Consider the following 193114-nt stretch of genomic DNA (forward strand, 5'->3'; position numbering starts at 1 on the left):
TCGCGAAACTCGATCATCTCGCGGAACTTCCAGGTCGTGTCGACGTGGAGCAGCGGGAAGGGCGGCTTGCCCGGCGCGAAGGCCTTCATCGCAAGGTGCAGCATGACCGCCGAGTCCTTGCCGATGGAGTAGAGCATCACCGGGTTCTCGGCCGTCGCCGCGACCTCGCGGATGATGAAGATCGACTCGGCCTCGAGGCGCTTCAGGTGGCTCATGGGCTTCATTGCGGCAGCCTTTCGAACGCGGCGTCGCCGTGGGCGGGGCGGTTGTCGAGGTCGCGGACGGGGTTGCCCGCGCCGTCGACGTGGAGCCCGCATTCGCGCTTGGTCTCCTCCTCCCACCACCAGCGGCCGGCCCGCTCGGGCTCGCCGGGGCGGATGGCGCGCGTGCAAGGGGCGCAGCCGATGGAGAGGAAGCCCTGCTCGTGCAGCGGGTTGACGGGGACGCCGTTCTCCTTGGTGAAGGCGACGATGGCGTCGCGCGTCCAGTCGAAGATCGGGTTGGCCTTGACGAGGCCGCGCGCCGCGTCGAAGCCGACGAATTCCATGTCGGAGCGGTTCGCGGACTGGTCGCGGCGAAGGCCCGTGACCCAGCCGGCCGCGCCCTTCAGCGCCCGGCCGAGCGGCTCCACCTTCCGCACGCCGCAGCAGTTCTTGCGGAACTCCGGCGCGAAGTAGAAGCCGTCGATGCCCTGGTCGTCGACGAGGGCTTCCAGCGCTTCGGCCTGCGGGTAGAGCGCCTTGATGCGGCGGCCGTACTGCTCCTCGGTCTTGCGCCAGAGCGTGTAGGTCTCGGGAAAGAGGCGCCCGGTGTCGAGCGTCTTCACCTCGATCTTCAGGCGGTTCGAGAAGATCAGATGGGTGATCATCTGGTCCTCGATGCCGAGGCTCGTCGTGAAGACGACGCGGCCGGGAATGCGCTCGGCGAGGAGCGCCAGACGCCCGGCCGGGTCGAGGCGCTGGAACGTCTCGTTGAACTCGGCCGCGAGGCGTTTCAGGCCGTCCGTGTCGGAGCCGTCATGCATGGGAGCCCTCCGCCTTGGCCGCGGCTGCGGCGCGGCGCTGTTCGAGGATCGAGGTGCCGCCCTCGTAGCCGGACTGGTAGTGGTCGCGGACGATCCCGCGCGCCTCGACCCACTGCTCGGCCGGCTGGCGCTCGGCGACAGCCTCGGGAAGCGCCACCTCGTCGAAGCCGCAGGCGAGCGCGTCGGCGAACTGGTCGGCGATCAGCGGGCCGGTCGCCCGCAGCGTGCCGGTGAAGCCGGCGCGGCGGATGCGCTTGGCGAGGCTGAAGCCGCGCCCGTCCGAGAAGGCGGGGAAGGCGACGGAAACGAGGGCGACCTGCGTCAGGTACGGCTCGACGGCATCGATCGCCACGTGGTTCGGCAGGTGGAGCCCGAGCGGCGCGTTGCGGCGCTCGGCGAGCGCGGCGTCGATCGCCTCGAAGGGCACGATGGCAGGGCCTTCCACCAGCGACAGGTCGGCGGCCGTGGCAGCCACGCTCCACTCGTCGGCGACCTGGCCTTCGGGGCGGATGAGGATGGTGGTCGTGGTCATTCCGCGGCCTCCTGGCCGGCGCCGGACACGAAGGCCTGGAAGCCCGCCTTGAACGGGTCGAGGCCGGCGCGGCGCACCGTGTCGACGAAGCGCTCGGAGCCCTGGCGCTCGCGAAGGTAGACGGAGACCAGCGCCTCCACGGCGCCGGGCACCTGATCGGCGTCGATGCCGGGCCCGACACGCTCGCCGAGTGCGGCGTTCTCCGAAGCGTCGCCGCCCACCGTGATCTGGTAGTTCTCGACGCCCGACTTCTCGAGGCCGAGGATGCCGATCGCGCCGACATGGTGGTGGCCGCAGGCATTGATGCAGCCGGAGATCTTGATCGGCAGCTCGCCGATCTCGCGCTGGCGGTCGTCGTCGGCGAAGGTCTTCGAGATCGCCTGCGCGATCGGGATCGATTTCGCGGTCGCGAGCGCGCAGTAGTCGAGGCCCGGGCAAGCGATGATGTCGGTGATGAGCCCGGCATTGGCCGTGGCGAGGCCGTTGGCCTTCAGCGCAGCGAACACCTCGGGGACGTCGTCCTGCTTCACGTGCGGCAGGACGAGGTTCTGCGAGTGCGTCACCCGCAGTTCGTCCTTGGAATAGCGCTCGGCGATGTCGGCGAAGGCGCGCATCTGCGCGTCGGTCATGTCGCCCGGCACCTCGCCGATGCCCTTCAGGGACACGGTCAGCGCGATGTAGCCCGGCACCTTGTGGGCGAAGCCGTTCTGCTCGACGAAGCGGTCGAGCGCCGGGTCGCTCGCCCGCGCGGTCTCCAGCGCTTGCGAGCGCTCGGGCAGCGTCTCGTAGGCCGGCGGCGCGAAGTAGGCGGCGATGCGCTCGACCTCGCCCTCGGGGGCGTTGACGGTCGGGCCGTTCAGCTTGGCGTATTCCGCCTCGACGCGGGCGCGGAACTCCTCCTCGCCGGTCTCGTGAACGAGGATCTTCACGCGGGCCTTGAACTTGTTGTCGCGCCGGCCCTCGGCATTATAGACGCGCAGGATCGCTTCGAGATAGGCGAGCAGCTCCGCCTTCGGCAGGAAGGAGCGCACCACCTTGCCGATCATCGGCGTGCGGCCGAGACCGCCGCCGACCACGATCTCGTAGCCGACCTCGTTCGTCTCCGCGTGCCGCAGGATGCGGATGCCGATATCGTGGACCTTGATCGCCGCGCGGTCGTGTTCGGCGCCCGTGACCGCGATCTTGAACTTGCGCGGCAGCCAGACGAATTCGGGATGGAGGCTCGACCACTGCCGGATCAGCTCGGCGGTGACGCGCGGATCCTCGACCTCGTCCTTCGCGACGCCCGCGAACTGGTCGGAGGTGACGTTGCGGATGCAGTTACCGCTCGTCTGGATCGCGTGCATCTCGACGTCCGCCAGGAGGTCGAGGATGTCCGGCACGTCCTTCAGCTTCGGCCAGTTGTATTGAAGGTTCTGGCGCGTGGTGAAGTGGGCGTAGCCCTTGTCGTACTTCTCGGCGATCAGGGCGAGCTGGCGCAGCTGGCGCGAGTCGAGCGTGCCGTAGGGCACGGCGACACGCAGCATGTAGGCGTGGAGCTGGAGATAGAGCCCGTTCTTCAGCCGCAGCGGCTTGAACTCGTCGTCCGAGAGCGAGCCGTCGAGGCGGCGCTCCACCTGGCTGCGGAACTGGCGGACCCGGTCGCGCACGAAGCGCTCGTCGAACTCGTCGTAGCGGTACATGGGAACTGTCCTCGTCGCGGGCGCCGTCTCGGCTCGGCTGCCTGCCGGTCTGTTTGTTCGTCGTTCGAAACCCGCGCCCCGAAGGTCAGGCGGGCACGTCGTATTCGGCCTGCTTGCCCATGTCGGGGTGGACGGTCGGCCCCTTCTGGCGCAGCGCCTCGCGGAAGTGCGTCGCGACGGGCATGCCGTTCTCCGCGATGCGCACCTCGACGAGGTAGGGGTCGACGATGCGGTTGGCCTTGAACTCGGCCTGACCGCGCGCTTCGAGCTCGGCTGCGGCGTCCGCGTCGTCGGCAACCGCCGCCTTGCCCGGCTCGGGGGTCCAGCCGCCGTCCTTCGCGGCGAACACCACCTCGCCGTCGAGGAGGTCGTTGGCGACGAGGATCACGGGGAACTTCGGCCCCTTCTTGTTGACCTTGGCTTCGGCCATGGGATCAGACCTCGTCGGGAATGGTGAGTTCCAGACCGTCCAGATCGTCGGTCCAGAGGATCTGGCAGGACAGGCGCGAGGTCGGCTCGATCACGGGCAGCTCGTCGAGCTTGTCGAGTTCGTCCTCGCGCGGCGGGTGGAGCCGGTCGGCCCATTCCTTGGCGACCACGACGTGGCAGGAGGCGCAGTCGAGCCCACCCCCGCAGATGCCCTCGATGCCGACGCGGTAGTCGCGCAGGATCTCCATCACGCGCCAGCCCTCGACGGCTTCCAGCTCGTGGCGCTTGCCCTCGCGGTCGGTGACGCGGATCACGCTGGCGGGCTCGGGCTGGGCTTGGCTCATGAATGGTCTTCCCGGTTGCGAACGCGACAAAGGCAGCCGACGGCGCTTGACGTCCAAGGCACCGCGACCGCGCATGTCGGTTCTCAAGTGGCTCATAGATAGTCCGGCGGCCACCGTTCCGCCGCGCCGGGCTTTGCCTTTGCTCGCATCAGAGCGAAACAAATTCCTGCCGCGGCCGCGGCAGGGAGTGGAATCGTTCCAAGGCCTTGGTCAAGCCCTTAAGGCAGCCTCAGATCGCCTCGCCCTGAAGCAGCCGCGGCGAGGCCCCGCGCGTCGTGCCGGCCGCCTGCGCGATGAAGAAATCCTTCAGCCGCGGCGCCCGGTCGACGAGCGACAGGCCGAAGGACCGCACCGCGCGAAGAAGGTCGTTGTCGTTGGAGAACAGGCGGTTGAGGATGTCGGTGGTAACGCCGAGCTGCACCGTGTCGAAGCGGCGCCAGCGCTGGTAGGTTTCCAACGTGTCGAGAGAGCCGACGTCGAGGCCGAGGCGCGCGGCCTCGACGACGACCTCGGCCAGCGCCGCCGCGTCCTTGAAGCCGAGGTTGAGCCCCTGGCCGGCGATCGGATGGATGCCGTGCGCCGCGTCGCCGGCAAGCGCCACGCGCGGGCGCACGAAGTCGCGGGCGAGCGTCAGGCCGAGCGGGAAGGCGCGCCGGCCCCCTTCCAGGCTCACCGCGCCGAGCTTGTGGCCGAAGCGCTTCTCCAGCTCGATCTCGAACAGCATCTCGTCGCAGGCGACCAGCCGCTCCGCCTCGCGGCGCGACTCGGTCCAGACCAGCGAGGAGCGGTTGCCCTTAAGCGGCAGGATGGCAAAGGGACCGGCCGGCAGGAAGTGCTCCTCCGCGCGGCCCTCGTGCGGGCGCTCGTGACGCACCGTCGCGACGATGCCGGACTGGTCGTAGTCGGTGTGGACGGTGCGGATGCCGGCCATGTCGCGGATCTTCGAGCGCACCCCGTCGGCCGCGACCAGGAGGCGCGTCGCGATCGTCTCGCCCGCCGCCACGCCGCCGAGGCGCACGTCGAGGTGGGCGGGCGCCTGCGCGATCGAGGCGACGGGCGAGTCCTGCCGGATGGCGACGCCGAGCGCCTCGGCACGCGACCGGAGCGCGCCGATCAGCGCCTTGTTCGGCACCATGTGGGCGAAGGGCTCGCCGGGGCGCACCTCGCCGCCGAAGGTGAGGAAGACGGGGCGCACGGGCTCCGACAGGCGCGAGTCGGTGACGATCATCTCGGTGATCGGCTGGGCCTCGTCCTTGAGGTCGCGCCAGACGCCGAGTTGATCGAGCATGCGCGAGGCGGCGGCCGCGATCGCCGAGGCGCGCTCGTCGCGCGCGTGGACGCCGGCGGGCGCGGCGTCCACCACCAGCACCTCGAGCCCGGGCGCCGCGTCCTTGATCGCGACGGCGACCGACAGGCCGACATAGCCGGCGCCGGCGACGACGACGTCGGCGCGAACGGACGGCGCGCTCGGCGAGGGGAGCGTGGCGTTCGGCGAAGAAGTGTCGGACATCGGCTCGGCCTCGCGCAGAAGAAGGATCGGATCTCGGGCGGAACGTCGGCGTTCCGGCATCCGAGATAGGCGCGCATGGCGGCCGGGGCAACGAGGGCGCGATTGACGCGACCCGCCGGCGGATGGTCAATGCCGCCTCGCATTTTACGTAAGACGTCACGAAGTCGAGGAGACCGCCCATGGATCCCACCGTCAGCAAGCTTCTCGACACGCTGGACCTCGAGCGCATCGAGGAGAACCTCTACCGCGGCCTCAGCGCCGATCCCGGCTGGCAGCGCGTCTTCGGGGGGCAGGTGATCGCGCAGGCGCTCGTCGCGGCCCAGCGCACCGTGCCGCCCGAGCGCACCTGCCACTCGCTTCACGGCTACTTCATCCTGCCCGGCGATCCCTCGGCCCCCATCGTCTACCAGGTCGCGCGCCTGCGCGACGGCGGCTCCTTCACCACGCGGCGCGTCGAGGCGATCCAGCACGGGCGGGCGATCTTCACGCTCGCCGCCTCCTTCCAGGTCGCCGAGGACGGGCTTTCCCACCAGTCCACCATGCCGGAGGTGCCGGGTCCGAACGAGACGGGGCTCGGAGGCGAGGGGGCGAAGGCGCTGCTCGCCGGCGCCCCCGAGCCGGTGCGCCGCTACTGGGAGCGGCCGCGCCCGATCGAGATCCGCCCGGTCTCGCTCGATCACTACCTGTCCGACGCCAAGCTCGCGCCGGAGCAGCGCGTCTGGATGCGCGCGGTCGCCGACATCGGCGACGATCCCGCGCTCAACCAGGCGGTGCTCGCCTACCTCTCGGACATGACGCTTCTCGACACCTCGCTCTTCGCGCACGGGCTCTCGGTGTTCGACCGGCGCATCCAGGCCGCGAGCCTCGACCACGCCATGTGGTTCCACGAGCCGGTCAAGGTGTCGGACTGGATGCTCTACGCGCAGGACAGCCCCTTTTCGGGGAGGGGGCGCGGGCTGACGCGCGGTTCGATCTTCACCGGCGACGGCCGGCTCGTCGCCTCCGTTGCCCAAGAAGGCCTCATTCGCCTCAAAGATAGGCAGGTCACCTGAGGCGCCTCGTCGCCTGAGCCCTGGTGCTCCAGGCTGACGCCTCGTTTTTGATCACGATTACAACCGTTCGCCGCGATCTCTTCGCGGTCGAGCCACCGCGTCGCCGCATTTGGCACGCGGCTTGGATGTGTGAGGGCAGTGGCCGGCGGGACAGGGGGTTCCGTCGGCGGGGACGGCGACGGTCCGAAAGGTCCGTCCCGCCAATGCTCCGAGGATGTCCATGAAAATCGTGATGGCGATCATCAAGCCATTCAAGCTCGACGAGGTGCGCGAAGCGCTGACGGCCGTCGGGATCCAGGGCCTGACGGTGACCGAGGTGAAGGGGTACGGCCGTCAGAAGGGCCACACCGAGATCTACCGCGGCACCGAATACGCCGTGAGCTTCCTGCCCAAGCTCAAGATCGAAGTGGCCGTGGCCGCCGACACCGTCGACCGCGCCGTCGACGCCATCGCGGCAGCCGCCAAGACCGGCCAGATCGGCGACGGCAAGATCTTCGTCTTCGGCATCGATTCCGCCGTGCGCATCCGCACCGGCGAAGTCGACGTCAACGCGCTCTGAGGGGACCAGCCATCACCATGCGACTTATGAAACTTCTGCCGTCGACCCTTCTGGCGACGGGCTTCCTCGCCGTCTCAGCCTTCGCGCAGGACACCGGCATCGCGCCGGCTCCCGAGGCCGTGCCGGCCGCCGCCGCGGATGCCATGGACAAGGGCGACGTCGCCTGGATGCTGACCTCCACGGCGCTCGTCCTGTTCATGATCCTGCCGGGCCTGGCGCTGTTCTACGGCGGCCTCGTGCGCGCCAAGAACATGCTCTCCATCCTCATGCAGTGCACCATGATCACTGCCGTGATGATCATCCTCTGGGTGCTCTACGGCTATTCCGTCGCCTTCGGCGACGCGCCGAGCGCCTTCTGGGGCGGTTTCGGCAAGGCGTTCCTGGCGGGCGTCGATCCCTCCTCCATGGCCGCGACCTTCACCAGCGGCGTCGTCATTCCGGAATACGTCTTCATCGCCTTCCAGATGACCTTCGCCTGCATCACGCCGGCCCTGATCGTCGGCGCCTTCGCCGAGCGCATCAAGTTCTCGGCCGTGATCGCCTTCACCGTGCTCTGGGCGACCTTCTCCTACTTCCCGATCGCCCACATGGTCTGGGACTCTGACGGCCTGATCTACGGCTGGGGCGCCCTCGATTTCGCCGGCGGCACCGTGGTCCACATCAATGCCGGCATCGCAGCGCTGGTCGGCGCGATCCTGATCGGCAAGCGCACCGGTCTTGGCCGCGACAACATGGCCCCGCATTCGATGACGCTCACCATGGTCGGCGCCTCGATCCTGTGGGTCGGATGGTTCGGCTTTAACGCCGGCTCCAACCTCGAGGCCAACGGCGGCGCGGCGCTCGCCATGGTCAACACCTTCACGGCGACGGCCGGCGCCATCGTCGCCTGGGCGCTCATCGAGAACTTCGCCCGCGGCAAGGCCTCGATGCTCGGCGCGGCGTCCGGCCTCGTCGCCGGCCTCGTCGCGGTGACGCCGGCGGCCGGAACGGTCGGCCCGGTCGGCGCCATCGTGCTCGGCGCCGTCGCCAGCGTGGGCTGCTACTTCTTCGTGGCGGTGGTGAAGGAGAAGGTCGGTTACGACGACTCGCTCGACGTCTTCGGCATCCACGGCATCGGCGGCATCATCGGCGCGGTGGGCACCGGCATCTTCACCGCCCCCTCGCTCGGCGGCACGGGTGCGGCGGCCGGCGCGGACTACGCCATGGCTGCCCAGACGATGACGCAGATCTGGGGCGTTCTCGTCACGATCGTCTGGTGCGGCGTCGTGTCCCTGATCGCCTACAAGATCGTCGACCTGACGATCGGCCTGCGCCCGACCGTCGAGGCCGAGCGCGAAGGCCTCGACCTCACCTATCACGGCGAGGCGGCCTACCACAGCTGAGCCGCGGGCGGGCCGCGCCTCCGTCCCCTTTGTCGCGAGAATACCAAGCGGGCGGTCCTTCGGGGCCGCCCGCTCGGCGTTTCCAAAGCCTTTCCGCCCGCCGTTCCGGCGCTGCGGCGGGTGACGATCCCTTAAGCTTAAACGGCCTTTAACTGGCGCGCCTTATGGTGGGGCCAGGACTTGGGGTGGGGCGCGGCTCGGCGCTTCCGCCGGCGAATCGCAGGTGAAAGGTGGCGTGGCATGGCGTCGACGGCGTTGAAGGATGAGGCGCGGGACAAGGGTCTGCTGCGGCGCCAGGGCGAGGTCGCGGGCGGTGTCGCCCTGGCCGGTCTCGCCGCATGGCTCGGCGTGGCGCTCGCCACCTGGACGGTGAGCGACCCGTCCTTCAGCCACGCCAATTCCAACGAGGTGCAGAACTGGGCCGGACAGGCCGGCGCCAGCGCCGCCGACCTCCTGATGCAGCTCTTCGGCATGGGCGCCGTGCTGTTGGTCGCCCTGCCGGTGATCTGGGCCGCCTTCCTGTTCTTCGGCCGCCCGGCCGAGGGCATCTGGCGCCGGGCCTGGTTCGCGCTCGGCGGCACGGTCCTGTTCTCGGCGGTCGCCGGCTGCATCGACCTGCCGGCCGGCTGGCCGCTGCCGATCGGCCTCGGCGGCATCGCGGGCGACGTCGTTCTGAAGCTCCCGGCAGCCCTCCTCGGCGACTTCCCTTCGGGCCTCTTCGCCTACGTCCTTGCCGCCGTCATCGCGGTTCCCGCGACGTGGCTGTTCCTGAACGGCGCGGGCATCATCGACCGCGACCGGCCGCAGGCGCGCCTGCGCGGCGCCGCCGAAGCGGGCGACGAGGCGGAAAGCCGCCTCGCGCTCGTGGCGGGCGCCTGCGTCCACCACTTCTATTCGGTGCGCGCCGCCGTGTCCCGCCGCATCGCCGAGGAGCGCGAGCAGCTCCGCCAGGGCGAGTTCGGCAACCGCTTCGACAGCTGGGAGCCGGAGGAGGAGGTGTCCGCCGACACCCGCTTCGCGCCGCCCAAGCCCCCGCGCGCCGCCCAGCACCGCGACATCCGCGTCGCCGAGCCCTACGCGGCGCCCGCCAGCGCCTATGTCGACCCGCTCGACGGCTTCGAGGCCGAGGACGAGGCGGACTTCCCGCCCGCCTATGCCGCTCCGGCCGTCCAGCCGCACCACGCCGCGCCCGCCGCCTCGGCCTTCCGCGCGCCGCTCGCCCGCGCCCCGATGAGCGTGCCGGCCCAGACCGCCGCCGTGTCCGCCGCCTTCGTCGCGCCTGCCGCCCGCCGCGAGCCGTCCTTCGCCGAGCCGGCCGCCGCGCCGGGCGCGGCCTTCACCGCCGACGACTGGTCGCGCGGCGCCGCGCTCGCGGCGCAAGCCGACTGGTCGGACGAGGCCGAGGCCGACGCGCAGATCCAGGCCCGCGCGGCCGAAGCGCCGTTCGCCCAGGATCCCTACGACGACGGCGCCGCCGAAGCCGAGCGTGCCTTTGAGGGCCACGAGGCTTACGAAGCCTACGAGGACCAGGAGGCCGGCCGTGCCGCCCCCGTCGCTTACGACGACTACGAGGAAGCGCGCGAGGAGGAGGCGGAGGCCGACTTCGTTCTCGAAGCGTCCGACCGGGTCGTCGCGGCAGGCGGCGGCGTCCAGGCCGAGCCGGCGGCCGTCGGCGGCTGGCGCGGCCTCCTCCAGAACAACATCGTCGCCTTCCCCGGCCGCAAGGAGAAGGGCGCCGCGCCCGAGCCCGCCATGCGCGCCGCGCAGGGCCCCGCCGCGCCGCGCATGCCGGCGGCTCCCGCCGCGCAAGCCGGCCACGCCACGGCCGTGCGCCCGGCCGCCCCGCCCATGGCGCCGGCCGCCGCCTCGACCGTCTCGGCCGAACAGCAGCGCCTGCGCACCGGCTCGGGCCGCGCCCCGGCCCAGCGCTCTCTCGTTTCGGCCTACAACGCGCCCTTCGAGCTGCCCTCGGTGGAGTTCCTGACCCAGCCCAAGCCCCGCGGCCGCGACTCCACCCTGTCGCCCGAGGTGCTGCAGGAGAACGCGCGCCTCCTGGAAGGCGTGCTGGAGGACTTCGGCGTCAAGGGCGAGATCATCGAGGTCCGTCCCGGACCGGTCGTGACCCTCTACGAGCTGGAGCCCGCGCCCGGCATCAAGTCGAGCCGCGTCATCGGCCTCGCCGACGACATCGCCCGGTCGATGTCGGCGATCGCGGCCCGCGTCGCCGTGATCCCCGGCAAGAACGCCATCGGCATCGAGCTGCCCAACCAGCGGCGCGAGACCGTCTACCTGCGCGAGATGATGGCGGCCGAGAGCTTCGCCCAGAACAAGGGCAAGCTCGCGCTGACGCTCGGCAAGACCATCGGCGGCGAGCCGGTGATCGCCGACCTCGCCAAGATGCCCCACCTGCTCGTCGCCGGCACCACGGGCTCCGGTAAGTCGGTGGCGATCAACACCATGATCCTGTCGCTGCTCTACCGGATGACCCCGGCGCAGTGCCGCCTGATCATGATCGACCCGAAGATGCTGGAGCTGTCGATCTACGACGGCATCCCGCACCTCCTCACCCCCGTCGTCACCGACCCGAAGAAGGCGGTTGTCGCCCTGAAATGGGCGGTGCGCGAGATGGAGGACCGCTATCGCAAGATGTCGAAGGTGGGCGTGCGCAACATCGACGGCTTCAACGAGCGCGTGGCCTCCGCCATCGAGCGCGGCGAGACGATCTCGCGCACGGTGCAGACCGGCTTCGACCGCGAGACCGGCGAGCCGGTCTTCGAGACGGAGGAGTTCGACCTCCAGCCGCTGCCCTACATCGTCGTCCTCATCGACGAGATGGCCGACCTGATGATGGTCGCCGGCAAGGACATCGAGGGCACGGTCCAGCGCCTCGCCCAGATGGCCCGCGCCGCCGGCATCCACGTCATCATGGCGACGCAGCGTCCCTCGGTCGACGTTATCACCGGCACGATCAAGGCGAACTTCCCGACCCGCATCTCCTTCCAGGTGACGTCCAAGATCGACTCGCGCACGATCCTGGGCGAGCAGGGCGCCGAGCAGCTCCTCGGCCAGGGCGACATGTTGTTCATGGCCGGCGGCGGGCGCATCCAGCGCGTCCACGGCCCCTTCGTCGGCGACAACGAGGTCGAGGCGATCGTCAACCACCTGAAGGCCCAGGGCGTGCCGGACTACCTCGACGCGATCCTCGTCGACGAGGACGAGGAGGCCGACGCCCCCGCCGCCGGCGGCAAGAACGGCGGCGGCGCATCGGGCGACGTCGATGAGGGCGCCGACCTCTACGACCAGGCGGTCGCCGTGGTCCTGCGCGACGGCAAGGCCTCGACCTCCTACGTCCAGCGGCGCCTCGGCATCGGCTACAACCGCGCGGCGTCGATCATCGAGCGGATGGAGAAGGAAGGGATCGTCGGCCCCGCCAACCACGCGGGCAAGCGCGAGATCCTGGTGCCGACCGAGGAGGCGATCTGATCGGCCGGTTCGACGACGACGAAAAGGGGGCGGCGACGTCCCCTTTTTCCGTTCACGATGCCGCGGGCGGCCCTAATACCGCCCTGAGCTCTACCTACATGTTGTCGAAAGGCCCGCGCCGGGTCGCACGGTCCGGCAGAACGAGGCCGCACCCCGCGAAGGGCGCTCCAGAAGAAACGGATTTCCCCTATGAGGCTCACCTCCCTGTTCCGCTCCCGCCTTGCCGGCGCCGCGCTTCTTCTCGGAGCCGCCGCCGCGTCCGTCCTGCCGGCGAGCCTCGCCCATGCCCAGGCGGCCGGCGCGACGGCCCAGGCCATCGCCGATCACTTCGCCACCATTCCCTCCATGTCCGGCAACTTCATGCAGTTCGACCCGAACGGGCGTCAGCTGGAGGGCAAGTTCTACATCGAGCGGCCGGGCAAGGTGCGCTTCGACTATTCGGGCGCGCCGCTCCGCGTCATCTCCGACGGCAAGAACGTCGCGGTCAACAACCGCAAGCTCAACACCTGGGACACCTATCCCTTGTCGAAGACGCCGCTGAAGCTCCTGCTCGACCAGCGCATCGACCTGTCCGCCGCCAACATCCAGAGCGTCAAGGAAGCGCCCGACCTCACCACCATCGTGATGGGCGACAGCTCCATCTTCGGCAATTCGCGCATCACCATGATGTTCGACCCGAAGTCCTACGAGCTCAAGCAGTGGACGATCCGCGACGCGCAGGGCAAGGACACGACGGTGATGATCTACGACGTCCAGACCGGACGCGACATCGAGAACAGCGCCTTCGCGATTCCCTACACCGCCATCGCGCAGGGGCAGACCAACCGCCGCTGAGGCGCGGGGGGCGAGGAGGCCGCGCTTAGGCTCAGCCGCCCTCGTCCTCGTCGTCCGCCATCGAGGGCACAAAGAAGCCGAGGAGGTGCTTCAGCGTCTCCTCGGGCGCCTCCTCCACCAGGAAGTGGCCGGCATCGACGGCGGCGCCCTCGACGCTGTCGCACCAGCGCCGCCAGATCGCCAGGGGATCGCCGCCCTTCGCCACGCCGTAATCGGCGCCCCAGATCACGAAGGTCGGCGCCTGGATCCGCCGGTGGGCGGCGCGGTCCTCCTCGTCGATCTCGCGGTCGATCGTCGCTCCCGCGCGGTAGTCCTCGCAGGCGGCGTGGATATGGCCCTTCTGGCGAAAGGCTGCGCGATAGTCATCCAGCGCATCGTTGGAGAAGGCCGAAAGGTCCTTGCGCTTCGTCCAGCTCCTCAGCGTGTGCTCGAGATAATAGACAGGGTCGGCCGCGATCAGCGTTTCGGGCAGCGGCTCGGGCTGGGCGAGGAAGGGCCAGTGATAGGACTTGATCGCCGCATTCGCGTCCATCGCGTCCCAGACCTCGACCGTCGGCAGGATGTCGAGGAGGGCGAGGCGTCCCACCCGCTCGGGATAGTCGAGCGCCATGCGGTAGGCGACGCGCGCGCCGCGGTCGTGCCCGCAGGCATGGAAGACGCGATGGCCGAGATGGGACATGACGGCCACCATGTCGCGCGCCATGGCCCGCTTGGAATAGCTGGAATGATTGCGCTTCTCGCGGTCGCGCGGCGTGTCGGAGCGGCCGTAGCCGCGAAGGTCGGCGACCACCACGGTGAAGTGCCCGGCCAGCCGAACGGCGGCCTCGGCCCACATGGCGCCGGTCTGCGGATAGCCGTGGAGCAGCAGCAGCGGCGGCCCCGAGCCGGCGATGCGGCAGAAGATCGCCGCGCCGTCGCCGTCGACGAACCGTTCCTCAAAGCCTTCGAACATTTCCGCGCCTCCGCTCGACCGTTGGCCAAACGATAGGCGTGACCGTGCCGGAGAAAAGCCCGAAACCGCGCGCCAAAGCACGCGGAGAGTGCAGCCCCGCGCACTTTGCCGGGAGGCGCGCTCGATCCGGCGCCGGCAGGACACTCCAACCAGGCGACGCGGACACGACATGGCGATCGACGAGGCCAAGGCCAAGGTGGTGCAGCGCTGGCTGGGCAGGAGCCCTCAGCGCCTGGCGCCCGCCGAGCAGCGGGTTCTGGAAAGCGCCCGCCAACACTCGACCATCGCCGCCGACACCAACATCCAGTTCGAGCGCGAGGCGAGCTTCGGCGACCGCGTCGCCGACCGGATCGCTGCGGTCGGCGGCTCCTGGAGCTTCATCATCGGCTTCTTCATCTTCCTGGCCACCTGGGTCGCGGGCAACACCATGCTCCTGGCGCGGGACGCGCCCGACCCCTATCCCTTCATCTTCCTCAACCTCGTCCTCTCGATGATCGCGGCCTTCCAGGCGCCGATCATCATCATGTCGCAGAACCGCGCGTCCGACCGCGACCGGCTCGAGGCGCGGCACGATTACGAGGTGAACCTCAAGTCGGAGATCGAGATCCTGGCGCTGCACGAGAAGCTCGACGCCCTGCGCGCGGCCGAGCTCGCCCGGATCGCCGGCCTCATGGAAGACGTCGCGGCGCGTCTGGAGCGGCTCGAAGCCCGGCGGCCCTAGCCGTCCGCCCGGTGGCAGACGGCCTCGACGCGGTTGCCGGCGGGGTCGAGGAGGAAGGCGGCGTAGTAGTGGGGATGGTAATGCGGCCGCAGGCCCGGCGCGCCGTCGTCCGTGCCGCCCGCGAAAAGGCCGGCGCGGTGGAAGGCGTCGACGGCCGCGCGGCTTCCGGCCTTGAAGCACCAGTGCCGCCCGACGACCATTCCCGCCGGACCGGGGCGGACCGACAGGTAGGCGCGCTCGGGATGGTCGGCGTCGGCGCGTTCCCCGTAGCCGAGCCAGTCCGGCTCGGCGCCGACCTTGGGGATGCCGAGGGCCGCCGTCACGGCGTCCCAGAAGCGCTCGGCGGCCGCCAAGTCCTTGCCGGCCGAGATCGAGACGTGGTCGAGCACGGGGGGCGCCGCCTCACTCGGCCGCGGCGAGCGCGGCCTCGGCACGGTGCTCGGCGTGGCGCGCCGGCGAGGGGAGGGTGCCCGGCACCAGGATCTCGCGGCCGACGTTCCGGATGTCGCGATGGCCGCAGAGCGCCATGGTGACGTCGAGCTCCTTGCGGATGATGTCGAGGCACTTGGTGACGCCCGCCTCGCCGTCGGCGCCGAGGCCGTACAGGAAGGCGCGGCCGATCATGACCCCCTTGGCGCCCAGCGCCACGGCCTTGAGGACGTCCTGGCCGGAGCGCACGCCCCCGTCCATCAGGACCTCGATCCGGTTCCCCACCGCCGAGACGATGTCGGGAAGGGCCGAGATCGAGGACACCGCGCCGTCGAGCTGCCGGCCGCCATGGTTGGAGACGACGATCGAGTCCGCGCCGGTCTCGGCCGCCTTCTCAGCGTCCTCGGGGTCGAGGATGCCCTTGAGGATCAGCGTGCCGCCCCATTCGTCGCGGATGCGCTTGACGTCGTCCCAGGACAGCGCCGGGTCGAACTGCTCGGCCGTCCAGGAAGAAAGCGAGGACAGGTTGGAGACGCCCTTGGCGTGGCCGACGAGATTGCGGAAGGTGCGCCGCTGCGTGCCGAGCATGCCTAGGGACCAGCGCGGCCGGATCGCCATGTCGAGGATGTTCTTCACCGTCAGCTTCGGCGGGGCCGTCATGCCGTTGACGATGTCCTTGTGGCGCTGGCCGAGGATCTGGAGGTCGACGGTCAGCACCAGCGCCGAGCAGCCCGCCGCCTTGGCGCGGGCGATCAGCGAGGACGAGAACTCGCGGTCGCGCATGACGTAGAGCTGGAACCAGAAGGGCTTGGTCGCGTGCTCCGCCACGTCCTCGATCGAGCAGATCGACATGGTGGAAAGGCAGAAGGGCACCCCCGCCTTCTCGGCCGCGCGCGCGGCGAGGATCTCGCCGTCGGCGTGCTGCATGCCGGTGAGGCCGGTGGGCGCGAGGGCGACGGGCATCGAGGCCGGCTGGCCGGCGATCGTGGTGGCGAGGGTGCGGTCGCGCATGTCGACGGCGACGCGCTGGCGCAGCTTGATCGCGGCGAAGTCGGCCTGGTTGGCGCGATAGGTGCTCTCCGTCCAGGCGCCGGAGTCGGCGTAGTCGTAGAACATCTTCGGCACGCGCCGCTTGGCGATGACGCGCAAATCCTCGATCGTGGTGACGGGCCGGGCCATGGCGATGGGCTCTCCTCCTGGCCGCCGGCCGCAGTCTTCGGCGGCGCGGCGGAAGCCTTTCCTATAGCGGGGGTGCCGGGGAAAGCGAAGGCGCATCGGAACGGGGCGGGGCCGAGGTCCGGGCCTGCGACCGGATCCAGTCGCGGAAGGCGCGCATGGCCGGCGTCGGTTCGCGCGACTGGAGGCGCGCCAGCCAATAGCCGCCGAGAACCGTGGAGACCGCGAAGGGCCGTTCCACCGCGCCCGCGTCGAGCTGCCGGGCGAACATGGCGGGCGGCGCGAGCGCGACGCCCGCGCCCTGGAGCGCCGCTTCCATCATGGCGAGCGAGGAATCGAAGACGGGACCGCTGACGAGACGCGGCGGCGAAACGCCCGCCGCCGCGAACCAGCGCGGCCACTCGTCGCTGCGATAGGAGCGCAGGAGCGTTTCGCCGAGGAGATCGACCGGCTCGCCGAGGCGCGCCGCGATGCGCGGCAGGCAAAGCGGCGAGAGCGGCGCCTCGAAGAGCGCCTCGGCCTCGATCCCGTGCCAGGCGCCGCCGCCGAAGCGCACGGCGAAGTCGAGCCCTTCCGCCGCCATGTCGACGCGGTTGTTGTTGGTGGACAGGCGCAGGTCCACGAAGGGGTGGTTCTCGGCGAAGTCGGGCAGGCGCGGCAGGAGCCAGCCGACCGCGAAGGTGCCGACCGCCCCGACCGCCAGGACCTCCCGCGGCCGGCCCGCGCCGAAGCGCTCCAGCGTGTCGGCCACCCGGTCGAAGGCCTCGCGCAGCACCGGCAGCAGCGCCTCGCCCTCCTCGGTGATCATGAGGCCGCGCGGCAGGCGCTTGAACAGCGCAACGCCGAGCCGCTCCTCCAGCCGCTTCACCTGGTGGCTGACGGCGGCCTGGGTGACGCAGAGCTCGATCGCCGCGCGGGTGAAGCTGAGGTGGCGCGCCGAGGCCTCGAAGGCGCGCAGCGCGGTGAGGGGCAGGTAGGGTCGGACCATGGATGCCCCGGGGCGGCTCGCTCGGGGCCCATGCCCCAATCCAATTCATGGCTCCCGGGAGATAAGCTCGTTTGTGGCGTCTTGGCGGCCGTCCTATCCCGAGAGGGTCCAATTTTCAGGAGACCTGACGATGCACCTGTCCCGACGCCGATTCTCCGTCATGCTCGCCGCGCTTCCCGCGGCCGCCTTGCTTCCGTCCAGGCTTCGTGCCGAGCCTCAACGCGACGCGCTCGCCGCCCAACTGTCCGAGATCGAAGCGGGTCTCGGCGCCAGGCTGGGCGTGTCGATCCTCGACACGGGCAGCGGCAAGCGCTGGGAGCACCGCGCGAGCGAGCGCTTTCCCCTCTGCTCGACCTTCAAGGCGCTGGGCGCCGCGGCGGTTCTCGCACGCGTCGACACGGGCGAGGAGAGCCTGGATCGCCGCGTCCGCTTCGCGGCGAGCGACCTCGTGACCTATTCGCCGGTGACCGAGACGCAGGCCGGCGGCGCGGGCATGACGATGGCCGAAATCTGCCACGCGGCGGTGACGCGCAGCGACAACACGGCCGGGAACCTCATTCTGAAGAGCCTCGACGGGCCCGCCGGCTTCACCCGCTTCCTGCGCTCCATCGGGGACGCGCAGACGCGTCTCGACCGCTGGGAAACGGAGCTCAACGACGTGCCGCCGGGCGATCCGCGCGACACGACGACGCCCGCCGCCATGACGGACAGCCTCGCGCGCGTCGTCCTCGGCGACGTCCTGTCGCCGGCGTCCCGCGAAACCTTGAGCGGCTGGCTCGTCGCCAACACCACCGGCGACAAGCGGCTGCGCGCCGGCCTGCCGAAGAGCTGGCGCGTCGGCGACAAGACGGGAACGGGCGACCGGGGGGTCGCCAACGACGTCGCGGTGATCTGGCCGCCGACCGGCGCGCCGATCGTCGCGAGCGTCTACATCGCCGACACGACCGCGTCGCTCGACGCCCGCAACGCCGCCTTCGCCGAGATCGCGGCGGGTCTGACGGAGGCCCTGAAGGGCTGAGGGCCGAAGGGCGGCCTCAGCCCGCCGGCGCGGGAGCCGTGCCGGCGATGGCTTCGGCGAAGTCGCTCGCGTCGAAGGGCTCGAGGTCGTCGATGCCCTCGCCGACGCCGACGAAGTAGACCGGCAGGCGGTGCTTGGCGGCGATCGCCACGAGGATGCCGCCGCGCGCCGAGCCGTCGAGCTTGGTCATCACCAGGCCGTTGACGCCCGCGACGTTGCGGAAGATCTCGACCTGGCTGAGGGCGTTCTGACCCGTCGTCGCGTCGAGGGTCTGGAGCACCGTGTGGGGGGCGTCGGGCTCGCGCTTCTGGAGGACGCGCACGATCTTCTCGAGCTCCGCCATCAGCTCCGTGCGGTTCTGGAGGCGGCCGGCCGTGTCGATGATGAGGACGTCCGAGCCGTTCTCCACCGCCGCGTCGTAGGCCTCGAAGGCGAGGCCCGCCGCGTCCGCGCCGATGGCCTTGGCGATCACCGGCGAGTTGGTGCGCTCGCCCCAGATCTTCAGCTGCTCGATCGCGGCGGCGCGGAAGGTGTCGCCGGCGCAGAGCGTGACCTTGAGGCCGGCGCGGGTGAGCTTGGCCGTCAGCTTGCCGATGGTCGTCGTCTTGCCGGTGCCGTTGACGCCGACGACGAGGATGACGTGCGGGCGCTTCTCGAGGTCGAGTTCGAGGGGGACGGCGACCGGTTTCAGCGCCTTCTCGACCTCCTCGGACAGGATGCGGCGGACCTCGCTCGTCGCGATCTCGCGGCCGAAGCGGCCTTCGGACAAGCGGTCGGTGATGCGCATCGCGGTCTCGACGCCGAGATCGGCGCGGATCAGCACGTCCTCGAAGTCCTGGAGCGTGTCCTCGTCGAGGCGGCGCTTGGTGAAGACCGAGCCGATGGAGTCGCCGAGCGCCTGCGAGGAGCGGGCAAGGCCCCCGCGCAGCCGGTCGATCCAGCGCGCGGGCTGGGCCGGGGCGGCGGCGGGCGCGGCCTGATCGCGCAGGCGGAAGCCGGCGCCCTCGGGGATCGGCGCGGGCAGGGGCGTGCGGGCCACCGAGGGCGCGGCCGGCTCGTCCTCGTCAGGCGGCAGAGGCGCGTCGAGCCAGGAGAAGTCGGCTTCGCCGTCGCCGTCCTTGTCGTGGGCGGTGAACTCGGCCTCAAGCTCCGGCAGCGTCGCGTCCGGCTCGACCGGGCCGTCGGGGATCGCCTCCTCGATGGCGGCGTCGAGCGGCGTCTCGTCGGAGACCGGCGCGTCGATGACCGCCTCGACGTCCGGCGCGTCCTCGGGCGGCAGGGGGGTGTCGAGCCAGGAGAAGTCGGCGCTCTCGGCCTCTTCGGGCGGGAGCGGCAGTTCCTCGACCGGGAGCGCCGGCGCAGCCTCGGCAGGCTCGATGTCGACGAACTCGGCCGAGGCAGGCTCGGTTTCGGCGCGCGGTGCGGGCGGCTCCTCGGCGAGGGGAAGGGGCGTCGGGACCGGCTCGGGTTCGGGCCGATGATCGGCGTCCTGTTCCGCACGGAACTGATCCCGCGCCGGTTCGATCAGCGGTTCCGGCGTGGGCGCCGGTTCGACAGCCGCGAGGTCGGCGGCGACCGGGGTTGGGTCGGCATAGGGCGAGACGCGAACAGGCTCGGGTGCGGGTGCCGGTTCGACGCGTTCCTCGACGACCGGGGCGGCGGGGACGGGCGTCGCCTCGGCGATCGGCTCGGGCGGGGTCGGCGCGCTCGGCGGCGCGACGTCCTCCGGGATCGGCTCGACCTGCGGCCGCTCCTCCGGCGCGAGGACCGGCTCCGGCGTCGGCGGCGGAGCAGGGGGCGCGACGTCCTCGATCGGCGGAGCGGGCGCGGGCGCGGGGGGCGGCGCCGCCACCGGCTCGGGCGGTCGCGCGAAGGAGAAGATGCGGCGGAAGAAGCCCTTGGACTCAGCCATGCGCGAAACGCGGTTCCCTGTTCGGCGGCACGGTGGCCGGAGCGGCGGCGGCGCGGGCGAGGAGCTCGCGGCCGTTGTCGCCCTCGATGATAGCGTCGAGGATCGCGCCGGGGAGGCCGGCATCGATGCGGGCGAGCGTGAAGTCCTCGGTGCGTCCCAGCCCCTCGCGCTCGATCAGCACGCGCTGATGCGTGCCGGCGAGGCGCTTCAGGTGGCTCGCGTGGCGCGCTTCGCCGAGCGCGCGCAGGCGCGCGGCGCGGCCCTTGATCGTACCCTTGTCGAGCTGCGGCATGCGCGCGGCGGGGGTTCCCTCGCGCGGAGAGAAGGGGAAGACGTGGAGGAAGGTCAGGCCGCATTCCTCGACGAGGCGCATCGAGTTCTCGAACATATCCTCGGTTTCGGTCGGGAAGCCGGCGATGATGTCGGCGCCGAAGACGATCTCCGGCCGGGCGGCGCGCAGGCGCGCGCAGAACTCGATCGCGTCGGCGCGCGAATGCCGGCGCTTCATGCGCTTCAGGATCATGTCGTCGCCGGCCTGGAGCGAGAGGTGGAGGTGCGGCATGACCCGCGCCTCGCCGGTCAGCGCTTCCACCAGCGCCTCGTCGGCCTCGACGGAGTCGATCGAGGAGAGGCGCAGGCGCTTGAGGTCCGGCACGTGGCGCAGGATCGCCTGGACGAGCGCGCCGAGGCGGGGGGTGCCTGGAAGGTCGGCGCCCCAGCTCGTCATGTCGACGCCGGACAGGACGACCTCGCCGTAGCCGCTGGCGACGAGGCGCTTCACCTGATCCACCGCCGCGCCCATCGGCACGGAGCGCGAGTTTCCGCGGCCGTAGGGGATGATGCAGAAGGTGCAGCGGTGGTCGCAGCCGTTCTGCACCTGGACGATGGCGCGTGCCCGCCCCTCGATCGCGTCCACCATGTGGCTCGCGGTCTCCCGCACGCTCATGATGTCGTTGACGCGCACCTTCTCGGCCGCCGCCACGCCGAAGTCCGGCAGCGCGCGGTAGGTCTCGGCCTTCAGCTTTTCCTCGTTGCCGAGCACCGCATCGACCTCGGCCATGCCGGCGAAGTCGGCGGGCTTGGTCTGCGCGGCGCAGCCGGTGACGAGGATGCGCGCGTCCGGGCTCTCGCGCCGGGCCCGGCGCACGGCCTGGCGCGCCTGACGGACAGCCTCGGCGGTCACGGCGCAGGTGTTGAAGAGGATCACCGGCCGCCCGTCGGTCCCGAGGCCCGCGGCCTCCGCCTCGCGCTTCATCACCTCGCCCTCGTAGGTGTTGAGGCGGCAGCCGAAGTTGACGACCTCGACGCTCATGCCGCAGCAGTCTCGTCGTCGCGGGAATAGGCGCCGGTCTCGGGGTCGAGGCGGCCGGACCACTCCCACTCGGCCGGGCCGGTCATCAGGACGTGGTCGTCGCTTGTCCGCCAGTCGATCAGGAGGTCGCCGCCCGGCAGCGTCACCGTGACCCTGCGGCCGGTGCGCCGGGTGCGCGCGCCCGAGACCGCCGCCGCGCAGGCCGCCGAGCCGCAGGCGAGCGTCAGCCCGACGCCGCGCTCCCAGGTGCGGATGGTCATGGCGTCCGGCGCGGTGACGCGGGCGATCGTGATGTTGGCGCGCTCGGGAAAGAGCGGGTGGTTCTCCAGCACGGGCCCGAAGCGGTCGAGGGCGTAGGACCAGACGTCCTCTTCGACCCAGAACACGGCGTGCGGGTTGCCCAGGGAGGCGACGGAGGGCGAATGGAGGATCGGCGCGTCGATCGGGCCGATCTGCAGCTCGATCGCGCGCGTGTCGGCGAACTCCTCGGCGAGCGGGATGTCCCGCCAGCCGAAGCGGGGCGCGCCCATGTCGACGGTGAGGAGCCCGTCCTCGCGCTCGGCCGCCAGGACGAGGCCCGCCCGCGTTTCGAAGGTGAAGTCGCGCCGGCCCGTTTCGGCGGCCAGCGCCTGCGCGACGCAGCGCGTGCCGTTGCCGCAGGCGCCGGCCTCCGAGCCGTCGGCGTTGAGGATCAGGACGAGGGCGTCGGTGCCGGGCGTGCGCGGATCGTGGACGGCCATGATCTGGTCGAAGCTCGTCTCGGCCCGCTCGGCGAGCGCGCGCGCGGCCTCGGGCGCGATGCGCGAGCGCCGGCCGCGCATGTCGGCGACGATGATCTTGTTGCCGAGGCCGTTCATCCGCGCGAAGGGGACGACCGGCCCCGTGTCCCGCGGCGTCGGCTGTTCTGTCATGGCCCCCATATGGCGGAAACGCCTGCCGAATGCCAGTCGCGCGCCGGACGGCGTCACTTCTCCCAGTCGACGCCGATCGCCTCGCGGTCGAGCTCGTCCGCCTGCTTCTGGATCTCGCGCGATTCGGCGCGGTCCGCCTCGTCGTCCTCGGGCGGCGGGTTGGCTTCGGGCGCGACGTCGGTGAGGGCGAGCTTGAAGAACATCGGGAAATGGTCGGAGCCGATGTTGGGCACGCGCTTCATGGCGACGAGCTGGAAGCGCGCGTCGTGGAAGAGGTGGTCGAGCGGCCAGCGCAGGAAGACGAAGCGGGCGTCGAAGGTGTTGTAGAAGCCGCGGCCGATCCGCGGATCGAGGAGGCGCGACAGGCGCTGGAACATGCGCGTCGTGTTCGACCAGGCGACGTCGTTGAGATCGCCGCAGACGATGGCGGGCAACGGATCGCGGTCGACGAGGTCGGCGACCTTGAGAAGCTCGCCGTCGCGCCCGAGCGAGTCCTCGTAAGGGACCGGCGGCTCGGGATGGACGACATAAAGGCGGAAGCGCCGCCCGTCTTGCAGCGTGACGGCGGTGATGATGGAGGGCACCTCTTCCATCACGAGGTCCTGGACGCTCGTTTCGGACAGGGGCAGGCGCGAGAAGAGGACGAGGCCGTAGGCGTTGTCGAGCGGATGGGCGACGACGTGGGGGTGGCTGTTTTCGAGCTGCCGCAGCGCCTCGACCCAGGCCGCGTCGGTTTCCATGAACACGGCGATGTCGGGGTCGAGCCGGCGCGTCGCCTCGATCGCCCGTCCGTAGTCGCGGTTCGACATCTTCACGTTGGCGGACAGGACGGAGACCGTGTTCGGCCCGTCTGGATCGCCCTTCCATCCCTGGGACTGGCGCGGGCGCAACGGCGTGAACTGCGCGATCGACACGGCCTGGACGAGGATCGTGCCCGCCTGGGCCGCGAGAAGCGGCCAGAACCAGTGCGGCTCGCGGATCAGGACAAGCGTCGCGCCGGCGAGAAGCAGCGCGAGCACCAGGATCTGCAGGCGCGGGAAGGCGAAGGAGCGCACGAAGCCGTGCGGAACGTGCAGGAAGGACACGAGCGTCGCGGCCAGAAGCATGAGCGTGCCCGCCGCGATGACCCAGTGCGCCGCAATTCCCCTCGTCCTCCACTCCGGCCGCGCGCGGCCGGCTCATCATCTCACTCAATTCTATGTCAGGCTTGCGACGTATCGTGCAAATCGTCCGAGGTCGGGGCCGTCGTCTCCGGTGTGGGCGTCAGGGCGCGCGGGAGCGGCGCTTCGATCCGGTGGGGCAGGGCGTGGACGAGGCCGGGCTGGGCGGCGCGGAAGCGCTCGGGCGGCAGGTCCCAGCGCCGGCAGGCCTCCAGGAGCCGGCGCGGCGGCTCGTCGATCGCCTCGTCGGTGAGCGGAAAGCAGCCCCAATGGCTTCCCAGCGTCATCTCGGCTTCGAGGAAGCGGGCGCCGCGCACCGCCTCGTCCGGATCCTGGTGCTGCGGGCGCATGACGGCGCGCGGGTTGTAGGCGCCGATCGGCAGCACCGCGAGCCGCGCGGGGCCGTGGCGCTCGCGCACCGCCCGGTAGGTCGCGCCGCCGCCGAAGCCCGTATCGCCGACATAGAAGACGAAGCCGGCCGGCGTGTCGAAGGCGAAGGAGGCCCAGAGCGTCATCCGCCGGTCGAGAACGCCGCGCGCGCCCCAATGGTGCGTCGGCTCGAAGGTCAGCCCCAGCCCGTGGCCGAGCCGCACGCGTTCGTGCCAGTCGAAGCCCTCGACGTCGGCGCGGGGGCACCATCCCCGGATGATCCGATCGAGACCGAGCGGCACGAGGAAGCGCGGCGCGTGCTCGCGCTGGAGCCGCACGAGGGTCGGGCGGTCCATGTGGTCGTAGTGCGAATGGGTGACGCAGACCGCGTCGATGGGCGGGAGCGCCTCGAAGTCGATGCCGGGCGCCTGGCGGCGCATCGGCTCGCCGAAGGGGAGCGGCGAGCAGCGCTGCGACCAGACGGGATCGAGAAGGACGTTGAGGCCCGCCGTCTGCAGCAGGAACGAGGCGTGGCCGACATGAACGAGGCGCAGCGCCTCGCCGCCCACGCGCTCGGGCGGCACGTCCTTGGGGTAGGGGCTCGGGAACACGGCCGGCCAGGGCACGCGGTTGCGCGATCGCTCCCGCTGCCAGCGCCAGATGGCCGACAGCGGCGCCGGCATCTCGCCGCCCGGATTGAAGAAGCGCCGCCCGTCGAAGTGGTCGCCGGCCGGGCCGGCATGGTAGGGGTTGCGGAAGGGCTTCATCGGTGCGGGCGTCTCCGGGCGCGGGCAGGCTCCCGGAGATGGCGCCCCGCCGGGCGGGGAAAAGAGGCGGCGCGGCTCTCAGCGCGCGCCGCGGCCAGCGATGCTCACGCCGCCTGTCCCGCACCCTCGCAGGCCATGGCCTCGTTGGCGGCCGCCATGTCCATCCACATGACCTCCCAGATATGGCCGTCCGGGTCCTCGTAGGAGCGGCCGTACATGAAGCCGAAGTCCTGCGTCGGGGTCGGATCGGCCGTGCCGCCGGCCGATACCGCCGCCGAGACGCGCGCGTCGACGCTCTCGCGGCTGTCCTCCGACACGCAGATCAGCACCTCGCTCGTGGTTCGAGCGTCGGCGATCGCCTTGGCGGTGAACTGCCGGTACTTCGCGTGCGTGAGCAGCATGACGTGGATGGTCTCGGACACCACCATGCAGGCCGCCGTGTCGTCGGAGAATTGCGGGTTCTTGGTCGCGCCGACGCCCTCGTAGAAGGCGATCGAGCGGGGCAGGTCGGCAACGGGCAGGTTGACGAAGATCAGCTTGGACATCCGGCGGGTTCCTCTTCTTCGCCGGCGGACCCCTCCGATCCGCCGCTCGTTGACAGGCTAGACCGAAGAAGTTACTTTTTGCAACTATGAAGTCAGAAAAAATAACTGAACAGACCGAGGGCCCGGCCCGGCGCCGCTACGAGGATGCCTGCGCCGCCGCCCACGCGATGGATCTCGTCGGCGAGCGCTGGGCCTTGTTCGTGATGCGCGAACTGATGCTCGGCCCCTTGCGCTTCACGGACCTGCGCGCGCGCCTGCCCGGCCTCAGCGCCAACGTCCTGACGCAGCGGCTGGAGGGACTGGAGGCCGCTGGCATCGTTCGTCGCCGCCGCCTGCCGCCGCCGGCCGCCGCGCAGGTCTACGAGCTGACGGCCTGGGGCCTGGAAGCGGAGCCGATCTTCGTCGCGCTCGGTCGCTGGGCGGCGCGCTCGCCCGCCCACGATCCGACGCTGCCCTTCTCCGCCGCCTCGCTCCTCCTGTCACTGCGCACCATGTTCGACCCCGAGCGCGGGGCGGGGCTCGATCTCGCGCTCGGCATCCGCTTGCCGGAAGCCGGTCTTGTCGGACAGGTCTCGGGCGCGCGCCTGTCCATCGCCCCGGGCGAGATCCCCGATACCGTCGATCTCGCCTTCAACGGCAACGCCCGCGGCGTTGCCGCGTTCATCTACGGCGGCGTGCCGGCCGAGGTTCTGGCGGGTGATGGCCTGCTGCGCATCGAAGGCGATCCGGCGCTCGCCGCCGCCTTTGCCGCCTGCTTCCCGTTGCCCGACAAGGCGGAGGCGCCTCCGGCGGGCTGACGACGTGCACGACGGCCGGCGCAATGATATGTCCATCGAAGCGCTAGACTTGGAACCTGGTTCCTGGTCGGCGCCCGAGCGGGACGCTATCCCGTTCATGGGCGCTTCGCGCCGAGAACGAACCGAACGGACCCGATGATGACCTTCTCCACCTCCGCCGACCCGAGCCGCCGCCGCATCCTGTTCGCCGGCCTTGCCGTAGGCGCCGCCCTTCTCGCCTCGGGCGTGGCCATGGCGCAGGAGCCGCAGACGGTGCGCGTCGGCATCATGGCCGGCGAGGACGAGGAGATCTGGAAGGTGGTCGCGAGCGAGGCCGCGAAGTCCGGCCTCACCGTCGAGCCCGTGGTGTTCTCCGACTACGTCCAGCCGAACGAGGCGCTGGCGAACAACGAGATCCAGGCCAACGCCTTCCAGCACGAGCCCTACCTTCAGGCGCAGATCCAGCAGCATGGCTACGAGATCGTGCCCGCCGGCTACACGCTGATCGCGCCGATCGGCCTTTACTCGCGCAAGCACGCCTCGGTCGCCGAGCTGCCCGAGGGCGCGACGATCGGCATTCCGAACGATCCGTCCAATGGTGGGCGGGCGCTGAACCTCCTGGCGGACCAGGGCATCATCAAGCTGCGCGAGGGTGCCGGCATCCTCGCCACCGCGCTCGACGTGTCGGAGAACCCGAAGAACGTCCAGATCCAGGAGCTCGACGCGGGCATCGTCGGCCGCTCGATCGACGACCTCGACGCCGGCGTCGTCAACACCGACTGGGCTCTGAAGAGCGGCCTCGATCCGCAGAAGGAGCGGATCGCGCAGGAAGGGCTGGAGAACAATCCCTACCGCAACTTCATCGCCGTGCGCGCCGAGGACAAGGACAAGCCCTGGGTGAAGACCCTCGTCTCGGCCTATCAGTCCGAGCCGGTTCGCGCCGCCTTCGAGACGATCTACAAGGGCTCGATCCTTCCCGCCTGGTGATCGCCCGCGCGATCCTGCGGAAAAATCGTCGACCGATCCTGTCGTCCGGCCCCAGCGGCCGGACGACGCGTTTTTTGAACGAGACATCATGAACGTGCAGCCCCTCCACATCGACGCCGCCGGACCGGGTCCGGACGCCGCCGCTGCCGCTGCCGCCGGCCCGCCGGTGGTGGAACTCGCCGGCGTCTCCAAGCGCTTCGGCCAGCGCGCCGCCTTGGACGAGGTGACGCTGACGGTTCGCCGCGGCGAGGTTCTCGGCATCATCGGCCGCTCGGGCGCCGGCAAGTCGACCCTGATCCGCTGCCTCAACGGGCTGGAGCGGCCGGACGCCGGCGAGGTGCGCATCGAGGGGCGGGCGATCTCGCGCCTGTCGGAGCGCGAGCTGCAGCCGATGCGCCGGCGGATCGGCATGATCTTCCAGCACTTCAACCTCCTCGCCAATTCGACGGCGGCCGAGAACGTCGCCCTGCCGCTGAAGATCGCCGGGATCGCGAAGGCCGAGCGGATGCGCCGCGCCGGCGAGCTCCTCGACCTCGTCGGGTTGAGCGATCGCGGCGGAGCCTATCCGGCGCAGCTTTCCGGCGGCCAGAAGCAGCGCGTCGGCATCGCCCGCGCGCTCGCCGCCGAGCCGGCGCTGCTCCTCTCGGACGAGGCGACCTCGGCGCTCGATCCGGAAACCACGGGGCAGATCCTGGAGCTCCTGCGCGACATCAACCGTCGCCTCGGCCTCACCGTCGCCCTCGTCACCCACGAGATGGAGGTGGTGCGCGAGATCGCCTCGCGCGTCGTGGTGCTCGAGAACGGACACGTCGCGGAGGAAGGCGAGGTCTGCCGCGTCTTCGCCGACCCGCAGGCGCCGATCACCGCGACGCTGCTGCGCAGCCTGCGTCCCGAACTGCCGGCGGACCTTGCCGCTCGCCTGACAAGCACGCTTGGGGGCGAGGCCGTGTTCCGCCTCGACCTCGTCGGCGAGGCGGCACGCGCGCCGCTCCTCGCCGAACTCGCCGGCCGGTTCGGTGCCGAGGCGCGGCTGCTCCACGGCGGCATCGAGACGATCCAGGGGCGGCCCGTCGCCCGGCTCTTCGTCGCCGTGCGCCCGTCACCCGCGGCGGATCTCGCCGCGATCGCCGCCTTCCTCGCTTCCCGCGCCACCCGTTCGGACCTTCTCGGCCATGTCAGCTCAGCTTCTTGACCTCCTCTTGAAGGCCACGGGCGAGACGCTCCTGATGACGGCGGCCTCCGGCCTCGCCTCGCTCGTCGTCGGCCTGCCGATCGGGCTTCTCCTCGTCGTCACCTCGCCCGGCGGCGTCTGGCCGGCCCCCTGGACCAACCGCGTCCTCGGCACGCTGGTCGACGCCTTCCGCTCGGTGCCCTTCATCATCCTTCTCGTCGCGCTGATCCCCTTCACGCGCCTCGTGGTCGGCACCTCGATCGGGACCTGGGCCGCGATCGTGCCGCTCTCGATCGCAGCGATCCCCTACTACGCCCGCATCGCCGAGGTCTCCCTGCGCGAGGTCGATTCGGGCCTGGTCGAGGCGGTGCGCGCCATGGGCGGCAGCCGCTGGGCGCTGGTGCGCGAGGTGCTGGTGCCCGAAGCCCTGCCGAGCCTCGTCGCCGGCTTCGTGGTGACGCTGATCACGCTGATCGGGGCCACCGCCATCGCCGGCGCGATCGGCGCCGGCGGGCTCGGCGACCTCGCCATCCGCTACGGCTACCAGCGCTTCCAGACCGAGGTCATGCTGGCCGTGGTGGTGGTCCTGATCCTTCTCGTGACGGTTCTCCAGAAGGGCGGCGACGCCCTCGTCGCCCGGCTCGACCACCGGCGCTAACGAAAACGGCCCGCCGGGTGGCGGGCCGCTCGTCATGCTCTGGGCGACCGGCCGCGTATCAGTAGCGGCGCTCGCGGGCCTGGCGGTCGAGGCCGTAGGCGCCGGCACCGGCGCCGGCCAGCACCACGAAGCCGCCGGCCAGGGCGAAGTTCTTCAGGATCGCGGTGACGTCGCCGGCATGGCCGATGAAGGCGGTGGCGATGCAGAAGGCCGCGAGGAGGATGGCGGCGATGCGCGTCTGGAAGCCGACCAGGATCGCGATGCCGGCGAGAAGCTCGAAGCCGCCCACCAGCCAGGGCAGGATCTCGGGGGCCGGCAGGCCGAGGCTGGCGAAGTATCCGCCGGTGCCCGCCACGTTGGAGAGCTTGCCGAAGCCGGCTTAGATGAAGTCGATCGACAGGAGGATCCGGCCGATCAGGATCAGGACGTTGGCGTTCATGGTTGGCCTTTGCGGAAGAAGGAAGTGACGCGCCGCTTCCCATACATTGCCCGGTTCCTCCCCGCAGCCAGGGGCGGGCGCGACGCGGCGTTCACCGATCCAGCCACAATCCAGCCCGAAGGGGCGACGCCCGGCACGAAGCGCGGGCGCCGCTTGGTCGAAGGCCCGGGGCGCGTCAGCCCGGCCGCGTCATCGACGCGGGGTCGACGATCCGGTCGTAGTCCTCCGGCGTGACGAGGCCGGTGGCGAGGGCCTCCTCCTTCAGCGTCGTGCCGTTCTTGTGCGCCGTCTTGGCGATCTTGGCGGCGTTGTCGTAGCCGATGGTCGGAGCGAGCGCGGTCACCAGCATCAGCGAGCGGTTCAGCGCTTCCCTGATGTTGTCCTCGCGCGCCTCGATCCCGACGACGCAGTTCTCGCTGAAGGAGACCGCCGCGTCGGAGAGGAGACGCACCGACTGGAGGAAGTTGTAGGCCATCACCGGGTTGAAGACGTTCAGCTCGAAATGCCCCTGGCTGCCGGCGAAGGTCAGGGCGGCATGGTTGCCGAAGACCTGAACGCAGACCTGGGTCATCGCCTCGCACTGGGTCGGGTTGACCTTGCCCGGCATGATCGAGGAGCCCGGCTCGTTCTCCGGCAGCTGCAGTTCGCCGAGGCCCGAGCGCGGGCCGGAGCCGAGAAAGCGGATGTCGTTGGCGATCTTGAAGAGCGAGGCGGCGACCGTGTTGATCGCGCCGTGGCTGAAGACCATGGCGTCGTGGGCCGCGAGCGCTTCGAACTTGTTCGGCGCCGAGGTGAAGGGCAGGTGCGTGATCGCCGCGATCCGGTCGGCGACGCCTTCCGCGAAGCCCACCGGCGCGTTGAGGCCGGTGCCGACGGCCGTGCCGCCCTGCGCGAGCTGCATCAGGGCGGGAAGCGTCTGCTCGATGCGCGCGATGCCGTTCTCGACCTGCGTCGTGTAGCCGGAGAACTCCTGGCCGAGCGTCAGCGGCGTCGCGTCCTGCGTATGGGTGCGGCCGATCTTGATGATGTGGTTGAAGGCCTGCGCCTTGTCGTTCAGCGCGTTGCGCAGCTGCTGCAGCGCGGGCACCAGCCGGTGCACCAGCTCCTCGGCGCAGGCGATGTGCATGGCCGTGGGATAGGTGTCGTTGGACGACTGGCTCATGTTGACGTGGTCGTTCGGGTGGACGGGCTTCTTGGAGCCCATCTCGCCGCCCAGCATCTCGATCGCCCGGTTCGAGATCACCTCGTTGGCGTTCATGTTGGACTGCGTGCCCGAGCCGGTCTGCCAGACGACGAGCGGGAAGTGGTCGTTCAGCTTGCCCTCGATCACCTCCTGCGCGGCGGCGACGATCGCGCGGCCGAGGTTCTCGTCGAGCCGGCCGAGTGCCATGTTGGTCTCGGCGGCCGCGCGCTTGACGATGCCGAGCGCCCGAACGATCGGCAGCGGCTGCTTTTCCCAGCCGATCTTGAAGTTGCCGAGCGAGCGCTGCGCCTGCGCGCCCCAGTACTTGTCGCTCGCCACCTCGATGGGGCCGAAGGTGTCGGTTTCGCGCCGCGTGCTCATCTCGTTTCTCGCCCTGTCGTTCGGATGCGGATCTGGAGCGAACCCTTAAGCGGCGCGAGGTCGGACCGAAAGGGGAGGGCGCGGCGTAAAATCGGTTTGAGAAGCCTGCGGACCACGCGAAAAGGCCGCTCCGGCGGAACCGGAGCGGCCTGACCCTCGGCGGGCGGGGCCCGCCCTGGCCGGAACGGCTTAGTGGATCTGGTCGCGCACGGCGTCCTTGACCTTGCCGAGGTTCTTCTCGGTCTTGCCCTCGAGCTGGTCGGCCTTGCCCTCGACCACGAGACGATCGTTGCCGACCACCTTGCCGGCGGCTTCCTTGACCTTGCCGCCCAGTTCCTTGGCGCCGCCCGAAACCTGATTCTTGTCGACCATCGTCGTCATCTCCGTTGTGCAGTGCCGTCGACTGCTTCGGGGGTACAATGATCTGTTGCCAGCCAAGTTCCGTTAAAAATCCTTCATCCTCGAAGAAGTCCCACGATCTGCGTGATCGACAGGATGCAGATGAGCCCGCCGACGATGCGCAAGAGGGTCGTCTCGGGCAGGCGGCGCACGATGATGCCGGCGAAGGGCGCCGCTATCAGGCCGCCCACGATGAGGCCGAGAACGGCGAGGCCGTGGCTGGTCAGGTCTCCAGCCTCCTCCCAGTGGCCGGTCAGGAGCGCGAACAGGAAGGTCAGCGACACCGAGAGCGTGATCAGGAACTCGGCCGCATTCACGGTGCCGATGACGTAGCGCGGCTGGCCGCCGAAGCCGAGAAGGCCGGTGGTGACGATCGGCCCCCAGCCGCCGCCGCCGACCGAGTCGAGGAAGCCGCCGGCCACCGCGAGCGGCGGCACCACGCCGGGCTTGACGGGCTGGGAGGGCACGCGCCGGAAGGAGCGAAACAGGAGGTAGACGCCGATGATGCCGAGATAGGCCGCGACGAAGGGCCGGATCGAATCGGCGGGAAAGCCGGTGAGGACGTAGGTGCCGAGCACCCCGCCGATGATGCCGAAGGGCGCGAGGCGCCAGAACAGGTTCCAGTCGATGTTGCGGTTGGCGAGGTGCGCCGTGCCGGAGGCGGCGGTGGTGAAGAGCTCGGCGGCGTGGACGGAGGCCGAAGCCGTCGCCGGCGCGACGCCGAAGGACAGGAGAACCGTGGACGAGATGACGCCGTAGGCCATGCCGAGGGCGCCATCGACGAGCTGGGCGAGAGCGCCGACGAGAAGAAAGAGGAGAAAGTCGTCCATGAGGTCCTTGGTGCGGGGAAGGGCGGTCGCGGGACGGGCGGGCGTGACGGGACATAGCCTGCGAGGGGCGGAACGGCGAGGGCGTGTTTTTCGCCGCGGCGGCGGCAGGCGAACCGGTTTGCGCTCGGGGAACGGCGAGCCGGGACGTGCGGACCGGCCCGCGACGCGCTAGGTTCTCCCGGCAGGCCGCATCTGCGGCAAGGATCGCGCCCCATGAGCCTCGCCAAGTCCAAGCCCCTCTTCGCCCACCCCACCGACTACGAGGACGACTTCGCCGCCTGGGCCTTCGAGCAGGCCGAGCTCCTGCGCCTCAAGCGCTTCTCGGAGCTCGATCTCGCCAACCTCGTCGAGGAAGTGGAAAGCATGGGCAACGAGCAGCGGCATGCGCTTGAGTCGAGCTACCGCGTCCTGATCTTCCATCTCCTGAAATGGCAGTTCCAGCCTAAGCGACGCTCTCGTTCCTGGCTGCTCACCATCACGCGGGAGCGGGAAAACATCAGGCGCCGCGAGAAGCGCAACCCGAGTCTCTACGCGAAAGCAGACGAGATCGCCGCCGACATTTATCCGGCCGCGCGCAAGGAAGCAGCCATCGAGACGGGGCTCGCCACGGCGACCTTCCCCACCGAATGCCCTTACTCGCTGATCGAGCTGCGCGACCAGGAGTTTTTGCCCGGCTGAGCGGGAGGCCAGCCGGAAGAAACGCACCCTGAACACGCAAAAGGCCCGGCGGATCGCTCCGCCGGGCCTCGTTCATTTCGGCCGTCGGGCTGGACTTAGAAGTCCATGCCGCCCATGCCGCCCATGCCGCCGCCGGGCATGGCCGGGGCGCCCGAGTCCTTCTTCGGGGCCTCGGAGATCATGGCTTCGGTGGTGACGAGGAGACCGGCGACCGAGGCCGCGTCCTGCAGGGCCGAGCGCACGACCTTGACCGGGTCGACGATGCCGAACTGGATCATGTCGCCGTAATCGCCCGTCTGGGCGTTGTAGCCGTAGGTCGTCGAGGTGTTGTCGAGGAGCTTGCCCACGACGATCGAGCCTTCGCCGCCGGCGTTCTGGACGATCTGGCGGACCGGAGCCTGAAGCGCCTTGCGAACGATCGCGATGCCGGCGTCCTGATCGGCGTTCTCGCCCTTGATGGTCAGAGCGTTCGAGGCGCGCAGCAGCGCCACGCCGCCGCCGGCCACGATGCCTTCCTCGACGGCCGCGCGGGTCGCGTTGAGGGCGTCGTCGACGCGGTCCTTCTTCTCCTTGACCTCGACCTCGGTCGAGCCGCCGACGCGGATCACCGCGACGCCGCCCGCCAGCTTGGCCAGGCGCTCCTGGAGCTTCTCGCGGTCGTAGTCCGAGGTGGTCTCCTCGATCTGCGCCTTGATCTGGCCGACGCGGGCCTGGATCTGAGCCGACTCGCCGGCGCCGTCGACGATCGTCGTGTTCTCCTTGGTGATGGAGACCTTCTTGGCGCGGCCGAGCATGTCGAGCGTGACGTTCTCGAGCTTGATGCCGAGATCCTCGGAGATCACCTGGCCGCCCGTGAGGGTGGCGATGTCCTCGAGCATGGCCTTGCGGCGGTCGCCGAAGCCCGGCGCCTTGACTGCGGCGATGCGCAGGCCGCCGCGCAGCTTGTTGACGACGAGGGTCGCGAGAGCCTCACCCTCGACGTCCTCGGCGATGATGAGGAGCGGGCGCGAGGACTGGACGACGGCCTCGAGCACCGGCAGCATGGCCTGGAGGTTCGAGAGCTTCTTCTCGTGGAGAAGGATGTAGGCGTCCTCGAGGTCGGCCACCATCTTCTCGGCGTTGGTCACGAAGTACGGCGACAGGTAGCCGCGGTCGAACTGCATGCCCTCGACGACTTCGAGCTCGGTCTCGGCGGTCTTGGCTTCCTCGACCGTGATGACGCCCTCGTTGCCGACCTTCTGCATCGCCGAGGCGATCATCTGGCCGATTTCGCGCTCGCCGTTGGCGGAGATGGTGCCGACCTGGGCGACCTCGTCGGAGGTCTCGATCTTGCGGGCCGAGGCGACGAGCGTCTCGACGACCTTGGCGACGGCCGAGTCGATGCCGCGCTTGACGTCCATCGGGTTCATGCCGGCCGCGACGGCCTTGGCGCCCTCGCGGACGATCGCCTGGGCGAGAACGGTCGCGGTGGTGGTGCCGTCGCCGGCCTTGTCGTTGGTCTTCGAGGCCACTTCGCGCAGCATCTGCGCGCCCATGTTCTCGAACTTGTCCTCGAGCTCGATCTCCTTGGCGACGGAAACGCCGTCCTTGGTGATGCGGGGAGCGCCGAACGACTTGTCGATCACGACGTTGCGGCCCTTGGGGCCGAGCGTCACCTTGACGGCGTCAGCGAGGATGTCGACGCCGCGCAGCATGCGCTCGCGGGCGTCACGGCCGAACTTCACGTCCTTGGCTGCCATGTTCCTGTCTCCTGGCGCGCTCCGCGGAGCCGCGCCGTTCGAGTGTCAATGAATGGGTTCGGATGGGGTGGTCAGGCGAGCGGGGCGCTCAGCCGACGATGCCCATGATGTCGGATTCCTTCATGATGAGGAGATCCTCGCCGTTCAGCTTCACCTCGGTGCCGGACCACTTGCCGAACAGCACGCGGTCGCCGGCCTTCACCTCGAGGGGAACGACCTTGCCGGACTCGTCGCGGGCACCGGCGCCAACGGCGACGATCTCGCCTTCCTGCGGCTTCTCCTTAGCGGTGTCCGGGATGATGATGCCGCCGGCCGTCTTGTTCTCAGACTCGACGCGGCGCACAACCACGCGGTCGTGCAGCGGACGGAAGTTCACTGCTGCCATGTTCAATCCCTTCGTTTGGACCTGAACGCGGGCCCATTCGAGCGGCACCCGGTTCCAGATGGCTTTGGCACTCACCTCAGGGGAGTGCTAACGGGTCGGCAGATAGTCGAGGGAGCGTCGTCTTGTCAAGGCTGGCGCAAGGCCCGATCGTCCGTCGCGCGCCCGGAAAATCGTTCGGGACCTGCCGGATCGGACGCCCTTCCGATGGCTGGGACGAGCCGAACGGCGCGCCCCGTGTCGGCCTCCTCATCGGCGCATCCGGGGTCCCCGATGTGGGGGCGCGCGGCCGCAGCGTCCAGGTCTCCGGTTCGAAACCGCCGCGGGGGGCGGCGGGCGGACGCGCTTGATTCCGGTCGGTTGCCGGACTAATCGCGGGGAAGCGAGGCCGCGCCTCATCGAAACCGGCGACGAAAGAACGACATGAACGCTCCTTCCATCCGGCGGATCGCGGCGCTCGACGAGGTCGCCGGGGATTACGACGCCGTGTTCTGCGACGTCTGGGGCGTTCTCCATAACGGCTTGCGCAAGAGCGAGGCGGCCGAGTCGGCCCTGCGCGCGGCGCGACGGGCGGGCGCGAGGGTCGTTCTCGTCACCAACTCGCCCCGGCCGGAGCCCGGCGTTTCCGCCCAGCTCGCCGCCATGCACGTATCGCCGGATGCCTTCGATGCCATCGTCACGTCGGGCGACGCGACGCGCGACCTCATCACCCGGCACGGCGGTCCCGTCTTCTTTCTCGGTCCCGAGCGCGACCTGCCGCTCTTCGACGGCCTGCCCGCGCCGCTCGTCGGCGAGGACGAGGCGAGCGCGGTCGTGGTGACGGGCCTCCTCGACGACCGCACGGAAACGCCGGCCGACTATGCCGACCGCCTTGCCGCCTGGGCGGCCCGCGGCCTGCCGATGATCTGCGCCAATCCCGACATCGTGGTTCATGTCGGTGACCAGCTCCTCTGGTGCGCCGGCGCGCTCGCCCGCGACTACGCCGCGCTCGGCGGCGAGGTGCGCCTCGCCGGCAAGCCCCACGCGCCGATCTACGATCTCGCCCGGCGCAAGGCGGGCCTCGGCCCCGGCGCGCGCGTCCTCGCCATCGGCGACGGCATGGCGACGGACGTGAAGGGGGCGATGGGCGCGGGCGCCGACGTCCTCTTCATCCTCGCCGGCATCCACGAGGCGGAGTTCACGGCCGACGACGGCGCGGCGCGCGTGTCGGCGGTTCTGTCGCGCGAAGGGCTCGACGCGCGCTACTTCATGGCCAAGCTGCGATGAGCGGGGCGTCGATCCGACGCCTCGACGACAGCCTGCCCTACCCGCCGGATCTCGCGGGCGCGGTCGTGGCGATCGGCAACTTCGACGGGGTGCATCGCGGCCACCAGGCCGTCCTGGCCGAGGCCCGCGCGCTCGCCGGCCGGCTCGGCGCGCCGCTCGTCTGCCTGACCTTCGAGCCGCATCCGCGCACCGTCTTCCGGCCGGAGCAGCCGGTGGCGCGCCTGACCCCCGCGTGGCTGAAGGCGCGGCTCCTGGGCGCTCTCGGCTTCGACGCGGTGGTGGAGTGGCCCTTCTCGCGCAGCTTCGCGGCGCTGTCGCCCGAGGCCTTCGTGGACGGCATCCTTGTCGGGCACCTCGGCGCGCGGGGCGTCGTCGTCGGCCACGACTTCCATTTCGGCGCCCGCCGCGCTGGAACGCCTGCCTTTCTGCGCGAGGCGGCGACCGCGCGCGGCTTCGCGGTCGACGTCGTCGAGCCGCTCCTCGACGCGGAGGGGCACACGGTCTCCTCGTCGCGCATCCGGGCCCATCTGGCGGCCGGGGAGACGGCGGCGGCCAACGCGCTTCTCGGCTGGCGCTGGGCCGCGGAAGGCGAGGTCGTCCACGGCGCCAAGATCGGCCGCACCCTCGGCTATCCCACGGCCAACCTCGCCGTCCTGCCCGACGAGCTGCTCGCCCACGGCATCTACGCCGTGAAGCTGCGCCGGGTGGACGGCACGATCCACGACGGCGTCGCGAGCTACGGCCGGCGTCCGACGTTCGACGATGGGGCGGCGCTCCTCGAAACCTTCGTCTTCGACTTTTCCGGCGACCTTTACGGCGAGACCGTCTCGGTGTCCCTTTTCGCGCGCCTGCGCGGCGAGGAGCGCTTCGCGAGCGCCGAAGCCCTGATCGAGCAGATGGATCGCGATTCGCTCGACGCGCGAGCGGTGCTCGCGGCCGCGGTACCGCTGTCCGAGCTCGACGCGCGCCTTTCCTTCTGACGCCCGTCCGTCCGGCTCAGGCGCTCTTCTCGAGGATGTCGAGGCCGTCCACGTCGGCTTCCGTCATGCACCAGCCGAGCCGTTCGTAGAAGGCCGACTTGGTCGGGGCGGCGCAGAGATAGAGACGGTCCGCACCGATCAGGAAGCCGGTCTCCGTCGCGGCCGTGACGAGCGCGGTGCCGAATCCCTGTCCGCGGCGCTCCGGCTCGACGAAAACGGCGGCGACCCACGGGCCGTATTGCGGGCGCGCCGCGAGATCGTTCTCGATCACCGAGACGGTGCCGACGAAGACGCCTTCGCGATGCGCGACGAGGGTGAACGGGATCAGCCGCGCATCGAGGCTCTCCGCCACCCGCGCCCGGATCTCCGCTTGCGTCGATCCCTGCTGGAACCACCATTCGCGCCAGATCCGCTCGGAAACGACATCGACGAATTGGGGAACGTCGCGAAGGTCGGATATGATCGAGCGATCCATCGGCGAGCCGCCCGGACTTGGAGAAAGTTGGCGCATCACCACGACGGATCGGGCTCGCCGTCAATCTATGGTCCCTGCTTATCAGTCCTGCATACCATTCTCCGCCAGACGCTTCGCCGCGCGGCAGGTCGCGATCATGGTCGGCGCGATGGCGGGATCGGTGACCACGAAGGTCGGGCTCGGATGCGGCATTTCGAGGATCGCGAGGTTCGGCCGGAGAGCCTCGATCGCCGCCCGTGCCCCGCGGGCGACGCGGCCTGACAGAACCGCGACCGCCAGATCCGGCAGGAGGTCGAGGAGCGGCTCGATCCAGGGGAGGCCGGCGGCGCGCTCGGCGGCCTTCGGGGGTCGGTTGCGGGCGCCGGGCGCGTGGATGAGGAAGGGCACGGCGTTCCAGATCACGACGTCGGCGGCTTCGATGCCGGCCTCGGCGAAGAAGCGGCGAAGGTTGCGCGCCGTGCCGGTGGCGTTGAACTGCGAAACGACCCGCGGGACGGCCGGATCGCTCCCGCGCGCGGGCCCCGGCGTTTCCAGCATCAGAAGGATGCGCGCCCGCGTGCCGCCGCCGGCCGGATCGAACAGCGGCGCCTCGCCGTGCGCCGCGGCGATGCGGCGGGCTAGCGCGTTCAGCGGCGCGACGTGGTCCGGCTCCGGGACGCCTTGTCCGCTCATGCTTTCCCTCGCGGGCCGAACTTGCTAAAGCCCCGTTCCATGCCGAGATCCTGCGCGCGCATCCGCGATCCTCGAATTAGCCGCCCGGCCTTCTGAACGGCGCATCCGCCGCGGAAGGTCCGGGCCGCGACGGCGTGTCTGCGCGCCGCACCTCCTTCTTTTCCGATTTTCCTGCCGGCCGCCTCCATCGCCGCCGGCGAGCCGCCGGATATCCGACATGACCGACCAGAGCCCGACCCGCGACAAGGCCGAAGGCCTCGACTATTCCAAGACCCTGTTTCTGCCGCGGACCGAGTTCCCGATGCGCGCGGGCCTGCCCGAGGCCGAGCCGAAGTGGATCGAGCGCTGGGAGGGCATGGACCTCTACAAGCGCCTGCGCGAGGAGGCCGCCGGCCGGCCGAAATACGTCCTCCACGACGGCCCCCCTTATGCCAACGGCAACCTCCACATCGGCCACGCGCTGAACAAGGTGCTGAAGGACGTCATCACCCGCTCCTTCCAGATGCGCGGGCGCGACGCCAACTACGTTCCGGGCTGGGACTGCCACGGCTTGCCGATCGAGTGGAAGATCGAGGAGCAGTACCGCGCCAAGGGGCGCAACAAGGATGAGATCCCGATCAACGAGTTCCGCCGCGAGTGCCGCGAATTCGCGCAGCATTGGGTGGGCGTGCAGTCGGCCGAGTTCCGCCGGCTCGGCGTCGAGGGCGACTTCAAGGATCCCTACCTCACCATGGCCTTCGGCGCCGAGAGCGTCATCGCGGGCGAGCTCCTGAAGTTCGCCATGTCCGGCCAGCTGTATCGCGGCTCCAAGCCCGTGATGTGGTCGGTGGTGGAGCGCACGGCGCTCGCCGAGGCCGAGGTCGAGTACGACGAGTACGAATCGGACACGGTCTGGGTCGCCTTTCCCGTGCGGGCGGACCGAAGCGGCTTCGTTCCGGCCTTCAGCGGCGGCGTGTCGGGCTTTCCCAAGGCCGGTCAGCCCGATCCCAGCCCGCTCGACGGTGCCCACGTCGTGATCTGGACGACCACGCCCTGGACCCTGCCGGGCAACCGAGCCATCGCCTATTCGGACCGCGTCGCCTACGGTCTCTACGAGGTGACCGCGCCGGACGACGCGGAGAACCCGCGTTGGGCCAAGCACGGCATGCGCCTCGTTCTCGCCGACGCGCTCAGCGCCGATGTCTTCGCCAAGTCGCGCGTGCCGGAGGGCGGCTTCCGGCGCCTGCGCGACGTCTCGGCGGCGGATCTGTCCGGCATCGTCTGCGACCATCCGCTGAAGGGCCTGTCCGGCGGCTACGACTTCGCCGTGCCGCTGATTCCCGGCGACCACGTCACCGACGACGCCGGAACCGGCTTCGTCCACACCGCGCCGAGCCACGGCCGGGAGGACTTCGACGTCTGGACGGAGCACCGCCGGGCGCTGGAGGCGCGCGGCATCGACGCCGCCATCCCCTTCCCGGTCGATGACGAGGGCTTCTACACGAAGGACGCGCCGGGCTTCGGCCCGGAGGCGGAAGGCGGCCCCGCCCGCGTCATCGACGACAAGGGTAAGAAGGGTGACGCCAACAAGCGCGTCATCGAGGCGCTGATCGCCCGCGGGAGCCTGCTCGCCCGCGGCCGCCTCAAGCACCAGTACCCGCATTCCTGGCGCTCCAAGAAGCCGGTGATCTTCCGCAACACGCCTCAATGGTTCGTCCACATGGACAAGGACCTGAAGGGCTATGGGACAAGCAAGCCGGCGTCCGGCACCGACACGCTGCGGTCTCGCGCGCTGACCGCCATCGCCGACACGCGCTTCGTGCCGGCGGCCGGGCAGAACCGCCTCCACGCCATGATCTCCGACCGGCCGGACTGGGTCCTTTCCCGTCAAAGGGCCTGGGGCGTGCCGATCTGCGTCTTCGCGGACGAGAACGGCGAGATCCTCAAGGACGAGGCGGTCAACGCCCGCATCCTCGACGCCTTCGCCAAGGAGGGCGCGGACGCCTGGTTCGCCGACGGCGCCAAGGAGCGCTTCCTCGGGAACGAGCACGACGGCACCCGCTGGACCATGGTGCGCGACATCCTCGACGTCTGGTTCGATTCGGGGAGCACGCACGCCTTCTGCCTGGAGAAGCGGCCCGACCTGAAGTGGCCGGCCGACCTCTACCTCGAAGGCTCCGACCAGCATCGCGGCTGGTTCCACTCCTCGCTCCTGGAGAGCTGCGGCACGCGCGGCCGCGCGCCCTACGACGCGGTGTTGACCCACGGCTTCGTCATGGACGAGGAGGGGCGCAAGATGTCGAAGTCCCTCGGCAACGTCGTGACGCCCCAGGAGGTCATCAAGCAGTCCGGCGCCGACATCCTGCGGCTCTGGGTGGTCTCGTCCGATTATTCGGAGGACCTGCGCCTCGGCAAGACGATCCTCCAGACCAACGTCGACAGCTATCGCAAGCTGCGCAACACCATGCGCTGGATGCTCGGCACGCTCGCACACGACGAGGGCAAGACCGTGCCGCTCGCCGAGATGCCGGAACTCGAGCGGCTGATGCTGCACCGGCTGGCCGAACTCGATGGGCTCGTGCGCGCCGGCTACGACGCCTTCGACTTCAAGCGCATCTCCCGCGCGCTTCTCGACTTCTGCGTCGTCGAGCTTTCCGCCTTCTACTTCGACATCCGCAAGGACGCGCTCTACTGCGACCCGCTCTCCTCCACGCGGCGCCAGGCGGCGCTGCAGGTGGTGGGGGCGATCTTCGACCATTTGACGCTGTGGCTCGCGCCGCTTCTGCCCTTCACGGCCGAAGAGGCCTGGCTGTCGAGGAAGCCGGACGCCGTGTCGGTGCATCTGGAGCAGTTTCGCCAAGTGCCCGCCGAATGGCGCGACGAGGCGCTGGCCAAGCGCTGGGCCGAGATTCGCCGCGTGCGGCGCGTCGTGCTCGGCGCTCTGGAGGAGAAGCGGCGCGACAAGACGATCGGCTCCTCGCTGGAGGCCGCGCCCACCGTCTTCGTCGCGGATGCGGGCCTCGCCGAGCTCTGCCGCTCGGTCGACTTCGCCGAGGTCGCGATCACCAGCGCCATCCGCATCGAGGCGGGCGAGGGGCCGGCGGACGCCTTCCGCATCCCCGAGGTGGCAGGCGTTTCCGTGGTCTTTGCGCGGGCGGAGGGGCAGAAGTGCGCCCGGTCCTGGAAGATCCTGCCGGAGGTCGGCTCGGATCCGGAATTTCCGGACGTGACGCCGCGCGACGCCGAGGCGCTGCGCGAGCTGCGGGCGGCGGGTCGCCTCGCGGCCTGACGAGGCCGGCGGCGGGATGGGCGTGTCGAGACGCGCCCGTCCTGTTGCTCCGAGGCGACAGCTTGCTTAACCATTGACGAAGAATCGCCCGATTCCCGGTTCAAGGGCGTGCGAGAACAAGGGGAAAGCCCAGCCGGCGGGGGTCGGCGGCGGGCGTCCCGATCCAGGAAACAAGGCGGCGAGGGGGCCGAGGAAGCATGGCAGGTTTTGCGCTGAAGGCCGCCGCGCGGCTCGGATTGGTCGTCGCGGCGGGGATCGGGCTGTCGGGCTGCATGGGGCCGACCTATGGCACCGGCACGTCCGCCGGCGCGCAGCTCTTCGACGATCTCGACCAGTTCGCCGATCTCACGCCGAATTCGACGCAGATTCCTTACGCGCCGCGCCCCGAGCTGGTGCGCCCGAACAGCGTCGGCGCGCTCCCGGCGCCGCGCTCGGTGCGCAACACCACGGACGATCCCAACTGGCCGGAATCGCCCGAGCAGCGCGCGGCCCGTCTGCGCGCCGCCGGCGACGCCGTGAACAACAACGGCGACACCCCGATTCGCGGCGATGTCCTCGCCGCCGAGAAGGAAGGCGTCACCGACGAGATGCGCGCCGCCGCGACGCGGAACGGTCGCAGCAGCGAGAGCCGCCGCCTCTACAGCTCGGCCAGCGGCAGCACGACGCTTTCGCCGACGCAGCTGCGCTCCTCGCGCGAGCTGATCCAGCAGCGCGTCGCCGAGCAGCGCGGCAACCCGAACCAGCGCCGCTACCTGTCCGAGCCGCCGACGACCTACCGCCAGCCCGCGGCGAGCGCCCCCGTCGGCGATCCCGGCGAGGACGAGGAGGTCAAGCAGCGCCGCCTGTCGAACGACCGCTCGTCGGTGTTCGACAAGTTCAAGGACCTCGTGCCCGGCATGTGATGCCGTCCCGCTTCAGCGCCGCTCGGCGAAGAAGCGGACGAGCAGAGCCGCCGCCTCGCGCTCGGCGAGTCCGGAATAGATGTCCGGTGCGTGGTGGCAGGTGGTTTGGGAAAAGAAGCGCGGCCCGTTCTCGACGGCGCCGCCTTTTTCGTCTCCGGCGGCGAAATACAGCCGCCGGATTCTTGCAAACGAGATCGCCCCCGCGCACATGGCGCAGGGCTCCAGCGTGACGTAGAGGTCGCAGCCGAGGAGGCGCTCGGCATCGAGCGCCCGGGCCGCGCGGCGGATCGCCAGCATCTCGGCATGGGCGGTCGGATCGCGGCGGGCGCGGGTCTCGTTGCCCGCTTGTGCGACCACCCTGTCGCCCGAGACCACCACGGCGCCGACGGGCACTTCGCCCCGCTCGGCTGCCAGCTTGGCCTCCTGCAGGGCGAGATCCATGAAATTCGGCCGGTTCACGGCGATACGTTCCCTCGCCCGGTGGAGCGCGATCTGATACCGAGGCCGGTGGCGAAAGGCAAAGAACACGATGAGCGATACCACCGACGGCGGCGACAAGAAGCGCTTCGGCCGAAATTCGAAGCCGGGCGGCGGCCCGCGCGGCGGCAAAGGCGGCCCTCGCGGCGAGGCTCCTCGCGGGCCGGGCGGCAGCAAGCCGCGCTTCGGCGGTGGCGCGAACAAGTCCGGCGGCGGCAAGCCCGTCCGCGCCCGGCGCGAGGATGGCGGCGAGGCCAAGGCCGAGGGCGGCGAGCGCAAGCGCAGCTTCCGTCCCAAGCCCGCCTTCGGCGAGAAGCGCGACCGGCCGGAGCGCTCCGAACGGGCCGAGCGCCCGGAACGGCGCGAGCGTCCCGAGCGCAGCGGCAGCCGCGAGGGCGGCGAGGAGCGGCCGCGCCGCTCGTTCTCCGATCGGCCGCCGCGCGATCGCGGCGAAGGAGGGGCTGGCGGCGGCGCCAAGCCGTTCCGGCCCTTCAAGCGTCGCGAAGAGGGTGCTGAAGGCGGCGGCCAGGGCGAGCGCCCGGCCTTCCGCCCGAAGAGCCGCGGCATGCATTCCCACGCGTCCGCCGAGCGCGGCGAGGGCGGGCCCAAGCGCAGCTACGGCCGCCGCTCGCACGAGGGTGCGGACGGGGCGGGCGAGGCGCCTCCGCGCCGCGCCAAGCCTCTTTCCTCCGAGCGCGGCGAGAGGAGCGAGCGTCCCAAGCGCTTCGACAGCCAAGGCGGAGATCGACCGAAGCGCTTCGACCGCAGCGAAGACGGCGAGCGTCCGCGGCGCTTCGACAAGGACGGCGGCGATCGGCCGAAGCGCGCGCCGCGCAGCGACCGCGCCGAGGGCGGCTTCGAGCGGCGGCCACGCCGCGAGGCGGGCGAGGAGGCCGCGCCGGCCGACGGCACGATGCGCATCGCCCGGCGGCTCGCGCGCGCCGGCATTTCCTCGCGCCGCGACGCCGAGGCGATGATCGCCGACGGCCGCGTCACGCTGAACGGGCAGGTCCTGACCTCGCCGGCGGTCGATGTCTCGATGACCGACCGCATCGAGGTCGACGGCGCGCCGCTGCCGATCATCGAGCGCACGCGCCTCTGGCTCTTCCACAAGCCGGCCGGGCTCGTCACCACCAACCGCGACCCGGAAGGGCGCCCGACCGTCTTCGACGCCCTGCCGGAGGAGATGCCGCGGGTGCTCTCCGTCGGCCGCCTCGACATCAACACCGAAGGGCTCCTGCTCCTCACCAATGACGGCGGGCTCGCGCGCGTCCTGGAGCTGCCCTCGACAGGGTGGCTGCGCCGCTACCGCGTGCGCGCCCACGGCGACGTCGACCAGACCAAGCTCGACGACCTGCGCCAGGGCATCGCCATCGACGGCGTGTTCTACGGGGCCGTCGAGGCGACGCTCGACCGCAAGCAGGGCTCCAACATCTGGATGACGCTCGGCCTTCGCGAGGGCAAGAACCGCGAGGTGAAGCGCATCCTCGGCCATCTCGGCCTCGAGGTGAACCGGCTGATCCGCCTGTCCTTCGGCCCCTTCCAGCTCGGCGAGCTGGAGGAGGGCGCGGTCCAGGAGATCAACGGCCGCACGCTCCGGGACCAGCTGGGCCCGACGCTGATCGAGGAAGCCGGCGCCGACTTCGAGGCGGGGATCGTCAACCCCTTCTCCAACAAGCCGGTGCGCGCCGGCCGCCCCGAACGCGAGGAGCGTCCCGAGCGGCCCGCTTCCGGCGAGAGGGCCAAGCCCCGCGGCGAATGGGTGTCCTCCGCGGCCGAGAAGCCGAAGGGATTCAAGAAGACCCGTCAGGCCTTCCGCGAGGAGGGCCTCGACCGGCTCGACACGCGTCCGCCCCGCGCGCCCCGAGAGCGCGACGAGAAGGGTGGGGAGCGCCCGAGCCGCGGCGGCTTCAAGCCGCGCGGCGACCGGCCGGAGCGCGGCGAGCGCTCCGAGGGCGGCTTCAAGCCGAAGCGCTTCGGGGGCGCCCGCTCGGACGAGGGCGGCACGGACGCGGGCAAGCGGCCGCGTGCCCCCGCCGGTGCGCCCAAGCGCTCGGCCAATGTCTGGATGGCCTCGGGAGCCCGCCCGCAGGGCAAGTCGTCGGCCAAGCCCGACGGCGAGCGGCCGGGCGGACGGGGCGGTGCCGGCCCGAAGGGCGGCTCGCGCCCGCCGCGCGACCGGGGCTGACGGTCGTGCGCATCGTCGGAGGACGCTTCCGCGGGCGGGCGCTCGCGGGGCCGAAGAGCGACGCCATCCGGCCGACGATCGACCGGGCGCGCGAAGCGCTCTTCAACATCCTGGAGCACGGCGATTTTCCAGGGTTCGAGGGCGCCCGCGTCCTCGACCTCTTCTCCGGAACCGGCGCGCTGGGGCTGGAGGCGCTGTCGCGCGGCGCCCGCTTCTGCCTCTTCGTCGAGGAATCGGCGGAAGGCCGGGGGCTCGTGCGCACCAACGTCGAGGCGCTGCAGCTCGGCGGCGCCACCAAGATCTTCCGCCGCGATGCGACGCGCCTCGGGGCCATCGGCTCGATGGAGCCGTTCGACTATCTCTTCGCCGACCCGCCCTATTCGAAGGGCTTCGGCGAGGGCGCGCTCGCCTCGGCGCTGGCCGGCGGCTGGCTCGCGCCCGGCGCCGTCTGCATCCTGGAGGAGGCGGCGAGCGCGCCCTTCGAGATGCCGGCGGGCTTCGCGCTCCTCGACGAGCGGCGCATGGGCGACACGGTGCTGCGTCTGGTGCGCGTCGCCGCCCCGGCCGCATGACGAAAGCGTAACTGGCGCCGGGACCTCGGAAAACCCATAATTCAGGGTGACCCAAGCCTTCCGATCCGACGCCGACGAGGACCGATCTTGCAGGCCACCCGCCGCGATCCCGCCGCCCCGCGCCGCCGCGCTCCGGCGCTTCTTCTCGCCGCCGCGCTTCTGTGCGCCGCCGCGCCCGCGGCCCTCGCACAAGGGCCGGCCGTGCCCCCGCCGGCGCCGGCCTTCGAGGGCGTTCCGGAACCGGTCAAGCCGGGCCTGCCGGGTTTGACCAACTTCACGCTGCCCAACGGCCTGGAAGTCCTGATCCTGCCCGACCGCCGCGCGCCGGTGGTGACGCAGATGGTCTACTACAAGGTCGGCGCGGCCGACGAGCCGGCCGGCTTCTCCGGCGTCGCCCATTTCCTCGAGCACCTGATGTTCAAGGGTACGAAAACCCACCCGGAGGGCGAGTTCTCCGCGGCGGTGGCGGCGATCGGCGGCCAGGAGAACGCCTTCACCACGGCCGACTACACCGGCTACTACCAGCAGGTGCCGGCCGACGCCCTGGAAATGGTGATGCGCTTCGAGGCCGACCGGATGGAGAACCTCGTCCTGACGGAAGAGGTGGTGGCGCCCGAGCGCGACGTCGTCCTCCAGGAGCGGCGCCAGCGCGTCGACGACGAGCCCCAGTCGCGCCTGTCCGAATCCGTCCAGGCGACGCTCTTCGCCAACAGCCCCTACGGCACGCCCGTGATCGGCTGGGAGTCGGAGATCCAGGCGCTGACGAAGGACGACGCCATCGCCTTCTACGATCGCTACTACACGCCCAACAACGCGGTCCTGGTGATCGCCGGCGACGTCGATCCGGCCGAGGCGCGGCGCCTGGCCGAAGAGATCTACGGGCCGCTGAAGCGCCGCGCCGAGCCCCCGCCGCGCGTGCGCCCCGCCGAACCCGAGCCGCGCACGGAGCGCTCGGTGACCCTGCGCGACCCGCGCGTCACCGAGCCCTCCTTCTCGACGACCTGGCTCGTGCCCTCCGAGCGCACCGCGCCGGGCAACGAGGCGGCGGCGCTGGACGTCCTGTCCGACATTCTCGGCAGCGGCACGACGAGCCGGCTGTATCGCGCCCTCGTCGTCGGGCAGGGCATCGCGGCGGGAGCCGGCGCCTATTATTCCGGCTCCCCGCGCGAGGAAGCGCAGTTCGGCGTCTACGGCATGCCCCGGGGCGAGGCGACGCTGACGCAGGTCCAGGACGCCATCGACGCCGAGATCGAGCGGGTGATCGCCGAGCCGGTGTCGGCCGCCGAGCTCGAACGCGCCAAGAACCGCGTGCGCAAGACCATGATCTATCTCGCCGACAGCCAGACCGCGATGGCGCGCCGCTACGCCGCGGCCCTCGCCACCGGCCGCACTGTCGCCGACGTCGACCAGTGGCCGGACCGGATCGAGGCGGTCACGAGCGCCGACGTCCAGGCCGTCGCGCGCAAGTACCTGCGCCCCGAGCGCTCGGTCTCGGCCTATCTCCTGCCGCCCGCCGGCGAGCCGGAGACCACCACGGCCCCGCCCGCGACCGCCGGCGCGACGCCTCCGCCCTCGCCGGACACCGGCACCGAGGACGACGCCCCCGCCGCCCATCCGGAGAGCCGCACATGATCCGTCTCGCATCGCTGGCCGCCGCCGCGGCCTTCGGCTTCCTCGGCCTCGCCGACGCGCCGGCCGAAGCCGTCGAGATCCAGGAGGTGACGAGCCCCGGCGGCATCAAGGCGCTGCTCGTCGAGGATCACACCAATCCGCTGATCGCCATGCGCTTCTCCTTCGCGGGAGCCGGCGCCACGCAGGACGCGCCGGGCAAGGAAGGAACGGCGAACCTTCTGTCCGGCCTCCTCGACGAAGGCGCCGGCGAGATCCCGAGCGCCGCCTTTCAGGAAAAGCTCGACGATCTCGGCGTGTCGCTGGCCTATTCCGCCGGATACGACGATTTTTCCGGCTCGTTCCGCGCGATCACCGACTTCGAGACCGAGGCCTTCGACCTCCTGCGCCTGTCGCTGAACGCCCCGCGCTTCGACGAGGAGCCGGTGAACCGCATCCGCGGGCAGATCGAGACCGGCATCCGCGCCGATTCGCAAGACCCCGGCGAGCGGCTCGGCGAGGCCTGGCGCGAGACGATCTTCCCCGACCATCCCTACAGCCGCCCCGTGGAAGGAACGATCCCGTCGCTCGAAAGCGTCACGGCCGAGGATCTGCGCGGCTTCGCCAAATCGAAGTTCACCCGCGGCAACCTCGTCGTCGGCGTCGTCGGCGCCATCGACGCGCAGACGCTGGGTCAAAGGCTCGACGAAGTGTTCGGGGGCCTCGCCGAGGCGCCGGACCTCGCGCCGGTTGCGGACGTCGTGCCGGCCACGGGCAAGCGCGTCGACGTCGACGCGGAAACGCCGCAGGCCTCGATCCAGCTCGCCTTGCCGGGCCTGCCCCGCGACCATCCCGACTACTTCGCCGCCTATCTCGTCAACCAGATCCTCGGCGGCGGCTCCTTCACCTCGCGCCTCTACCAGGAGATCCGCGAGAGGCGCGGCCTCGCCTACGGCGCGGGCTCGAGCCTCGCCTCCTTCGACCACGCCGCGCTCCTGTCGGCCTCCACGACGACGCGCGCCGACAAGGCGGAGGAGGTGGTCGCCCTGATGCGCGACGAGCTGAAGCGCATGGCCGAGGAGGGGCCGACCGAAGCGGAGCTCGCGGCCGCCAAGTCCTACGTGAAGGGCGCCTATGCCGTGCGCAACCTCGACTCCTCGCTCGCGGTCGCCTCGACGCTGGTGACGATCCAGCTCGACGACCTCGGCACCGACTACATCGACCGGCGCGAGGCGGAGATCGACGCGGTGACGATCGAGGACGCGCGGCGCGTGGCGAAGACGCTGCTCAGCCCCGAGCCGACGGTGATCACCGTCGGTCCCGCCGGAGCCTGAGGCGGGCGGCCCGATGGCGCCGACGCTCGGCCTCGCGCTCGGCGGCGGGGGCGCAAGGGGCCTCGCCCACATCCCGGTCTTCGAGGCCCTCGACGAACTCGGCGTGAGGCCCGCCGTCATCGCCGGCACCTCGATCGGCGCGATCCTCGGCGCGGCCTACGCCGCCGGCATGAGCGGCGCCGAGATCCGCGAGGCGGCGGTCGAGGCCTTCGCCAACAAGCGCCTCGTTCTCGCGCGGCTGTGGCGCACCCGGCCGCCGAACCTTGCCGCCTTCCGCTCCGAGGGCGGCCTGCGGCTCGGCCAGATCAACGCCGCCCGGCTCCTCGAAGCCTTCCTGCCCGAGCATCTGCCGCGCGACTTTTCCGGCCTCGCCATCCCCTTCGCCGCCATCGCGACGGACTTCTATGCCGGCGAGCCGGTGGTGATCGAGCACGGCGACCTGTTCTCGGCGATTGCCGCCTCGGCCGCGCTGCCGGCGGTGTTCCGGCCGGTGATGCGCGACGGACGCCTCCTCGTCGACGGCGGCTTCACCGACCCCCTGCCGTTCGAGGCGCTGGCCGGCCGGGCCGACCGGCTGGTGGCGGTGGACGTCACCGGCGGGCCGAAGGGCGAGGCAGGCGCCATCCCGACGCCGCTCGCCGTCCTCACCGGCGCCTCGCAGATCATGGCCGGCGCCATCATCCGCGCCAAGCTCCGCGCGCAGGCGCCCGACCTCGTCCTCACGCCCGCCGTGTCCGACTGGGGCGTCCTCGACTTCCTGCGCACCCGCACGATCATCGACGCGACGCTGCCCTTCCGCGAGGAGGCCAAGCGCGCCATCGCGGCGGTAATGGAGGGGGACGCCGGGGGATCAGGATGAGGTGCTTGCCCTCGCCCGCTTGCGGGGAGGGGGCGCGGAAGCGCCGGGTGAGCGTGCCGGCCGCGCAAGCGGCCAAGCGAAGAACCATCGACGCGGCGCTATTGCGGCTTCGCCGCCACCCTCATCCCCCTGCCGGGACCTTCTCCCGCCAGCGGGAGAAGGGAGCAGTTTCGATCGCGGCCTTCGTCAGGCCAGCTCCGCCGACAGGTCGAGCCAGACGAAGCCGTGCGGTGGAAGGACGAGGTCCTCGCGCAGGCCGACGCCGTCGCCGGATACGAGGTCGACCACCGCATGCGGCAGCGCCTCGAAGCGCGCCGCCGCGACCGTTTGCGGATCGTCGTCGAGGTTGGCGAGAACGAGAAGGCCGCCCGCCTCCGGCCGGAGGTAGCCGAGAACGCGGTCATTCCCCGTCCAGAAGCCGTGGATCGCCCCGCCCGCCAGCGCCGGCGCGTTTTTGCGAACCGCGATCAGCCGCTTGAGGCCCGCGAAGATCCGGCCTGCGTTGGTCTCTGGGTCGCCCCGCTCGGCATAGAGCGCGTCCGGGCGATGCGGGCGGTGGACCCAGCGGCTGTCGCCGGCCTCGGCCGGACGGTCGCGGAAGCCGTAGTCGTTGAGCTGCCCGACCTCGTCGCCGAGGTAGAGGAGCGGCACGCCGCCGGCCGACAGCGCGATCGAATAAAGGAGCAGCACCCGCTCGACGCCGCCGGGATCCTTGGCCTCGACGCCGGCGAGCGAGGCCGTCGTGCCGGCGATGCGGCAGTCGCCGGTCTTCGGATTGTCCTGGAAGGACAGCCCCCGCGCGAAGGAGCCGGGGAAGCGGTTTACGTAGAAGGCGTTGAGGAAGCGGCGGTGGGCGAAGCCGTCGATGCCGAGCTCGGCCGCGTCCTCGTCGGCGAAGGTCCAGCCGATGTCGTCGTGGCTGCGCACGTAGTTCACCCAGGCGCAGCCCGGCGCGATGCGCTGGCGCCGGTCCACCGCCTGTTGCAGGAGCCGGGCGTCGCGCGTCGCCAGCGCTTCCCAGGACAGCGCCATCAGGAGGGGATTGTAGGAGATCGGGCACTCGGCCGGGTCGATGTAGCTCACCACCTCGTCCGGGTGGACGATCGCCTCGGACTTGAACAGGAGCGCGGGCGCGGCGATGCGGCAGACCGCGTTGAAGGCGCGGATGAGGCGGTGCGCCTCGGGCAGGCTCTCGCACGTCGTGCCGAGCCGCTTCCAGATGAAGGCGACGGCGTCCATGCGCAGGAACTCGATGCCCTGGTTCGCCAGGAACAGCATCTCGCCCGCCATCGCCCGGAAGACCGCGGGGTTGGAATAGTTCAGGTCCCACTGGAAGTGGTAGAAGGTCGACCAGATCCAGCGCCCGTCGGGAAGCTGCACGAACGACCCGGCATGGTCGTCGGGGAAGATCTCGCGCGTGATCTCCTCGAACCGGTCCGGCATCGTCCGGTCGGGAAAGATCCAGTAGAAGTCCTCGTAGTCGCGCTCGCCCGCGAGCGCCCGGCGCGCCCAGTCGTGCTCGTTCGAGGTGTGATTGAAGATGAAGTCGATCACCAGCGAGATGCCGGCCTCGCGCAGCGCCGTGGCGAGATCCTTCAGCTCCGCCATGGTGCCGAGCCGCGCGTCGACCTCGCGATAGGACGAGACGGCGTAGCCGCCGTCCGAGTTCTCTGCCGGGCAGCGGAACAGCGGCATCAGGTGGAGGTAGGTGAGGCCCAGCTCGCGGAAGTAGGGAATCTGCTGCCGGATGCCCTCCAGCGATCCGGCATAGCGGTCGACATAGGCGACGCCGCCGAGCATGGCGTTCGACTGGAACCAGGCGGGCTCGGCCTCGCGCCGCATGTCGAGCGCGCGCATCTCCGGTGGTCGCTCGGCGTGGGCCCGGGCGGCCGCGACCATGGCGGCCGCGAGCTCGTCGTCGAAGGCCGGATGGCCGTCATAGACCGCGGCGAACTCGGCGAAGAGCGCCGGGAAGTGCGCGTCGAGCCGCCGCAGGAAGGCCGTGTCGGGCGACAGGCCCGCCTCGCTGAGCGCCGCGATGCTCCGTGCCCGTGCCGCCGCCTCGTTTGCCATGCCGCGCCTCCCCGCCTCGCTCCGCCGAGGCTTGCCTAACTGAAGGTCGCGGACGGCTCAATGCGAAGCTGTGGTTCGGCGCGCGCCGCGCAGGGTCCCGCGCCTTGATGGCGCCGGGTGTGGCGCATAGATGGAGGGCTCCTTCGAATTCAAGGCCGGACCGAATCCATGGACGACGTGACCACGCGGCTTCTCGGCATCGCCGAGCGGCTGATCGACAGCGCGAAGCGGGCCGGCGCGGACGCCTGCGACGTCGCGGTGGTGCAGTCGGCCGGTCGCTCGGCGAGCGCCCGCCTCGGCGCGATCGAGAGCGTCGACGCCTCCGAATCGCAGGACCTGTCGCTGCGCGTCTTCGTCGGGCGCCGCGTCGCATCGGTCTCGGCCGACATCGGCCCGCAGCTCGAGCCGGACCGCATCGCCGAGCGGGCGGTCGCCATGGCCAAGGTCTCACCGGAGGATCCCTACGCCTCGCTCGCCGACCCCGCGTTCCTGTCGCGCGGTGAGGAGGACCTCGACCTCTTCGATCCGACCGAGCTGACCGGCGAGGAACTGGCGGAGGCCGCGCTCGCCGTCGAGGCGGCGGCGCTCGACCATCCCGGCATCACCAATTCGGGCGGAGGCTCGGCCTCGGCGGGCGCGGCCGGCCTCGTTCTCGTCACCTCCACGGGCTTTTCCGGCGCGCGGCGCCGCTCCTCCTTCGGCCGCTCGGTCAGCGTGATCGCGGGCGAGGGCGTCAACATGCAGCGCGACTACGACTTCGACGGGCGCATCCACTATGCCGACCTCGAAGACGCCGAAACGATCGGCCGGCGCGCCGCCGAGCGTACGGTGCGGCGCATGAACCCGAAGGTCCTGCCGACCGGGCGCTACGAGATCGTCTTCGACCCGCGCCTGTCGCGCGGCCTCGTCGGCTCGCTGGTCGGGGCGATCAACGGCGCCGCCATCGCCCGCAAGACCAGCTTCCTGAAGGACCGCATGGGCGAGCAGATCCTCCCGGCCGCCCTGTCGGTCACCGACGAGCCGCTTCTGCCGCGCCGGCCGGGATCGCGCCCCTTCGACGGCGAGGGCGTGCGCGGCGAAACGCTGGCGCTCGTCGAGAACGGCGTCCTTCGCAACTGGACGCTCGACACCGCGACGGCGAGGGAGCTCGGCCTTCCCGCCACGAACGGGCGCGCCAGCCGCTCCTCCTCCGGCGTGTCGCCGAGCTCGACCAACGTCCTCCTCACCCTCGGCGAGATCACGCCGAAGGAGTTGATCGCCGAGATCGGCCGGGGCATCTACGTCACCGAGCTGATCGGCCACGGCACCAACCTCGTCACGGGCGATTATTCGCGGGGCGCCGCCGGCTACCTCATCGAGAACGGCGAGCTGACGGAACCGGTGAGCGAGCTGACCATCGCCGGCCACCTCGCCGAGATGCTCATTGCGCTGCGCCCGGCCAACGACGGCGACGAGCGCTTCTCGATCGTCGCCCCGACGCTTCACGTCGGCGCGATGACGGTCGCGGGCCGCTGACGGTGGCCGAAGCGGCCCCGGCCGTGGCGGCGGATCCTTTCGCGGACGATCTCGCCCTCATCACGGAAGCCGCCCGCCAGGGCGCGCAGATCGCGCTCGAGCATTTCAAGCGCGATCCCGAAGTCTGGTACAAGGACGGCAACTCGCCGGTGTCCGAGGCCGACTTCGCCGTCGACCGGCACCTGCGCCGCGTCCTTCTCGACGCGCGGCCCGATTACGGCTGGCTCTCGGAAGAGATGGCCCCGGCCGAGCGCGCGGCCGCAGGCGAGCCCGAGCGCTTCTTCGTCGTCGACCCCATCGACGGCACGCGTTCCTTCCTGCGCGGCGAGGGCACCTGGTGCGTCGCCGTCTCCGTGGTCGAGAGAGGCGCCAACGTCGCGGCCGTCCTTGACGTACCGGTAATGGGCGAGATCTTCACCGCGACGCGGGACGGGGCCGCGCTTCTGAACGGCGCGCCCATCGCCGCCTCGAGGCCAGCGCAGGACGCCCGGCTGCGGCTCGGCGTTCCCGATCCGCTGGTGCGCGCCATGGCGCCGGAGGCGCGGGGCGCCTTCGACCTCGCCCCCAACGTTCCCTCGCTTGCTTATCGCCTCGCGCTCGTCGCGAGCGGGCGCGTCGACGGAACGCTGATCCGCCCGCGCGCCAACGACTGGGATATCGCCGCCGGCGACCTCATCCTGGAGCGGGCCGGGGGCCTCCTTCAGGACGTTGCGGGCGAGCGAAGGGTTTACAGGATCGCGGGGAAGAGCCATGGCGTCCTCGTCGCCGGTGGAACGAGCATCCTGCGGCGCCTTTCGGCGCTGGCGGAGGAGGCGGGGCGCGGGGCCGGCGCCAAGCGTTGAACCAACGAGAGGGACCGAAAAACGTGGTCGAAGAAGTTCAACCCAAGCAGCGCCTCCACCTGGTCTTCGGAGGCGAGCTGACGACGCTCGGGTCGACCGAGTTCCGGGACGTCTCGAACCTTGATATCGTCGGCATTTTTCCCGATTATGCCACTGCTTTGGCCGCTTGGCGCGGCAAGGCCCAGTCGACGGTGGACAACGCGCACATGCGCTACTTCATCGTCCACATGCATCGTCTCCTCGATCCGGAGGTGGCTTGAGGAGGCCGGGCGATCCGCGACATGGCGAGCGTCGACGACATCGAGGCCGGTGAGCGCGCCGCGCCGCCCGCCCCGAAGCTTCCGCGGCCCAAGGGACGGCGGCCGCTGCGCAAGCGGCTGAAGCGCGCGGGCCGCGACCTCATGCGGCGGCCCGGCTTCGTGTCTTTCGTCGGCAGCCTGATCTACGGGATCCTGCGCCTGGTTCACGCCAGCCAGCGGCGGGTCGAGGGCTCGAGCCCGCACGCCCAAAGGCTCGCCGCCGAGCATCCCGCGATCGTCGGCCTCTGGCACGGGCAGCACCTCCTCGCGCCCTTCTTCCGCCCGAGGACGCTCCCCTACGTCGCGCTGCTGTCGCGCAACGCCGATGCGGAGCTGAACGCGGCCGTCGTCGCCCGCTTCGGCATCCGCACGGTGCGCGGCAGCGGCGGGCGCGATCCGCGCGCCGCCTCCAAGAAGGGCGGCGTCGGGGCGCTGATCGCGCTGACCCGCGCCCTCAAGGACGGGGAAGGGGTCTGCATGATCGCCGACGTTCCCAAGGGCACCCCGCGCGAGGCGGGGCTCGGCATCGTGACGCTGGCGCGCCTGTCCGGGTGCCCGATCGTCCCGGCCGCCGCGGTCACCTCGCGCCGCTACGTCGTGAAGAGTTCCTGGGACGCCACCAGCCTGCCGCTGCCCTTCGGCCGGCTCGCCGTCGTCATGGGCGATTCGATCCACGTTCCCCGCGATGCGGACGAGGCCACCATGGAAGCCAAGCGCCGCGAGGTGACGCGCGCCATCGAGGCCGCCAACCGGCGCGCCGCCGAACTCGCGGACCGAGCATGAGCGACTTCCTGGCGCGCGCCGCGCTGGCGACCTACCGGATCGCGGGCTCGCTCGGCCGCCCGCTCGTTCCTCCATACGTCGTGTGGCGCGCCTCGCGCGGCAAGGAAGAGGGAGCCCGTCGGCGCGAGCGTTACGGCCTCGCCGGTCTGGAGCGCCGCGAAGGCCCGCTCGTCTGGGTGCACGCCGCGAGCGTCGGCGAGAGCGCGGCGGTCTCGCCGATGGTGCGCGCGGTCGCCGATCTCGGCCTGCCGATCCTGATGACGACGGGCACCCGCACCTCGGCTGCGCTGGTCGCCGAGCGGCTCGGCGACTGCGTCACCCACCAATACGTGCCGCTCGACCTCGCCCCTTACATCCGCCGCTTCCTCGACCATTGGCGCCCGGACATCGCGATCACCGCCGAGAGCGAGATCTGGCCGACCACCATGCACGAGCTGGCGCGCCGGCGGGTGCCGCTGATCCTCGTCAATGCCCGTCTGTCCGACCGCTCCTTCGCGCGCTGGAGCCAGGTGCCCCGCATCGCCGAGGCCGTCATGGAGAAGGTCACGCACGTCGTCGCCCAGTCGGAGCTCGATGCCGAGCGCTACCGGGCGCTCGGCGCGCCGGCGGTGTCCGTCGCGGGCAACCTCAAGGCCGAGATGCCGGCGCCCACCATCGCCGAGGCCGAGTTCGTGCGCGTCGCGCGCGCCTTCGGCGACCGGCCGGTCTGGGCGGCCGTGTCGACCCATCCGGGCGAGGAGGCGATCGCGAGCGCCGCGCATCGTCGGTTGAAGGCGAGCCATCCCCGCCTCATCACCCTCGTCGTGCCCCGCCACGTGACGCGCGGCGACGAGATCGCCGCGAGCTTCGAGGCGGCAGGCCTGAAGGTTGCGCGTCGCAGCCGCGGCGAGCTGCCGGGTCCCGATACCGACGTCATGCTCGGCGACACGATGCACGAGATGGGCCTTTATCTCCGGCTCACCGAGATCGTCTTCGTCGGCAAGTCGCTGACGGGAACCGGCGGGCAGAACCCGCTGGAAGCCGCCATGCTCGGCAACGCCATCCTGTCGGGCCGCGCGGTGCAGAACTTCCGCGACATCTACGGCAAGCTCGTCGAAACGGGCGGGGCGCGCATCGTGTCCGACGAGGCGGACCTTGCCGAGCAGCTCGACTTCCTCCTGTCGGATTCGCTCGCCCAGAGCACCATGGCCGCGGCCGCCCGCGCCGCCGTGCGCGAGATGCGCGGGGGGCTTCGCCGCACCATGGCGGCCTTGCATCCCTTCCTCCATCCGCTGGAGCTCGCCCTCAGCCTCGACCGCCGTGCCGCGCCCCCGCCGCCGCCCGCCGCCGCCGCGGTCGGCGGCCGGCGTTGACCCGCGAGCGGCCATGATCCAGCCGCCGGGCTTCTGGTGGGACGCGGGCGGCGGCCTGCCGGCCCGCGCGCTCGCGCCCGCCGCCGCGCTTTACGGCGCGGTCAGCGGCCGCCGCCTGCGAAGGGGCTCGCGCGTCGAGGCCGGCCTGCCGGTCCTGTGCGTCGGCAATTTCACGGTCGGAGGCGCGGGCAAGACGCCGACGGCGCTGGCGCTCGGCCGCGCCGCGATCGAGGCGGGGATCAAGGTCGGCTATCTATCGCGCGGCTACGGCCGGGACGGGACGGCACCGCTTCTCGTCGACCCGAAGCACCACGGCGCGGCGCAGGCCGGCGACGAGCCGCTTCTTCTCGCCGCTCTCGCGCCGACCGTCGTATCCGCCGACCGCGCCGCGGGCGCGGCGCTCCTGCGCGCGGCGGCCGCGCCCGACCTCCTGATCATGGACGACGGCTTCCAGAGCGCCCGGCTCGCGATCGATCTCGCGCTTCTCGTCGTCGACGGGCGGCGGGGCCTCGGCAACGGCCGGGTGCTTCCGGCCGGCCCCTTGCGCGCGCCGCTCGATCTCCAGTTCAGCCATGCCGACGCCGTGCTCGTGGTCGGCGACGGGGCGGCGGGCGAGGCGGCGGCGGCGCGTGCGGCGGCGGCCGGCCTGTCCGTCGAGCGCGCCCGGATCGCGGCCGAGGCGGCGCGCAGCTGGGCCGGGCGGCGCGTGCTGGCCTTTTGCGGCATCGCCGATCCCGAAAAATTCCGCCGGAGCCTCGCCGAGGTCGGCGCGTCGCTCGCGGGACTGCGGGCCTTTCCCGACCACCACCCCTTCACCCGCGGCCAGCTCGCCGATCTCCAGCGCGAAGCGGAGGCCGTCGGCGCGGTGCTGGCGACCACGGCCAAGGACCATGCCCGCATCCGCGGCTCTGGCGCGCGGGCCGCGGAGTTCCTGCGCGCCGTGCACGTCCTCGAGATCGAGATGCGCTTCGTCGATCGCGAGGCGCCGCGACGCCTCGTCGAGGCGGCGATGGCGCGCTTCAGCGCCCGCCGCCGGTCTCCATCGCCCGCTTGAAGGACGCCGCGGCGTCGAGATAGGCCTCCTGGCGCTCGACGCTCCAATATTTCAGGAGGTCGAGCGGGATCGCCTCGCCGGTCACGGCGCAGCGCACGAAGGCGCCGGGGCGGATCACCTCGAAATCGGGGGTGGCGTAGCGGAGCTTGGCCTCTCCGCCGGCATCCATGCGGTTCATGTCGCGGCCTTTCCATACGGCGGTCATGGCGTGTCCAAGAGCACGGACGAGCCCCATCGGCAACCTCACGCGCGCCCGAGCAGGGCGTCGACGAAGAGGCGCGTCGTGAAGAGCGGGGGCATCGGCGGGCGTAGTCGGGGCGGCGCCTCCAGCGCGCGCAGGACGGCTTCGGCGGCCGCGCCGGGATCGATCTCGGCCCAGCGCCCCATGGTCGGGGCGTAAAGGCCGGAGCGGTCGCGGATCGGCACCAGGCGGAAGGGGAGAGCGACGCTGTTCTCGTCCGTCAGGAACTCGGCCGGGCCGCTCCAGCGCGCCGCCGCCACCGGCACGCCGCGCATGATCGCTTCGGCATGGGGCAGGCCGAAGCCTTCGGCGCGCGCGAGCGAGAGAAGGAGGTCGAGCCCGTCGATGAAGCCGATCGTCTCCGCCCGCGACGCCGCGGCCTCGGCGACCGCGATCCGGTCCGGCGCCGATCGCAGAAGCTCGGCCAGCGCGCGGGCGAGCGCCGGCTCCGCGCCGGCATCCTTGATCTTCAGGCGGAACCCGACATCGTTCGAGGATGCGAGAAGGCGGCGGATCGTTTCGATCAGCGCCTCGACGTTCTTGCGGTCGCCGGAAGAAGCGACGTCGAGCACCGCGCCGACGAGGCGGCGCCCGTCCGGGCTCCGCGGCGGATCCTGCGGGACCGGGGGCAGGGGCTCGGCCAGCACGGGATGGCCGATCACCCGCACCGGCCGGCCGGTCGCCCGGGCGATGCCGTCCGCCGCGAACCGCGTCGGCGCGGTCAGGACGTGGAAGAGCCGCGCCTGACGCTGCCAGAGGGCGGGAAGCGCTTCGGTTTCGCAGACCCAGCCGGCGGCGAGGCGCTTGCCCGCGCGGATCTCGCGCGGCACGGCGGCGAGCGCGTTGGCGCCGTTCGGCGGCACGGCGTAGACGAGAAGCGTGCCCGGCCCTTCGCGTGCCGCCGGAGCCTCGAAGACGGGCTCGGTCTCCGGCTGCGACAGGCGCGCGGTGATGTCGATCGCGGCGAACGGCACGCCGGCCTCGCGCAGCGCGTGGAGCGCGAGGCGCGCCGCCTGGCCGAGACCGGTCGGGGCGCGAAGCGCGCCGACGACGGTGATGGGAGCGGGCAGGACGGCCGGGTCGAGCTCGGCGGCGGGAACGGCGGGAACGAGCCGCTCGGTCAGGCGGGCGAAAAGGTCCTGCCGGAAGCCGCGCGGCAGGCGGCGCCAGGCGCTGCGGAGAAGCCGGGTGCTCATCGCCGCGCGAACAGCTTCTCGATGTCGGCGAGCTTCAGCTCGATAAAGGTCGGCCGCCCGTGATTGCAGGTGCCCGAGCCTGGGGTGTCCTCCATCTCGCGCAGCAGCGCGTTCATCTCCTCGGGGCGCAGCCGCCGGCCGGAGCGCACCGAGCCGTGGCAGGCGACGGTGGCCGCCACCCGGTCGATGCGGGTCGAGACGACATCCCCGGCCCGCTCATCGGCGAGGGCATCGGCGACGTCGCGCACGAGCCGCGCCGCGTCGACCATTCCCAGGATCGCCGGCGTTTCGCGCACCAGGACGGCGCCCGGACCGAAGCGCTCGAGATGGAGGCCGAGCCGGGCGAGCGCGTCGCGCTCGGTCTCGACGCGCTCGGCATCCTCCGGGGCGAGGTCGACCACGTCGGGGATGAGCAGCCCCTGCGAGGGCAGCGGCCGACCGTGGATCGCCCGCTTCAGCGTCTCGTAGACGAGCCGCTCGTGGGCGGCGTGCGCGTCGACGATGACGATGCCGTCCTCGGTCTGCGAGACGATGTAGGTGTCGTGAATATGGGCCTTGGCCGCGCCGAGAGGATGGATGTCGGCCGCGGGCTCGGTCTCCGCGTCCTCCAGGGGCGGAGAGGGGATGAAGGGCGGGGGCGCCTCCTCGCCGAGACCGGCGGAGGCGAGGCCCGGCGCGGCATCCGCCCGCTCCGGCGGCCGGAAGGGCGAGGCGGCGAGCGGATCGGTGCCCCGGGCGTAAGCGGGCGCGGCGGAGCGGAAGGCCGGGGCGCCGGGCGCGAAGCCCGAGAAGCGCGGCTGGACGAAGGCGGGCTCGCGCGCCGCCGTGTCGTCGGAGGCGGGAGGAGGCGCGGTTGCGCGCATGCGGGCGAGCATGTCGCCGGCCGCCGTGCGGCTCGCCTTCAGCCCTTCGCGGGCGAGCGCTTGGCGGATCGCGCCGATCAGGAGGCCGCGGACGAGGCCGGGGTCGCGGAAGCGGACGTCGGCCTTCGCCGGGTGGACGTTGACGTCGACGAGGGCGGGGTCGAGCTCCAGGAAGAGGACGGCGACCGGGCAGCGGTCGCGGGGCATCGCGTCGCCATAGGCCGCGCGGAGCGCCGAAAGCACCATCTTGTCGCGCACCGGCCGGCCGTTGACGGTGACGAACTGGTGCAGCGCGTTGCCGCGCGAGAAGGTCGGCAGCCCCGCGAAGCCGCCGAGGCGCACGCCCTCGCGCTCCGCGTCGAGCTCGATCGAATCCGCCGCGAAGGCCTCTCCGACGATCGCGCCGATCCGCTCGATCGGCGAGGCGGCGGGAAGGATCGTCGGCGTCCTGTCCTCGCCGGCGATCTCGAAGCGGACCTGGGGCATCGCGACGGCGATGCGCTTGACCATCTCGGAGATGGCCGACCCTTCGGCGCGGTCGGTCTTCAGGAACTTCAGCCGGGCGGGCACGGCCTGGAAGAGGTCGCGCACCTCGACGGTGGTGCCCTTGGAGAGCGCGGCCGGCTTCACCGCACCGACGCGCCCGTTGGCGACGGTGATAGAGGCCGCCTCGCCCGCCCCGGCCCGGCGCGAGGTGAGCGTCAGGTGCGCCACCGAGCCGATCGAGGGCAGGGCCTCGCCGCGAAAGCCGAGCGTGCCGACGAGGGCGATGTCCTCGTCCGGCAGCTTCGAGGTGCAGTGGCGGCGGACCGCCAGCGGCAATTCGTCGGCCGGGATGCCGGAGCCGTCGTCGGACACGCGCATGAGCGTCTTGCCCCCGCCGGCGGTGACGATCTCGATGCGCGTCGCGCCCGCGTCGAGGGCGTTCTCGACCAGCTCCTTGGCGACGCTCGCCGGCCGCTCTACCACCTCGCCGGCGGCGATGCGGTCGATGGTCGTTTCGGAAAGCTGGCGGATCGGCATGGATGCTTTCGGCCTCGGGCTGTCTCGCCCCTACTTAAGGGATCCCGTCCGCCGGCTCCACCACCTCCGCCGTCACGACGAAGACCGAGCGCGCCTTGACGACGAGGCCGTGCGCCGGATCGAGCGGGCGCGGCAACAGGTCGGGGCAGTCGGATTGGAGAGCGAGGACGAGGCGCTCGCCTGGCGCGGCCGGCGGCAGGGCGATGGCGGCGTCCTTCATGCCCGCGTTGAAGGCGAGGAGAAGGCGGGCCGGCCGGCCGTCCGCACCGGGGGCGGCGAACTGGAGGACGAGGAGGCGGCGCTCCGGATCGTTCCAGTCGTCGGCTTCCATCGCCGAGCCGTCCGCGCGCAGCCAGGACACGTCGGGCACGTCGGTGCCGGGCAGTGGCCGGCCGCTCGGAAAGGCGTCGAGGCGCAGCGCCGGATGGCTGCGGCGGAGCGCCGACAGGGCCGCGACGAAGCGGATCAGAGCCTCGTCGGCCGCGTCCCAATCGAGCCAGGTCGTCGCGTTGTCCTGCGCATAGGCGTTGTTGTTGCCGTTCTGCGTGCGGCCGAACTCGTCGCCGGCCACCAACATCGGCGTGCCGCGGGAGAGGAACAGGGTCGCGAGGAGGGCGCGCAGGTCCCGCCCGCGCGCGGCGAGAATCGCGGGATCGTCCGTCGGCCCTTCGACGCCGTTGTTCCAGGAATGGTTCTCGCCGTGGCCGTCGCGGTTTCCCTCGCCGTTCGCCTCGTTGTGCTTGGTCTCGTAGGCGACGATGTCGGCGAGGCTGAAGCCGTCATGGGCGGCGACGAAGTTGACGCCGACCGACGGCGCGCGGTTGAAGCGGTCGAAAAGGTCCGGCGAGCCGCAGAGGCGGGTGGCGAGCGCTCCGACGCGGCCGCTCTCGCCGCGCCAGAAGCGCCGCACGTCGTCGCGGAAGCGGTCCTGCCATTCGAGGAAGGGCGGGCGGAACTCGCCGATGCGGTAGCCGCCGGGGCCGACGTCCCAGGGCTCGGCGACGTGGATGCGGTCCTTCAGGACGGGATCGGCGGCGATGGCCGCGAGGAGCGGCGCGTCCGGCCGAAAGCCGTGATCGTCGCGGCCGAGCACCGTGCCGAGATCGTAGCGGAAGCCGTCGATGCCGCCGACCTCGACCCAGGTGCGTAAGCATTCCAGGAACAGCGCGACGACGGGCGCACGGTCGCAGGCGAAGGTGTTCCCCGTTCCGGTGTCGTTGACGAGCGTGCCGGGCTGCCCTTCCGCGTGGCGGTAGTAGAGCGCGTTGTCGAGGCCGCGATAGGCGAGCGTCGGCCCTTCCACCGGCCCTTCGCCGGAATGGTTGAGGACGACGTCGAGAAGGACGCGGAGCCCGCGCGCGTGCAGCGCTTCCACGCTCCGGCGGATCTCCGGCCAGCCGCCGGGCGCGAGGCGCGGATCGGGCGCCATGTGGGCGATCGGGTTGTAGCCCCAGGCGTTGCAAAGACCGAGGCAAACGAGATGCGCCTCGTCGATCCAGCCGGCAAGCGGCATCAGCTCGACGCTCCCGACGCCGATCCGGACGAGGTGATCGAGAACGGCTGGCTCGGCGAGCGCCGCGACCGTGCCGCGGACTCGTTCCGGCACGCTCGCGTGGCGCATGGAAAAGGCGCGCACGCTCGTCTCGTAGGTGAGGCCGGGCGGCGCGAAGGGGAGGGGCGCGGCCGTCCGGTCGAGCTTCGCGACGACGGCGCGCGGCACGACCGCGGCGCTGTCGAGGCCGGCTTGCCGTGGGGCGGTCAGGACGGGATCGAAGCGGTAGGGACGGTCGAGCGCGACGGCGTAGGGATCGACGAGGAGCTTCGACGGATCGAAGCGGTGGCCGGCCTCGGGCGCCCAGGGACCTTCGGCGCGCAGGCCGTAGCGCGCGCCCTCGGCAAGGCCCGGCACGAAGCCGAAATGCGTGTCGCCTTGCCGCGCCAGCGGCAGGCGAGCGATCTCGCGCTCGCCGCTCCCGTCGAAGAGGCAGAGGAGGACGCGGGCCGCGTTGCCGGAATGAACGGCGAAGGACACGCCGTCCGCCGCGACGTTCGCGCCGAGCCGCGCCGGCGCGCCGCGCTCGGCGGTGATCGAGAACCCCATCGACGAGTCCGCCGCCGTCAGGTCACGACGTCCGGCTCTTCGCGGCCCGTGCGGGCCTTGATCTCGCCGATCACGTCGGCGGTACGCACGAGTTCGGCGAGCGCGTCGGCCGGGGCGTCGCCGTGGCGTGCCGGGTCCGGCTCGAAGCGCTCGATGTAGACGCGCAGCGTCGCGCCTTGCGTGCCCGTGCCCGACAGGCGGAAGACGATGCGCGAGCCGCCGGAAAAGACGATGCGCACGCCCTGGCCGGTCGAGATCGAGCCGTCCACCGGGTCCTTGTAGGAGAAGTCGTCGGCCTCCGAGACGACGAGCGTGCCGAAGCGCTGTCCGGCCATGGAGGCGAGGCGCTGGCGAAGGCTCTCCATCAGCCCGTCGGCGGCGGCCTTGTCGATCTCCTCGTAGTCGTGGCGCTGGTAGAAGGTGCGCCCGTATTCGCGCCAGTGCGCGGCCATGATCTCGGAGACGCTCTCGCGCCGGACGGCGAGGATGTTGAGCCAGAGGAGCACGGCCCAGAGCCCGTCCTTCTCGCGCACGTGGTCGGAGCCGGTGCCGGCGCTCTCCTCGCCGCAGATCGTGACCTTGCCGGCATCGAGGAGGTTGCCGAAGAACTTCCAGCCGGTCGGCGTCTCGTAGATGCCGACCTTCAGCTTCTCGGCGACGCGGTCGGCCGCACCGCTCGTCGGCATGGAGCGGGCGATGCCGGCGATGCCCTTGGCGTAGGCGGGCGCCAGATGGGCGTTGGCAGCGAGAACCGCGAGCGAATCGGACGGCGAGACGACGATCCCCCGGCCGACGATCAGGTTGCGGTCGCCGTCGCCGTCGGAGGCCGCGCCGAAGTCGGGGGCGGCCGGGCCCATCATCTCCGAGATCAGCTCGGCGGCGTAGACGGCGTTGGGATCCGGGTGGCCGCCGCCGAAATCCTCCTTCGGCTCGCCGTTGATCACGGTGCCGGCCGGCGCGCCGAGGCGCTTTTCCAGGATCTCGTGGGCGTAGGGGCCGGTGACCGCGTGCATGGCGTCGAAGCGCAGCCGGAAGCCGGAGGCGACGAGATCGCGGAGCTTGGCGAAGTCGAAGAGCTCCTCCATCAGCGCGGCGTAGTCGGAGACGGGATCGACGATCTCGACGGTGGCATCGCCGAGCCTGGTCTCGCCGAGAACGGACAGGTCCGGCGCGGCGTCCTCGACGATGCGGTATTCCGAGATCGTGCGGGTGTGGCGGAAGATCGCCTCCGTCACCTTCTCGGGCGCCGGGCCGCCGTTCGATACGTTGTACTTGATGCCGAAATCGCCGTTCGGTCCGCCGGGATTGTGGCTCGCCGAGAGGATGATGCCGCCGGATGCCCCGCGCTTGCGGATGAGGTTCGAGGCGGCGGGGGTCGAGAGGATGCCGTTTCGGCCGACGACGATGCGCCCGTAGCCGTTGGCGGCGGCCATGCGGATGGCGAGGCCGATGACCTCGCGATTGAAGAAGCGCCCGTCGCCGCCGATCACGAGGGTCGAGCCGGGCTCCACTCTCGCCGCGGCGAAGATCGACTGGATGAAGTTCGCCGCGTAGTTCGGCTGCTGGAAGTGCGGCACGCGCTTGCGCAGGCCCGAAGTGCCGGGCTTCTGGTCGTCATAGGGGCGGGTCGCGACGGTTTTCGACATCGGGCGGGTCTCTATTCGTTCAGGAGGTCGCGGTAGAGCGCGGCGTAGAGGGCGGCACTCGCCGTCCAGGACACGTCGAAGGCCATGGCGCGGGTCTGGATCGTGCGCCATTTCGCATCGTCGCGATAGGCATCGAGCAGCCGGCCCACGGCTTCGAGAAGGGCGTCGGTCGTCACCGGCCCGAAGACGAAGCCCGTCGCGACCTTGGCGCGCTGGGCGGCGAAGTTGGCGTCGATCACCGTGTCGGCGAGGCCGCCGACGTCCGACACCAGCGGCACGCAGCCGTAGCGCAGGCCGTAGAGCTGGGTGAGGCCGCAGGGCTCGAAGCGCGAGGGCACGAGGATCGCGTCGGCGCCGGCCTGGACGCGGTGGCTCATCGGCTCGTCGTAGCCGATGCGCACGCCGATCCGATCGGGATGACGGGCATGGGCGGCGAGGAACGCGCCCTCGATCAGGCGGTCGCCCGAGCCGACGACGACGAGGCGGGCGCCGAGCGACACGATCTCGTCGGCGATCTCGGCGACGAGATCGAGGCCCTTCTGCCAGGTGAGGCGCGACACGACCGCGAGGATCGGCCCGTCCTCGCGGCGAAGGCCGAACTCGCCTTCCAGCGCCCGCTTGTTGTGCCGGCGCTCGCGCACCGTGCGGGCCGTGTAGGTCTTGGCGATGACGGGATCGGTTTCCGGGCTCCAGACGCTCGTGTCGATGCCGTTGACGATGCCGACGAGCCGGTCGCCGCGGCCGCGCAGCAGGCCGTCGAGGCCCATGCCGCCCTCGGAGGTCAGGATCTCGCGCGCATAGGTCGGGCTGACGGTGGTGACCGCGTCGGCGGCGTGGAGGCCGCCCTTCAGGAAGCCGACATCGCCGTAATACTCGACCCCCTCGATCGACCAGGCGGAGTCGGGCAGGCCGAGTTGCGGAAAGACCGTGTATCGAAACGTGCCCTGGAAGGCGAGGTTGTGGACGGTGAAGACGGTGCGCGGGCGCGGCGCGTTGGAGAAGGCGAGGTAGACGGGGGTGAGGGCCGCCTGCCAGTCGTGGGCGTGGACGATGTCCGGCCGCCAGCCGCCCAGCGCCCCTTGCGCGACGAGCGCGCCGGCCTTGGAGAGCGCCGCGAAGCGCAGGGCGTTGTCGGGATAGTCGACCCCGTCCGGCCCCGAATAAGGGCCGCCGAACCGCTCGTAGAGATGCGGAGCGTCGAGAACCAGGAGGTCGATCCCGTGGCGGGTCTCGGCGAGGATGCGCGCCGGCCCGCCGAAGAAGCTCTCGTCGCTCCAGACCGTCTCGGCTCCGGGATCGATGCCCGCCATGACCACGGGATAGCCCGGCATCAGCGTTCGCACGCCGATGCCGTGGCTTTGCAGCGCGCCGGGCAGCGCGCCGGCCACGTCGGCGAGGCCGCCGGTCTTCAGGAAGGGGAAGACCTCGGAGGCGACGGACAGGACGGTGAGCGTCATCGATAGTTGAGGCGGTCGATCATCGGCTTGGTGACGAGGCAGATGCCGCTGGCGGTGCGGCGGAAGCGCTGCGCGTCCAGCTCCGGATCCTCGCCGATCACGAGGCCGTCGGGGATGTTCACCGCGCGGTCGATGATGACCTTGGACAGGCGGGCCCCCCGCCCGATCGTGCAGTGCGGCAGCACCACCGCGTGGTCGAGCTGCGAATAGGAGCGCACGCGAACGCCCGTGAAGAGGAGCGAGCGCTTCAAGGAGCCGCCGGAGATGATGCAGTCGCCGGAAACGAGCGAGGACACGGCGTAGCCGCGCCGCCCCTCGACGTCGTGGACGAACTTCGCCGGGGGCGTCGTTTCGGCATAGGTCCAGATCGGCCAGTCGCGGTCGTAGATGTCGAGCGGCGGGACGACGTCGGTGAGGTCGATATTGGCCTGCCAGTAGGCGTCGACGGTGCCGACGTCGCGCCAGTAGGCCTCGCTGTCGGGCTCGGCGGCCGAGCGCACCACCGAGCGGTTGAAGCGGTGGGCGTAGGCCGAGCCGTGGCGCACGATGTGGGGGATGATGTCCTTGCCGAAGTCGCGCGCCGAGTTCGGGTCGGCGGCGTCGCGGCGCAGCTGGTCCATCAGGAAGTTGGTCTCGAAGACGTAGATGCCCATCGAGGCGAGGCAGGTGTCGGGGCGCCCCGGAATGGTCGGCGGGTCCTTCGGCTTCTCGACGAAGTCGGTGATGCGGAAGTTCTCGTCGACGTGCATGACGCCGAAGGCGGTCGCCTCCTCCTTGGACACGTCGAGGCAGCCGACGGTGACGTCGGCCCCCGTGTCGACGTGCTGCTGGAGCATCATCTCGTAGTCCATCTTGTAGATGTGGTCGCCCGCGAGGATCACCATGTAGCGGGGCGCGTAGCCCTCGATGATCTCGATGTTCTGGTACACGGCGTCGGCCGTGCCGGCATACCACTGGTCCTCCGAGACGCGCTGGGAGGCGGGGAGGATGTCGAAGCTCTCGTTGCGCCCGGGGCGCAGGAAGTTCCAGCCGTTCTGGAGGTGGCGGATCAGCGAGTGCGCCTTGTACTGGGTCGCGACGCCGATGCGGCGGATGCCGGAATTGATGGCGTTCGACAGCGCGAAGTCGATGATGCGCGTCTTGCCGCCGAAATAGACCGCGGGCTTGGCGCGGAAGTCGGTCAGCTCCATCAGCCGCGAGCCGCGCCCGCCCGCCAGGACATAGGCCATGGTATCGCGCGAGATCGGCGCGAAGGGTCGGCGTTCGGGCATCGTGTTCCTCCAGTCGGCGCCCTGCGGCGCTCTCGTCCCCTGGCGCGGCACCACCTGTCGGCGACGAACCCAGCGCAGGGATCAAGCTAGCGTGAGGCCACCCGCGCCGCCAGCGAGGCGAGGGGGCTTTTCGCCGGAATTTTCAACGAAAGAAGCTGCGACCGGTCTCGGCCGCAGCTTCCGGTGGTCCTGAGCCGGGCGACGATCAGGCGTCGGTGCCGGTGCGCCAGATGTCGGCCGCGTATTCGCGAATCGAGCGGTCGGAGGAGAACCAGCTCATGCGCGCCGTGTTGAGGATCGCCTTGCGGTTCCATTCGGCCGGGTCGGCCCAGAGCGCGTCCGCGCGGCGCTGGGTGTCCCAGTAGCTTTGGAAGTCGGCGGCGATCATCCACCAGTCGTTGTTGTAGAGGTTGCCGACGAGGCCGTTGTAGCGGTTCGGCTCGTCGGGCGAGAAGACGCCCGAGGAGATGGCGTGCAGCGCGTCGCGCAGCAGCGGCAGGCCCTCGATCACCGAGCGCCCGCTATGGCCCTCGCGGCGGCGCTGGGCGACCTCCGAGGCGGTGAGGCCGAAGATGAAGATGTTCTCCTCGCCGATGTGGTCGCGCATCTCGACGTTGGCGCCGTCGAGCGTCCCGATGGTGAGCGCGCCGTTGAGGGCGAACTTCATGTTGCCGGTACCCGAAGCCTCGAGCCCCGCCGTCGAGATCTGCTCGGAAATGTCGGCCGCCGGCATGATGATCTCGGCGAGGCTGACATTGTAGTTCGGAATGAACACCACCTTCAGGAGGTCGCGCACCGCCGGGTCGGAATTGATCACCCGCGCCACGTCGTTGGCGAGGTGGATGATCTCCTTGGCCTGGAGGTAGGAGGGCGCCGCCTTGCCGGCGAAGACCTTGACGCGCGGCGTCCAGTTCGTGGCCGGCTGCGAGCGGATCTGGTCGTAGAGCGCGACGGCCTCGATGATGTTGAGGAACTGGCGCTTGTATTCGTGGATGCGCTTGACCTGGATGTCGAAGAGCGCGTCGGGATCGACGGAGATCGCGAGGCGTTCGGAGATGACGTCGGCGAGGCGCGCCTTGTTCTCGCGCTTCACCGCCGCGAAGCGGTCGCGGAAGCCCGCGTCCGTGGCGAAGCGCTCGACGTCCCGGATCTTGGAGATGTCGTCGAGGAAGCCCTCGCCGATGGTTTCCTTCAGGAGCGAGGTCAGGCCGGGATTGGCCTCCATCAGCCAGCGGCGCGGGGTGACGCCGTTGGTCTTGTTCTGAATGCGGTCGGGGTAGAGCTCGTGCAGGGCGTGGAACACCGTTTCCTTCATGAGGTCGGTGTGCAGCGCCGAGACGCCGTTGACGGCGTGGCTCCCGACGAAGGCGAGCTGACCCATGCGCACGCGCCGGCCGTTGTTCTCGTCGATCAGCGAGATCGCCGCGATCCGGCCGCCGTCGAAGCCCTTGCTTTCCATCGCCTGGCGGATGACGGCGGCGTTGATCGCGTAGATGATCTGCATCTGGCGCGGCAGGAGCCGCTCGAAGAGGTGGATCGGCCAGTGCTCCAGCGCTTCGGGCAGGAGCGTGTGGTTGGTGTAGGAGAAGGTCTGGCGGGTGATCTCCCAGGCCTCGTCCCATTCCATGCCGTGGACGTCGACGAGGAGGCGCATCAGCTCGGCGACCGATACCGCGGGATGGGTGTCGTTGAGCTGGATCGAGACCTTGTCGTGGAGGTTCGAAAGCGACTCGTTGGTCTCGAGGTGCCGGCGGATGATGTCCTGGAGCGAGGCGGAGGAGAAGAAGAACTCCTGGCGCAGCCGCAGCTCCTGACCGGCCTGATGCGAATCGGCGGGGTAGAGGACGCGGGTGATCGCCTCGGCCTTGTTGGACTCCACGAGCGCGCCGATGTGGTCGCCCGAGTTGAAGGCGTCGAGAAGGATCGGGTCGAGCGCCTGCGCGCTCCACAGCCGGAGCGTGTTGACGTGGGCACCGCGCCAGCCGACGATCGGCGTGTCGTAGGCGACGGCCAGCACGCGCTCGGCCGGGCGCCAGAGCTGGCGCGGCGGCTTGCCGGGCTCGCCGACGACGCTCGTCACCTTGCCGCCGAAGCCGATCTCGTAGGAGCGCTCGCGCCGCTCGAACTCCCAGGGGTTGCCGTGGAGGAGCCAGTTCTCCGGCAGCTCGACCTGCGCGCCGTCGGCGATCTCCTGGCGGAAGAAGCCGTGGACGTAGCGGATGCCGTAGCCGAAGCCGGGCACGCCGACCGAGGCCATGGATTCCATGAAGCAGGCGGCGAGGCGCCCGAGGCCGCCGTTTCCGAGGGCGGCGTCCGGCTCCAGGAGCTCGATCATGTCGAGATCGACGTTGTAGCGCTTCAGCGCCTCGGCGACCTGGGTCGTCAGGTTCAGGTTGTTGATCGCGTCGCGCAGGAGGCGGCCGATCAGGAACTCCATCGACAGGTAGGCGACCTGCTTGCCACCGCTCGCCGCCCGCGCGTCCTCGGCTTCGAGCCAGTGGTCGATGATGCGGTCCCGCACGGTCAGGGTGACGGCGCGCAGCCAGTCGTACTTGCGCGCGCGCGCCGGGCTCTTGCCGATGGAGTAGGTGAGCTTCTCGACGATCTCCTCGGCGAGCGCGTCGACGTCGTAGCTCCGACGCGAGGCGGAGGCGTCGTGGGGGAGGGGAGCGGCGGCATCCGGATCGGGACGCTGCGCGGTCATGCTGGCGCTCATGGAGTGGTCCTCATGGTCTTGATGGCCTGGAGGAGGCCGCGGGTGGACGCGTCCTTCGCGCCGTCGTCGCCCTCCCCGGCGACGAGCGGCACGAGCTGGCTCGCGAGTTCCTTGCCGAGTTCGACGCCCCATTGGTCGAAGGCGTTGATCCCGAAGAGCTGGGCCTCGACGAAGACGCGGTGCTCGTAGAGCGCGACGAGGCGCCCGAGGGTCGCGGGATCGAGGAGGCGGTAGAGGATGGTGATCGACGGCTTGTTGCCGGCGAAGGCGCGGAAGGGCGCGATGCGGGCGGCGTCCTCTTCGGAGCGCCCGGCATCGAGGAGTTGCGTCTTCGCCTCCTCGACCGTGCGGCCCTTCATCAGGGCCTCGCTCTGCGCCAGGCAGTTGGCGAGGAGGAGGTCCTGGTGCGCCTGGAGCGAAGGCTCGTGCGAGCGCGCGCCGACGATGAACTCGACGGGCACGACGTCGGTGCCCTGGTGGAGGAGCTGGAAGAAGGCGTGCTGCCCGTTGGTGCCGGGCTCGCCCCACACGACGGGGCCGGACACGGACACGGGCCGGCCCTCGGTGTCCACCGACTTGCCGTTCGATTCCATGTCGAGCTGTTGGAGATAGGCCGGCAGGCGGGCGAGGCGCTGGTCGTAGGGGATGACGGCGCGGGTGGGATAGCCGCGCACGGCCCGGTGCCACCAGCCGACGAGCCCGAGAAGAACGGGCAGGTTGGTTTCCAGCGGCGCGTCGGCGAAGTGCCGGTCCATCTCGCGCGCGCCGGCCAGCATCGCCCGGAAGTTGGCGGGGCCGACCGCGATCATGATCGGCAGGCCGATCGCCGACCAGAGCGAGTAGCGGCCGCCCACCCAGTCCCAGAAGCCGAAGGCGCGGCTTTCCTCGATGCCGAAGGCGGCGACCTTGTCGAGGGCCGTCGAGACCGCGCAGAAATGCGCGCCGACCGCGCTTTCCCCGAGCGAGCCGGCGATCCAGGCGCGGGCCGTGCCGGCATTGGTCATCGTCTCGATGGTCGTGAAGGTCTTCGACGCGACGATGAACAGCGTGCGGGCGGGGTCGAGCTCCTTCAGCGTGTCGGCGATGTGGGCGCTGTCGACGTTGGACACGTAATGGAGGCGCGGGCCGTCGTGGTAGGGCGCGAGCGCGAGCGTCGCCATGGCGGGGCCGAGGTCGGATCCGCCGATGCCGATGTTGACGACGTCGGTGAAGGGACGCCCGTCGCTCGCCGCGACGGCGCCGGTGCGCACGCCTTCGGCGAAGGCGGTCATCGCCTTGAGGACGCCCTCCACCTCGTCGCCGACCGGGCGGCCGGCGGCGTCCTTGTAGCCGTCCTCGATGCGCCCGCGCAGGGCGACGTGAAGAACGGCGCGGTTCTCGCTCTCGTTGATCGGGCGCCCCGCGAACATGGCGTCGCGGCGCGCCTCGATGCGCTTGTCGCGGGCATGGGCGATGAGGGCGGCGAGATCCTCGCTCGACACGGCGCATTTCGACAGGTCGAGCAGCATGTCGCCGAGATGGCGGCTGAAGCGCCCGAATCGGCCGGGATCGTCCTGAAGGAGAGTGCGGAGGTCGCGCGGTGCGGCGGCCGGAAACGTGGAAGTATCGGTCAAGCTTCGACGGTGCCCCTCAAGCGACCGACCAAGGCTCTGGGCACTGAGCCCGCCCCGGCGGGTCCGAACGCGGTCAAGAATGGCAGCTATATGTTAAGAGCGGAAGTCGGCAAGAACCTGCCGGTGCCGGGCGCGGATCGATTTCGCTCCTAACGGTTTCGATAAGATTGATATGATCCGAGGTGCTCAGGTTCCCATACGGGCGAGCCGGGCGATCTCGGCATCGAGCGATTCGCCGAGGCGGGCGGCCTCGGGATCGCCAGTGCTGTCGGCCGCGACGCGCCGCTTCCATTCGGCGAGGATCTCGCGCTTCTCGTCGCCGCCGAGGCGCTTGTCGCCCGACACCGCCTCGACCGTGTCGAAGACGCCGTGCTTCGGATGGTCGAACCGGGCGAACTTCAGGCTTTCGGTATCCATGACGCCACTCCCCGCTGGTGGATCGAGTCCAAGCAACGGAGAGCGGCGCGGATGGTTCATCCCGGGCTCGTCAGAACTCGCCCTCGTAGAACACGCCGACCTCGCCGCCGCCCTGCGCGTTGACCGATCCGCGCGCGGTGACGCCCGAGCCGAGCTTGAGGTCGAGCGAGACGCGGCCCGTCGAATCGACGCCGAGATAGGTGTTGTCGTTGAGGTACTGGCCGACGCCCACGGCCGTCTGGCCGTCCTCGGTGGTGCGGATGTCGAGGTCGTCGACGCCGAGCTGGGCGCGAAGGTTCTCGAGAAGTCCCGACGAGCCGCCGACGCCCGCGAGCGTCGCCGCGGCTTCCGCGAGCTGGGCGATCTGGAGCGGCGACAGGTCGGTCGTGCCCTGCCCGAAGATCAGGCGCGCCAGCACCTCGTCCTCCGGCAGGGGCGGATCGGAGGAGAAGGTGAAGCTCGGATCGTTGGCCGGGCCGGTGACGGCGATGTTCACCGTGACGTCGCCCGTGTTGGACGTCGCCAGGAGGTCCAGGGTCGGTACGAGGTTGCCGGTGAAGGTCAGGCTTCCCCGCTCGAAGTCGAGGCGGCGCGACAGGATGGCGAAGCGGCCGCGCTGCAGGTCGAAGGCGCCGACGACCTGCGGGGCGGAGACCGGCCCGGCGATCCGGATCGATCCGCCGAGCTCGACGTCGAGGCCGCGGCCGCGCACGAAGACGCGGTTGGGCGCGTTGAAGGTGAGGTCGAGGACGAGGCCGCCCGACGTCGAGCCGCCGCCGGCATCCGGCGGCTGGATCTCCTGCTGCTGGCGCAGGAGCGCGGCGGGCGCGTTGCGGTATTCCAGGTCGATGCGCGCGAGCGAGGTCGGCAGGCGCTCGGGCACGATGACGTTGATCTGCCGGGCGTTGACGGTGCCGGCGAGAACCGGCGAGCCCGTGAGATCGCCGGTGACGGTGAGGTCGGCGTCGAGGGTGATCGAGACGATCTCGCCGTCGTTGTAGCGCCCCTCGGCGACGCGGATCTGGAGATCGGCCGGGAAGCCGCCGGTGAGGCCGACCGTGCCGCCGACGGTCACGGTGCCGCCGCCGCCGAAGCTGCCGGTGAGCGTTTCGATCCGCGCCGTCTGGCCGGCGAGCGCGATGCGCGCCGAGATGTCGTTGATTGCGAGGTTGATGCCGGTGTCGACGAAGCGGGCGCCGCCGGTGGTGATCGTGCCGGTCACGTTCGGGGCCGCGGCCGTGCCGGTGACGGCGAGGTCGAGCGACACGATACCCTGCACCGAGCGTCCGCCCTCGGCGAGAACGGCGTTGGCGAGGGCGAGGGGGGCCGTGCCGTTCGCCCGCAGGTCGAAGCTCGGGCCGGCCGCGATGTTGACCGAGCCCGCCAGCGCCAGCGCGATGCCGCTGCCCGACAGGTTCGCATCCGTCGTGACGACGTCGTTCTCGAAGCGGCCCCGGGCGGTGATGCCCAAGGCGGAGACCCCCGCGGCGCGCGCCGGCGCGATGCTCGCGCCGGAGGCGGCGAGGTCGTAGTCGACGGCCGGATTCGAGGCCGTGCCGCGCACCTGGACCGTGCCGTTCAGCGTGCCCTGGGGTGAGAGGTCGGGCGCCGCCGCCGCCGCGAGGCTGAGCGGCAGGGCGGAGATCCGCACGTCGAGGGCGAGGGTCGATCCGGCCGTGCCGGAGGCCGTGATCGTGCCGCCGCCGACGCCGATCTGCGCCTGAGTGAGCGTCAGCGTCGAGCCGGCGTAGGAGCCGGCCGCCGTGCCGTTGATCGCCGGTGCGCCGGCGCTCCGCGTCTGCGCGGTGGAGATGTCCGAGACCGACACGTCGAAGCTCGCATCCGGCTGGGCAAGCGAGCCGCGGGCGCGGGCGGTGCCCGACAGCGTGCCCCGCGCACCGAGACCGTCGACGAAGCCGTTGGCGAGCCCGACCGGCAGGCGGGTGATGTCGACGTCGAGGTTCAGCGCCTGGCCGACCGAGCCGGTCGCCGTCAGCGAGCCGCCGCCGACCGCAACGTTCGCCTGGCCGAGCGTGAGGGTGCCGCCGGCATAGGTGCCGTCGAGATCGAAGGAGAGCGGTTGGACGCCGGAGGACGCGACCTGCCGGGCGGTGATCCCGCGGCCCTGGAGGGCGAAGCGCGCCTGCGGGTCGGCGAGCGCGCCGGTGGCCTCGGCTGTGCCCGACACGGTGCCCGAGGCGCCGAGGTTCGGCACGAAGCCGTTGGCGATGCCGACGGGGAGGGCGTTCAGCTGCGCCCGCACGTTCAGCTCGTCGCCCACCGTGCCCGTGAGGTCCAGCGTGCCGCCGCCGACGCGCACCGACCCTTGCGCGATCGTCGCGAGGTTGTCGGCGTAGCTGCCCTCGAGGTCGAAGGCGAGCGGCTGAAGGCCGGAGCGGGCGATCTCGGCGGTGGTGATGCCGCTGCCCGACAGGTCGAAGCGGGCCTGCGGTGCGGCGGCGGTGCCCGTCGCCTGCGCCGTGCCGGAGATCGTGCCCTCGGCGCGAAGGCCCGAAACGAAGCCGTTGGCGAGGCCGACGGGGATCTGGTCGAGCGCCACGTCGAGGTCGAGGCTCTGCCCCACCGTCCCGGTGGCGGTGAGCGAGCCGGTGCCGACGTCGACGCGCGCCGTCTCGATCGTCGCCGTGCCGCCGGCATAGGCGCCGGAGACGTCGAGCGACAGGGGCGGAATGCCGCCGGCGGCGATCGCCTCGGCCGTGATGCCGGAGCCGCTCAAGTCGAAGCGGGCTTGCGGGTCGGCGCGCGGACCGGTGGCGGTGGCGGTGCCCGACAAGGTGCCGGAGGCGTTAAGACCCTCGACGAAGCCGTTGGCGAGGCCGACCGGCAACTGGTTCAGCGCGAGGCTCAGGTCCAGGGTCTCGCCGGCCGTACCGCTCGCGGTGATCGAGCCCTCGCCGACGTTGACGACGGCCGTCTCGATCGTCGCGACGTTGTCGGCGAACCGGCCGGCGAGGCGCAGCGCGATCGGGGCGATGCCGGAGCGGCGGATCTCGGCCGTCGTGATGCCGTCGCCGGTGACGTCGAGCGCGACGACCGGCGCCTGCGTCGTGCCGCTCGCATTCGCCGTGCCCGACAGCGTGCCTTCGAGGGCCAGGCCCCCGGCGAGGTCGTTGAAGAGGCCGAGGGGCAGGGCGCGGGCCGCCACATCGAGGTCGATCGCGCCGGCACCGACCGTGCCGCTGGCGGCGAGATCGCCCGAGCCGACCGCGATGCGCGCCTCGCGGATCGTCGCGGTGTCCTCGGCGTAGGCGCCGTCGGCGACGAGGTCGAAGGGCTCGATGCCCGAGGCCGCGATGGCCGCGGTCGTCAGGCCCTCGCCCGAGAGGTCGAAGGTGGCGTTCGGCCGCTGCAGGCTTCCGCTCGCGCTGGCGGTGCCGGAGACCGTGCCGCGCGCGCCGAGGCCGTCCACGAAGCCGTTGGCGAGGCCGACGGGGAGGTCGGTGGCGGTGACCTGGACGTCGAGCGCCTCGCCGATCGTGCCGGCGAGGTCGAGGCGGCCGTTGCCGACCACGACGTTGCCGCGCTCGATCGTCGCCGAACCGCCCGCGTAGCGGCCGGAAAGGTCGAGGCTGAGCGGCGCGATGTCGGCGCTCGCGATCTCGCGTGCGGTGATGTCGCGGCCGGTGACGGTGAAGGTCGCGGCGGGCTCCGTGCGCGAGCCGGTGACCGTGGCGTTGCCGGACAGGGTGCCCGAGGCGTCGAGGCCGGAGACGAAGCCGTTGGCGAGCGCGACGGGGATCTCGGCGGCCTCGACAGTGAGGTCGAAGGTCTCGCCGGCCGTGCCGGAGGCCCGCAGCGAGCCCTCGCCGAGGTCGATCGTCGCCGACCGGAGGTCGAGCGTGCCGCCGGCATAGCGGCCGTCGGCGGCGAGGTCCGCGGTCTCGACGCCGGCCGCGCGGAGCGGGGCGGCGGAGAGGTCGCTGCCGGTGACCTCGAAGGTTGCGGTGGGGTTGCTCGCCTGGCCGGTCACAGCGGCATTGCCGGTCAGCGTGCCGGCGGGGTCGATGCCGGGCGCGAAGGGGGCCGCGACGCTGAGCGGCACGGCGTCGAGCGCGGCCGTCAGGTTCAGCTGCGCGCCGGCCGTGCCCTCGACCGAGGCCGAGCCCTCGCCGATCGACAAGCGGATCGGCGAGATCGTGGTGGTGCCGTTCGCGATCACGACGTTGCCGGCCTGGGCGAGCGCGACGGGCGCGCCCTCGACGGCCGCGGTCAGCTCGCGCAGCTCGATCGTGGTCGCGTCCGAGGCGAAGCGGGCGCGCCCGGCGAGCGTCACCGGCACGGCATTCGCTTCGGCGGTTGCGCGCAGCGCCGTGAAGTCGCCCTCGCGGGCGAGGTCCAGCGCGAGGCTGCGCACGGCGATGCCGCCGGCGTCGAGTGTCTCGGCGCGGATCGTGCCGTCGGCGAAGGGCTGGCCGAGATAGTCCTGGACGGCGAGGTCGACATCCGCCCCGGTCAGGCTGGTGCCGGCGAGGGCGATGCGCCGGGCGGTGAGGTCGACGGTCGCGAGCGGGAGATCGTCGGGCGTGGCGTCGAGCACGATGGTGCCGTTGACGTCGCCCGTGGCATCCCGGCCGGCGAGCGAGGCCAGCGGCCCGATGTCCTCGACCGCGACGGTGAGCGTGCCGGTCGGCACGGCGTTCTCGCCGATCACGATGTCGCCGGTGATCGAATTCGGGCCCTGGCGCACGGCGAGGTCGCTGAGGCGCCGCTCGCCGGAGGGCAGCGTTTCGAAGCGGGCGTTGCCGGTGAGCGGCGCGCCGTCGAGCGTGCCGGAAATGTCGACCGTGCCGGAGGGGTTCTCGGTGCCGAAGGTGCCGCGAAGGCTGGCCTGGAGATTGGAGAGCTCGCGCCCGCCGAAGGTGAGGCCGGCGGAGGAGAGTTCGAGGTCGACCGCGGGGGCGGCGACCGGGCCTTCCGCCGTCAGGCGGAACTGCGCGGCGCCCGACAGCGAGGAATCGACCGCGCCGGTCTCGGAAAGGGCGCCGGTGATCGCGGCCGACACGGTCTCGTTCGCGAGCCGGGCGTCGCCCGAAATCGACAAGCCGCCGCCGGACAAGGCGAGGTTGGCGAGGGAGAGCGTCTCGTCGAGCGTCTTCGACACGTTGCCGGACAGGGTGGTGCGGGTCCCCGCCAGCGGCACGAGCGCGGCCGACAGGGCCGAGGTGTCGAAGTTGGTCTGGAGGGCGAAGTCGAAGATCGCGAAGTTCAGCGCCGCGGTGCCCGAGGCGTTGAGCTCGGCCGTGCCGGTGGTCAGCTTCGAGGGATTGAGCTGGAGACCGTCCTCAGTCAGCGCGCCGTTGGCGATGAGGCGGATCTCGCCGTCGAGAAAGCGTTCGGACACGCCGCTCGGGGCCGAGAAGGAGCCGGCGGTGGCGGTGACGGACAAGGGGCCGGTGAGGCCTCGCAGGTTGAAGCCGGGGCTGCCGATATTGGCCGTCACCCCCTGGCCCACATAGGCGCCGAAGCCGGCGACCGGCAGGGTGCCGCGCAGCGACAGGGCGGCGTTGGACAGGGCACCCTGAAGGGTCGCTTCGAGTTCCGCGAGGCGGATCTGGGTGTCGCCGAAGGTGAGGTCGAGCGCCCGGCCCTGCGGCACGCCGACCGACAGGGTGACGTCGTTGGCAGCGCCTGCGAGGTCGACCGTGCCGCTGGCGCGGATGCTGGCGGCGTCGGAGGCGAGGGTCGCGCCGTCGATGAGGTAGGTGCCGTCCTCGCGCAGGAGCACGTCGACGTCGAGCGAGGTGCCGCCCGCGACGTAAGGGGCGAGGCTCGCCGGCACGTAGCGCTCGGCCTCGACCTGCAGCGAGGCCGCGACGCGCCGGCCGGCATCGGTGCCGGTGACGCGGGCGGTCAGCATCGCCGCCTGCTCCGCGCCGACCGTCAGCTGTCCGTTGGCGGTGAAGTCGGAGAGCGGGCCGCCGCCGGTGATCGTGAGGTTCACCGGCGGGCGGTCGGGGATCTGGAGGAGGTTGGCGACGAGGCCGCCGGCCGGCTCGCTCGCCTGGATGTCCACCGTCAAGCGGTCCTCGGCCGGCGCAAAGGCGAGGTTCAGGCGGATGTCGCCGGGCTGGTCGAGGCGCGTGACGGCGGCCGATACGGCCAGGTTCACCGGATCGTCGCCGAGCGTCAGGCTGGCCCCGGCCGAAAGGCGCGCGGCCTGTCCCGCGACGGCCTCGCCGAGCACGAATTCCTGGATGGCGATGCGGCGGATGTCGGCGGTGATGTTGGGCAGCGAGAAGCCGCCGCCCTCAGTGTCCTGGGCTTCCGGCTGGCCGGTCGGCAGGCGGTCGAGGACGATACGCGTCACCGACAGGTTCTCGACGTTGACGTTGGAGCGCACCAGCGAGAAGGGCGACCAGTCGAGCGCGAGCCCTTCCGCGGTCAGGAACACGCCCTGCGGGTCGGAGGCCGTCAGCCGCTCGATGCGCACGTTGCCCGACAGCGCGCCGGACAGACCCTCGATCTCGACCTTGAGCGTGTCGGTCGAGATCAGGTTCTCGATCTGGCTCGCGACGAAGTCCTGCGCGCGCGCCGGAGCGGGGCCGACGAGGCCCGCGGCGAGGAAGGCGAGGAGGCCGGCGACAAAGGGGAGGATGCGCGTCATCAGAAGGCCTGCCCTATGCCGGCATAGAACTGGAAGCTCGCGTCGCGCGGACCGGGATCCAGCGGAATGCCGACGTCGACGCGGATCGGCCCGAAGCCGGTGAGGTAGCGGGCGCCGAGGCCCGCGCCGAACTTCAGGTTCGAGAAGTCGGGCGTCAGGTCGTCCGAAACCGAGCCGCCGTCGATGAAGGGGACGATCTGAATGGTCTCGGTGATGCCGATGCGCGCTTCGAGCGAGCCCTCGAAGAGGGTGAGGCCGCCGGTCGGCGTGTCGGTGAAGCGCTCGACGTAGCCGGAGCCCGGCGGCACCGTGTCGGGATAATAAGGGCCGATCGACTGGAATTCGTAGCCGCGGACCGAGCCGCCGCCGCCGGCATAGAAGCGCCGGTCGTTCGGCACGTCCTGAAGGTTGGCGCCGAAGACGTTGCCGTAGGCGAGGCGCCCGGCGAGGACGAAGCGATCGGATTCGAGCGGCGAGAGGTAGGTCGAGGCGTCGAGCCGCGCCTTGACGAAGGCCCTCTGGTTCTCGAACTCGTAGGTCGGCTCGAGAAGCGCCTGGAAGCGGAAGCCTTCCGTCGGGTTCAACTCGTTGTCGCGGTTGTCGAAGGTGTAGGTCGCGGGCAGCGAGGCGAGGATGTAGGGCTCGGTGCCGAGATAGTCGGTGATCTCCTCGTATTCGCCGCGCAGGCGCACTTCGAGGCTCTGGTTCTCGTCGATCTCGTACTGGACGCCGCTGGTGGCCGCGTAGGACTCGCGGTCGTAGGCGAGGGGCTGCTCGCGCTTGACCTCGAGCGAGCCGACATAGACCGAGTCGGGTCCGAGGACGCCGGGCTTGGTGAAGACGAGCGATCCGGAAAAGTCGATGCCGGAGCGCTCGCGCGCCTCGCCGGACAGGGCCGTCGCCCCGATCCGCGACACGGCGGCGTCGAGGCGGATCGATTCCGCCCGGCCGAAGAGGTTGCGGTAGCCGACATAGCCGGAGGTGCCGGCCCCTTCCGTGTTGGAATAGGTCGCGCCGACGCCGTAGAAGCCGAACTTGCGCTCGGCGACCTCGACCTGCACGGGCAGCGTGCCGTCCGGCGCCTGAGCGGCGGCTTCCTTGACCGTGACGGAGGAGAAGACGCCGAGCTTCTGCAGCCGCTCGCGCGAGCGGTCGAGGAGCTCCGGCGAGAACACGGCTCCGCGCTCGACGCCGGCCATGTAGGCGACGAAGCCCGGATCGACGGCGCGCGTGCCCTGGACATAGGTCGTGCCGAAGGGGACGCGGGGACCGGGCGAGAGGCCGAGCGAATAATCGAGCCGGGCCGGCGGAACGTCGGCGATGACGTCGCGCTGCGTCACGGCGACGAAGGGGCGGCCGTCGTCGCGCAGGTCGCGGAAGACGTTGGATTCGGCCTGGAGGACGTCGACGGAGGCCGCCGAGCCGCCGGGCACGAGGCCGTACTGCGACGGGTCGACCGGCACGCCGCCGCTGTTCACCCGCACCGCGCCGAGCGTGAAGGTGCGGCCCGGCTGGACGCGGATCACCACCGGCACCGGCCCGCCCGCGGTGTTGAAGCTCGCGTCGGGCGGCAGGTCCGCGACGTTGCGGCCCTCGATGAAGATGTCGACCAGGCCCTCGTAGCGGGCGTTCTCGAAGAGCGCGGCGACGAGGCGGCGGCGGTCGTTGCGCGCGCGTGACAAGAGGCCGAGCGAGCCCGATACCGGCTCCTCGGCGCCCGACACGAGCGTCGAGGCGTTGTTGAGGTCCTCGGTCAGATCGTCGCCGGCGCCGGGAGCCTGAAGCGTCACGGCATAGCGGATGGGATCGATCACGAGCTCGTCCGGCTCGTCCTCGCGCTCGAAGAACTTGAAGCCGAAGAGCTCCAGGGCTCGCGCCGGTGCCGCACCGTCAGCCACGGCAAAGGCTGCCGTGAGAAGAAGAGGCGCGGCGACCCGCAACGCATTGAACCGACCGATCGAACGCAAGCGCCCCTACCCGTATCCTGCCGGATCGGGAGGCGGCCGGCCTGCGGCGCCTCACACGGTCCGGCTGATCCCCCTGACGCCCCCGCGCCGCGGCTCGCGGCATCGGCCGCGCTGCTCAAGTCAAAATGCCGGCTTCGTCCGAAATAACAACAGGCTGATGGGGACTTGACCCCAGTCCCGTGCGTCTTTCCCGGCATTCGCGATGCCGGTTGTGCCGACTCGGTCACACCGCGGGCGACGCCCTGCGGCCGGCCGTCGCGGGGCTTCCTTGGAATAAGACCAAAGTCCGCTTGCGGCCGGCTCCGACCACGGGCACAGTCCCGCCGGCTGAAGGTGCGGCCGCGCGTCGCCCGGAGCCGGCCCCGCAAGGGAGCGCCGGCCGTCGGGCTCCGCGACCGGCCCGGCACTTCAATCGGGAGGATTGAATGACCGACGTTTCCATGACCGTGAACGGCCGCCAGGTGACCGGCTCGGTCGAGGACCGCACGCTGCTCGTGCAGTTCCTGCGCGACAATCTCGGGCTCACCGGCACCCATGTCGGCTGCGACACCTCGCAGTGCGGCGCCTGCGTGGTGCATCTCGATGGCCAGGCGGTGAAGTCCTGCACCCTCTTGGCCGTCCAGGCCTCGGGGTCGAGCGTCACCACCATCGAGGGCCTGGCGCCGAGCGCGACCGAGCTGCACCCGATGCAGGCGGCCTTCCGCGAGAACCACGGCCTCCAGTGCGGCTACTGCACGCCGGGCATGATCATGACCGCCGTCGACATGGTCGCCCGCCACGGCGCCGATCTCGACGAGAAGACGGTGCGCGACGAGCTCGACGGCAACATCTGCCGCTGCACGGGCTACCACAACATCGTCAAGGCGATCCTGTCGGTGGCCCAGTCCATGCAGGGCTCGGGCGAAGGGCAGCGCATCGCCGCCGAATAGGCGGCGCGCACCGTCTGACAGCATTCCGGCCGGGACCGGCCGCATCGCGCCCCTCGATCGTCGCGGGCGCGGAGGCCGGCGCCCCGTCCATCCACGAATCGGGAGGTTTCGTCATGGGTGTTGAGGGTATCGGCGCGAGCGTTCTCCGCAAGGAAGACCGGCGCTTCATCACGGGCCGCGGGCGGTATGTCGACGACATGACCGTGCCCGGCATGAAGTACGCCGCCTTCGTGCGCAGCCCCCACGCCCACGCGCGGATCAAGGGCATCGACGCCGCGGCCGCCAAGGCCATGCCCGGCGTCATCGACGTCCTCGAAGGGAGCCAGCTCAAGGCCGACGGCATCGGCAACCTCATCTGCGGCTGGGCGGTCAACTCCAAGGACGGCTCGCCGATGAAGATGGGCGCCTGGCCGGCGCTCGCCTTCGAAACGGTGCGCCATGTCGGCCAGGCCGTCGCGGTGGTCGTCGCCGACACCAAGGCGCAGGCCCGCGACGCTGCGGAAGCCGTCGAGATCGACTACGAGGTGCTGCCCGCGGTCGTCGAGGGTCCGGCGGCGCTGCAGGACGGCGCGCCCCAGCTCCACCCGGAGGCGCCGGGCAACCTCGTCTTCGACTGGGAGATCGGCGACGCCAAGGCGACGGAGGAGGCCTTCGGCCGCGCCGCCCACGTCACCAAGCTCGACATCGTCAACAACCGCCTCGTGCCGAACCCGATGGAGCCGCGCGCCGCGCTGGGTGTCTACGACCCGGCCGAGGAGCACTACACGGTCTGGACGACCTCGCAGAACCCGCACGTCGCCCGCCTCGTGATGAGCGCCTTCTACAACGTCGCGCCCGAGCACAAGCTGCGCGTGATCGCGCCGGACGTCGGCGGCGGCTTCGGCTCGAAGATCTACATCTATCCGGAAGAGATCGTCTGCCTCTGGGCCTCCCGGAAGACCGGCGTGCCGGTGAAGTGGACGAGCGACCGCACGGAAGCCTTCCTCACCGACGCCCACGGCCGCGACCACACGACCCACGTCGAGGCGGCCTTCGACGCGGACAACAAGATCATCGGCATGAAGGTCGACACGGTCGCCAATCTCGGCGCCTACATGTCGCTCTTCTCCTCGGCGACGCCGACCTACCTCTACGCGACGCTCCTGTCCGGCCAGTACGATATCCCCGCGATCTACGCGAACGTGAAGGCCGTCTACACCAACACGGTCCCCGTCGACGCTTATCGCGGCGCGGGCCGTCCGGAGGCGACCTACGTCGTCGAGCGGACGATGGAGACGGCGGCGCGCGAGCTGGGCGTGTCTCCGGCCGAGCTTCGGCGAAAGAACTTCATCCGCTCCTTCCCGCACCAGACGCCCGTCATCATGTGCTACGACGCGGGCGACTTCGAAGCCTCCCTCGACGCCGGCATGAAGGCCGCCGACGTTTCGGGCTTCGAGGGCCGGCGCGCGGAAGCCCAGTCCCGCGGCAAGCTGCGGGGTCTCGGCATGAGCTGCTACATCGAGGCCTGCGGCATCGCGCCCTCCAAGGCGGTCGGCTCGCTCGGTGCGGGCGTGGGCCTCTGGGAATCGGCGGAGGTGCGCGTCAATCCGGTCGGCACGATCGAGATCCTGACGGGATCGCACAGCCACGGCCAGGGGCACGAGACGACCTTCGCCCAGCTCGTCTCGGAGCGCTTCGGCCTGCCGGTCGACAACGTCCAGGTCATCCACGGCGACACCGACAAGGTGCAGTTCGGCATGGGCACCTACGGCTCGCGCTCCGGCGCTGTCGGCATGTCGGCGATCGTCAAGGCGCTCGACAAGGTCGAGGCCAAGGCCAAGAAGATCGCCGCGCACCTCCTCGAGGCCGCCGAGGGCGACATCGTCATCGAGAACGGCGAGGTGAAGGTCGCGGGGACCGATCGCAAGCTCGGCTGGCACGAGGTGGCGCTGAACGCCTATACCGGCCACAAGCTCCCCGACGGCATGGAGCCGGGCCTGAAGGAGGGGGCCTTCTACGACCCCCAGAACTTCACCTTCCCCGCCGGCTGCTACATCTGCGAGGTCGAGGTCGACCCGGACACGGGCAAGACCGAGATCGTCCAGTTCGTCGCCGCCGACGACTTCGGCCGGGTGATCAACCCCTTGATCGTCCACGGCCAGGTTCACGGCGGCCTGGCGCAGGGCATCGGGCAGGCCCTCTTGGAGGGCACGCGCTACGACGAGAGCGGCCAGCTGATCACCGCGTCCTACATGGACTACGCGATGCCCAGGGCCTGGGACCTGCCGATGTTCACCGTCTCGACCACCGAGACGCTCTCGCCCTCCAACCCGCTCGGCATGAAGGGCTGCGGCGAGGCGGGCGCGATCGGCTCGCCGCCGGCCGTCATCAACGCCATCACCGACGCCATCGGCAACAACGACCTGACCATGCCGGCGACCCCGGAAAAGGTCTGGCGCGCGATCCACGCCGCCTGAGCCCAGAGGGAGGAGCACCCATGTACCAGACCGAATACAAGCGCGCCGGCAGCCTGGACGAGGCCGCGCAGCTCGTCGCGGCGAGCGGGGGCGAGGGCAAGTACGTCTCGGGCGGCATGACGCTGATCCCGACGATGAAGCAGCGCCTCGCTTCGCCCAGCCTCCTCGTGGACCTGCGCCACGTCGAGGGCCACAAGGGCATCGCCGTCTCGGGCCAGACCGTCACCATCAAGGGCGGCACCACCCACGCGGAGATCGCGGCCTCGGAGGAGCTTAAGGGCGTCGCCCCCGGCTTCGCGGGCCTCGCCCAGCTCATCGGCGATCCGGCCGTGCGCCACATGGGCACGATCGGCGGCTCGGTGGCCAACTTCGACCCGGCTGCGGATTATCCGGCCGCGCTCCTGGCGATGGAAGCCACGATCCTCACCGACAAGCGCGAGGTCGCCGCGTCCGACTTCTTCCTCGGCCTCTTCGAAACGGCTCTCGACGAGAACGAGATCGTGACGGGCGTGCGCTTCGAGGCGCCGGAATCCTCGGCCTACGAGAAGTTCCGCAACCCGGCCTCGCGCTACGCCATGTGCGGCGTCTTCGTCGCCAAGCGCGGCGAGGGCAAGGTCGGCGTCGGCGTGACGGGCGCGGGCGCCAGCGGCGCCTTCCGCTGGGCGGAGGCGGAGAGCGCGCTGTCCGGCCGCTTCGACGTTTCGGCACTCGACGGCCTCGCCGTCGACGAGGGCGAGATGATCTCCGACCTTCACGGCTCCTCGGCCTACCGCGCCAACCTCGTCAAGGTCGTCGCCAAGCGCGCGGCCAAGAAGGCCGGCGCGAGCGGCGGGCCGGAGGTCTCTGGACCGAAGACGCCCGGCGGCGACGCGCCGTAAAGCGTCGGGGCGCTCGGTCGCCGAACCGCCGGCTTTTGTTCGAAGGCGCGACCTTCCGGTTGCTCGACGGCACGGCCGTCGAGCTTCCCGATGCACGGCCTGTCGACATTCAGAGGCGCGACCGTCCCTCTTCGTAATCCCGGGCTTGACCCGGGATCCATGCCTCCGCGCCTGTCGTGACAGAACCGGTCGGCAAGGGGCATCCGCCGCTCCAACGCCGTGCCCATGCCCGGCGGTTTGGAATGGATCCCGGGTCGAGCCCGGGATGACGAGGCGGAGGGGGTGAGGCGTTCTGGAGGGGCCATCCCGCGCCGTCCACCCTCACGCCGCCGCGGCTTCCACCTTCGTCAGCGCGGCCGGATCCGGCGCGTCCTTCTGCCCTTCCGCGCCGGCGGGCACGTCGGCGGGGCCGGGTGTCGCCATCTCGACGGCACGGGCCAGGGCCGCCGTCAGCGTGGTCACGAGACCGTCGGCACGGACCTTGCGGTTGAGGTCCTGAACGAGGCTCTCGTCGCGCTGGCGCCAGATGCCGATGAGGACGTGCGCATCGGGCGCCACGCGGTGAACCTCTCGCACCATCTGGCGCAGGTGGACGGTCGAGAGCGGCTCCAGGAAGGACAGGCAGACCAGCGCGACGCCGTCCGCCTCGGCCCGGCCCGGACGGTTCTCGCGCAGCTCGGCGAGCGTCACGTGGCGCGCGGCGAGGCCGTGCTTGGTAAGGACCTGCGCGAGCATCGCCGTCACCGGCGCGTCGAGCGCGCTCGTCCCCGAAACGCAGACCACGGGCACGCTCGCCTGCCAGTCGGCACTCAGCTCGCCCTTCGCGGTGAGGACCGGTACGGCCGGGCGCTCGGGACCGGCGGCGTCGATCGCCGCCGCGGCTTCGGCGCTGACGCGTCCGCCGCGCGGCAGCGGCGCCTCGCGCTCCAGGCGCCCGACCAGGGCGAGCGTCGAGTCGCGCAGGGTTTCCAGCCGGCCGTCCTTGACCGCGAAGCGCGCGACGTCCTCGTGGCCGAGGCGCATGCCCTCCAGCGCCACCTCGTCATAATAGGTGACGAGCGGACGGCGGCGCAGGAACTCGCGCGCCTGATCCGCCGCCTCGTCATAGGCGCCGACGAGCATGCGCTGGTAGAAGATCTGCTGGGGCAGGAGCGCCGGCCGGTCGCCGAACATCACGTCGATGAAGCCGAGCCGCGGCACGTGCCGTCCCATCACGACGAGGCAGATCGTCAGGGGCGTGGCGAGCACCAGCCCGACCGGGCCCCAGAGAAAGGTCCAGATCACGGCGGCGAGCAGGATCGCCACCGGCGACATGCCGGTGGAGTGTCCGTAGACCACCGGCTCGACGATGTTGGAGAGCGCCGTCTCGATGATCAGGAACAGCGCGGCGGTCCAGATGATCATCGACCAGCCGGGATCCACCGCGAAGGCGAGCGCCATCGGCAGGCCCGCGCCGATGAAACCGCCGATGTAGGGGATGAAGCGCAGGATGCCGGCGAGGATGCCCCACAGGAACGGGCTCGGCACGCCGATGAGATAGAGCCCGCCGCCGACGAGGATCGCGAAGAGCGCGTTGACGCCGGACTGGAACAGCAGGAGCCTCGAGACGCGCCGGGCCGCGTCGTCGATCGCCGCCGTGGTCTGCTGGAGGTCGTCGGTGCCGACCAGCCGGATGAAGCGGTTTCGCAGGTCCGAGGCCTGGATGAGGATGAAGATCGCGAAGACGACGACGATGCCGAAGGTGGCGAGCGGGCTGAGCAGAGGCGAGATCACCGCGTAGGCGGTATCGAGCGCGCCTGCGTTGGACGCGATGGTGACGGGGATCGGCCGCGGCTCTGCCGGCTCGGCGTCCGGCTGCGCGTCGTCTCCGCCGGCCGCCGCGGCAGCCGGGCTCTCGTCGCCGAGGTGCTGGATGTCCGACACCATGCCCTGGATCGCCTCGCGGGCCCGGGCGAGCGGCCCCTGCGAGTCGGTCTCGGCGGCGGTGAAGGCTTCCAGCTTGTCCTGGATGGTGCGTCGGTACTGCGGCAGGTCGCCGGCGAGGCTCCCGAGCTGGGCGGCGACGACGGCCAGGATCCCGAGGATCGTCAGCGTCGCGAACAGAACCGCCACGCTGACGGCGAGGATGCGCGGCACGCGCCAGCGCTGGAGGAAGGTGACGATCGGCGCCAGGATGAAGGACAGGAGGATGCCCAGCGCGAAGGGCACGAAGATTTCCTGGCCGAGCGTCAGGATGGCGGAGATGGCGAGGACGAGCAGCGTCGCGGCGAGCGCCGTGAACAGCGGCATCGCCTTCTTCAGCATCTGCGAGGCGATGAGGTCCAAGCGCGCACTCCGGTATGCACCCGCGCCGAAGGGGACGGGCCGTGCGGCGCCCGCCGATGTCGTCGGTCGCGCCGACGATCCAAATGCGGGGAGGGGCGTTCCTGTTCCCGGGAAGCGACCTCGCCCGCGAGGATCGAAGCTTTCAGGCGGCGAGGCCGCCGCTCGCCACCCACGCCGCCGTGTCGTCGAGCGCCCGGCCGAAGCGGGCGACCATCTCGGCAATCTCATTTTCCGTGATGATCAGCGGCGGGCAGAAGGCGATCTGGTCGCCGATGGCGCGGATGATCACGCCGTGCTCGTGGCCGCGGTTGAAGAGATAGGCGCCGACGCGGCCGACGGGGTCGAACTTCGCCTTGGTTTCCTTGTTCGCGACGAGTTCGACCGCCGCGATGAGGCCGAGGCCGCGCACCTCGCCGACGAGCGGGTGGTCGCGGAACCGGGCGAGCACGCCCTGCAGCACCTCGCCCTTCTCCGCCGCCGTCTCGATCAGGCGCTTCTCGGCGATGACGTCGAGGTTCTCCAGCGCGACGGCGCAGGAGACGGGATGGCCGCTCGCGGTGAAGCCGTGGGCGAAGGTGCCGATCTTCGCCGAATTGTCGGCGATGCCCTGGTAGATCTCGTCGGAGAAGACGATCGCGGCGAGGGGGGCGTAGGAGGAGGTCAGCTGCTTCGACAGGACGAGGACGTCGGCGTCGATGCCGTAATACTCGCATGCGAAGGTCGTGCCGATGCGGCCGAAGCCGTTGATGACCTCGTCGGCGACGAGAAGGATGTCGTTGCGGCGCAGGACCTCCTGGACGCGCGGCCAGTAGCCGGCGGGCGGAGGCAGGACGCCGCCGGCGCCCATCAGCGGCTCGCCGATGAGCGCGGCGATGTTCTCCGGGCCCACCTCGGCGATGACCGATTCGAGTTCGGCGACCAGCCGGTCGGTGAAGGCCTCCTCCGTCTCGCCCGGCTGGCCGTAGCGCCAGAAGTGCGGGCAGGTGAGGTGGCGCACCGGAATGTTGGGCAGGTCGAAATCGCGGTGATTGGTCGGCAGGCCGGTCAGCGAGCCCGAGGTGATGGTGATGCCGTGATAGGCGTTCTGGCGGGACAGAATCACCTTCTTTTCCGGCTTGCCGCGGGCATTGTTGACGTACCAGAGCATCTTCACCACGGTGTCGTTGGCTTCCGACCCGGAATTGGTGAAGAACACGCGGGTGAGCCGCTCGGGCGTCATCCGGACGAGGCGCTCGGCGAGGAGGATCGCCGGCTCGTTCGATTTGTGGCTGAAGGAGTGGTAGTAGGGGAGCCTGGCCATCTGGCGCCGCGCCGCATCCGCGATCCGCGTTTCGCCGAAGCCGACGGCGACGCTCCACAGGCCCGCCATCGCCTCGATGTAGCCCTTGCCCTCGTCGTCGTAGACGTAGATGCCCTCGCCCCGGTCGATCACGATCGGCCCGGTCTCCTCGTGGCGGCGGGCGTTGGTGACGGGGTGGAGCAGATACTCGACGTCGCGGGCGTGGAGCGAGTTCGGGAACGCGATAGGCATGGGCACCGTCCTTCCTGTGACGGCCCTGTCTAGCACGGCTTTTCGCCGGGATGCGAACGCGCCCACGCCCTCGCGCGTCGCGGCTCAGCGCTCCTTCAGCGCCTTCTCCACGCGCTTCACCGTGGCCTCGTCCACCTCGACCGCCGCGCTGGAATCATCCGGCAGGCCGCCGGCGGTCTGGCCGATGCTCTCGTCCAGGGGGCGGTCGTTCGGGCCGGTGCTGATCTTCTCCCGGCGTCCCTCGCCGGTTCCGGGCTCGTTCTGATTGGCTGCCATCATCAAGGCACTCCTCGTCTGGTTCTGAAGAGCCAAACGCGCGAGCGGCGGAATGGTGACGGCGGGCGCGGACCAGGAATGTCATTCGCCCGTCACGGCCAGACGGCATGAACCCGTCCGTCGATAGTCGGCTACGGGTGATGGCGATGGCCCACCAGCGTTTCACGATTCCCGGCGCGGCGCGGCGCGCCGGTCCGCTCCCGCAGCTCTGCATCGAGCGGCCGGCGACCGTCTTGTTCTCGGCCCTGGCGGCCGCGAGCTTCGTGTTCATGGCCGCTCCCGGCATCGATCTCGCCGCGTCGCGGATCTTCACGGATGCGGCCGGGGCGTTCCATTTCGACGCGAACCCGGCGCTGCTGGCGCTGCGCGACCTCAACCGGCTGCTGCTGCCGCTGGCCGTGGGCCTCCTCCTCGCGATCCTGGCGATGCACGCGGCACGGCCGGAGGAGGGGTGCTCGGTGCCGGCGCACCGCGTGCTCTTCGTCTTATCCGTGATTGCCTCCTCCGGCGGGATCCTGGTTCCGCTGCTGAAGGCCGTCACCGGCCGGGCACGGCCGGACGCCGTCGCGCCCTTCGGCGGCGAGGCGCCGTTCTCCGCCGCCTGGCAGCTCTCGGGGGCCTGCGCGCGCAACTGCTCCTTTCCGTCGGGCGAAGCGGCGTCGGGCGCCTCGCTTCTCGCGCTGATCGCGCTCCTGCCCGCCCGGGCTCGGGTGCCCGCCCTTCTGGTCGGCGTTCCCTTCGCGATGGCGGTGTCGCTGAACCGCGTCGCCTTCGGCCGGCACTTCCTGTCCGACGTCGTCGTGGCCTGGCTCGTCACCGCGCTTGCGGCGCTGCTCCTGCACCGCTTCTTCGCCGCGCACGGCCGGCGCATCGACGCGGGCGTGCGCGGGAGCGCGCAGCGCGTCCGGCGCCGCGCGCGACGCAGGGTTCCGCGGCCGGAAATCGCCGGGCTGCTCTTTCCTCGCTCGCCCGCGCGCCTATAAGAAGCGAACCAGAAGGCCGGCCCGATCCCCGACGGGGTTCGTCGCGCCTTTCCCCTGGCGGCCAGCGCGGAGACCTGATCCTTGAGCATCGGCCTCATCGCCCTCCTCGACGACATCGCCGGCATCGCCAAGGTGGCGGCCGCCTCCGTGGACGACATCGCGGCGCAGGCCGCCAAGGCCGGGGCGAAGGCAGCCGGCGTCGTGATCGACGACGCGGCGGTGACGCCGCGCTACGTCGTCGGCTTCTCGCCGGCACGCGAATTGCCGATCATCTGGCGCATCGCGCTGGGCTCGGCGAAGAACAAGCTGTTCTTCCTGCTGCCGGCGGCGCTGATCCTGTCCTTCTTCGCGCCCTGGGCGATCACGCCGCTCCTGATGCTCGGCGGCGCCTACCTCGCCTATGAGGGCGCGGAGAAGATCTACGAGGCGCTCGTCCCGCACGCGGCGCATGCCCACGAGGAGACGATCGGCTCGGTCGCCCCGAACGCCCAGACGCTGGAGGACCAGAAGGTCGCGAGCGCCATCAAGACCGACTTCATCCTGTCGGCCGAGATCATGGCGATCACGCTCGCGGCGATGGACCCGAGCGCGAGCTTCTGGATGCAGGTGGTGGTGCTCGCCGTGGTCGGCCTCGGCATCACGGTCGCGGTCTACGGCGCGGTGGCGCTGATCGTGAAGGCGGACGATGCCGGCCTCGCGCTCGCGGCGAACCCGCGCGTCGGCGCCGCCGGCCAGGCCTTCGGCCGCGGCCTCGTGACGGCGATGCCCTATTTTCTCAAGGCGCTGGCGATCGTCGGCACGGCGGCGATGGTGTGGGTGGGCGGTGGCATCATCGTCCACGGCCTCGCGACCTACGGCTTCGCAGGCCCCGAGCACCTGATCCACGACGCGGCCGTCGCGGTTGGCGGGGCGGTGCCGGCCATCCGGGGGCTCGCCGAGTTCCTCGTTTCGGCGCTCGGCACTGGCATCGTCGGCCTCGTCGTCGGCGCGGCGCTGATCCCGCTGACGTCGCGCGTCATCGCTCCCGCCTGGAAGGCGGTCGCGGGGCGGTTCGGCAAGAAGGCGCCGGCGTCACCTCCCGCGCACTGACGCGCGGTTCAAAGCTTAGAGCGCGGCGCGCCACGCCTCACGATAAGGCCTCAGCCGCTCGGCGAAGGCCGGATCCGGCGCGACGGCCTGCGTCGCGTGGCCGTGGCGGCCGCGCGCCTGCGGCGGCAGTGCCAGGAGGGCGGCGCCGGCGCTGGTGCCGGTAGAGCCCTGGGCCGCCTCGACCGGGCGGCCGGTGAGGGTGGCGAGCGCGCGCAGGAACAGGACGTTGGCGGCGAAGGGGCCTTCCACGACGCTCGGGCCGGCGGCACCGGCCGCGTCGAGAACCTCGGCGGCCATCAGCGCGACGTAGAGCGTGGCGGCGGCGGTGCGCTCGCCGTGCGAGAGTTCTGCCGGATCATGCGTCCACGCACCCCGGCGGTCGGGGTAGGGCCCCGTGCCCGGGGCGAAGCTCGGCAGCGCCATGACCCCCTCGGCGATCACCGCCTCGGTGTCGGCCTCGCTCGGCGCGGGGGCCGTGCCCCCCGTCAGCTGGTCGAACTCGCGCCCGCCCATGAAGCGGGCGGAGGGCACGGCGCGGCCGAAGGCGTCGACGTTGGCGAGCATGTCGCGGCCGGGGTCGAGGCGGCCGAGCGCGCCGCCGGCCGCGAAGGCGATGACCCAGGTGCCGGTGGACAGCACCGAGAAGGGCGCCTCGCGCGCCAGGAGGTGCGGCAGCAGCGAGGCGTTGGAATCGTGGATGCCGCAATGAACGGGAATCGCGCGGCCGGCGAGGCCGATGCGGGCGGCGAGGTCGCCTTTCAGCACGCCGAGCGCCTCGAAGGCGGAGGCGAGCGGGGGGAGCGTGTCGGCCCAGCCCTGGCGCGCGACGAGCGACGAGGGCGCGTTCGCGGCGGGTTCCCAAAGGTCGGTGTGGCAGCCGAGCGAGGTCGCCTCGGACGCCGCGCGCCCGGTGAGCCGCCAAGCCCAGTATTGCGGATAGGTCAGGACGTGGCTCGCTCTCGCGAACTCGGCGGGAAAGCGATGCTGGAGCCAGAAGAGCTGGGCGCCGACGTTGAGGCCGTTCGGCAGGCGCGGCGAGAAAGTCTCGGCGAAGGGCGGCCGGGCGGCGTCGTAGGAGGCGCGGGTCTCCTCGGGCGCATCGCTCTCGTAGTCGAGGATGGGCAAGGCGAGGCCATCCTCGGCGACGAGGGCGGCGCAGGCGCCGTGGGTCGTCACCGAGATCGCGTCGACGGGATGCCGGGTTGCTGCTTCGGCCAGCGAGTCCAGGAGGAAGTCGAACAGGCCGTCCGCGTCGAAGTGCGGGTAGGGCGGGCCGGCGAGCACCGCGTTCGCCCGGCGCGCCTCGAAGACGTCGCGGCCGGTCTCGAGGTCGTGGACGACGAGCTTGGCGTTGGTCTTGCCGACGTCGATGACGGCGACGTGGCGCGGAGCGGACGGCGTCACGCGGATCAGTCCAGGTGGAACATGGGCACGAGCGGCACGGCGACCGGCTCGTTCGAGGGGTGCGTGTCCATGATGTCGGCCATCATCGCCCACCAGCGCTGCATGACGGGATGGTCGGGCAGGGCCGCCATGCCGTGGCTCGCCGGTCGGCGCAGGACGCCGAAGAGGTGGTTCGTCTCGGGATCGAGGAAGATCGAGTAGTCCGAGACGCCAGCCTCGCGCAGGAGGTCCACCAGCTCGGGAAAGATCGCGTCGTGGCGGCGGCGGTATTCCTCCGCCTGGCCGGGGTGGAGCCGCATGCGGAAGGCGTATTGCTCAAGTCTCGCGCTCATCGGCGGGCTCCCTTGGCACGGGCGGCGGAGAGGCGCTTGACGAGCGCCGGCAGGGCGATCACCGCGATCAGCATGGCGCCGGTGACGATCGACATGATGATGCCGGGGACGTTCAGGAGGCCGAGGCCGAAGGTGACGAGGCCCATGACAAAGGCCGCGAGGACGACGCCGGGAATGGAGCCGACGCCGCCGTTGATCGAGACGCCGCCGAGCACCACCATGGTGACGATCTCCAGCTCCCAGCCCCCGGCGATCGAGGGGCGCGTCGAGCCGAGGCGGCTCGTCAGCATGACGGAGGCGAGGCCCGCGGCGAGACCGGTCGCCACGAAGAGCCAGAACTTCAGCCGCCGCACGCGGATGCCGGAGAAGCGCGCGGCCTCCGGATTGAAGCCGACCGCACGCACCTTTCGCCCGATCGTCGTGGCGTGAAGGACGATCCCGGCGAGGACGGCGAGGAGAAGGAAGGCGGTGAACTCGAAGGACAGCCACTCCCAGACGTAGCCCTGGCCGAAAGTGTCGAAGCCGTCGGGATATTGCGTATAGGCGCCGTCGCCGAGGAAGCCGTAGGCCAGGCCCCGGAAGAGGCTCATCGTGCCGATCGTCGCGACGATCGAGGGCAACTGGAGGACGGTGACGAGAAAGCCGTTGAAGGCGCCGCAGACCAGGCCGACGCCAAGGCCTGTCAGCGCCACCACCGGCGCCGGCTGGCCGGCGAGCGCGACCGCCCCCATGGCGGTGGAGGCGAGCGCGATGATGCCGGCCACCGAGATGTCGATCTCGCCCGACAGGATCACGAAGGTGAGCGCCAGCGCGACGATGGCTTTTTCGGTGAAGTTGAAGGTGGCGTCGGACAGGTTCCAGACGTCGAGGAAGTAGGGCGAGGCGAAGGAGTTCGCGGTGAAGATCGCGATGAACAGGAGGAGGAGCAGGAACTCCCAGCTGCCGAGGAGGGATTTCAGGCGCGAGCCGCCGCGGTCCGGGATGCGGCGGGGGGAGGCGGTGGTCGCAGCATTTGCGGGGGCGAGGGCGACTGCGGTGTCGAGGCTGGTCATGCCGGCGCTCCCTTGCTGATGCCGGACTCGTCGATGCGCCGAAGGATCACGCGGCCGCAGCTCTTCTCGGCGCGGGCGTTCAGCGTGACGGCGGCGATGATGACGGCGCCGGAAATAGTCATCTGCCAGAAGGGCGAGATGCCGATAACGGGCAGGGCGTTCTTGATGAGCCCGAGGAAGAGAGCGCCGAGGACGATGCCCGGCACCGAGCCGATGCCGCCGGCGATCGACACGCCGCCGATGACGCAGGCCGCGATGACGTCGAGCTCGAAGCCGGCCGCCAGGTCCACGTAGGCGACGGCGAAGCGCGACACCCAGAGATAGCCGCAAAGGCCGGACAAGAGACCCGACAGGCAGAAGGCGCGGAACATGGCCTTGCCCGGATCGATGCCGGCATAGACCGCCGCCACGGGGTTGCCGCCGACGGCGAAGAGCGCGCGCCCGGCTGCGGTGTAGCGGAAGCCCAGCAGCGCCAGGAGGATCACGAGGATCGCGGTCCAGGCGAGGAGCGGCAGGCCGAAGACGACCGTGCGCGGCAAGGCGAGGAAGTCCGGCGACATCTGGAAGGAATTCACCCAGGCGCCGCCCGAGAGGACGAAGGCGAGGCCGCGATAGATGGTGAGCGTGCCGAGCGTCACGACGATGGACGGCAGCCCCAGCGCGCGCACCAGCGTGCCGTTGATCGCGCCGAGAACGAGGCCGAGGCCGCAGGCGGCGAGAATGGGCACGATGACGGGAAGGTCGGGATAGTTCGCATCGATCATCGCGGCGGCCATGCCGGAGAGCGCGAGGTTCGCCGCGACGGACAGGTCGATCGAGCGCGTCAGGATCACCGCGCCTTGGCCGATCGCCAGGATGATCAGGATCGAAGTATCGGTGAAGACGCCCGCGAGGTTGGCGCCGGACACGAAGTTCGGCGCACGCGTCGAGATCAGGGCGAGGAGCGCGGCGCCGGCGAGAAGGAGCAGAACCTCGCGGGCTTTCAGAAGGGATTTCAGCTCGCTCATGCCGCGATCTCCAGGTTGCCGGTCGCCGCGCGCACGAGGGTCTCGGGGCTCGCCTGGCTCCGCGCGAAGAGGCCGGCCTGCCGACCCTCGCGCATGACGAGGATGCGGTCGCTCATGCCGAGGATCTCCGGCAGCTCGGAGGAGACCATGACGACGGCGAGCCCCTGAGCGGCGAGCTCCGAGATGAAGGCGTAGACGGCGGCCTTCGAGCCGATGTCGATGCCCTTGGTCGGCTCGTCGAGGATGATGACCTTGGGGTTCGTCGCCAGCCACTTGCCGATGACGACCTTCTGCTGGTTGCCGCCGGACAGGTTCCCGACCGGCTGGTCGAGGCTCGCCGCGCGCAGGTCCAGGCGCTCGGCATAGGTGCGGGCGAGGGCGAACTCGCGCGCCGAATCGAGAAAGACGCCGCGGCTGGTCTTCTTCAGCGAGGCCAGCGAGATGTTGGCGACGATCGACATGGGCGGGATCGTGCCGTGGCGGCCGCGCTCTTCCGGCACGTAGACGAGGCCCGCCGCGATCGCCTCGTCCGGCGAGCGCGGTCGCACCTCGCGCCCCTCGATCGTCAGGCGCCCGCGCGAGGGCTTCGTCGCGCCGAAGAGCGCTTGGCTCAGCTCCGAGCGGCCGGCGCCGACCAACCCGTAGAGCCCGAGGATCTCGCCGCGGCGCAGGGTGAAGGAGATGCCGTCGAACTCGGTCGGATGGGCGTAGTCCTCGACGGTCATCACCGTCTCGCCGGGGGTCGTCTGCGTCTTGGGGAAGACTTCGTCCACGGGGCGGCCGACCATCAGGCGGACGATCTCGCGCTCGGAGGTCTCCTTCAGGACGCCCGCGCCGACCGAGCGGCCGTCGCGGAAGACGGCGTAGTCGTCGGCGACGCGGAAGACCTCCTCGAACTTGTGCGAGATGAAGAGGATGGCGGTGCCCTTGGCCTTGAGGCGCTCGACCACGGTGAAGAGCTCCTCCGCCTCCTTCTGGGAGAGCGCGGCGGTCGGCTCGTCCATGACGAGGACGCGGGCGTTGATCGAAAGCGCCCGAGCGACCGCGACGAGGTGGCGCTGGCCGATCGACAGGTCCTTGAGGCGCGTGCGCGGCCCGAAGGGCGCGTCGAGGGAATGGAGGATCGCGGCGGCCCTGGCGCGGGCGGCGGGCCAGTCGACGAGGCCGAGGCGGGTGCGCGGCATGTGACCGAGCCAGATGTTCTCGGCGACGGAGAGCTCGTCGAAGAGCACGGTCTCCTGGTGAATGGCGGTGATGCCGAGCGCTTCCGCGTCGCCCGCGCTCGCGAAGCGCACGGGGGCCCCGTCGACCCGGATCTCGCCGCCGTCGGGGCGGTAGAGGCCGGTCATGGTCTTCACCAGCGTCGACTTGCCCGCCCCGTTCTCGCCGATCAGCGCGGTGACGCGGCCGGGGCGGAGCTGGAGGTCGACCTCCGACAGCGCGCGGACGCCCGGAAAGACCTTGGTGATGCCGCGCATGTCGAGGATGGGGGCGGGGAGCATGGCGTGGGATCCGGGGTGGTGAGTTCGAAGCCACCTCCTTTTCAGAAAGGAGGCGCCTCCCCTCTCCCGCGCACGGGAGAGGGTGCCCCGAAGGGGCGGGGGAGGGTTTTTCCAGGGTGCGCGGCAGGCGCGCCCAGTCCATCGGAAGCGCGGCGGCCGGGAGACCCTCATCCGCCTGCCGGCACCTTCTTCCGATACGGGAGAAGGGAGCGGTGTCTCCGCCGCTCCCTTTCCGGTCGTTCTCAGAAGATCTTCGAGAACTCGTCGATGTTCGAGGCGTCGTAGGTGAAGGGCTCGGACATGGCGGCCTCGGCGCCTTCGCCGACCGTGATCTCGCCCATGCGGCCGGCCTTCAGCTTCTGCCCCGGCTCGACCTTGGTGATGTCGCCCTCGACGAGGTCATGGGCGAGCATGGCGGCGGAATAGCCGAGATCGATCGGGTTCCAGATGGCGAAGGACTTCGATGTTCCCGCCTTGATCGCGCCGGCCATCTCGGAAGGGAGGCCGAGGCCGGTGACGAAGACCTGGCCGGTCTTGCCGGCATCCGCGACGGCCTGGGCGGCCGCGACGATGCCGACCGAGGTCGGGGCGATGATGACCTTCACCTCGGGATGGGCCTGGAGGAGAGCGGTCGCTTCGCGGTAGCTCTTGTCCGACAGGTCGTCGCCGTAGACGGTGGTGACGATGTTGATGCCGGGATAGTTCGGGAGCGCCTTCTTCATCTCCTCGATCCAGACGTTCTGGTTGGTCGAGGTGGCAGTAGCCGAAAGGATCGCGACGTCGCCCTTGCCCTCGGGGAGGGCTGCGGCGGCGAGCTTCAGGCAGGTCTCGCCGATCAGCGCGTTGGAGGAGGGGTTGAGGTGCATGATGCGCCCCTCGGGCGCGACGCCCGAATCCCAGGAGATCACCTTGATCCCGCGATCCATGGCGCGCTTGAGGACGGGCGCGAGGGCGTCGGGGTCGTTGGCCGAAACGGCGATGGCGTCGACGCGCTGCGAGACGAGCGAGTTCAGGACCTCGATCTGGCCTTCGGCGGTGGTCGTCGTCGGGCCGGTATAGATGATCTCGGTGTTGCCGAGCTCCTTGGCGGCTTCCTCGGCGCCCTTGTTGGCGGCGTCGAAGAAGCCGTTGCCGAGCGACTTGACGACGAGCGCGATGCGCGTCGGCTCCTGCGCGGACGCCGCGCCGCCCATCAGCGCGACGGCGAAGGCGGCGCTGAGCGCCAGGGTCTTTATCAGGGACATGCGTTTCTCCTCCCGGGTTGCATGCGATGGGTCATCGGCGGCCGCGGCAAGCCCCGCGGCCGGATCTCGTCAGGCGGCGCCGACCTCGCGGGGCACCGCATCCGTCCCGCTCGCGCGGGCGACGATCAGGCGAACGCCCGCCGCCTCGATCATCGCGGCGGCCGCGTCGGGGATGTTCTCGTCGGTGACGATCGTCGAGACCGTCTCCAGGGGCGCGACGATCATGGCCGAGCGGGCGGCGAACTTGGTGGAATCCACCAGCACCACCAGCTCCTCGGCCTGGCGCATCAGGCGCTGCTCGCTCTGGACGATCAGCGGCTCGCTCTCGGCGACGCCGAGGTGCGACACGGCCTGCGCGCCCATGAACATCAGCCGCGCGCCGAAATGCTTGATGCCGTCGGCCTCGAAGGGGCTGAGGATCAGGCTCTGGTCGCGATAGACCGCGCCCGCCGGCAGGAGCACCGTGCACTTGGAATGCTTCACCAGGTGCTCGGCGATGCCGAAGGAGTTGGTCATCACCTGGACCTGACGGCCGCCGAGGAAATGGACCATCTGGAAGGTCGTGGTGCCGCCGTTGAGGATGATCGCGTCGCCGTCGCGGCACAGCTCCGCCGCGGCGCGCGCGATGGCCCGCTTCTCGCGCTGGTTCAGTCCTTCCGCGACGCGGAAGGGCCGGCCGGCGATCTGGCCGTAGGGCGAGGGGTTCAAGGGCTCGGCGCCGCCGCGCACCCGGCGCAGCTTCTTCTGCAGCGCCAGCTCGGCGATGTCGCGCCGGATCGTCGCCTCCGAGGCGCCGGTCAGCTCCGACAGCTCGGAAACGGTCGCGATCGACCGGTTGCCGACCGCTCCCAGAATGATCCGATGGCGCTCGCGCTCGTGCATCGAAGCTGCGTCCTCCCCGACGACGAAATCATCCGCTTTCCCGATGATTGTCAATCAACATCGAGCAGAAATAATCATGTTGCATCGCACAATGATCGATCGTGATCGAAATTGTTGACTTGTGCGCGGATTGGGCGGAGAGGTTGGCGGATGGACGAGGGCGCCGCGGTTTGAGCCGGGAGAAGCGCGCCCGATCGATTCGGGAGGAGCTGCCCCATGTCGGACTCGACGCCTAAGAACCGCCTCGCCAACCTGTGGGACGACGCCAAGGCGGCCGCCATGGACGAGCCGGGGCGGCTCCTCTACCGCTCGAACCTTCTCGGTTCCGACAAGCGCATCACCAATTACGGCGGCGGCAACACCTCGGCCAAGGTCGAGATGGCCGACCCGCTGACCGGCGAGCCGGTGACGGTGCTCTGGGTGAAGGGCTCAGGGGGAGACGTCGGCACGATGAAGCTCGACGGCTTCTCGACGCTCTACCAGGACAAGCTCGAAGCGCTTCGCGGCATCTACAAGGGCGTGGAAATGGAGGACGCGATGGTGGGCTATCTCCCCCATTGCACCTTCAACCTCAACCCGCGCGCCGCCTCCATCGACACGCCTCTCCACGCCTACCTGCCTTACGCCCACGTCGATCACATGCACCCCGACGCGGTGATCGCCATCGCCGCGACGAAGAACAGCCGCGAGCTGACGCGCCGCATCTACGGCGAGGAGATCGGCTGGCTCCCCTGGCGCCGCCCCGGCTTCCAGCTCGGCCTGGATCTCTCACGCTTCGCGCGGGAGAACCCGAATGCCAAGGGCGTCGTCCTGGAGAGCCACGGGCTCTTCACTTGGGGTCCCACCGCCAGGGAGTGCTACGAGACGACGCTCCGCATCATCAACCGCGCGATCGAGTGGTTCGAAGGGGAACTCTCCGGCAAGCCTGCCTTCGGCGGGCTCGTCGTGCGAGCCGCCGACCCGCAGGCGCGCCGCGCGGCGGCGGCCAAGCTCATGCCCGCCATCCGCGGCTTCATCGGCGGGGACGAGAAGAAGGTCGGCCACTTCGACGATTCGCCGGCCGTCCTCGACTTCGTCGGCTCGCGCGACTTCGAGCCCCTGGCGGCGCTCGGCACGTCCTGCCCCGACCACTTCCTGCGCACCAAGATCCGCCCGCTAGTCCTGCCCTTTGATCCCGCCACCGGCGATCTCGACGGGCTCGTCGCCGCGCTGCCCCAGGCGATCGAGGACTATCGCGCCGGCTACGCCGCCTATTACGAGCGTTGCCGCCACGCGGACTCTCCGGCGATCCGCGATCCCAACGCGGTGATCTACCTCGTGGCCGGCATCGGCATGATCGCCTTCGCCAAGGACAAGGCGACGGCGCGCATCGCCTCGGAGTTCTACGTCAACGCGATCAACGTGATGCGCGGCGCGTCCGGCGTCGACACCTATCAGGGCCTGCCCGAGCAGGAGGCCTTCGACATCGAGTACTGGCTCCTGGAGGAGGCGAAGCTTCAGCGCATGCCGAAGCCCAAGAGCCTTGCCGGGCGCGTCGCGCTGGTGACGGGCGGGGCAGGCGGCATCGGCCGCGCCACGGCCGAGCGGCTGATGGGGGAGGGCGCCTGCGTCGTCCTCGCCGACATCGACGCCGGCGCGCTGGAGGAGGCGCGGGCCGACTTCGCCAAGCGCTACGGTTCCGACCAGGTCCGCACCGTCCGCTTCGACGTCACCGACGAGGCGGCGGTCGCGGCCGGCTTCGCCGACGCCTTCGCCGAATATGGCGGGCTCGACATCCTCGTCTCCAATGCCGGCATCGCCTCGGCCGCGCCGATCGAGACGACCGAGCTGTCGGTCTGGAACCGCAACATCTCGATCCTCGGCACCGGCTACTTCCTCGTCTCGCGCGAAGCCTTCCGCCTGTTCCGCCGCCAGAAGCTCGGCGGCAACGTCGTCTTCATCGCTTCCAAGAACGGCCTCGCCGCCTCGCCCGGCGCCTCCGCCTACTGCGCCGCCAAGGCCGCCGAGATCCACCTCGCCCGCTGCCTGGCGCTGGAAGGCGCGGAGGCCGGCATCCGCGTCAACGTCGTGAACCCCGACGCGGTCCTGCGCGGCTCGAAGATCTGGTCCGGCGAATGGCGCGAGCAGCGCGCCGCCTCCTCCAGGCTCGAAGTCGACCAGCTGGAGGAGCACTACCGCAACCGCTCGCTCCTCAAGCGCTCGGTCTATCCCGAAGACATCGCGGAGGGCGTCTACTTCCTCGCCTCGGACCTGTCGGCCAAATCCACCGGCAACATCCTCAACGTCGACGCCGGCAACGCCCAGAGCTTCACGCGCTGAGGCTTCGCTTCTCGAGTGCGGCCGATCCGCTGTCCCTTTCTCCCGCCCACGGGAGAGGGGAAGCGCCCCCATCTGACATGCCGAGGGAGGACCCATCATGACCGATCTGCCGATCGCGGCCGACATCGTCGAGACCGCAAACGCCCAAGCCCGCGCCGATCACGAGGCCGACTACGCGGCGCTCGGCGAGAAGCTCGCGCGCCGCGGCGTCGACGTGGAGGCCGTCACCGCCAAGGTCGTCGACTTCGCCGTCGCCGTGCCCTCCTGGGGCGTCGGCACCGGCGGCACGCGCTTCGCCCGCTTTCCCGGGGGCGGCGAGCCGCGCGGCATCTTCGAGAAGCTCGACGACTGCGCCGTCATCCACCAGCTGACGCGCGCGACGCCCGCCGTCTCGCTGCACATCCCCTGGGACAAGGCGGACCCGGCCGCCCTGAAGGAGAAGGCCGCCTCGCTCGGCATCACCTTCGACGCGATGAACTCCAACACCTTCCAGGACCATCCCGACGATCCGAACCAGCCGCTCTCCTACAAGTACGGCTCGCTCTCCCACACCGACCCGGCCGTGCGCGAGCAGGCGATCGCCCACAATGTCGAGACGATCGAGATCGGCCAGGCCATCGGCTCCAAGGCGCTGACGGTCTGGATCGGCGACGGCTCGAACTTTCCCGGCCAGTCGGACCTCGGCCGCGCCTTCGACCGCTATCTCGACTCGATGAAGGCGATCGCCGCCCGGCTCCCGGCGGACTGGCGCATCTTCTCCGAGCACAAGATGTACGAGCCGGCCTTCTACTCGACCGTCGTCCAGGACTGGGGCACGAGCCTCATGACGGCGCAGGAGCTGGGCTCCCAGGCCTTCTGCCTCGTCGACCTCGGCCACCACGCGCCCAACGTCAACATCGAGCAGATCGTCACGCGCCTGATCCGGGCGGGCAAGCTCGGCGGCTTTCACTTCAACGATTCGAAGTACGGCGACGACGATCTCGATTCCGGCTCCATCGATCCCTTCCGCCTGTTCCTGGTCTTCAACGAGCTGGTCGGCGCGGGATCGACGCTCGATCGCCTGTCGCCGGCCTACATGATCGACCAGTCGCACAACGTGACCGACCCGATCGAGAGCCTGATCCGCTCCGCGAACGAGATCCGCCGCGCCTATGCGCAGGCGCTCCTCGTCGATCGCGCGGGCCTCGCCGCCTTCCAGGAGGCGAACGACGCGATGATGGCCTCGGAGACGCTGAAGAGCGCCTTCCGCCTCGACGTCGAGCCGATCCTCGCCGAGGCACGGCGCCGGGCGGGCGGCGCCATCGACCCCGTCGCCGCCTATCGCGCGAGCGGCTACCGCGCGGGCGTCGCAGCCGAGCGCCCGGCCTCCAAGAGCGGTGGCGGCGGCATCGTCTGACGGGTCGATGCACGCTGAGGGCGAGGCCGGCGGAGCAGGCTTTCGGAGCCTTTCCGCTCGCCGCAATCTATTCTGTCCTAATCGATTAGTTATTGAGAAATAAACACTTTTCAGCTTTTGTATGACGTAATTGCGTCAGGGGCGCCCGCCTTCGCAAAGACTTTCCCGCGAAAAAAGCTTCACCTTATCATTGCGCTCGAAAAAACCGATCGTATCTAAGCCCGGCGCGCCGTGGGCGCCGGGCGCGGAGCTTCGTCTGCCGCTCCGGGTGCCACGCAAGGTCGCGCGACGATCGTGGATCCGGCGAGCGAGCCTCGCGCGGGTCCTTTTGCTGCAACACGCGGCGGAGAGACCGCCAGGAGGCATAGACGTTGGAACAGCCGGTTTCGGAAGCAGCGGCCAGCACGGCCATCACCGGCATATCGCCGGACGTAGTGCCGACCTGGGTCTGGCTGGCGACGGTGGGCGCGATCGCGGCGCTGTTCATCTTCGACTTCTTCACCCACGTGCGCAAGCCGCACGAGCCTACCTTCAAGGAATCGGCCCTCTGGTCGACCTTCTACGTGGCGCTCGCTCTCCTTTTCGGCTGGGGCGTCTGGCACTTCTGGGATCGCGAGCACGGCATCGAGTACTTCGCCGGCTTCATCACCGAGAAGTCGCTCTCCGTCGACAATCTCTTCGTCTTCGTGATCATCATGAAGAGCTTCGCGGTGCCGCGCGCCTACCAGCAGAAGGCGCTGCTCATCGGCATCGTGATCGCGCTGATCATGCGCGGCATCTTCATCGCGGCGGGCGCCGCGGCCATCGAGCGCTTCTCCTGGGTGTTCTACATCTTCGGCCTCTTCCTCCTCTGGACGGCCTGGAAGCTCATCGTCGAGAGCATGAAGCACCAGAAGTCGACCGACGAGGAGTACGAGCCGAACGCCATCGTGAAGTACTTCCAGCGCCACCTGCCTACGGTGCCCGACTTCCGCGGCAACGCGCTGACGGTGATCGAGAACGGCAAGCGCTACTTCACCCCGATGTTCATCGTGATCCTGGCGCTCGGCATGACCGATCTCCTGTTCGCGCTGGACTCGATCCCCGCGATCTACGGCCTGACCGACGCGCCCTATATCGTGTTCACGGCCAATGCCTTCGCGCTGCTGGGCCTTCTCCAGCTCTACTTCCTGATCGGCGGCCTTCTTGATCGCCTGGTTTATCTCGGCATCGGCCTGTCGCTCATCCTCGCCTTCATCGGCCTGAAGCTGATCGTCCACGCCGTCGAGGCGAACACGCTGCCCTTCATCAACGACGGCCAGCCGGTCGAGGTGCCGGGCTGGATGCACATCGAGATCGAGCAGTCGCTCCTGGTGATCGTCTCGATCCTCGTGATCACGACGGTGGCGAGCCTTCTCAAGAGCCGATCGGACGCCCGCAAGGGCGTTTGATCCCCGATCGCCACGATCGAAACCCTGGAAAAGCCGGCGCGAGCCGGCTTTTCTTCGTTTCGACGGGTGCCTGGCCGTTGCCGGATGACCGCCGGGCGCTTTCTTCGCCTCGCATGGCCGTCTTCTTCACCGCCGACACCCATTTCGACGATCCGCGCATCCTGCGGATCGACAAGCGACCCTTCGCGAGCCTGCCCGAGCACGATGCAGGGTTGATCGCCAACTGGAACGCCGTCGTTTCCCCGGCCGACACCGTGTTCCACCTCGGCGACTTCGCGCGGGGAACGCCCGCGGCAAAGGCCGCGATCCTCGATCGCCTCGCCGGCGAGAAGCACCTGATCAGCGGCAACAACGACGACGAGGCGACCCTGGCGCTGTCCGGCTGGCGGAGCGTCTCGGCCTATCGCGAGATCGACCTGGACGGGCGCCGCCTGATCCTGTGCCACTACGCCTTCCGCACCTGGAACGCGATGGGCAAGGGCTCGCTCGACCTCCACGGCCATTCCCACGGCAAGCTCACGCCCCAGCCGCGCCAGTACGACGTCGGCGTCGACGCGCAGGGCTTCAAACCCGTGACGCTGGCCGAGATCCTCGTTTCGCGCCGGGGGCGGGCGGCCCCCAACAAGGGCGTCGCCCGCGGACGCGCTTCAGGCGCTGCGTCGCAGACGTAAGGCCGCCGCGGGTCGCCTCTTGGCCGTCGGCGTCGGGGCGGGCGAGACCGCCTGTGCCCAGACCGGCACCGGACGCACCGGGGACTCCGCGCTCTCTGCCAGGCGGAAGGCTGCGGCCTGCGCGCTGAGGCGGCCGGCCTCGGCGGCCAGTTGCTCGGACGTCGCGGACATTTCGCCGGCAGCCCCGGCGTTCTGCTGCGTGACCTGATCGAGCTGCTGGATGGCCTGGTTGATCTGCTCGATGCCGATCGTCTGCTCGCGGCAGGCCGCCGAGATCTCGGAGATCAGATCCGCCGTCCGGGCGATGTCCGGCAGCAGCGCCGTCAGCGTGCCCCCGGCCTCTTCCGACGCCCTCAGCGTCGAGGTCGACAGCTCGCCGATCTCGGCCGCCGCGGCCTGCGAGCGCTCGGCGAGCTTCCTCACCTCCAAGGCGACGACGGCAAAGCCCTTGCCGTAGGAACCGGCGCGCGCCGCCTCGATCGCCGCGTTGAGGGCGAGGAGATCGGTCTGGCGGGCGATCTCCTGCACCACCGCGATCTTCTCGGCGATGGCACGCATCGCTTCCACGGCCTGGCCAACCGCCTCGCCGGACCGGCGGGCGCCGTTGCTGGCGGCCTGCGCGATGGTTTCGGTCTGGGCGGCGTTGTCGGCGTTCTGGCGGATGTTGGCGGTCATCTCCTCCATGGCGGCGCTCGCCTGCTCGGAGGCCGCCGCCTGCTCGCTCGCGCCGGAGGAGAGCTGTGCGGTCGTCGCGGAGGCCTGTCCGGCCCCGCCCGACACCTGCTCCGACGAGGCGGTGATGATGCCGAGCGTGTCCGAGATCGTCCGGCGCATCCGCTCCATGGCGCGGGCGAGCTCGCCGATCTCGTCGCGCCGGCCAAGGCCGCCCACCGCCTCCCGGAAGTCGCCCTCGGCGAGCCGTTCCATCTGCCGAGCCGAGGCGCCCAGAGGCCGCACCGCGCGGCGATGGAACCAAGCCAGGCCGAGCGCGAGGATCGCCAGGGCGCCGAAGGCGGCGGCGATGCAAAGGGTGGTGTAGAGCCGCGTCTGCGCCGCGGCCGTGGCCTCCCGGCTCTCCAGATAGGCGCCGGCGCGCGCGACGAAGTCGCGGACGGCCTCGTCATGCGCGCGGAACCGCGCCCGGAGCGCGGGCAGAGCGGCTGCGGCGCCCGCGGCGTCGCCGGTCCGCCAGCGCGGCGCCATCTCGTCGTCGAGATCCGACCAGAAGGCGTCCCCGGTCGACGCGATGCCGGTCTCCAGCGCGTTCATCAGGTCGGCCGGCAGGTCGGAGCGCCGCCAATGGTCGAGGCGCTCGTCGTAGCCGCGCTTCAGCGTCGCGAGCTTGTCTAGGTTGCCCGCGGAGTCGCTCGGCTCGGCAAGCGTCTCCAGCATCGTCGCATAGGCTTCCACGAGGTAGAGCGGCGGCGGCGCGGCATCGGCGATCGCGTCCTTTCCGGCGATGATCGCGCCGTAGGCCGGCCCGTTCACCCGCAGCTTCTCGAAGGCGAGCCCCTGGGTGCCGACGGCTACGGCGACGCCCGAAGCGACGACGACGCCGAAGACGCCGAGGGAATGCGAGATCTTCATGGTCGTGGTTCCCCTCGTCGGGACCGCGACTGTCCACCCGACGCGACCATCTTGGCGTGTGCTGATGAACAAAGATTGAGCAGAATGCCGGCTCGGTAGACAATCAGGCAAGCGATGCTTCTCGCCTCGATCGTGCTGGCGTCCGCCTCCTGCATGTTCGGCTCGCACGCTCTTGCGCGGGGGAGCCTCGGCCTCTAGGTTGCGTCCCGCTCACACGGGGTGCCCTTCGCCAAGGGGCTGAGAGGCCGGTCGCACCGGCAAACCCGACGAACCTGATCCGGCTCGCACCGGCGGAGGGATGGAGAGCTTTCGCGGGATGCCTGTCGGTCCTCGCGCATCGCGCCGTCTTTTCGATCAACCGAGAAGAAAAGGCGCCTATCCCATGCGCATGTCCCGTTCACCCCTCCTGCCGCTTCTCGCGGCCGTGTTCGGCCTCGCCGCCCCGGCCGCGGCGCAGGAGAAGCCGGTTCTCACCGTCTACACCTATGACAGCTTCGCCGCCGAATGGGGGCCGGGGCCGAAGATCGAGGCGGCCTTCGAGGAAACCTGCGCCTGCGACCTCAACTTCGTGGGGCTCGCCGATGGCGTCGCCATCCTCAACCGCCTGAGGCTGGAGGGCGCGACCTCGCCGGCCGACCTCGCGCTCGGCATGACCACCGACATGGTGCCGGAGATGAAGGCGAGCGGCCTGTTCGCGCCGAGCGGCGTCGACGTCTCGAAGACCGTCGTGCCCGGGAATTTCCGCGACGATACCTTCGTGCCCTTCGACTACAGCTACCTCGCGGTGATGGTGGACACCCAAAGCGGCGCGGCGGTGCCGACGAGCTTCGACGACCTCGTCAACGGCGACCCGTCGCAGAAGATCGCGATCCAGGACCCGCGCTCCTCGACGCCGGGCCTCGGCCTCATGCTGTGGATGAAGGCCGTCTACGGCGACGAGGCCGCGGCCAAGTGGAAGCAGCTCTCGAACCGCATCCTCACCGTCACGCCCGGCTGGAGCGAGAGCTACAACCTCTTCACCAAGGGCGAGGTGCCGCTCGTCCTGTCCTACACGACGTCGGAGGCCTACCACGTCATCGAGGAGGGAACGGACCGCTACAAGGCCGCGGCCTTCGCAGAAGGCCAGTACGTCCAGGTCGAGGTCGCCGGCCGCCTGACGGGCTCGAAGAACCCGGAACTGGCGGCGCGCTTCCTCGCCTTCATCCTGACGCCCGAGTTCCAGAACGTCATCCCGACGACGAACTGGGCCTATCCCGTGATCGCGGACGCCGCGCCGCTGCCGGAGGCCTTCGCCGCCCTGCCGAAGGTCGAGAAGCCGCTTGCCATCGATCCCGAAACGGTGGCGGCCAACCGCGAAGCCTGGACCGCCGAATGGCTGGCGGCGATCGGGCGCTGAGCCCGGCGGGCACCGTGCGACGAGGCGCGGCCGGCGGGGCCGAGGCGCGCGACCGGCACGTCCGGCTCGGCCTCGGGCTCGCCGCGAGCCTCCTTCTGGCTGGTCTTCTCGGCGGCGCGTTCCTCGTGCTGCTCCTCACCTCGGATGCGGTGCCGGACCCCCTCGCCGTCCTCGCCGATCCGTATCTGCGCGCCGTCACCGGCTTCACGCTCCTGCAGGCGGGCCTCTCGGCGCTCCTGTCGGTCGCGGGCGGCGTGCCGCTCGGCCTCGCGCTTCACCGGACGCGCTTTGCGGGCAGGGCGCTCGTTCTGCGCCTGCTTCTCCTGCCGCAGGTCCTGCCGGTTCTCGTCGGCGCGCTCGGCATCGTCGCGGTCTGGGGCTTCAACGGCCTCGTCTCCGACGCCCTCGCAGCGCTCGGCTTGGCCCGGATCAACGTCTACGGACTCGCCGGCATCCTTCTCGCCCACGCCTTCTTCAACCTGCCGCTCGTCGCGCGCATGGTGGTCGGCGCGCTCGACGGTGTGCCGGCCGAGCGCTGGAAGCTCGCCGGCCAACTCGGTCTCGGCCGGCTCGCCACCTTTCGGATCGTCGAGGCGCCGGCGCTTCGCGCCGTTCTGCCCGGCGCCTTCGGCCTCGTCTTCATGCTCTGCGCGACGAGCTTCACCCTCGTTCTTGTTCTCGGCGGCGGGCCGGCGGCCTCGACGCTGCAGGTTGCGATCTATAAGGCGCTGTCGCTCGATTTCGCGGCCGGGAACGCCGTCGCGCTCTGCCTCGTCCAGGTTTCGCTGACGGCGCTCGTGCTTCTCGCCCTGTCGCGCTTGCCCGGGCGCGAGGCCGGCGGTTTCACGCTCGGCGCCGCGCCCCGCCGCTACGACCGGCCGAGCCGGCTGGCCTCCGCCGCGGACACCGCGGTTCTTTTCCTCGGCCTCCTCTTCGTCGGCGCCCCCTTCGCCGCGATTCTTCTGGGCGGCCTCGGCTCCGATCTTGGACCGCTTCTCGCCAATCCTGCGGTTCACCGCGCCACGCTGACGAGCCTTGTTGTCGGCCTGTGCGCGGCGAGCCTCGCCGTTCTTCTCTCGCTCGCGCTTCTTGCCGCCGGGCGCGAGCGGCCGGGCTCGGCGTTCGAGATCGGCCCGAGCCTCGTTCTCGTCGTGCCCCCGGTGGTGGTCGGCGCCGGCTGGTTCCTCGTCCTGCGGCAGGTGACGGACGTCTACGCCGCCGCCCCTTACGTCGTCGTCGCGACCAACGCGGCCATGTCCGTTCCCTTCGTCACCCGCATCGTCGGGCCCGCCCTCGCCGCCGCCCATGCGGGGCAGGACCGGCTCGCCCGCTCGCTCGGCCTCTTCGGCCTCGCGCGCTGGCGCCTCGTCGACTGGCCGGCCGCGCGCCGCCCTCTGACGCTCGCCTTCGCCTTCGCCTTCGCCTTGTCGCTCGGCGACCTCGGCGCCATCGCCCTCTTCGGCAGCCCGGATTTCCAGACCTTGCCCTTCCTCCTCTACCAGCGCCTCGGCAGCTACCGCTCCACCGACGGCGAGGGGCTCGCCTTGCTTCTCGGCGTCGTCTGCCTCGCCCTCATGCTTCTCGCCGAGCGCGGCGCGGCGCCGAGCGTCCGAAGGCCCCTGGCATGAGCGGCGAGGCGATCCGCTTCGAGGGCGCGACGCGGCGCCTCGACGGCTTCGAGGCCGTGTTCGACCTTTCGGTGGCGGCCGGCACCTGGCTCGGCATCATCGGGCCGAGCGGGGCGGGCAAGTCGACGCTCCTCGACATGGCCGCGGGCTTCTCGGACCTCGACGCCGGCCGCGTCGCGATGTTCGGCGCGGACATGGCCGGGATCGCGCCGGCCGACCGGCCGCTCGCCATGGTGTTCCAGGAGAACAACCTGTTTCCCGGCCTCGACGCCTTCCGCAACGCTGCGCTCGGCCTGACACCCCGGCTGCGCCTGTCCGCCGCGGAACGCGCCGAGGTCGCGGACATGCTGGAGCGGGTCGGCCTGGCCGACAAGGCCGGCCGGCGCCCGCACGAACTGTCGGGCGGCGAGCGCGGGCGCGTCGCGCTCGCCCGGGCCTTTCTCAGCCGCCGCCCGATCCTCGCCCTCGACGAGCCCTTCGCCGCCCTCGGGCCGGCTCTGCGGGCCGAGATGCTGGCGCTCCTCGCCGACCTGCGCGTATCGGGTTCGGGCGAGGGCACGCCCCGCACCATCCTCATGGTGACGCACCATCCCGAGGACGCCGTGGCCCACGCGGATCGCATCGCCTTCGTCGAGAACGGGCGCGTCGCGCTGGAAGGGCCGGCGCACACCCTGTTGTCGCAGCGCAACGATGCGCGTCTCGATCGCTATCTCGGACCCGGTCGCGGCGAAACGTGACGCATTTCCAACGAAATCCGTCCATAATCCTCCCCCACCGCTCGACGGGGAAGCGGTTGTCCGTCGGTTGGCGGGTTTTACACTGGACGGGCTGCATCAAGACGTGGTTTCGACTGGCTGGACGTTCGAACGAAACGGGAATCGATCGGGCATGGCATCCTTTCCGCGCGCGGGCGGACACTCGCAGACGGTCCGTCGGCGCGCCCTGTGGCGCGCCACGCGCGCGCTTGCCTGCGGCGCGGGCCTGACGCTTCTCGCCTCCTGCACCACGTTCGAGGCCGGGCTCGACGACTTCGCCGGCGGCGACGTCCAGAAGACCGGCTACATGCCGGGACCCACCCGCCAGCCCGTCACCTTCGAGAACATCCAGGCGGGAGACCCGCAATCGGTGATCGGGCGCTCGCAGCACCCGAAAATCCTCGCCGCCTATGGCGGCGCCTATTCCGATCCGAAGCTCGAGCAGGCGCTGGCGGCCATCGTCGGACCGCTCGCCTCCGTGTCCGACGATCCGAACCGCGCCTACCGGATCACCGTCCTCAACTCGCCCAACGTCAACGCCTTCGCGCTGCCGGGCGGCTACCTCTACATCACCCGCGGCCTTCTCGCGCTCGCCAACGATTCGGCCGAAGTCGCGGCGGTGATCGCCCACGAGATGGCGCATGTCGCCGCCAATCACGGCATCGAGCGCCAGCAGCGCGAGCAGGCGGCGGAGCTGGCCAGCCGCGTCGTCACCGAAGTCCTGTCGAGCGACGCCGAGGGGCGCGCGGCGGTGGCGCGCAACCGCCTGAGCCTTGCCTCCTTCTCGCGCAACCAGGAGCTCCAGGCCGACGCGATCGGCATCCGCCACGTCGCGCGCGCCGGCTACGACCCCGCCGCCGCCGCCCGCTTCCTGATGGCGATGGACTCCTATTCGAGCTTCCGCAACGCCTTCCAGGCGACCAATCCGAACCTCGACTTCCTCGCCTCGCACCCCGCCGCCCCGCAGCGCATCGAGCTCGCCCGGCGCCACGCGCAGGAATTCGCCTCGCAAGGGGCGGGGCGCGTCGATCGCGGGCGCCTCCTCGACGGCATCGACGGCATGCTGTTCGGCGATTCGGCCGCCGAGGGCTACGTGCGCGGCCGGCAGTTCTTCCATCCGGGCCTTGGCATCGCCTTCACCGTGCCGGACGGCTTCATGATCGACAACACCGCCGAGGCGGTGCTGGCGACGGGGCCGGGCGACACGGCGATCCGCTTCGACGGCGTCGCCCTGCCGGCGTCCACCAGCCTCTCCACCTACGTGTCGAGCGGCTGGATCGGCGGGCTCGACCGGGCCTCCATCCGCCAGACCCGCATCGCCGGCCTGGAGGCCGTTTCGGCGCGGGCGCGCGGCGGCGAATACGCCTTCGACGTCACCGTGATCCGCGTCGGCGGCCAGGTCTACCGCTTCCTCACCGCCATGCCGGCGAGCGGCGAGGCGCGGCTCGCGGGCGTCGCGGAGGGCGTCGCGAGTTCCTTCCGCATCCTCAGCGCGGCGGACAAGGCGGCCTTGAAGCCCCTGCGCATCCGGGTCGTCACCGCCGGTGCGGGCGACACCGAGCAGACGCTCGCTGCCCGCATGATCGGCTTCGACCGCAAGGTCGAGATGTTCCGCCTCCTCAACGACGTCGATGCCAGCCGTCCCGTGCGGGCCGGCGAGCGCTACAAGATCGTCGCGGAGTAGGGCCTGCCCGGAAGGCCCCGCTCGATTGTTGCGGGAAACGCGCAGCAGCCATGCATTTGTAGTCACGAGCTTTTGCCGCGTTGACTCGCCATATGGCGGGCTATAATGCGCCGCAACCTCATCGTTGATGAAAAGCGCGACTGTCCTGTGGATTCCACCCTGACGCCCGGTCGCGCCGCGACGGTCCGGATCATCCGGATCGCCTCGCCACACGCCAAAGCGAACCCGACCCTTTGAACATGACGCCTGACGCGATCGATGCGCGTTCCGCCGGCCCGTCGCGCGGGGCGGCCGCATCATGACGTTCGAGACCGCTCCGGCCTCGGCGGCCATGTCCCGGCTCGACAGCCACTCGCCTCACGGCGGGCGCCGCGACCTCTTCGGCCTGATGCTGGGCAGCGTCGGTATCGTCTACGGCGATATCGGGACGAGCCCGCTCTACGCCATGAAGGAGTCGCTGCTCCATGTCGGGCACGCGCCGACGTCGGCGGAGATCGTCGGCATCGTGTCGTTGCTCGTCTGGTCGCTGATCATCGTCGTGACGCTGAAATACGTCGTTCTGGTCCTGCGCGCCGACAATCACGGCGAGGGCGGGGCGCTGGCGCTGATGGCGCTCGCCCAGCGCGCCTTCACGCGTCCGAGCGCGGTCATCCTGTTTCTCGGCACCCTCGGCGCCGCCCTCTTCTACGGCGACGCCATCCTGACCCCCGCCGTGTCCGTTTTGTCGGCCGTCGAAGGCCTCAAGGTCACGACGCCGGGCCTCGACGCCTATGTCGTGCCGATCGCCGTCGCCCTGATCATCGGCCTCTACGCCGTCCAGTCCTTCGGAACGGGCAAGGTCGCGGGCTTCTTCGGCCCGATCATGACGACGTGGTTCCTCACGCTCGCAGTGATCGGCGTCTGGCATCTCAGCCAGAACCCGGCGATCCTGGAAGCCCTCAACCCCTTGAACGCTCTCTGGTTCATGACGAGCCACGGCATCGTCGGCTTCACCGTGCTCGGCTCGGTGTTCCTGGCCGTCACGGGCGCGGAGGCGCTCTACGCCGATCTCGGCCATTTCGGCAAGAAGCCGATCCGCCTCGCCTGGCTCTTCATCGTCGGCCCCTCGCTGATCCTCAACTATCTCGGCCAGGGCGCGCTGGCGCTCTCCGACACCTCCGTCCTCGAGAACCTCTTCTTCCTGTCGGCGCCCGAATGGGGGCGCCTGCCGCTCGTCCTCCTCGCGACCGCCGCGACCATCATCGCGGGCCAGGCGGTGATCACCGGCGCCTTCTCCCTGACCCAGCAGGCGATCCAGCTCGGCCTCCTGCCGCGGCTCGAGATCGAGCACACCTCCGAGAAGGAGCAGGGCCAGATCTACCTGCCGACGATCAACTGGCTGATGATGTTCGGCGTCGTCCTCCTGATCCTGTCCTTCGGCTCCTCCTCGGCGCTCGCCTCGGCCTACGGCATCGCCGTCACCGGCACGATGATCGTCACCAGCCTCATGGCGATCGTGGTCTTCGCCTACTGCTGGCACTGGGGGCTGGCGCTCGCGGTTCTCGTCGTCGCGCCCTTCCTGATGATCGACGCGGCCTTCCTCACGGCCAACCTCCTGAAGCTCTTCGACGGCGGCTACCTGCCGCTCCTCATCGCCGGCGTGGTGATGACGCTGATGGCCGTCTGGATCCGCGGCACGCGCCTCGCCACACGCCGCGCGACGGAGGGCAGCGAGTCCATGGCGGACTTCGCCCGGATCGTCGCGCGCTCCTCCTCGATCACCCGCGTGCCGGGCACGGCGATGTTCCTCACCTCGACGCCCGAGCTCGTGCCGGACGCGCTGCGCCACAACCTCAAGCACAACCGCGTCCTTCACGAGAGCAACGTCATCCTCACCGTGCGCACGGTGGCGGCGCCCTACGTGATGGAGAGCGAGCGGGTGAACCTGACGCGCCTCGACGACAACTTCTGGACGCTGGAGCTGCGCTACGGCTTCCTCGAGGAGCCGAACATCCTGAAGGCTCTCATCCACGTGCGCGAGGGCATCAAGTTCGACATCATGTCGACGACCTTCTTCGTCGGCCGCCGCTCGATCAAGCCCGGCCGCAGCCACCTGATGCCGCGCTGGCAGCGCGCGCTCTTCATCAAGATGGCCCGCCACTCCTACGACGCGATCGACTACTTCCAGATCCCGGCGAACCGCGTCGTCGAACTCGGCACCCGCGTGAACCTGTAAGGGGAACCCCATGTCGCCCGACGTCGATCCCGCCCCGGGCGCAAGCGAGCTTCCGCCCCGCGTCGACGTCGCGGTGATCGGCGCGGGCATCGCCGGCACCTCGACGGCGCTGTTTCTGCGCCGCAAGGGCCTCTCCGTCGCGCTGATCGAGAAGGGCCGGGTCGGGGGCGAGCAGTCCAGCCGGAACTGGGGCTGGTGCCGCGCCATGGGCCGCGATCACCGCGAGATCCCGCTGATCCAGGAGTCCCTGCGCATCTGGAAGCGCATGGACGGCCTCGTCGGCGAGGACGTCGGCTTCCGCAATTGCGGCATCCTCTATCTCTGCCGGACCAAGGCCGAGATGGAGGCTTACGCGCCCTGGCTGGAGCAGTCGGAGCGGCACCAGATCGGCTCGCGCCTGATCGCCCCCGCCGAGGTGCGCCAGCTCATGCCGGGATTTCGCGGCGCGGTCGCCGGCGCGCTCTGGACGGCGAGCGACGGGCGGGCCGAGCCGTCGCGCGCGAGCCCCGCGATCGCCCGCGCCTTCGCGGCCGAGGGCGGCACGCTCCTGACAAACTGCGCCGTGCGCGCGCTCGACATGCAGGCCGGGCGCGTCTCCGGCGTCGTCACCGAGCGCGGGCGCATCGCGGCGAACGCGGTCGTTCTGGCGGGCGGCGCCTGGTCGCGGCTCTTCTGCGGCAATGCCGGCATCGACCTGCCGCAGCTCAAGGTGCTGGGCTCGGTGATCCGCACCCATCCGATCGCGAACGGGCCGGACCAGTCGGCCGCGGGCGACCACTACGCCTTTCGCCGCCGCGCCGACGGCGGCTACAACGTCGCCCATGGCGGCCGTTCCACCGTCGACGTCGTGCCGGACAGCTTCCGCCTGTTCTCCGCCTTCCTTCCGGCGCTGCGCTCCGAGCGCAAGGGTCTGAAGCTGCGCGTGTCGAAGCGCTTCCTCGAGGAATGGCGCACGGTGCGACGTTGGTCGGCCGACGAGGAAACGCCCTTCGAGCGCGAGCGCGTGCTCGACCCCGAGCCGGACGGCAAGCTGCTGCGCCAAGCCTTCGACGCCTTCCGCGCCTCGAACGCCGCCTTCGCGCAGGCCCGCGAGCATTCGCGTTGGGGCGGCCTCATCGACGTCACGCCCGACGCCGTGCCGGTGATCTCCGGCATCGACGCGCTGCCCGGCTTCTTCGTCGCGACGGGGTTCTCCGGCCACGGCTTCGGCATCGGTCCGGGCGCCGGCCGGCTGATGGCCGACCTCGTCGCGGGCGACGATCCCGTGGTGGACCCCGCGCCCTTCCGCTTCGGGCGCTTCCGGGACGGGACGCCGACGCTCATCGACGCCGGCTTCTGATCAAGCGGCCGCGAGATCGCGCAGCAGCGCCGCGTAGGCCCGGCCGACATCCGCTTCCGTATAGCCCGCGAGCACCCGCGCCCGCGCCGAGGCGCCCATCGCGCGGGCGCGCGCCGGATCGGCGGCGAGGCGGATCATCGCCTCCGCCAGCGCCTGCGCGTCGCCCGGCGGCACCACGAAGCCGTCGAGCCCGTCGCGCACGAAGGCGCCGCAGCCCGGCACTGCCGTCGTCAGCATGGCGCGCCCCGCCGCGGCACCTTCGAGAAGGCTGCGCGGCAGGCCCTCGCCGCCGCGGGACGGCAGGCAGCAGACGTGATGCTCGCGCCAGACGGCGGGCACGTCGCTCGTTCGCCCGTGGATCGTCAGCCCCTCGACCTCCCGCCACTCGGCGAGAGCCTGCGCCGACACGCTTTTCGGGTTGGCCGGGTCGGCCTCGCCGAACAGCGACAGCGTCACCGCCGCGCCCCGGCCGCGCGCGATGCGCAGCGCCTCGACGGCGACGTCGATGCCCTTCGTCCAAAGGAGCCGCGACACGATCGCGACGCGCAGGGGCGGCGCCTCTAGCCAAGCCTCGGGATCGAACAGCGCCGGATCGACGCCGGCGCCGCCGACGAGGACGGTGCGCGGGTCGCCGGCCGCGAGGCCCAGGAAGGCCGCGTCATCAGGGTTTTCGAGGAGGTAGCGCGTGGCGCGCGATTCCAGCGGGCCCCGCACCAGCCGGCGCAGGACGCCGCGCGCCGCGCGCCGCGCCGGATCGTTCGCCGCGCCGAGGAAGCCGAGGCCCGTCAGCGCGAAGATGCGCCGCTCGATGCCTGCGAGGCGCGCGGCGAGACCGCCCGTGACGATGCTCTTGATCGCGATGCAGTGGACGATGTCCGGCTGCTCGGCCCTGAGGATCGCGGCGAGCCGGCGCACCGCGCTTCCCAGCGCGAGCGGCCCGACCGCCCGCCGCTCGGCCGGCAGGTCGACGACCCGCGCGCCGAGCGCCTCGATCGCCGCGGCGGCGGCGCTGCGCCGCGCGATCACCACCACCTCGAAGCCGTCCGCGACGGCAGCGCGGGCCATCGGCAGGAAATGCGAAGCGAAGAACCAGTCCTCCGTGGCCACGAAGGCGAGCTTGCGCGGCGTGCGAGCGCGGTTCTGCGGCGTTGGTTGGGGTGGCGGCGTCATGTCCATGCCAGCCTCTAGCCCAGCCCCGACCGCGGGGCAAAGAACGCCGCGGCCGAGCGCACCCTTTGCGCATCGTCGCGGATGCTGCGATGGATGGAGCACGTGGTGCGCGGGGAGGCTGGCGGGCGCATGATCGATCTTTCGGATCTCGTGGACGCGGCGCTGCTCGGCGGGCGCGAGGTCATGCGGGTCTATGCCGGCGGCTTCGAGACGCGGCGCAAGGCCGACGACACGCCCGTCACGGAGGCCGACCATGCCAGCGAGCGCGTCGTCGTCGCGGCTCTCGCCCGGATCGCGCCGGGCGTGCCGGTGGTGGCCGAGGAGGCCGCGTCGGAGGGGCGCGTGCCCGATCACGCGGAGCGCTTCATCCTCCTCGACCCGCTCGACGGCACCCGCGAGTTCTGCCAGCGCAGCGGCGAGTTCACCGTCAATATCGGCCTCGTGGAAAACGGGGTGCCGGTCGCCGGGGTGATCCTCGCGCCCGCCCTCGGCCTGCTTTATGCCGGGCGGCTGGGCAAGGGGGCGTTTCGCGCCGCGGTCGATGCCGACGGCGTCGCCGGCGCGCCCGAGCCGATCGCGACGCGGCGGGCGCCGTCCGCCCTCGTCGTCGCCGCCAGCCGCTCGCACGGCGTCGAGGCCGCCTCGGCCTTCGCCGCGCGCCTGCCTGTCGAGCGCTTCGTCCAACGCGGCTCCTCGCTGAAATACGGCCTCGTCGCGGAAGGGGCGGCCGATCTCTACCCGCGCTTCGGCCGGACGATGGAATGGGACACGGCCGCGGGCGAGGCGATCCTCGTGGCGGCCGGCGGCGGCGTGTTGCGCCTCGACGGCTCGCCCCTCGGCTACGGCAAACGGGGGCGGGCGGACGCGATCGACTTCGCCAATCCCGACTTCCTGGCCTACGGCGATCCGGCGCTCGTCGCACGCCTTTTCGAGGCCGGCTGACGAACCGCCCCCATGCCGAGAATCCGCCGCCTTTGCGGCGTAGCGGCTGATCTTTCGCGCCGATCCGGCCACCGCGCCGGCATCGGCGACAAGCAGACGGAAGTGTTTCATGTCCAAGGCCGGCATCGCAGCCCAGCCGACGAGCGCCACGATCGCGTCGGCGATCGACACCCTGTCCGTGGAGATGGCGGGCCTTCAGAGCCTCCAGGCCGCGCTGGGCGGCGAGCTCGGGCCGGCGCTGGAGCGGGTGGTCGAGCTGGTGATCGCCTCCAAGGGGCGCCTCATCGTCTCGGGCATGGGCAAGAGCGGTCATGTCGGGCGCAAGATCGCTGCGACGCTGACCTCGACCGGCACGCCGAGCTTCTTCCTGCACCCGGCCGAGGCGAGCCACGGGGATCTGGGCATGGTGACCAAGGACGACGTCGTCCTGGCGCTGTCCTGGTCGGGCGAATCGCGCGAGCTCGGCGACGTCATCAGCTATGCCAAGCGCTACGGCGTTCCCCTGATCGCGGTGACGAGCCGGGCCGATTCGACCCTCGGCAAGGCGGCCGACGTGCCGCTGATCCTGCCCAAGGCCGCCGAGGCCTGCCCGCACGGCCTCGCGCCCACCACCTCGACGCTGCTCCAGCTGGCGCTCGGCGACGTCATCGCGGTCGCGCTCCTGCGCCAGCGCGACTTCACGCCCGCCAACTTCCACCGCTTCCATCCCGGCGGCAAGCTCGGCTCTTCGCTGAGATCCGTCGGCGACCTGATGCGCCGGCCGGGGCACATCGCGGCGGTGACGCCCGACCAGGACATGCGCACCGTGATCCTCGCCATGACCAGCCACAGCGTCGGCTCGGCGATCGTGGTCGACGGTGCGGAGGCGGTTCTCGGCATCATCACCGACGGCGACCTGCGCCGGCACATGGGAAGCGACCTCATGGTCAAGACCGCCGGCGAGATCATGACGCCCGGTCCCGTGACCTGCCCGCCCGACATGCTCGGCAGCGCCGCGCTCGCCCTGATGAGCCGGCACAAGGTCAACGCGCTCGCCGTGGTTGAGAATCGCCGCCTCGTCGGCATGCTGACCATGCACACGCTGCTCGCCGCCGGCATCTCCTGAAAAGCGCGCCCGGCGTGCAGAGGTCGCACGCCGGGCGCGAAGTCGTGTCGAGGCTTGTGAAAAACTCGTCCCGCGCCCCTCGCTCGGCACCCATCTTCCCCAAGGTGAGACATCGACACGCGACTGTCACAGGGTGATGATAGCTGCCGCGCCCAGCCGGTTCGTCAGCCGGCGGCGAACCCGATGGGGAACTGAACCGTGTCGATCAAGACCACCATGAACCGCGGCGTCGCGCTCGCCGCGCTGCTCTCGCTCTCCACCGGCGCGCTCGCGCAGGACGCCGCCTCGATGGACCAGCTCGTCGCCGCCGCCAAGGCGGAAGGGCAGCTCACCACGATCGCGCTCCCGCACGACTGGTGCAACTATGGCGAGGTGATCTCGGGCTTCAAGGCGAAGTACGGCATCACCGTCAACGAGCTGAACCCGAACGCGTCCTCCGCCGACGAGATCGAGGCGATCAAGGCCAACAAGGGCAACACCGGCCCGCAGGCTCCCGACGTCATCGACGTCGGCCTGTCCTTCGGCCCCTCCGCCAAGGCCGAAGGCCTGCTGATGCCCTACAAGGTCTCGACCTGGGACGAGATCCCGGCCGAGGCCAAGGATGCCGACGGTCACTGGTACGGCGACTATTACGGCGTCCTGGCGATCGGCGTGAACACCGACGTCGTCAAGGAAGTCCCGAAGGACTTCTCCGACCTCCTCACCGACACCTATGCCAATTCGGTGGCGCTCGCCGGCGATCCGCGCTCGGCCGCCAACGCCCTGATGGCGGTCTACGCGGCCGGCATCTCCACGGGCGCGGCGGGCGGCGAGGCGGCGGCCGATGCCGGCCTCGAATTCTTCAAGAAGCTCAACGACAGCGGCAACTTCGTGCCGGTCGACGGCGAGGCCGCCCCGATCGCGCAAGGCACGACGCCGGTGGTCCTCAACTGGGACTACAATCTCCTCGCCGTGCGCGACAACCTCAAGGGCAACCCGCCGGTCGAGGTCGTGATCCCGCAGTCGGGTGTCGTCGCCGGCGTCTACGTCCAGGCGATCAGCGCCTACGCGCCGCATCCGAACGCCGCCAAGCTCTGGATGGAGTACCTCTACTCGGACGAGGGCCAGCTCGCCTGGCTGAAGGGCTACTGCCACCCGATCCGCTTCAACGCCATGTCCAAGGCCGGCAAGATCCCGCAGGACCTCCTCGACCGCCTGCCGGACGCTGCGGCCTACGAGAAGGCGATCTTCCCGAGCCTCGACGATCAGAACGCCGCCAAGGCCGCGGTCGCCGCCAAGTGGGACACGGTGGTCGGCGCCAACATCCAGTAACGAGCGTCAGGGCGGGGCGCGACGCACGCGCCCCGCTTCTCGTCTTCCGAGACCGCGGCCGCATCGAGCCCGAGGACACCGCATGAGCACCGCGAGCCCCGCCGCCGGCCTCGCCGCCATCCAGCCCGCCGCGCCTCGACGCCGGCTGCCGCTCGCCTGGATCGGCCTCGTTCCCTTCTTCCTCTTCGCGCTGCTCTTCCTGATCGGGCCGACGGCCCATCTCGTGGTCGGCGCCTTCCAGACGCCCGAGGGCGGCTTCACGCTCGACAACATCCGCGGCCTGTTCACGCCGCAGATCATGGCGGCCTACTGGATCTCGATCCGCGTCAGCGCGGCCTCCGCCCTTCTCGGCGCGGTGATCGGCTTCTTTCTCGCCTACGCCATCGTCCACGGGAAGCTGCCGCCCTGGCTGCGGCCGGCGGTGACCACCTTTTCCGGCGTCGCCTCGAACTTCGCCGGGATTCCGCTCGCCTTCGCCTTCATCGCGACGCTGGGGCGCGTCGGCCTCGTCACCGTCTTCCTCAACGAGACCTTCGGCGTCTCGATCTACCGGATGGGCTTCAACCTCCTGTCCTTCTGGGGGCTGACGATCACCTATCTCTACTTCCAGATCCCGCTGATGGTCCTCATCATCGCGCCCGCCCTCGACGGGCTGAAGACGGAATGGCGCGAGGCCTCGGCGATCCTCGGCGCCTCGTCCTGGCAGTACTGGCGGATGATCGCGCTGCCGGTGCTGGCCCCCAGCCTCCTCGGCTGCTTCCTGCTCCTCTTCGCCAACGCCTTCGGAGCGGTGGCCACCGCCTTCGCCCTGACGGGATCGACGCTGAACATCGTGCCGATCCTCCTCTACTCGCAGATTCGCGGCGACGTCCTCTACAACCCCCAGCTCGGCTTCGCGCTCGCCTTCGGCATGATCGTCATCACCGGACTGTCCAATCTTTTCTATCTCTGGCTTCGCGCCCGCGCCGAGCGGTGGCAGCGATGAGCGGCGCGCGTCTCGGTCCCTGGATCGTCGTCGGCCTGGCGGCGCTCTACTTCGTGCTGCCGCTGATCGCGACCTTCGAGTTCTCGCTCTCCATGCTGCGCGGCACCTGGAGCTTCGAGGCCTATCGCGTCGTCTTCGCCGATCCCGCCTTCCGCCAGACCTTCGGCTTTTCGGTCCTGGCGGCGCTCGCGACGATCGTTCTCGGGGCGCTCCTCGTCGTGCCGACCGCTTACTGGGTGCGGCTGCGCTTTCCGAGGCTTCGCGCGCTGATCGAGTTCGTCACGCTCCTGCCGCTCGTCATCCCGGCGATCGTCCTCGTCTTCGGCTATCTCAGGCTCTACAACTCCTCCTCCTGGCTGCCCTTCACCGGCTCGGCCTGGGGCACCAACCTCCTTCTCGTCTTCGGCTACGTCGTCCTCTCGCTGCCCTACATGTACCGGGCGGTCGACACCGGCATGGGCGCCATCGACATCCGCACCCTGACGGAGGCCGCCGAGAGCCTCGGCGCCAAGCGCCGCACTATCCTCTTCCAGGTGATCCTGCCGAACGTGCGCGCTGCGGTCCTGTCGGGCGCCTTCCTGTCCTTCGCCATCGTGATCGGCGACTTCGTCATCGCCAGCCTCCTCAACCGGCCGGCCTTCGGTCCCTATCTCGCCCTCATCGGGCAGAACCGGGCCTACGAGCCGGCGGCGCTCGCCGTCGTCGCCTTCGCCGCGACCTGGGGCTGCATGGGGCTGCTCCAGCTTCTCGGCGGCCGCGCCCCCGGCTCCGCCGCCGCTCCTTTGCGCGTTCGCCGAAAGGCCATTCCATGAGCTTCCTCGACATATCCGGCGTTTCGAAGAGCTTCGGCGGCAACACCGTGGTGCGCGGCTTCGACCTCGCCGTGCGCCGCGGCGAGTTCATCTCGTTCCTCGGGCCCTCCGGCTGCGGCAAGACGACGATGCTGCGCATGGTGGCGGGTTTCGAGCAGCCCAGCGCCGGGCGCATCGTCATCGACGGCGAGGACGTCACGCACCGCCCGCCCAACGCCCGGCGCATCGGCATGGTGTTCCAGGCCTACGCCCTCTTCCCCAACATGAGCGTCGGCGACAACGTCGCCTTCGGCCTCAAGGTCGCGGGGCGCCCGGCCGCCGAGCGGGCGAAGCGCGTCGACGAGATGCTCGGGCTGATCAAGCTCGCCCATCTCAAGGACCGCTATCCCTACCAGCTCTCCGGCGGCCAGCAGCAGCGCGTGGCGCTCGCCCGCGCGCTGGCTCCGTCTCCCCGGGTCCTGCTCCTCGACGAGCCGCTCTCGGCGCTCGACGCCAAGATCCGCGTTTCGCTGCGCACCGAGATCCGCGCGCTTCAGCGCGAGCTCGGCATCACCACCATCTTCGTCACCCACGACCAGGAGGAGGCGCTCTCGATCTCCGACCGCATCGTGGTGATGAGCGAGGGCCGCATCGAGCAGTGCGGCACGCCGCACGAGATCTACAACCGCCCGCGCACCCGCTTCGTCGCCGGCTTCGTCGGAACCCTCAGCCTCGTCGAGGCTGAGGCGGAGGGCGCCGGCTCGACGGTCACCGTCGCCGGCCAGCCGGTGACGCTGGCCGAGCCCGTGGCCGGCTCCGGCCGGCGGCCGGTGACGCTGGCCTTCCGGCCGGAAGCCCTGAAGCTCGACGCGGGCGAGGGACGGATCAACGCGATCCGCGGGACGGTCGAGGCGGCCGAGTTCCTCGGCTCGGTGGTGCGCCTGCGCGTCGCGACACCCGGCGGCACGCTCCTCGCCGACGTCTTCAACTCCCCCGCCGCGCCCCCGCCCGCGCCCGGGGAGACGGTGGTGCTGCACTTCGCGCCCGGCGACGTCTTCGCGCTGGACGGGGAGGGAGCTGCGCCGGCTCAGGCGATCGCGGCGGAGTAAAGGGAGCGGAGGCTGCGGAGGCAAGGAAGGCGGTGCCGAGTGATTGAATCGCCCGCCACTCTCTTTCACGTCTGCGACCGGTCCACTTGCGTCACCCGCAATCTCCGCCACGTCGTCATCCCGGGTCAAGTCCGAGAAGACGACGTGGTCAGGAGGGCTAGGGCGGGCAAGGGCGCTGGCGCTCTCGAGTCGCGCCCGAAAACTCGAATGACGACCGGAAGAACGTCGCCAGAGATAGGGTGCGTGCCGGCCGCCCTTACGCCTCTTCCTCCTGCCGCGCCAGCGCGCCGCTCGCGCGGTCGGCGCCGGTGGCGATCACGGCGCGCATGGCGGCCTGGGCCTTTTCCTCGTCGCGCGCGGCGATCGCCTGTGCGATGCGCAGGTGGTTGCGCGCGAGCTCGTCGATCTGGCCGGGATTGGTCACCGGCGAGGACAGGGTGAAGGAGATGGCGAGCGCGGCCTCGATCAGGCTGCCGATCGAGGACATGAACGGGTTCTTCGCCGCCTTCAGGACGGCGTGGTGGAATTCGAGGTCCACCTTGGCGATCGAGTGCGGCGTGTGGGTGAGGTCGTTCATGCGCCCGGCGATCTCGTAGAGGCGCAGGATCTCCTCCGTCGTCGCGCGCCGGGCGGCGAGGCCCGCCGCCGCCGGCTCCAGCGCCATGCGGATCTCGGCGAGGTCGGCGACGAAGGCGGCGTCCACCCCGGTCTCGAAGCGCCAGGACAGGACGTCGGCGTCGAAGAGATTCCAGGCCGAGCGGTCGAGGACGCGGGTCCCGACCTTGGCCTTGGGCTCCACCAGCTGCTTGGCGGCCAGGGTCTTCATCGCTTCGCGCAGAACGGTCCGCGACACGCCGAAGCGGGCCGACAGGTCGCTGTCGCCGGGCAGGATCGAGCCTTCCGGCAGAACGCCCGAGACGATGTCGCGGCCGAGCTGGCCGACGACCTGGGCGTGGCTGGTGCGCAGGCGCCCGCCTTCCATCGCGCGTTCGAGAAGACCCATCGTGTCAGGTGGCTCCCATGGCTGCGGTCCTGCGTGATGCCTGCCCACGCTCCGTCGACCAGAGGATGGTGCGCTGGAGCGCGATGAAGAGGAAGAGGAGGACGCCGATGGCGATCTTCGTCCACCAGGACGAGAGCGTCCCGTCGAACACGATGTAGGTCTGGATCAGGCCCTGGATCAGGATGCCGATGAAGGTGCCGGCGACGAGCCCGGCGCCGCCGGTGAGCAGCGTGCCGCCGATCACCACCGCGGCGATCGCGTCGAGCTCGACGCCCACCGTCGCCAGCGAATAGCCGGCCGAGGTGTAGAGCGTGTAGACGATGCCCGACAGGCCCGCGAGGAAGCCGGAGGTCGCGTAGATCGCGACCGTCGTGCGCCCGATCGGCACGCCCATCAGCTCGGCCGACTGGGGATTGCCGCCGAGCGCGTAGATGTTGGCGCCGAAGCGCGTGCGGCGCGCCACGATCGTCCCGACCACGAAGACGGCGATCATCAGCATGGCGATGCTGGTGAGCCGCCCGCCGCCGGGCAGGCGGAAGTAGAAGGACGAGAGCGCGTCGATGAAGGGATGCGAGAGCGGCACGGACTGCGTCGAGATCAGAAAGGCCGCGCCGCGCGCGAGGAACATGCCGGCCAGCGTCACCACGAAGGGCGGCATCTTGAGGAGGTGGATCATGCCGCCCATCGCCGCGCCGAAGGCGGTGGTGAGGACGAGGACGAGAAGAAGGACGATTGCCGGGTGGAGGCCCGCGCCGACGGTGACGGCGGTGAAGACGCTGGTGAAGGCGATCACCGAGCCGATCGACAGGTCGATCCCGCCCGACAGGATGACGAAGGTCATGCCGACCGCGGCGATGCCGAGAAAGGCGTTGTCGGTGAGGAGGTTCATCGCCACGCGCGTCGAGAGCATCGCCGGGAACTGCGAGACGCAGAGCGCGTAGGCGACGACGAAGATGGCGAGCGTCGCGAGGAAAGGCAGGTTGCGCGTGTCGATCCTCATCGGGCGACGAGCTCCTTCTTGTCCGGGGCGGCCGGCGCCGGGCCGCGCGGCGCCGGGCGCAGATAGGTCCAGAGGCTGCCGAGCGCCGGCGACTGCAGGGCCAGGATCGCGACGATGATGCCGGCCTTGATGATGAGGTTGAACTCCGGCGGGAAGCCCGCGAGCAGGATGCCGGTGTTGATCGACTGGATGATCATCGCGCCGATGAGGGACGCCAGGATCGAGAAGCGGCCGCCCAGCAGCGAGGTGCCGCCGACGACGACGGCGAGGATCGCGTCGAGTTCGAGCCAGAGCCCGGCATTGTTGGCGTCGGCGCCGCGGATGTCGGCGGTGACGATGATGCCGGCGACGGCCGCGCAGAGGCCCGAAACGAGATAGACGGAGATCACCAGGAAGCGCGTCTTGACGCCGGCGAGCGCGCTCGCCCGGCGGTTGACGCCGATCGCCTCGACGAGGAGGCCGAGCGCCGAGCGGCGGACGATCACGCCGACGATCACGGCCATGGCGAGCCAGAGGATCACCGGCGTCGGCAGGCCGAGGAGGTTGCCGGAGCCGAGGAAGGCGAAGCCGGGATCGTTGAAGGTGAGGATCACGCCTTCCGTGACGAGCTGGGCGATGCCGCGCCCGGCCACCATCAGGATCAAGGTCGCGACGATCGGCTGGAGCTGGAGAATGGCGACGAGAAAGCCGTTCCACAGCCCGCACAGGAGACCGACGCCGAGCGCGGCGATCAGCGCGACGGCGAGCGGCTGGCCTTCCGCGACGAGCGAGGCCGCGACCGCGCCGCAGATCGCCATGGTGGCGCCGACGGACAGGTCGATGCCCTTGGTGGCGATGACGAGCGTCATGCCGATGGCCAGGAGCGCCACCGGCGCGCCGCGGTTGAGGACGTCGATCAGCGAGCCGTAGAGCCGGCCGTTGGACCAGGTGAGATCGAAGAAGTTCGGCGACACGAGGCCGTTCGCCGCCAGAACCAGGGCGAGGGCGATCAGCTGCGGGGCGAGGCGCTTCAGCCGGGCGAGGATCATGTCGGGCATCAGGCGGCCACCTCCCTGGTCGCGGGCTCCGCCGAACCGTGCGGCCGGGCGATGGCGGCCATGATGGCGGAGGGGTTCATCGCCTCGCCCGACAGCTCGGCGACGTGGCGGTGGTCGGCCAGCACCACGACGCGCGAGGCGTAGGCGACGAGCTCTTCCAGCTCGGAGGAGACGACGAGCAGCGACAGGCCGCGGGCGCGCAGGTCCTCGATGAGGCGGATGATCTCGGCATGGGCGCCGACGTCGATGCCGCGCGTCGGCTCGTCGAGGATCAGGAAGCGCGGATCGGTGGCGAGCCAGCGGGCGAGGATCGCCTTCTGCTGGTTGCCGCCGGACAGGAACTTGATCGGCAGGTCGCGGTGGGCGGTGCGGATGTCGAGCGCCTTGATGTAGCGGTCGGCGATGGCGATCTGCTCGGCGCGGGGCAGGGGCTTCATCCAGCCCCGCCGCGCCTGGAGGGCGAGGATGATGTTCTCGCGCACCGACAGGTCGGCGACAATGCCGTCGATCTTGCGCTCCTCCGGGCAGAAGGCGAAGCCCTGGGCGACGGCGGTCTCGGGCGAGGTGACGCTGACGGCTTCGCCCTCGACCGTGAGCGTGCCCGAATCCGGCTTGTCCGCGCCGAAGGCGAGGCGGGCGGTCTCGGTGCGGCCGGACCCGAGAAGGCCGGCGATGCCGACGACCTCGCCGCGGCCGATGTCGAGGTCGAAGGGCTCGATCGAGCCCCGCTTGCCGTAGTTGCGGAAGGACACCAGCGGCTTGGACGAGATTGCCGCCTCGCCGCCGCTGCGCCCGAGCGTTTCCTCCTTCAGCTCGCGCCCGAGCATCATGGTGATGAGCGACAGGCGGTCGAGCTCGGTGATCGGCTTGGAGCCGACGAGACGGCCGTTGCGCAGAACCGTCACGCGGTCGGCGATCGCGAAGACCTGGTCGAGGAAGTGGGTGATGATGACGATGCCCAGACCCTCGCGCTTCAGCTGGCGCACGACGTCGAAGAGCATCGCGGTCTCGCGCGCGTCGAGGCTGGCGGTCGGCTCGTCGAGAACGAGGATCTTGCCGGACAGGTCGACGGCACGGGCGATGGCGACGATCTGCTGGACCGCGACGGAATAGGTGCCTAGAAGCGAGCCCGGATCGATGGCGAGGCCGTAGCGGGCGAGGAGCGCGCGGGCGTCGCGCTGCATGCGCCGCCCGTCGAGGAAGCCGAGGCGGGTGCGCGGCTGGCGGCCGAGATAAAGGTTCTCGGCGACCGACAGGTTCGGCAGGAGGTTGACCTCCTGGTAGACGGTGCCGATGCCGAGGCCTTGCGCGTCCGCGACGCTGCGCGGCTCGATGGGCGCGCCTTCGAGGCGGATCGAGCCGGCGTCCAGGCGATAGGCGCCGGTCAGGATCTTGACGAGCGTCGACTTGCCCGCGCCGTTCTCGCCGAGCAAGGCCATGACCTCGCCGCGCTCGATCCGGACGTCGACGTCGGTGAGGGCGGCGACCCCGAAGAACGCTTTGGAAATGCCCGTGGCCTCGAGGAGCGGAGCTCCGGCGGGCAGGGGCGGCGGAGCGGCGCCGGTCATGACACGGTTCTCCGAAGACTGTCGGTGCGGGACGGGCAGCGGGGCGCCGCAAGGGAGCGCGGCACCCCGCCGTTCGGCTAGAGGATCGCGGTGGCTGCGATCAGTAGCCGAGGTCCTTCTTGGCCTCGTAGACGGCCTTGGGGTCGTCGGACTGCGTGTAGAGCTTCGACTCGGTCTGGATCCACTTCGGCGGCTCGGTGCCGCTGTCGAGGTAGGCCTTGAGCGCGTCGAAGGCGGGGCCGGCCATGTTCGGCGTCAGCTCGACGGTGGCGTTGGCCTCGCCCGCTTCCATGGCGAGGAAGATGTCCGGCACCGCGTCGATCGAAACGACCTTGATGTCCGTGCCCGGCTTCAGGCCGGCTTCCTTGATGGCCTGGATGGCGCCCACCGCCATGTCGTCGTTGTGAGCGTAGACCGCGCAGATGTTCTTGCCGCCGTCCTCGGCGCGCAGGAAGCTTTCCATGACTTCCTTGCCCTTGGTGCGGGTGAAGTCGCCGGTCTGCGAGCGCGTGATCTTGATGTTGTCGTGGCCGGCGATTCCTTCCTCGAAGCCCTTCTTGCGGTCGATGGCCGGCGAGGAACCGGTGGTGCCCTGCAGCTCGACGACGTTGCACGGATTGGTGCCGACGTCCTTGGCGAGCCATTCGCCCGCGACCTTGCCCTCGTGGACGAGGTCGGAGGTGACGGCGGTCAGGTACAGGCTCTTGTCCGAATCAACCGTGCGGTCGAGCAGGATCACCGGGATGTCGGCGTCCTTGGCCTCTTCCAGAACGGCGTCCCAGCCGGTGGCGACGACCGGCGCGACGAGGATGGCGTCGATGCCCTGCGCGATGAAGGACCGGATCGCCTTGATCTGGTTTTCCTGCTTCTGCTGGGCGTCGGCGAACTTCAGGTCGATGCCGCGCTTCTCCGCCTCCTGGCGGGTGACCGTGGTCTCGGCGGCGCGCCAGCCCGATTCGGAGCCGATCTGCGAGAAGCCGACCGTGATCGCGCTGGCGGCGACGGTGGTGGCGGCAAGGGTGGCGAAGGCGGCCGAAAGCACGGCCAGACGACGAAGCTTCATCAGTTTCCTCCCGAAAGGTGAAGCGAGATCCCTGGGTTCGAACCCGGCGCAGAATTAGACATATTGTAATACCATTGGCAAGTGGCTGTCGCGGAGCTGAATCGATGCTGCATTGCCGAGATGACCCTAAGTCCGGGCAAGATCTGGTAGAAAATTCCGCGACGCACCTCGAAACACTTGCGATGGTTGATGTTTACGTTGCGCCGCAAAAGCGCGCGGGCGTTCGGCAAGGCCGCTTGATTTTGCCGGTCGATCCGCATTAGTCATACCTGAAGGCATGGGAGGCCTGGATGCCGGCGTTGGTTGCGCCGCGGTTCGCCGCCCGCCCGCATGTTCAATCGGTTTGAGGACGGTCTCTTGCGTCTCGTGCAGTTGAAGTCGGAGCGCGGCGGTGCCGTGAACGCGGTGGCAGTGATCGAAGGCGACGGGCTCGACGCCCGCCTCGTGACCGGCGCCTCCTCGGTCCTGGATCTCGCCAAGCGCGCCGCCTCCGCCGGCACCTCGCTCGCGGCGGTCGTGCGCGAGGCCGGACTCGGCGAGGCGGTCGACCTCGTCGCCGCGCTGGAGGCCGGCCGGATCGCCGTGCCCGTGCATCATCCCGACCCCGCCCACTTCATCGTCGCGGGCACCGGCCTCACCCATCTCGGCTCGGCCGATGGGCGCGACAAGATGCACAAGTCGGCGGCCGGCGAGCACGTCACCGATTCGATGAAGATGTTCCGCATGGGCCTCGAAGGCGGCAAGCCCGCGGCCGGGCAGATCGGCGTCCAGCCCGAATGGTTCTACAAGGGCGACGGCTCGACGCTGGTCGGCCCGGGCGACGACCTCGTCTCGCCCTCCTTCGCGCTCGACGGCGGCGAGGAGCCGGAGCTCGCCGGCATCTACCTCATCGGCGAGGACGGAACGCCCTATCGCCTCGGCTTCTGCCTCGCCAACGAGTTCTCCGACCACGTCACCGAGCGCGGCAACTATCTCTGGCTCGCCCATTCCAAGCTTCGCCAGGCCTCGCTCGGGCCCGAGCTCTTCGTCGGCGAGCTGCCGGCCCACGTCGAGGGCATGTCGCGCGTGCGACGCGGATCCGAGATCGTGTTCGAGAAGCCCTTCCTGTCGGGCGAGGCGAACATGAGCCACTCGATCGCCAATCTCGAGTACCACCACTTCAAGTACGATCTTTTCTGCCGCCCCGGCGACCTCCACGTCCACTTCTTCGGCACCGCGACGCTGTCTGTCACCGACGGCCTGAAGACGCAGGACGGTGACGTCTTCGAGATCGAGGCCGCGCCCTTCCGACTCCCCTTGCGCAACCGCCTCGCCCGCGCCGCCGAGCGGCCCGTCGCCGTCAAGGCGCTCTGAGGATGGCCGCGATGCCCGCCGGTGGACCCATCCGCATCGGTCTCGTCGGCCTCGGCAAGATCGCGCGCGACCAGCACCTGCCGGCGCTGGACGCCGTGGAGGGCGTCGAGCTCGTCGCGGTGGCCAGCCGCAACGCCGCCCACGACACGCTTCCCTCCTTCGATTCGGTCGAGGCGATGCTGGCGTCCGGCATCGAGATCGACGCCGTCTCGCTCTGCACGCCCCCGCAGGGGCGCTTCGAGCAGGCGGCGGCCGTCCTGGCGGCGAACAAGCACCTGATCCTGGAAAAGCCGCCGGGCGCGACGCTCTCGGAGGTGGAGGCGCTGAAGCGCATGGCGGCCGAGAAGGGGCTCGTCCTCTTCGCCACCTGGCATTCGCGCTTCGCGCCGCAGGTCGAGGCGGCGCGCGCCTTCCTCGCCGACGCCGCCATCCGCTCGGTCTCGATCGAGTGGAAGGAGGACGTGCGCAAATGGCATCCCGGCCAGCAATGGATCTGGGAGCCGGGCGGCCTCGGCGTCTTCGATCCCGGCATCAACGCCCTGTCGATCGCGACGCGCATCCTGCCGCGGCCCTTCCGCCTCGTCTCCTCCGACCTGTTCTTCCCGGAGAACCGCGCCGCGCCGATCGCCGCGAGCCTCTCGTTCCGCGATTCGGCCGAGGTGCCGGTCTCGGCCGAGTTCGACTGGCGGCAGACGGGCCCGCAGACCTGGACGATCTCGGCCGAGACCGACAAGGGGCGCTTCGAGCTGACCCATGGCGGCACGCGCCTCGTGATCGACGGCGCGGAAGCCCCATCGGCCGGCATGGAGGAAGAGTATCGCGGCATCTATCGCCGCTTCGTGGACCTCGCCCGCACGGATGCGAGCGACGCCGACTTCTCGCCCTTCATCCACGTCTGCGACGCCTTCACCCTCGGCCGCCGGCACGTGGTGGACGCCTTCCACGACGAGGCCGCATGAGCGCCGCGCCCGCGAACCTGACGCGCGAACCCTTCGGCACCGCGCCGGACGGGCGCGCCGTCGAGCGCGTGACGCTTCACGGCGCGGACGGCTTCGCTGTGTCGCTGATCTCCTACGGCGCGGCGGTGCAGCGGCTCCTCGTGCCCGACAGCGAGGGGCGGCTCGCCGACGTCGTTCTCGGCCACGACGATCTTTCCGGCTACATCGAGAGCCGCGACTTCTTCGGCGCGACGATCGGGCGCGTCGCCAACCGCATCGCGGGCGGTCGCTTCATGCTGAACGGCCGCACCATCCGCGTCGAGCCGAACGACGGGCCGAACGCGCTCCACGGCGGCGGCGTCGGCTTCGACCGCTACGTCTGGGACATCGCGGAAACGGAGGAGGGCGCCTCGCCCGCCGTCACGTTCCGCCGCCGCAGCCCGGACGGCGAGGAGGGCTTCCCCGGCAATCTCGACGTCGCCGTCACCTATCGCGTGTCCGACGGCTTCGATCTCGAGATCGAGTTCACCGCCGAAACGGACATGCCGACGGTGGTGAACCTCACCAACCACTCCTTCTTCAATCTCGGCGGCGGCGAGAACCTCGTGCCCGTCTACGATCACGAGCTGCGCATCGCCGCGGAGCACTACAGCCCGGTCGATTCGCGCGCGATCCCGAAGAAGGGCGCGCCGGAGCCCGTCGAGGGCACGCCCTTCGATTTCCGCGAGGCCGCGCCCATCGGTGCGCTGATCCGCTTCGACCATCCGCAGCTGAACAAGCCGGCGCGCGGCTACGACCACAACTTCGTGCTCGCCAACGACGCCCGCGACGTCCCGGCCTTCGCCGCGCGCGTGCGCGATTCGCGCTCGGGCCGGGTGATGGAGCTGTGGACCGACCGGCCCGGTCTCCAGTTCTATTCCGGCAACTTCCTCGACGGCTCGGTCCGGGGTAAGAACGGACGCGCCTACCGGCAGGCCGACGCCTTCTGCCTGGAGCCGCAGGACTGGCCCGACGCGCCCAACCGGCCCGACTTTCCGTCCGTCCTCCTCGATCCGGGCCAGACATACCGCCATCGCAGCCTGCTGCGCTTCTTCAGCGCGGCTCCGGCCGCTTCTCGGGATACCCGCAAGCCATGACGACCAACGGTTCGCACGACCTCACCACCACCTCGGGCGCCGGCTCGAAGCTGCGCTCGCGCGCCTGGTTCGACAATCCGGCCAATGCCGACATGACCGCGCTCTACCTCGAGCGCTACATGAACTTCGGCATCAGCCAGGAGGAGCTGCAGTCCGGCCGCCCGATCATCGGCATCGCGCAGACCGGCTCGGACCTCAGCCCCTGCAACCGCCACCACCTGGAGCTGGCGCACCGCCTGCGCGAGGGCATCCGCCAAGCCGGCGGCATTCCGATCGAGTTTCCGGTGCACCCGATCCAGGAAACGGGAAAGCGCCCGACCGCCGGCCTCGACCGCAATCTCGCCTATCTCGGCCTCGTCGAGATCCTCTACGGCTACCCGCTCGACGGCGTGGTGCTGACCATCGGCTGCGACAAGACGACGCCCGCCTGCCTCATGGCGGCGGCGACCGTGAACATTCCGGCGATCGCGCTTTCCGTCGGCCCGATGCTGAACGGCTGGTTCCGCGGCGAGCGCACGGGCTCGGGCACCATCGTCTGGAAAGCCCGCGAGCTGATGGCCAAGGGCGAGATCGATTATAACGGCTTCATCAAGCTCGTGGCGTCCTCCGCCCCGTCCACCGGCTACTGCAACACCATGGGCACGGCGACGACGATGAACTCGCTCGCCGAAGCCTTGGGCATGCAGCTGCCGGGCTCGGCGGCGATTCCCGCGCCCTATCGCGACCGCCAGGAGGTCGCCTATCGCTCGGGCCTGCGCATCGTCGAGATGGTCGCCGAGGACCTGAAGCCCTCCGACATCCTGACCCGCGACGCCTTCATCAACGCCATCCGCGTGAACTCGGCGATCGGCGGCTCCACCAACGCGCCGATCCACCTCAACGCGCTCGCCCGCCACATGGGCGTGGAGCTGACCATCGACGACTGGCAGACCTATGGCGAGGAGATCCCGCTCCTCGTGAACCTCCAGCCGGCCGGCGAATATCTCGGCGAGGACTACTACCATGCCGGCGGCGTGCCGGCGGTGGTCAACCAGCTGATGGGCCAGGGGCTCATCAACGAGGACGCGCTCACCGTCAACGGCCGCACCATCGGCGACAACTGCCGCGGCGCGAGGATCGAGGACGAGAAGGTCATCCGCCCGTTCGACCAGCCGCTGAAGGTCCATGCCGGCTTCCGCGTGCTGAAGGGCAACCTCTTCGATTCGGCGATCATGAAGCTTTCGGTGATCAGCCAGGAGTTCCGCGAGCGCTACCTCCTCAACCCCGACGATCCCGACGCCTTTGAAGGGCGTGCGGTGGTCTTCGACGGGCCGGAGGACTACCACCACCGCATCGACGATCCGGCGCTCGGCATCGACGAGCACACGGTCCTCTTCATGCGCGGCGCCGGCCCGATCGGCTATCCCGGCGCGGCCGAGGTCGTGAACATGCGCGCGCCCGACTACCTCATCAAGCGCGGCGTCACTTCGCTCGCCTGCATCGGCGACGGGCGCCAGTCCGGCACCTCGGGCAGCCCGTCGATCCTCAACGCCTCGCCGGAAGCGGCGGCCGGCGGCGGCCTCGCGCTTCTGCGGACCGGCGACCGCGTTCGTATCGATCTCGGCCGCGGCTCGGCCGACATCCTGATCTCGCAAGAGGAACTCGACGAGCGCCGCGCGGCGCTGGAGCGCGAGGGCGGCTACAAGTACCCCGCCAACCAGACGCCCTGGCAGGAGATCCAGCGCAACCTGGTCGGCCAGATGCAGACCGGCGCCGTTCTCGAGAACGCCGTCCAGTACCAGCGCATCGCCCAGACCCGCGGCGTGCCGCGCGACAACCACTGAGGCCGGCCGCCATGGAGCAGGTTCCGCTCACGATTTTGTCGGAGCACCGCTGCCATCTCGGCGAGGGGCCGGTCTACGACCCCGCGACCGGCTCGGCCTGGTGGTTCGACATCCTGGAGCGCAAGCTCTTCGAGGCCGACATCGCGGCCGGATCCGTGACCGTGCGGGACCTGCCCCTGATGGCCTCGGTGCTGGCGCCCATCGACGAGGCGCGCCAGCTCCTCGCCGCCGAGAACGGCCTTTACGTCCGCGAGGCCGCGACCGGCACGCTGACCCTCCTCCAAGCCTTCCCGGACGCCGATCCGCGGCTGCGCTCCAATGATGGGCGCGTCCACCCGTCCGGCGCTCTGTGGATCGGCACCATGGGCCGCAAGGCGGAGGAGAAGGCCGGCTCGATCTGGTGGTTCCGCGAGGGCGAGATCCGCCGCATCTATCCCGGCGTCACCATCCCGAACGCCATCTGCTTCTCGCCCGACGGGCGCACCGGCTACTGGACCGACACGAACGAGGGCATCCTTTGGCGCGTCGATCTCGATCCCGAGACCGGCCTGCCTGCGGGCGAGCCCGCGATCTTCTTCGATCATCGCGGGGGCGTCGGCGGCCTCGACGGCGCGGTGGTGGATGCCGAGGGACACGTCTGGTGCGCGCGCTGGGGCGGCTCCTGCGTCGACCGATATGCCCCGACGGGCGCGCGCGTGCGCACCGTGCGCGTGCCCGCCTCGCGGCCGAGCTGCCCGGCCTTCGTCGGGGCGAACCTCGACCGCATGCTCGTCACGACGGCGAGCGAGGGCATGAGCGACGAGGACAAGGCGGCCGAGGACGGCTGGGGCAGGACCTACCTCCTCGACGTCGGCGTGGCGGGGATTCCCGAGCCGCGCGCGAAGGCCTTCTCCTCGTGAGCGCCGCGTCGAACAGCCTCCTCGTCGGCGACTGGGGCACGTCGAGCCTGCGCTTGTGGCGCTTGGCACCGGACGGCGGGGTTCTCGCCGAAGCGCGCGGCGCCGACGGCCTCACGACCGTCGCCGACCGCGCCTTCGAGGCCGTGCTGGAGCGCCATCTGGCGACCCTTGGCGCAGGATCCGGCGAGCCGGTGGTGCTGTGCGGCATGGTCGGCGCGCGCACCGGCTGGGTCGAGGCGGCGTACCTTCCGGTGCCGCTGGACCTTGCGGGCATCGCGCCCGAAGCGACGCGAGTGCCCGGCATCCGCCGTCCTGTCTTCATCCTGCCCGGCCTGTCGCAGAACGATCCGGCGCGCCCCGACGTCATGCGCGGCGAGGAAACGCAGCTCCTCGGCCTCGCCGCCCTCGAGGGCGGGACGCCGAGCGGCCTCGTCTGCATGCCCGGCACCCATTCCAAGTGGGTGCGGCTCGACGAGGGGCGCTTGTCCGGCTTCTCGACGGCGATGACCGGCGAGGTCTTCGCGCTTCTGCGCCGGCATTCGGTTCTCGCCGGCGTCCTCGACGGGCAGGCGCTCGCCGATCCCGCCTCGGCCGCCTTTGTCGGAGCCGTGCGCGAGAGCCTGGAAGCGCCCGCAGAGGTCCTGTCGCGGCTCTTTGCGCTGCGCGCCGGCTTCCTTCTTCACGGAACGCCGCCGTCCGAGAACCTGTCGCGCCTGTCCGGCCTCCTGATCGGCGCCGAGATCGCCGCCGCACGCTCGCGCTGGGGCAACCTCGACGGCGTCCGGCTCGTCGCCTCCGGCGCCATGGCCGAGGTCTATCTCGCCGCGCTGCAGGCTGCCGGCATTCACAACCCGAGCGTGTCCGACGCGGACGCCTGTTCGCGCGCCGGTCTGCTTTTGGCGGCGCGGCGCCTGACGGCACGCTCCGCCAGCGAGGCCGCCGCATGAGCCGCACGCCCTTTCCCCGCCTGAAGACCGGCCTCGTCGCCATCCTGCGCGGCCTGACGTTCGACGAGGTCGAGCCGGTGGTCGGCGGCCTGATCGAGGCGGGCTTCGAGGCGATCGAGATCCCGCTGAACTCGCCCGACCCCTTCCGTTCCATCGAGCGGGCGGTGCGCCTGGCGCCGGACGGCGTCTTGATCGGGGCGGGCACCGTCCTTCAGCCGGCCCAGGTCGACCGTCTCGCCGAGGTCGGCGGGCGCCTTCTCGTCAGTCCCAACATCGACCCCGCCGTGATGGAGCGGGCGAGCGCCCACGGCATGGTCACGATGCCCGGCGTGATGACGCCGACCGAGGCCTTCACGGCGCTCGCCTGCGGTGCCTCGGCGCTGAAGTTCTTCCCGGCGAGCCTTCTCGGGCCGGCGGGCATCAAGGCGGTCAGGGCCGTTCTGCCGAAGGACGCCGTCGTCGGCGCCGTCGGCGGCGTCGGGCCGGCCGAGTTCGCATCCTACGCCGCGGTCGGCGTGTCGGTGTTCGGGCTCGGCTCGAATCTCTACGCGCCGGGCATGGATGCGGAGGAGGTCAACCGGCGCGGGAGCGAGGCGGTCGCCGCCTATCGCGCCCTCGACATTTAATCCGACCGCTGGACAAAATACGCGCACCCGACTAAGCGAGGTGCGCTGCAAAGCTTCGACGGTGCGCGAGGGGAGGCGGGGTTCCTCCGCTGCGCACCGGCGACGGACGGGTGGAGGCATGTCGCCGCCGCCATTGCAGGGAACCCGCGGCCGCGATGAGCGCGGTTGCATCGGGAGGAGTCTTTATCGATGAGAATGATGGCAAAGCTCGCCTCGGCGATCGCGCTGGGCGCCATGGTCTTCGCCGGCGCGGCCAGCGCGCAGGAGAAGGGCACCGTCGGCGTCCTGATGCCGACCAAGGCCTCCGCCCGCTGGATCGCGGACGGCGACAACATGGTCAAGCAGTTGCAGGAGCGCGGCTACAAGACCGATCTCCAGTATGCCGAGGACGACATCCCGACGCAGATCAGCCAGCTCGAGAACATGGTCGCCGCCGGCGTCCAGACGCTGGTGATCGCCTCGATCGACGGCACCACGCTGACCGACGTGCTCCAGCAGGCGCACGACAAGGGCATCAAGGTCATCGCCTATGACCGCCTCATCCGCAATTCGCCGAACGTCGACTACTACACGACCTTCGACAACTTCCAGGTCGGCGTGCTCCAGGCCCAGTCGATCGTCGACGGCCTGAAGCTCGAGACCGAGGCCGGCCCGTTCAACATCGAGCTGTTCGGCGGCTCGCCGGACGACAACAACGCCTTCTTCTTCTACGACGGCGCGATGAGCGTGCTGCAGCCCTATGTCGACAGCGGCAAGCTCGTGATCCCGTCGGGCGAGACCGGCATGGATCGCGTCGGCACCCTGCGCTGGGACCCGGCCGTCGCCCAGGCCCGCATGGACAACCTCCTCTCGTCCTACTATGGCGACAAGACGGTCAACGCCGTTCTGTCCCCCTATGACGGCCTGTCCATCGGCATCATCTCGGCCCTGACCGCCGTCGGCTACGGCTCGGGCGACAAGCCCATGCCGATCGTCTCCGGCCAGGACGCCGAAGTGCCCTCGGTCAAGTCGATCCAGAACGACCAGCAGTACTCGACAATCTTCAAGGACACCCGCGAGCTGGCCAAGGTCACCGTCGACATGATCGACGCGATCGGCCAGGGCAAGGAGCCCGAGGTCAACGACACGAAGACCTACAACAACGGCGAGAAGGTCGTTCCGTCCTACCTTCTGAAGCCGGTCCTCGTCACCAAGGACAACATCAAGCCGGTTCTGGTCGACAGCGGTTACTACACCGAAGCCCAGATCCAGCCCTGATCCAACGGATGGCGGGGCGCGAGAAGCGCGTCCCGCCGATCCCCTTCGGGCGCCCTCGCGGGCGCCCGTTCGTCCTTCGGTCCGCCCCAAGCTTCGGGAGAGCGCCATGGCACCGATCCTCGAGATGCGCGGCATCACCAAGACGTTTCCGGGGGTCAAGGCCCTCGACAACGTCAACCTCACCGTCGAGCAGGGCGAGATCCACGCCATCTGCGGCGAGAACGGTGCCGGCAAGTCGACGCTGATGAAGGTTCTCTCCGGCGTTTATCCCGCCGGCTCCTACGAAGGCGACATCGTCTATGACGGCGAGGTCCGCTCCTTCCGCGACATTCGCGATTCGGAACACGTCGGCATCATCATCATCCACCAGGAGCTGGCGCTGGTGCCGCTCCTGTCGATCGCCGAGAACATCTTCCTCGGCAACGAGATCTCGCGCGGCGGCGTCATCGACTGGAACGAGTCCTTCCGCCGGGCCGAGGAGCTGCTCCGCCAGGTCGGCCTGTCCGAGCCGCCCACCACCCTCATCAAGGACATGGGCGTCGGCAAGCAGCAGCTCGTCGAGATCGCCAAGGCGCTGTCCAAGAAGGTGCGCCTCCTCATCCTCGACGAGCCGACGGCCAGTCTCAACGAGCGCGACAGCCAGGCGCTCCTCGACCTCCTCCTGGAGTTCAAGCGCCAGGGCCTGACCTCGATCATGATCAGCCACAAGCTGAACGAGATCTCGCGCGTCGCCGATTCGATCACCGTCATCCGCGACGGCTCGACCGTCTCGACGCTCGACTGCAAGGCGGGCGTGAGCGAGGATCAGATCATCCGCGACATGGTCGGCCGCCAGCTCGACGACCGCTACCCGCCCCGCCACCCGAAGATCGGCGACGTCCTCTTCGAGGTGAAGAACTGGAACGCCTACCACCACCTCAACACCCAGCGGCAGATCGTGAAGGACGTGTCCTTCAACGTGCGCCGCGGCGAGATCGTCGGCATCGCCGGCCTCATGGGCGCGGGGCGGACCGAGCTTGCCATGAGCGTCTTCGGCCGCTCCTACGGCCGCAACGTGTCGGGCGAGGCGCTGATGGGCGGCCGGCCGGTGGACGTCTCGACGATCCCCAAGGCGATCGCCGCGGGCCTCGCCTACGTCACCGAGGACCGCAAGCAGTACGGCCTGCTTCTCGACGACGACATCCGTCAGAACATCTCGCTGGCCAACCTCCCCGGCATCGCCAAGGGCGGCGTCATCGACGAGGATCGCGAGCGCAAGGTCGCCGAGGACTACCGGTCGAACCTGCGCATCCGCTCCTCCGACATCTTCCACAAGACCCTGAACCTCTCCGGCGGCAACCAGCAGAAGGTGGTGCTGTCGAAGTGGCTGTTCTCGGACCCGGAGCTCCTGATCCTCGACGAGCCGACCCGCGGCATCGACGTCGGCGCCAAGTTCGAGATCTACTCCATCATCGAGCGGCTCGCCGGCGAGGGTAAGGGCATTCTCATGATCTCGTCGGAAATGCCCGAGCTCCTCGGCATGTGCGACCGGATCTACGTCATGAACGAAGGGCGCTTCGTGGCCGAGTTGCCGCGGGGCGAGGCGACGCAGGAAAGCATCATGCGCGCCATCATCCGCACCGCCGGGAGGACCGCTGCATGAGCATCAAGACGATCGACGAGGCAGGCTCCCGCTCGGAAGCCGGCGCCAGCCTCGACTACTTCAAGAGTCACCTGCGCGAATACGGGATGCTCGTCGCGCTGGTCGCGATCATCCTGTTCTTCGCGATCTACTCCTGGGCGACGGGCCGGCCGACCTTCGTTTCGGCCTCGAACCTCACCAACCTGTTCCTCCAGAACAGCTACGTGATCATCATGGCGATCGGCATGCTGCTGATCATCATCACCGGCCACATCGACCTGTCGGTCGGCTCGCTCGTCGGCTTCATCGGCGCGGTCGGCGCGGTGCTGATGGTGCTCTACGGGATACCCGTTCCGCTCGCGGTGGTGATCTGCCTCGGCGTCGGCGCGGCGATCGGAGCGATCCAGGGCTACTTCGTCGCCTTTCTCAGGATTCCCTCCTTCATCGTGACGCTGGCGGGCATGCTGGTCTTCCGCGGCCTCACCTTCATGACGCTGGGATCGTCCTCGTCGATCTCGCCGATCCCGCCCTCGCTCCGCGCGCTGTCCACCGGCACGATCCCGGACTTCCTCCCGGTTCTCGGCCTCGCCAACTCGGCGACCATGATCATCGCGGTGGTGGTCGCCGTCGCCTTCGCCGGCTTCGCCTTCGCCAAGCGCTCGCGCAAGGCGAACCTCGGCACGGTTCACGAGCCGCAGGGGTTCTTCTACGGCCGCGTCGCGCTGGTGACGCTCGCCATCCTCTACATGGGCTACCTCCTCTCCACCAACCGCGGCCTGCCCAACGTCCTGATCCTGATGGCGGTGCTGATCGCGATCTACGCCTTCGTCACCACCCGCACGACGATCGGCCGGCGCGTCTACGCCGTCGGCGGCAACGAGAAGGCGGCCAAGCTCTCGGGCGTGAAGACCGAGCGCATCGTCTTCCTCGCCTTCGTCAACATGGGCGTGCTCGCGGCCGTCGCCGGCCTCGTCTTCTTCGCCCGCGTCGGTTCGGCGACCGCCAAGAACGGAACGGGCCTCGAACTCGACGTCATCGCGGCCTGCTTCATCGGCGGCGCCTCGGCCTATGGCGGCGTCGGCAAGGTGACGGGCGCCGTCATCGGCGCCTTCATCATGGGCGCGCTGAACATGGGCATGCAGAGCGCCATGCAGCTCTCAATCGACTACCAGCAGCTGGTGAAGGGCCTCGTGCTCCTCGCCGCCGTGTCCTTCGACGTCTACAACCGCAACAAGGCCTGAACCGCGCCTTTCGTCGCAGCATCGGGCCGGCCGTCCTTCCCAGGGCGGCCGGCCTTTTCGCGCGCCCTAGAATGCCGGCTGTCGACCCTCTTCGCCGGAGCCGCACCCCGTGATCGAGCCGCAGCGCATCCAGACCCTCAAGGACGCGCCCGTGCGCGAGGACGGCACTTACGTCCTCTACTGGATGCAGCAGTCGCAGCGCGCCCGCTTCAACCCGGCGCTGGAGCTCGCCGTCCGCGAGGCCAACGAGCTGGGCCTGCCCGTCCTCGTCTGCTTCGGCGTCACCGGTTTTCCCGAAGCGAATGCCCGGCACTACGACTTCATGCTGCAGGGCCTCGCGGAGGTGGAGGCGGCCCTCGACGCGCGCGGCATCCCGTTTCTGATCGCCGAGAGCCCGCCGAACGACCTGGCGCTGGCACTGTCCGGCAAAGCGGCGCTGACCGTGTGCGACCGGGGCTATCTCGCGGTTCAGCGGCAATGGCGGGACACGCTCGCGAGCCGCATCGACTGCCGCCTCGTTCAGGTCGAGGGCGACGTCGTGGTGCCGGTGGAGACGGCCTCCGCCAAGCACGAATACGCCGCCCGCACCCTGCGCCCGAAGATCGTGCGGCTGCGCGACGCGTTCATCGCCGAGCTGCGCTCGGGGCCCGTGACGGTGAAGGCCGCGTTGTCGGACCTCGCGCTGCCGCGCCATCCGGAGCGGCTCGACCTGTCGAAGATCCCGGCGATCCTGGACCGGCTGAAGCTCGACAGGGCGGTCGGACCGATCCGCCGCTTCGCCGGCGGGGAAGGAGCCGCCCGCAAGCGCCTGAAAGCCTTCCTCGACAAGGCGCTGCCGACCTATTCCGACGGGCGCAACAAGCCGGAAGCCAGCGTCGCCTCGCACCTCAGCCCCTATCTCCACTTCGGCCAGATCTCGCCCGCCGAGATCGCGCTCGCGGCGCGCAAGGCAGGAGAGAACGGCGACAACACCGCCGCCTTCCTGGAAGAGCTGATCGTGCGCCGCGAGCTGGCGATGAACCACGTCTTCTTCTCGGAAGGCTACGACAGCTACGCCGCGCTGCCCGCATGGGCGCGCGAAACGCTGGAGACGCACGCCGGCGACGAGCGCCCGCACCTCTACACAAAGGCGCAGTTCGAGGCGGGCGAGACGCACGACCGCTACTGGAACGCGGCCATGCTGGAGATGCGCGCCACCGGCTACATGCACAACCACCTGCGCATGTATTGGGGCAAGAAGGTCCTGCACTGGTCGAAGGGGCCGGAGGAGGCCTTCGAGACGCTCCTGTCGCTGAACAATCGCTGGTTCATCGACGGGCGCGACGCCAACTCCTTCACCAACGTGTCCTGGGTCTTCGGCCTTCACGACCGCCCGTGGGGCCGCCAGCCGGTGTTCGGCACGGTGAGGACCATGGGGCCGAACACGTTCAGGAAGTTCGACGCGGACGCCTACGTGAAGACGGTGGAGCGGCTGGCCGAGGCGGAGGAGTAAGGCACGGCGTCGACGCTTCTCCCTTCTCCCGCCGGCGGGAGAAGGTCGCGGCAGCGGGATGAGGGGCCCGAGGGGCGGGCGAGACGCCTGGCTCGCCCAAGGGTTCCGAAGGCGAGCATCGCGGTCGCGAAGTTCCTCGTTGGGCCGCTCCCGCGGCCGACACCCTCACCCGGCGCTTCGTGCCACCCTCTCCCGCAAGCGGGCGAGGGGAGGCGCTCCGTCCGGCTCCGGTCGGGTCTCTCAGCCGCCCTTCGCCACCTCGTCCAGCCGCTTCAACCGGCCGAGCAGGGCCGGCATGGCGTCCAGCGGCACCATGTTCGGGCCGTCCGAGGGCGCGTTGTCGGGGTCCTCGTGGGTCTCGATGAAGAGGCCGGCGACGCCGACCGCGACCGCCGCGCGCGCCAGCGTCTCGACGAAGCGCCGCTCGCCGCCCGAGGAGGAGCCCTGGCCGCCCGGCTGCTGCACCGAATGCGTCGCGTCGAAGACGACCGGCGCGCCGAGGCTCGCCATGATCGGCAGCGAGCGCATGTCCGAGACGAGCGTGTTGTAGCCGAAGGAAGCGCCGCGCTCGGTGAGGAGCGCGTTCGGATTGCCGCTCTCCGTCACCTTGGCGAGGACGTTCTTCATGTCCCAGGGCGCGAGGAACTGGCCCTTCTTGATGTTGACGACGCGCCCCGTCCCCGCCGCCGCGACGAGGAGGTCGGTCTGGCGGCACAGGAAGGCGGGGATCTGGAGGATGTCGCAGGTCTCGCCGGCGATGCGCGCCTGCTCCTCGGTGTGGATGTCGGTGAGGACGGGCAGGTCGAGCTCGCGCCGGATCTCCTCGAAGACCGGCATGGCGGCCTCCATGCCGATGCCGCGCCGGCCCGAGATGCTGGTGCGGTTGGCCTTGTCGTAGCTCGCCTTGAAGACGTAGCCGAGCCCGAGCTCGGCGGTGAGACGCTTCATGCGCTCGGCGATCATCAGGGCGTGGTCGCGGCTCTCCATCTGGCAGGGGCCGGCGATGAGCGCGAAGGGCAGGGCCTGACTGAAGGAAACGCCGCGCAGGCGCACTTCGGCATTGGGCTGGGTCATGGACGGGGCTCCGCGGCTGGTTCTCGGCCGCGGCATAGCACGCCGTGGCGCCGGGTTCGACCGCCTCAGCGGTCCTCGGCGAGCCGGGCGGCGACGAGGTCGGCGAGCGCCAGCGAAGCGGTGAGCCCGGGCGACTCGATGCCGAAGAGCGCGACGAGGCCGGGCAGCCCGTGCTCGGCAGGCCCATGGATCGCGAAATCCGCGTCGGGCTCGCCGGGGCCGACGATCTTCGGCCGGATGCCGGCATAGTCCGGCCGCAGCCGTCCGGCCGGCAGGTCGGGCCAATAGGAGCGGATCGCCGCCTCGAAGCGCTCCGTCGGCGGCGCGCCGAGTCCGTAGTCGATCGTCTCGATCCATTCGACGTCCGGCCCGAAGCGGGCGCGGCCCGCCATGTCGAGCGTCAGGTGGATGCCGAGCCCGCCCGGCTCGGGCACGGGATAGACGAGGCGCGAGAAGGGCGCGCGAGCGTCGAGCGCCATGTAGCGCCCGCGGGCGAAGCGCGTGCGCGGCGCGCGGTAGGGACGCTCCGCCATCGCCTCGAGCGCCTCGGCGAACGCGTTGGAGACGAGGCCCGCCGCCAGGACGAGCCGCGCGGCGGACACTTCCGACACGCCCGCCTCGTCGCGGATGCGCAGGAGGAAGCCCTCCGGGCCCGCCCGCTCGATGCCCAGCACTTCCGTTCCGTAGACGACCTGCCCGCCGGCCGTGGTCAGGTCGGCGTCATAGGCCTGCATCAGCGCGTGGCTGTCGACGATTCCGGTGGAGGGCGACAGCAGCGCGCCGGCGCTGCGCAGTTCCGGCTCCAGCCGGGCGACCTCGCCGGCATCGAGCCGGCGGAGGTCCGACACCCCGTTCGCCGCGGCCCGTTGGGCGATGGCGTCGAGGCGGGCGAGCTGGGCCGGTCCGGCCGCGGTGACGAGCTTGCCGAGCCGGCGATGGGGAACGCCGCGCGCCTCGCAGTAGCGGTACAGCGCCTCGCGCCCCTCGACGCAGGCCCGAGCCTTCAAGGAGCCCTGCGGATAGTAGAGGCCGGCATGGATCACCTCCGACGAACGCGAGCTCGTTTGGGCGCCGAACCGACGATGTCGTTCGAGAACGATCGTCTCGTGGCCCCGCAGAGCCAGGGCCCTGGCGGCGGCGAGGCCGACGACGCCCGCGCCGACGACGACGGCATCGAGATCGGGCAGGGGACCACTCCTTGGTCGACGGTTTCCTGGACTGCCAGAATCCATAAGGACGCCGCGAGGCGCTGTCACCAGCCGCGATGGATCTCGGCTCGGCGCGGCGAGCGGCCGTCCGCCAGGCCGAGATCGCGCTTCTGCCAGTCCGGCATCCACGCCTCGTCGAGACGGCCGCGGCGTCCAACTGCCGATCTAGGCCAAGCGGCGTAGGAGGCGACCAGAAGCACGGTCGCGGCGATGTTGCCCCAGAGGGGGGAGAGAAGGCGCAGCGGGATCATGGGACGGGCTCCGATCGGGATGGTGAAGCGCGGCCGATGCGTCCCATGTGCGCTCTTGCCAATCCATGCGGTTCTCGATCAGGGTGCATAAGGAGGCCTTATGCGATGAGCCGCAATCTTCCGCCCTTGTCGGCCGTGCGCGTCTTCGAGGCCGCGGCGCGCCACCTGAGCTTCACCCGTGCCGCCGCCGAACTTGGCATGACGCAGGCGGCCGTCAGCTACCAGATCAAGGTGCTGGAGGAGCGCGTCGGCGCGCCCCTGTTCCTGCGCGGCAAACGCAAGCTCACCTTATCGGATGCGGGGCAGCGCATGTCGGGCCCCAGCACCGAAGCGCTCGACCTGATCGCCTCCGGCTTCGACGCGGCGCGCGGCAATGCCGTCGGCGTCCTGTCGATGAGCGTGGTTCCGACCTTTGCCGCCGGCTGGCTGGCGCGCCACCTCGGCGAGTTCCAGATGGCGCATCCGGACATCGCCGTGCGCCTCGGCATCTCGACGGATATCGTCGGCTTCGATTCGGCCGGCGTCGACGTCGCGATCCGCGGCGGCCGCTTCGTCGAGGTGTCGGAACTCGACAGCTTCAAGCTCCTCGACGCCGCCTTCACACCGATGATGAGCCCCGATCTGATCGAGCGGATGGGCGGCCTCGCCTCGCCGGCGGATATCCTGCGCTACCCGCTGATCAGCCCCGGCGATTCTTGGTGGGACGTCTGGTTCGAAGCGGCCGGCGTACCCTGGCAACCGAAGGAGCGCGAGCGTGGCTGGGGCATGGGAACGCAGCACCTGGAAAGCCTTGCCGCCATCGCCGGCAACGGCGTCGCGGTGCTGACCCCCTTCTTCTATCGCGAGGAGATCGCGGCCGGCCGCCTCGTCCAGCCCTTCGGCATCGTTTGCACCGAAGCCTTCGCCTACCGCCTCTGCTACCCCCGAAACCGCCGCAACAGCCCCAAGATCCGGGCCCTCCGCGACTGGCTCGTCGGGCACTTTCCTCAGGACGCGGCCTGAAAACGAATGGGGCGGCACCAGGGCCGCCCGCATCGGTCGTATTCGAAGATGGTGCCGGTTCAGCCGGCGTGAGGCGATGCGCCGGGGCTCAGCTCACATAGGCCGCGCGGTCGTTGTTGGTCTGGAGGAGGGCGGTGCGCAGCTTCTCGAGGGCGCGGGTCTCGATCTGGCGCACGCGCTCCTTGGAGATGCCGAGCTTGGAGCCGAGCGCTTCGAGCGTCGCGCCCTCGTCCTGGAGGCGGCGCTCGCGGATGATCTTCAGCTCGCGCTCGGACAGGACGTCGAGGGCGTTGTGCAGCCAGGTGACGCGGCGCTCGTCGTCGATCGAGGAGGAGACCATCTCGTCGGGCAGCGGACCGTCGCAGATCAGGAAGTCCTGGCGGTCGGCCGAACCCGACTCGTCCTCGATCAGCGGCGCGTTCAGCGAAGAGTCGGGGCCGGAGAGGCGCGAGTCCATCAGCGCGACGTCGCCTTCCGAAACCTTCAGGGCGGTGGCGATCTCGCGATACATGGCGCTGCCGGTGACGCCGTCGGCACCCTGGCTCAAGCGGGCGCGCAGGCGTCGCAGGTTGAAGAACAGCGCCTTCTGCGCCGAGGAGGTGCCGCCGCGCACGATCGACCAGTTGCGCAGGATGTAGTCCTGGATCGAGGCGCGGATCCACCAGGTGGCGTAGGTCGAGAAGCGGACCTCACGCTCGGGCTCGAAGCGGGCGGCGGCTTCGAGCAGGCCGACATGGCCTTCCTGGATGAGGTCGTTCATGGCGAGGCCGAAATGCCGGAACTTCGACGCCATGGAGATGACGAGGCGCATATGCGCCGAGGTGATCTTGTGGAGGGCCGCCTGGTCGCGCTGCTCCTTCCAGCGGACGGCAAGCTCGTACTCTTCCTCGCGCTCCAGGTAAGGAGCGGCCATGGCCGCGCGGATCATGGTGCGGCGGGCGGATTGGGACTTCATGAGGCGGACCTCCGGTCAGGAACGAGGGCTCTTCAAGCCCGACCGCCCGCCGTGACGCGAGCGCTGGGTTCCTGCCGAACGCAGCTGAAAGCCGAACGTTCCCGCGAGGTGAAACTTTCCGGAAATAATTAGAAGGCGGCTGGAAAAGGACAAGGTGCACCGGCGCGAAAACGACTCACGCACACCGTCTCGCACACGCTAACAGGGAGGCGGGCAAAAGAAAAGAGCCGGTCGGGCTGTGCCGACCGGCTCTTGAAATGGGAGCGGGGTGCGCCCGACCCGAAGCCCTGCGGGCTGATCAGGCGGCCTGATCTTCCTGCTCGTCCTCGGCGTCGGCGTCCTCGCCGTCCTCGATCTCGGTGGCCTTGGCGCCGCGCTTCGGACCCTTGTTGAGGTTGACCTCGATGAGGCGGACGGCCTCGGTCTCCGACACCTCGTTCACCGCGGCGAGCTCGCGCGCCATGCGACCCAGAGCCGCCTCGTAGAGCTGGCGCTCGGAATAGGACTGCTCGGGCTGCGAGTCGGCGCGGTAAAGGTCGCGCACCACCTCGGCGATCTGGATGAGGTCGCCGGAATTGATCTTGGCGTCGTATTCCTGGGCCCGGCGGCTCCACATCGTCTTCTTGACGCGGGCGCGGCCCTGCACGACCTTCAGCGCACGCTCGACGAAATCGGTTTCGGACAGCTTGCGCATGCCCACGGACTCGGCCTTGGCGACGGGCACCTTCAGCCGCATCTTGTCCTTTTCGAAGTCGATCACGAAGAGTTCGAGCTTCATGCCCGCGACTTCCTGCTCCTCGATGGCGACGATCTGTCCGACCCCGTGCGCGGGATAGACGATGCTTTCGCCGGTCTTGAAGCCCTGACGCTGCGAGGCCTTCTTCTGAATGCTCATGCGCTTGTTCAAACTCCCTGTTGTGTCCGGCCGCTTCCGCCGCTAGACACGGGTCACGGCGCGCCGCGCCGCCGTTCGCGAGAGACGCGGCCGGGCGGCCGCACCATGCCAGACGCTGTCCGAACGACGAGCGCCGCCCATACGAATGCACGCCATCTCCCCACCCGGGAGGGCGGAGATCGTCGCGGCAAATCGGATGAGAAGCGTCCTTTCGGAAATGCCGCGGGCGCGAGATGCTGTTGCGTGACGGCCACGGCGCGACTGTCTTTGCACCTTAGCGCATTTTCCCGCATTGTTCAAGGAAATGCGACAAACGGCCGTGCGCGGCCCACCATCCGGCGGGCCGCGGCGCGCTCGATGCGGGCAAAGCCCGCCGCTCTAACGGATCAGTCGCCCTCGCCGGGCTCCGCGGAGAAGTACTTCTCGAACTTGCCGTCCTCGCCGTCGCGCTCCTTGGCGTCGTCCGGCGGATCGCGCTTGACCGTGATGTTCGGCCACTTGTCGGCGTATTCCGCGTTCAGCTTCAGCCACTTGTCGAGGCCGGACTCGGTGTCGGGCTTGATCGCCTCGGCGGGGCATTCCGGCTCGCAGACGCCGCAGTCGATGCACTCGTCGGGATGGATGACGAGCATGTTCTCGCCCTCGTAGAAGCAGTCGACGGGGCACACCTCGACGCAGTCCATGTACTTGCAGCGGATGCAATTGTCGGTCACGACGTAGGTCATCGAGGGTCCTTCGAACGATGCGACCCGCAGGGCGAGGCGAGCTGTGCGGGGTAAAAGACTGCGGCGCGCCGGCACACAGCCGGCCGAGCCTCGCAACTAGCCCCTGCCAAGGGGGCTTGCAAGGGAGAAGCCTGTCGCGCTGGGGCTCGCGTCGAGCATGATATTGCGTGGGTCCCGCGCGCCGGCGGTCCGGATCCCGCGCCGCCTCACTTCCCGCCGTCGACGTCCTCGGTGTCGGCCAGATCTCCGGCGGCATCGAGCGCGGGCTCGCCCTCGATCGTCTCCGGGCCATCGCGCGGGGGAGGCGGGGCGAGGTCCTCGAAGAGGGTGGCGGCCTCGCTCGCCGGACCGCGGCGGGATCCCCCGTCGACGACCTTCAGGACGCGCACGCGCCCGTGCAGCGAGAGCGTCAGAACGTCGCCGGGACGAACTAGGCGGGCGACGTTCGCGATCTTCTCGCGGTTCACCCGCACGGCGCCGGAGGCGACGATCTTCTGGGCGAGGGAGCGCGATTTGGCGACGCGTGCGAAGAACAGCCACTTGTCGATGCGCTGTCCGCCGTTCTCGCCCAATCGCGTCTCCTCCGGCTACTTGCCGAGCTTGTCCTTGAGCACCGCGAGCTTGGCGAAGGGCGAGTCGGGATCGATCCGGCCGCCCTTGTTCTTGTCCGGGCCGCGGCTCGTGTCGAAGCTCTTGGGCGCGCGATCGCGATCGTTGCCGCCCTTGTTCGGCCGCCGGTCGTCGCCCGCAAAAGCCGGCTTACCACCGCCGCCGCGCCGGTCGTCGCCGCCGGGACGCCCGCCGCCCTTGCCGAAGCGCTGGCCCTGGTTGTCGCGATCCGGCCGGTTGCCGTCCTCGCGCCCGCGCCGCTCGCCGCCGCCGCCGCCCCCGCCGAAGCGGTTGTCCCGGCGGTTCTCGTTGCCGCGGTTCTGGTTCTCGCTCGCCGCGCCCGGCTGGTTGTTGCCGCGCCGGTTCTGGCCCTGGTTCTGACCGCCTTCGGCGCCCGCCTGCTGAGGACGACGCCCGCCGCCGCGACGCTCGCCGCCGCGCTCGCCACCGCGATTGTTGCGGCCCTCGAAGCGCGCGAGGCGCCAGACCTGGACGAGCTTGATCTCGTCCTCGGCCGCGGGCGCCGCTGCTGCCGGCGCTTCGGCCGCCGCCGGAGCCGCGTCGAGCGCGGGCTCGGCCGCGTCGGCGGCGCTCGCGGGCTCGCCGGCTTCAACCGGCGCCTCGCTCACCACCGCCTCCTCGACCGCCGGTTCCTCCGCGGTCGGCTCGACCGCGGCTTCCGCCTGCGCCGAGGGTTCGTCGGCCGGCTCCGCGTCGCTCACGGGCTCGCCCGTCGCTTCGCCCGCATCCGATTCGCCGAGAGCGGCCGCTGCCGTGCGGGCCGCCTCGTCCAGGCCGTCGACCGGCGCCGCGGAAGCCTCCGCTTCGCCCGCGCCCGCGCCCTCGTCGCCGGCGGCTTCGGCCGGAGCCGGAGCCGAGGTCGGAGCCGGCGTCTGGGCGGCCTTCGCGGCATCCGCCGCCTTGGCCGATTCCTCGTCGAGGCGGCGCAGCGTCGCCTCGACCTCCGGCACGGGCACGCCCTGCGCCCGGTAGCCGAGGCCCTTGAGCACTTCGTCCATGTCGTCGGCGGTGGCGCCGAGGATTGACATCATCGCCGGGGTGACGAGGAAGCGGTTCGAGTCGAAGCCGCCTTCGGGCCGCTTGGCCGCCGTGCCCGGCTTCCAGGCGAGCGCCGGACGGATGAGGTCGGCGAGGCGCTCCAGGATGTCGACGCGCACCGCGCGGCGCCCGAGGATGCGATAGCCGGCGAGCGCGTAGAAGGCGGGGTCGAATTCGGGGTTCACGACGGCCGAGGTGCGGCCGGTGGCCAGCAACTGCGTCACTTCGCCGAAGCCCGGCTTGTCGCGGCCGTCCTTCTCGAGCGCCCAAAGCAGCGTCAGGAGGTTGGCCGGGCCCGGCTTGACGAGGGCCGGCACGAAGATGTGGTAGGCGCCGAAGCGCACGCCGAGCCGGCGCAGGGCCGCGCGGGCCTCCTGATCGAGCGCGCGCACCTCCTCGGCGACCTCGCGGCGCTGGATCAGGCCGTAGTTCTCGTAGAGCCGATAGGCGATGCCGCGGGCCGCGCCCTCCAGGGTCTCGGCCGCGTGGAGGTCGGCGAGGGGCTTGAGCACCGTCGAGACCTGATAGGTCACGAAGCGCTCGGCCCGGGCCGCGACCTTGTCGCGCGCCGGGCCGGTCAGCTGCTCGTCCGCGAGAAGGACGAGGCGGGGCTTGAGCGCGTCGCCGCTCGACGACAGCACGGCGACCGGCGCGCCGAGCCAGCGAAGCAGGCCGTCCTGACCGAGCGCGATGTCGCCGTTGGGCGCGTTGGCGAAGCGCTCGGCGCGCTTCTCGAACTCGCCGGCCAGGGCTTTGCCGGCGGCGGCGCGAACGGCTTTGCCGTCCGGTCCGTCGTTTTTGGTGTCGGGCGTGAACCTGAACCCCTGCAGGTCGCCGACGGGGTGGCCTTCAACGGTCACCGCGCCGTCGCTGCCGATCTCAGCTTCCATCACCGCGTTCTCTCTCAGCCGCTTCAACAGGACGCTTGTCCTGCGATCTACGAAGCGTTTCGTCAACCGTTCGTGAAGAGCGTCGGAAAGTCGGTCCTCGATGTCCCGCGTCTTTTCCTGCCAGTGTGTCGGATCGGCCAGCCAGCCCGGACGGTGCGAAATGTACGTCCAGGTGCGGATTTCCGCGATGCGCTGGGAGAGCGCGTCGATGTCGCCTTCCATCCGGTCGGCCCGGCGGACCTGCGCGGCCATGTAGTCCTCGGCGACGCGGCCGCGCGCGGCAAGATCCCGGAAGACCTGGGCGATGATCTCGGCGTGCTGCGCGGGAGCGATTCGCCGGTAGTCCGGAAGCTTGCAGGCCTCCCATAGCGTCTCGACGCCCTTGGCGCCCGAACTTTCCGCGATGTCGGTGATGTCGGGGTCGCGCGACAGGATCTCCAGCGCGCGCTGGTCGACGGCGGGAAGGGCGCGGGTGAGCTCCGCGCTCGGCGGCAGCGTGTCGAGGCTGCGCTTGAGCGCGGCGAGGCTCGCGAAGTCGAGGTCGCGCGCGCGCCACTGCAGCATCTTCACCGGCTGGAACTCGTGGCCTTCGAGGGCCGCGACGAGCTCGTCGGGGAGCGGGTCGACCTTGCCGGTCACGCCGAAGGTGCCGTCGCGCACGTGCCGGCCGGCGCGGCCGGCGATCTGGCCGAACTCGGAAGGCGTCAGCTGGCGGTACTGGAACCCGTCATATTTCCAGTCCTGCGCGAAGGCGACGTGGTCGACATCGAGGTTGAGCCCCATGCCGATCGCGTCCGTCGCCACGAGGAAGTCGACCTCGCCGTTCTGGTAGAGCTGGACCTGGGAGTTGCGGGTGCGCGGCGACAGCGCGCCCAGCACCACCGCCGCCCCGCCGCGCTGGCGGCGGATCAGCTCGGCGATGGCGTAGACCTCGTCGGCCGAGAAGGCGACGATGGCGGTGCGCCGCGGCAGGCGGGTGATCTTCTTCGAGCCGGCATAGAAGAGGTTCGACAGGCGCGGCCGGGTGACGGTGTTGACGCCCTTGAGGAGCCGCGCCAGCACGCCCGTCATCGTGCCGGAGCCCAGCAGCAGCGTCTCGTTCCAGCCCCTCGCGTGGAGGATCCGGTCGGTGAAGACGTGGCCGCGCTCGAGGTCGCCGGCGAGCTGCACCTCGTCGATGGCGACGAAGGCGGTGCCTGGATCGCGCGGCATCGCCTCGACGGTGCACACGTGATAGCGCGCATTGGGCGGCTTGATCTTCTCCTCGCCGGTGATCAGCGAGACGGCGGACGCGCCCACCCGCTCGCAGACGCGGGTGTAGACTTCCCGCGCCAGCAGCCGCAGCGGCAGGCCGATCGTGCCGGAGGAATGGGCGACCATCCGCTCGATGGCATAGAAGGTCTTGCCCGTGTTCGTCGGCCCGAGAACCGCGGTCACGTTGGTGCCGTCGAAACGGACGGAGGGCGCCTGCGCCGGCGGCGGGGTAAAGGGTGCGGTCATGCCTTCCCTTCATGTGGGACGGTTGCGGCCCCGGGAAAAGCCCGGCCGGCCATTCGGCGGCGCAATTGACGGGGAAAACCGTGCGCCGGCGCCAGCAGGGCCGGCATCCGGCGCACGGAGCCCGGCCCGGCGACGCCGGCTAGGCGGCTTCCTCCAGCGCGACCTCGGCGAGGCGCAGCCAGTAGCTCGTGCCGAAGGGGATGGCTTCGTCGGCGAAATCGAAGCGCGGATGGTGGAGGCCGGCGCTGTCGCCGTTGCCGATGAAGACGAAGGCGCCGGGCTTGGCCTGCAGCATGTAGGAGAAGTCCTCGCCGCCCATCAGCGGGGGCGCCGCGATCTCGACGCGGTCCGACCCGACGATCTCCGCCGCGACGCGGGCGCAGAGCTGCGCGGAGGCGCCGTCGTTGACGGTCACGGGATAGTTGCGGCGGTAGACGCATTCGGCCTGGGCGCCGTGGGCGCGGGCGATGCCGGCCGCGATCTCGGAGAGCCGCTTCTCCGCCATGTTGCGCGTCTCGGCCCGCAGGGTGCGCACCGTTCCGGACACGACGGCCTCCTCGGGAATGACGTTGTGGGCCTGTCCGGCATGGATCTGGGTGACCGACACGACGACGTTGTCGAGCGGGTCGGCATTGCGCGAGACGACCTGCTGCAGCGACTGGGTCAGCGCGGCGGCCGCGAGCACGGGGTCGACGGTCTGCTGCGGGATCGCCGCGTGGCCGCCGCGCCCACGGATCGTGATCACGAACTCGTCGGTCGCCGCCATGATCGGGCCCGGGCGGAGGGCAAAGGCGCCGACGGGAACGCCGGGAAGATTGTGGAGGCCGAAGACGCGGTCGCAGGGGAAGCGCTCGAAGAGCTCGTCCTCGATCATCGCCTTGGCGCCCGCGCCCCCTTCCTCGGCCGGCTGGAAGATCACCGCCACCGAACCGGAAAAGCCGCGCGACTGGCAGAGCCCGCGCGCCGCGCCCAGAAGCATGGCGGTGTGCCCGTCATGGCCGCAGGCATGCATGACGCCGCGCCGGCGGGACGCGTAGGGCGCGCCCGTTTCCTCGACGATCGGCAGGGCGTCCATGTCGGCGCGAAGGCCGACCATCCGCCCGCCCGGGCCCGAGCGGCCGTGGATCAGCCCGACGACGCCCGTGCGCCCGATGCCGGTCGCCACCGCGTCGCAGCCGAAGGCGGCGAGCTTCTCCGCCACGAAGGCGGCGGTGTTCTCGACGTCGTAGAGCAGTTCGGGATGGGCGTGGAGGTGGCGGCGCCACTCGGCGATCTCGTGGCTTGTTTCGGCGAGACTTGGGTTGACGGGCATGTTGTTTTCCGGACACGCAACGGGAGCAGTTTGCATTTTGCCCGGACCATGCCACGACAGCGACACAGGCGCGAGCTAGGGGCGCTGGATTCCTTGATGTCACGATCGCGCGCGATCGCGCGAACACGAGGGGAGGGCGCCGCCATCACCGCCCTTCCGAGGAGACGGACTTTGACCGCAGGCCTGCTCACCCGCACCGCATCCCTGGTTCTCGGCCTCGCACTGGCCGGCACGGCGCTGCCTGCCCGTGCGGAAACGGCGATCCTCGTCGACGTCGGCACCGGCGCGGTGCTGGCGCAGAAGGACGCGACCCACCGCTGGTACCCGGCCTCCACCACCAAGCTGATGACGACCTACGTCGCGCTGGAGATGATCCGCAACGGCGAGGCCGCCGCCGACACGCCGGTGGTGATGACGCGCCGCGCCGCCGACGAGCCGCCGAGCAAGATGGGCTACGAGCCGGGCTCGGTGATGCGCCTCGACAACGCGCTGCGCATGATCATGGTCAAATCGGCCAACGACGTTTCCGTCGCCATCGCGCAGGCGCTGGGCGGGCGCGACCGCGAAGCGTTCGGCCGCTTCATCGAGCGCATGAACGACACCGCCGCCCGGCTCGGCATGAAGGACAGCCACTTCGTCAATCCGCACGGCCTGCCGGCTCCGGGCCAGTTCTCCAGCGCCAAGGACCTCGCGCTCCTCGCCGTCGCCCTGCGCCGCGACTTCCCGAGCGAGAGCGACCTGTTCCGGATCGAGGCCCTCTTCACGGGCACCGACACCATCCCCAACCACAACGACCTTCTCGGCCGCTATCCCGGCACGGACGGGATGAAGACGGGCTACATCTGCGCCTCGGGCTTCAACGTCGTGACGACGGCGACGCGCGACGGACGCACCCTGGTGGCCGTGGTGCTGGGCGCCAACAGCGTCATCCAGCGCGCCAAGGAAACGGCCGAGCTCCTGGAAAAGGGCTTCGCCCAGTCCGTCCCGGAGGAGGCGCCGCTTCTCGCCTCGCTGCCGGCCTCCAGCGGGCCGCCGGCCGACGTGTCGAAGGAGATCTGCTCGAAGGAAGCGCGCACCGCCCGCGCCAACGAGCAGAAGCTCGCCGACAAGACGCCCGACACCCCCTATCTCACGCCGCTCGTGCGCAAGACGACGCGCGCGCCCCAGGTGGTGCAGGTCGGGCTCGGCGGCGCGGCCGGCTTCGGCGACATCAAGCCGGGCGTCACGCTGATCCCCGCCTACGGCATTCCGCTGCCGACGCCGCGCCCGACCTGGCCGCCGGTGCCGACCGCGGTGCCGCCCGCCGCCGCCGCGGACGAGGGCGCCATCGGCGACGCGCCGGCGCGAGGGCGGGTCGTCTCCGCCGAGCCCGCCCCGGCCGCCCAGCCGTGAGCCGATCCGAACCGGTCCCGGTCTCGGTCCTGACGGGCTTTCTCGGAGCGGGCAAGACGACGCTCCTCAACCGCCTGCTCGCCGAGCCGGCGCTGTCGGGCACGGGCGTCGTCGTCAACGAGTTCGGCGACGTCGGCATCGATGCCGCGCTGATCGCCGCGACGGCCGGCAGCGGCGTCATCGAGCTCGCCGGCGGCTGCCTCTGCTGCGCGGTGCGCGGCGAACTGGTGGACACCCTCCTCGACCTCGCCGCAGCCATGCAGGCCGGCAGCACGCGCCGGCTCGACCGCCTCGTGATCGAGACCTCGGGCCTCGCGGACCCCGCGCCCGTCGTCGCCGCGCTGATGGCCGACCCGCGGCTCGCCGCGGCCTATCGCCTGGACAGCGTGATCTGCGTCCTCGACGCGGTGAACGGCGCGGCCTCGCTCGCCGCGCACGAGGAATCGCGCCGCCAGGCGGCGCTCGCCGACCTCGTGGTCCTGACCAAGGGCGACGCCGCCGAACCCGAGGCGCGCGCCGCCAGCCTCGTCGCCCTGCGCGCGCTCAATCCCGAGGCGCCGGTTCTCGATGCCGCGGCCGGAGAGGCGGGCGCGGCGGTGCTGATCCCGGCGCCCGGCCGGCGCGGGCCGACCTTCGCCCGGCATCTCGCCGCCGTGGAACCGGGCGACCATCACGATCACGCACATCACCACGGCCATTCCCACCATCACTCCCATGCTCATGGCGGTACGTCGCTGTCCTCCGTTTCGATCCGCTGGGACGTGCCGCTCGCCCCCGGCGCGGCCTATGGTTTCGCGGAAAGCCTCGTCGCCCTGCTCGGGTCCCGGCTCCTGCGCTTCAAGGCGGTGGTGGATCTACAGGGCGAACCGGAGCGGCCGCTCGTGCTGCACGCCGTCGCCGGCCGCCTGGACGGGCCGCAACGCCTCGAGGGCTCCCTCGGGGGCGCCGGCTCGCGCTTCGTCGCGATCGGCGAGGGGCTCGACGAGCGGGTGATCCGCGACCTCTTCGCCGCCTTCGCCGGGGTGCCGCGCGTCGATGCGCCGGACCGGGCGGCCGTCGAGCACAATCCCCTCGCGGTGCCGAACTTCACCTTCCGCTGACGCGCGAGGGCGCGGCGCACTTCATTTGCCGCCTCCGGGCTCCTATCTGCGAAATGCTGCGCCGCACCCCGCGGCGGGAACGGCCCGTTCGAGACCCGCGAGAGACCGATGAGCGATTACTCCGTCGATCCCCAGACCATCGTCGACTTCTGGCGCGAGGCGGGGCCCGAGAAGTGGTTCACGAAGGACGAGGCCTTCGACGAAACGGTCCGCGCGCGCTTCCAGGACATCTACGAGCGCGCCGCGCTCGGCGAGTTCGCCGCCTGGGAGGAGGACCCGACCGGGGCGCTCGCCCTCGTCCTCCTCTTCGACCAGTTCCCGCGCAACATGTTCCGCGACAGCCCGCGCATGTACGCGACCGACGCCGAAGCCCTGCGCATCGGCCAGATGGCGCTGGAGCGCGGCGATCACGAAACGGTCGGCGAGGACCTCAACCAGTTCCTCGCCATGCCGCTGATGCATTCGGAGGACCTGGCCGACCAGGAGGCCTGCTGCCTCTGGATGACGCGGATCGGCCCCGACAACGTGCCCTTTGCCGAGGAGCACCGCGAGATCGTCGCCCGCTTCGGCCGCTTTCCCCACCGCAACGCCATCCTGGATCGGCCGACGACGCCGGAGGAAGCGGCCTTTCTCGAATCCGGCGGTTTCGCCGGGTGATCGGCGAGCGGTCGGCGCGATTTTCTTAACGTGGCGCCGGTAGGTTTCCCCCGACGGCCGAGCGGCCGGCGCGCTGCCGGCCCGGCGGCGAGGGAGACGGATGACCATGAGCGCGAGGCTGCTGCGGGACGATCACACGATCTCCGGATCGACGGTTCCCCCGCTTCAGCCGACCTTCGACGCGCCCGCCATCCCGACCCGGCCCGTCCTCGACGTCTTCCTGCGCGCGCCCGAAAGCGGCACGCGGCGGCGCCTGACTGTCCACGAGCCGATGGCCGCATTCGGCCTCATCGACGAGCTCGACTTCCTCACCGCCCGCGCCGTCGACCAGAACGTCTTCTTCGCCCCGCAATTCCTCGTGCCGGCGATGCCCCGGCTCGACGACCGCCGGGTGCGGCTGATGCTGGTGCGCGACGAGACCGCCACCCGCTCGCGCCTGCGCGTCCTTCTCCCCTTCACGGTGGAGAAGCCCGGCCTGTTCGGCGGCGCGCCGGTGATCCGCGCCTTCGCCCATCCCTTCGGCCGCCTCGGCACGCCCCTTCTCGACAGCGACGATCCCGCCGGCACGCTCGCCGATCTCGTGGTCGGGCTCGCCAAGCCCGAGCTCGGCCTTCCCGACGTCCTCGTCCTGCCGGAGGTTCGCCTCGACGGTGCCGCCGCCGGCTGGATCCGCGGTGTGGCGTCGCGGCGCGGGCTCGCCGCCGAGACGACCAACGTCTTCGAGCGCGCGGTGCTGAGCCGCGCCCGGCCGCCGGCCATGACGCCGAAGCGCCGACGCGAGCTGGCAAGAATGGCGCGCGTCCTCGAACGGCTCGGCGGGCCGGTGCGCAGCGTCACCGCGGCGGAGCCGGAAACCGTCCGCCTCGCCTTCGAGGAGTTCCTCGTTCTCGAGGCCAGCGGCTGGAAGGGCCGGGAGCGCTCGGCCCTCGTGATGGACCGCTACCGCTCGGCCTTCGCGCGCGAGGCGGTGAACCTCATGGCCGAGAAGGGCCGGGCGCGCATCCTGGAGCTTCGCGCCGGCGGCCGGCTCGCGGCGAGCCTCGTCTGCTTCGTGATCGACGGCGAGGCGGTCCTGTGGAAGATCGCCTATGACGAGGCCTTCGCGAAGGCCTCTCCCGGCTTCCAGGTCGTGGCCGAGGCGACGCGCCAGTTCCTCGCCGATCCCGCCATCACCCGCGTCGATTCCTGCGCCATGCCCGACAGCCTCCTCGTCAACCGGCTCTGGCCGGAGCGCACGAGCATCGGCACGCTGGTTTTGTCGCTGCGGCCGGGCGGCGAAGCGCGCGTCTCGCAGGTCGCCCGCGCGCTCCAGACCGCGTCGCGCTCGCGCAACGCCGTGCGCCTCATGCGCGAGCGGCTGGCGGGCCTTTTCCGGCGCTGAGCGAACGAGGTTCGGCTTCGGCCTCGGCCTCGGTCCTGGCCATGTCGCGGAAGACGCGGCGCATGATCTTGCCGGAGGTCGTCAGCGGCATCTCGTCGACGAAACCGATCTCGCGCGGATATTCGTGCGGCGAGAGGCGCTCGCGCACGTGGCGCTTCAGCGCCTCGGCGAGCGCTTCGTCGGCTCTGACTCCGTCCGCCGGCACGACATAGGCCTTCACGATCTCGGTGCGCACGGGGTCGGGCTTGCCGACCACCGCGACGAGCGCGCAGGCGGGGTGGGTGAGAAGGCAGTTCTCGACCTCCCCCGGCCCGATCCGATAGCCGGCCGAGGTGATGATGTCGTCGTCGCGCCCCACGAAGGACACGAAGCCCTCGGTGTCCATCACGCCCTGGTCGCCGGTCATCAGCCAATCGCCGCGCATCTTCGCCCGCGTCGCCGCGGGGTCGCCGAGATAGCCGAGAAACATCACGGGATCGGGCGCGGCGACGGCGATCTCGCCGGGCGTTCCCGGCGCCGCCTCGCGCCCGTCCGGATCGAGGATCGCGACGCGGTGGCCGGGAACCGCCCGGCCGATCGAGCCCGGCTTCGACACGCCCCAGCCTTCCGCCGAGGCGAGAACGAGGTTGCACTCGGTCTGGCCGAAGGCCTCGTTGACGGGGCACCCGAAGAAGGCGCGCGCCCAGGCATGCGTCGCCGCGGGCAGGGTTTCGCCGGCCGACAGGATCGTGCGAAGCGACAGGTCGGCGGGCGCGCGCTCCAGGTCCGACGCGGCGCTCCGCATCAGACGCAGCGCCGTCGCCGGCAGGAAGGCGTTGCGCACGCCCCGCCGCGCCATCAGCGCCAGGGCCTCCGCGCCCGAGAAGCGGGCGGCCGAGAAGACCACCGGCACGCCGAAGTGCAGCGAGGGCAGGAGCGCGTTGAGGAGGCCGCCCGCCCAGGCCCAGTCGGCCGGCGTCCACATCGCGTCGCCGGGCTGGGGCAGGTCCTCGTGCGCCATCACGAAGCCGGACAGGTGGCCGGCAAGGACGCGGTGGCCGTGAAGGGCGCCCTTCGGATTGCCCGTGGTGCCGGAGGTGAAGATCAGGAGCGCCGGATCGCCCGGCCCGGTCTCGGCCGTCGGCGTCCGCGCCGGATCGGCCTCGGCGGCGAGACGTGCGAGGTCGAGCGCGCCCTCCGCCGGACCGGACACCGACAGAACGCGCCGCAGCGCCGGCAACGGCTCGGCGAGCGCGCGCAGCGTGTCCAGCCCTTCCGCGTTGGTGACGAGCGCCGAGACGCCCGCGCGGGCGAGGCGGAAGCCGAGCGCTTCCGGCCCGAACCGGAGCGCCAGCGGCACGGCGACGGCGCCCAGCCGGTAGGCCGCGAGGTGGGCGGCGGCCGTCTCGACGCTCTGGGGCAGGACGATGCCGACGAAGTCGCCGCGCGAAACGCCGAGATCCGACAGGACGGCGGCAAAGCGCGCCGCGCGATCCGCCAGCGCGGCATAGCTGGTCTCGACCGGGCTCAGCCCCGCGCCGCGGTCCTCGATCAGGCAGATGCGCTCCGGCTCGGCGGCGAGCCACGGGCCGAGGCAGGCCTCGGCGATGTTGCAGCGCGCCGGCAGGTCCCAGCGGAAGGCGGCTCGCCTTGCGGCATAGATCGCGTCGCCGGGCGACAGGGGAGTGGTGCCGTCCATCACTCGAACAGAAGACCCTGTTTCGCCGGCGTCGTCGCCTCGTGCGCGGCCGCCCGGCGCGCGCGCTTCGTTCGGGCCGCGCCCGCGTTCTCGGTGCCGGTCGACACGGCGCCGCGCAGGCCGTCGGCGAGCTGCACCACGAATTCCGCGCCCATCGGCAATTCGCTCGCGCTGGTGATCGGCTGCCCGTCCGGCCCCGCGCCCGGCCGGCGCAGGATCGCGTAGCCGCGCGACAAAACATTGTCCGGGTTCAGGCTGAGTGCGACGCGCCACTGCGCGTCGAGGCCGGTTCGCAGGCGCTCCAGGCCGAAGCGCTGGGCGCGCGGCAGGCGTCGGCCGAGATCGACGAGACGCTGGCGATGCGCGTCTGAGCGGGCCGACATGGCGCGCGGCTGGAGGCTGAGGGAAGCGCGGTCGAAGCGCTGGCGCTTGGCGGCGAGGCCGCGCGAGAGCGCGTGGCCGAGAACGCCTTCGGCGTGGCGCAGGTCCGCGCGCTTGTCGCGCACGAGGCCGTCGAGGGCGTTCGGCGACAAGGGTGATGCCGCCTCGCCGAAGCGACGGCGGTTCTCGGACAGGCTCAGCCGCAGCGCCCGGCCGAGGCCCGTCTCGGCCTCGTCGACCCGGCGTCGCGGAAGCGCGAGCAGCATGTCGACGGAGGGAAGGGCGCGGGCGAGCGAGGTGACGTGCCGCCTTTCCGCGTCGATCCGGCGCGTGACCGACTGGCCGTGGCGGGCATGAAGCGAGGCGAGAGCGGCGTGGAGCTCGGCGCGCACCGGCACCGCCATCTCGGCCGCGCCCGTCGGCGTCGGGGCGCGGCGGTCGGCGGCGTGGTCGATCAGCGTCCAGTCGGTCTCGTGGCCGACGGCGGAGATCAGCGGGATGAGGCTGCCGGCCGCGGCGCGCACCACCGCCTCGTCGTTGAAGCCCCAGAGGTCTTCGAGGCTTCCGCCGCCGCGCGCGACGATGATGAGGTCCGGCCGCGGGATCGCGCCGCCCGGCTCCAGCGCGTTGAAGCCCTTGATGGCCGCCGCGACCTCGGCCGGACAGGTGTCGCCCTGGACGCGCACCGGCCAGACCAGCAGGCGGAGCGGGAACCGGTCGGCGATGCGGTGGCAGATGTCGCGGATGACCGCGCCGGTCGGCGAGGTGACGATGCCGATCACCTGCGGCAGGAAGGGCAGGGGCTTCTTGCGCTCGGCCGCGAAGAGCCCTTCCGCTTCCAACCGCACGCGCCGCTCGTTGAGGAGCGCCATCAGCGCGCCCGCGCCGGCCGGCTTCAGGTCCTCGATGACGATCTGGTACTTGGAGGAGCCGGGAAAGGTGGTGAGGCGGCCGGTCGCGACGACCTCCAGCCCTTCTTCCGGGCGGAAGGCCAGCTTGGCGAAGGAGGTGCGCCAGACCACGGCGTCGATGCGCGCCTTGTCGTCCTTCAGCGCGAAGTAGGCGTGGCCGGAGGAGTGCGGCCCACGATAGCCGGAGATCTCGCCGCGCACCCGCACGTGGCCGAAGGTTTCCTCCACCGTGCGCTTCAGCGCGCCGGATATCTCCGACACGGAATATTCCGCGACGTTTGTCGTGGGTTCCGGCAGGAGGTCGAGGTCGATGGCTTGGCTCATCGGCGCATCTCACGAGAACAAACAGGGAAACGCAAGGCCCAAAGGGCCGCAGTCCACCGCGAAATCGCGCGCCTTGGCCTACCAGCCGGCGACGCTCATGCTCGGGCGCAGGCGCTGCGAGCGGATCGCGCGGGTCTCGGGCAGATGCGAGGGCTTGGCCTGGGCCTCGGCCGGCGGCAGATTGTGAAGGCTTTCGCGCATGTGCTCGACGAGGGCGGAGACGATCGGCCCCTCGGCGTTGCGGTTCTTGACGATGCCGATGCGGGCGTCGTCGAGCTTCGGGAAGCCATCGGCCTCGCCGAGCACGCGCATGCCGCGCCTCAGCGAGCATTCCGCGAGAACCCCGACCGCGAGGCCCGCCAGGACAGCCGAGATGATGGTCTGCGCCGCCCAGGAGGTGAAGAGCACGCGGTGGCGCCGGCCGATCGTGTCGAGCGCCTTCAGCCCCTCGACGCGCCAGGCACAGTCGGCCCGGCCGAGGGCGAGCGGCAGGACGTCCTCGTTGTGGATGTCGTGGGCGGCGGAGGAGACGAAGTGCAGCGGCTCGGTGCGCACGATCTCCTTCGTCATGGTGGCCGTTTCGGCGCAGTCGGTGACGAGCGAGACGTCGAGGCGGTTCTTCTCGATGTGCTCCAGGAGATTGGCCGTCGGCTCGCAGACGACGTGGAGCTCGACGAGCGGGTTGGAGCGCGCGAAGCGGGCGAGGATCTCCGGCAGGAAGCGCTCGGCATAGTCGTCCGGCAGGCCGATCCGCAGGTGCCCCTGCATGGCGCCCTCGTCGAAGGCGAGCAGGGTTTCCTGCGAGAGCGCCATCATGCGTCGGGCATAGGCGAGGAGGCGGCCGCCCTCGTCGGTGAGCCGCATCGCGCGTCCGTTGCGCTCGAACAGGCAGGCGCCGAGCCGCTCCTCGAGGCGCCGCATCTGCATCGACACGGCCGACTGCGTCTTGAACACCTCTTCCGCCGCCCGGGTGAAGGATCCCGTGTCAACGATGGCGACGAAGGTGCGGAGCTGGTCGAGGTCGAGCGGCGCGGTCATGCTTTCCATTCATCACTTGCGTTGATGGACGACATCATAAACATTCGTTGGTCTGATTGATAGAGGCCCGCTACCTTCCTCCTCGTCAGGAACAGCCCGCGTCGACCCGACGCCCGAAACCGCCCCGAGGCGGCGCTTCGGGCGAATGGGAGAGGCGTGCCTTCCGACCGGCCAGGACATGAAGGAGCAAGGCCATGACCCTCACCACTCGCATCCCCTCGGTCACCAGAACCGAGCCCGTCGCCACCGGCATGGCCGGCCTCGCCGTCCAGTCGGTGCTGATGCTCGTGCGGGCCGTGATGAACCGCCGCGCGCTCTACCAGCTCGACGAGATGCCGGACTACCTCCTGAAGGATGTCGGCCTCACCCGCGACGACGTCCATTCCGCGCTCGCCTCCGACTGGCGCGAGGACCCGAGCGTCGCCGTCTCGGTCGCCGCCGCCCGGAGGCGGAGGAGGATCGCCTCCTGACGGAACCGCATCTTGAACCGGCGCAGGTGAAACGGGGGCTCGATCGGCCCCCGTTTCCGTTTTCGATGTTGTTCCCGGTCTGCGAGGGCGCAAGCCAGATGCCCGGCGCGGACGCGCGCTCTGCCCGCTCCCCGGCCTCTTCTCAGATCCCCGTGCCGCTTTCTTCCTTCTGCTCGGCCGGGTCGGCCGTCCCGTCGCGGGGCGGGATCAGGAGCAGCTTGTCGATGCGCCGACCGTCGAGGTCGATGACCTCGATCTTCCAATCGCCCGAATGGAAGCTTTCCCCGACCTCCGGAATGTGGCCGAGCCGCTCCAGGACGTAGCCGGCGAGCGTCGTGTAGTCGCGCTTCAAGGGGAACTCGATGCCCGGCACGAGGTGGGCGACGTCGTCCACCGGCAGGGCGGCGTCCACCAGCCAGGAGCCGTCCTCGCGGCGATGGGCGTCGACCTCGTCGTCGGCATGGCCCTCCGGCAGCGAGCCGGCGATGGCGATGAGGATGTCGGTCGGGGTCGCGACGCCTTCGAAGGAGCCGTATTCGTCGAGCACCACGGCCATGTGGATGTTGGAGGTGCGGAAGCGCTCCAGGAGCTTCAGGATCGGCAGGGTCTCGTGCACGTAGAGCGGCTCGCGCATGGCCGCCGCGAGGTCGATCGCGCCGGTGCGCCGCTGCTGCTCCAGGAGATCCTTCACCTGGACGACGCCGACGACGTCGTCGGTTTCCCGGTCGATAACCGGAAAGCGCGAATGCCCCGTCGTGACGATCTCCTCCAGCGTTTCGGACGCCGGGTCGCCGAGATCGAGCCACACGGTGTCGGGGCGCGGCACCATGATCGAGCGCACCGTCCGGTCGGCGATGCGCAGCACGCCTTCCAGCATCTGCCGCTCCTTGGGCTCGAAGACGCCGCTCTCCGTGCCCTCCGCGATCATGGCCTTGACGTCCTCTTCGGTCACGCCCTCCTCGCCCTTGCCGCCGACGCCGACGAGCTTCGACACCGCCTCGGTGGACACGCGCAGGAGCCAGACGATCGGGGCGCCGACCTTGGCGATCACCGTCATCACGGGCGCCACGAAGCAGGCGATGGCCTCGGCCCGGCGCATGGCGAAGCGCTTGGGAACCAGCTCGCCGAAGATCAGCGAGAGGTAGGTGATGCCGATGACGATGACGATGAAGGCGAAGGTGTCGGCGGTGCCGACCGGGGCGAGGCCGGCATTCTCGATGACGTCGGCGAGCGGGCCGGCGAAGGCCTGGCCGCCATAGGCGCCGGAGAAGATGCCGACGAGGGTGATGCCGACCTGGACGGTGGACAGGAAGGTCGTGGGATCTTCGAGAAGGTTGAGGGCGCTCGTCGCGCCCCGTCGGCCTTCCTTCTGCATCTGCGCGAGGCGGGAGCGGCGGGAGGAGACCAGCGCCAGCTCCGACATGGCGAAGTAGCCGTTCACGAGGATCAGGAAGAAGACGATCAGGGCGTTCGTCAGAAGCACGGGATCACCGAAGGAGAAGGGCAGGGAAGCCCGTTCCGCCGGCCCGGGTCGGGCGCGGCGGCGGGCGCGAGGTCGAAGGGGCTATGCGGAGGCCGCCGGCGGGGCGGCGCCCCTCGGAGACCGGGCGAGGCGGGAGGAGGGCCGGCGGGCGATGCCGCGGCCGCGAGGCGCGCGCGGCGGCGACGCCGCCGCTTCAAACGAGTCATGACGCCTGCCCGCCGCCCTCTCCACCCTCGCGAGGGGCCGGATGGTAGCGGCTGAACAGGGCCGTCATCTCGTTGATGTAGTCGTCCTGCATGCGGCGCCCGCTTTCCCACAGCGCGGAAAAGCCGGGATCCGCGGATCCGGCCGGCTCGCCACCGGGCGCCGCCTCCGCGCGCGGCGCGGGCGGCGCCTCGGGGACTTCGGGCGCCGGCGCCATGGGCGGCGTCTGGGATGCCGGAAGCTGCGCGGCGGCCGCGCCCATTCCGCGGGCGAAGGCCGCCATCATGGCGGCGAACGGCAGGAAGGGATCGAACCCGGCGCCCGCTTGGCCCGTGCCGGACCCGGGCGCGGCTCCGCTGGAGGCGGGAGCGGAGGCGGGTCGCTGCGCCGGCGCTGCGGGCTCGGCCATCGGCGGCAGCCAGGGCAGACGCCCGGTCAGCGCGTCGCGAAACAGCGCCTGAAGGTCGATGCCCCCCATCGGCGCGGGGGCCTTGCGGGTGCCGAACTCCTGCGACGGGCGGTTGAGCGCCTCGACGGCGTTGGCGCCGCGCCGCAGCGACTCGGCCATGGCCGCGCCGTAGTTCGACGTGTCGGGCAGGGCCGGCTGGTGGCGCGCGATGTTGGCGAGAAGCATGCGCGTCACCGTTTCCATGGTGAGCACGGACAGGCTCGCCATGAGCCGCTGCATCGTGTCGGGCGCGATCCCGCTGGCGAGCGAGGCGCGACGCGCCAGCGAGGCGGTGCGCTCGGGAGGGCCGAGGAGCTGCGCGGCCAGCGACCAGGCGGCGTCGCCCGCCCGGTTCTCGCCGAGTCCGAAGGCGCGGGGATCGGCGAAGGGAGCGAAGCTCGCGGCAAGGGCGCTCATCGCGCCCGGATCGGTCATGGCGTGCCGCAGCGCCTCCGTGAAGGCCGGTGCCAGCGCTTCCGTCGCGCGCCGCAATTCCTCGTGGCTGAGGCGGAAGCTCTCGGCGAGGCGGTCTGCCGTCAGCCCCGTGTCGGCGGCCGTCAGCCAATCGTAGAAATCAGTCATCACCCCATCCGGTCCGCCCGGCGAGTTGGAAACGGTCGGCGGACCCGCTCCGGCGCCAGAATGACCCGTTCGGCCGCCTCTGCCAACCCGTATCGCACGGTTAATCCGGCCGGTGGCACTCACCGGTCCTTCCGCGCTCAATAGGTCAGGTGCTTGAACACGCGTTCCATCGAGCGGTTCCACTGCTCCTCGTAGAGGCGCAGGAGCGTGCTCGCCGCGGTGGTGCCGCGGGCCGCAACCTCCTCCAAAGGCGCGAGAAAATGGGTCTCGTCGTCACCGTCCTCGTTGAGGCGCGCGCGCCGCTTCAGGCCGCCGCGCGCGATCTCGAGGGTCGCGCGCGCGACGTCGAGGATGCGCCCGCCGCGGAACGGCGCGTCGAGGCCGAGCTTCGGCACGGCGGAGCGCAAGGCGTCGACCTCTTCGAAGGTCCAGCCGACGGTGAGCGCGTCGGCCTCGCCGAGCGCGGTCTCGTCGTAGAGGAGGCCGACCCAATAGGCCGGCAAGGCGCAGATGCCCCGCCAGGGGCCGCCGTCCGCGCCGCGCATCTCGAGGAAGCGCTTGAGGCGAACGTCCGGAAAGAGCGTCGAGAGGTGGTTGGTCCAGTCGCCGAGATTCGGACGGGCGTCCGGCAGGCGACCTTCCAGCGCGCCGTCGCAGAACTGGCGGAAGGTGACGGTGGTGGCGTCGTGGTAGCGCCCTTCGCGGGTGACGAAGTACATCGGCACGTCGAGCGCCCATTCGACGTAGTCGCGATAGGTGTAGCCCGGCTCGAAGGCCGCGGGCAGCAGCCCCGAGCGGTTGTTGTCGACGTCGAGCCAGACGCCGGAGCGCCAGGACTGCTCGCCGTTGGGCGCGCCGTCGGTGAAGGGCGAGTTGGCGAAGAGCGCCGAGGCGACCGGCTGCAGGCACTGCCCGATCCGCATCTTGCGCGCCATGTCGGCTTCGCTCGAGAAGTCGAGGTTCACCTGGATGGTGCAGGTGCGGAACATCATGTCGAGCCCGCGCGTGCCGACCTTCGGCATGTAGCGGGCCATGATCTCGTAGCGCGACTTGGGCATGCGCGGCGTTTCGTCGAGGCGCCAGAGCGGGCTCGATCCCATGCCGAGAAAGCCGATGCCGAGATCCTTGGCGACCGAGCGCACGTCGGCGAGGTGGCGGTTCGATTCGCGGCAGGTGTCGTGGATCGTCTCCAGCGGCGCGCCCGACAGCTCGAACTGGCCGCCCGGTTCCAGCGAGATCGCGCCCTGCCCCTCCTCGCCGAAGAGGCCGATGATGCGCCCGTCGTCGAGGATCGCCTCCCAGCCCGACAGCTTGCGCATGCCCTCCAGGAGCTGCTCGATGCCGCGCGGACCCGCATAGGGCACCGGCGACAGGTCTTCGACGTAGAAGGGAAACTTCTCGTGCTCGGTGCCGATGCGGAAGCGCTCGGGCGGCTTCTCGCCGGCCCGGATGTGGGCGACCATGTCCTCGACCGAAGCGAGGGGCGTGGAATCGGACGTGTCGCGCGCCATGGCACCTGTTCCGCATGCGAAAGGCCGCAGCGCCCTCGAACAAGCGGACGCGCGGCGTTGGATCGATCGCCGCTGTTTCCGACGAAACCGGGCGATCCTGCAAGATATGATCGGTGAACGATCCGGCCAGCGCGCCGAACGACGCGCCCCCGTCCCGTCAGCGCCAGTCGCCGGCCGCGGCCTGGAGCACCGCGAGCGCGGCGACGGCCGCCGTATCGGCCCTGAGAATGCGGGGGCCGAGCGACAGGGGCGTGACGAAGGGCCGGCCGAGTAGCGCGTCCCGCTCGTCGGCCGAAAAGCCGCCTTCCGGTCCGATCAGGAGCGCGAGCGGTGCCGGGGGGAGGGCGCGCAGCGCATCCACCGGGTTCTCGCCCGCCGCCCGCTCGTCGCAGAAGACGAGGCGCCGGGCAGGGTCCCAGTTTGCCAGCACCTTCGCGAGCGGCTCGGGCTCGCGCGCCTCGGGCACGGACAGGATGCCGCACTGTTCGGCCGCCTCGATGGCGTTGGCGCGCATGCGCTCGACGTTCACCCGGCTTGCCTGGGTGTGCTGCGTCATCACCGGGCGCAGGACGCCGGCGCCCATCTCCACGGCCTTCTGCACCATGTAGTCGAGGCGGGCGTGCTTGAGCGGGGCGAAGAGGTAGTGGAGATCGGATGCCTGCGTCTGCTCGCGCAGCCGCTCCTGCGGCACGAGCTCGATCCGGCGCTTGGACGGGCGTTCCACCCGCGCCCGCCACTCGCCGCTCCGCCCATCGAAGACGAGCACCATGGCGCCGGCATCGAGGCGCAGGACGTTGCCGAGATAGTTCGTCTGGACGGGGTCGGCCTCGATCGGCCGTTCCGCTTCGATCGGGCCTTCGACGAAGAGGCGGTTCATGCGGAACTCGTAATCGGGCATGGGCGGCGCGTCATGTCTCGCTTCTGCGGCCGAACCGGATCGGCCGCCGCGTCGTTCCCACGCGAACGATCGCTTGGCAAGGAACGGACAGCATCCATGGATCTGGGCATCAAGGGGCGCGTCGCGCTGATCACCGGCGCGTCCGGCGGCATGGGGTGGGAAACGGCGAAGATCCTGGCGGCCGAGGGCTGCCGCCTCGTTCTCACCGACAAGGACGTCTCCGGCATCGAGGCCGAGGCTGCCGATCTCGGCGGCGATGCGATCGCCCTCGGCGCCGACGCGACGAAGCAGCCCGAGGTCGACGCGGTGGTGGCCGAAGCGGTGAAGCGATTCGGCACGCTCGACATCCTCGTCCACACCTCCGGCATCACGGGGGCCAAGGGCGACCCGCTGGAGATGACCGACGACAACTACCAGGAGGCCTATCAGAACGACTTCCTGTCGGCCGTGCGCTTCGCCCGCGCGGCCTTCCCGCACATGAAGCGCGGCGGCTGGGGCCGCTTCGTCTGCGTCACCTCGGAGAACGCCATCCAGCCCTATTGGGAGGAGGCGACCTACAACACCGCCAAGGCCGCGCTCGCCGCCTTCGTGAAGGGCCTGTCCTACAAGGCGGCAGCCGACGGCATCCTGTGCAACACGGTGGCGCCCGCCTTCATCGCCACCGACATGACCGATGAGATGATGAAGAAGCGTGCGAAGGAGAAGGGCGTCTCCTTCGAGGAAGCGATCGAAAGCTTCCTCGACGAGGAGCGGCCCGGCATCGTCCAGAAGCGCCGCGGCCGCGCCGACGAGGTCGCCGCCGTCATCGCGCTTCTCGTCTCCGAACGCGCTTCCTTCACCAACGGCGCCAACTACCGCGTCGACGGCGGCTCCGTGCAGGCCGTGGGGAACTAGGCGGCCGGCGAATCTGGAAGGGGGCGCTCCATCGAGCGCCCTCGTCCTCTCGTCAGTTGTTCGGGCCGTCGATCCGACTCGCCGCGATCGGATCGGAAGCCGGGAAGGTCTCGTCCACGGCTTCGTCGAGGCGCTCCTCGTCGGTCAGCGGCCGCTCCTGGTCACCGGGCGTGCGGCGGTCTTCGGCGATGAAGCCGGCGGTGCGCTCGGCCTCGTCGGGCTTTCGGGCTGCCGCTGCCTTCGGATCGAGAGGGTTCTGTGAAACGTCGGACATCGGGACATTCTCCTTGCCGGCAATGGCCGGTTCAGGACGTCAACGAGCGCTCGATGACGGTGTTCCGAGCCGCAACGGTTCTTCGGTTCGAGCCGATGCGGGAGCGCGTTCTCCCCATCGGCCCGACGCGTCGAGCCGGATCAGGTATTCGGTCGCTCGAAGCGCGAGAAGGAAGACCGCTGCGCCACCGAGCAGGTCGGCCGCGTGGTGCGCGCCATGGAGAAGCGTTGCCGGCAGCATCGCCAGATTGATCGCAAGGAAGGGCCAGCGCAGGGCCGAGAGACTCCAGGCGAAGCGGATGCAGAGAAGAGCGAGAACCGTGTGGAAGGAAGGAAAGCCGATCAAGCCGGTCATCGTGTCCGGCGCGATCCGGTCCGGGCCATGAGCCATGAACGAGCGCAGACGCTCCCCCTCGGCGCTCCCCAGCACCACGGACGCCGCCTTCTCCACATCCTGCGGCAGGGCCTCGAAGGCCGACGGACCGACCGAGGGGAACAAGCTCCAGATGAAGACGGTCGCGGTCGCAGCGATGACCAGCGTCATCAGCATGCGGTCGAGCTCCATCGGCCGGCCGGCTAGGGCGAGCAGGACGAGGAGGATGGCGAGTTGCGGAAGGCTCGACTGGTAGACGGCAGCCAGTGCGGCCGACATGGTGGCGTGACGCGCGCCCCATCCGACCAGCTCCGGCCAGCTGTAGCCGATCAGCTCGCCGAATCGAAACAGAACCGGGTCGATGAGCGGCCCAGCAGGAGGAAGGATGATGTGGTTGTAGGTCGCGAGCGCGAGGCTGAAGGCCAGCATCAGAGCCGTTGCGATCAAACCGGATGCGAGGCGCTCGCTCCGGCCGGTCAGGCGATAAACGAGCCCCGCCATGAAGGTGCCGGCGACGAGAAGAAGTCTCGGAAGGAAAGCCGCGACGTCGACGCGGGCCGGAAACAGGTAACTGGCGAAGACGCAAGCGACGAGGATCGCCAGCGTCGCCGTGAGAACGAAGCTCTCGGCAAAACGGAAATTGAAGCGTTCGGGAGCAAATTGTCGGACGGCTGGCGGCATGGACCGAACCCTACCACGCATGGATTGCCATCTCGTTGCCGGGGCGTCACCCGCCCGGCATCTGCTGGAGCACGCGCTCGTGGATCGAGGCGTCGGCCTCGCTGAAGCAGCAGAAGAGAATTCGATCGAAGGCGCCGGTCGCCGCCGCGCGGCGGCCTTCATCGATCGCGATCCGCGCCGCGCGCTCCTTCGGGAAGCCGTAGATGCCGGTCGAAATGGCAGGAAACGCGATCGTGCGGATGCCGTTCTCGGCCGCCAGCGCGAATGAGGCGCGATAGGCCGAGGCGAGTGCGACGTCCTCGCCGGCCGTGCCGCCGCGCCAGACCGGGCCGACGGTGTGGACGACGTGGCGCGCGGGCAGGCGGTAGCCGCCCGTCAGCCGCGCTTCGCCGGTCGGACAGCCGCCGATCCCGCGGCATTCTGCAAGGAGGTCCGGCCCGGCTGCGCGGTGGATGGCTCCGTCCACTCCGCCGCCGCCGAGCAGGCTCTCGTTCGCCGCGTTGACGATCGCGTCGACGTCGAGCCGCGTGATGTCGCCCGTCACGACGGCGATTCGATTCGCGTGGTCTGCCATGGCCGATGCTCCGGCATGGAGGAAAGAAGGAGGAGGCCCGTTCGCGCCTCCGGTGGACGATGGCAGATGGACCGCTTACCTTCGGGGCCAAGTGGTTGTTTTCAAGGGAGCGCCGCCATGAGCGTCCGGATGCCCGCGCCGAATGGGGCGATTCTCGCGCGCCGCCGCGAGATCGTCGAGGCTCTGCGCCGCATCGTGCCGGGCGAAGGGGTGGTCGCCGACGCGACGGAGCTGAAGCCCTTCGAAACCGACGGTCTCACCGCCTACCGGCAGGTGCCGCTCGCGGCCGTCCTGCCGCAGACCACGGCCCAGGTCGCCGCGGTGCTGCGCTACTGCCACGCCAACGACATTCCCGTCGTGCCGCGCGGCTCGGGCACCTCCCTGTCGGGCGGCGCGCTGCCGCTCGCCGACGGCGTGCTCCTCGTCCTGTCCCGCTTCAACCGGATCCTCGAGATCGACATCGACAACCGCTGCGCGGTGGTCCAGCCCGGGGTCACGAACCTCGGCATCACCAAGGCCGTGGAGCACCAGGGCTTCTACTACGCCCCCGATCCCTCCTCGCAGATCGCCTGCTCGATCGGCGGCAACGTCGCGGAGAATTCGGGCGGCGTCCACTGCCTGAAATACGGCCTCACGGCCAACAACGTCCTCGGCGTCGAGTTCGTGACCATCGAGGGCGAGGTGATCCGCCTCGGCGGCAAGCATCTCGACTCGGAAGGCTACGACCTTCTCGGTCTGCTGACCGGCTCGGAAGGGCTTCTGGGCGTCGTCACCGAGGTGACCGTGCGCATCCTCCAGAAGCCGGAAACGGCGCGCGCTCTGCTTCTCGGCTTCCCGACCTCCGAGCAGGCGGGCGCCTGCGTCGCCGCCATTATCGGCCAGGGCATCATTCCCGGCGGCATGGAGATGATGGACCGGCCGGCGATTCACGCGGCCGAGGCCTTCGTCCATGCCGGCTATCCGCTCGACGTCGAGGCGCTGCTGATCGTCGAGCTCGACGGCCCGAAGGCGGAGGTCGATCATCTTCTTGCCGTGGTCGAAGGGATCGCGGCCGCGGAAGGGGCCGTGACCGCCAAGGTGTCGCAGTCGGAGGAGGAGCGCGCCCGCTTCTGGGCAGGACGCAAGGCCGCCTTCCCGGCGGTCGGGCGCATCTCGCCGGACTATCTCTGCATGGACGGGACGATCCCGCGCAAGGAACTGCCGCGGGTGCTCGCCGGCATGCGCGCGCTGTCCGAGCGCCACGGCCTGGCGGTCGCCAACGTCTTCCACGCCGGCGACGGCAACCTCCACCCGCTGATCCTCTACGACGCGGCCAAGGACGACGAGCTGGAGCGCGCCGAGGCCTTCGGAAACGACATCCTGCGCCTCTGCGTCGAGGTCGGCGGGGTTCTCACCGGCGAGCACGGCGTCGGCGTCGAGAAGCGCGACCTGATGCCGGAGATGTTCTCGGAGGACGACCTTCGCCACCAGCAGCGGGTGAAGTGCGCCTTCGACGACAAGCACCTCCTCAACCCCGGCAAGATGTTCCCCGTCCTCCACCGCTGCGCCGAGCTCGGCCGCATGCACGTCCACCGCGGGCAGGTCCCGTTCCCCGACCTGCCGCGGTTCTGATGGGAGAAGGCACGCGATGAGCACGCTGCGACAGCCTTCCTCGCAGGCATTCGATCGGTCGAGCGGTCGATTGTCGGCCGAGGCCTTTCTCGACATGACGCGCGACCGGCCGGACACCGAGCGCTGGCAACTGATCGACGGGGAGCCGCTTTTGATGATGAACCCGCCCAGCGGGCGCCACCAACGCATTGCTGCCAATCTGGAGCGGCTGCTGAACGACGCGCTCGCCGAGCATCATCCGGGCTGGGACGCGATCCGAGAGCTGGGTCTCATGATCGAGGGGCGCCCGGACTTTCGCCCGGTAGCCGACCTAGTGGTCCTACCCTTCGACCTTGGAGACCAGCAGTACTTTTCCGAGTTCCATCTCGTGGCGGAGGTTCTCTCACCCTCGAACACGCACGAGATGATCAGCCGCAAGCGTCAGCTCTACGCTGAGTCGCCCTTCTGCCAGCACATCCTGATCCTTCGGCAGAACGAGATGTGCTGCGAGGTCTGGTCGCGCTCGGCCGACTGGCAGGGCCGGGTGTATCGCTCGGCCGCCGACCGAATCGAACTTCCCGAGTTCGGCTTTTCCTGCGCCCTTTCCGAGGTTTACCGCGGAACCGGCGTCTCGTGAGCGCTCTCGCCGAGAGCCCCGCAGCCGCCGAAACGTTTCGTCCCGCCGACGAGGACGGCGTGCGCGACATCGTCCGGGCGGCCGTCGCCGACGAGGCGCCGCTGCTTATCGAGGGCGCGGGCTCCAAGCGCGGGCTCGGCAAGCCGTCGGGGGGGCTCGCCAATGCCCGGCGCCTGTCGCTCGCCGAATGCCGGGGCGTCACGCTCTACGAGCCGGAGGAGCTGGTGCTCTCCGCCCGCGCCGGCACGCCGATCGCGGAAATCGAGGCGCTTCTGGCCGCCCATCGCCAGCGGCTCGAATTCGAGCCGATGGATCTCGGGCCGCTCTACGGCGAGGCGCCGGGTCTCGGCACGATCGGCGGCGTTCTCGCCTGCAACCTCGCCGGACCGCGTCGCATCGCCCGCGGCGCGGCGCGCGACCACGTGCTCGGTGTCACCGCCGTGTCGGGCCGGGGCGAGGTGTTCCGCGCCGGCGGGCGGGTGGTCAAGAACGTCACGGGCTACGACCTGTCCAAGGGGCTCGCCGGCTCGTTCGGCACGCTCGCGGTGATGACGAGCATCATCATGAAGGTCATGCCCGACGTCGAGGCGGAGGCGACGCTGGTGCTGCGGGGCCTCGCCGACGACGCGGCGGCCGGCGCCATGGCGGCCGCCATGGGCTCGTCTGCCGAGGTCTCGGGCGCCGCGCACCTGCCCTACGCCGTCGCGGCGCGCGTCGCGGAGGGCTCGCTCGGGCGCGAGTCGGCGACGCTGATCCGCATCGAGGGCTTTGGCCCCTCCGTCGAGGCGCGCGCCGCCCATCTCTCCGCCGGCCTGTCGCGCGTCGGCCGGCTGGAGCGGCTGGAGGGCGAGGCGTCTCGTGCGCTCTGGCGCGACGTGCGGGATGTGCGCCCCTTCGCCGACGGCACGGACAAGCCGGTCTGGCGCCTCTCGGTCGCGCCGACCCGCGGCCACGAGCTGGTGATGGACCTGCGCATGGCCGCCGCCATCGACGCCTTCTACGACTGGCAGGGCGGCCTCGTCTGGCTGCGCATGGAGGCCGGCCAGCCGGAGGCGGATCTCGTCCGCCAAGCCCTGGGCCGCCACGGCGGCGGCCACGCGACGCTGATCCGGGCAAGCGAGGTGGCCCGGGCGAACGTTCCCGTCTTCGAGCCGCAGGCGGACGCCCTAGCGCGCTTGTCCAAGCGCTTGAAGGACCAGTTCGATCCGGCAGGCATCCTCAATCCGGGGCGGATGGGTTAGGATGGCAATGCAGAAGGGAGACGATCGATGAACGAGAGCGAACTCTTCGACCAGAACCCGGAGGTCGTCAGCGGCGCCCTGGTGTTCAAGGGAACGCGGGTGCCGGTAGACGTCTTGTTCGAGAGCCTGCTCGGGGGCTCGACCTTGGATGAGATTCTCGAAGACTTTCCCTCGATCGGCCGTGATCGCGCCGAAGCGGCCATCAGGCTGGCGCAGCAATCGCTGCATCGCGACGCCGCGTGAGGCGCGTCCTCCTCGACGAGGGGGTGCCGCAACGATTAAGCCGCCTTCTTCGGGACCGCGGCGTCGACGCACATGCCTTTCCCGACGAATGGAAGAGCTTGTCGGATCGCGATCTCATTGATGCTGCCATGCAGGCAGGCTTTACGATCCTTGTCACGCAGGATCGCAACATGCCGTTCCAGCGCCCCCTGTCGGGACAGGCCATCGCGATCCTGATCGTGCCTTCGCTGGATCGAAGGGCGGTCCTCCGCAGGCTCGACGAAATCGCCGACCGCCTGCCCCGCCTCGAACCCGGCCGCTATGCCGTTCTCGGGCGCGAGGGCAGCCTGCCCAATCCGCCGCGTAAGCCACTCTAACGCTTCCGAAAGGTCGAACCCGGCCACGCCCATGCAGACCGCCTTCACGCCCGCCCAGCTCGAAAATCCCGACAACGCGCATTCCGCCGGCATCATCCGCAAGTGCGTGCATTGCGGCTTCTGCACGGCGACCTGTCCGACCTACGTGACGCTCGGCAACGAGCTCGACTCCCCGCGCGGGCGCATCTACCTCATCAAGGAGATGCTGGAGAACGACCGGCCGGCCGACGAGAAGACCGTCACGCACATCGACCGCTGCCTCTCCTGCCTGTCCTGCATGACGACCTGCCCCTCCGGCGTGAACTACATGCACCTCGTCGATCATGCCCGCGCCCATATCGAGCGGACCTACACCAGGCCGCTTCCGGACCGGCTGATCCGCGCCGTTCTTGCCCGCGTCCTGCCGCATCCCAGGCGCTTCCGCGCGAGCCTGACGCTGGCGCGGCTCGGCCGGCCCTTCGCCGGCCTCCTCGACCGGATGAAGCCCCTGCGCCCGCTCGCGGCGATGCTGCGCCTCGCCCCCGCCGCTCTGCCGGTGCCGGATGCGCTGCCGGAAACATCGCCGGCGAGCGGCCCGCGCCGCGGCCGGGTCGCGCTTCTCACGGGCTGCGCGCAGAGCGTCCTCGATCCCGGCATCAACGCCGCGACGGTGCGGCTCCTCAACCGTCTCGGCGTCGAGGTGGTGCGGCCGGCGGGGGAGGGGTGCTGCGGCGCGCTCGTCCACCACATGGGGCGCGACGAAGAAGCGCTCGACTTCGCCCGGCGCAACGTCGACGTTTGGGCCAAGGCCGCCGACGAGGGCGGTCTCGACGCGATCGTCATCACCGCCTCCGGCTGCGGCACGACGATCAAGGACTACGGACATATGCTGCGGCTCGACCCGGCCTATGCCGCCAAGGCGGCGCGGGTGTCGCTGCTCGCCAAGGACGTCACCGAATATCTCTCGACGCTCGACCTGCCGCTGCCGGCCAACGCCGCGCAGACCGACCTCGTCGTTGCCTACCACTCCGCCTGCTCGATGCAGCACGGGCAGCGCATCACGGCCGCGCCGAAGACGCTTCTGGCGCAGGCCGGCTTCACCGTGCGCGACGTGCCGGAAGGGCACATCTGCTGCGGTTCGGCCGGGACCTACAACATCCTCCAGCCCGAGATCGCGGGGCGGCTGCGCGACCGCAAGGTCGCCAACATCGAGAGCATCAGGCCGCAGCTCGTCGCCACCGGCAATATCGGCTGCATGACGCAGATCGGCTCGGGGACCGCGCTGCCGGTGGTCCACACGGCCGAACTTCTCGACTGGGCTTTCGGCGGCGAGAAGCCGGCGCGGCTCGCCGGCATCGTCCCGAAAGCTCACTCGGCGGCATCCCTCGCCCCCGCCGAGTGAGGGCGATCGGTCAGCTGCCGAAGAGGCCCGACAGGATGCCGCCGCGCCGGGGCGCGGCGTCGGCGTAGATCGCGCTCCGCCCGCGTCCGTCCGGCCCGATCACCACGACCTTGGCGCCAACACCCACGCGCTCGTAGAGGTGGCTGACGTCCTCGTTGGTCATGCGGATGCAGCCCGACGACATGCGCTGGCCGATGGTCCAGGGCTGGTTGGTGCCGTGGATGCGGAACAGCGTGTCGCGCCCGCCGCGGTAGAGGTACATGGCGCGCGCGCCCAGCGGGTTCTGCGGGCCGCCTTCCATGTAGGCCGGCAGCTCGCGGCCCTTGGCGCGCTCGCGGATCCGCATCTGCGCCGGCGGCGTCCAGCCCGGCCATTCGGCCTTGCGGGCGACCTTCACGTTGCCGGAAAAGCCGAAGCCTTCCTTGCCGACGCCGACCCCGTAGCGCGTCGCCGTGCCGCCGGGCTCCACGAAGAACAGGTAGCGACGCTCGGTGTCGATGATGATCGTGCCGGGCGCCTCGCGCGTTTCGAAGCCGACCTGGACGCGGCGGAACTCGGGCGCGGGCAGGCGCTGGCCCTGCGTCGCGCGGCGCTGACCGGGCTGGATCGTTTCCCAGCGCCCTTCGGCGTGGTTGTAGCGGCGCTCCTGGGCGGACGCGCCGGGCGCGGCGAGGCCGAAGCCGAGAAGAACCAGGCCGGCAAGGGCGGCGATGCGGCGACTGAGGATCATGCGGACGGATCTCCGTGGTGGTTGGGAACGCGCCGCGCGGCGCGCCGAAGGGGTGATGGGAACGAGACACGGATCCGGCATCGCCGCGAGGATGCCGCCGGGCGGGGCGAAAGCAAGCATCCGCGGCGTCGCGGCCGGCCTTCACGTCCCGCTTTGTCGGCGGGGTGTTGCCGGGCGGTGCCGGATTGCCGTCAGGACACGATCACCTTGGCGCCCACGCCCACGCGGTCGTAGAGGTCCATGACGTCCTCGTTGCGCATGCGGATGCAGCCGGACGAGACCGACCGGCCGATCGTCCAGGGCTGGTTGGTGCCGTGGATCCGGTAGAGCGTCGAGCCGAGATACAGGGCGCGCGCGCCGAGCGGGTTTTCCGGGCCGCCGTCCATGCGAACCGGCAGCTCGCGGCCCTTCCGGCGCTCGCGGGCGCGCATCTCGGCCGGCGGCGTCCAGGTCGGCCATTCGGCTTTCCGCGAGATGCGCTGCGTGCCGTTCCAGCCGAAGCCTTCCTTGCCGACGCCCACGCCGTAGCGGCGCGCCTGGCCGCCCTCCTCGACGAGGTAGAGGAACTTGTTGCGCGTATCGACGACGATCGTGCCGGGCGCATGGCCACCGTCATAGGCGACGGTCTGCGGCAGGAACTTCGGGTCGAAATCCGGGCGGGGCGCGACGTCGCGTGTCGCGGCGGCAGGGGCGGCGGCAAGCGAGGCCTGGCGGCGCGCGGTGCCGACGTTCGGCCGTGCGGTCGCGCCGTAGACGGCTTCGAAGCCGGCCGGCGCCCGGCGCACAGCCGGCTGACCGTAAATGGCCCGCGGCGCGGCGCGGCCGAGAACGACGCCGGATGCGGCCGGAGCAGGGGCCGCGGTGGCGCGGCGCGCCAGGTCCGGCCGCACATAGCCCGGTACGACGCCGCTGCCGGGCGACAGCTGCAGGATCCACTCGGCTGCCAGGTCGGGATCGAGCTCGACCGGCGGGCGCTCGGAATAGCGGCTCTGGCCGACGGCGGGCAGGGATGCGACGCCGAGCGCGGCAGCGAAGGCGAAGGCTGCCGCCGCGAGGTTGAGCGTGCGCTGGAGCATGGCGGATATCCTCGAAGAAGGCGTGTGGCGAAGGCGGCCCGCCGGTCGCGCCGCCGCAAGGCGTGAACCGGCACCGTCGAGGGCAAGAATGCGCTGCAAGGAGCGCCCGCAGGGTTAATCGGCCGCGATTGCCCCAGCGACTTTCCGTTGAGGTTAATCCCGACTTTGCGAGGAGGGTTAAGCGTCGGTATCGAGCCGGGAGGGGTGCCGCCGATCTGATCACGCCGCATTTGACCTTAGGGAAGGGCGATGGTGAGTGGAAGCAGGGCCCGAGCGGTTACTGTCTTGTGCAGCGCAGCATTCGATGGTTCACTGATGCCGCCGGCGGATCGCGCGCTTTGGGAGGGCGCGCGAGATCGAGAGCCCGCGCCGGCCACGCGCTTCTTGTCCGATCCGGGCGCGTGCAGGCCGCCGCCTCGCGCTTGCCTTGCGCGGCGATCGTGTCCCACCTGCCGCGGTTCGGCGCGGCCTGTCCGGAACCCTCCCATGATCGCCATGACGCTGATCGTCTGCCTCAACAGCCAGCCGGCGGAGTGCCGCCCCGAGCCCATCGCCTTCCAGGGCTCGGTCATGCAATGCGCCCTTTTCGGCGGCCACGTCGCCGCCGAATGGGTCGGCACGCATCCCAAGTGGTTCGTGTCGAAGTGGCGCTGCGGCGAGCGGCCCGGCCAGGACGCCTGAGCGCGACGCGTCGGCTTGTCCGGGCGCGACGGGCCTGCGATCCTGCCGCGCATGAACGAGACGACCGACGGCCTTCTTCGCGGCGAGGACGGTGTGGCGCGCTGCTTCTGGTGCGGCACCGACCCCGCTTATCGCCACTACCACGACCGCGAATGGGGCCGCCCCGTTGCGGACGACGACCGCTTGTTCGAGAAGCTGTGCCTCGAAGGCTTCCAGTCGGGCCTGTCCTGGGCGACGATTCTCAGGAAGCGCGAGAACTTTCGCCGCGCCTTCGCCGATTTCCGGATCGAGGCCGTCGCCGCCATGGGCGAGGCGGACGTCGAGCGCCTGCTCGGCGATCCCGGCATCGTGCGCCACCGCGGCAAGATCGTCTCGACGCTGAACAACGCCCGCCGTGCGGCGGCCCTGCGCGAGCGGACGGGGCGCTCCTTCGCCGCCTTCCTGTGGTCCTTCGCGCCCGAGCCGGGGGAGCGCCCGGAGGCGGTCACGCTCGCCTGGCTGCGCGAGAACCCGGCGACGCCGGCCTCGACCCGCTTGTCCAAGGCGCTGAAGCGCGAGGGCTTCACCTTCGTCGGCCCGACCACCGCCTACGCGCTGATGCAGGGCACCGGGCTCGTCGACGACCATATGGAGGGCTGCGCGGCGCGCGCCGAGGCCGAATCCGCCCGGGCGGCATTCGAGGTGCCGAAGTAGGAAAGATCGCGAGACGGTTCCGTGAGGGCGCCAAACTTGCCGCTCATCGGGTGATCGTCTAGGACCCCGTGCAAAATGCACGGCTCCCCCGTGCACCTCCCACGATTCACGGATACGACCGAACCGATGGCTTCCAAAAAGCCCACACGCGTGAAGGCGCGGCTGCCGCGCGGCTTCGTCGACCGCGAGCCCCAGGATCTTCGGGCGCAGGCGCGGATGCTCGACACGATCCGCCGCACCTACGAGACCTACGGCTTCGAGCCGGTCGAGACGCCGTTCTTCGAATACACGGACGCGCTCGGCAAGTTCCTGCCCGACAGCGACCGGCCGAACGAGGGCGTCTTCTCGCTGCAGGACGACGACGAGAGCTGGCTGTCCTTGCGCTACGACCTGACGGCGCCGCTCGCCCGCTACGTCGCGGAGAACTTCGAGACCCTGCCCAAGCCCTACCGCTCCTACCGGGCGGGCTATGTCTTCCGCAACGAGAAGCCCGGGCCGGGGCGCTTCCGCCAGTTCATGCAGTTCGACGCCGACATCGTCGGCGCGCCGAACGTGTCGGCCGACGCCGAAATGGCCATGATGATGGCCGACACGATGGAAGCGCTCGGCATCGAGCGGGGCCAGTACGTCGTGCGCGTCAACGACCGCAAGGTCCTGGACGGCATCCTCGACGCGATCAGCCTCGAAGGCGACCAGCCGCGCCGCCTGACCGTGCTGCGCGCCCTCGACAAGTTCGACAAGTTCGGTGCGGACGGCGTGCGCCTGCTTCTGGGCGCGGGCCGCAAGGACGAGAGCGGCGACTTCACCAAGGGCGCCGAGCTGCCGGCGGACAGCATCGAGCGCGTGCTCGCCATCTTCGAGGCGGACGGTCTCGCCGGCGTGTCCGGCGCCTTCGCCGGCCATGCAGGCGTCGACGAGGGGCTGCGCGAACTGACGGACATCGAGGCCTTCTGCCGGACGGCCGGCTACGGCACCGAGCGCATCCGCATCGACCCCTCCGTCGTGCGCGGGCTCGAATACTATACCGGCCCCGTCTTCGAGGCCGAGCTGCTCTTCGACGTCACCAACGAAAAGGGCGAGGTCGTGCGCTTCGGCTCGGTGGGCGGGGGCGGGCGCTATGACGGGCTCGTGTCGCGCTTCCTCGCGACGCCGGTGCCCGCCACCGGCTTCTCCATCGGCGTGTCGCGGCTCCAGACCGCGCTGAAGAACCTCGGGCGGCTCGGCGCCGCGGACGAGGCGCCGGGGCCGGTGGTCGTCACCGTCATGGATCGCGACCGCATGGCCGACTACCAGCGCATGGCCGCCGAGTTGCGCGCCGCGCTGAACGCGCCCGGCCGTCCCGTCGTGCCCGTGGAGGTCTTCCAGGGCAATCCGAAGCAGTTCGGCAAGCAACTGCAATATGCCGACCGGCGCGGCGCGCCCGTGGTGATCATCCAGGGCGGCGACGAGAAGGCGGCGGGTGTCGTCCAGGTCAAGGACATGGCGCTCGGCCGCGAGGCCTCGGAGGGCGTCGAGGACAATGCCGAGTGGCGGGCGATGCGCGCCGGCCAGGATTCCGTGCCGGAAGCCGAGCTCGTCTCCGCCGTGGCCGCGATCCTCGATCGCCGCCGCGCGGCGGGATGAGCCGGCCGGGTCCCGTGGCCGACGCGCCCGCTCCTTCCCGGCCGGCCGGCGGCCCCGAGGCCGTGCTGGCGGACTTCTTCGCGCGCCGCGGGGCGGTGCCGCTCGATGCGCCGATGCTGCAGCCGGCCGAGCCCTTTCTCGACGCCGCCGGCGACGCGCTGCGCCGCCGCATCTTCCTGACAAAGGGCGATCGCGGCGAAACGCTGTGCCTGCGGCCCGAATTCACCATTCCCGTCTGCCTCGCCCACATCGCCGAAGCGAAGAGCCTGCCGCGCGCCTACGGCTATCGCGGCCTCGTTTTCCGCCAAAGGAGCGACGAGCCGGCCGAGTTCGAACAGGCCGGCATCGAGGACTTCGGCGACGCCGACACGGCCGGCGCCGACGCCCGGGCGATCGGCGGCGCGCTGGAAGCCCTCGCGGCGCTCGGCCTCGACCCGGCCGGGCTCGACCTTCTCGTCGGCGACCAGAACCTCTTCGAAGCCCTCCTCGAAGCGCTCGATCTGCCGGCCGGCTGGCAGCGCCGGCTCCTGCGCTCCTTCGGCGACGAGGCGCGGCTGCAGGCGACCCTGACGGCCCTTGCCGCGGGAGGCGCCGCCGGCCGCCGCAGCCGGCTCGACCCGGAGATCGCCGCGCTCGCCAAGCCCGAAGCGCGCCCCGCGCTCGAAGCCGCGATCGCCGCGCGCATGGAGGCGGCGGGCCTGCCGCCCTTTTCCGGCCGTACGCCGGCGGAGGTCGCGGGGCGGCTGATCGAGAAGCGCCTCTTCGCCGCGGCCGGCCTCGCGCCCCAGGCGCTGGCGATCCTGCAGGACTTTCTCGGCCTCGAATGCCCGCTCTCGGAGGCCGGCCGGCTGCTGCGCGCCAAGGCGGACGAAGCGGAGATCGACCTCGGCCGGGCGCTTGCCCTCTTCGAGGCGCGCAACGCCGCGCTGGAGGCCGCGGGCGTCGACCTCGCCGCCATCCGCTATCGCGCCGCCTTCGGCCGCTCGCTCGACTACTACACCGGCGTCGTCTTCGAGGCGCGCGCGCGTGGCTCGGTTCTGCCGCTCGCCGGCGGCGGGCGCTACGACCGCCTGCTGATGCTGCTCGGCGCCGAGGCGCCGATCCCCGCCGTCGGCTTCTCGCTCTGGCTCGACCGCATCCGGCAGATCGTGGACCCGCAGGAGGCCGCGCGATGAGCGTCACCCTCGCCATTCCGTCCAAGGGCCGCATGAAGGAGGACGCCGTGGCGAGCCTGGCGCGCGCCGGCATCACGGTGTCCGCCGCCGCGGACAACCGCTCCTACCGCACCAGCGTCGCGGGGGCGGAAGGACTGGACGTGCTGCTTCTCTCGGCCTCGGAGATCGCGCGCGAGCTACGCGACGGGGCGATCGACTTCGGCATCACCGGCGAGGACCTCATCCGCGAGTCCGCCGCCGAGCCCGGCGACATCGTCGAGATCGTCGCGCGCCTCGGCTTCGGGCGCGCCGACGTCGTCGTGGCGGTGCCCGACCCCTGGGTCGACGTCGAGACGATGGAGGACCTCAACGACGTCGCCGCCGAGTTCCGCCAGCGCCACGGCCGGCGCCTGCGCATCGCGACGAAGTACTGGCGCCTGACGCAGGGCTTCTTCGCCCGGCGCCACGGCATCCAGTCCTACCGCATCGTCGAGAGCCTCGGCGCGACCGAGGGTGCTCCGGCCGCTGGCTCGGCCGACATCGTCGTCGACATCACCTCAACCGGCGACACGCTGCGCGCGAACCACCTGCGCGTCCTCGACGACGGCATCATCCTGCGCTCGGAGGCTTGCCTCATGCGCTCGCTCGCCGGGCCCGCTGATGCGGGGCTCGCGGAGGCCGTCGCCGCCCGCTTCCGCGCATCGTGACGAGAGTTCCGCACTGCACAAGGACTAGGCATCGGCGCCGCTGATCAGTGCTTGACCAGCTGGGCCGCGTCGGTCATCCTCGGTTTTGTTTATACATAACGGGGCGCGACGATGGTTTCACGGATCAGGCTCGCGGCGCTCGCCTTCCTCCTCTCCGGTGGAACGGGCGCCCACGCGACGGACATCAACCTCGGCTATTCCGGCTGGACGGGCTTTGCGCCGCTGACCCTGGCACGCGACGCCGGCATCTTCGAGAAGCACGGTCTCAACGTTACCTTGCAGAAGATCCCGCAGGCGAGTCGCCACCTCGCCATCGCCTCGGGCGACATCCAGTGCGCCGCGACCACCGTCGAGACCTGGATCGCCTGGAACGCCAACGGCGTGAAGACGACGCAGATCTTCCAGCTCGACAAGAGCTACGGCGCCGACGGCATCGCCGTGCGCGGCGACGTGGAAAGCTTCGCCGACCTCAAGGGCAAGTCGGTCGCGGCCTCCGCGCCGGGAACCTCGCCCTACTTCCTGCTCGCCTGGATGCTGCACAAGAACGGCATGACCATGCGCGACGTGCGCGTCGTCAACATGGAGCCGGGCCCCGCCGCTCAGGCCTTCGTCGCTGGCCAGAACGACGCGGCGATGAGCTACGAGCCCTATCTCTCCACCGTGCGCGCCGCCCCCGACAGCGGCAAGATCCTCGCCACCACCCTCGACTATCCCGCGGTCATGGACACGGTCGGCTGCACGCCGGAGTTCCTTTCGGCGAACCCGGAGGCCGGCAAGGCGCTCGCCGACAGCTACTTCGAGGCGCTGGAGATGATCGCGGCCGAGCCCGACAAGGCCTACGAGATCATGGGCCGCGACGTGAACCAGACGGCCGAGCAGTTCGCGGCCTCCGCCGCGAACCTGCGCTGGCAGGACCGTGCGGCGAACGAGACCTTCTTCGCCGGCGAGTGGGCGACCTTCTCGAACGAGGCCGCCGACCTCCTCCTCGAGATCGGCGTCATCCGCGAAAAGCCCGAAATCGCCCCGCTCGCCGATCCGAGCTACATCAAGTAGCCGCCTCGCGCCGTTCCGGCGGGGCCGCCCGAGGTCCCGCCGGCCGCCGTTCCAGTTGCCGGGGTTCCGAGCGCCGTCATGATCCGTCCCTTCCAGCCGGTGAGCGCGCGGGCCCGCGTGGCTCTCGGCCTTTCCTTCTTCGCCCTCTTCGTCGCGGTCTGGTCGGTCGCGACCTTCGGCGGCTTCGTGTCGCCGACCTTTCTCGCCGACCCGCTGACCATGCTGGCCGACGGCTGGTTCCTTCTCAGCCGGCAGGACTTCCTGTTCGACATCGGCATGACGGTCTGGCGCGTCGTCGGCGGCTTCGCGCTCGCCGCCGTCCTCGCCGTGCCGATCGGCATCCTGATGGGCGCCTACAAGCCGGTCGAGGCGCTGCTCGAGCCCTTCGTTTCCTTCTCGCGCTACCTGCCGGCCTCGGCCTTCGTGCCGCTCCTGATACTCTGGGCCGGCATCGGCGAGACGCAGAAGCTCCTCGTCATCTTCATCGGCTCCTTCTTCCAGATCGTGCTGATGGTCGCGGGCACGGTCGGCGCCACGCGCCAGGACCTCGTGGAGGCCGCCTACACGCTCGGCGCCCGCGACCGGGGAGTCGTCGCGCGCGTCGTGATCCCCTCGGGCGCGCCGGACATCGCCGAGATCCTGCGCCTCGTTCTCGGCTGGGCCTGGACCTACGTCATCGTCGCCGAGCTGATCGGCGCCTCGTCGGGCATCGGCTACATGATCATCAACAGCCAGGCGCTGATGGCGACGGGGCAGATCATCTTCGGCATCATCGTGATCGGCCTCATCGGGCTCGTCACCGACGTCTTGTTCAAGGCGATGAACCATCGGCTCTTCGCCTGGAGGTTCGCGTGAGCGCGCTTCTCATCTCGGGCGTCGGCCGCGTGTTTCCGGGCGTGCGCGGCGGCAAGCCCGTAACCGCCCTGCAGCCGACCGACCTCTCCGTCCCCTCCGACGACTTCGTCACCATCCTCGGGCCGTCGGGCTGCGGCAAGTCCACGCTGCTGCGCATCGTCGCCGGCCTCGACCGGCCGACTTCCGGCACGGTGACGCTCGACGGCCGGCCCGTCACCGGGCCGGGGCCCGACCGGGGCATGGTGTTCCAGTCCTACACCCTGTTTCCCTGGCTGACGATCGAGGACAATATCGGCTTCGGCCTGCGCGAGAAGGGCGCGAGCGCGGCAGAAGCGCGCGAGACGGTCGCCTACTATGTCGACCAGGTCGGGCTGACGGGCTTCGAGAAGCACTGGCCCAAGCAGCTCTCGGGCGGCATGCAGCAGCGCACGGCCATCGCGCGGGCGCTCGCCAACGATCCGAAGATCCTGCTCCTCGACGAGCCCTTCGGCGCGCTCGACAACCAGACGCGCGGCCTGATGCAGGAACTCCTCCTCGGCATCTGGGAGCGGCAGCACAAGATGGTGCTGTTCGTCACCCACGACATCGAGGAGGCGATCTTCGTCGGCTCGCGCATCGTGACGATGTCGGCGCGGCCCGGCCGCATCAAGTCGATCATCCCCGTCGACCTGCCCCATCCCGCCACTACACGCTGAAGTCCAGCCCCGAATTCAGCGCCTTGCGCGCCCAGCTGACCGAGGAGATCCGCTCCGAGGCGATCCGCGCCGACCGCGAGGCCTAGCTACAGGAGGCTCGTCAGGCGGTGGGTGCGCGGGTGGACCATGCGCACGGCGGTGACGGGACGCGCGACGAGCCAGGTGCGGCGCTCGCCGACGAGGACCGGCGCGTTCGGCTCGACGGCGAGGTGGCGCGCCTCCTCGGCGCTCGGCAGGTCGGCGAAGAAGGTGAACTCGCCGCGCGAGAAGGGGGCCGAGCCGACCAGCCACTCGTTCGGTCCGTGGGTCTCGAAGTCCTGTTCCAGCACCCGCGGGGCGGCGGCCGGATTGATGAGGCGGTCCTCGAACTGGTAGGGCCGCCCGCCCGCGAGGTGCAGGCAGGCGAGATGCAGCACCGTTTCGCCCGCGGGGACGTCGAAGCGTGCCGCGTCCTCGGCCGTCGCCGGCCGCTCGGTGCGCGAGATCAGCCGGTAGCCGTAGGCCGCGCCAGACGCGCGGATCTCCTCGGCGACGAGGGGAATGGCGAAGCGCGCCTCGCGGGGCGGGTGCATCGAGACGCGGGTGCCGACCTTCCGCTTGCGCTCGATGAGGCCGGCGCGGGCGAGTTCCTGCAACGCCCTGTTGACGGTCGCGCGGGCCGCGCCGAATTCGGCGGCGAGCGCTTCCTCGCCCGGGATGAGGCTGCCGGGCTTCCAGGCCCGCTCCCCGATGCGCCGGGCGATCTCGTCCTTGATCGCGCGGAAGGAGGAGCGGGCGGGCGGCTTCATAGGCGGGGCAGGATCTTCTCGAAGGCGGCGCGGTAGCGGGACTCGATCGCCTCGCGCCGGACATGGGTGCCACCGCACACGACGTGCCGGCCGGCGGACCAGACCTCCCTAACCGCCCGGCCGTCACCCGTGAAGAGCCAGCCGTCGAGGACGCCGTCGCCCTGTCCGTTGCCGGCGAAGCGAGCGGGATCGAGCCCGACGAGGTCGGCGAAGGCGCCCGGCCGAATCGCGCCGCTCTCGCGCCCCAGCGCCTGCGCGCCCCCGGCGAGCGCGCCGTCGTAGAGCCGCCGGCCGACCGAGCCGCCGGGCTCGGCGAGAACCGCGCGGCCGCGATGGCGCAGGCGCTGCGAATATTCCAGCTGGCGCAGCTCCTCGGCGGCCGAGATGCGGATGTTGGAGTCCGAGCCGACGCCGAAGCGCCCGCCGGCGTCGAGGAAGCGCACCCCCTCGAAGATGCCGTCGCCGAGATTGGCCTCGGTGACCGGGCAGAGCCCGGCGACGGCACCCGAACGCGCCAGCCGGTCCGTCTCGGTCTCCGTCATGTGCGTCGCGTGGATCAGGCACCAGCGCGGGGAAAGGTCGCAATGGTCGAGGAGCCAGTCGACGGGGCGCATGCCCGTCGCCGCCTCGACTTCGGCGATCTCGGCCTCCTGCTCGGCGGCGTGGATGTGGAAGGGGAGGTCGGGCAGGGCGCGCTCCAGCGCGGCGATGTCGGCCGCCGGCACGGCCCGCAGCGAATGCGGCGCGAGGCCGAAGCGCGCGTCGGGCCCGAGCCGCGGCAGCAGCGTCCGCGCGCCCTCGGCGAGCTTCAGGAAGCGGTCGAGGTCGTTGCCGAAGCGCTTCTGCCCCCCAGTGAGCGGGCGGCCGTCGAGCCCGCCCTGGCGGTAGTGGACGGGCAGGAGCGTCAGCCCGATGCCGCTCTCCGCCGCGGCCGAGACGACGCGCGAGGAAAGTTCCGCGAGGTCGTCGTAGGGCGCGCCGTCCGGCCCGTGATGGAGGTAGTGGAACTCGGCGACCGATCCGAAGCCCGCCTCCAGCATCTCCGCGAAGGCGAAGGCGGCGATGGCCTCGACGTCGTCCGGCGTCAGCACGTCGAGAAAGCGGTACATCAGCTCGCGCCAGGTCCAGAAGCTGTCGCGCCCGGCCGGGCTGCGCCGCTCCGTCAGCCCCGCCATGGCGCGCTGGAAGGTGTGGCTGTGGAGGTTGGACGGCGCCGGCAGGAGCACCGGCACGTGGATGTCGGCTGCGCCCGCCTGGCCGTCCGCCACGGTGGCGATCCGCCCGTCGGCGCCGATCTCCAGGATGACGCGGGACGCCCAGCCGCTCGGAAGCAGGGCCTGATCGGCCGAAACGCGCATGGCTCGTTCCTCGGTTGACAGCCTATTTGTCTATACATAACCTCGTTGCCGGTCGACGAACAAGCGCGAAAGGCGGGCGCCGCGATGACCCGGCAGGTGTGGACGGAGCTGACCCTCGCGACGATGCGCCCCGGCGGCGCGCCTTACGGCCTCGTGCCGGAGGCCGCCGTCGCCGCCGAGGACGGGCGCATCGCCTATGCCGGCCCGGCCGCCGAGCTGCCGGAGGCCTGGCGGGACGCGCCGGCCGAAACCTTGGGCGGGCGCCTCGTCACGCCCGCGCTGATCGACTGCCACACCCACCTCGTCTTCGGGGGAAACCGCGCCCGCGAGTTCGAGATGCGGCTCCAGGGCGCGAGCTACGAGGAGATCGCCCGGGCCGGCGGCGGCATCCTGTCGAGCGTGCGCGACACGCGCGCCGCGAGCGAGGATGCGCTGGTCGAGAGCGCCCGGCCGCGCCTGCGGGCGCTGCGCGCCGAGGGCGTCGCGACGATCGAGATCAAGTCCGGCTACGGCCTGACGGTGGCGGACGAGCTGAAGATGCTGCGTGCCGCCCGCCGTCTCGGCCGGGAGGAGGGCGTGCGCGTCCTGACGAGCTGGCTCGCCGCCCACGCCGTGCCGCCGGAGTTCAAGGGCCGGCCCGGCGACTACCTCGACGCGGTCGTGCTGCCGGGCATGGAGGCGGGCGCGGCCGAAGGATTGATCGACGCCGTCGACGGCTTCTGCGAGGGGATCGCCTTCCAGCCCGACGAGATCGCCCGCGTCTTCGACCATGCAAGACGCCTCGGCCTGCCGGTGAAGCTCCATGCCGAGCAGCTCTCCGACCTCGGCGGCGCAGCGCTCGCGGCCGGGTACGGCGCGCTCTCGGCCGACCACCTGGAGCATCTGAGCGAAAACGGCGCGCGGGCCATGGCCGCGGCCGGCACCGTCGCGGTGCTCCTGCCCGGCGCCTACTACGCGCTGCGCGAGACGGTGGCGCCGCCGGTCGCGCTGCTGCGGGACGCAGGCGTCCCCATGGCCCTTGCCACCGACTGCAATCCCGGCACCTCGCCGCTGACCTCGCTGCTCCTCGCCATGAACATGGGCGCGACGCTGTTCCGCCTGACGCCGGAGGAAGCGCTGGCCGGCGTCACCCGCGAGGCGGCCCGCGCGCTCGGCCTCTCGGGCGAGATCGGCACGATCGAGGCGGGAAAGCGCGCCGAGCTCGCCGTCTGGGACGTCGCCCACCCGGCCGAGCTGTCCTACCGCATCGGCTTCAATCCGCTCCACCGCCTGATCGCGAGCCCCGCCCCATGACGATCACCCTCGCACCCGGTTCCGTCGACCTCGCGACGCTGGAGCGCATCTATCGCGGGCAGGAGCCGGTGCGGCTCGACGCGTCCTGCGGTTCCGCGATCGCGGCGGGTGCCACGCGCATCGCCGCCATCGCCGGCGGCGACGAGCCGGTCTACGGCATCAACACCGGCTTCGGGAAGCTCGCCTCGATCCGCATCGCTGCGGGCGATGTCGCGACCCTCCAGCGCAACCTCATCCTGTCGCATTGCTGCGGCCTGGGAGCGGCGCTTCCGGCCGGCGTCGTGCGCCTCGTGATGGCGCTGAAACTCCTGTCGCTCGGCCGCGGGGCCTCGGGCGTGCGCCTCGACCTCGTCCGGCTCATCGAGGCGATGATCGAGCGCGGCGTCCTGCCGGTCATCCCCGAAAAGGGCTCGGTCGGCGCGTCCGGCGACCTCGCGCCGCTCGCCCACATGGCGGCGGTAATGATGGGGGAGGGGGAGGCGACCCTCGCCGGCGAGCGCCTGACCGGCGCCGAGGCCCTCGCCAGGGCGGGGCTGGAGCCGGTGGTGCTCGCGGCCAAGGAAGGGCTCGCCCTCATCAACGGCACGCAGGTCTCGACGGCGCTGGCGCTCGCCGGCCTCTTCGCCGCGCACCGGGCGCTTCGCACCGCGCTCGTCACCGGCGCGCTGTCGACGGACGCGGCAATGGGCTCCTCCGCGCCCTTCCACGCCGAGATCCACGCGCTGCGCGGCCATCGCGGCCAGATCGACGCGGGCGCCGCCTTGCGCGCGCTGCTCGACGGCTCGGCGATCCGCGCGAGCCACGTCACCGGCGACGAGCGCGTGCAGGACCCCTACTGCATCCGCTGCCAGCCGCAGGTCGGCGGCGCCTGCCTCGACATCCTGCGCCAGGCGGGTGCGACGTTGGAGATCGAGGCCAACGCCGTCACCGACAACCCGCTGGTCCTGTCCGACGGCACGGTGGTGTCGGGCGGCAACTTCCACGCCGAGCCCGTCGCCTTCGCCGCCGACACGATTGCGCTGGCGATCTGCGAGATCGGCGCGATCGCCCAGCGCCGCGTCGCGCTCCTCGTCGACCCCGCGCTCTCCTTCGGCCTGCCGGCCTTTCTCGCGCCCAAGCCCGGCCTCAACTCCGGCCTGATGATCGCCGAGGTCACCTCCGCCGCCTTGATGAGCGAGAACAAGCAGATGGCCCATCCGGCATCGGTCGATTCGACGCCGACCTCGGCCAACCAGGAGGACCACGTATCCATGGCCTGCCACGGCGCGCGCCGCCTGACGCCGATGGCCGAGAATCTCTTCGGCATTCTCGGCATCGAGGCGCTGGCCGCGGCCCAGGGCGTCGAGCTGCGCGGACCGCTGGAAACCAGCCCCGAGCTGAAGCGCGCGCTCGCCGCGATCCGCGCGGCCGTGCCGAGCCTCGGGCCCGACCGCTATCTTGCCGGCGACCTCCAGACCGCGGCCACGCTCGCCGCTTCGGGTGCCATCGAGGCGAGCGTCTCCCCCGGCATTCTGCCCGACCTCGGGGATGCGCGATGAGCGTCGTCGAAACTGTTCCGGGCGACTCGCCCGTCATCCTCGCCTTTCCCCATACGGGAACCGAGCTGCCGCCGGACGTCGCCGCGCGGCTGAACGCCAACGGCCGGATGCTCGCCGACACCGATTGGCACGTCGAGCGGCTCTATGACGGCCTCCTGCCGGGTGCCACGACGGTGCGCGCGGTCGTTCATCGCTACGTCGTCGACGCCAACCGCGACCCCGCTGGCGCGAGCCTCTATCCCGGCCAGAACACCACCGGCCTCGCGCCTCTGACCGACTTCGACGGCCAGCCGATCTGGAGCCCCGGCGAGGAACCGGACGAGGCCGAGGTCGCCGAGCGCGTCGCGCGCTTCCACGCGCCCTATCACGCGGCGCTCGCCGCCGAGATCGACCGGGTGAGGGGCATCCACGGCCACTCGGTCGTCTTCGACTGCCACTCGATCCGCTCGCGCATCCCCTTCCTGTTCGAGGGCACGCTGCCCGACTTCAACATCGGCACGGATGGTGGGCGCACCTGCGCGCCCGCCATCGAGGCCGCCGCCGTCGAGACCTGCCGGGCCGCCGATGGCTACACGAGCGTCCTCAACGGCCGCTTCCGCGGCGGCTGGACGACGCGCCATTACGGGCGTCCCGAAACGGGCGTCCACGCGATCCAGATGGAACTGGCGCAAGGCACCCATCTCGCCGCCGAGGCGCCGCCCTTCGCCTATGACGCGGCGAAGGCGGACCGGCTGCGCGCCGTCCTCGGCCCGCTCCTCGCCCGCGTCGAGCGGGCCGCCTTCGCCCTCAAGGAACCCAGCCGATGAGCCAGTCCCGCCACAACATCCGCGAGATCCGCGCGCCCCGCGGGCCCGAACTCTCGGCGAAGAGCTGGGCCACCGAGGCGCCGCTGCGGATGCTGATGAACAATCTCGACCCGGACGTCGCCGAGAACCCGAACGAGCTCGTCGTCTATGGCGGCATCGGCCGAGCGGCGCGCACCTGGGACGACTTCGACCGCATCGTCGCGAGCCTGCGCGCCCTCGAAGGCGACGAGACGCTGCTCGTCCAGTCCGGCAAGCCCGTCGGCGTCTTCCGCACGCACAAAGACGCCCCGCGCGTCCTGATCGCCAACTCCAACCTCGTCCCGCGCTGGGCGACCTGGGACCACTTCAACGAGCTCGACCGCAAGGGCCTCGCCATGTACGGCCAGATGACGGCCGGCTCCTGGATCTACATCGGCACGCAAGGGATCGTTCAGGGCACCTACGAGACCTTCGTCGAGGCCGGCCGCCAGCACTATGGCGGCAGCCTGAGGGGCAAGTGGATCCTCACCGCCGGGCTCGGCGGCATGGGTGGGGCGCAGCCGCTCGCCGCCGTCATGGCCGGCGCCTCCTGCCTCGCGATCGAGTGCAACCCGGATTCGATCGCCTTCCGCCTGCGCACCCGCTACCTCGACGAAAAGGCCGAAACGCTGGACGAGGCGCTGGCCATGATCGAGCGCTGGACGGCGGCCGGCGAGGCAAAGTCCGTCGGCCTCCTCGGCAACGCGGCCGAGATCCTGCCCGAGATGGTGAAGCGCGGCGTGCGGCCCGACATGGTCACCGACCAGACCTCGGCCCACGACCCCGTCAACGGCTACCTTCCCGCCGGCTGGACCCTTGGCGCGTGGCGCGGGAAGCGCGAGAGCGATCCGAAGGCGGTGGAGCAGGCGGCCCGCGCCTCGATGCGAACCCACGTCGAGGCCATGCTCGCCTTTCACCGGGCAGGCGTGCCGACGCTCGACTACGGCAACAACATCCGCCAGGTCGCCAAGGACGCGGGGCTGGAGGACGCCTTCGCCTTTCCCGGCTTCGTGCCGGCCTATATCCGCCCGCTCTTCTGCCGCGGCATCGGTCCCTTCCGCTGGGCGGCGCTCTCCGGCGATCCGGAGGACATCTACAAGACCGACGCCAAGGTGAGGGAGCTTCTCCCCGACAACCACCACCTCCACCGCTGGCTCGACATGGCGCGCGAGCGCATCGCCTTCCAGGGCCTGCCGGCGCGCATCTGCTGGGTGGGGCTCGGCGACCGCCACCGGCTCGGCCTCGCCTTCAACGAGATGGTGCGGACCGGCGAGATCAAGGCGCCGGTCGTCATCGGCCGCGACCATCTCGATTCCGGCTCCGTCGCCTCGCCCAACCGCGAGACCGAAGCCATGCGCGACGGCTCGGACGCCGTGTCCGACTGGCCGCTCCTCAACGCGCTCCTCAACACCGCCTCGGGCGCCACCTGGGTCTCGCTCCATCACGGCGGCGGCGTCGGCATGGGCTATTCGCAGCACGCCGGCATGGTGATCTGCGCCGACGGCACCGAGGAGGCGGCGCGGCGCCTGGAGCGTGTCTTGTGGAACGATCCCGCCACCGGCGTCATGCGCCACGCCGACGCCGGCTACGACGAGGCCCTCGACTGCGCGCGCGAGAAGGGCCTGCGCCTGCCCGCCATCCTCGGCAACTGAGGCCGTCTCGGGTCTCGGCTCAGGCTCGGCGGAGGATCTCGTCGACGAAGGCGGGCACGGCTTCGCTCGCCGGGCCGTAGCGCCGTTCGTCGAAGAGAAAGGCGTTGTCGGAGGGCTCGAGGTTGATCTCGCAGGTCGCGATCCCCGCATCGCGCGCCAGCGAGACGTATCCCGCCGCCGGGTAGACCGAACCGGACGTGCCGATCGCGACGAAGAGGTCAGCGCGAAGAAGCTCGTCCTCGATGCGCTCCATCTCGAGCGGCATCTCGCCGAACCAGACGACGTGCGGCCGCAGCGTCCCGATCTCGCCGCAGGCGAGACACACGGAATGAGGCCCGAGGTCGCCGCGCTCCGGCGCGACCGTCCCGCAGCGGGTGCAGCGCGACTTCAGGAGTTCGCCGTGCATGTGGATGACGTCGGACGAGCCCGCCCGCTCGTGGAGGTCGTCGATGTTCTGCGTGACGAGGACGAGCCGTCCGCCGTGCGCGGCGAACTCGCGTTCCAGCCGTGCCAGCGCCGCGTGGGCCGCGTTCGGCTCGGCCTCGACGAGGTTGCGCCGCCGGGCGTTGTAGAAGGCCTGAACCGTGTCGGGATCGGCTGCGAAGGCCTCCGGCGTCGCGAGCTTCATCGGATCGAACCGCGCCCAGATTCCGGTGCCCGCCTTGTCCCGAAACGTGCCGAGACCACTCTCGGCGGATACGCCCGCCCCCGTCAGAACGAAAATCCGCATCCTGCCCGCTTCTCCGCCGGTCGGCGCTCGCGCCCGCTGCCGCATATCGTGTTCCGCCTCACCCTATCGCAGGTCGTGACGCACGCCCCCTCCTGGATCGGAGCAGGGGCAACGAACGGCGCGAGCCATCCTTCGCTCCACGGAGCGATGCCCATCCGCATCGCGCCGGCTCACCTTGCGCGGAGCTGCGCGATGAAGGGTTGACGCCACCCCGGAAATCGGGGAAAGAGCGCGCGTCGCTGCGGTAGCTCAGTGGTAGAGCACTCCCTTGGTAAGGGAGAGGTCGAGAGTTCAATCCTCTCTCGCAGCACCATTTTCCTCAATCCTTTCATGCTGTTAGCGGTAGGTCCGGCTCAGGCCGATCTGACAGGTGACAGTTTCGATGAC

Annotated in this window: 162 protein-coding genes, 1 tRNA gene, 2 pseudogenes and 1 riboswitch (1 of these 166 cut by a window edge); of the genes and pseudogenes, 85 read left to right on the forward strand and 80 right to left on the reverse strand. The window is 70.6% G+C overall.

Annotated elements, in window-relative coordinates:
• The 7 genes from cysD to FZN60_RS07645 form a co-directional block, all read right to left on the reverse strand.
• On the reverse strand, positions 1-224 hold the beginning of the coding sequence (gene cysD / locus FZN60_RS07615; protein WP_158872766.1) for a sulfate adenylyltransferase subunit CysD. 679 nt of this gene lie to the left of the window's left edge; only the first 224 of its 903 coding nucleotides appear in the window; its start codon is at positions 222-224; the stop codon falls past the left edge of the window.
• Positions 221-1024 (reverse strand): phosphoadenylyl-sulfate reductase, encoded by an 804-nt coding sequence (locus tag FZN60_RS07620; protein ID WP_158872768.1) that lies wholly within the window; start codon positions 1022-1024, stop codon positions 221-223. Before FZN60_RS07620 ends, cysD begins: the two co-directional genes overlap by 4 nt.
• Positions 1017-1556: a DUF934 domain-containing protein gene (locus tag FZN60_RS07625; RefSeq protein WP_158872770.1), complete on the reverse strand. Its 540-nt coding sequence runs from the start codon at positions 1554-1556 to the stop codon at positions 1017-1019. Before FZN60_RS07625 ends, FZN60_RS07620 begins: the two co-directional genes overlap by 8 nt.
• A complete protein-coding gene (locus tag FZN60_RS07630; protein ID WP_158872772.1) occupies positions 1553-3238 on the reverse strand; it encodes a nitrite/sulfite reductase in 1686 nt (561 codons plus the stop codon). The genes FZN60_RS07625 and FZN60_RS07630 overlap by 4 nt, the downstream gene beginning before the upstream one ends.
• An 85-nt stretch (positions 3239-3323) precedes the next feature.
• Complete coding sequence (locus FZN60_RS07635) at positions 3324-3668, reverse strand: DUF2849 domain-containing protein (protein ID WP_158872774.1); 345 nt, start codon at positions 3666-3668, stop codon at positions 3324-3326.
• Between the two features lie 4 nt (positions 3669-3672).
• Complete coding sequence (locus tag FZN60_RS07640) at positions 3673-4011, reverse strand: 2Fe-2S iron-sulfur cluster-binding protein (RefSeq protein WP_158872776.1); 339 nt, start codon at positions 4009-4011, stop codon at positions 3673-3675.
• Between the two features lie 229 nt (positions 4012-4240).
• Positions 4241-5521, reverse strand: coding sequence for a ubiquinone biosynthesis hydroxylase (locus FZN60_RS07645; RefSeq protein WP_158872778.1), 1281 nt, complete (start codon positions 5519-5521; stop codon positions 4241-4243).
• A 179-nt stretch (positions 5522-5700) separates the two neighbouring features.
• Between FZN60_RS07645 and tesB the strand changes: the two genes are divergently transcribed.
• The 5 genes from tesB to FZN60_RS07670 all read left to right on the forward strand — a co-directional run bounded on the left by tesB (position 5701) and on the right by FZN60_RS07670 (position 12831).
• Complete coding sequence (tesB, locus tag FZN60_RS07650; protein ID WP_158872780.1) at positions 5701-6573, forward strand: acyl-CoA thioesterase II; 873 nt, start codon at positions 5701-5703, stop codon at positions 6571-6573.
• 220 nt (positions 6574-6793) lie between these two features.
• Positions 6794-7132, forward strand: a complete 339-nt coding sequence (locus FZN60_RS07655) for a P-II family nitrogen regulator (RefSeq protein ID WP_158872782.1) — start codon at positions 6794-6796, stop codon at positions 7130-7132.
• Positions 7133-7149: 17 nt separating this feature from the next.
• Positions 7150-8514: an ammonium transporter gene (locus tag FZN60_RS07660; protein ID WP_158872784.1), complete on the forward strand. Its 1365-nt coding sequence runs from the start codon at positions 7150-7152 to the stop codon at positions 8512-8514.
• Between the two features lie 240 nt (positions 8515-8754).
• On the forward strand, positions 8755-11997 hold the full coding sequence (locus tag FZN60_RS07665; RefSeq protein WP_158872786.1) for a DNA translocase FtsK: 3243 nt from the start codon (positions 8755-8757) through the stop codon (positions 11995-11997).
• Positions 11998-12186: 189 nt separating this feature from the next.
• Entirely contained in the window at positions 12187-12831 is a 645-nt protein-coding gene (locus tag FZN60_RS07670; protein ID WP_158872788.1) for an outer-membrane lipoprotein carrier protein LolA, read from the forward strand.
• Between the two features lie 31 nt (positions 12832-12862).
• Here the strand turns inward: FZN60_RS07670 and FZN60_RS07675 are convergent, their stop codons facing one another.
• Positions 12863-13783, reverse strand: a complete 921-nt coding sequence (locus FZN60_RS07675) for an alpha/beta fold hydrolase (protein WP_158872790.1) — start codon at positions 13781-13783, stop codon at positions 12863-12865.
• Between the two features lie 169 nt (positions 13784-13952).
• On the opposite strand from FZN60_RS07675, the gene FZN60_RS07680 reads away from it, so the two are divergent.
• Positions 13953-14504 carry a DUF1003 domain-containing protein gene (locus tag FZN60_RS07680; protein WP_158872792.1) on the forward strand — a complete coding sequence of 184 codons (552 nt, stop codon included), beginning with the start codon at positions 13953-13955 and terminating at the stop codon, positions 14502-14504.
• Here the strand turns inward: FZN60_RS07680 and FZN60_RS07685 are convergent.
• From FZN60_RS07685 to FZN60_RS07695, 3 genes are all read right to left on the reverse strand, one after another.
• Positions 14501-14893: a VOC family protein gene (locus FZN60_RS07685; RefSeq protein ID WP_158872794.1), complete on the reverse strand. Its 393-nt coding sequence runs from the start codon at positions 14891-14893 to the stop codon at positions 14501-14503. The two genes, FZN60_RS07680 and FZN60_RS07685, sit on opposite strands and share 4 nt — an antisense overlap.
• Before the next feature lie 13 nt (positions 14894-14906).
• Positions 14907-16112: an alpha-hydroxy acid oxidase gene (locus tag FZN60_RS07690; RefSeq protein WP_158872796.1), complete on the reverse strand. Its 1206-nt coding sequence runs from the start codon at positions 16110-16112 to the stop codon at positions 14907-14909.
• A 61-nt stretch (positions 16113-16173) separates the two neighbouring features.
• Positions 16174-17097: a LysR family transcriptional regulator gene (locus FZN60_RS07695; RefSeq protein ID WP_158872798.1), complete on the reverse strand. Its 924-nt coding sequence runs from the start codon at positions 17095-17097 to the stop codon at positions 16174-16176.
• 130 nt (positions 17098-17227) lie between these two features.
• Between FZN60_RS07695 and bla the strand changes: the two genes are divergently transcribed.
• Positions 17228-18115, forward strand: a complete 888-nt coding sequence (bla, locus tag FZN60_RS07700; RefSeq protein WP_158872800.1) for a class A beta-lactamase — start codon at positions 17228-17230, stop codon at positions 18113-18115.
• A 16-nt stretch (positions 18116-18131) separates the two neighbouring features.
• Here the strand turns inward: bla and ftsY are convergent, their stop codons facing one another.
• From ftsY to FZN60_RS07730, 6 genes are all read right to left on the reverse strand, one after another.
• The gene (gene ftsY, locus FZN60_RS28840; protein WP_246726639.1) at positions 18132-20027 is read right to left on the reverse strand and encodes a signal recognition particle-docking protein FtsY; all 1896 of its coding nucleotides are present in this window, start codon (positions 20025-20027) and stop codon (positions 18132-18134) included.
• Complete coding sequence (mtaB, locus tag FZN60_RS07710; RefSeq protein ID WP_158872802.1) at positions 20020-21339, reverse strand: tRNA (N(6)-L-threonylcarbamoyladenosine(37)-C(2))-methylthiotransferase MtaB; 1320 nt, start codon at positions 21337-21339, stop codon at positions 20020-20022. Before mtaB ends, ftsY begins: the two co-directional genes overlap by 8 nt.
• A complete protein-coding gene (dapF, locus tag FZN60_RS07715; protein WP_158872804.1) occupies positions 21336-22250 on the reverse strand; it encodes a diaminopimelate epimerase in 915 nt (304 codons plus the stop codon). Before dapF ends, mtaB begins: the two co-directional genes overlap by 4 nt.
• Positions 22251-22303: 53 nt before the next feature.
• Complete coding sequence (locus FZN60_RS07720; RefSeq protein ID WP_158872806.1) at positions 22304-23356, reverse strand: endonuclease/exonuclease/phosphatase family protein; 1053 nt, start codon at positions 23354-23356, stop codon at positions 22304-22306.
• A 95-nt stretch (positions 23357-23451) separates the two neighbouring features.
• Positions 23452-24546: an MBL fold metallo-hydrolase gene (locus tag FZN60_RS07725; RefSeq protein WP_158872808.1), complete on the reverse strand. Its 1095-nt coding sequence runs from the start codon at positions 24544-24546 to the stop codon at positions 23452-23454.
• Positions 24547-24650: 104 nt separating this feature from the next.
• On the reverse strand, positions 24651-25091 hold the full coding sequence (locus tag FZN60_RS07730; protein WP_158872810.1) for a VOC family protein: 441 nt from the start codon (positions 25089-25091) through the stop codon (positions 24651-24653).
• 86 nt (positions 25092-25177) lie between these two features.
• Between FZN60_RS07730 and FZN60_RS07735 the strand changes: the two genes are divergently transcribed.
• The 4 genes from FZN60_RS07735 (at position 25178) to FZN60_RS07750 (ending at position 28683) form a co-directional block, all read left to right on the forward strand.
• Positions 25178-25888: a winged helix-turn-helix transcriptional regulator gene (locus FZN60_RS07735; protein WP_158872812.1), complete on the forward strand. Its 711-nt coding sequence runs from the start codon at positions 25178-25180 to the stop codon at positions 25886-25888.
• A gap of 138 nt (positions 25889-26026) precedes the next feature.
• The gene (locus tag FZN60_RS07740) at positions 26027-26854 is read left to right on the forward strand and encodes a MetQ/NlpA family ABC transporter substrate-binding protein (RefSeq protein ID WP_246726641.1); all 828 of its coding nucleotides are present in this window, start codon (positions 26027-26029) and stop codon (positions 26852-26854) included.
• Between the two features lie 88 nt (positions 26855-26942).
• Positions 26943-28046 carry a methionine ABC transporter ATP-binding protein gene (locus FZN60_RS07745; RefSeq protein WP_158872816.1) on the forward strand — a complete coding sequence of 368 codons (1104 nt, stop codon included), beginning with the start codon at positions 26943-26945 and terminating at the stop codon, positions 28044-28046.
• The gene (locus FZN60_RS07750) at positions 28027-28683 is read left to right on the forward strand and encodes a methionine ABC transporter permease (RefSeq protein ID WP_158872818.1); all 657 of its coding nucleotides are present in this window, start codon (positions 28027-28029) and stop codon (positions 28681-28683) included. The genes FZN60_RS07745 and FZN60_RS07750 overlap by 20 nt, the downstream gene beginning before the upstream one ends.
• A gap of 58 nt (positions 28684-28741) precedes the next feature.
• Here FZN60_RS07750 and FZN60_RS07755 read toward each other — a convergent pair.
• From FZN60_RS07755 to FZN60_RS07770, 4 genes and pseudogenes are all read right to left on the reverse strand, one after another.
• Positions 28742-29050, reverse strand: a pseudogene (locus tag FZN60_RS07755) (DoxX family protein); the annotation flags it as partial.
• A 247-nt stretch (positions 29051-29297) separates the two neighbouring features.
• Positions 29298-30686, reverse strand: a complete 1389-nt coding sequence (gene fumC / locus FZN60_RS07760; protein ID WP_158872820.1) for a class II fumarate hydratase — start codon at positions 30684-30686, stop codon at positions 29298-29300.
• A 189-nt stretch (positions 30687-30875) separates the two neighbouring features.
• Positions 30876-31058 carry a CsbD family protein gene (locus FZN60_RS07765; RefSeq protein ID WP_158872822.1) on the reverse strand — a complete coding sequence of 61 codons (183 nt, stop codon included), beginning with the start codon at positions 31056-31058 and terminating at the stop codon, positions 30876-30878.
• 83 nt (positions 31059-31141) lie between these two features.
• A complete protein-coding gene (locus FZN60_RS07770; RefSeq protein WP_158872824.1) occupies positions 31142-31915 on the reverse strand; it encodes a sulfite exporter TauE/SafE family protein in 774 nt (257 codons plus the stop codon).
• 213 nt (positions 31916-32128) lie between these two features.
• On the opposite strand from FZN60_RS07770, the gene FZN60_RS07775 reads away from it, so the two are divergent.
• On the forward strand, positions 32129-32593 hold the full coding sequence (locus tag FZN60_RS07775; protein ID WP_158872826.1) for a DUF29 domain-containing protein: 465 nt from the start codon (positions 32129-32131) through the stop codon (positions 32591-32593).
• A 95-nt stretch (positions 32594-32688) separates the two neighbouring features.
• On the opposite strand, the gene groL is transcribed toward FZN60_RS07775, so the two are convergent.
• Together groL and groES are read right to left on the reverse strand one after the other, a co-directional pair.
• Complete coding sequence (groL, locus tag FZN60_RS07780) at positions 32689-34332, reverse strand: chaperonin GroEL (protein ID WP_158872828.1); 1644 nt, start codon at positions 34330-34332, stop codon at positions 32689-32691.
• A gap of 88 nt (positions 34333-34420) precedes the next feature.
• Positions 34421-34717: a co-chaperone GroES gene (gene groES / locus FZN60_RS07785; protein WP_158872830.1), complete on the reverse strand. Its 297-nt coding sequence runs from the start codon at positions 34715-34717 to the stop codon at positions 34421-34423.
• 420 nt (positions 34718-35137) lie between these two features.
• On the opposite strand from groES, the gene FZN60_RS07790 reads away from it, so the two are divergent.
• Entirely contained in the window at positions 35138-35980 is an 843-nt protein-coding gene (locus FZN60_RS07790; protein WP_158872832.1) for a TIGR01459 family HAD-type hydrolase, read from the forward strand.
• A complete protein-coding gene (locus tag FZN60_RS07795; protein ID WP_158872834.1) occupies positions 35977-36960 on the forward strand; it encodes a bifunctional riboflavin kinase/FAD synthetase in 984 nt (327 codons plus the stop codon). Before FZN60_RS07790 ends, FZN60_RS07795 begins: the two co-directional genes overlap by 4 nt.
• A 16-nt stretch (positions 36961-36976) precedes the next feature.
• On the opposite strand, the gene FZN60_RS07800 is transcribed toward FZN60_RS07795, so the two are convergent.
• Complete coding sequence (locus FZN60_RS07800) at positions 36977-37435, reverse strand: GNAT family N-acetyltransferase (RefSeq protein ID WP_158872836.1); 459 nt, start codon at positions 37433-37435, stop codon at positions 36977-36979.
• A gap of 81 nt (positions 37436-37516) precedes the next feature.
• The gene (locus FZN60_RS07805) at positions 37517-38107 is read right to left on the reverse strand and encodes a uracil-DNA glycosylase (protein ID WP_158872838.1); all 591 of its coding nucleotides are present in this window, start codon (positions 38105-38107) and stop codon (positions 37517-37519) included.
• Between the two features lie 217 nt (positions 38108-38324).
• On the opposite strand from FZN60_RS07805, the gene ileS reads away from it, so the two are divergent.
• Together ileS and FZN60_RS07815 are read left to right on the forward strand one after the other, a co-directional pair.
• Positions 38325-41375 carry an isoleucine--tRNA ligase gene (gene ileS / locus FZN60_RS07810; RefSeq protein ID WP_158872840.1) on the forward strand — a complete coding sequence of 1017 codons (3051 nt, stop codon included), beginning with the start codon at positions 38325-38327 and terminating at the stop codon, positions 41373-41375.
• Positions 41376-41572: 197 nt separating this feature from the next.
• Entirely contained in the window at positions 41573-42277 is a 705-nt protein-coding gene (locus FZN60_RS07815; RefSeq protein ID WP_158872842.1) for a relaxase family protein, read from the forward strand.
• Positions 42278-42289: 12 nt separating this feature from the next.
• Here the strand turns inward: FZN60_RS07815 and FZN60_RS07820 are convergent, their stop codons facing one another.
• On the reverse strand, positions 42290-42736 hold the full coding sequence (locus tag FZN60_RS07820; protein WP_158872844.1) for a nucleoside deaminase: 447 nt from the start codon (positions 42734-42736) through the stop codon (positions 42290-42292).
• Between the two features lie 70 nt (positions 42737-42806).
• Here FZN60_RS07820 and FZN60_RS07825 point away from each other — a divergent pair, with 70 nt between their 5' ends.
• The 5 genes from FZN60_RS07825 (at position 42807) to FZN60_RS07845 (ending at position 49315) form a co-directional block, all read left to right on the forward strand.
• A complete protein-coding gene (locus FZN60_RS07825; protein ID WP_158872846.1) occupies positions 42807-44942 on the forward strand; it encodes a pseudouridine synthase in 2136 nt (711 codons plus the stop codon).
• Positions 44943-44947: 5 nt separating this feature from the next.
• On the forward strand, positions 44948-45514 hold the full coding sequence (gene rsmD / locus FZN60_RS07830) for a 16S rRNA (guanine(966)-N(2))-methyltransferase RsmD (RefSeq protein WP_158872848.1): 567 nt from the start codon (positions 44948-44950) through the stop codon (positions 45512-45514).
• An 87-nt stretch (positions 45515-45601) separates the two neighbouring features.
• A complete protein-coding gene (locus FZN60_RS07835) occupies positions 45602-47146 on the forward strand; it encodes a M16 family metallopeptidase (RefSeq protein WP_158872850.1) in 1545 nt (514 codons plus the stop codon).
• A complete protein-coding gene (locus tag FZN60_RS07840) occupies positions 47143-48456 on the forward strand; it encodes a M16 family metallopeptidase (protein WP_158872852.1) in 1314 nt (437 codons plus the stop codon). The genes FZN60_RS07835 and FZN60_RS07840 overlap by 4 nt, the downstream gene beginning before the upstream one ends.
• 13 nt (positions 48457-48469) lie before the next feature.
• Positions 48470-49315 (forward strand): patatin-like phospholipase family protein, encoded by an 846-nt coding sequence (locus FZN60_RS07845; protein ID WP_158872854.1) that lies wholly within the window; start codon positions 48470-48472, stop codon positions 49313-49315.
• Positions 49316-49501: 186 nt separating this feature from the next.
• On the opposite strand, the gene FZN60_RS07850 is transcribed toward FZN60_RS07845, so the two are convergent.
• The gene (locus tag FZN60_RS07850; protein WP_158872856.1) at positions 49502-51388 is read right to left on the reverse strand and encodes an amylosucrase; all 1887 of its coding nucleotides are present in this window, start codon (positions 51386-51388) and stop codon (positions 49502-49504) included.
• A 168-nt stretch (positions 51389-51556) separates the two neighbouring features.
• Between FZN60_RS07850 and FZN60_RS07855 the strand changes: the two genes are divergently transcribed.
• From FZN60_RS07855 to lpxK, 6 genes are read left to right on the forward strand one after another with little or no spacing between them, the layout of a single operon-like run.
• A complete protein-coding gene (locus FZN60_RS07855; protein WP_158872858.1) occupies positions 51557-52903 on the forward strand; it encodes a TldD/PmbA family protein in 1347 nt (448 codons plus the stop codon).
• A gap of 23 nt (positions 52904-52926) precedes the next feature.
• Positions 52927-53745, forward strand: a complete 819-nt coding sequence (locus FZN60_RS07860) for an inositol monophosphatase family protein (protein ID WP_158872861.1) — start codon at positions 52927-52929, stop codon at positions 53743-53745.
• Positions 53746-53768: 23 nt separating this feature from the next.
• Entirely contained in the window at positions 53769-54005 is a 237-nt protein-coding gene (locus FZN60_RS07865; RefSeq protein WP_158872863.1) for a DUF4170 domain-containing protein, read from the forward strand.
• A gap of 21 nt (positions 54006-54026) precedes the next feature.
• Positions 54027-54827 (forward strand): lysophospholipid acyltransferase family protein, encoded by an 801-nt coding sequence (locus FZN60_RS07870; RefSeq protein ID WP_246726642.1) that lies wholly within the window; start codon positions 54027-54029, stop codon positions 54825-54827.
• A complete protein-coding gene (locus tag FZN60_RS07875; RefSeq protein WP_158872865.1) occupies positions 54824-56179 on the forward strand; it encodes a 3-deoxy-D-manno-octulosonic acid transferase in 1356 nt (451 codons plus the stop codon). Before FZN60_RS07870 ends, FZN60_RS07875 begins: the two co-directional genes overlap by 4 nt.
• 13 nt (positions 56180-56192) lie before the next feature.
• Positions 56193-57233 carry a tetraacyldisaccharide 4'-kinase gene (lpxK, locus tag FZN60_RS07880; protein WP_158872867.1) on the forward strand — a complete coding sequence of 347 codons (1041 nt, stop codon included), beginning with the start codon at positions 56193-56195 and terminating at the stop codon, positions 57231-57233.
• Here the strand turns inward: lpxK and FZN60_RS07885 are convergent.
• From FZN60_RS07885 to FZN60_RS07940, 12 genes are all read right to left on the reverse strand, one after another.
• Positions 57199-57438, reverse strand: a complete 240-nt coding sequence (locus FZN60_RS07885) for a DUF2093 domain-containing protein (protein WP_246726643.1) — start codon at positions 57436-57438, stop codon at positions 57199-57201. The two genes, lpxK and FZN60_RS07885, sit on opposite strands and share 35 nt — an antisense overlap.
• A gap of 38 nt (positions 57439-57476) precedes the next feature.
• Complete coding sequence (locus FZN60_RS07890; protein ID WP_158872869.1) at positions 57477-58670, reverse strand: glycosyltransferase; 1194 nt, start codon at positions 58668-58670, stop codon at positions 57477-57479.
• Positions 58667-60556, reverse strand: coding sequence for a DNA mismatch repair endonuclease MutL (gene mutL / locus FZN60_RS07895; protein WP_158872871.1), 1890 nt, complete (start codon positions 60554-60556; stop codon positions 58667-58669). Before mutL ends, FZN60_RS07890 begins: the two co-directional genes overlap by 4 nt.
• 34 nt (positions 60557-60590) lie before the next feature.
• Positions 60591-62657 (reverse strand): glycogen debranching protein GlgX, encoded by a 2067-nt coding sequence (gene glgX / locus FZN60_RS07900; RefSeq protein ID WP_158872873.1) that lies wholly within the window; start codon positions 62655-62657, stop codon positions 60591-60593.
• 17 nt (positions 62658-62674) lie between these two features.
• On the reverse strand, positions 62675-64303 hold the full coding sequence (locus tag FZN60_RS07905; protein WP_158872875.1) for an alpha-D-glucose phosphate-specific phosphoglucomutase: 1629 nt from the start codon (positions 64301-64303) through the stop codon (positions 62675-62677).
• Positions 64304-64314: 11 nt separating this feature from the next.
• Positions 64315-65760 (reverse strand): glycogen synthase GlgA, encoded by a 1446-nt coding sequence (gene glgA, locus FZN60_RS07910; protein WP_158872877.1) that lies wholly within the window; start codon positions 65758-65760, stop codon positions 64315-64317.
• Entirely contained in the window at positions 65757-67031 is a 1275-nt protein-coding gene (glgC, locus tag FZN60_RS07915; RefSeq protein WP_158872879.1) for a glucose-1-phosphate adenylyltransferase, read from the reverse strand. The genes glgA and glgC overlap by 4 nt, the downstream gene beginning before the upstream one ends.
• Before the next feature lie 205 nt (positions 67032-67236).
• Positions 67237-69747: a glycogen/starch/alpha-glucan phosphorylase gene (locus tag FZN60_RS07920; RefSeq protein ID WP_246726644.1), complete on the reverse strand. Its 2511-nt coding sequence runs from the start codon at positions 69745-69747 to the stop codon at positions 67237-67239.
• Positions 69744-71360 carry a glucose-6-phosphate isomerase gene (gene pgi, locus FZN60_RS07925; RefSeq protein WP_158872881.1) on the reverse strand — a complete coding sequence of 539 codons (1617 nt, stop codon included), beginning with the start codon at positions 71358-71360 and terminating at the stop codon, positions 69744-69746. The genes FZN60_RS07920 and pgi overlap by 4 nt, the downstream gene beginning before the upstream one ends.
• Positions 71361-71546: 186 nt before the next feature.
• Complete coding sequence (locus tag FZN60_RS07930) at positions 71547-71777, reverse strand: hypothetical protein (protein WP_158872883.1); 231 nt, start codon at positions 71775-71777, stop codon at positions 71547-71549.
• Between the two features lie 70 nt (positions 71778-71847).
• Positions 71848-78402 (reverse strand): translocation/assembly module TamB domain-containing protein, encoded by a 6555-nt coding sequence (locus FZN60_RS07935; RefSeq protein WP_158872885.1) that lies wholly within the window; start codon positions 78400-78402, stop codon positions 71848-71850.
• Positions 78402-80300: an autotransporter assembly complex protein TamA gene (locus FZN60_RS07940; RefSeq protein WP_158872887.1), complete on the reverse strand. Its 1899-nt coding sequence runs from the start codon at positions 80298-80300 to the stop codon at positions 78402-78404. The genes FZN60_RS07935 and FZN60_RS07940 overlap by 1 nt, the downstream gene beginning before the upstream one ends.
• 494 nt (positions 80301-80794) lie before the next feature.
• On the opposite strand from FZN60_RS07940, the gene FZN60_RS07945 reads away from it, so the two are divergent.
• The 3 genes from FZN60_RS07945 to FZN60_RS07955 all read left to right on the forward strand — a co-directional run bounded on the left by FZN60_RS07945 (position 80795) and on the right by FZN60_RS07955 (position 84632).
• Complete coding sequence (locus FZN60_RS07945) at positions 80795-81298, forward strand: (2Fe-2S)-binding protein (RefSeq protein ID WP_158872889.1); 504 nt, start codon at positions 80795-80797, stop codon at positions 81296-81298.
• Between the two features lie 113 nt (positions 81299-81411).
• Complete coding sequence (locus tag FZN60_RS07950; RefSeq protein WP_158872891.1) at positions 81412-83754, forward strand: xanthine dehydrogenase family protein molybdopterin-binding subunit; 2343 nt, start codon at positions 81412-81414, stop codon at positions 83752-83754.
• A 20-nt stretch (positions 83755-83774) separates the two neighbouring features.
• Entirely contained in the window at positions 83775-84632 is an 858-nt protein-coding gene (locus FZN60_RS07955) for an FAD binding domain-containing protein (RefSeq protein WP_158872893.1), read from the forward strand.
• A gap of 321 nt (positions 84633-84953) precedes the next feature.
• Here FZN60_RS07955 and FZN60_RS07960 read toward each other — a convergent pair whose 3' ends face one another.
• From FZN60_RS07960 to FZN60_RS07970, 3 genes are all read right to left on the reverse strand, one after another.
• Positions 84954-86957: an AI-2E family transporter gene (locus tag FZN60_RS07960; RefSeq protein ID WP_158872895.1), complete on the reverse strand. Its 2004-nt coding sequence runs from the start codon at positions 86955-86957 to the stop codon at positions 84954-84956.
• Between the two features lie 142 nt (positions 86958-87099).
• Positions 87100-88488 (reverse strand): aspartate aminotransferase family protein, encoded by a 1389-nt coding sequence (locus tag FZN60_RS07965; protein ID WP_158872897.1) that lies wholly within the window; start codon positions 88486-88488, stop codon positions 87100-87102.
• Positions 88489-88572: 84 nt separating this feature from the next.
• Positions 88573-88767, reverse strand: a complete 195-nt coding sequence (locus tag FZN60_RS07970) for a hypothetical protein (protein WP_246726645.1) — start codon at positions 88765-88767, stop codon at positions 88573-88575.
• Between the two features lie 143 nt (positions 88768-88910).
• On the opposite strand from FZN60_RS07970, the gene FZN60_RS07975 reads away from it, so the two are divergent.
• Together FZN60_RS07975 and FZN60_RS07980 are read left to right on the forward strand one after the other, a co-directional pair.
• Positions 88911-89747 (forward strand): phosphatase PAP2 family protein, encoded by an 837-nt coding sequence (locus FZN60_RS07975; protein WP_158872899.1) that lies wholly within the window; start codon positions 88911-88913, stop codon positions 89745-89747.
• Between the two features lie 81 nt (positions 89748-89828).
• On the forward strand, positions 89829-90836 hold the full coding sequence (locus FZN60_RS07980; RefSeq protein WP_158872901.1) for a DUF808 domain-containing protein: 1008 nt from the start codon (positions 89829-89831) through the stop codon (positions 90834-90836).
• Positions 90837-90851: 15 nt separating this feature from the next.
• Here the strand turns inward: FZN60_RS07980 and FZN60_RS07985 are convergent, their stop codons facing one another.
• The 7 genes from FZN60_RS07985 to FZN60_RS08015 all read right to left on the reverse strand — a co-directional run bounded on the left by FZN60_RS07985 (position 90852) and on the right by FZN60_RS08015 (position 98259).
• Positions 90852-92240, reverse strand: a complete 1389-nt coding sequence (locus FZN60_RS07985) for an FGGY-family carbohydrate kinase (RefSeq protein ID WP_158872904.1) — start codon at positions 92238-92240, stop codon at positions 90852-90854.
• 5 nt (positions 92241-92245) lie between these two features.
• Positions 92246-92572: an L-rhamnose mutarotase gene (locus tag FZN60_RS07990; RefSeq protein WP_158872906.1), complete on the reverse strand. Its 327-nt coding sequence runs from the start codon at positions 92570-92572 to the stop codon at positions 92246-92248.
• The gene (locus FZN60_RS07995; protein WP_158872908.1) at positions 92569-93624 is read right to left on the reverse strand and encodes an ABC transporter permease; all 1056 of its coding nucleotides are present in this window, start codon (positions 93622-93624) and stop codon (positions 92569-92571) included. Before FZN60_RS07995 ends, FZN60_RS07990 begins: the two co-directional genes overlap by 4 nt.
• On the reverse strand, positions 93621-94622 hold the full coding sequence (locus FZN60_RS08000; RefSeq protein WP_158873032.1) for an ABC transporter permease: 1002 nt from the start codon (positions 94620-94622) through the stop codon (positions 93621-93623). Before FZN60_RS08000 ends, FZN60_RS07995 begins: the two co-directional genes overlap by 4 nt.
• A gap of 5 nt (positions 94623-94627) precedes the next feature.
• Positions 94628-96133, reverse strand: coding sequence for a sugar ABC transporter ATP-binding protein (locus FZN60_RS08005; protein WP_158872910.1), 1506 nt, complete (start codon positions 96131-96133; stop codon positions 94628-94630).
• Positions 96134-96375: 242 nt separating this feature from the next.
• A complete protein-coding gene (gene rhaS / locus FZN60_RS08010) occupies positions 96376-97377 on the reverse strand; it encodes a rhamnose ABC transporter substrate-binding protein (RefSeq protein ID WP_158872912.1) in 1002 nt (333 codons plus the stop codon).
• A 69-nt stretch (positions 97378-97446) separates the two neighbouring features.
• Positions 97447-98259, reverse strand: coding sequence for a DeoR/GlpR family DNA-binding transcription regulator (locus FZN60_RS08015; protein ID WP_158872914.1), 813 nt, complete (start codon positions 98257-98259; stop codon positions 97447-97449).
• Positions 98260-98475: 216 nt separating this feature from the next.
• Between FZN60_RS08015 and FZN60_RS08020 the strand changes: the two genes are divergently transcribed.
• The 4 genes from FZN60_RS08020 (at position 98476) to FZN60_RS08035 (ending at position 104075) form a co-directional block, all read left to right on the forward strand.
• Positions 98476-100578, forward strand: a complete 2103-nt coding sequence (locus tag FZN60_RS08020) for a bifunctional rhamnulose-1-phosphate aldolase/short-chain dehydrogenase (protein ID WP_158872916.1) — start codon at positions 98476-98478, stop codon at positions 100576-100578.
• Between the two features lie 97 nt (positions 100579-100675).
• A complete protein-coding gene (gene rhaI / locus FZN60_RS08025; RefSeq protein WP_158872918.1) occupies positions 100676-101974 on the forward strand; it encodes an L-rhamnose catabolism isomerase in 1299 nt (432 codons plus the stop codon).
• Between the two features lie 371 nt (positions 101975-102345).
• A complete protein-coding gene (locus tag FZN60_RS08030) occupies positions 102346-103404 on the forward strand; it encodes a TerC/Alx family metal homeostasis membrane protein (RefSeq protein ID WP_246726646.1) in 1059 nt (352 codons plus the stop codon).
• 113 nt (positions 103405-103517) lie between these two features.
• Complete coding sequence (locus FZN60_RS08035) at positions 103518-104075, forward strand: metallophosphoesterase family protein (protein WP_158872920.1); 558 nt, start codon at positions 103518-103520, stop codon at positions 104073-104075.
• On the opposite strand, the gene FZN60_RS08040 is transcribed toward FZN60_RS08035, so the two are convergent.
• Positions 104052-105662: a methyl-accepting chemotaxis protein gene (locus FZN60_RS08040; protein WP_199266515.1), complete on the reverse strand. Its 1611-nt coding sequence runs from the start codon at positions 105660-105662 to the stop codon at positions 104052-104054. The genes FZN60_RS08035 and FZN60_RS08040 overlap by 24 nt on opposite strands.
• Before the next feature lie 205 nt (positions 105663-105867).
• Positions 105868-105978, forward strand: a riboswitch (TPP riboswitch).
• Positions 105979-106050: 72 nt separating this feature from the next.
• On the opposite strand from FZN60_RS08040, the gene thiB reads away from it, so the two are divergent.
• The 6 genes from thiB to FZN60_RS08070 all read left to right on the forward strand — a co-directional run bounded on the left by thiB (position 106051) and on the right by FZN60_RS08070 (position 114679).
• Positions 106051-107058 carry a thiamine ABC transporter substrate binding subunit gene (gene thiB, locus FZN60_RS08045; RefSeq protein ID WP_422570311.1) on the forward strand — a complete coding sequence of 336 codons (1008 nt, stop codon included), beginning with the start codon at positions 106051-106053 and terminating at the stop codon, positions 107056-107058.
• A complete protein-coding gene (locus FZN60_RS08050; RefSeq protein ID WP_158872924.1) occupies positions 107034-108686 on the forward strand; it encodes an ABC transporter permease subunit in 1653 nt (550 codons plus the stop codon). Before thiB ends, FZN60_RS08050 begins: the two co-directional genes overlap by 25 nt.
• On the forward strand, positions 108683-109423 hold the full coding sequence (locus FZN60_RS08055) for a thiamine ABC transporter ATP-binding protein (protein WP_158872926.1): 741 nt from the start codon (positions 108683-108685) through the stop codon (positions 109421-109423). The genes FZN60_RS08050 and FZN60_RS08055 overlap by 4 nt, the downstream gene beginning before the upstream one ends.
• A 151-nt stretch (positions 109424-109574) precedes the next feature.
• Complete coding sequence (locus FZN60_RS08060; RefSeq protein WP_158872928.1) at positions 109575-111125, forward strand: M48 family metalloprotease; 1551 nt, start codon at positions 109575-109577, stop codon at positions 111123-111125.
• A 298-nt stretch (positions 111126-111423) separates the two neighbouring features.
• Positions 111424-113340: a potassium transporter Kup gene (locus tag FZN60_RS08065; RefSeq protein ID WP_158872930.1), complete on the forward strand. Its 1917-nt coding sequence runs from the start codon at positions 111424-111426 to the stop codon at positions 113338-113340.
• 10 nt (positions 113341-113350) lie between these two features.
• Complete coding sequence (locus FZN60_RS08070) at positions 113351-114679, forward strand: NAD(P)/FAD-dependent oxidoreductase (RefSeq protein WP_158872932.1); 1329 nt, start codon at positions 113351-113353, stop codon at positions 114677-114679.
• Here FZN60_RS08070 and FZN60_RS08075 read toward each other — a convergent pair whose 3' ends face one another.
• The gene (locus FZN60_RS08075) at positions 114680-115855 is read right to left on the reverse strand and encodes a glycosyltransferase family 4 protein (protein WP_246726647.1); all 1176 of its coding nucleotides are present in this window, start codon (positions 115853-115855) and stop codon (positions 114680-114682) included.
• A 123-nt stretch (positions 115856-115978) separates the two neighbouring features.
• On the opposite strand from FZN60_RS08075, the gene cysQ reads away from it, so the two are divergent.
• From cysQ to FZN60_RS08105, 6 genes are all read left to right on the forward strand, one after another.
• Complete coding sequence (gene cysQ, locus FZN60_RS08080) at positions 115979-116791, forward strand: 3'(2'),5'-bisphosphate nucleotidase CysQ (RefSeq protein WP_158872934.1); 813 nt, start codon at positions 115979-115981, stop codon at positions 116789-116791.
• A 109-nt stretch (positions 116792-116900) separates the two neighbouring features.
• Positions 116901-117896, forward strand: coding sequence for a KpsF/GutQ family sugar-phosphate isomerase (locus FZN60_RS08085; RefSeq protein WP_158872936.1), 996 nt, complete (start codon positions 116901-116903; stop codon positions 117894-117896).
• A gap of 216 nt (positions 117897-118112) precedes the next feature.
• A complete protein-coding gene (locus FZN60_RS08090; RefSeq protein WP_158873036.1) occupies positions 118113-119207 on the forward strand; it encodes an ABC transporter substrate-binding protein in 1095 nt (364 codons plus the stop codon).
• An 82-nt stretch (positions 119208-119289) separates the two neighbouring features.
• Positions 119290-120192 carry an ABC transporter permease gene (locus tag FZN60_RS08095; protein WP_158872938.1) on the forward strand — a complete coding sequence of 301 codons (903 nt, stop codon included), beginning with the start codon at positions 119290-119292 and terminating at the stop codon, positions 120190-120192.
• Positions 120189-121004, forward strand: a complete 816-nt coding sequence (locus FZN60_RS08100) for an ABC transporter permease (RefSeq protein ID WP_158872940.1) — start codon at positions 120189-120191, stop codon at positions 121002-121004. Before FZN60_RS08095 ends, FZN60_RS08100 begins: the two co-directional genes overlap by 4 nt.
• Complete coding sequence (locus FZN60_RS08105) at positions 121001-122092, forward strand: ABC transporter ATP-binding protein (RefSeq protein WP_158872942.1); 1092 nt, start codon at positions 121001-121003, stop codon at positions 122090-122092. Before FZN60_RS08100 ends, FZN60_RS08105 begins: the two co-directional genes overlap by 4 nt.
• 256 nt (positions 122093-122348) lie before the next feature.
• Here FZN60_RS08105 and FZN60_RS08110 read toward each other — a convergent pair whose 3' ends face one another.
• From FZN60_RS08110 to ytfQ, 5 genes are all read right to left on the reverse strand, one after another.
• Entirely contained in the window at positions 122349-123095 is a 747-nt protein-coding gene (locus tag FZN60_RS08110) for a FadR/GntR family transcriptional regulator (protein ID WP_158872944.1), read from the reverse strand.
• 4 nt (positions 123096-123099) lie between these two features.
• Positions 123100-124089: a galactofuranose ABC transporter, permease protein YjfF gene (gene yjfF / locus FZN60_RS08115; RefSeq protein WP_199266521.1), complete on the reverse strand. Its 990-nt coding sequence runs from the start codon at positions 124087-124089 to the stop codon at positions 123100-123102.
• Positions 124090-124091: 2 nt separating this feature from the next.
• Positions 124092-125132, reverse strand: a complete 1041-nt coding sequence (locus FZN60_RS08120) for an ABC transporter permease (protein WP_158872948.1) — start codon at positions 125130-125132, stop codon at positions 124092-124094.
• Positions 125132-126700: a sugar ABC transporter ATP-binding protein gene (locus tag FZN60_RS08125; protein WP_158872950.1), complete on the reverse strand. Its 1569-nt coding sequence runs from the start codon at positions 126698-126700 to the stop codon at positions 125132-125134. The genes FZN60_RS08120 and FZN60_RS08125 overlap by 1 nt, the downstream gene beginning before the upstream one ends.
• A 100-nt stretch (positions 126701-126800) precedes the next feature.
• The gene (ytfQ, locus tag FZN60_RS08130) at positions 126801-127763 is read right to left on the reverse strand and encodes a galactofuranose ABC transporter, galactofuranose-binding protein YtfQ (RefSeq protein ID WP_158872952.1); all 963 of its coding nucleotides are present in this window, start codon (positions 127761-127763) and stop codon (positions 126801-126803) included.
• A gap of 330 nt (positions 127764-128093) precedes the next feature.
• Between ytfQ and araD1 the strand changes: the two genes are divergently transcribed.
• The 11 genes from araD1 to FZN60_RS08185 all read left to right on the forward strand — a co-directional run bounded on the left by araD1 (position 128094) and on the right by FZN60_RS08185 (position 141096).
• Positions 128094-129116 carry an AraD1 family protein gene (gene araD1, locus FZN60_RS08135; protein ID WP_158872954.1) on the forward strand — a complete coding sequence of 341 codons (1023 nt, stop codon included), beginning with the start codon at positions 128094-128096 and terminating at the stop codon, positions 129114-129116.
• 11 nt (positions 129117-129127) lie between these two features.
• Complete coding sequence (locus FZN60_RS08140; protein WP_158872956.1) at positions 129128-130075, forward strand: Gfo/Idh/MocA family protein; 948 nt, start codon at positions 129128-129130, stop codon at positions 130073-130075.
• On the forward strand, positions 130072-131190 hold the full coding sequence (locus tag FZN60_RS08145) for an aldose epimerase family protein (protein WP_158872958.1): 1119 nt from the start codon (positions 130072-130074) through the stop codon (positions 131188-131190). Before FZN60_RS08140 ends, FZN60_RS08145 begins: the two co-directional genes overlap by 4 nt.
• Entirely contained in the window at positions 131187-133013 is a 1827-nt protein-coding gene (locus tag FZN60_RS08150; RefSeq protein WP_158872960.1) for an IlvD/Edd family dehydratase, read from the forward strand. The genes FZN60_RS08145 and FZN60_RS08150 overlap by 4 nt, the downstream gene beginning before the upstream one ends.
• Positions 133014-133024: 11 nt before the next feature.
• Positions 133025-133912, forward strand: coding sequence for an SMP-30/gluconolactonase/LRE family protein (locus tag FZN60_RS08155; protein ID WP_158872962.1), 888 nt, complete (start codon positions 133025-133027; stop codon positions 133910-133912).
• Entirely contained in the window at positions 133909-134859 is a 951-nt protein-coding gene (locus tag FZN60_RS08160; RefSeq protein ID WP_158872964.1) for a 2-dehydro-3-deoxygalactonokinase, read from the forward strand. The genes FZN60_RS08155 and FZN60_RS08160 overlap by 4 nt, the downstream gene beginning before the upstream one ends.
• Positions 134856-135485, forward strand: a complete 630-nt coding sequence (locus FZN60_RS08165; protein ID WP_158872966.1) for a 2-dehydro-3-deoxy-6-phosphogalactonate aldolase — start codon at positions 134856-134858, stop codon at positions 135483-135485. Before FZN60_RS08160 ends, FZN60_RS08165 begins: the two co-directional genes overlap by 4 nt.
• Positions 135486-135674: 189 nt before the next feature.
• Complete coding sequence (chvE, locus tag FZN60_RS08170; protein WP_158872968.1) at positions 135675-136742, forward strand: multiple monosaccharide ABC transporter substrate-binding protein; 1068 nt, start codon at positions 135675-135677, stop codon at positions 136740-136742.
• A 106-nt stretch (positions 136743-136848) separates the two neighbouring features.
• Positions 136849-138384 (forward strand): multiple monosaccharide ABC transporter ATP-binding protein, encoded by a 1536-nt coding sequence (mmsA, locus tag FZN60_RS08175; RefSeq protein WP_158872970.1) that lies wholly within the window; start codon positions 136849-136851, stop codon positions 138382-138384.
• Positions 138381-139604 carry a multiple monosaccharide ABC transporter permease gene (gene mmsB / locus FZN60_RS08180; RefSeq protein WP_158872972.1) on the forward strand — a complete coding sequence of 408 codons (1224 nt, stop codon included), beginning with the start codon at positions 138381-138383 and terminating at the stop codon, positions 139602-139604. The genes mmsA and mmsB overlap by 4 nt, the downstream gene beginning before the upstream one ends.
• 109 nt (positions 139605-139713) lie before the next feature.
• Positions 139714-141096: a deoxyribodipyrimidine photo-lyase gene (locus tag FZN60_RS08185; RefSeq protein WP_246726649.1), complete on the forward strand. Its 1383-nt coding sequence runs from the start codon at positions 139714-139716 to the stop codon at positions 141094-141096.
• Between the two features lie 240 nt (positions 141097-141336).
• Here FZN60_RS08185 and kdsA read toward each other — a convergent pair whose 3' ends face one another.
• The 3 genes from kdsA to FZN60_RS08200 all read right to left on the reverse strand — a co-directional run bounded on the left by kdsA (position 141337) and on the right by FZN60_RS08200 (position 143629).
• Positions 141337-142170 (reverse strand): 3-deoxy-8-phosphooctulonate synthase, encoded by an 834-nt coding sequence (gene kdsA, locus FZN60_RS08190; protein ID WP_158872974.1) that lies wholly within the window; start codon positions 142168-142170, stop codon positions 141337-141339.
• 65 nt (positions 142171-142235) lie between these two features.
• Positions 142236-143402: an NAD(P)/FAD-dependent oxidoreductase gene (locus FZN60_RS08195; protein WP_199266516.1), complete on the reverse strand. Its 1167-nt coding sequence runs from the start codon at positions 143400-143402 to the stop codon at positions 142236-142238.
• Between the two features lie 20 nt (positions 143403-143422).
• Complete coding sequence (locus FZN60_RS08200; RefSeq protein WP_158872975.1) at positions 143423-143629, reverse strand: hypothetical protein; 207 nt, start codon at positions 143627-143629, stop codon at positions 143423-143425.
• A gap of 105 nt (positions 143630-143734) precedes the next feature.
• Between FZN60_RS08200 and FZN60_RS08205 the strand changes: the two genes are divergently transcribed.
• Entirely contained in the window at positions 143735-144631 is an 897-nt protein-coding gene (locus FZN60_RS08205) for a LysR substrate-binding domain-containing protein (protein ID WP_158872977.1), read from the forward strand.
• A gap of 88 nt (positions 144632-144719) precedes the next feature.
• Here FZN60_RS08205 and FZN60_RS08210 read toward each other — a convergent pair whose 3' ends face one another.
• The 6 genes from FZN60_RS08210 to FZN60_RS08235 form a co-directional block, all read right to left on the reverse strand.
• Positions 144720-145586, reverse strand: coding sequence for an RNA polymerase factor sigma-32 (locus FZN60_RS08210; RefSeq protein WP_158872979.1), 867 nt, complete (start codon positions 145584-145586; stop codon positions 144720-144722).
• A gap of 298 nt (positions 145587-145884) precedes the next feature.
• The gene (locus FZN60_RS08215) at positions 145885-146481 is read right to left on the reverse strand and encodes a CarD family transcriptional regulator (RefSeq protein ID WP_158872980.1); all 597 of its coding nucleotides are present in this window, start codon (positions 146479-146481) and stop codon (positions 145885-145887) included.
• Between the two features lie 386 nt (positions 146482-146867).
• Positions 146868-147206, reverse strand: a complete 339-nt coding sequence (fdxA, locus tag FZN60_RS08220; RefSeq protein ID WP_158872981.1) for a ferredoxin FdxA — start codon at positions 147204-147206, stop codon at positions 146868-146870.
• Positions 147207-147412: 206 nt separating this feature from the next.
• On the reverse strand, positions 147413-147778 hold the full coding sequence (locus tag FZN60_RS08225; protein ID WP_369413033.1) for an RNA-binding S4 domain-containing protein: 366 nt from the start codon (positions 147776-147778) through the stop codon (positions 147413-147415).
• A 15-nt stretch (positions 147779-147793) separates the two neighbouring features.
• On the reverse strand, positions 147794-151264 hold the full coding sequence (locus tag FZN60_RS08230; RefSeq protein ID WP_158872982.1) for a helicase-related protein: 3471 nt from the start codon (positions 151262-151264) through the stop codon (positions 147794-147796).
• Positions 151265-151403: 139 nt separating this feature from the next.
• Positions 151404-152576 (reverse strand): M20 aminoacylase family protein, encoded by a 1173-nt coding sequence (locus FZN60_RS08235; protein ID WP_158872983.1) that lies wholly within the window; start codon positions 152574-152576, stop codon positions 151404-151406.
• 171 nt (positions 152577-152747) lie between these two features.
• On the opposite strand from FZN60_RS08235, the gene FZN60_RS08240 reads away from it, so the two are divergent.
• The 4 genes from FZN60_RS08240 to FZN60_RS08255 all read left to right on the forward strand — a co-directional run bounded on the left by FZN60_RS08240 (position 152748) and on the right by FZN60_RS08255 (position 157106).
• Complete coding sequence (locus tag FZN60_RS08240; protein WP_246726650.1) at positions 152748-153968, forward strand: D-alanyl-D-alanine carboxypeptidase family protein; 1221 nt, start codon at positions 152748-152750, stop codon at positions 153966-153968.
• Positions 153965-155068 (forward strand): CobW family GTP-binding protein, encoded by a 1104-nt coding sequence (locus FZN60_RS08245; protein WP_158872985.1) that lies wholly within the window; start codon positions 153965-153967, stop codon positions 155066-155068. The genes FZN60_RS08240 and FZN60_RS08245 overlap by 4 nt, the downstream gene beginning before the upstream one ends.
• Before the next feature lie 108 nt (positions 155069-155176).
• On the forward strand, positions 155177-155725 hold the full coding sequence (locus tag FZN60_RS08250; protein ID WP_158872986.1) for a DUF924 family protein: 549 nt from the start codon (positions 155177-155179) through the stop codon (positions 155723-155725).
• Positions 155726-155831: 106 nt separating this feature from the next.
• Entirely contained in the window at positions 155832-157106 is a 1275-nt protein-coding gene (locus FZN60_RS08255; protein ID WP_158872987.1) for a GNAT family N-acetyltransferase, read from the forward strand.
• Here the strand turns inward: FZN60_RS08255 and FZN60_RS08260 are convergent.
• The 3 genes from FZN60_RS08260 to FZN60_RS08270 all read right to left on the reverse strand — a co-directional run bounded on the left by FZN60_RS08260 (position 157069) and on the right by FZN60_RS08270 (position 161438).
• Positions 157069-158784, reverse strand: a complete 1716-nt coding sequence (locus tag FZN60_RS08260) for an acetate--CoA ligase (protein ID WP_158872988.1) — start codon at positions 158782-158784, stop codon at positions 157069-157071. The genes FZN60_RS08255 and FZN60_RS08260 overlap by 38 nt on opposite strands.
• On the reverse strand, positions 158784-160400 hold the full coding sequence (xseA, locus tag FZN60_RS08265; RefSeq protein WP_158872989.1) for an exodeoxyribonuclease VII large subunit: 1617 nt from the start codon (positions 160398-160400) through the stop codon (positions 158784-158786). Before xseA ends, FZN60_RS08260 begins: the two co-directional genes overlap by 1 nt.
• A gap of 78 nt (positions 160401-160478) precedes the next feature.
• Complete coding sequence (locus FZN60_RS08270) at positions 160479-161438, reverse strand: LysR family transcriptional regulator (protein WP_158872990.1); 960 nt, start codon at positions 161436-161438, stop codon at positions 160479-160481.
• 194 nt (positions 161439-161632) lie between these two features.
• On the opposite strand from FZN60_RS08270, the gene FZN60_RS08275 reads away from it, so the two are divergent.
• Entirely contained in the window at positions 161633-161908 is a 276-nt protein-coding gene (locus FZN60_RS08275) for a DUF1127 domain-containing protein (RefSeq protein ID WP_158872991.1), read from the forward strand.
• A 142-nt stretch (positions 161909-162050) separates the two neighbouring features.
• Here the strand turns inward: FZN60_RS08275 and FZN60_RS08280 are convergent, their stop codons facing one another.
• From FZN60_RS08280 to FZN60_RS08295, 4 genes are all read right to left on the reverse strand, one after another.
• On the reverse strand, positions 162051-163391 hold the full coding sequence (locus FZN60_RS08280) for a hemolysin family protein (protein ID WP_158872992.1): 1341 nt from the start codon (positions 163389-163391) through the stop codon (positions 162051-162053).
• A 202-nt stretch (positions 163392-163593) separates the two neighbouring features.
• The gene (locus FZN60_RS08285) at positions 163594-164625 is read right to left on the reverse strand and encodes a hypothetical protein (protein WP_158872993.1); all 1032 of its coding nucleotides are present in this window, start codon (positions 164623-164625) and stop codon (positions 163594-163596) included.
• Between the two features lie 137 nt (positions 164626-164762).
• A complete protein-coding gene (locus FZN60_RS08290) occupies positions 164763-166136 on the reverse strand; it encodes a glutamate--cysteine ligase (RefSeq protein ID WP_158872994.1) in 1374 nt (457 codons plus the stop codon).
• A gap of 157 nt (positions 166137-166293) precedes the next feature.
• Complete coding sequence (locus FZN60_RS08295) at positions 166294-167034, reverse strand: 16S rRNA (uracil(1498)-N(3))-methyltransferase (protein ID WP_158872995.1); 741 nt, start codon at positions 167032-167034, stop codon at positions 166294-166296.
• 96 nt (positions 167035-167130) lie between these two features.
• On the opposite strand from FZN60_RS08295, the gene FZN60_RS08300 reads away from it, so the two are divergent.
• A complete protein-coding gene (locus tag FZN60_RS08300) occupies positions 167131-167928 on the forward strand; it encodes an SDR family NAD(P)-dependent oxidoreductase (RefSeq protein WP_158872996.1) in 798 nt (265 codons plus the stop codon).
• A 52-nt stretch (positions 167929-167980) separates the two neighbouring features.
• Here FZN60_RS08300 and FZN60_RS08305 read toward each other — a convergent pair whose 3' ends face one another.
• Genes FZN60_RS08305 through FZN60_RS08315 form a run of 3 tightly spaced genes read right to left on the reverse strand, consistent with a single transcriptional unit; the run spans position 167981 to position 169829 of the window.
• Positions 167981-168202: a hypothetical protein gene (locus tag FZN60_RS08305; protein ID WP_158872997.1), complete on the reverse strand. Its 222-nt coding sequence runs from the start codon at positions 168200-168202 to the stop codon at positions 167981-167983.
• 39 nt (positions 168203-168241) lie between these two features.
• The gene (locus tag FZN60_RS08310; RefSeq protein ID WP_158872998.1) at positions 168242-169255 is read right to left on the reverse strand and encodes a phosphatase PAP2 family protein; all 1014 of its coding nucleotides are present in this window, start codon (positions 169253-169255) and stop codon (positions 168242-168244) included.
• A gap of 46 nt (positions 169256-169301) precedes the next feature.
• A complete protein-coding gene (locus FZN60_RS08315) occupies positions 169302-169829 on the reverse strand; it encodes an O-acetyl-ADP-ribose deacetylase (RefSeq protein ID WP_158872999.1) in 528 nt (175 codons plus the stop codon).
• Positions 169830-169946: 117 nt separating this feature from the next.
• On the opposite strand from FZN60_RS08315, the gene FZN60_RS08320 reads away from it, so the two are divergent.
• The 6 genes from FZN60_RS08320 to glcF are packed head-to-tail and all read left to right on the forward strand — an operon-like array spanning position 169947 to position 175277.
• Positions 169947-171440, forward strand: coding sequence for an FAD-linked oxidase C-terminal domain-containing protein (locus FZN60_RS08320; protein ID WP_158873000.1), 1494 nt, complete (start codon positions 169947-169949; stop codon positions 171438-171440).
• Between the two features lie 16 nt (positions 171441-171456).
• Positions 171457-172056, forward strand: a complete 600-nt coding sequence (locus tag FZN60_RS08325; protein ID WP_210253411.1) for a Uma2 family endonuclease — start codon at positions 171457-171459, stop codon at positions 172054-172056.
• Entirely contained in the window at positions 172053-173297 is a 1245-nt protein-coding gene (glcE, locus tag FZN60_RS08330) for a glycolate oxidase subunit GlcE (protein WP_158873002.1), read from the forward strand. The genes FZN60_RS08325 and glcE overlap by 4 nt, the downstream gene beginning before the upstream one ends.
• A 27-nt stretch (positions 173298-173324) precedes the next feature.
• Positions 173325-173540: a DUF433 domain-containing protein gene (locus FZN60_RS08335; RefSeq protein WP_158873003.1), complete on the forward strand. Its 216-nt coding sequence runs from the start codon at positions 173325-173327 to the stop codon at positions 173538-173540.
• A gap of 23 nt (positions 173541-173563) precedes the next feature.
• Complete coding sequence (locus tag FZN60_RS29270; protein WP_369413034.1) at positions 173564-173896, forward strand: hypothetical protein; 333 nt, start codon at positions 173564-173566, stop codon at positions 173894-173896.
• Between the two features lie 31 nt (positions 173897-173927).
• On the forward strand, positions 173928-175277 hold the full coding sequence (gene glcF / locus FZN60_RS08345) for a glycolate oxidase subunit GlcF (RefSeq protein WP_158873005.1): 1350 nt from the start codon (positions 173928-173930) through the stop codon (positions 175275-175277).
• Between the two features lie 10 nt (positions 175278-175287).
• Here the strand turns inward: glcF and FZN60_RS08350 are convergent, their stop codons facing one another.
• A complete protein-coding gene (locus FZN60_RS08350; RefSeq protein WP_158873006.1) occupies positions 175288-176007 on the reverse strand; it encodes a L,D-transpeptidase in 720 nt (239 codons plus the stop codon).
• A gap of 191 nt (positions 176008-176198) precedes the next feature.
• Positions 176199-177083: a L,D-transpeptidase gene (locus tag FZN60_RS08355; protein WP_158873007.1), complete on the reverse strand. Its 885-nt coding sequence runs from the start codon at positions 177081-177083 to the stop codon at positions 176199-176201.
• Between the two features lie 486 nt (positions 177084-177569).
• Here FZN60_RS08355 and FZN60_RS08360 point away from each other — a divergent pair, with 486 nt between their 5' ends.
• The 8 genes and pseudogenes from FZN60_RS08360 (at position 177570) to FZN60_RS08395 (ending at position 184630) form a co-directional block, all read left to right on the forward strand.
• Positions 177570-177764, forward strand: a complete 195-nt coding sequence (locus tag FZN60_RS08360) for a hypothetical protein (protein WP_158873008.1) — start codon at positions 177570-177572, stop codon at positions 177762-177764.
• A 51-nt stretch (positions 177765-177815) separates the two neighbouring features.
• Positions 177816-178457 carry a DNA-3-methyladenine glycosylase I gene (locus FZN60_RS08365; protein ID WP_158873009.1) on the forward strand — a complete coding sequence of 214 codons (642 nt, stop codon included), beginning with the start codon at positions 177816-177818 and terminating at the stop codon, positions 178455-178457.
• Positions 178458-178583: 126 nt separating this feature from the next.
• The gene (gene hisS, locus FZN60_RS08370; protein WP_158873010.1) at positions 178584-180080 is read left to right on the forward strand and encodes a histidine--tRNA ligase; all 1497 of its coding nucleotides are present in this window, start codon (positions 178584-178586) and stop codon (positions 180078-180080) included.
• Positions 180081-180094: 14 nt separating this feature from the next.
• Positions 180095-181255 carry an ATP phosphoribosyltransferase regulatory subunit gene (locus FZN60_RS08375; RefSeq protein WP_246726654.1) on the forward strand — a complete coding sequence of 387 codons (1161 nt, stop codon included), beginning with the start codon at positions 180095-180097 and terminating at the stop codon, positions 181253-181255.
• Positions 181252-181941, forward strand: a complete 690-nt coding sequence (gene hisG, locus FZN60_RS08380) for an ATP phosphoribosyltransferase (protein ID WP_158873012.1) — start codon at positions 181252-181254, stop codon at positions 181939-181941. Before FZN60_RS08375 ends, hisG begins: the two co-directional genes overlap by 4 nt.
• Positions 181942-182052: 111 nt before the next feature.
• Entirely contained in the window at positions 182053-182994 is a 942-nt protein-coding gene (locus FZN60_RS08385) for an ABC transporter substrate-binding protein (RefSeq protein ID WP_158873013.1), read from the forward strand.
• Positions 182995-183072: 78 nt separating this feature from the next.
• Entirely contained in the window at positions 183073-183849 is a 777-nt protein-coding gene (locus FZN60_RS08390; protein WP_422570057.1) for an ABC transporter permease, read from the forward strand.
• A pseudogene (locus FZN60_RS08395) lies at positions 183846-184630 on the forward strand (ABC transporter ATP-binding protein). Before FZN60_RS08390 ends, FZN60_RS08395 begins: the two are co-directional and overlap by 4 nt.
• Here FZN60_RS08395 and hutC read toward each other — a convergent pair.
• Together hutC and FZN60_RS08405 are read right to left on the reverse strand one after the other, a co-directional pair.
• Positions 184631-185332, reverse strand: a complete 702-nt coding sequence (gene hutC / locus FZN60_RS08400; protein ID WP_158873014.1) for a histidine utilization transcriptional repressor HutC — start codon at positions 185330-185332, stop codon at positions 184631-184633. It lies immediately after the preceding pseudogene.
• Positions 185329-186690 (reverse strand): formimidoylglutamate deiminase, encoded by a 1362-nt coding sequence (locus FZN60_RS08405; protein WP_158873015.1) that lies wholly within the window; start codon positions 186688-186690, stop codon positions 185329-185331. Before FZN60_RS08405 ends, hutC begins: the two co-directional genes overlap by 4 nt.
• A gap of 84 nt (positions 186691-186774) precedes the next feature.
• On the opposite strand from FZN60_RS08405, the gene hutI reads away from it, so the two are divergent.
• Genes hutI through hutU form a run of 4 tightly spaced genes read left to right on the forward strand, consistent with a single transcriptional unit; the run spans position 186775 to position 191997 of the window.
• Positions 186775-187983, forward strand: a complete 1209-nt coding sequence (hutI, locus tag FZN60_RS08410) for an imidazolonepropionase (protein WP_158873016.1) — start codon at positions 186775-186777, stop codon at positions 187981-187983.
• On the forward strand, positions 187980-189521 hold the full coding sequence (gene hutH / locus FZN60_RS08415) for a histidine ammonia-lyase (protein WP_158873017.1): 1542 nt from the start codon (positions 187980-187982) through the stop codon (positions 189519-189521). The genes hutI and hutH overlap by 4 nt, the downstream gene beginning before the upstream one ends.
• Positions 189518-190327 carry an N-formylglutamate deformylase gene (hutG, locus tag FZN60_RS08420; RefSeq protein WP_158873018.1) on the forward strand — a complete coding sequence of 270 codons (810 nt, stop codon included), beginning with the start codon at positions 189518-189520 and terminating at the stop codon, positions 190325-190327. Before hutH ends, hutG begins: the two co-directional genes overlap by 4 nt.
• Positions 190324-191997 (forward strand): urocanate hydratase, encoded by a 1674-nt coding sequence (hutU, locus tag FZN60_RS08425; RefSeq protein WP_158873019.1) that lies wholly within the window; start codon positions 190324-190326, stop codon positions 191995-191997. Before hutG ends, hutU begins: the two co-directional genes overlap by 4 nt.
• 19 nt (positions 191998-192016) lie before the next feature.
• Here the strand turns inward: hutU and FZN60_RS08430 are convergent, their stop codons facing one another.
• Positions 192017-192727: an NAD-dependent deacylase gene (locus tag FZN60_RS08430; protein WP_158873020.1), complete on the reverse strand. Its 711-nt coding sequence runs from the start codon at positions 192725-192727 to the stop codon at positions 192017-192019.
• 238 nt (positions 192728-192965) lie between these two features.
• On the opposite strand from FZN60_RS08430, the gene FZN60_RS08435 reads away from it, so the two are divergent.
• Positions 192966-193040, forward strand: a tRNA-Thr gene (locus FZN60_RS08435).
• The last annotated feature ends 74 nt before the right edge of the window (positions 193041-193114 follow it).

The organism is Antarcticirhabdus aurantiaca (assembly GCF_009765365.1).
GTDB classification, from domain to species: domain Bacteria; phylum Pseudomonadota; class Alphaproteobacteria; order Rhizobiales; family Rhizobiaceae; genus Antarcticirhabdus; species Antarcticirhabdus aurantiaca.

Excerpts from the sequence above, each read along its gene's own strand:
- hutG (WP_158873018.1), top strand. The coding sequence starts at position 189,518 with ATGAGCGTCGTCGAAACTGTTCCGGGCGACTCGCCCGTCATCCTCGCC.
- FZN60_RS07695 (WP_158872798.1), bottom strand. The coding sequence starts at position 17,097 with ATGGTCCGACCCTACCTGCCCCTCACCGCGCTGCGCGCCTTCGAGGCC.
- FZN60_RS08295 (WP_158872995.1), bottom strand. The coding sequence starts at position 167,034 with ATGCCCGATTACGAGTTCCGCATGAACCGCCTCTTCGTCGAAGGCCCG.
- FZN60_RS08050 (WP_158872924.1), top strand. The coding sequence starts at position 107,034 with ATGGCTGGCGGCGATCGGGCGCTGAGCCCGGCGGGCACCGTGCGACGA.
- FZN60_RS08275 (WP_158872991.1), top strand. The coding sequence starts at position 161,633 with ATGACCCTCACCACTCGCATCCCCTCGGTCACCAGAACCGAGCCCGTC.
- glgA (WP_158872877.1), bottom strand. The coding sequence starts at position 65,760 with ATGACGCTCACCGTCCTGTCCGTCGCCTCCGAGGTCTTCCCCTTCCTG.
- FZN60_RS07870 (WP_246726642.1), top strand. The coding sequence starts at position 54,027 with ATGGCGAGCGTCGACGACATCGAGGCCGGTGAGCGCGCCGCGCCGCCC.
- FZN60_RS07920 (WP_246726644.1), bottom strand. The coding sequence starts at position 69,747 with ATGAGCGCCAGCATGACCGCGCAGCGTCCCGATCCGGATGCCGCCGCT.
- FZN60_RS08210 (WP_158872979.1), bottom strand. The coding sequence starts at position 145,586 with ATGAAGTCCCAATCCGCCCGCCGCACCATGATCCGCGCGGCCATGGCC.
- FZN60_RS07720 (WP_158872806.1), bottom strand. The coding sequence starts at position 23,356 with ATGCTTCTGGCCGCGACGCTCGTGTCCTTCCTGCACGTTCCGCACGGC.
- FZN60_RS08405 (WP_158873015.1), bottom strand. The coding sequence starts at position 186,690 with ATGCGCGTTTCGGCCGATCAGGCCCTGCTTCCGAGCGGCTGGGCGTCC.
- FZN60_RS07965 (WP_158872897.1), bottom strand. The coding sequence starts at position 88,488 with ATGCCTATCGCGTTCCCGAACTCGCTCCACGCCCGCGACGTCGAGTAT.
- FZN60_RS08200 (WP_158872975.1), bottom strand. The coding sequence starts at position 143,629 with ATGATCCCGCTGCGCCTTCTCTCCCCCCTCTGGGGCAACATCGCCGCG.
- hutU (WP_158873019.1), top strand. The coding sequence starts at position 190,324 with ATGAGCCAGTCCCGCCACAACATCCGCGAGATCCGCGCGCCCCGCGGG.
- FZN60_RS08065 (WP_158872930.1), top strand. The coding sequence starts at position 111,424 with ATGACGTTCGAGACCGCTCCGGCCTCGGCGGCCATGTCCCGGCTCGAC.
- FZN60_RS08145 (WP_158872958.1), top strand. The coding sequence starts at position 130,072 with ATGAGCGCCGCGCCCGCGAACCTGACGCGCGAACCCTTCGGCACCGCG.
- FZN60_RS08205 (WP_158872977.1), top strand. The coding sequence starts at position 143,735 with ATGAGCCGCAATCTTCCGCCCTTGTCGGCCGTGCGCGTCTTCGAGGCC.
- FZN60_RS08310 (WP_158872998.1), bottom strand. The coding sequence starts at position 169,255 with ATGCCGCCAGCCGTCCGACAATTTGCTCCCGAACGCTTCAATTTCCGT.
- chvE (WP_158872968.1), top strand. The coding sequence starts at position 135,675 with ATGAGAATGATGGCAAAGCTCGCCTCGGCGATCGCGCTGGGCGCCATG.
- FZN60_RS07670 (WP_158872788.1), top strand. The coding sequence starts at position 12,187 with ATGAGGCTCACCTCCCTGTTCCGCTCCCGCCTTGCCGGCGCCGCGCTT.
- FZN60_RS08320 (WP_158873000.1), top strand. The coding sequence starts at position 169,947 with ATGAGCGTCCGGATGCCCGCGCCGAATGGGGCGATTCTCGCGCGCCGC.
- FZN60_RS08040 (WP_199266515.1), bottom strand. The coding sequence starts at position 105,662 with ATGAAGATCTCGCATTCCCTCGGCGTCTTCGGCGTCGTCGTCGCTTCG.
- FZN60_RS07635 (WP_158872774.1), bottom strand. The coding sequence starts at position 3,668 with ATGGCCGAAGCCAAGGTCAACAAGAAGGGGCCGAAGTTCCCCGTGATC.
- FZN60_RS08070 (WP_158872932.1), top strand. The coding sequence starts at position 113,351 with ATGTCGCCCGACGTCGATCCCGCCCCGGGCGCAAGCGAGCTTCCGCCC.
- hutH (WP_158873017.1), top strand. The coding sequence starts at position 187,980 with ATGACGATCACCCTCGCACCCGGTTCCGTCGACCTCGCGACGCTGGAG.
- FZN60_RS08230 (WP_158872982.1), bottom strand. The coding sequence starts at position 151,264 with ATGACCGCACCCTTTACCCCGCCGCCGGCGCAGGCGCCCTCCGTCCGT.
- FZN60_RS07850 (WP_158872856.1), bottom strand. The coding sequence starts at position 51,388 with ATGGCAAACGAGGCGGCGGCACGGGCACGGAGCATCGCGGCGCTCAGC.
- FZN60_RS07875 (WP_158872865.1), top strand. The coding sequence starts at position 54,824 with ATGAGCGACTTCCTGGCGCGCGCCGCGCTGGCGACCTACCGGATCGCG.
- rhaS (WP_158872912.1), bottom strand. The coding sequence starts at position 97,377 with ATGTCCCTGATAAAGACCCTGGCGCTCAGCGCCGCCTTCGCCGTCGCG.
- groES (WP_158872830.1), bottom strand. The coding sequence starts at position 34,717 with ATGGCAGCAGTGAACTTCCGTCCGCTGCACGACCGCGTGGTTGTGCGC.
- bla (WP_158872800.1), top strand. The coding sequence starts at position 17,228 with ATGCACCTGTCCCGACGCCGATTCTCCGTCATGCTCGCCGCGCTTCCC.
- thiB (WP_422570311.1), top strand. The coding sequence starts at position 106,051 with ATGTCCCGTTCACCCCTCCTGCCGCTTCTCGCGGCCGTGTTCGGCCTC.
- FZN60_RS08035 (WP_158872920.1), top strand. The coding sequence starts at position 103,518 with ATGGCCGTCTTCTTCACCGCCGACACCCATTTCGACGATCCGCGCATC.
- hutC (WP_158873014.1), bottom strand. The coding sequence starts at position 185,332 with ATGAAGCCGCCCGCCCGCTCCTCCTTCCGCGCGATCAAGGACGAGATC.
- cysQ (WP_158872934.1), top strand. The coding sequence starts at position 115,979 with ATGATCGATCTTTCGGATCTCGTGGACGCGGCGCTGCTCGGCGGGCGC.
- tesB (WP_158872780.1), top strand. The coding sequence starts at position 5,701 with ATGGATCCCACCGTCAGCAAGCTTCTCGACACGCTGGACCTCGAGCGC.
- FZN60_RS08090 (WP_158873036.1), top strand. The coding sequence starts at position 118,113 with ATGAACCGCGGCGTCGCGCTCGCCGCGCTGCTCTCGCTCTCCACCGGC.
- FZN60_RS08060 (WP_158872928.1), top strand. The coding sequence starts at position 109,575 with ATGGCATCCTTTCCGCGCGCGGGCGGACACTCGCAGACGGTCCGTCGG.
- mmsB (WP_158872972.1), top strand. The coding sequence starts at position 138,381 with ATGAGCATCAAGACGATCGACGAGGCAGGCTCCCGCTCGGAAGCCGGC.
- FZN60_RS08140 (WP_158872956.1), top strand. The coding sequence starts at position 129,128 with ATGCCCGCCGGTGGACCCATCCGCATCGGTCTCGTCGGCCTCGGCAAG.
- FZN60_RS07655 (WP_158872782.1), top strand. The coding sequence starts at position 6,794 with ATGAAAATCGTGATGGCGATCATCAAGCCATTCAAGCTCGACGAGGTG.
- hisS (WP_158873010.1), top strand. The coding sequence starts at position 178,584 with ATGGCTTCCAAAAAGCCCACACGCGTGAAGGCGCGGCTGCCGCGCGGC.
- hutI (WP_158873016.1), top strand. The coding sequence starts at position 186,775 with ATGACCCGGCAGGTGTGGACGGAGCTGACCCTCGCGACGATGCGCCCC.
- FZN60_RS08150 (WP_158872960.1), top strand. The coding sequence starts at position 131,187 with ATGACGACCAACGGTTCGCACGACCTCACCACCACCTCGGGCGCCGGC.
- FZN60_RS08390 (WP_422570057.1), top strand. The coding sequence starts at position 183,073 with ATGATCCGTCCCTTCCAGCCGGTGAGCGCGCGGGCCCGCGTGGCTCTC.
- FZN60_RS08365 (WP_158873009.1), top strand. The coding sequence starts at position 177,816 with ATGAACGAGACGACCGACGGCCTTCTTCGCGGCGAGGACGGTGTGGCG.
- FZN60_RS08315 (WP_158872999.1), bottom strand. The coding sequence starts at position 169,829 with ATGGCAGACCACGCGAATCGAATCGCCGTCGTGACGGGCGACATCACG.
- FZN60_RS08085 (WP_158872936.1), top strand. The coding sequence starts at position 116,901 with ATGTCCAAGGCCGGCATCGCAGCCCAGCCGACGAGCGCCACGATCGCG.
- FZN60_RS07855 (WP_158872858.1), top strand. The coding sequence starts at position 51,557 with ATGGACGACGTGACCACGCGGCTTCTCGGCATCGCCGAGCGGCTGATC.
- FZN60_RS07645 (WP_158872778.1), bottom strand. The coding sequence starts at position 5,521 with ATGTCCGACACTTCTTCGCCGAACGCCACGCTCCCCTCGCCGAGCGCG.
- FZN60_RS07740 (WP_246726641.1), top strand. The coding sequence starts at position 26,027 with ATGACCTTCTCCACCTCCGCCGACCCGAGCCGCCGCCGCATCCTGTTC.
- FZN60_RS08120 (WP_158872948.1), bottom strand. The coding sequence starts at position 125,132 with ATGCCCGACATGATCCTCGCCCGGCTGAAGCGCCTCGCCCCGCAGCTG.
- FZN60_RS07750 (WP_158872818.1), top strand. The coding sequence starts at position 28,027 with ATGTCAGCTCAGCTTCTTGACCTCCTCTTGAAGGCCACGGGCGAGACG.
- FZN60_RS07665 (WP_158872786.1), top strand. The coding sequence starts at position 8,755 with ATGGCGTCGACGGCGTTGAAGGATGAGGCGCGGGACAAGGGTCTGCTG.
- glgX (WP_158872873.1), bottom strand. The coding sequence starts at position 62,657 with ATGGGGTTCTCGATCACCGCCGAGCGCGGCGCGCCGGCGCGGCTCGGC.
- FZN60_RS08125 (WP_158872950.1), bottom strand. The coding sequence starts at position 126,700 with ATGACCGGCGCCGCTCCGCCGCCCCTGCCCGCCGGAGCTCCGCTCCTC.
- FZN60_RS08075 (WP_246726647.1), bottom strand. The coding sequence starts at position 115,855 with ATGGACATGACGCCGCCACCCCAACCAACGCCGCAGAACCGCGCTCGC.
- FZN60_RS07725 (WP_158872808.1), bottom strand. The coding sequence starts at position 24,546 with ATGAAGCCCTTCCGCAACCCCTACCATGCCGGCCCGGCCGGCGACCAC.
- FZN60_RS07675 (WP_158872790.1), bottom strand. The coding sequence starts at position 13,783 with ATGTTCGAAGGCTTTGAGGAACGGTTCGTCGACGGCGACGGCGCGGCG.
- FZN60_RS08105 (WP_158872942.1), top strand. The coding sequence starts at position 121,001 with ATGAGCTTCCTCGACATATCCGGCGTTTCGAAGAGCTTCGGCGGCAAC.
- FZN60_RS08155 (WP_158872962.1), top strand. The coding sequence starts at position 133,025 with ATGGAGCAGGTTCCGCTCACGATTTTGTCGGAGCACCGCTGCCATCTC.
- FZN60_RS07735 (WP_158872812.1), top strand. The coding sequence starts at position 25,178 with ATGAAGTCAGAAAAAATAACTGAACAGACCGAGGGCCCGGCCCGGCGC.
- FZN60_RS07690 (WP_158872796.1), bottom strand. The coding sequence starts at position 16,112 with ATGGCCCGGCCCGTCACCACGATCGAGGATTTGCGCGTCATCGCCAAG.
- FZN60_RS07680 (WP_158872792.1), top strand. The coding sequence starts at position 13,953 with ATGGCGATCGACGAGGCCAAGGCCAAGGTGGTGCAGCGCTGGCTGGGC.
- rhaI (WP_158872918.1), top strand. The coding sequence starts at position 100,676 with ATGACCGATCTGCCGATCGCGGCCGACATCGTCGAGACCGCAAACGCC.
- FZN60_RS08100 (WP_158872940.1), top strand. The coding sequence starts at position 120,189 with ATGAGCGGCGCGCGTCTCGGTCCCTGGATCGTCGTCGGCCTGGCGGCG.
- araD1 (WP_158872954.1), top strand. The coding sequence starts at position 128,094 with ATGTTCAATCGGTTTGAGGACGGTCTCTTGCGTCTCGTGCAGTTGAAG.
- FZN60_RS07795 (WP_158872834.1), top strand. The coding sequence starts at position 35,977 with ATGAGCGGGGCGTCGATCCGACGCCTCGACGACAGCCTGCCCTACCCG.
- FZN60_RS08110 (WP_158872944.1), bottom strand. The coding sequence starts at position 123,095 with ATGGGTCTTCTCGAACGCGCGATGGAAGGCGGGCGCCTGCGCACCAGC.
- mutL (WP_158872871.1), bottom strand. The coding sequence starts at position 60,556 with ATGCCGATCCGCCAGCTTTCCGAAACGACCATCGACCGCATCGCCGCC.
- FZN60_RS08270 (WP_158872990.1), bottom strand. The coding sequence starts at position 161,438 with ATGACCGCGCCGCTCGACCTCGACCAGCTCCGCACCTTCGTCGCCATC.
- FZN60_RS08005 (WP_158872910.1), bottom strand. The coding sequence starts at position 96,133 with ATGCTCCCCGCCCCCATCCTCGACATGCGCGGCATCACCAAGGTCTTT.
- FZN60_RS08285 (WP_158872993.1), bottom strand. The coding sequence starts at position 164,625 with ATGACTGATTTCTACGATTGGCTGACGGCCGCCGACACGGGGCTGACG.
- FZN60_RS07730 (WP_158872810.1), bottom strand. The coding sequence starts at position 25,091 with ATGTCCAAGCTGATCTTCGTCAACCTGCCCGTTGCCGACCTGCCCCGC.
- FZN60_RS07640 (WP_158872776.1), bottom strand. The coding sequence starts at position 4,011 with ATGAGCCAAGCCCAGCCCGAGCCCGCCAGCGTGATCCGCGTCACCGAC.
- FZN60_RS08195 (WP_199266516.1), bottom strand. The coding sequence starts at position 143,402 with ATGGATTCTGGCAGTCCAGGAAACCGTCGACCAAGGAGTGGTCCCCTG.
- FZN60_RS07790 (WP_158872832.1), top strand. The coding sequence starts at position 35,138 with ATGAACGCTCCTTCCATCCGGCGGATCGCGGCGCTCGACGAGGTCGCC.
- mmsA (WP_158872970.1), top strand. The coding sequence starts at position 136,849 with ATGGCACCGATCCTCGAGATGCGCGGCATCACCAAGACGTTTCCGGGG.
- FZN60_RS08350 (WP_158873006.1), bottom strand. The coding sequence starts at position 176,007 with ATGATCCTCAGTCGCCGCATCGCCGCCCTTGCCGGCCTGGTTCTTCTC.
- FZN60_RS07745 (WP_158872816.1), top strand. The coding sequence starts at position 26,943 with ATGAACGTGCAGCCCCTCCACATCGACGCCGCCGGACCGGGTCCGGAC.
- glgC (WP_158872879.1), bottom strand. The coding sequence starts at position 67,031 with ATGCCCGAACGCCGACCCTTCGCGCCGATCTCGCGCGATACCATGGCC.
- FZN60_RS08015 (WP_158872914.1), bottom strand. The coding sequence starts at position 98,259 with ATGCACGAGCGCGAGCGCCATCGGATCATTCTGGGAGCGGTCGGCAAC.
- FZN60_RS07905 (WP_158872875.1), bottom strand. The coding sequence starts at position 64,303 with ATGTCGAAAACCGTCGCGACCCGCCCCTATGACGACCAGAAGCCCGGC.
- FZN60_RS08355 (WP_158873007.1), bottom strand. The coding sequence starts at position 177,083 with ATGCTCCAGCGCACGCTCAACCTCGCGGCGGCAGCCTTCGCCTTCGCT.
- FZN60_RS07955 (WP_158872893.1), top strand. The coding sequence starts at position 83,775 with ATGTACCAGACCGAATACAAGCGCGCCGGCAGCCTGGACGAGGCCGCG.
- FZN60_RS07825 (WP_158872846.1), top strand. The coding sequence starts at position 42,807 with ATGAGCGATACCACCGACGGCGGCGACAAGAAGCGCTTCGGCCGAAAT.
- lpxK (WP_158872867.1), top strand. The coding sequence starts at position 56,193 with ATGATCCAGCCGCCGGGCTTCTGGTGGGACGCGGGCGGCGGCCTGCCG.
- hisG (WP_158873012.1), top strand. The coding sequence starts at position 181,252 with ATGAGCGTCACCCTCGCCATTCCGTCCAAGGGCCGCATGAAGGAGGAC.
- FZN60_RS07815 (WP_158872842.1), top strand. The coding sequence starts at position 41,573 with ATGGCAGGTTTTGCGCTGAAGGCCGCCGCGCGGCTCGGATTGGTCGTC.
- glcF (WP_158873005.1), top strand. The coding sequence starts at position 173,928 with ATGCAGACCGCCTTCACGCCCGCCCAGCTCGAAAATCCCGACAACGCG.
- mtaB (WP_158872802.1), bottom strand. The coding sequence starts at position 21,339 with ATGAGCGTCGAGGTCGTCAACTTCGGCTGCCGCCTCAACACCTACGAG.
- dapF (WP_158872804.1), bottom strand. The coding sequence starts at position 22,250 with ATGACAGAACAGCCGACGCCGCGGGACACGGGGCCGGTCGTCCCCTTC.
- FZN60_RS08250 (WP_158872986.1), top strand. The coding sequence starts at position 155,177 with ATGAGCGATTACTCCGTCGATCCCCAGACCATCGTCGACTTCTGGCGC.
- FZN60_RS07630 (WP_158872772.1), bottom strand. The coding sequence starts at position 3,238 with ATGTACCGCTACGACGAGTTCGACGAGCGCTTCGTGCGCGACCGGGTC.
- FZN60_RS07885 (WP_246726643.1), bottom strand. The coding sequence starts at position 57,438 with ATGACCGCCGTATGGAAAGGCCGCGACATGAACCGCATGGATGCCGGC.
- ftsY (WP_246726639.1), bottom strand. The coding sequence starts at position 20,027 with ATGGCTGAGTCCAAGGGCTTCTTCCGCCGCATCTTCTCCTTCGCGCGA.
- FZN60_RS08385 (WP_158873013.1), top strand. The coding sequence starts at position 182,053 with ATGGTTTCACGGATCAGGCTCGCGGCGCTCGCCTTCCTCCTCTCCGGT.
- FZN60_RS07805 (WP_158872838.1), bottom strand. The coding sequence starts at position 38,107 with ATGAGCGGACAAGGCGTCCCGGAGCCGGACCACGTCGCGCCGCTGAAC.
- FZN60_RS08055 (WP_158872926.1), top strand. The coding sequence starts at position 108,683 with ATGAGCGGCGAGGCGATCCGCTTCGAGGGCGCGACGCGGCGCCTCGAC.
- FZN60_RS08260 (WP_158872988.1), bottom strand. The coding sequence starts at position 158,784 with ATGGACGGCACCACTCCCCTGTCGCCCGGCGACGCGATCTATGCCGCA.
- FZN60_RS08335 (WP_158873003.1), top strand. The coding sequence starts at position 173,325 with ATGAACGAGAGCGAACTCTTCGACCAGAACCCGGAGGTCGTCAGCGGC.
- FZN60_RS07775 (WP_158872826.1), top strand. The coding sequence starts at position 32,129 with ATGAGCCTCGCCAAGTCCAAGCCCCTCTTCGCCCACCCCACCGACTAC.
- FZN60_RS07990 (WP_158872906.1), bottom strand. The coding sequence starts at position 92,572 with ATGAGCGCGAGACTTGAGCAATACGCCTTCCGCATGCGGCTCCACCCC.
- fumC (WP_158872820.1), bottom strand. The coding sequence starts at position 30,686 with ATGAGCACGCGGCGCGAAACCGACACCTTCGGCCCCATCGAGGTGGCG.
- FZN60_RS08360 (WP_158873008.1), top strand. The coding sequence starts at position 177,570 with ATGATCGCCATGACGCTGATCGTCTGCCTCAACAGCCAGCCGGCGGAG.
- FZN60_RS08235 (WP_158872983.1), bottom strand. The coding sequence starts at position 152,576 with ATGCCCGTCAACCCAAGTCTCGCCGAAACAAGCCACGAGATCGCCGAG.
- groL (WP_158872828.1), bottom strand. The coding sequence starts at position 34,332 with ATGGCAGCCAAGGACGTGAAGTTCGGCCGTGACGCCCGCGAGCGCATG.
- FZN60_RS08325 (WP_210253411.1), top strand. The coding sequence starts at position 171,457 with ATGAGCACGCTGCGACAGCCTTCCTCGCAGGCATTCGATCGGTCGAGC.
- FZN60_RS07950 (WP_158872891.1), top strand. The coding sequence starts at position 81,412 with ATGGGTGTTGAGGGTATCGGCGCGAGCGTTCTCCGCAAGGAAGACCGG.
- FZN60_RS08165 (WP_158872966.1), top strand. The coding sequence starts at position 134,856 with ATGAGCCGCACGCCCTTTCCCCGCCTGAAGACCGGCCTCGTCGCCATC.
- FZN60_RS08305 (WP_158872997.1), bottom strand. The coding sequence starts at position 168,202 with ATGTCCGACGTTTCACAGAACCCTCTCGATCCGAAGGCAGCGGCAGCC.
- ileS (WP_158872840.1), top strand. The coding sequence starts at position 38,325 with ATGACCGACCAGAGCCCGACCCGCGACAAGGCCGAAGGCCTCGACTAT.
- FZN60_RS08300 (WP_158872996.1), top strand. The coding sequence starts at position 167,131 with ATGGATCTGGGCATCAAGGGGCGCGTCGCGCTGATCACCGGCGCGTCC.
- FZN60_RS07770 (WP_158872824.1), bottom strand. The coding sequence starts at position 31,915 with ATGGACGACTTTCTCCTCTTTCTTCTCGTCGGCGCTCTCGCCCAGCTC.
- FZN60_RS07800 (WP_158872836.1), bottom strand. The coding sequence starts at position 37,435 with ATGGATCGCTCGATCATATCCGACCTTCGCGACGTTCCCCAATTCGTC.
- FZN60_RS08215 (WP_158872980.1), bottom strand. The coding sequence starts at position 146,481 with ATGAGCATTCAGAAGAAGGCCTCGCAGCGTCAGGGCTTCAAGACCGGC.
- FZN60_RS07765 (WP_158872822.1), bottom strand. The coding sequence starts at position 31,058 with ATGGTCGACAAGAATCAGGTTTCGGGCGGCGCCAAGGAACTGGGCGGC.
- FZN60_RS07945 (WP_158872889.1), top strand. The coding sequence starts at position 80,795 with ATGACCGACGTTTCCATGACCGTGAACGGCCGCCAGGTGACCGGCTCG.
- FZN60_RS07620 (WP_158872768.1), bottom strand. The coding sequence starts at position 1,024 with ATGCATGACGGCTCCGACACGGACGGCCTGAAACGCCTCGCGGCCGAG.
- FZN60_RS07625 (WP_158872770.1), bottom strand. The coding sequence starts at position 1,556 with ATGACCACGACCACCATCCTCATCCGCCCCGAAGGCCAGGTCGCCGAC.
- FZN60_RS08255 (WP_158872987.1), top strand. The coding sequence starts at position 155,832 with ATGAGCGCGAGGCTGCTGCGGGACGATCACACGATCTCCGGATCGACG.
- FZN60_RS07660 (WP_158872784.1), top strand. The coding sequence starts at position 7,150 with ATGCGACTTATGAAACTTCTGCCGTCGACCCTTCTGGCGACGGGCTTC.
- FZN60_RS07930 (WP_158872883.1), bottom strand. The coding sequence starts at position 71,777 with ATGGATACCGAAAGCCTGAAGTTCGCCCGGTTCGACCATCCGAAGCAC.
- fdxA (WP_158872981.1), bottom strand. The coding sequence starts at position 147,206 with ATGACCTACGTCGTGACCGACAATTGCATCCGCTGCAAGTACATGGAC.
- FZN60_RS08095 (WP_158872938.1), top strand. The coding sequence starts at position 119,290 with ATGAGCACCGCGAGCCCCGCCGCCGGCCTCGCCGCCATCCAGCCCGCC.
- FZN60_RS07845 (WP_158872854.1), top strand. The coding sequence starts at position 48,470 with ATGGCGCCGACGCTCGGCCTCGCGCTCGGCGGCGGGGGCGCAAGGGGC.
- FZN60_RS07995 (WP_158872908.1), bottom strand. The coding sequence starts at position 93,624 with ATGACCAGCCTCGACACCGCAGTCGCCCTCGCCCCCGCAAATGCTGCG.
- FZN60_RS07935 (WP_158872885.1), bottom strand. The coding sequence starts at position 78,402 with ATGACGCGCATCCTCCCCTTTGTCGCCGGCCTCCTCGCCTTCCTCGCC.
- FZN60_RS08430 (WP_158873020.1), bottom strand. The coding sequence starts at position 192,727 with ATGCGGATTTTCGTTCTGACGGGGGCGGGCGTATCCGCCGAGAGTGGT.
- FZN60_RS07890 (WP_158872869.1), bottom strand. The coding sequence starts at position 58,670 with ATGAGCACCCGGCTTCTCCGCAGCGCCTGGCGCCGCCTGCCGCGCGGC.
- FZN60_RS07970 (WP_246726645.1), bottom strand. The coding sequence starts at position 88,767 with ATGATGGCAGCCAATCAGAACGAGCCCGGAACCGGCGAGGGACGCCGG.
- FZN60_RS08020 (WP_158872916.1), top strand. The coding sequence starts at position 98,476 with ATGTCGGACTCGACGCCTAAGAACCGCCTCGCCAACCTGTGGGACGAC.
- FZN60_RS08290 (WP_158872994.1), bottom strand. The coding sequence starts at position 166,136 with ATGGCGCGCGACACGTCCGATTCCACGCCCCTCGCTTCGGTCGAGGAC.
- FZN60_RS07840 (WP_158872852.1), top strand. The coding sequence starts at position 47,143 with ATGATCCGTCTCGCATCGCTGGCCGCCGCCGCGGCCTTCGGCTTCCTC.
- ytfQ (WP_158872952.1), bottom strand. The coding sequence starts at position 127,763 with ATGAAGCTTCGTCGTCTGGCCGTGCTTTCGGCCGCCTTCGCCACCCTT.
- xseA (WP_158872989.1), bottom strand. The coding sequence starts at position 160,400 with ATGAGCCAAGCCATCGACCTCGACCTCCTGCCGGAACCCACGACAAAC.
- kdsA (WP_158872974.1), bottom strand. The coding sequence starts at position 142,170 with ATGACCCAGCCCAATGCCGAAGTGCGCCTGCGCGGCGTTTCCTTCAGT.
- FZN60_RS07975 (WP_158872899.1), top strand. The coding sequence starts at position 88,911 with ATGGCCCACCAGCGTTTCACGATTCCCGGCGCGGCGCGGCGCGCCGGT.